Annotated in this window: 208 protein-coding genes, 4 pseudogenes and 2 riboswitches (2 of these 214 only partly in view); of the genes and pseudogenes, 84 read left to right on the top strand and 128 right to left on the bottom strand. The window is 45.2% G+C overall.

The genetic code is table 11. The annotated features are described in order from the left end of the window. The 7 genes from V7R88_RS01295 to V7R88_RS01265 all read left to right on the top strand — a co-directional run. A protein-coding gene (locus V7R88_RS01295) for a hypothetical protein (protein ID WP_003641880.1) crosses the window boundary here: on the top strand, window positions 1–644 show its 3' portion. Its footprint begins 73 nt before the window's first position; the window shows 644 of its 717 coding nt (coding positions 74–717); its start codon lies beyond the left edge, outside the window; the stop codon is at window positions 642–644. After that, window positions 641–1,558, top strand: coding sequence for a sce7725 family protein (locus tag V7R88_RS01290; protein WP_011100959.1), 918 nt, complete (start codon window positions 641–643; stop codon window positions 1,556–1,558). The genes V7R88_RS01295 and V7R88_RS01290 overlap by 4 nt, the downstream gene beginning before the upstream one ends. 6 nt (window positions 1,559–1,564) lie before the next feature. Next, entirely contained in the window at window positions 1,565–1,942 is a 378-nt protein-coding gene (locus V7R88_RS01285; protein ID WP_063723697.1) for a glycine cleavage system protein H, read from the top strand. A gap of 404 nt (window positions 1,943–2,346) precedes the next feature. After that, entirely contained in the window at window positions 2,347–2,982 is a 636-nt protein-coding gene (locus V7R88_RS01280; protein WP_114648351.1) for a LysM peptidoglycan-binding domain-containing protein, read from the top strand. Window positions 2,983–4,038: 1,056 nt separating this feature from the next. Further along, entirely contained in the window at window positions 4,039–4,833 is a 795-nt protein-coding gene (locus tag V7R88_RS01275; RefSeq protein ID WP_114648352.1) for a LysM peptidoglycan-binding domain-containing protein, read from the top strand. A gap of 121 nt (window positions 4,834–4,954) precedes the next feature. Further along, entirely contained in the window at window positions 4,955–5,674 is a 720-nt protein-coding gene (locus V7R88_RS01270; RefSeq protein WP_011100956.1) for a CPBP family intramembrane glutamic endopeptidase, read from the top strand. Window positions 5,675–5,769: 95 nt separating this feature from the next. Continuing rightward, entirely contained in the window at window positions 5,770–6,531 is a 762-nt protein-coding gene (locus tag V7R88_RS01265) for a CPBP family intramembrane glutamic endopeptidase (RefSeq protein ID WP_072532977.1), read from the top strand. 128 nt (window positions 6,532–6,659) lie between these two features. On the opposite strand, the gene V7R88_RS01260 is transcribed toward V7R88_RS01265, so the two are convergent. The 5 genes and pseudogenes from V7R88_RS01260 to V7R88_RS01240 all read right to left on the bottom strand — a co-directional run bounded on the left by V7R88_RS01260 (window position 6,660) and on the right by V7R88_RS01240 (window position 15,164). Beyond that, window positions 6,660–7,319: an ABC transporter ATP-binding protein gene (locus V7R88_RS01260; RefSeq protein WP_003641873.1), complete on the bottom strand. Its 660-nt coding sequence runs from the start codon at window positions 7,317–7,319 to the stop codon at window positions 6,660–6,662. 169 nt (window positions 7,320–7,488) lie between these two features. Continuing rightward, a pseudogene (locus V7R88_RS01255) lies at window positions 7,489–7,857 on the bottom strand (ABC transporter permease); the annotation flags it as partial. A gap of 324 nt (window positions 7,858–8,181) precedes the next feature. Then, window positions 8,182–10,239 carry a lectin-like domain-containing protein gene (locus tag V7R88_RS01250; RefSeq protein WP_338816316.1) on the bottom strand — a complete coding sequence of 686 codons (2,058 nt, stop codon included), beginning with the start codon at window positions 10,237–10,239 and terminating at the stop codon, window positions 8,182–8,184. 240 nt (window positions 10,240–10,479) lie between these two features. Further along, window positions 10,480–11,043: a DNA-3-methyladenine glycosylase I gene (locus V7R88_RS01245; RefSeq protein ID WP_128467921.1), complete on the bottom strand. Its 564-nt coding sequence runs from the start codon at window positions 11,041–11,043 to the stop codon at window positions 10,480–10,482. A 167-nt stretch (window positions 11,044–11,210) separates the two neighbouring features. After that, window positions 11,211–15,164 carry an MMPL family transporter gene (locus V7R88_RS01240; RefSeq protein ID WP_214334725.1) on the bottom strand — a complete coding sequence of 1,318 codons (3,954 nt, stop codon included), beginning with the start codon at window positions 15,162–15,164 and terminating at the stop codon, window positions 11,211–11,213. A gap of 180 nt (window positions 15,165–15,344) precedes the next feature. On the opposite strand from V7R88_RS01240, the gene V7R88_RS01235 reads away from it, so the two are divergent. Beyond that, window positions 15,345–15,917 (top strand): TetR/AcrR family transcriptional regulator, encoded by a 573-nt coding sequence (locus tag V7R88_RS01235; protein WP_003643718.1) that lies wholly within the window; start codon window positions 15,345–15,347, stop codon window positions 15,915–15,917. Between the two features lie 256 nt (window positions 15,918–16,173). Here V7R88_RS01235 and V7R88_RS01230 read toward each other — a convergent pair whose 3' ends face one another. Further along, a complete protein-coding gene (locus tag V7R88_RS01230; protein ID WP_003641867.1) occupies window positions 16,174–16,866 on the bottom strand; it encodes a GTP pyrophosphokinase in 693 nt (230 codons plus the stop codon). 44 nt (window positions 16,867–16,910) lie between these two features. After that, window positions 16,911–17,216 carry a hypothetical protein gene (locus V7R88_RS01225; protein WP_003641866.1) on the bottom strand — a complete coding sequence of 102 codons (306 nt, stop codon included), beginning with the start codon at window positions 17,214–17,216 and terminating at the stop codon, window positions 16,911–16,913. Between the two features lie 256 nt (window positions 17,217–17,472). Between V7R88_RS01225 and V7R88_RS01220 the strand changes: the two genes are divergently transcribed. Further along, a complete protein-coding gene (locus V7R88_RS01220) occupies window positions 17,473–18,438 on the top strand; it encodes an IS30 family transposase (protein WP_033609918.1) in 966 nt (321 codons plus the stop codon). A 13-nt stretch (window positions 18,439–18,451) separates the two neighbouring features. Further along, window positions 18,452–18,943, top strand: a pseudogene (locus V7R88_RS01215) (IS30 family transposase); the annotation flags it as partial. Here V7R88_RS01215 and V7R88_RS01210 read toward each other — a convergent pair. Continuing rightward, window positions 18,940–20,337: an FAD-binding oxidoreductase gene (locus V7R88_RS01210; RefSeq protein ID WP_338816313.1), complete on the bottom strand. Its 1,398-nt coding sequence runs from the start codon at window positions 20,335–20,337 to the stop codon at window positions 18,940–18,942. The pseudogene V7R88_RS01215 and the gene V7R88_RS01210 overlap by 4 nt on opposite strands. Window positions 20,338–20,609: 272 nt before the next feature. Between V7R88_RS01210 and V7R88_RS01205 the strand changes: the two genes are divergently transcribed. Continuing rightward, window positions 20,610–21,641 carry an LCP family protein gene (locus tag V7R88_RS01205; RefSeq protein WP_338816311.1) on the top strand — a complete coding sequence of 344 codons (1,032 nt, stop codon included), beginning with the start codon at window positions 20,610–20,612 and terminating at the stop codon, window positions 21,639–21,641. 154 nt (window positions 21,642–21,795) lie between these two features. Here the strand turns inward: V7R88_RS01205 and V7R88_RS01200 are convergent, their stop codons facing one another. Further along, complete coding sequence (locus V7R88_RS01200; protein WP_003641863.1) at window positions 21,796–22,050, bottom strand: hypothetical protein; 255 nt, start codon at window positions 22,048–22,050, stop codon at window positions 21,796–21,798. A gap of 228 nt (window positions 22,051–22,278) precedes the next feature. Here V7R88_RS01200 and V7R88_RS01195 point away from each other — a divergent pair, with 228 nt between their 5' ends. Then, window positions 22,279–22,590 (top strand): hypothetical protein, encoded by a 312-nt coding sequence (locus V7R88_RS01195; protein WP_069137200.1) that lies wholly within the window; start codon window positions 22,279–22,281, stop codon window positions 22,588–22,590. A gap of 152 nt (window positions 22,591–22,742) precedes the next feature. Here the strand turns inward: V7R88_RS01195 and celB are convergent, their stop codons facing one another. The 3 genes from celB to V7R88_RS01180 form a co-directional block, all read right to left on the bottom strand. Beyond that, window positions 22,743–24,068, bottom strand: coding sequence for a PTS cellobiose transporter subunit IIC (celB, locus tag V7R88_RS01190; protein ID WP_214334728.1), 1,326 nt, complete (start codon window positions 24,066–24,068; stop codon window positions 22,743–22,745). A 301-nt stretch (window positions 24,069–24,369) separates the two neighbouring features. Further along, on the bottom strand, window positions 24,370–25,101 hold the full coding sequence (locus V7R88_RS01185) for a MurR/RpiR family transcriptional regulator (protein ID WP_003641860.1): 732 nt from the start codon (window positions 25,099–25,101) through the stop codon (window positions 24,370–24,372). Between the two features lie 80 nt (window positions 25,102–25,181). After that, complete coding sequence (locus V7R88_RS01180; protein WP_003641859.1) at window positions 25,182–25,469, bottom strand: hypothetical protein; 288 nt, start codon at window positions 25,467–25,469, stop codon at window positions 25,182–25,184. 165 nt (window positions 25,470–25,634) lie between these two features. Between V7R88_RS01180 and V7R88_RS01175 the strand changes: the two genes are divergently transcribed. From V7R88_RS01175 to V7R88_RS01155, 5 genes are all read left to right on the top strand, one after another. Then, window positions 25,635–26,339: a response regulator transcription factor gene (locus V7R88_RS01175; RefSeq protein WP_013355145.1), complete on the top strand. Its 705-nt coding sequence runs from the start codon at window positions 25,635–25,637 to the stop codon at window positions 26,337–26,339. Beyond that, window positions 26,326–27,708 (top strand): sensor histidine kinase, encoded by a 1,383-nt coding sequence (locus tag V7R88_RS01170; RefSeq protein WP_063732009.1) that lies wholly within the window; start codon window positions 26,326–26,328, stop codon window positions 27,706–27,708. Before V7R88_RS01175 ends, V7R88_RS01170 begins: the two co-directional genes overlap by 14 nt. A 252-nt stretch (window positions 27,709–27,960) precedes the next feature. Continuing rightward, window positions 27,961–28,212: a hypothetical protein gene (locus V7R88_RS01165; protein WP_003641854.1), complete on the top strand. Its 252-nt coding sequence runs from the start codon at window positions 27,961–27,963 to the stop codon at window positions 28,210–28,212. A 40-nt stretch (window positions 28,213–28,252) separates the two neighbouring features. Further along, window positions 28,253–28,558 (top strand): hypothetical protein, encoded by a 306-nt coding sequence (locus V7R88_RS01160; protein ID WP_011100949.1) that lies wholly within the window; start codon window positions 28,253–28,255, stop codon window positions 28,556–28,558. Window positions 28,559–28,613: 55 nt separating this feature from the next. After that, window positions 28,614–29,261: a hypothetical protein gene (locus V7R88_RS01155; RefSeq protein WP_214334729.1), complete on the top strand. Its 648-nt coding sequence runs from the start codon at window positions 28,614–28,616 to the stop codon at window positions 29,259–29,261. A 131-nt stretch (window positions 29,262–29,392) separates the two neighbouring features. Here the strand turns inward: V7R88_RS01155 and V7R88_RS01150 are convergent, their stop codons facing one another. Together V7R88_RS01150 and V7R88_RS01145 are read right to left on the bottom strand one after the other, a co-directional pair. Further along, a complete protein-coding gene (locus V7R88_RS01150; protein WP_033608073.1) occupies window positions 29,393–30,754 on the bottom strand; it encodes an Nramp family divalent metal transporter in 1,362 nt (453 codons plus the stop codon). A 203-nt stretch (window positions 30,755–30,957) separates the two neighbouring features. Further along, complete coding sequence (locus tag V7R88_RS01145) at window positions 30,958–31,647, bottom strand: TetR/AcrR family transcriptional regulator (RefSeq protein WP_214334730.1); 690 nt, start codon at window positions 31,645–31,647, stop codon at window positions 30,958–30,960. Between the two features lie 184 nt (window positions 31,648–31,831). On the opposite strand from V7R88_RS01145, the gene V7R88_RS01140 reads away from it, so the two are divergent. Next, window positions 31,832–32,272 (top strand): Rrf2 family transcriptional regulator, encoded by a 441-nt coding sequence (locus tag V7R88_RS01140; protein ID WP_003641849.1) that lies wholly within the window; start codon window positions 31,832–31,834, stop codon window positions 32,270–32,272. Between the two features lie 294 nt (window positions 32,273–32,566). Here V7R88_RS01140 and lpdD read toward each other — a convergent pair whose 3' ends face one another. From lpdD to tagD, 6 genes are all read right to left on the bottom strand, one after another. Then, window positions 32,567–32,977 carry a gallate decarboxylase subunit LpdD gene (lpdD, locus tag V7R88_RS01135; protein ID WP_015825081.1) on the bottom strand — a complete coding sequence of 137 codons (411 nt, stop codon included), beginning with the start codon at window positions 32,975–32,977 and terminating at the stop codon, window positions 32,567–32,569. 2 nt (window positions 32,978–32,979) lie between these two features. After that, window positions 32,980–33,543: a UbiX family flavin prenyltransferase gene (locus V7R88_RS01130; RefSeq protein WP_060599262.1), complete on the bottom strand. Its 564-nt coding sequence runs from the start codon at window positions 33,541–33,543 to the stop codon at window positions 32,980–32,982. Between the two features lie 395 nt (window positions 33,544–33,938). Continuing rightward, on the bottom strand, window positions 33,939–35,687 hold the full coding sequence (locus V7R88_RS01125) for a hypothetical protein (RefSeq protein ID WP_214374377.1): 1,749 nt from the start codon (window positions 35,685–35,687) through the stop codon (window positions 33,939–33,941). A 305-nt stretch (window positions 35,688–35,992) separates the two neighbouring features. Beyond that, window positions 35,993–38,812 (bottom strand): glycosyltransferase, encoded by a 2,820-nt coding sequence (locus V7R88_RS01120; protein WP_027821538.1) that lies wholly within the window; start codon window positions 38,810–38,812, stop codon window positions 35,993–35,995. 52 nt (window positions 38,813–38,864) lie between these two features. After that, window positions 38,865–40,073 (bottom strand): CDP-glycerol glycerophosphotransferase family protein, encoded by a 1,209-nt coding sequence (locus tag V7R88_RS01115; RefSeq protein ID WP_045351458.1) that lies wholly within the window; start codon window positions 40,071–40,073, stop codon window positions 38,865–38,867. Between the two features lie 24 nt (window positions 40,074–40,097). Then, entirely contained in the window at window positions 40,098–40,502 is a 405-nt protein-coding gene (gene tagD / locus V7R88_RS01110) for a glycerol-3-phosphate cytidylyltransferase (protein WP_003646390.1), read from the bottom strand. Window positions 40,503–40,873: 371 nt separating this feature from the next. Here tagD and V7R88_RS01105 point away from each other — a divergent pair, with 371 nt between their 5' ends. Beyond that, the gene (locus V7R88_RS01105; protein WP_003641846.1) at window positions 40,874–41,656 is read left to right on the top strand and encodes a hypothetical protein; all 783 of its coding nucleotides are present in this window, start codon (window positions 40,874–40,876) and stop codon (window positions 41,654–41,656) included. Between the two features lie 41 nt (window positions 41,657–41,697). Here the strand turns inward: V7R88_RS01105 and V7R88_RS01100 are convergent, their stop codons facing one another. The 7 genes from V7R88_RS01100 to pnuC all read right to left on the bottom strand — a co-directional run bounded on the left by V7R88_RS01100 (window position 41,698) and on the right by pnuC (window position 50,149). Continuing rightward, on the bottom strand, window positions 41,698–43,668 hold the full coding sequence (locus tag V7R88_RS01100) for a glucose PTS transporter subunit IIA (RefSeq protein ID WP_214334733.1): 1,971 nt from the start codon (window positions 43,666–43,668) through the stop codon (window positions 41,698–41,700). A 218-nt stretch (window positions 43,669–43,886) separates the two neighbouring features. Continuing rightward, window positions 43,887–45,884, bottom strand: coding sequence for a glucose PTS transporter subunit IIA (locus tag V7R88_RS01095; RefSeq protein ID WP_214334735.1), 1,998 nt, complete (start codon window positions 45,882–45,884; stop codon window positions 43,887–43,889). 16 nt (window positions 45,885–45,900) lie between these two features. After that, the gene (treC, locus tag V7R88_RS01090) at window positions 45,901–47,544 is read right to left on the bottom strand and encodes an alpha,alpha-phosphotrehalase (protein ID WP_114648364.1); all 1,644 of its coding nucleotides are present in this window, start codon (window positions 47,542–47,544) and stop codon (window positions 45,901–45,903) included. 24 nt (window positions 47,545–47,568) lie between these two features. Next, window positions 47,569–48,288 (bottom strand): trehalose operon repressor, encoded by a 720-nt coding sequence (treR, locus tag V7R88_RS01085; RefSeq protein WP_210696800.1) that lies wholly within the window; start codon window positions 48,286–48,288, stop codon window positions 47,569–47,571. A 315-nt stretch (window positions 48,289–48,603) separates the two neighbouring features. Further along, window positions 48,604–48,891, bottom strand: a complete 288-nt coding sequence (locus V7R88_RS01080) for a hypothetical protein (RefSeq protein ID WP_045351457.1) — start codon at window positions 48,889–48,891, stop codon at window positions 48,604–48,606. Then, window positions 48,884–49,162: a DUF2089 family protein gene (locus tag V7R88_RS01075; RefSeq protein WP_003641840.1), complete on the bottom strand. Its 279-nt coding sequence runs from the start codon at window positions 49,160–49,162 to the stop codon at window positions 48,884–48,886. Before V7R88_RS01075 ends, V7R88_RS01080 begins: the two co-directional genes overlap by 8 nt. A gap of 198 nt (window positions 49,163–49,360) precedes the next feature. Further along, the gene (pnuC, locus tag V7R88_RS01070) at window positions 49,361–50,149 is read right to left on the bottom strand and encodes a nicotinamide riboside transporter PnuC (RefSeq protein ID WP_214334737.1); all 789 of its coding nucleotides are present in this window, start codon (window positions 50,147–50,149) and stop codon (window positions 49,361–49,363) included. Window positions 50,150–50,510: 361 nt separating this feature from the next. Here pnuC and map point away from each other — a divergent pair, with 361 nt between their 5' ends. From map to epsC, 4 genes are all read left to right on the top strand, one after another. Continuing rightward, a complete protein-coding gene (gene map / locus V7R88_RS01065; protein WP_003641837.1) occupies window positions 50,511–51,302 on the top strand; it encodes a type I methionyl aminopeptidase in 792 nt (263 codons plus the stop codon). 599 nt (window positions 51,303–51,901) lie between these two features. Then, window positions 51,902–52,813, top strand: coding sequence for a cysteine synthase family protein (locus tag V7R88_RS01060; RefSeq protein WP_338816305.1), 912 nt, complete (start codon window positions 51,902–51,904; stop codon window positions 52,811–52,813). Window positions 52,814–52,824: 11 nt separating this feature from the next. After that, window positions 52,825–53,970: a trans-sulfuration enzyme family protein gene (locus V7R88_RS01055; protein WP_114648294.1), complete on the top strand. Its 1,146-nt coding sequence runs from the start codon at window positions 52,825–52,827 to the stop codon at window positions 53,968–53,970. A gap of 4 nt (window positions 53,971–53,974) precedes the next feature. Next, window positions 53,975–54,517, top strand: coding sequence for a serine O-acetyltransferase EpsC (gene epsC / locus V7R88_RS01050; RefSeq protein WP_054397237.1), 543 nt, complete (start codon window positions 53,975–53,977; stop codon window positions 54,515–54,517). Window positions 54,518–54,656: 139 nt separating this feature from the next. On the opposite strand, the gene V7R88_RS01045 is transcribed toward epsC, so the two are convergent. After that, window positions 54,657–55,205, bottom strand: coding sequence for an NADPH-dependent FMN reductase (locus tag V7R88_RS01045; protein ID WP_003643701.1), 549 nt, complete (start codon window positions 55,203–55,205; stop codon window positions 54,657–54,659). Between the two features lie 299 nt (window positions 55,206–55,504). After that, a complete protein-coding gene (locus V7R88_RS01040) occupies window positions 55,505–56,851 on the bottom strand; it encodes a DUF2252 domain-containing protein (RefSeq protein WP_003641832.1) in 1,347 nt (448 codons plus the stop codon). Window positions 56,852–57,085: 234 nt separating this feature from the next. Between V7R88_RS01040 and ndk the strand changes: the two genes are divergently transcribed. Together ndk and V7R88_RS01030 are read left to right on the top strand one after the other, a co-directional pair. After that, window positions 57,086–57,550, top strand: coding sequence for a nucleoside-diphosphate kinase (gene ndk / locus V7R88_RS01035; RefSeq protein ID WP_046037976.1), 465 nt, complete (start codon window positions 57,086–57,088; stop codon window positions 57,548–57,550). 241 nt (window positions 57,551–57,791) lie between these two features. Continuing rightward, window positions 57,792–58,193 carry a hypothetical protein gene (locus tag V7R88_RS01030; protein ID WP_114648293.1) on the top strand — a complete coding sequence of 134 codons (402 nt, stop codon included), beginning with the start codon at window positions 57,792–57,794 and terminating at the stop codon, window positions 58,191–58,193. Window positions 58,194–58,257: 64 nt separating this feature from the next. Here the strand turns inward: V7R88_RS01030 and V7R88_RS01025 are convergent, their stop codons facing one another. Beyond that, window positions 58,258–58,812, bottom strand: a complete 555-nt coding sequence (locus V7R88_RS01025) for a hypothetical protein (protein WP_047672544.1) — start codon at window positions 58,810–58,812, stop codon at window positions 58,258–58,260. 290 nt (window positions 58,813–59,102) lie between these two features. On the opposite strand from V7R88_RS01025, the gene V7R88_RS01020 reads away from it, so the two are divergent. Further along, a complete protein-coding gene (locus V7R88_RS01020) occupies window positions 59,103–59,429 on the top strand; it encodes a hypothetical protein (RefSeq protein ID WP_114648292.1) in 327 nt (108 codons plus the stop codon). A gap of 95 nt (window positions 59,430–59,524) precedes the next feature. On the opposite strand, the gene trxA is transcribed toward V7R88_RS01020, so the two are convergent. After that, window positions 59,525–59,857: a thioredoxin gene (trxA, locus tag V7R88_RS01015; RefSeq protein WP_054397228.1), complete on the bottom strand. Its 333-nt coding sequence runs from the start codon at window positions 59,855–59,857 to the stop codon at window positions 59,525–59,527. Window positions 59,858–60,037: 180 nt separating this feature from the next. Here trxA and V7R88_RS01010 point away from each other — a divergent pair, with 180 nt between their 5' ends. Then, entirely contained in the window at window positions 60,038–60,589 is a 552-nt protein-coding gene (locus V7R88_RS01010) for a MerR family transcriptional regulator (RefSeq protein WP_076657738.1), read from the top strand. 262 nt (window positions 60,590–60,851) lie between these two features. On the opposite strand, the gene V7R88_RS01005 is transcribed toward V7R88_RS01010, so the two are convergent. From V7R88_RS01005 to V7R88_RS00990, 4 genes are read right to left on the bottom strand one after another with little or no spacing between them, the layout of a single operon-like run. Continuing rightward, the gene (locus tag V7R88_RS01005) at window positions 60,852–62,009 is read right to left on the bottom strand and encodes a mannitol-1-phosphate 5-dehydrogenase (RefSeq protein WP_338816302.1); all 1,158 of its coding nucleotides are present in this window, start codon (window positions 62,007–62,009) and stop codon (window positions 60,852–60,854) included. Window position 62,010: 1 nt separating this feature from the next. Continuing rightward, window positions 62,011–62,460, bottom strand: coding sequence for a PTS sugar transporter subunit IIA (locus tag V7R88_RS01000; RefSeq protein WP_003641824.1), 450 nt, complete (start codon window positions 62,458–62,460; stop codon window positions 62,011–62,013). A gap of 14 nt (window positions 62,461–62,474) precedes the next feature. Beyond that, window positions 62,475–64,550: a BglG family transcription antiterminator gene (locus V7R88_RS00995; protein WP_015825069.1), complete on the bottom strand. Its 2,076-nt coding sequence runs from the start codon at window positions 64,548–64,550 to the stop codon at window positions 62,475–62,477. A 36-nt stretch (window positions 64,551–64,586) separates the two neighbouring features. Next, the gene (locus V7R88_RS00990; RefSeq protein ID WP_063721098.1) at window positions 64,587–66,425 is read right to left on the bottom strand and encodes a PTS mannitol-specific transporter subunit IIBC; all 1,839 of its coding nucleotides are present in this window, start codon (window positions 66,423–66,425) and stop codon (window positions 64,587–64,589) included. Window positions 66,426–66,786: 361 nt separating this feature from the next. Between V7R88_RS00990 and V7R88_RS00985 the strand changes: the two genes are divergently transcribed. Next, window positions 66,787–68,202 (top strand): C69 family dipeptidase, encoded by a 1,416-nt coding sequence (locus tag V7R88_RS00985; protein WP_338816300.1) that lies wholly within the window; start codon window positions 66,787–66,789, stop codon window positions 68,200–68,202. Window positions 68,203–68,344: 142 nt separating this feature from the next. On the opposite strand, the gene V7R88_RS00980 is transcribed toward V7R88_RS00985, so the two are convergent. Beyond that, window positions 68,345–69,058: a glucosamine-6-phosphate deaminase gene (locus V7R88_RS00980; protein ID WP_003641817.1), complete on the bottom strand. Its 714-nt coding sequence runs from the start codon at window positions 69,056–69,058 to the stop codon at window positions 68,345–68,347. Window positions 69,059–69,437: 379 nt separating this feature from the next. On the opposite strand from V7R88_RS00980, the gene V7R88_RS00975 reads away from it, so the two are divergent. The 3 genes from V7R88_RS00975 (at window position 69,438) to greA (ending at window position 70,623) form a co-directional block, all read left to right on the top strand. Further along, window positions 69,438–69,641 (top strand): helix-turn-helix transcriptional regulator, encoded by a 204-nt coding sequence (locus tag V7R88_RS00975; RefSeq protein WP_076655793.1) that lies wholly within the window; start codon window positions 69,438–69,440, stop codon window positions 69,639–69,641. A 12-nt stretch (window positions 69,642–69,653) separates the two neighbouring features. Further along, a complete protein-coding gene (locus V7R88_RS00970) occupies window positions 69,654–70,067 on the top strand; it encodes a hypothetical protein (protein WP_003641815.1) in 414 nt (137 codons plus the stop codon). Between the two features lie 85 nt (window positions 70,068–70,152). Then, window positions 70,153–70,623, top strand: a complete 471-nt coding sequence (greA, locus tag V7R88_RS00965; RefSeq protein WP_003643694.1) for a transcription elongation factor GreA — start codon at window positions 70,153–70,155, stop codon at window positions 70,621–70,623. A 502-nt stretch (window positions 70,624–71,125) separates the two neighbouring features. Here the strand turns inward: greA and V7R88_RS00960 are convergent. Continuing rightward, the gene (locus tag V7R88_RS00960; RefSeq protein ID WP_054397218.1) at window positions 71,126–71,956 is read right to left on the bottom strand and encodes an aldo/keto reductase; all 831 of its coding nucleotides are present in this window, start codon (window positions 71,954–71,956) and stop codon (window positions 71,126–71,128) included. 50 nt (window positions 71,957–72,006) lie between these two features. Next, window positions 72,007–72,492: a glutathione peroxidase gene (locus V7R88_RS00955; RefSeq protein WP_003646371.1), complete on the bottom strand. Its 486-nt coding sequence runs from the start codon at window positions 72,490–72,492 to the stop codon at window positions 72,007–72,009. Between the two features lie 144 nt (window positions 72,493–72,636). Continuing rightward, window positions 72,637–72,730, top strand: a riboswitch (TPP riboswitch). Between the two features lie 102 nt (window positions 72,731–72,832). Here V7R88_RS00955 and V7R88_RS00950 point away from each other — a divergent pair. Genes V7R88_RS00950 through V7R88_RS00940 form a run of 3 tightly spaced genes read left to right on the top strand, consistent with a single transcriptional unit; the run spans window position 72,833 to window position 75,494 of the window. Next, complete coding sequence (locus tag V7R88_RS00950) at window positions 72,833–73,402, top strand: ECF transporter S component (protein WP_015639877.1); 570 nt, start codon at window positions 72,833–72,835, stop codon at window positions 73,400–73,402. A gap of 29 nt (window positions 73,403–73,431) precedes the next feature. Beyond that, window positions 73,432–74,838: an ABC transporter ATP-binding protein gene (locus V7R88_RS00945; RefSeq protein WP_114648287.1), complete on the top strand. Its 1,407-nt coding sequence runs from the start codon at window positions 73,432–73,434 to the stop codon at window positions 74,836–74,838. Further along, window positions 74,835–75,494, top strand: a complete 660-nt coding sequence (locus V7R88_RS00940) for an energy-coupling factor transporter transmembrane component T family protein (protein ID WP_054397214.1) — start codon at window positions 74,835–74,837, stop codon at window positions 75,492–75,494. Before V7R88_RS00945 ends, V7R88_RS00940 begins: the two co-directional genes overlap by 4 nt. 121 nt (window positions 75,495–75,615) lie before the next feature. Here V7R88_RS00940 and V7R88_RS00935 read toward each other — a convergent pair whose 3' ends face one another. Next, complete coding sequence (locus tag V7R88_RS00935) at window positions 75,616–77,136, bottom strand: ABC-F family ATP-binding cassette domain-containing protein (protein ID WP_054397212.1); 1,521 nt, start codon at window positions 77,134–77,136, stop codon at window positions 75,616–75,618. A 301-nt stretch (window positions 77,137–77,437) separates the two neighbouring features. On the opposite strand from V7R88_RS00935, the gene V7R88_RS00930 reads away from it, so the two are divergent. Together V7R88_RS00930 and V7R88_RS00925 are read left to right on the top strand one after the other, a co-directional pair. Next, on the top strand, window positions 77,438–77,821 hold the full coding sequence (locus V7R88_RS00930; protein WP_054397210.1) for a CrcB family protein: 384 nt from the start codon (window positions 77,438–77,440) through the stop codon (window positions 77,819–77,821). Beyond that, a complete protein-coding gene (locus V7R88_RS00925; protein ID WP_054397209.1) occupies window positions 77,821–78,171 on the top strand; it encodes a fluoride efflux transporter FluC in 351 nt (116 codons plus the stop codon). The genes V7R88_RS00930 and V7R88_RS00925 overlap by 1 nt, the downstream gene beginning before the upstream one ends. A 138-nt stretch (window positions 78,172–78,309) precedes the next feature. On the opposite strand, the gene V7R88_RS00920 is transcribed toward V7R88_RS00925, so the two are convergent. Together V7R88_RS00920 and V7R88_RS00915 are read right to left on the bottom strand one after the other, a co-directional pair. After that, window positions 78,310–78,501, bottom strand: coding sequence for a hypothetical protein (locus V7R88_RS00920; RefSeq protein ID WP_003641804.1), 192 nt, complete (start codon window positions 78,499–78,501; stop codon window positions 78,310–78,312). Window positions 78,502–78,619: 118 nt separating this feature from the next. After that, window positions 78,620–79,807, bottom strand: coding sequence for an acetate/propionate family kinase (locus V7R88_RS00915; RefSeq protein ID WP_114648286.1), 1,188 nt, complete (start codon window positions 79,805–79,807; stop codon window positions 78,620–78,622). A gap of 176 nt (window positions 79,808–79,983) precedes the next feature. Between V7R88_RS00915 and V7R88_RS00910 the strand changes: the two genes are divergently transcribed. Continuing rightward, window positions 79,984–80,856 (top strand): NFACT RNA binding domain-containing protein, encoded by an 873-nt coding sequence (locus V7R88_RS00910; protein ID WP_114648285.1) that lies wholly within the window; start codon window positions 79,984–79,986, stop codon window positions 80,854–80,856. Further along, entirely contained in the window at window positions 80,843–81,193 is a 351-nt protein-coding gene (locus V7R88_RS00905; protein ID WP_054397201.1) for an iron chaperone, read from the top strand. Before V7R88_RS00910 ends, V7R88_RS00905 begins: the two co-directional genes overlap by 14 nt. Before the next feature lie 2 nt (window positions 81,194–81,195). Here V7R88_RS00905 and V7R88_RS00900 read toward each other — a convergent pair whose 3' ends face one another. The 3 genes from V7R88_RS00900 to V7R88_RS00890 form a co-directional block, all read right to left on the bottom strand. After that, on the bottom strand, window positions 81,196–81,417 hold the full coding sequence (locus V7R88_RS00900) for a hypothetical protein (protein ID WP_003641799.1): 222 nt from the start codon (window positions 81,415–81,417) through the stop codon (window positions 81,196–81,198). 498 nt (window positions 81,418–81,915) lie between these two features. Further along, on the bottom strand, window positions 81,916–82,905 hold the full coding sequence (locus V7R88_RS00895; RefSeq protein WP_214334825.1) for an aldo/keto reductase: 990 nt from the start codon (window positions 82,903–82,905) through the stop codon (window positions 81,916–81,918). Between the two features lie 260 nt (window positions 82,906–83,165). After that, the gene (locus tag V7R88_RS00890; RefSeq protein ID WP_063724155.1) at window positions 83,166–83,789 is read right to left on the bottom strand and encodes a histidine phosphatase family protein; all 624 of its coding nucleotides are present in this window, start codon (window positions 83,787–83,789) and stop codon (window positions 83,166–83,168) included. Between the two features lie 383 nt (window positions 83,790–84,172). On the opposite strand from V7R88_RS00890, the gene serC reads away from it, so the two are divergent. The 7 genes from serC to V7R88_RS00855 all read left to right on the top strand — a co-directional run bounded on the left by serC (window position 84,173) and on the right by V7R88_RS00855 (window position 91,815). Then, window positions 84,173–85,246 carry a 3-phosphoserine/phosphohydroxythreonine transaminase gene (gene serC, locus V7R88_RS00885; protein ID WP_054397197.1) on the top strand — a complete coding sequence of 358 codons (1,074 nt, stop codon included), beginning with the start codon at window positions 84,173–84,175 and terminating at the stop codon, window positions 85,244–85,246. A 15-nt stretch (window positions 85,247–85,261) separates the two neighbouring features. Next, the gene (locus V7R88_RS00880) at window positions 85,262–86,440 is read left to right on the top strand and encodes a phosphoglycerate dehydrogenase (protein WP_063731989.1); all 1,179 of its coding nucleotides are present in this window, start codon (window positions 85,262–85,264) and stop codon (window positions 86,438–86,440) included. Further along, window positions 86,437–86,880, top strand: coding sequence for a GNAT family N-acetyltransferase (locus tag V7R88_RS00875; RefSeq protein ID WP_054397193.1), 444 nt, complete (start codon window positions 86,437–86,439; stop codon window positions 86,878–86,880). Before V7R88_RS00880 ends, V7R88_RS00875 begins: the two co-directional genes overlap by 4 nt. Window positions 86,881–87,032: 152 nt before the next feature. Next, the gene (locus V7R88_RS00870; RefSeq protein ID WP_114648284.1) at window positions 87,033–88,694 is read left to right on the top strand and encodes a peptide ABC transporter substrate-binding protein; all 1,662 of its coding nucleotides are present in this window, start codon (window positions 87,033–87,035) and stop codon (window positions 88,692–88,694) included. Between the two features lie 205 nt (window positions 88,695–88,899). Next, window positions 88,900–90,561, top strand: coding sequence for a peptide ABC transporter substrate-binding protein (locus V7R88_RS00865; RefSeq protein ID WP_057716960.1), 1,662 nt, complete (start codon window positions 88,900–88,902; stop codon window positions 90,559–90,561). A gap of 187 nt (window positions 90,562–90,748) precedes the next feature. After that, a complete protein-coding gene (locus V7R88_RS00860; RefSeq protein ID WP_054397138.1) occupies window positions 90,749–91,591 on the top strand; it encodes a helix-turn-helix domain-containing protein in 843 nt (280 codons plus the stop codon). 92 nt (window positions 91,592–91,683) lie between these two features. Then, window positions 91,684–91,815 carry a hypothetical protein gene (locus V7R88_RS00855; protein WP_003641790.1) on the top strand — a complete coding sequence of 44 codons (132 nt, stop codon included), beginning with the start codon at window positions 91,684–91,686 and terminating at the stop codon, window positions 91,813–91,815. A 66-nt stretch (window positions 91,816–91,881) separates the two neighbouring features. Here the strand turns inward: V7R88_RS00855 and V7R88_RS00850 are convergent, their stop codons facing one another. Then, window positions 91,882–94,923 (bottom strand): SpaA isopeptide-forming pilin-related protein, encoded by a 3,042-nt coding sequence (locus V7R88_RS00850; protein WP_338816298.1) that lies wholly within the window; start codon window positions 94,921–94,923, stop codon window positions 91,882–91,884. A 996-nt stretch (window positions 94,924–95,919) separates the two neighbouring features. Here V7R88_RS00850 and V7R88_RS00845 point away from each other — a divergent pair. Then, complete coding sequence (locus V7R88_RS00845; RefSeq protein ID WP_054399416.1) at window positions 95,920–96,834, top strand: LysR family transcriptional regulator; 915 nt, start codon at window positions 95,920–95,922, stop codon at window positions 96,832–96,834. A 199-nt stretch (window positions 96,835–97,033) separates the two neighbouring features. Here V7R88_RS00845 and V7R88_RS00840 read toward each other — a convergent pair whose 3' ends face one another. Further along, window positions 97,034–98,707, bottom strand: a complete 1,674-nt coding sequence (locus tag V7R88_RS00840) for a glycoside hydrolase family 13 protein (protein ID WP_114648282.1) — start codon at window positions 98,705–98,707, stop codon at window positions 97,034–97,036. Between the two features lie 544 nt (window positions 98,708–99,251). Here V7R88_RS00840 and nhaC point away from each other — a divergent pair. Then, window positions 99,252–100,661 carry a Na+/H+ antiporter NhaC gene (gene nhaC / locus V7R88_RS00835; protein WP_063724164.1) on the top strand — a complete coding sequence of 470 codons (1,410 nt, stop codon included), beginning with the start codon at window positions 99,252–99,254 and terminating at the stop codon, window positions 100,659–100,661. A gap of 314 nt (window positions 100,662–100,975) precedes the next feature. Beyond that, complete coding sequence (locus V7R88_RS00830; protein ID WP_114648281.1) at window positions 100,976–101,890, top strand: NADP-dependent oxidoreductase; 915 nt, start codon at window positions 100,976–100,978, stop codon at window positions 101,888–101,890. Window positions 101,891–102,063: 173 nt separating this feature from the next. Here V7R88_RS00830 and V7R88_RS00825 read toward each other — a convergent pair whose 3' ends face one another. Genes V7R88_RS00825 through V7R88_RS00815 form a run of 3 tightly spaced genes read right to left on the bottom strand, consistent with a single transcriptional unit; the run spans window position 102,064 to window position 106,227 of the window. Further along, entirely contained in the window at window positions 102,064–103,740 is a 1,677-nt protein-coding gene (locus V7R88_RS00825) for a glycoside hydrolase family 13 protein (RefSeq protein WP_114648280.1), read from the bottom strand. A gap of 20 nt (window positions 103,741–103,760) precedes the next feature. Beyond that, window positions 103,761–104,741, bottom strand: coding sequence for a LacI family DNA-binding transcriptional regulator (locus V7R88_RS00820; protein WP_054399422.1), 981 nt, complete (start codon window positions 104,739–104,741; stop codon window positions 103,761–103,763). After that, the gene (locus tag V7R88_RS00815; protein ID WP_063724167.1) at window positions 104,722–106,227 is read right to left on the bottom strand and encodes a sucrose-6-phosphate hydrolase; all 1,506 of its coding nucleotides are present in this window, start codon (window positions 106,225–106,227) and stop codon (window positions 104,722–104,724) included. Before V7R88_RS00815 ends, V7R88_RS00820 begins: the two co-directional genes overlap by 20 nt. Before the next feature lie 255 nt (window positions 106,228–106,482). Here V7R88_RS00815 and V7R88_RS00810 point away from each other — a divergent pair, with 255 nt between their 5' ends. The 3 genes from V7R88_RS00810 (at window position 106,483) to V7R88_RS00800 (ending at window position 111,563) form a co-directional block, all read left to right on the top strand. Next, on the top strand, window positions 106,483–108,438 hold the full coding sequence (locus V7R88_RS00810; RefSeq protein ID WP_044428803.1) for a sucrose-specific PTS transporter subunit IIBC: 1,956 nt from the start codon (window positions 106,483–106,485) through the stop codon (window positions 108,436–108,438). A gap of 19 nt (window positions 108,439–108,457) precedes the next feature. After that, entirely contained in the window at window positions 108,458–110,617 is a 2,160-nt protein-coding gene (locus V7R88_RS00805; protein ID WP_214334748.1) for an alpha-galactosidase, read from the top strand. Window positions 110,618–110,696: 79 nt separating this feature from the next. Further along, window positions 110,697–111,563: a fructokinase gene (locus V7R88_RS00800; protein WP_054399426.1), complete on the top strand. Its 867-nt coding sequence runs from the start codon at window positions 110,697–110,699 to the stop codon at window positions 111,561–111,563. 76 nt (window positions 111,564–111,639) lie between these two features. On the opposite strand, the gene V7R88_RS00795 is transcribed toward V7R88_RS00800, so the two are convergent. After that, on the bottom strand, window positions 111,640–111,912 hold the full coding sequence (locus V7R88_RS00795; protein ID WP_003641779.1) for a SemiSWEET family transporter: 273 nt from the start codon (window positions 111,910–111,912) through the stop codon (window positions 111,640–111,642). A 591-nt stretch (window positions 111,913–112,503) separates the two neighbouring features. Between V7R88_RS00795 and V7R88_RS00790 the strand changes: the two genes are divergently transcribed. Then, complete coding sequence (locus V7R88_RS00790; RefSeq protein WP_214334750.1) at window positions 112,504–115,350, top strand: endo-beta-N-acetylglucosaminidase; 2,847 nt, start codon at window positions 112,504–112,506, stop codon at window positions 115,348–115,350. A gap of 213 nt (window positions 115,351–115,563) precedes the next feature. Here V7R88_RS00790 and V7R88_RS00785 read toward each other — a convergent pair whose 3' ends face one another. The 14 genes from V7R88_RS00785 to dhaK all read right to left on the bottom strand — a co-directional run bounded on the left by V7R88_RS00785 (window position 115,564) and on the right by dhaK (window position 131,620). Further along, window positions 115,564–117,834, bottom strand: coding sequence for a glycoside hydrolase family 65 protein (locus V7R88_RS00785; RefSeq protein ID WP_054399430.1), 2,271 nt, complete (start codon window positions 117,832–117,834; stop codon window positions 115,564–115,566). A gap of 26 nt (window positions 117,835–117,860) precedes the next feature. After that, window positions 117,861–118,967 carry an ABC transporter ATP-binding protein gene (locus V7R88_RS00780; protein ID WP_057717086.1) on the bottom strand — a complete coding sequence of 369 codons (1,107 nt, stop codon included), beginning with the start codon at window positions 118,965–118,967 and terminating at the stop codon, window positions 117,861–117,863. A 101-nt stretch (window positions 118,968–119,068) separates the two neighbouring features. Further along, a complete protein-coding gene (locus V7R88_RS00775) occupies window positions 119,069–120,391 on the bottom strand; it encodes an alpha-amylase family glycosyl hydrolase (RefSeq protein WP_057717088.1) in 1,323 nt (440 codons plus the stop codon). Between the two features lie 33 nt (window positions 120,392–120,424). Beyond that, complete coding sequence (locus V7R88_RS00770; RefSeq protein WP_063724362.1) at window positions 120,425–121,255, bottom strand: DUF1189 domain-containing protein; 831 nt, start codon at window positions 121,253–121,255, stop codon at window positions 120,425–120,427. 27 nt (window positions 121,256–121,282) lie between these two features. Next, a complete protein-coding gene (locus tag V7R88_RS00765; protein WP_003641772.1) occupies window positions 121,283–122,167 on the bottom strand; it encodes a sugar ABC transporter permease in 885 nt (294 codons plus the stop codon). Window positions 122,168–122,171: 4 nt separating this feature from the next. Beyond that, window positions 122,172–123,461, bottom strand: a complete 1,290-nt coding sequence (locus V7R88_RS00760) for a carbohydrate ABC transporter permease (protein ID WP_057717091.1) — start codon at window positions 123,459–123,461, stop codon at window positions 122,172–122,174. 109 nt (window positions 123,462–123,570) lie between these two features. After that, on the bottom strand, window positions 123,571–124,824 hold the full coding sequence (locus V7R88_RS00755; protein ID WP_214334751.1) for an extracellular solute-binding protein: 1,254 nt from the start codon (window positions 124,822–124,824) through the stop codon (window positions 123,571–123,573). A 255-nt stretch (window positions 124,825–125,079) separates the two neighbouring features. Continuing rightward, window positions 125,080–126,753 (bottom strand): alpha-glucosidase, encoded by a 1,674-nt coding sequence (locus V7R88_RS00750; protein WP_057717093.1) that lies wholly within the window; start codon window positions 126,751–126,753, stop codon window positions 125,080–125,082. 15 nt (window positions 126,754–126,768) lie between these two features. After that, the gene (locus tag V7R88_RS00745; protein ID WP_210696782.1) at window positions 126,769–127,731 is read right to left on the bottom strand and encodes a LacI family DNA-binding transcriptional regulator; all 963 of its coding nucleotides are present in this window, start codon (window positions 127,729–127,731) and stop codon (window positions 126,769–126,771) included. A 38-nt stretch (window positions 127,732–127,769) separates the two neighbouring features. Beyond that, the gene (locus V7R88_RS00740) at window positions 127,770–128,789 is read right to left on the bottom strand and encodes a LacI family DNA-binding transcriptional regulator (protein ID WP_063731968.1); all 1,020 of its coding nucleotides are present in this window, start codon (window positions 128,787–128,789) and stop codon (window positions 127,770–127,772) included. Window positions 128,790–128,939: 150 nt separating this feature from the next. Next, window positions 128,940–129,647: an MIP/aquaporin family protein gene (locus V7R88_RS00735; RefSeq protein ID WP_214334752.1), complete on the bottom strand. Its 708-nt coding sequence runs from the start codon at window positions 129,645–129,647 to the stop codon at window positions 128,940–128,942. Between the two features lie 14 nt (window positions 129,648–129,661). Next, on the bottom strand, window positions 129,662–130,030 hold the full coding sequence (gene dhaM / locus V7R88_RS00730) for a dihydroxyacetone kinase phosphoryl donor subunit DhaM (protein WP_057717097.1): 369 nt from the start codon (window positions 130,028–130,030) through the stop codon (window positions 129,662–129,664). Then, window positions 130,027–130,608, bottom strand: coding sequence for a dihydroxyacetone kinase subunit DhaL (gene dhaL, locus V7R88_RS00725; RefSeq protein WP_214334753.1), 582 nt, complete (start codon window positions 130,606–130,608; stop codon window positions 130,027–130,029). Before dhaL ends, dhaM begins: the two co-directional genes overlap by 4 nt. Window positions 130,609–130,621: 13 nt before the next feature. Continuing rightward, complete coding sequence (gene dhaK / locus V7R88_RS00720) at window positions 130,622–131,620, bottom strand: dihydroxyacetone kinase subunit DhaK (protein ID WP_214334754.1); 999 nt, start codon at window positions 131,618–131,620, stop codon at window positions 130,622–130,624. A gap of 160 nt (window positions 131,621–131,780) precedes the next feature. Between dhaK and dhaQ the strand changes: the two genes are divergently transcribed. Then, entirely contained in the window at window positions 131,781–132,770 is a 990-nt protein-coding gene (gene dhaQ / locus V7R88_RS00715; protein WP_057717100.1) for a DhaKLM operon coactivator DhaQ, read from the top strand. On the opposite strand, the gene dhaS is transcribed toward dhaQ, so the two are convergent. Then, window positions 132,767–133,285 (bottom strand): dihydroxyacetone kinase transcriptional activator DhaS, encoded by a 519-nt coding sequence (gene dhaS / locus V7R88_RS00710; protein ID WP_057717101.1) that lies wholly within the window; start codon window positions 133,283–133,285, stop codon window positions 132,767–132,769. The genes dhaQ and dhaS overlap by 4 nt on opposite strands. 229 nt (window positions 133,286–133,514) lie before the next feature. On the opposite strand from dhaS, the gene V7R88_RS00705 reads away from it, so the two are divergent. Next, on the top strand, window positions 133,515–134,027 hold the full coding sequence (locus V7R88_RS00705; protein WP_054399447.1) for a folate family ECF transporter S component: 513 nt from the start codon (window positions 133,515–133,517) through the stop codon (window positions 134,025–134,027). 163 nt (window positions 134,028–134,190) lie between these two features. On the opposite strand, the gene V7R88_RS00700 is transcribed toward V7R88_RS00705, so the two are convergent. The 10 genes and pseudogenes from V7R88_RS00700 to V7R88_RS00655 form a co-directional block, all read right to left on the bottom strand. Then, complete coding sequence (locus V7R88_RS00700) at window positions 134,191–135,732, bottom strand: FAD-binding protein (RefSeq protein ID WP_214334756.1); 1,542 nt, start codon at window positions 135,730–135,732, stop codon at window positions 134,191–134,193. A 169-nt stretch (window positions 135,733–135,901) separates the two neighbouring features. Further along, entirely contained in the window at window positions 135,902–136,561 is a 660-nt protein-coding gene (locus V7R88_RS00695; RefSeq protein ID WP_214334758.1) for a TetR/AcrR family transcriptional regulator, read from the bottom strand. 18 nt (window positions 136,562–136,579) lie between these two features. Beyond that, on the bottom strand, window positions 136,580–138,196 hold the full coding sequence (locus V7R88_RS00690; RefSeq protein ID WP_338816290.1) for an ABC transporter permease: 1,617 nt from the start codon (window positions 138,194–138,196) through the stop codon (window positions 136,580–136,582). A gap of 5 nt (window positions 138,197–138,201) precedes the next feature. Further along, a complete protein-coding gene (locus V7R88_RS00685; RefSeq protein ID WP_054399453.1) occupies window positions 138,202–139,119 on the bottom strand; it encodes an ABC transporter ATP-binding protein in 918 nt (305 codons plus the stop codon). Window positions 139,120–139,381: 262 nt separating this feature from the next. Then, window positions 139,382–140,176 carry an SDR family NAD(P)-dependent oxidoreductase gene (locus tag V7R88_RS00680; protein ID WP_114648267.1) on the bottom strand — a complete coding sequence of 265 codons (795 nt, stop codon included), beginning with the start codon at window positions 140,174–140,176 and terminating at the stop codon, window positions 139,382–139,384. 167 nt (window positions 140,177–140,343) lie between these two features. After that, the gene (locus V7R88_RS00675; RefSeq protein WP_003641754.1) at window positions 140,344–140,835 is read right to left on the bottom strand and encodes a hypothetical protein; all 492 of its coding nucleotides are present in this window, start codon (window positions 140,833–140,835) and stop codon (window positions 140,344–140,346) included. Window positions 140,836–141,166: 331 nt separating this feature from the next. After that, window positions 141,167–141,978: pseudogene (locus V7R88_RS00670) on the bottom strand (hypothetical protein). Window positions 141,979–142,002: 24 nt separating this feature from the next. Continuing rightward, a complete protein-coding gene (locus V7R88_RS00665; protein WP_152706923.1) occupies window positions 142,003–142,788 on the bottom strand; it encodes a hypothetical protein in 786 nt (261 codons plus the stop codon). A 28-nt stretch (window positions 142,789–142,816) separates the two neighbouring features. Beyond that, window positions 142,817–143,146 carry a helix-turn-helix transcriptional regulator gene (locus V7R88_RS00660; RefSeq protein ID WP_003641750.1) on the bottom strand — a complete coding sequence of 110 codons (330 nt, stop codon included), beginning with the start codon at window positions 143,144–143,146 and terminating at the stop codon, window positions 142,817–142,819. Window positions 143,147–143,290: 144 nt separating this feature from the next. Continuing rightward, window positions 143,291–144,043, bottom strand: coding sequence for a GntR family transcriptional regulator (locus tag V7R88_RS00655; protein WP_003641749.1), 753 nt, complete (start codon window positions 144,041–144,043; stop codon window positions 143,291–143,293). A 274-nt stretch (window positions 144,044–144,317) separates the two neighbouring features. Between V7R88_RS00655 and V7R88_RS00650 the strand changes: the two genes are divergently transcribed. The 5 genes from V7R88_RS00650 to V7R88_RS00630 all read left to right on the top strand — a co-directional run bounded on the left by V7R88_RS00650 (window position 144,318) and on the right by V7R88_RS00630 (window position 149,081). After that, window positions 144,318–144,536 carry a hypothetical protein gene (locus tag V7R88_RS00650; RefSeq protein ID WP_015639841.1) on the top strand — a complete coding sequence of 73 codons (219 nt, stop codon included), beginning with the start codon at window positions 144,318–144,320 and terminating at the stop codon, window positions 144,534–144,536. A 78-nt stretch (window positions 144,537–144,614) separates the two neighbouring features. Continuing rightward, entirely contained in the window at window positions 144,615–145,175 is a 561-nt protein-coding gene (locus V7R88_RS00645; protein WP_003641748.1) for an ECF-type riboflavin transporter substrate-binding protein, read from the top strand. Between the two features lie 4 nt (window positions 145,176–145,179). Continuing rightward, window positions 145,180–146,880: an ABC transporter ATP-binding protein gene (locus tag V7R88_RS00640; protein ID WP_214334762.1), complete on the top strand. Its 1,701-nt coding sequence runs from the start codon at window positions 145,180–145,182 to the stop codon at window positions 146,878–146,880. A gap of 1 nt (window position 146,881) precedes the next feature. Further along, on the top strand, window positions 146,882–147,721 hold the full coding sequence (locus V7R88_RS00635) for an energy-coupling factor transporter transmembrane component T family protein (RefSeq protein WP_015825031.1): 840 nt from the start codon (window positions 146,882–146,884) through the stop codon (window positions 147,719–147,721). Between the two features lie 250 nt (window positions 147,722–147,971). Next, window positions 147,972–149,081: an NADH-dependent flavin oxidoreductase gene (locus V7R88_RS00630; RefSeq protein WP_214334764.1), complete on the top strand. Its 1,110-nt coding sequence runs from the start codon at window positions 147,972–147,974 to the stop codon at window positions 149,079–149,081. Window positions 149,082–149,149: 68 nt separating this feature from the next. Here V7R88_RS00630 and V7R88_RS00625 read toward each other — a convergent pair whose 3' ends face one another. Beyond that, a complete protein-coding gene (locus V7R88_RS00625; RefSeq protein WP_214334766.1) occupies window positions 149,150–150,667 on the bottom strand; it encodes a hypothetical protein in 1,518 nt (505 codons plus the stop codon). Between the two features lie 266 nt (window positions 150,668–150,933). Between V7R88_RS00625 and V7R88_RS00620 the strand changes: the two genes are divergently transcribed. Further along, window positions 150,934–151,746: a hypothetical protein gene (locus V7R88_RS00620; protein WP_054399463.1), complete on the top strand. Its 813-nt coding sequence runs from the start codon at window positions 150,934–150,936 to the stop codon at window positions 151,744–151,746. A gap of 171 nt (window positions 151,747–151,917) precedes the next feature. Here V7R88_RS00620 and V7R88_RS00615 read toward each other — a convergent pair whose 3' ends face one another. From V7R88_RS00615 to V7R88_RS00585, 7 genes are all read right to left on the bottom strand, one after another. Further along, entirely contained in the window at window positions 151,918–153,612 is a 1,695-nt protein-coding gene (locus V7R88_RS00615; protein WP_003641742.1) for an oleate hydratase, read from the bottom strand. Window positions 153,613–153,930: 318 nt separating this feature from the next. Beyond that, window positions 153,931–154,386, bottom strand: a complete 456-nt coding sequence (locus V7R88_RS00610; RefSeq protein ID WP_054399465.1) for a nucleoside 2-deoxyribosyltransferase — start codon at window positions 154,384–154,386, stop codon at window positions 153,931–153,933. Window positions 154,387–154,506: 120 nt separating this feature from the next. Beyond that, window positions 154,507–155,379, bottom strand: a complete 873-nt coding sequence (locus tag V7R88_RS00605) for an aldo/keto reductase (RefSeq protein ID WP_054399467.1) — start codon at window positions 155,377–155,379, stop codon at window positions 154,507–154,509. Between the two features lie 76 nt (window positions 155,380–155,455). Then, window positions 155,456–156,304, bottom strand: a complete 849-nt coding sequence (locus V7R88_RS00600; RefSeq protein WP_003646328.1) for an aldo/keto reductase — start codon at window positions 156,302–156,304, stop codon at window positions 155,456–155,458. A 242-nt stretch (window positions 156,305–156,546) separates the two neighbouring features. Next, complete coding sequence (locus V7R88_RS00595) at window positions 156,547–157,740, bottom strand: CynX/NimT family MFS transporter (protein ID WP_003641738.1); 1,194 nt, start codon at window positions 157,738–157,740, stop codon at window positions 156,547–156,549. Between the two features lie 63 nt (window positions 157,741–157,803). After that, a complete protein-coding gene (locus tag V7R88_RS00590) occupies window positions 157,804–158,103 on the bottom strand; it encodes an ArsR/SmtB family transcription factor (protein WP_033610932.1) in 300 nt (99 codons plus the stop codon). A 90-nt stretch (window positions 158,104–158,193) separates the two neighbouring features. Further along, window positions 158,194–159,426, bottom strand: a complete 1,233-nt coding sequence (locus tag V7R88_RS00585; RefSeq protein ID WP_054399469.1) for an MFS transporter — start codon at window positions 159,424–159,426, stop codon at window positions 158,194–158,196. Window positions 159,427–159,717: 291 nt separating this feature from the next. Between V7R88_RS00585 and V7R88_RS00580 the strand changes: the two are divergent. Further along, window positions 159,718–159,900, top strand: a pseudogene (locus tag V7R88_RS00580) (DUF3021 family protein); the annotation flags it as partial. A gap of 79 nt (window positions 159,901–159,979) precedes the next feature. On the opposite strand, the gene V7R88_RS00575 reads toward V7R88_RS00580, so the two are convergent. Further along, complete coding sequence (locus V7R88_RS00575) at window positions 159,980–160,402, bottom strand: Hsp20/alpha crystallin family protein (RefSeq protein WP_003641733.1); 423 nt, start codon at window positions 160,400–160,402, stop codon at window positions 159,980–159,982. Between the two features lie 145 nt (window positions 160,403–160,547). Further along, entirely contained in the window at window positions 160,548–161,021 is a 474-nt protein-coding gene (locus tag V7R88_RS00570) for a MarR family winged helix-turn-helix transcriptional regulator (protein ID WP_054399471.1), read from the bottom strand. Window positions 161,022–161,134: 113 nt separating this feature from the next. On the opposite strand from V7R88_RS00570, the gene V7R88_RS00565 reads away from it, so the two are divergent. The 3 genes from V7R88_RS00565 (at window position 161,135) to V7R88_RS00555 (ending at window position 165,133) form a co-directional block, all read left to right on the top strand. Then, on the top strand, window positions 161,135–161,737 hold the full coding sequence (locus V7R88_RS00565; protein WP_054399473.1) for an NADPH-dependent FMN reductase: 603 nt from the start codon (window positions 161,135–161,137) through the stop codon (window positions 161,735–161,737). A 65-nt stretch (window positions 161,738–161,802) separates the two neighbouring features. Continuing rightward, a complete protein-coding gene (locus V7R88_RS00560) occupies window positions 161,803–161,997 on the top strand; it encodes a PspC domain-containing protein (protein ID WP_054399476.1) in 195 nt (64 codons plus the stop codon). Between the two features lie 397 nt (window positions 161,998–162,394). Then, a complete protein-coding gene (locus V7R88_RS00555; RefSeq protein WP_063723543.1) occupies window positions 162,395–165,133 on the top strand; it encodes a cation-transporting P-type ATPase in 2,739 nt (912 codons plus the stop codon). 195 nt (window positions 165,134–165,328) lie between these two features. Here the strand turns inward: V7R88_RS00555 and V7R88_RS00550 are convergent, their stop codons facing one another. From V7R88_RS00550 to V7R88_RS00540, 3 genes are all read right to left on the bottom strand, one after another. After that, on the bottom strand, window positions 165,329–166,111 hold the full coding sequence (locus V7R88_RS00550; protein ID WP_011100893.1) for an alpha/beta fold hydrolase: 783 nt from the start codon (window positions 166,109–166,111) through the stop codon (window positions 165,329–165,331). A gap of 24 nt (window positions 166,112–166,135) precedes the next feature. Continuing rightward, window positions 166,136–166,843: a hypothetical protein gene (locus tag V7R88_RS00545; protein ID WP_003646316.1), complete on the bottom strand. Its 708-nt coding sequence runs from the start codon at window positions 166,841–166,843 to the stop codon at window positions 166,136–166,138. A 123-nt stretch (window positions 166,844–166,966) separates the two neighbouring features. Then, a complete protein-coding gene (locus tag V7R88_RS00540) occupies window positions 166,967–168,331 on the bottom strand; it encodes an amino acid permease (RefSeq protein WP_057717071.1) in 1,365 nt (454 codons plus the stop codon). A gap of 232 nt (window positions 168,332–168,563) precedes the next feature. Between V7R88_RS00540 and V7R88_RS00535 the strand changes: the two genes are divergently transcribed. Then, a complete protein-coding gene (locus V7R88_RS00535; RefSeq protein ID WP_214334767.1) occupies window positions 168,564–169,034 on the top strand; it encodes an NUDIX hydrolase in 471 nt (156 codons plus the stop codon). Window positions 169,035–169,149: 115 nt separating this feature from the next. Here V7R88_RS00535 and V7R88_RS00530 read toward each other — a convergent pair whose 3' ends face one another. The 6 genes from V7R88_RS00530 to thiM all read right to left on the bottom strand — a co-directional run bounded on the left by V7R88_RS00530 (window position 169,150) and on the right by thiM (window position 175,291). Continuing rightward, a complete protein-coding gene (locus tag V7R88_RS00530; protein WP_338816286.1) occupies window positions 169,150–170,742 on the bottom strand; it encodes an HIRAN domain-containing protein in 1,593 nt (530 codons plus the stop codon). A 243-nt stretch (window positions 170,743–170,985) separates the two neighbouring features. Then, window positions 170,986–171,726, bottom strand: coding sequence for a gamma-glutamyl-gamma-aminobutyrate hydrolase family protein (locus V7R88_RS00525; RefSeq protein WP_214334768.1), 741 nt, complete (start codon window positions 171,724–171,726; stop codon window positions 170,986–170,988). Between the two features lie 81 nt (window positions 171,727–171,807). Beyond that, the gene (cytX, locus tag V7R88_RS00520) at window positions 171,808–173,007 is read right to left on the bottom strand and encodes a putative hydroxymethylpyrimidine transporter CytX (protein WP_214334769.1); all 1,200 of its coding nucleotides are present in this window, start codon (window positions 173,005–173,007) and stop codon (window positions 171,808–171,810) included. Beyond that, on the bottom strand, window positions 173,007–173,660 hold the full coding sequence (thiE, locus tag V7R88_RS00515) for a thiamine phosphate synthase (RefSeq protein WP_054399492.1): 654 nt from the start codon (window positions 173,658–173,660) through the stop codon (window positions 173,007–173,009). Before thiE ends, cytX begins: the two co-directional genes overlap by 1 nt. Further along, the gene (thiD, locus tag V7R88_RS00510) at window positions 173,650–174,474 is read right to left on the bottom strand and encodes a bifunctional hydroxymethylpyrimidine kinase/phosphomethylpyrimidine kinase (RefSeq protein ID WP_214334771.1); all 825 of its coding nucleotides are present in this window, start codon (window positions 174,472–174,474) and stop codon (window positions 173,650–173,652) included. Before thiD ends, thiE begins: the two co-directional genes overlap by 11 nt. Before the next feature lie 25 nt (window positions 174,475–174,499). Continuing rightward, window positions 174,500–175,291: a hydroxyethylthiazole kinase gene (gene thiM / locus V7R88_RS00505; RefSeq protein WP_057717067.1), complete on the bottom strand. Its 792-nt coding sequence runs from the start codon at window positions 175,289–175,291 to the stop codon at window positions 174,500–174,502. Between the two features lie 78 nt (window positions 175,292–175,369). Further along, window positions 175,370–175,475, bottom strand: a riboswitch (TPP riboswitch). A gap of 171 nt (window positions 175,476–175,646) precedes the next feature. On the opposite strand from thiM, the gene V7R88_RS00500 reads away from it, so the two are divergent. Continuing rightward, window positions 175,647–176,624, top strand: a complete 978-nt coding sequence (locus V7R88_RS00500) for a zinc-binding dehydrogenase (RefSeq protein ID WP_011100885.1) — start codon at window positions 175,647–175,649, stop codon at window positions 176,622–176,624. 199 nt (window positions 176,625–176,823) lie between these two features. Here V7R88_RS00500 and larE read toward each other — a convergent pair whose 3' ends face one another. From larE to larA, 6 genes are read right to left on the bottom strand one after another with little or no spacing between them, the layout of a single operon-like run. After that, a complete protein-coding gene (gene larE, locus V7R88_RS00495) occupies window positions 176,824–177,654 on the bottom strand; it encodes an ATP-dependent sacrificial sulfur transferase LarE (protein WP_003641716.1) in 831 nt (276 codons plus the stop codon). 24 nt (window positions 177,655–177,678) lie between these two features. Then, window positions 177,679–178,395, bottom strand: a complete 717-nt coding sequence (gene larD, locus V7R88_RS00490; protein ID WP_003643656.1) for a D/L-lactic acid transporter LarD — start codon at window positions 178,393–178,395, stop codon at window positions 177,679–177,681. A 4-nt stretch (window positions 178,396–178,399) separates the two neighbouring features. Then, window positions 178,400–178,831 carry a nickel insertion protein gene (gene larC / locus V7R88_RS00485; protein WP_003641714.1) on the bottom strand — a complete coding sequence of 144 codons (432 nt, stop codon included), beginning with the start codon at window positions 178,829–178,831 and terminating at the stop codon, window positions 178,400–178,402. 38 nt (window positions 178,832–178,869) lie between these two features. Further along, complete coding sequence (locus V7R88_RS00480) at window positions 178,870–179,661, bottom strand: LarC family nickel insertion protein (protein WP_003641713.1); 792 nt, start codon at window positions 179,659–179,661, stop codon at window positions 178,870–178,872. Between the two features lie 30 nt (window positions 179,662–179,691). Beyond that, window positions 179,692–180,432: a nickel pincer cofactor biosynthesis protein LarB gene (gene larB, locus V7R88_RS00475; RefSeq protein ID WP_012778339.1), complete on the bottom strand. Its 741-nt coding sequence runs from the start codon at window positions 180,430–180,432 to the stop codon at window positions 179,692–179,694. A 1-nt stretch (window position 180,433) separates the two neighbouring features. Further along, complete coding sequence (gene larA / locus V7R88_RS00470; protein ID WP_003641711.1) at window positions 180,434–181,708, bottom strand: nickel-dependent lactate racemase; 1,275 nt, start codon at window positions 181,706–181,708, stop codon at window positions 180,434–180,436. Window positions 181,709–181,960: 252 nt separating this feature from the next. On the opposite strand from larA, the gene V7R88_RS00465 reads away from it, so the two are divergent. Genes V7R88_RS00465 through V7R88_RS00445 form a run of 5 tightly spaced genes read left to right on the top strand, consistent with a single transcriptional unit; the run spans window position 181,961 to window position 185,410 of the window. Further along, window positions 181,961–182,626 (top strand): Crp/Fnr family transcriptional regulator, encoded by a 666-nt coding sequence (locus V7R88_RS00465; protein ID WP_003641710.1) that lies wholly within the window; start codon window positions 181,961–181,963, stop codon window positions 182,624–182,626. Window positions 182,627–182,640: 14 nt separating this feature from the next. Next, complete coding sequence (gene cbiM / locus V7R88_RS00460; protein WP_003641709.1) at window positions 182,641–183,627, top strand: cobalt transporter CbiM; 987 nt, start codon at window positions 182,641–182,643, stop codon at window positions 183,625–183,627. Further along, a complete protein-coding gene (locus tag V7R88_RS00455; protein ID WP_003641708.1) occupies window positions 183,602–184,423 on the top strand; it encodes an energy-coupling factor transporter transmembrane component T in 822 nt (273 codons plus the stop codon). The genes cbiM and V7R88_RS00455 overlap by 26 nt, the downstream gene beginning before the upstream one ends. Window position 184,424: 1 nt before the next feature. Further along, the gene (locus V7R88_RS00450; RefSeq protein WP_003643653.1) at window positions 184,425–185,156 is read left to right on the top strand and encodes an energy-coupling factor ABC transporter ATP-binding protein; all 732 of its coding nucleotides are present in this window, start codon (window positions 184,425–184,427) and stop codon (window positions 185,154–185,156) included. Between the two features lie 20 nt (window positions 185,157–185,176). Next, a complete protein-coding gene (locus V7R88_RS00445; RefSeq protein WP_003641706.1) occupies window positions 185,177–185,410 on the top strand; it encodes a hypothetical protein in 234 nt (77 codons plus the stop codon). 67 nt (window positions 185,411–185,477) lie between these two features. Here the strand turns inward: V7R88_RS00445 and V7R88_RS00440 are convergent, their stop codons facing one another. The 3 genes from V7R88_RS00440 to V7R88_RS00430 all read right to left on the bottom strand — a co-directional run bounded on the left by V7R88_RS00440 (window position 185,478) and on the right by V7R88_RS00430 (window position 187,648). Further along, entirely contained in the window at window positions 185,478–186,257 is a 780-nt protein-coding gene (locus V7R88_RS00440) for an aminoglycoside adenylyltransferase domain-containing protein (RefSeq protein WP_214334773.1), read from the bottom strand. A 27-nt stretch (window positions 186,258–186,284) separates the two neighbouring features. After that, on the bottom strand, window positions 186,285–186,794 hold the full coding sequence (locus tag V7R88_RS00435) for a hypothetical protein (RefSeq protein WP_214334775.1): 510 nt from the start codon (window positions 186,792–186,794) through the stop codon (window positions 186,285–186,287). A gap of 104 nt (window positions 186,795–186,898) precedes the next feature. After that, window positions 186,899–187,648: a hypothetical protein gene (locus V7R88_RS00430; RefSeq protein WP_214334777.1), complete on the bottom strand. Its 750-nt coding sequence runs from the start codon at window positions 187,646–187,648 to the stop codon at window positions 186,899–186,901. A gap of 668 nt (window positions 187,649–188,316) precedes the next feature. Here V7R88_RS00430 and V7R88_RS00425 point away from each other — a divergent pair. Further along, window positions 188,317–189,960, top strand: coding sequence for a peptide ABC transporter substrate-binding protein (locus V7R88_RS00425; protein WP_214334779.1), 1,644 nt, complete (start codon window positions 188,317–188,319; stop codon window positions 189,958–189,960). A gap of 101 nt (window positions 189,961–190,061) precedes the next feature. Here V7R88_RS00425 and V7R88_RS00420 read toward each other — a convergent pair whose 3' ends face one another. The 5 genes from V7R88_RS00420 to V7R88_RS00400 form a co-directional block, all read right to left on the bottom strand. After that, a complete protein-coding gene (locus tag V7R88_RS00420; RefSeq protein WP_003641701.1) occupies window positions 190,062–190,496 on the bottom strand; it encodes a pyridoxamine 5'-phosphate oxidase in 435 nt (144 codons plus the stop codon). Between the two features lie 86 nt (window positions 190,497–190,582). Continuing rightward, the gene (locus V7R88_RS00415; RefSeq protein WP_214334781.1) at window positions 190,583–191,383 is read right to left on the bottom strand and encodes a DUF2399 domain-containing protein; all 801 of its coding nucleotides are present in this window, start codon (window positions 191,381–191,383) and stop codon (window positions 190,583–190,585) included. An 86-nt stretch (window positions 191,384–191,469) separates the two neighbouring features. Continuing rightward, window positions 191,470–194,508, bottom strand: coding sequence for an SbcC/MukB-like Walker B domain-containing protein (locus tag V7R88_RS00410; protein WP_214334783.1), 3,039 nt, complete (start codon window positions 194,506–194,508; stop codon window positions 191,470–191,472). After that, entirely contained in the window at window positions 194,495–195,514 is a 1,020-nt protein-coding gene (locus V7R88_RS00405; RefSeq protein WP_054399519.1) for a hypothetical protein, read from the bottom strand. The genes V7R88_RS00410 and V7R88_RS00405 overlap by 14 nt, the downstream gene beginning before the upstream one ends. Then, entirely contained in the window at window positions 195,507–197,021 is a 1,515-nt protein-coding gene (locus V7R88_RS00400) for a hypothetical protein (protein WP_057717363.1), read from the bottom strand. Before V7R88_RS00400 ends, V7R88_RS00405 begins: the two co-directional genes overlap by 8 nt. Before the next feature lie 186 nt (window positions 197,022–197,207). On the opposite strand from V7R88_RS00400, the gene yaaA reads away from it, so the two are divergent. Beyond that, a complete protein-coding gene (gene yaaA, locus V7R88_RS00395; protein WP_063724112.1) occupies window positions 197,208–197,954 on the top strand; it encodes a peroxide stress protein YaaA in 747 nt (248 codons plus the stop codon). A gap of 181 nt (window positions 197,955–198,135) precedes the next feature. Here the strand turns inward: yaaA and pepI are convergent, their stop codons facing one another. Then, complete coding sequence (pepI, locus tag V7R88_RS00390) at window positions 198,136–198,999, bottom strand: proline iminopeptidase (RefSeq protein ID WP_277352422.1); 864 nt, start codon at window positions 198,997–198,999, stop codon at window positions 198,136–198,138. A gap of 1,007 nt (window positions 199,000–200,006) precedes the next feature. Here pepI and V7R88_RS00385 point away from each other — a divergent pair. Both V7R88_RS00385 and V7R88_RS00380 read left to right on the top strand, forming a co-directional pair. Then, window positions 200,007–200,162: a hypothetical protein gene (locus V7R88_RS00385; RefSeq protein WP_003641697.1), complete on the top strand. Its 156-nt coding sequence runs from the start codon at window positions 200,007–200,009 to the stop codon at window positions 200,160–200,162. A 202-nt stretch (window positions 200,163–200,364) separates the two neighbouring features. Further along, on the top strand, window positions 200,365–201,699 hold the full coding sequence (locus V7R88_RS00380; RefSeq protein ID WP_214334785.1) for an MATE family efflux transporter: 1,335 nt from the start codon (window positions 200,365–200,367) through the stop codon (window positions 201,697–201,699). 170 nt (window positions 201,700–201,869) lie between these two features. On the opposite strand, the gene V7R88_RS00375 is transcribed toward V7R88_RS00380, so the two are convergent. Beyond that, complete coding sequence (locus tag V7R88_RS00375; RefSeq protein WP_003641695.1) at window positions 201,870–202,193, bottom strand: ArsR/SmtB family transcription factor; 324 nt, start codon at window positions 202,191–202,193, stop codon at window positions 201,870–201,872. A gap of 166 nt (window positions 202,194–202,359) precedes the next feature. Between V7R88_RS00375 and V7R88_RS00370 the strand changes: the two genes are divergently transcribed. Together V7R88_RS00370 and V7R88_RS00365 are read left to right on the top strand one after the other, a co-directional pair. After that, window positions 202,360–203,364 (top strand): NADP-dependent oxidoreductase, encoded by a 1,005-nt coding sequence (locus V7R88_RS00370; protein ID WP_214334786.1) that lies wholly within the window; start codon window positions 202,360–202,362, stop codon window positions 203,362–203,364. Window positions 203,365–203,409: 45 nt separating this feature from the next. After that, window positions 203,410–204,084 carry a type 1 glutamine amidotransferase domain-containing protein gene (locus V7R88_RS00365; protein ID WP_135517657.1) on the top strand — a complete coding sequence of 225 codons (675 nt, stop codon included), beginning with the start codon at window positions 203,410–203,412 and terminating at the stop codon, window positions 204,082–204,084. A gap of 31 nt (window positions 204,085–204,115) precedes the next feature. Here V7R88_RS00365 and V7R88_RS00360 read toward each other — a convergent pair whose 3' ends face one another. The 5 genes from V7R88_RS00360 to V7R88_RS00340 all read right to left on the bottom strand — a co-directional run bounded on the left by V7R88_RS00360 (window position 204,116) and on the right by V7R88_RS00340 (window position 208,415). Further along, window positions 204,116–204,604: a GNAT family N-acetyltransferase gene (locus tag V7R88_RS00360; protein WP_208190676.1), complete on the bottom strand. Its 489-nt coding sequence runs from the start codon at window positions 204,602–204,604 to the stop codon at window positions 204,116–204,118. Between the two features lie 198 nt (window positions 204,605–204,802). Next, window positions 204,803–205,687: an EamA family transporter gene (locus tag V7R88_RS00355; protein ID WP_214334787.1), complete on the bottom strand. Its 885-nt coding sequence runs from the start codon at window positions 205,685–205,687 to the stop codon at window positions 204,803–204,805. Window positions 205,688–205,692: 5 nt separating this feature from the next. Beyond that, entirely contained in the window at window positions 205,693–206,139 is a 447-nt protein-coding gene (locus V7R88_RS00350) for a DUF3658 domain-containing protein (protein ID WP_225871419.1), read from the bottom strand. Between the two features lie 30 nt (window positions 206,140–206,169). Then, window positions 206,170–206,379, bottom strand: coding sequence for a hypothetical protein (locus tag V7R88_RS00345; RefSeq protein WP_225871418.1), 210 nt, complete (start codon window positions 206,377–206,379; stop codon window positions 206,170–206,172). 17 nt (window positions 206,380–206,396) lie between these two features. Then, window positions 206,397–208,415: an elongation factor G gene (locus V7R88_RS00340; RefSeq protein ID WP_214334788.1), complete on the bottom strand. Its 2,019-nt coding sequence runs from the start codon at window positions 208,413–208,415 to the stop codon at window positions 206,397–206,399. Window positions 208,416–208,715: 300 nt separating this feature from the next. Here V7R88_RS00340 and V7R88_RS00335 point away from each other — a divergent pair, with 300 nt between their 5' ends. After that, a complete protein-coding gene (locus V7R88_RS00335) occupies window positions 208,716–209,315 on the top strand; it encodes a WYL domain-containing protein (RefSeq protein WP_231957310.1) in 600 nt (199 codons plus the stop codon). Here V7R88_RS00335 and V7R88_RS00330 read toward each other — a convergent pair. Together V7R88_RS00330 and V7R88_RS00325 are read right to left on the bottom strand one after the other, a co-directional pair. Continuing rightward, window positions 209,248–210,984, bottom strand: coding sequence for an IS1182 family transposase (locus V7R88_RS00330; RefSeq protein ID WP_250547622.1), 1,737 nt, complete (start codon window positions 210,982–210,984; stop codon window positions 209,248–209,250). The genes V7R88_RS00335 and V7R88_RS00330 overlap by 68 nt on opposite strands. Window positions 210,985–211,170: 186 nt before the next feature. Then, window positions 211,171–211,839 (bottom strand): type 1 glutamine amidotransferase, encoded by a 669-nt coding sequence (locus tag V7R88_RS00325; RefSeq protein WP_214334324.1) that lies wholly within the window; start codon window positions 211,837–211,839, stop codon window positions 211,171–211,173. Window positions 211,840–211,982: 143 nt separating this feature from the next. On the opposite strand from V7R88_RS00325, the gene V7R88_RS00320 reads away from it, so the two are divergent. Further along, window positions 211,983–212,432, top strand: coding sequence for an ASCH domain-containing protein (locus tag V7R88_RS00320; protein WP_057717353.1), 450 nt, complete (start codon window positions 211,983–211,985; stop codon window positions 212,430–212,432). Between the two features lie 82 nt (window positions 212,433–212,514). Then, window positions 212,515–213,951 (top strand): 4-hydroxyphenylacetate 3-hydroxylase N-terminal domain-containing protein, encoded by a 1,437-nt coding sequence (locus tag V7R88_RS00315; RefSeq protein ID WP_214334326.1) that lies wholly within the window; start codon window positions 212,515–212,517, stop codon window positions 213,949–213,951. Between the two features lie 71 nt (window positions 213,952–214,022). On the opposite strand, the gene V7R88_RS00310 is transcribed toward V7R88_RS00315, so the two are convergent. Then, window positions 214,023–214,769, bottom strand: coding sequence for a tyrosine-protein phosphatase (locus tag V7R88_RS00310; RefSeq protein WP_214334327.1), 747 nt, complete (start codon window positions 214,767–214,769; stop codon window positions 214,023–214,025). 149 nt (window positions 214,770–214,918) lie between these two features. Continuing rightward, window positions 214,919–216,262 (bottom strand): threonine/serine ThrE exporter family protein, encoded by a 1,344-nt coding sequence (locus V7R88_RS00305; protein WP_214334328.1) that lies wholly within the window; start codon window positions 216,260–216,262, stop codon window positions 214,919–214,921. Between the two features lie 273 nt (window positions 216,263–216,535). Here V7R88_RS00305 and V7R88_RS00300 point away from each other — a divergent pair, with 273 nt between their 5' ends. Continuing rightward, window positions 216,536–217,552, top strand: coding sequence for a choloylglycine hydrolase family protein (locus V7R88_RS00300; RefSeq protein ID WP_063724118.1), 1,017 nt, complete (start codon window positions 216,536–216,538; stop codon window positions 217,550–217,552). An 85-nt stretch (window positions 217,553–217,637) separates the two neighbouring features. On the opposite strand, the gene pgmB is transcribed toward V7R88_RS00300, so the two are convergent. The 6 genes from pgmB to arsC form a co-directional block, all read right to left on the bottom strand. After that, window positions 217,638–218,309 (bottom strand): beta-phosphoglucomutase, encoded by a 672-nt coding sequence (pgmB, locus tag V7R88_RS00295; protein ID WP_057717349.1) that lies wholly within the window; start codon window positions 218,307–218,309, stop codon window positions 217,638–217,640. A gap of 329 nt (window positions 218,310–218,638) precedes the next feature. Continuing rightward, a complete protein-coding gene (locus V7R88_RS00290) occupies window positions 218,639–220,174 on the bottom strand; it encodes a PucR family transcriptional regulator (protein ID WP_214334329.1) in 1,536 nt (511 codons plus the stop codon). 169 nt (window positions 220,175–220,343) lie between these two features. Continuing rightward, on the bottom strand, window positions 220,344–220,997 hold the full coding sequence (locus tag V7R88_RS00285) for a nitroreductase family protein (RefSeq protein ID WP_128531182.1): 654 nt from the start codon (window positions 220,995–220,997) through the stop codon (window positions 220,344–220,346). Between the two features lie 27 nt (window positions 220,998–221,024). Next, complete coding sequence (locus V7R88_RS00280) at window positions 221,025–221,870, bottom strand: acetoacetate decarboxylase family protein (RefSeq protein WP_012778317.1); 846 nt, start codon at window positions 221,868–221,870, stop codon at window positions 221,025–221,027. 31 nt (window positions 221,871–221,901) lie between these two features. Next, the gene (locus tag V7R88_RS00275; protein WP_003641673.1) at window positions 221,902–222,762 is read right to left on the bottom strand and encodes an SDR family NAD(P)-dependent oxidoreductase; all 861 of its coding nucleotides are present in this window, start codon (window positions 222,760–222,762) and stop codon (window positions 221,902–221,904) included. A gap of 319 nt (window positions 222,763–223,081) precedes the next feature. Continuing rightward, the gene (arsC, locus tag V7R88_RS00270) at window positions 223,082–223,507 is read right to left on the bottom strand and encodes an arsenate reductase (thioredoxin) (protein ID WP_013355086.1); all 426 of its coding nucleotides are present in this window, start codon (window positions 223,505–223,507) and stop codon (window positions 223,082–223,084) included. 336 nt (window positions 223,508–223,843) lie between these two features. On the opposite strand from arsC, the gene V7R88_RS00265 reads away from it, so the two are divergent. Further along, window positions 223,844–224,269, top strand: coding sequence for a flavodoxin domain-containing protein (locus tag V7R88_RS00265; protein WP_012778314.1), 426 nt, complete (start codon window positions 223,844–223,846; stop codon window positions 224,267–224,269). Between the two features lie 69 nt (window positions 224,270–224,338). Here the strand turns inward: V7R88_RS00265 and V7R88_RS00260 are convergent, their stop codons facing one another. Together V7R88_RS00260 and V7R88_RS00255 are read right to left on the bottom strand one after the other, a co-directional pair. After that, complete coding sequence (locus tag V7R88_RS00260) at window positions 224,339–225,226, bottom strand: LysR family transcriptional regulator (protein ID WP_063724122.1); 888 nt, start codon at window positions 225,224–225,226, stop codon at window positions 224,339–224,341. A 109-nt stretch (window positions 225,227–225,335) separates the two neighbouring features. After that, window positions 225,336–226,751 (bottom strand): DASS family sodium-coupled anion symporter, encoded by a 1,416-nt coding sequence (locus tag V7R88_RS00255; RefSeq protein WP_214334330.1) that lies wholly within the window; start codon window positions 226,749–226,751, stop codon window positions 225,336–225,338. A gap of 465 nt (window positions 226,752–227,216) precedes the next feature. Between V7R88_RS00255 and V7R88_RS00250 the strand changes: the two genes are divergently transcribed. Both V7R88_RS00250 and V7R88_RS00245 read left to right on the top strand, forming a co-directional pair. Further along, window positions 227,217–229,586, top strand: coding sequence for an FAD-binding protein (locus V7R88_RS00250; RefSeq protein WP_214334798.1), 2,370 nt, complete (start codon window positions 227,217–227,219; stop codon window positions 229,584–229,586). Window positions 229,587–229,932: 346 nt separating this feature from the next. Beyond that, a complete protein-coding gene (locus V7R88_RS00245; protein ID WP_003646168.1) occupies window positions 229,933–230,580 on the top strand; it encodes a FusB/FusC family EF-G-binding protein in 648 nt (215 codons plus the stop codon). A gap of 67 nt (window positions 230,581–230,647) precedes the next feature. Here V7R88_RS00245 and V7R88_RS00240 read toward each other — a convergent pair whose 3' ends face one another. Next, window positions 230,648–230,686: the 3' end of a 6-carboxytetrahydropterin synthase gene (locus V7R88_RS00240; RefSeq protein ID WP_003641666.1), read on the bottom strand. It continues 330 nt past the right edge of the window; only the last 39 of its 369 coding nucleotides appear in the window; its start codon lies off the right edge, out of view — the gene reads right to left on this strand; it ends in the stop codon at window positions 230,648–230,650.

The following is a 230,686-nucleotide window of genomic DNA, read 5'->3' as shown; positions in this document are numbered from 1 at the left end:
TTGAAGAAGTTGCGATGCCCGCTGATAAAGGGATCGTTGATACATTAAGCTATCAACAACTCCCCGATGGCCAGATTGAATGGCGTTGCTACGAATTGAAAGTCACCAAAGCAGATTTTCATTCAAAGGCCAAACTGTCATTTATCGGTCATTACAATTACTTTGTCTTGCCGCAACAGCTTTACCTAGAAGTTCAATCGGAAATTCCAGACCATATTGGTGTATTGATCTACCGTGCTTTTGATCAGCGGGCCCTAGAGCTCGCACCCCAACCGTTGCGAACGCCTGGTTTCCTAACTGTCGCTAAGAAAGCCCAACGCCAAGACTTACAAGTCGAGCAAACGCCCCTTATCAGTCACTTTATCACATCGCTCTTTCGTGAGGTCGATAAAGCCAAGCGTGTGAAGAAAGGACTACAGCTCTACTCTGATGACCAACTCTTCAAAGAATTACGCAAACGAGCCCGCACCGGCTACGACGTTTATGATCCTGAACAAAACTTGTACGATCGCTTCATCGATGACACCCAGAATGACGCGGTGACTGCGCTACAAACAGAATTAGATGCTCGCAATGCTGAATATCAGGCACTCAAACTAAAATATCAGGCGCTAACGGCACCAGATCTGCGTGACCAGTTATGAGCACTTACTACCCCTATCTACGTGGACGGATGTATGATTTGTTAGCCTTAAAAACATTGTGCGAGCAACACCAACTTGGCCCACACATCATCCCAGTAATTGAACCAGTCCGTGACTCCAAAGAATTACAACAGACAGTCACGACTTTTATTGAAGCCCAACAACCATTTAGCATTATTGCGAATCCCCAAGTGAGCGTCTATGGTCTTAATACCGTTAAGCTCCATCCACTTCCGGATCTGCGTCCCTACCCATTTTACCGGCCGGGCGCAATTCTTGCGGCTGATTTTAGTCGCGACTTTCTGACAACCAGTCCTGGTCAAACAAGCTTGCTCATCGCGCCTAACTATCCGTTGCTTAAGGCCTATCAGCATACGACCACTTTACAGCATGCTGGTCATGTCCTAATCCCTGATGAAGCGCGTTTGCACCAACTATTACCACAACACGCGGTCTTATTGACTGATCCCGTGGCAACCCCAGCGCACGTTGCGGACTATCAAGAAATAACTGACGCCTATTTTGCCCCCGCTAACTGGCACCAAACACCGGTTGGCTTTGATGGTTTTGGCGATTACTCACTCATGGGCCGACCCTACTTTGACCACGGTATGCCATCACGCGCAATTGCATTACATCTTATTTATGTTACGGTTAACGGTGACCTGCGCATCCATCATTTTGTTTCGGACAGCAATGCCAATATGCGTGGTCAAAAGCAAAAGTTTTTTGAAGCATTAACAAAGCTCACCGACTGGGCACCCGCACACCTGACGGGACTCAATCGCACCCCCGCGCTTGCCACCCTATTGGCCTACGCTGAGGGTGATAAATTCCCAGGGTTAGGAATAATTAAGAAATTAGCAATCATGCACCACTTTCAATTGATGCACCGACTACTAGCACTGAATTGAGGAGAAATGATGGCAAAACAAGAATCTGCTTGGAAACAAATGATCCATTTCTATCGTCATGATTACGAAGAGCAACATGCTCCGATGTTATACGGCGACGTTTGGCTGAAGACCAAATCACATGACCGGCTTCTACTAGGGTTAAGTGACCAAGGACAGCACAATCTGGGTGTCGTTCATCAACTTGCTTTACCAACTAAGGGCCAGCACCTCGTGGCAGGTGATCCGCTCGTCACGATTACGGACGAGCACGGGGCGCATCCGGTGCCAACACCCTTTAGTGGTACCGTTCAGAAGCTTAACGAAGACCTACAAGCGGCACCCCAATCGCTCATTAACAATAAGCAAACCGACAATTGGCTGGTCCAATTAAAGGCCGACTAACTTCGAGTTACCAAAAGTAAGTTAGCTTATGTTTGAATAAGCGCTTACATTTCCACCAAAACGACTCGTAAATTGACTTAACCAAGCTTAGCCACGACATCAACGGTTGCCGATCCCAGCAATATCAAGCTCCGAACTTATATAGTCGTGTTTGATTATGTTAACCAACAGACACCGTCTTCATTTGTAAACAGCCTTGATTGACACGCTCAGAAACAATTGCACCGCGCGTTATATTACAAAAGATTACAAAATACGCCGTTTATTACAAGAATTAGGGTAATTCGTAAAACTCCTGCTATTTTCCTGTCACAATCGCCAGTTATACTAGGTACCATTGAGTGCTTGGAAGATTCGCGGGGCCAAGCCAAATTCGGACTAAAAAATAGGAGTGTACATTACAAATGAAGATTAAGAATGCTTTATTATCAACTGCTGCCGCTACTGCTAGTCTCTTTGCCATTGGTGCTACCGCTCAAGCTGCTACGGTAACTGTTAAGGCCGGTGACACGGTTTCTGCCATTGCTGCTGACCACAACACGACGATTGATGCGATCCAACAAGCTAACCACTTAAAAGACGTTAACTTGATCTTAGTTGGTCAACAACTTGAAGTAAATGGTGATAGCACTACCACGACTTCAACACAGACGACGCAACAAACGACTACGACACAATCATCAACTCAGACTAGTCAAACGCAAGCTCAATCGAACCAAGCTAGCCAGACCCAATCAAGTCAAACACAAACTAGCAAACCTGCTGCTCAGACGACGACTCAAACGTCTAGTTCAACATCAAACTACAGCAACAATGGTTCTGATAGTGCTGCTAAGGCTTGGATTGCTGGTAAAGAATCTGGTGGTTCATATTCTGCTCGTAACGGTCAATACATCGGTAAGTACCAATTAAGTGCTTCATACTTAAACGGTGACTACTCCGCTGCCAACCAAGAACGTGTTGCTAACAGTTATGTTGCTTCACGTTATGGCTCATGGAGCAACGCCAAGAGTCACTGGCTTGCTAATGGCTGGTACTAAGAAGCCACTCTAAATTAATAAACAAATGCAAAGATTGTGGATCATTTCTGATTCGCAATCTTTTTTTCTACTATTAAATCCGTGCTGAAGCACGTGTGTCCCCCACCAATACCCATTATAAAGTTACTCAGTTGCTAAGTGACTTTATAATAGGCCTTAGCACTTAGCATGCTGACAACCCGTTATTTAGATATGCGATATGCTTATTCTGGCAACCGCTTTAATACGGACACAATCCAGACCTGCTAGTTGTCTCCCCCAATCGACGACCCACTCTCCCAACCAAAATACCACATGTTTTTATTTAACAATTCACTAACCTTAACGGAGAAAATCCAACTAATTTCCTGACTAAGTACAGTCCCGAACCCCCGACAGTTTGACGACTAGTCCACAACGACAACCACATACCATTCAGCTATGGCGTAATACTAACCCAGTAACGTTTTAGTAGCGATCGTCATGGGCTACTTTTGGCATAAAGCTACTATAGTAATACTTAATTAATCGACGCCTTCGTTAACCGACCACAATTGACGACACGATGCGCAACTTCTATCAATTATCTGCTTTACCGAAAAATAATTAGTCAGTACCACGTCGCCAAGCAATAAAATGACTAGTTAAGTGTCACTGTAATCAGACCTCCCGACAAATTAACCCGTCAAAATTCACTAGTTAAGTGCTTAAAATTATCGATAATCCTCGTTGACTTTTCATAAATCGACCCAAAGTGATCACTTTTATCGGATAAAGCGGCTAATTTCCATCATTAGTTTTCCCGTTTAATCATTGTCGCTATTGATTTTCTAGCTAGTTAATCGGGATTGGTAGCGCTATTTTACATGAAATCCGGCTCAAATATTACAATTCATTACAAAAACGGCCTTATATTACAAGCACCCCCCAAAAACGTAATGTTCTGATTATTGCACTGCAACACTCACTAGTTATACTAGTCACTGTTGATTGGTTGAGACATCAACTGCTCGACCAATAGAAAATATATGTAAATAATCGAACACACGCAAATTATAGGAGAGTGTATTAATTATTATGAAGATCAAAAACCTTGTATTATCATCAACTGCTGCATTAGCTTTATTCGCTATCTCAACAACGGTTGCCAACGCTGATACTTATACTGTTAAGGCCGGCGATACTGTTTCAGCAATTGCCCAAGCTCACAACACTTCAGTTTCAGCCATTGAAAAGGCAAACAAGTTAGCTAATGTTAACTTAATCTTCATTGGTGATAAGCTTGAAGTCAATGGTACTACTACAACAACCACGACTTCTGCTGCTACAAGTGCTGCACCACAATCAGCAACTAGCCAAGCTACTTCTTCAGCTGCTTCAACTGCAACGAGTGCCAGTGCTACTAGTGCTTCTTCACAATCAGTTGCTAGCCAAGCTACTAGTTCTGCTGCTACTTCTTCAGCTGCTAGCCAAGCTACTTCAAGTGTTGCAACGAGTGCTGCTTCTTCAGCAAGCTCAACGCAATCAGCTGCTAGCCAAGCTTCAAGTTCTGCTGCAACCACTAGTCAAGCTTCATCAAGCGCTACTAGCTCAGCTGCATCATCAACAACCTCAACGACTTCAAGCTACACTGGTAGTAACTTAAAGAGCTACGTATTAAGCCAAATGCAATCACGGACTGGCGTTTCAGCTTCAACTTGGAACACGATCATCACGCGTGAATCAAACTGGAACACTACGGTCAAGAACAGTACTTCTGGTGCCTATGGTTTATTCCAAAACATGCACATCAGCAGTGGCTCTGTTGAAGACCAAGTTAACGCTGCCGTTAGCTTATACAACGCACAAGGCATGGCTGCTTGGGCTTTATAAAATAACTGATTACTAACGAACAGCGTAATGACATTAATTGTCGTTACGCTGTTTTTTTATGCTCAGATTCATTTAAAAGGCGTATGCTTAGTAGCGAGAATACGAGGAAGGATCTGAAGAGATGCGCCACGAAACCAAATTAGTCATCACACTATGGGGTGGCATGTTAGGCAGTATGTTGTTGATTGGCCTGATTTTTCAGCTACCACGCTTAACCCAACTCCCATCCTCATTAACAACTGGGGTCGAAGAGCTGTTCTTTTTAGCAATTGCACTCATATTAAATCGTGACTGGCTACGGCAAACCTTAAAATTTGGGGTATCGGCAACTTGGCGTCGGCAAATCCGGCCCATCATTCCAACCTTAATCGTAGCCGCACTAATTGGATTATATACGTTAGCAACCGCCCAACAACTGACAAACACCCTGACCCTGTTATTCGTTGCCATATTGATCAGCCTGTTCGAAGAGACCTTTTTTCGCGGAATGTTGTTTCAGGCCAGCCAGTCAACATTGGGTGTAGGTAGAGCTGCAGTCTTCACTAGTATCCTCTTCAGTTTGACCCATCTAATCAATCTTGGTCACCAAACACTTAGTTTAACCCTATTGCAATTGGGCTTTACGTTCGTACTGGGGCTACTATTATGTTTAATCACGGCACAGACAACATCGCTACTATGGCCATTGTTGATTCACACCGTCAATGACTTCTTTAGCATGATGGCACCTCCAATCAATTTGCCCGGTATAACGACGACTAGTTTTCAAATCATCGAAATCGCGGTCATTATCCTATTAATACTGCCGATTCTACGCCAAAATCACCAGTGGCTGTCATAATGACCACCAGCAACTAATCGATTCGTAATTAATATAACCAACACCTTCAATGTGACCTATACTAAAGTTAGCATTAACTTCTGGAGGGGATTTCGATGTCATCAACCAAACGCGGCTGGGGAGCCGCTATTAGTATTTTCATTTTAGTACCAATTCTTTTTAAATTAATTGCCTGGCTACCAGTACCAACTTTATACAGTGGGCTGGTCCAAGACTTGCTTGTATTACTTATTTTCCTGCTATTAAATCATTTTTGGTTTAAAATATCGATTCAGTGGTGGCAATCGCAATCACTCGTACGACAATGCTTGCAGCTCATCCCGGGAATTATTATTTTATTACTACCAATGACGAGCAACTTCATCAAGCTATGTCATCTTGCTTGGACCCCAACGTTAATTCTCTATATTGGCTACGCCCTAGTTATCGGGATCACTGAGGAATATATCTATCGGGGCATGCTCCTGCCACTACTACGACAATGCTTCCCTCACCGACTCATGCTAGCCATTTGTATCGACAGTTTACTATTTGGTCTTACCCACCTACTCATTAACAGCAGCCAGCTGACCCTCAGCTACGTCATCCCACAAGTCTTTTATGCTGCAGCGGGTGGCCTGATTTTTTGCGGCCTTTATCTACGAACCAATAACTTAGTCTGGCCGATTTTCTTGCACGCCTTATCGGACGTATCCGTCGTCGTTAGTTTGGCCACGCATACCCACACCGCGGCCAAGTTGAGTATTCCGGTTGCTTACGCGATTGGCATCTCGGTGCTCTATCTCGTCTTGTTTATCATCATCGCCTTTATCGTTCGCTGGCAAGTTCGCCCTCAAAACCGATTGTTGTCTCGTTAGCAATTCACAGTCATTAAAAAATGAGTCCCCAGAATCAAATCATTCTGAGAACTCATTTTTAGTGACTTATCTTGATAAGAGTACGATTGTACGCGTCAACTCACGTCTGATTCAATCGTAAGAGCACCCTAGGTTTCCGCCACAAATTTGTGCTTTTCTAATCGGTAGGAGTGGTCACAAACGTCCGCCACATCCGGTTCATGCGTGACAATAATGACGCACTTCTTTTGTTCATGCGCAATTTTTTGAAATTGGTCAATCACATATTTCGTATTTTCTTCATCCAAATTACCGGTTGGTTCATCCGCAACCACTAGTTTAGCATCGCACACCATGGTCCGTGCAATCGCCACCCGTTGCTGCTGACCACCAGATAAGCGTTGAACATTCTTCTTCATCTGATCATCTGTAATACCTAACCGTCGTAACATCTTCATCGCATAATCCTTGTCACCACGGTGTTCCGAGTTCGTAATTGCCATGGCAGTCATCAGATTATTCAATGGTGACATATACGTCAACAAATTATATGATTGAAAAACGATTGCTACTTTGGACTTCCGATAGTTCGTCAGACCAATCTTATTGATTGGTTCACCATTGAGTTCAATTTGCCCAGCCCGCGGTTTATCTAGACCCGCCAGCAGTGAGAGGAAGGTCGTCTTACCGGAACCACTTTGACCAACAATGGCATACGAAGTCCCCGACTTAAATTCAAGGTTTACATTCTCAAATAGACTATTTTCTTGGCGGTCATACCAGTAACCAAGATCATTTACTTTTAACATTGCCGCCCCTCCTCGTATATTTAATATAAACAAACAATTTTAGACCATTTTATAGTTTGGACGTTACGTGCTATCCTCTAGTTGTTCATTGGATCTGGGTCCAACTGGTATAGGTTTCTCCCTCCCGTAGCTAGTTATTCTAGACTACATGTTAAGTCTGCCGCCCAGGTGAAATCGTATCAAAGCCCTTCGCATTAGCGGAAGTTGAGACGGTCGCATTGTAACTTGAAACGTTGCTAAGCTTGGCGATTTTCTTCGCATCACTCAGTTTAACGGGTGATGTCGTTAACTTAGGCCGACTACTTTTACTCGTCGACGTGGCGCTGCGCATCTTCTTAAAAGCCGCCTCCCGGTTAGCAGATAAAGTGACGGTCGCCCCGACACTTTTCTTGGCATTACTAGTTGCCGTATCGGCAGCATTCCTAATCAATAACCCGGCCAATACAAACAGCATGATTGCTGACGTGACAAGCACTAATAGAATTGAACGGCCTTTTTTTGCCGTTAGATTGAGCCATGCGCGTTTAAAAAAATTCACGCTTAAACCCTCCTTCAGATAAAATATTGGTATGACAATTGCTTTGCACTGCTTTTAACCTACACGGGAAATCTGACTAATTTGTGAACTTGCTGAGTTTATTTATGGGCCTGAAGCTGAATATTTTTTAATTTGCTAGCCAAGCCCCTGAAAAGCTGGTTGTGCTTGCTACTACTAGCATTGCACCGTATCTGGGGGGTGTTTTTACATGCGTTAATCAACACTTTCGCTGAACGCCAAATAGTCGCGACAAGAATTAGTAATTAATTCTTATCGCGACTATTGAACTTATTGATTGAACTCGTTACTCACACAATCGTAAACTTACTCTTCCGGCACGGTACTTAAGTGCCACGTGATCGTACCCTGATAACTTCCAGGAACAGCGGCGGGCGTTGTTTTGAGCACCAAACCTTGTTGCGATGACCAGTGGGCGGTCACGTCATAGTCGATCCCTGGGGCCGTCTTTTGGCGCGCGATTTCCACGGCATCCTTTCCCAACATTGTCAGCTTGGCACCATCCTGATAATACAAGTTTCCCGCTAGTGTGCGGCCCTGATTAGTCACGAGAGGGGTCGCGGTCGCCTCTAAGCGCCAAGCGGCTTTCGAGCCCGTATCATCATTGACAACTACTTCAAGTCCCTCGGGCCGACTGACTTGAGCCGTTCCCGTCAGCTTGATTGGTGCAAACACACTTTCAGTACTGACTTTTTTCAGCTGTAACTCCCCACCAATGACCGTGACCGTTACTGTCACTGGTTCTGAGTAGGCGTTATCTTTGCTATGAGCCCGTAACGTAATCTGATTTTCACCGATTTGTAGTTCTTCGGCATCCACTTCAAATTCGACATAACCAACCGGATCGTCCATGCTCAACTGATAGTCTTCTCCCGCTTCACCATTGACCCGGTACTCGATACGCATGCCATCATTGTCAAAGTCTAACCCATCATTTAGCTTAATTTGGCCCTTAATGATGACGGGCTCGCCTTTCTTCACTTGTGTCAACGGTTCAATCGTCAGGTTAACGGTCTTATTGGTCGTAATGGTGAAGTGCGGTGTGGCCGTTGCGGTCTTCATCTCGTGACCCTCAAAGTAACTCATGTCATCATCAACAAAAGTATCCCGATCGACCTTGGCAGCCTCACCAATCAGCGTAATATAAGCGTGTGGATTTTTCATTGATAGTGTCCGCTGCAAATCGTGTTGTAAGCGGGCCGCCGACGATTCGTTATCGTCCGCTGGTAAATTGATCTCTTCCTCGGTACCATCCGCATAGCGGATCTTCGCGTGACTAAAGTGAACTTGTTCGGGTAATGGTAGGCTGGCCTTAACCTGTTGCCATTCATTGTCACCATTGAGATAGCTCAGAACGTACTCATATTCCAACTCATCCCCACCATGAACCCAGTCTCCTTCATGGACAGTTCGCTCTTGAGTCAGATTGGTTACGTTTAAATCTGACTCGATTTCAATCGGTTGTGGCAACCGGTCAAAGACGACTAGTGTTCTGGCATTAGCGGTTGTCGCCGTACTAGTTAATCCCCAAGTAACATTTCGGATATCCTTTCCAAAAACTGTCGTATCAATTGTGGTCATTCGTGTTGGTCCCTGATCCAGGGTATAGCTCATAATTTGTTTACTGGCGACCCACTTCAATACAAGATGGTGCCAGTTACCGTCCGCGAGTGGTAATTTATCAGCGATACTCCCATGGTTCTGTTCAAAACGATAAGAGGACGTTAAACCACCCCGTTGCGTATAAGTATCCGGACTTGCATGGTAACTCGTGGCCATATGCATTTTTTTAGGCTTTTCATCGAAAGAATTCCCCCGGGGATATAATCCCCAAAAACCACCGTCATTCACTTTGGTATCCAGTTCCAACGCCCAACTTTTTTGAATCGCCGTCTTAGCAATCGTGGCCGGCGCCGTTCGCCGTGTATAGGTATCCGTCCCATAAACACCCAAGTTCTCACCAATAATGCTTTTCTTTCCATACCGACTAATCGCACTCATTTTGCGGGGATCATTCTGTAAAACAACGGCCAATCCTTCACCCACGGCTTTGTCCCCAAAGTTCACCCACATTGAGACTTGGTTATCGACCCGCATGTTAAAGCGATTAACAGGGGTCGACCACATTGCCCCAACTTGATTATCGTCATTTGTTAATTCGATAACATGCTGCGAATGGCCATTCTTTGAAACAGTCTGCATTGTGGCCGAATTACGGTCAAACTTTCCCGGTTCAAATAAGCCTTCCAGATTCAGTCCAGCGGGTGCCGTATCAAGTACGTCAGCCTTACTAACTAACGGTATCACTGCCCCTAAACAGACAAACAGTCCTAACAAGAGTCCCCAAAACCTTACTTCTTTCACCTAACGTCGCTCCCATCACTTGCCTTCCGCAGCTATTCTTACGCCGTATCTTAGCAAATTAAGCGACATCATGTCAATTATTTTTATAGTTATAATAAGTATTTATTTATACATAAAATTTAAGCAATCGCACTTATACCAAAACATATTGATTTTAATAAAAACCAGCGCCTGACAGTTGTCATCGCGCTGGTTTTAAATTGACGGCTCACTTACTCACCGCGCCAGGAATTAAGCGCGTTAGGCCGGTAAATTTTCTGGAGCAAATGGGCAGTCGACCACGTGATCATTAATGAGACCAGTCGCTTGAAGATAAGAATAAATGGTTGTCGGCCCGACAAACTTAAAGCCGCGGCGTTTCATCTCTTTAGACACTTGTTGCGCCAAGTCGTTTGTTGCCGGAACCTCATCGATTGACGTCCACGCCTGGCGTATAGGCTGGTTATCAACAAACGCCCATAACCAAGTGGCGAAGTCTTCCCCGGCCGGCCAATCTCGGATCACACGAGCATTGTTGATCGTTGCCATTAATTTCTGGCGATGCCGAATAATTCGGGCGTCGGTTAGTAGTCGCTCAACATCGGCGGTCGTCATAGCGGCCACCTGGTCAACATCGTAATCCGCAAAGTCTTCATTAAAAGCCGCCCGCTTATTCAGGACGGTCTGCCAGCTCAATCCTGCTTGATAAGTCTCCAAGCACAATAGTTCAAAAAGTCGCTGCTGATTATGTTGCGGCCGCCCCCACTCGTTGTCATGATACGCTTGCATTGCTGGTGATGAATCCGCCCATGCACATCGTTGCATTAAAAACATCTCCTTACTGCCGCTTTCCACCCCGGCTATCTCATACGCCCAGATTAAAACGAACACTGGTTTTAAAATTTAACTGTCGCTCTAAAAAAAGCGCCGTCCAACTTGAATCGTTAGACGGCGCCAGTTGGTTACACTTATTATCGCATAACCGACTTATTTTATTGACGATTTCGTTTCGTCTGCTTTTCAGCAGTGGTTTCGTCTTCCATACGATCGGTCAACGGATAAGTTAACCGAATCAAACTTGGAATAATCGTTGGGATGGCGAATACCAGGATAATCAACCCGATAATCACAACCATCGCCACTTGGATCAACGTCAAGACACCGGATGGCATCAAGGCGGCGAACGTCCCACTCAAGATCAAGGCAGCGGATAAGACCACGGCCCCAATGACGGCGGAAGCTCTGACAATTCGAGTACTTGGTGTTGCAGCCGAATTATCAAATTCACGATACTTCATCATCAAGAAGATACTGTAGTCGACCCCAAGGGCAATCAACATGATGAACCCGAAGAACGGTGTGTTCCAAGTTAACATGCTTTGACCCAAGAACCAGTTGCTCAAGATCCGTGTAATACTCAAGGACATAATGTAAGCCAATAACAAAGTCCCTAAGATGTAGAACGGTTGTAAGACAGAACGCGTGATAACCATCAAGGCAATCAAGATTCCGACTAACATAATTGCAGCGGTCCGAACGAAGTCACTAGAAGCAATTGCTTGGGTATCGTTCGTTTCAGACGTTTGACCACCAATCGCAATGGTGGCACCATCTAACGCAGTTCCCTTCAAGCTGTTCGTTGCTTGCTTTTGAATTGCCGTTACTTTATCCATCGCTGACTTCGAACTTGGATTTTCATTCAAGACGATTGTTAACTTCGTTGCGTGGTTGTTACCAGACATGTAAGCCTTCAAAGCAGACTTGTAAGTCTTACCCTTCAAAGTGCTCTTTGGCACGTAATACGTCTTCGCAGCCGCGGAATCCTTTAAGCCAGTCAAGTAGCTGTTAGCTGAGCCAACACCTTTGTTGATCGTCTTAGTCCCGTCGCTGGCAGTCTTCAAACCATCTTGGAGCGTCTGCATCTGACCTACTAAGCTTTGGATACTGGTGTACATTTGTTCATTACCAGAGGCCACTTGCGAGGCACCACTGTTAAGCTTACTTACACCACTTACCAAGGTTGGTACTTGCGAGTTCAAACTTGCAGTCCCACTGGCTAATTGTGAAGCACCACTATTTAACGTTGAAGAGTTGGCAGCTAATTGGTTAGTCCCAGAATCAAGCGCACTGATGGCACTCGTTAGCGTTGGAATTTGCCCTTGTAAGCTTGTCAAACCAGTTGACACTTGTGATGCACCGCTATTGACTTTAGTTGCACCAGTCGCAGCTGTTGAGACGCCATTGGTATACGTATTTAGTTGTGATGCTAGGGAACTTGCCCCACTTTGAAGTTGGTTCAAGCCAGTAGTAATTTGTTGAGATCCATCTACCAATCCATTGGTACCGTTTAAACCAGATTGAATCTGTTGCATCCCACTAATCGCAGATTGCAGCTTTGAAATAACTTCCAAAGAACCATTATTGGCCTCCGTTGATTTTTTAGCTAATTGTTGCAAGTTAGATAGTTGCTTCAATTCACTACTCAATGTCGAGAGTGTACTCAACTCCTTGGTTAAGGTGTCACCTGTCTTACTCATTGCTACTAAATCATCTTGCAGCTGCTGTGCACTTGTCTGAGTTGAGGTAATACTTGATGACATTGAGGAACTTGCGCTATTAACCTTTTGAGTAATTTGTTTTCCGACGGCAGTTAACGCAGCAGTTAATGCAGCAGTCTGTTGAGTAGTTAATGCAGTTCCACCGTTCTTATTAACAGCATTTACCACCGTCTGAATATCATCGTTACTTAAACTAACATCTTCAGAACTTGAGGCCACTTTTTCCAAAGCAGTTAGCGCCTCTTTTAAATTAGCTGCATCGGTTTGAACAGCCTTACTGTTGTCCGCCAGAGTCGAAGCAGTTGTTGTCATTCCACTAATATCTGGTAGCGAAGTCGAGCTAGTAGACAGCAACGGTTTCATTGCCTCATTTAATTGCTCTAAACCTTTTTGTAAGTCATTTAATTTTTGTGTATTAGCAGTACTTGTCGCATCTGAGACACTAGAGTTAACACTGGTCTGCATTTTTTGAAGACCGGCTGTTAACGCAGATGCACCAGTTTGCAGTTGTGAAACTCCAGAAGTTAAAGTTCCAGTTCCACTAGAGATCTTTGTTTTATACCCATTCAGGGTATCTAACCCAGAACTCAAAGTATTCGTCCCACTAAACAGACTATTGGCACCTGTAGACAACTGATTAACGCCACTAGCCAACGTTCCAGTCTTACTGTTCAACTGGTTCAAACCTTTATTGACCGTGTAGACACCATTAGTATAAGTAACTAATCCACTCGCTAACGAGCTCGAACCACTTGCCAACTGACTAGCTCCACTTGAAAGGGTTCCAGTCTTACCATTTAAAGTATTGAGCCCTGATGAAACTTCATCCGCCCCATCCGCCAACTTCTTGGCCGACTTCGCACTATCCGACATATTGGCACTCTTCAATTTACTATTGGCGCTATCTAACCCACTACCAATCTTAGTTAGCCCTTTGCTAGCAGACTTCATCCCACTAGTGACGGTGCCTAATTGGTTGCCAACGTATAATTGATCGATTTGTGAGCCACCGGGTTGGGTGACAGACGCCACGGTTTTAACACCCTTAACTTTTTGTAATTGTTTCGTTAAGCTGTCGATAACCTTTAAGTCTTTTTCATTATTTAAAGCATGATCCGTCTTGATATATAACGTTGACGGTTCAGCCGTCCCCTTGGAGAAGTGATCCTGAACAACTTGGAAGCCTTTCTTCGCAGGAATCGTGTCATTTAATTCGGCTAACGTATCGTAGTTTAATTCATTGTTGTACGTTAGGATAAACGGTAATGAGACACCTAAAACAACGACTAAGGCAATGATTGGGTAACGAACTGATGACGCTGCAATGCCGTGCCACATCTTGCTCGTACTACCGCCAGCAAACTTCTTCGTTGGCCAGAATAACCGTGGTCCTAATAATGCCATGAAGAATGGATTCAACGTTAACAAGACGAGCAATAGGATGGCGACCGCAATGGCAACCCCAACCGCTGACTTGTAAATCGAGAAGTTCGCTAACCCGAGGGCACTAAACCCAATCAATAGTGACGATCCACTGTATAGGATCGTTCGTCCGGCAATCTTTAACGCGCGCCCAGTCGCGGCGACCGGACTATCGCCATGACTGAGTTCTTCTTTGAATTGATCGAACAGTAGAATATTGTAGTCGGTCCCAATCCCGAACAAGACCACGACCATAAAGACTTGGGTAAAGTTCGACAATGGAAAGTTAAATTTATTAACGAGGTTCATCACAACGCTCAGCGAGATAATGAACGACACCCCAACTGACAACAGTGACACTAACGGCGTAATCGGCGAGCGGAAGACTAACGTTAACACGATGAAAATGAAAATAACGGTAATAATTTCAGTCTTCTGAATCCCCGCTTCCGTTTCCTGAGTGAAGTCATCATTTAAGATGTCACTCCCCGTCACGTACGTCTTAACCCCAGCCGTTTTGGCACCGGCCGTAATATTCTTGGTCATGTTCGCGACGGTCTGGTTCTTACCAACCATTAATTGTAGTAATTGGGTGGATTTGTCTTTTGAAATCAATTGCTTTTTGGCAGCAGCATTATCACTGGCAGCCGTCATTGATTTCACGTGATATTTTGATTTTTGCACTTTGAAGCGTTGAATCGTCCCATCGATTGCTTGCTTCTGGTCACTCGTTAACGGTGAATCACCATTATTGAAGACCACCACCACTTGGCGCGTATTATTTTGATTACGCCCCCAATGATTCTGAATGACTTGTGCGACTTGACTTTTAGCACTACTTGGCAACTTGGTCTGGCCCTTATCACGTACCAGACTGCTGATATTTGGCAGGAAGATGATGGCCGCTACCATCACAACTAGCCAAACAATCGCTTGGATTGTAAAACGTCTACGGCTCCCTTTCACGTTATATCCCTTCCCTAATTCAGATTCTTAAAACGACATCGTGACATTTAATCAACAATGTGTTTAAATAATAACAACATGTTAAATGAAAACCGGTGTAATTTCAACCAACAATTTTCATAAAATCGTCATTAAATAAACAAACAATAGTATATTGTTCAAATAATGAGGTGAACTTCAGTGGTAGGTACTAAAAACAACCGTCGTTCGCAAATGACCGAACGCCTAATTCAAGATAGTCTAATCAACTTACTTCAACATCAGTCGCTAGATGAGATTACGGTCACTGCTGTCTGCAAGGCCGCAGATATCAACCGGGGCACCTTTTACGCCCATTATGAAGACGTCAAAGATTGCATGCAGAAGATGGAACAAGATGCCACGGAAGAACTGCTAGCTGTTATTGATAAACATCTTAATCCCGACTCTTTACAAGCCATTCTGACGGGAATTTTTGAGGTGGTTAAAAAACGCCACGCCGTTACTTCCTTCATCTTAACAACCGACCAGGATTTTCTGATGAGCTTTATCGCAACAACTAAGCGTGAGATCTTAGCACATAACCAAGCTGAGATCACTGGTATTGGCAATCGCGAAAAAGAGTACATGTTTGAGTATTATCTCAATGGTATCGTTGGTGTTGTCCGTTATTGGTTAAAAACAGGACTACATGAATCACCGGAAGAACTGGCCAGTTTTATCAACGACTGGTGGTACCGGGGAAAACCAGTCAAAAATTTGGCTGAACACTGAATTTAACCCCACTATTCGATTGTTAGTTTAATTAATCTAGCTATTCCCATTAAATTAATTATTATCAATATGCCTTGGAAATTATCTTGCATATTAAAAGTAACATGAACCCTTTAATTGCAAAAGCAATCTAACTTCTTAATTACTTTCTTCTATAATAAGATACCAGTCATGTGCATGGATGGACTTGATTCGCGTCAAGAAAACCCCAAAATGCCCGATTATTAGCAATTACCTGCTGATAATCGGGCATTTTTTAGACTTCTTTTGGGGGCGTCTTAGGTTCATACATCCGTTGCTTGATATCGTCCATTTCCTGATCCAGCTCCGTAATTAACTGCGCCTTCTTAGTCAATGACGCTCGCAATGCGTCCTGATGCGGAACGTTCTTCTTATAATTTAATTCATGCTCCAACGACGCCCAAAAGTTCATGGCAATCGTCCGTACTTGTAGTTCGACCTCAATGATGCTCGGCCCATCAACAGTGTAGACCGGCACCCCGAGGATTAAATGCAAACTCTGATAGCCATTAGCTTTAGGATGATGAATATAATCCTTCACTCGTAATACTTTAATGTCAGCCTGAGTCGCCAATAAATTCTCGACTGTCTTGACATCGCTTAGGAAACGAACAATCAACCGGATACCCGCAATATCATGCAAATTATTAAACACCGCATTTAATGTTAACGGTAAATGCTTACGTTGCATCTTACCAACAATGCTCTCAGGCGACTTGATCCGGGACTGCTTGCTATCAATTAACGCGTAGCCGTAACGAAGCTCATACTCTCGACTAATATAATCTAACTTATCTAAAACGAGCTTCATCGCAACTTCATAACGTAACGAATAAGCTTTCAACTGATCAACAGCTTGCAAAAGTTCCGGGGGTGCTGGCAAAAGCTGATCATTATCTGCACTTGCTTGGGAATTTGTTGTGCTCAATCAATATCGCTCCAATATAAGACTCTATTCTCTCTCAATCTACCTTAACGGATCGTAATGGTCCACTCACGCGCAATTTGGTCATACGCAATTTGGTGCGCATCTTCACCAACTTGGTAAGCTAAGTGTCCGTCAACATCTGCAAAATCACTAGGAATCAGGCCGCGGCCCTCTAACACGTTCAGGTGACCAACGACCATGCGATCGGCCAAGAAATTCTCAAATCGCTGCCAGAAACTTTGAAAACTGGCGAAGTCATGCACATCAAAAATCTCGTTGCGGAGTACTTCGGCATCAAATTCAATTCGGATTCGCGCACTCTTAGGTATCACTTGGGGCCTCCTTCGCATCGGTTAATCCACATTGCACATTCTTAGTGACTCATTAACCAACAACTTATTTTTGGGACTATCTCAATAATAAGACACGATGACCAAGTTACGCAATATCTGACCAACAACTGCTATCAAAACTTAAGCGCTTTGTAATCGTTGGGTTAATTGATTTTACGTTTCGGGTCCCGGTTTGTAAAATTAAGTTAGAAATTTAAAAAGCCATTTGTGATAGACTTTTGAGTGTCAAAATCAAAAGAAAGGCTGATCACAAATGACCTATACTCATCTTACCATAGACGAACTTGCCACAATTTATTCTTTTTGGAAACTCGGTAAAAAGGCTTATCTAGTGGCCCCAGCGCTCCATCGGAGTGCTGAAACTGTGTATCGTATTTATCGGTTTCTTGACGCTGGCGGTACGATTATTGATTACCAATGCCACTATCGAAAGCATAAACAACATTGTGGGCGTAAACCAATTCAACTACGCCCTGATGAACTGGCCTATATTCAAGCCAAAACTCAAGCTGGTTGGCAACCAGATACCATTATTAATCGCCAAGAACGGGCTTTCAGCTGTGGGGTTCGAACCCTTTACCGCCTTTTCAAACGCGGTGTTTTGGGGTTGTCGACCAAAGATTTACCGATGCACGGCAAACGGCACCCTAATGGTTACATTGAACGCCGTGGGAAAGCGGGTCAATTGGGCAGGGATTTAAAGAATCGTTATCAGGACTATCCTAATTTTAATCAAGAATTCGGCCATTTAGAAGGTGACACGGTTCAAGGTAAAAACCATCAGGGTGCGGTAACCACGCTGGTTGAACGACAAACTAAGGTCGCAATTGTGCTGAATTCGCATACCAAGTCGGCACACGATGTCAATCGTAGTTTAGCAGGATGGCTTTCGAAGCTGCCACGACACCTATTTAAGTCAATTACGTTTGACAATGGTAAGGAGTTCGCCGGTTGGCGAACCATTGCTAACCAATTTGATTTAAATATTTACTTTGCCGCTGTCGGAGCACCCAATCAACGTGGTTTAAATGAGAACACCAATGGTCTGCTGCGTAAAGATGGTTTACGTCACAATCTTATTATGGACCAGCTATCAGATAGATTTGTTCAAGCAGTTGCCAGTCGACGAAACCACATCCCACGAAAAAGTTTGGGTTACCAGACACCTCTGGAAGCATTCATCAGTCAGATTACAGATGAACAGTTAAAAAATTTCTAACTTAATTTGACAATTCGGGCAAGAATTCGGCCATTTAGAAGGTGACACGGTTCAAGGTAAAAACCATCAGGGTGCGGTAACCACGCTGGTTGAACGACAAACTAAGGTCGCAATTGTGCTGAATTCGCATACCAAGTCGGCACACGATGTCAATCGTAGTTTAGCAGGATGGCTTTCGAAGCTGCCACGACACCTATTTAAGTCAATTACGTTTGACAATGGTAAGGAGTTCGCCGGTTGGCGAACCATTGCTAACCAATTTGATTTAAATATTTACTTTGCCGCTGTCGGAGCACCCAATCAACGTGGTTTAAATGAGAACACCAATGGTCTGCTGCGTAAAGATGGTTTACGTCACAATCTTATTATGGACCAGCTATCAGATAGATTTGTTCAAGCAGTTGCCAGTCGACGAAACCACATCCCACGAAAAAGTTTGGGTTACCAGACACCTCTGGAAGCATTCATCAGTCAGATTACAGATGAACAGTTAAAAAATTTCTAACTTAATTTGACAATTCGGGGGTTCAAAATATTCATCGGGTCAAAGAGTGCTTTGATCTGATGTTGCAACATATCAACATCTTCGCCTAATTCGGCATTGTTCCATTGATTTTTCAACATTCCGACTGCGTGTTCACCCGAAATCGTCCCACCAAGTGCCAGCGTCTTCTTAAACATTTCTTGTAGCGCAATAATGATTTTTTCAGGCACTTCGGTTACCGACGTTGGCCACACTAAGGTCGGGTGCACATTGCCATCACCAGCATGTCCAGCCGTGTAAATGTCAACGTCCAACCGCTTGGATAGGTCTTGAATATAGTCCATCAATGGGGCTAGTTGCGATAATGGTACGGCCATATCTTCCATAATATGGTTCTGACCTGCAAAAACTGCCGGTAACATGTCGCGTCGTAATTGTTCGAGGGCTGCCTGTTCTTTAGGCTCAGTCGTAATCGTGACATCGTTCGCGTGTTGTTCAGCTAGTAACTGCTTCACGACCGCCATGCTATCCTGACCACCATTATCAAGCTTAAAGATCAACATCGCCGCACTATTCTTAGCATAGTGCGTCTTTTCGTAACGATCGAGCGCCGCAACCGTATTGCCATCCAATGCCTCTAGCATCGTTGGATAAACACCGGAGATTCGAATCGCCGTGACTGCTTTAGCCAAGGCTGTCATATTATCGAAAAAGGCGACGCCCATCACGGGGGTCCCTAGCGGAATCGGCAACAGTTTAACGATTACTTCGGTAATGATTCCTAACGTGCCTTCCGAACCAATCATCAATTGCGTTAAATCATAACCAAAGGCCTGCTTTAGCGTCCGACCGCCTAACTTAACTTCGCGACCATCGGCTAAAACGACCTTAACGCCTAAGACATTGTCCTTAGTAGCCCCATACTTGACCGTACTCATCCCGCCGGCGTTTGTCGCCACATTACCGCCAATCCCAGAGATGGGCTTAGAACCAGGGTCCGGCGCGTAGAACATACCCTGCTTGCGTGCTTCTTTATCCAGATCACCGTTAACGACGCCGGGTTCAACCACGGCGATGGAATCAGCCTTGCTAATTTCGATGATTCGGTTCATCTTGGCGGTTGAAAGAATCAGACTGTCCGTTAACCCGTCCGCACCGATAACAGTGCTCGTTGTTTGGTCTTGGGGAATCACTGCGATGTGGTATTTACGGGCCGTTTTCAACGTTCCTTGAATGTCCTTGGTCGTATGTGCTTCAACATAGGCTAAGGCAAGGCCACTATCGTCATCGGTCAACCGCGGACTGAAAGAGTATTTTTTCAGCGTCTCCTCGTCAGTGAAGACCTGCCCGTCAGTGACTTGCGTTGCTAAATAATCTAAAACTTCTTGGTTAGAAAATGCGCGAAAGACTGTCAAATTACCAAACCTCACTTCATATATTTAAGTTCACTGTCAGTATAAGCCAAGAATCCGTTTTCTGCCGTAATACTGTCCGTAAGTGACCGCTCCTAATTTGCTCAGTTTCCAATCTAATTCTTTTAGGTGGTATCTATTTTTTAAATTAAGTACACTCAAAATAAGTATTTTCCGGGATCGTACTGACCGGGTATGCTAGAAACAGTGATTTCAAGACAAAGACGTTATCCGGGGAACCATCTTAACGCCTTTAATTAAGGGAGGATTTGAACATGCGGCATTCAGCATCTTCAAAATTACGGCCAGTGTTAATTGCGGTCGGCATCATTATCGTTATCGTATTCGTGGCGATTGGCTTAATTATTCGCCAGGCACAGGCGCGCTACCAGTCGACGATCTATACGGGAAACAGCAGTACTAAAATCGATACGACTAAGCCACTCAGCATCTTACTACTAGGTGTTGACACCGGGGCAGACGGTCGTATTGATAAGGGAAATTCTGACACCATTATGGTCGTTACGATCAATCCGCAGACCAAGAAAACGCTCATTACCAGCATTCCACGCGATTCATTAGCAGAAATGGTCGGTGATCAGGACACAAATGTTCAAAAACTCAATGCCGCTTACAATATTGGTGGCTCCAAGATGGCCAAGGCTAGTGTTAGCAAGCTATTCAACGTGCCTATCGATTACTATGCAACTATCAATATGGGCGGTCTCAAACAAATCGTGGATGCCGTTGGAGGCGTGACAATCACTAGTCCACTCAACGTTTCATTCGACCACATCACAGTAACCAAGGGCAAACACCATCTCAATGGTAAACAGGCGCTATCTTATACACGGATGCGTTATCAGGACCCCCGGGGCGACTACGGCCGTCAATTACGGCAACAACAAGTCATGCGGGCGGTTCTCGCCAAACTCGCCGAGACTAAGACCTATAGTCGCTACAATCAATTACTCACTTCACTGAAGGGTAATTTACAAACTGACCTTAGCTTTAACGACCTCATTGGGTTAGCGACGCATGATCGTGCCAATATGAAACACATCCAGTCGACTCAAGTCATTGGCTCACCCGCTTGGATTAATACGAGTTCCTATCAGATTTTAAGTACGAAGACCTTGCAACAAACGTCGGACCGCCTTCGGACCCAACTGGAGCTCAGTACTGAGACCCTTACCAACATGGAAACCAAGCTAAATGCCAAGAATACCGTGTATGACGGCAAAACCAATCTCAATTATGACACCCAAGGTTTAGATAAAATCACTTACAGTGATAATACCAAGTGATCTTTTAATGATAATCAGGCGTGCCACTGAAGCATTATAGCCTTCAGTGGCGCGCCTGATTTAGTCCTAGCCTAGTTAAAATTGATTGCTGCCATTAGTATTATTGGTTGTTGATTGCCTAAAGTATCACAGTTACTGCTTGTCTGTCACCGTCTTAGTGCACCCAGCCAGCAAGTTGCGTCACCAGTCCCCCGGTATCGTCGTTAAACTCATATTTGATATTCCCCCGGTCAGCAACGGCCTGGTGCTTGTTCACCTGTAAATCACTCACCCGAACCGTTAACTCTAACGGCTTAAAGTTTTGAACTGAGCGAATCCAGACATAGTCTGCCAGTCGTTGTACTTGCACGAAGAAATACCGTTCCGTCGTCGTTGTTAAATCAATCTGTTTTAAAATTCCCGTTTCCATTCGTGCCGCACCCCCTCGTTATTTTCACCACTTAATATACGTGCTGAAACGCGTTCCAGGTCAAGGGGGAACACTCAAATATTTTTAATTGAAAGTTTGAATATTACATTTTAATAACAGTAAGCGAAAAAACTAGTCAAATTAGTCAAACGGTTGTACTATGATTGATGATAAGGTTATTTAAGTCAACGATAACTCGTTAAAACCATCCAAAGGAGCAATCTCATCATGAGCCAGCCCAACACCCTGCATCCGCAAGCGTATTGCTACTACATTGAACTGACTGGTTCCGAACGGCCTGATTTACTCACCGCGCTAACTACTAGTGAGCAAGCATTGGGCGATTGGGAACCGGTTCAAGCAGCTAAGCTACCAACTTGGCGCTTATGGACTGACGCTAATGCCGACACGATTCGCTACACCGTTGCACACGTCATTGCCCGTAGCGCTTTACCGCAAAACGCTTATTGGCTATTGCAGTACAAGGGTACTGACCATGGTCATCCCCGGATGTTACACCCACAATTTCATACCCGTTAAAAAAAGGCGAACCCGGCGACAATTCTAAGTCACTTGGTTCGCTTTAATTCGCACTTGCTTCTCAAAAGTCGACATTAAAATACCACCATCAACCGACTTTCAACAAATCGCTAATGGTGGTATTTATACGATTACTACATTAATGATTTAACTTAAGCTTCGACCGTTTCGCCAGCAGCTTCTTTAGCAGCAAAGGTCTTTTCTTCCTTAACCTTATCACGATCCAAGGCCTTGAAGAAGAAGTAGTAGATGGCACCATCGATCACAATATTAACAATTTGTAATACCGCACCTGAGATGTGCATCGTTGCTAAGTAACCAGAGATAATTGGCGGCGTGGTCCAAGGAACCATGACCCCAACCGTCTTCGCAACTAAGCCCGTCGACATTGCAATGTAAGTCGTCGTAACGTTAACTAGCGGTGCCAAGATAAATGGTACGGCAATCCGATAGTTCATAACGATTGGTAGCCCGAAGACAATTGGTTCATTGATATTGAACAATGCAGGTCCGATAACCAGCTTACCTAATGTCTTGAACTCAGCACTCTTTGAGACAAAGGCAATCATAAATGCCAATCCCAAGGTCGCACCGGAACCGCCCATGTGGACAAAGTTGTCGAAGAATTGTTGCGTCACAACGTTTGGTAAAGCCTTACCAGCCTTAAGCGCTTCCGCGTTTTGAGACATCGCAGCTAACCAGATTGGTTGCATGACCCCAGAAACCACGTTGGCACCGTGAATCCCGAAAATCCAAAGAATACATACAACGAATTCAGCAACCAAGGCCCCTGGTAACGTGTTACTCAACAAGCCTAATGGTTTAGCTAAGACGAATGAAATCACGTTAGGAATACTCTGCATTGGTGATGCTTCAACAGCCAACCGCAGTAACCACATCAAGAATAAGATGACGAAACCGGGTACTAAGGCTGCAAACGAGTTGCTAACTGCCGGTGGCACGCTATCAGGCATCTTAATCGTCCAATTGCGATGCACCATGAAAACGTAAAAATCAGTAATAAACAACCCAATCAGTAGCGCCGTGAATAACCCCGCCGAATCAAGTTGGGTTAATGGTACCCACAGTGCTCCTGCCTTATCGGTGTTTAATGGAATCGTTAAGAACCAAGCGCCTAACGAAACAATTGAGGCAGAGATTGGATCGACTTTATAACTCTTTGCCAAGTTATAAGAAATCCCAATAACCGCAATCAAGCCCATGATATGGAACGAGGCGTTAGTTGGATATTGGACGATTGTTGCCCAATTCGAACCAAAGGTATTGGCCATAAAGGTCTGATAACCCTTGATAGGGAATTGCGCAATGATCATGAAGACCGACCCGATAATAATCATTGGCACTGCCAATGTCATCCCATCACGTAAGGCAATTAAGTGACGAGAACCAGCAATCTTGCCAAAGAAAGGGACAAGTCGGTCATTAACAAAGCTCGACTTGTTATTGTTTTCGCTCATGTCGTGACCCCCTAAAATAATTTGTTGTGCATATTCATTTAACGAACATTCTCAAACAATCAGAATAATTTAAGTAAGCTAACGGTCAATCAATAGTTAACCGTTTACATAAAATTGAGTTAGTCCGTTACAAAGTAGTCCTGTCATCTGACATTTGTACCCATGAATGCGCTTCCTACAAAATTCATTATACCTGTCATTCTCAAAATGTATACCCTTTCACTCTAAAATGGGTGTTGTTCCATCCATCGGAATTTGTTCTATTTTTAGAACATGTTCCAAAGATTGGTTTGAATTACCTTTACGTTAATGGCTGAATAATCATAGCTAATTGTTCCAGATAATAAACGACGGGCAACTGGGACAAGGTGCTACCACCACTGATTGCTTGAACTTCCGGGGTATCGTAAGTTAACACCACGTCCGCAATCCCAGCTAACGTCGAATGACTGCTAGCGGTAATAGCGACCACCTTCGCGCCACTCTGCCGATAATAAACGCTTTGTTCAATAATATCTTCAGACTCTCCAGATACTGAAAGTGCGAAAAAGACGGTATCCGATAAATCCTGTTGCTGAACCGGATGGGGCTGACTCGTATCACTAATCATCAAGCTATATAAACCAAAGTTAGCGAATAAATGGCTGCCATACGCGGCCAGGCCAGCACTCGTCCCTGACCCAATCAGTACGACCATTCGAGCTTGATGAACCAGTTCTGCGACCCGATGAAGTTTAGCCGTGATATCAGGTAAGTTCATGCGGTCAAAAAACGTCCGCATCGGTACAACTGTCTGAGCTAACGGTTGTGTGGCATCTTGCCGTAACTGTTCTTTTAATGTGAACTTAAATTCTGCGTAGCCATCATAGCCCATGTGCTTTAGAAAACGCAAAATAGTCGTTGCTGAGACGTGACTATGGTCGGCCAATTGTCGAATCGTCATAGTACTTACTTCAGCGGGATGACCCACAATATACTTATAAATTTCAATTTCCAAGCGGTTTAACTGTTGGACCTGATCGTACGAAAACATTGACTCACCCCGTCACTATTGATTAATTGGTCTATCATTAAATTAATATGACCATTAGAATTTATAGGAACAAATTCCGCTTATTGATCGCCCCACCGACCATCGATCTGCGGTTTGATCTCAAGATCCTGCATTTCCAAATCACAAGTTGCTACTGCGTCAGTTAATTTAGCCGTAAATTCGGCCGTTTTATATGGCGAATCAACGGACCACGTCTTAAAGTTGGGCGTTCGATTAATACGTCCTAACGCCGCAATCGCTGGTACTTCCTTCGGATCAACGGCGGGAGCCGACTTCTTTACATTGATGTTGTAACCATAATGACCACTGTGATACAGTGCCTGCATGGCGTCACGAAAAAGTCCCATGTCACTCACTTACCTTCCATTTTCATAGTCCAATTTTAGCATAAGTCCGGTGACGCTTTCATTTAGTTCACACAGATCCATAAAAATAAGTCAAAATATCGGAAAAGCGTCATAATTATTCGCTATAATTAGACATAAACCAGGGTTATTGAGAGGAGCATAACATTGAAAAACACGATTTTAATTGTTGAGGATGAAGGCAGTCTATCTGGCTACTTGACTAAAGAACTACAATTTGAGGATTTCAACGTTTTGGTAGCGGCTAACGGTTTGGCAGCTATGGAAACCTACCAAGCGCATCAAAACGAGTTGCTCCTCATCCTGCTAGACTGGATGTTGCCAAAACTTGACGGTATGGAAGTTCTTCGCCGCATTCGCAAACACGATCAAGTACCAGTCATTATTATGACCGCTAGAGATTATGTCGGTGATAAAGTCGCCGGGTTAGATAATGGTGCCGACGACTATATCACCAAACCATTTGAAATCGAAGAATTATTGGCCCGAATCCGGGTTATCCAACGACGCATTGAAAATCAAGTTGAACCCAATCAAGTCTACCAACTGGATGATATCCAGCTAGATACCAAAGCCCACCGCGTTACTAACGGGCAGGAAGAAGTTACCTTAACTCACCGTGAATATGATTTGCTGCAATTCTTCCTCGCTCATCCCGACGAAGTCTTTACCCGTGATGACTTGCTTGACCAGGTCTGGGGCGCCGACTTTCTCGGTCAGCAAAATGTCGTTGACGTTTATGTCGGTTATTTACGTAATAAAATCACGACAACCGGCGCCTCCCCACTCATTCAAACAGTGCGCGGCGTCGGGTATAAACTAAGGGAGCCGATGTCTGATGCCCAAAAATAACACCACTCCGACCTATGAACAGCTGATCAATAAGGCCATCCGCCGACTAATGCTGACAATTACGTTGTTGGTTAGCTTGATCACCCTTCTGATGGTCGGCACTCAGCAAACGATCAATACGACTAGGGAAGCCCGTGACTTGATGAGCAGTCTTAACCAGGCGAATATCAAAGACGTCCCCAGTTTTATTCAATGGAACAATACGACGACACGCAATACGAAACAACCGGCATTTATCCGGGTAACCACCAAGAAAGCAACCTTGACGACCGCCACTAAAACGAAGCGGACGATCATCACTACCCCATCGTCCAAATCGTTTTTCACCAAGCAACAGACTAAGCTAGTAGGGCCGTTAGTCTACGTTCGCGGATTTGGTTTCTTCTTATCTTATAGTGAAAAAGATGGGCATAACACTTACCAACTATGGGTCAGCTTAAGGCGATTGTTCAACAGTCTGCTTATTTTGATTCTGCTCATGCTGGCTGTCACTTGTGCCGCCCTGGCATTGGGGACTTGGTGGGCCCATCGTTTAGCACTGCGACTGAGTGACCCAACCATTAAACTGTTACACGCAACCAAGTACACATCGAACAATCCAGATAGCGACCAGCCCACCTTAGACGTGCCTGCTAGCCCCCGCGAGATCAACGACCTCGGTCGGGCCTTTAATGAACTATTGGTCACGCAAAATCAACGATTGCAGCATGAGCGTCAATTTATTTCTGATGCTTCACACGAACTGCGAACCCCGATTGCTGCGATTCGCGGTAATCTCAGTCTAATCAAGCGGCGGGGTGACGCCCACCCCGAAGTGATTCCAGAATCATTACAGTTTATTGATGAAGAATCACTAAGAATGCAACATCTGATTGAGAACCTACTTCACCTTTCACGAGCTGATCGCGCTAAGCTAGTCTTAACTGACCAAGACCTATCACTATTAATGTTGTCACTGGCTGAACATTACCAGCCATCAATTGATCAACCATTGACGCTCGCAATTGATCCGAACATCCACGTTCAAGGTAATGCGGAAATGTTACAACAAATCGTTGTGGCCTTACTCGATAATGCCCATAAATACTCGCCACATGATCAACCGATTACCTTGAGTTTGCACCAGACTGATCAAGCAGTCGAACTAGCTGTAGCCGACCATGGTGAGGGAATTCCAGACGACCAAAAACAGGCTGTCTTTCAGCGTTTTTACCGCGTTGACCAATCTCGGTCACAAGCAATCGAAGGCAGTGGCTTAGGCTTAGCAATCGTTCAACAGTTAGTTACATTGAATCAGGCCACCATTAAAATTACCGACAACCAGCCATCCGGGAGTGTCTTTACGGTCAGCTGGCCAATTTCAAAATAGTACTACCAAGCTAGTTTTAGGTCGCCTCATGCACCTAAAACTGGCTTTTTTAAGGCAATTCAACACTTGTCATCACCCTATTTATCAGTATCTAAGTCTGAATCTAAGAATTTCTTAGATAAAGTTTATGGAAAGTCGATAGTTCCCACGGCGATATGCCGGTAAACTATAGTCATTCAATTAAACAAACCAACTTTAAAAATTAACTCATAAAAACAGAATGACTCACAACAACTAAGGAGCTATGTAGATATGTTATTAGATACTGATCCAAAAATTAAAAATATCACCGCCGTTCAATTGGTTAAGGTGACCTACCCACTGGTGATTGCGAAAACTGAAGAGGGCGAATTCGTTAAAGTCAAACTTAGTGATGAACAACTACAAGATCCATTATTCTGGGACACGTTAAAAAACATCCGCCGTTCGCAATTATGGGTCCCACTTGGTCGTCACTTCCATCAACTACTCTCTAACGACTGGTTAATGCCAGCTGCCCAATAATCATTCACTAATAATAACAACTAAAAGGAGTTCGATTATTATGAAAAACACATTCAAAAAACTAACCCTTACTTTAATGGCTGCCGGAACCCTCTTTGCAACTTCCGTTTCCGCCTCTGCTGACACGACGACAACAAATCCTGAAGTGACCTCCACCACACTCGTCAACAAGGTTACTCGTGATACTAAACTCGCAACGGGTACTACGACCCACCAGTCGAAACATGATTTAACACCGCAGCCGACTAAGCTAGCCGTTAAATCCACCCAAAATCAAGTGTTAGCAACCATTGATGCTAGTAGCCAAAGTATCACTAAGATGAAGTATCTCACTAACGCAAAGTAGTCCTGCCACCCTCAATTCCCGCCCCGTCACTTAAACCCTTAAAGGAGGCCCCGCGATGAGTCAGCTGACTAAGGCCATTACCCGCCAATTACAACGTCAATATGCCGAACCAGTTCTGAAAGATTTAAATGGCAACTGGTATACCGGGGCCGATGTTTTAGAAGACCTCGCACTGTGTGAAACTAGTCTGCAACAACAGAACGTGCATGCCGGACAAGCCATTCTACTGAGCCCCGCACAAGTCGTAACGATTCCGGGATTGTTGCTCGCCAGCTGGCAATTGGGACTGACGGTCACCCTGACACCGCCTAGCCGCCAATTACCCGAGCTGGCGCCTCAAATCTACGCCGCCATGGTTTATTCCCCTAGTCAAACGAACCAGTTAGCAACCAAATTAGATCCCCATGAAATCAGCGTTTTAACGCTAATTCTCAATACGGCGCCTAATTTTGCTTACCTGGTTCACGACCACGCCCAACCGTTGACACGCCGCAGCCAACCGGACCTGATTCTACCAGCCAGTCAACTCCAGTTCACCCAGCCTCAACTACTTAAGATGGCTGAGCACGGTCAAACTAACGCACACGTTCACGATTTATATAACCTTGAGACCGGATTGCTCCCCTGCCTCACGGATCTCATCACTGCGACCCCGTTTACCATCATACCAACTAAGCAAGACTGGCCATCCAAAGTCGGTTAAGCGCCAATTACTGGTACGTATTAGCACTTGGCGCTTTGAATTGGTATCTTGCATTGCAGCTGTTCCCAAAACACAAAATGAGCTTTCCAGGAATTCTTTGCAATCCCTGGAAAGCTCATTTTAATGTTTGATTATTTAACCAGACCGATAGTCTGTAAAATAAGGTAAATGTTTAAGATGATTAGAATCACCGTCACGATCCAAGCCGTCCACTTAACCCAGACACGGTTGGTGAAGTTCCCCATCAGCGCCCGATTACTCGTGAACATGACTAGCGGAATCATGGCAAATGGTAACGCGATACTCAGGAAGACTTGCGACATCGTCAGCAGATCTTCAATTTTCGCTTCATTGCCATGATAATAAATCGCAAAAGCCAACACTGGTGTAACCGAGATTAACCGAGTTAGTAACCGTTGTGCCCAGAGTGGCATCTTCAAACGGATAAACCCTTCCATGATAATCTGACCAGATAACGTCCCCGTAATCGTAGAACTTTGACCAGAAGACAACAGCGCAATGGCAAAGAGCATACTGAGTAACGGACTCGCAATCGAGCCAACGACCTTACTATCGCCAAGTGCATTGTACAAGTCAACGAACCGGCCAAGATCCCCCTTAGTTCCAAAGAACAGTGCGGCGCCAAGAATTAATAGCAAACTATTAACAACGAACGCGACTGACAATTGAATATTGGAGTCGATTGTCGTGAACTTAACAGCCTTGGCAACTTCTTTTTCGTCACTCCGGTCAACTTGACGTGTTTGTGAGATTGATGATCCCAAGTACAAGTTATGCGGCATAACGGTTGCCCCAACAATTCCGAGTGCTAAGAATAGCATAGAACGGTTGCTGACAATCCGACTAGTTGGGACATACCCTTTTAACATTTCTGGAATATTAGGTTGTGAAATAATAACTTCATACAGGAAGACGAAGAGAATCACGGCAACCAGCGTTGCCACAATTGCTTCGATTTTCCGGAAACCAAGTTTCATTAATAATAACAGAATCAAGACATCGGCAGTGGTAATCAAAATACCGACAATTAATGGAAATCCGAATAATAACTTCAAAGCAATCCCAGAACCAATGATTTCAGCAACATCGGTCGCCATAATCGCTAGTTCAGTAATAATCCAGAGAAAAATCCCCATTCCTTTTGACGTTCGTTCCCGCGTCAATTGTGCTAAATCTTTACCCGTCACAATTCCCAGACGAGCGGCCATGGCTTGTAGCAACATGGCAATTAAACTTGATAACAGGATCACAGAAAGTAATGCATATTTGTACTGTGATCCACCTGCGATTGATGTAATCCAGTTCCCAGGATCCATGTACCCAACTGCAACTAGTGCACCCGGTCCAGTGTAGGCAATTAAAGTTCGCCAGAAGCTGGCATCCTTAGGGACCCGGACACTCCCATTGACTTCGTCCAAGCTCTTACTATCGGCACCCGTTGAATGAATCGCCTTTTCTTCGGCAGCTTTCATCTTAGCGTGATCCTTCGTTTTTGCTGATTTCATTATGAAACCCTCTCTTCTATTGGTTTAGAATTCAGGTTGTGGACTACTACGTGATCCTCAACAGTGCGTCCCCTTAATTGAGCACTCACTTTAATTCCAATTGGTAGTATAGCACCATTAACCTATTAGTCAACTATTATTAATTATTACTTTGGCATCCCTAAAGCTTGTTACGACGCGGTATTATCATCTTGTAAGGGGATTCTCCGTGGGCTCAAACCATTAACTAAAAAATCACTGAGATAGTGAATCAATTGCTCATCACTCAAATCATCCAGTTGTGGGTAGAGAACCTGTTCGACTAAATATCCCCCAATGGTTGAAAACACCAATTGTAAAATCATGCGATTCGGCCAATCAACTAATTCTCGAGCGGCTTTCAAGCGATCCATCGCTTCATTCGCCTGCGCCAAAATGCTAGGTGAGACCATCCCTAAGACGGCCGCTCGATCCTGAGCATTATTGAAAAATTGGGACAAAATGACGGCTAAGGAGGCTCGGTTACGTGTGACAAATGCGACCCGATCGCGCACAAGGGCGACAACAAATGCTTGCAAAGTCTGGTTAGGACTATCTAAAACTGCTTGGTCCAAAGTGTTCAACATCGTTGGCAAAATATTCTGCACAATCGGCTGCATAATGACGTCCAGAATACCGTTCTTATTAACAAAATTATGAAATAAAGTTCCTTCAGCGACACCGGCCTGCTCTGCAATCTCCCGAGTGCCAACTTCTTCATAACCTTTTTCTGCAAATAAGTCGAGCGCGGCGGCTAAAATTTGCCGTTGGGTCCGGGTAATACGACCATCCTTCCCCAATGAAGCCGCATAATAGGCCTGGATGGTTTCAATTTCACTCATGATGATAAGCTCCTTTTTTGCAGTAACTGCTCAATTTTGGCATTTACATCATAACTGATTCGGTCCCCCAAAACAACCATCTTTATAAAAGTTACATCATTAGCTTTACTAAACTCGTTAATTGCTTTTATAAGTGGATTTATTTATAATCATAGTAACCAATTAAGTTACAGGAAGTGATTATATGCGTGTTTCAACCCGCTTTAGCGACTCGATCCATTTACTGGCCTACATTAAAATTTACGCAGATACTAAATTAACAAGTGACGCCATTGCCCGCAGCATTGAAACTAGTCCAGTCGTTGTTCGCCGATTGATGAGCAAGCTTCGACAAGCCGGACTAATTACGACAACGCCCGGTACTGCTCAACCGGCACTCGCCAAACCTTTAAGTCAAATTTCACTGCTCAGCGTCTTCTACGCAATTGAGGGCGATAAGCCGCTACTCGCCGTCGATCCTAAGACCAATCCGGATTGTATTGTTGGTGGCAATATTCAAACCGTTCTGAAACAATACTATCAAGACGCGCAAACGGCGGCCGAAGCACGGTTAGCTAAGACTAGCTTACAAGACGTGGTCGATAACATTTTAGTGGAACAAGCAAAGAAAGATGCCCACAAATAAGCTGCCAGATTAGCTGACGGTGTGCGATTGTGGAAGCCAGCGCGCATGTCGATACTAAAGTTATAATTCACCCTGCAAGCCACTCCGTTTAAATACAAACATGCTAGTATGTTTATGCCTAACTTAGACAAAAAATTGCACTTCAGAATCAACATCTGAAGCGCAATTTTTTTGTTGAATTATTTCATCTAGTACAACTTTAATAACAATAAACGGCCAGCTCGGTGCATATTATCCAGCAATAGGGCGAAAAGACAATATTGCGCTGTTTTCGACACCCCATGCGTCACGAATCTACCGCGGTTGCTCATCTTGTCCATAATATTCTGGCTTTTCAGCCTGGACGGGATGGGCCTGTAACCAGCTAATAATCTGGCGGCTGAGGTCATCCGTCATTGGTGCCGCAGCTGCTATTTGTGCTTTAGTAATTTGGTTGACATGAATTCCCGCAGTAATTGTACAGCTTCCAGCTAGATAACGCTGAATCCGCTTGGCCATTCGTTCCGAAATAAAGTTATCTTTATGGAAGCGACCATCATGGCTGGGAAACTTAACCGTTTCGGGAACCGTGCTGGCAGTTAGTGTGGTCACGTCACCAATATGGGGATTGGTCCCACCGGTAACGACGATCAACAAGTCATATCCAATCACTTGGAGTGTTGCTTGCATTTGATACCCGGCCTGCTCAGTCGTAAAAGTTGCCATACTTAATCCCCCTCCCAACGGCGATCAGTTTCATTATGAATATGAAACGCATCTAAAATTTTCATGGTTTGATGATTGACCAGATCCTGAATGGATTGCGGATGATTATAAAAAGCGGGAATCGGTGGAATAATTTGGGCACCGAGTTTTGCCAACTTCGTTAGATTTTCTAAATGAATCATGCTTAACGGTGTTTCACGTGGAACAATCACAAGTTTACGTTGTTCTTTAATCGTGACATCAGCAGCCCGCGATATTAAATTATCACCGAAGCCGTACGCAATCCCCGCTACCGTCTTCATACTAGCTGGGACAATGACCATTCCGTCATTTAAAAACGAACCGCTGGCAATCGCTGCGCCTTGGTCATTAGCCCGATAAGTAGCATCCGCGAGCGCCGTCAACTGCGCGAGCGAGTAATCAGTCTCTAACTCTAAGTTTTTTTTAGCCCACGCACTCATTACCAGGTGAACTTCAACATCTGGCCGCTGATGTAACTTTTCTAATAAGTCGACCGCGTAAATCGTACCGGACGCTCCCGTGATTCCCACAACAATTCGTTTCATGACAACATCGCCCCGTTTCTACAGATTAATAACATGTGATCCAATTAAGTCTTCATCCTTATATTAACCTGCACTATCGGTTGAAACAAATCGAGTTTTGACTGGCTAATATTCTTAAATAGAATATTAGCCACTAATAAAGAGGGCTGATTACGAGTCAGACGTAATACAGCTTGCCTACTTAACTTGACGATGAATTGGCTATTCATTCCGCGACGAACCAATTGTTTCATCATATTAACTACAAAGAATATATCCATCAGTTTAAATGTTAAAAGCCAACTAATGGGTGAACTAAAATCAAACAAATACATTATTAATACATAAATACACTCCAATTATTTACTAGTTAAGTCAATTTTTTGAAAGAAAATCAAGTTTTCCTTGGAATCGTTTTAATTGTATTTTGGTTTAAAACAGTTAGTTGCTAGATAAACCAGACTACCAATGAACGTAATGCCCGTTAGCAATAACAATCCAATGTGTTTGGACTGACGAGCTATAGAGACATCAATATAAGAGTCCCCGGCCGGTAAAGCTGTTTTTAATTGTCCCTCAGAATATTTAAAGTTCTTCTTTTTACCATTGACCTTAACCGAATAATTTACATTTTTATAGCCAATAACAGGTAACTTAACTGATTTCATATTCTTCTGATGATATTTAAAAGTTACTAGTTGATCATTTGCAAATGTGTTTTTGAACTTTTGAGAATTATTAGCATCAAATTGCACAGTTTTTTTGGTTGCACGTGATGCTGTGGCAAAATTAAGCGCAGCACTCACTTTCTTCAAAGACTGAACAGACTCAGCCTTTTTAATATGGTAATCAGGCACTTGTGTATCGACTAATCGCTTTTGGTAGTTAGCATTAGTTAAATATTGATTTCGACGTTGTTGTGCAAGTGAATTGGACTTCGATTGTTTCAGTGCCCAGAAATAATTTTGTTTAGTTTGATTATGAGCAGATATTACGCCACTCATGCCAACTGTGATTAAAGCAAAACTGATAAAAAGAGTCGTTGAGTATGAGTGCCAGTTAATTTGGACTAAGAACAAGATAGAACCAATCATGAGTAATAACACGACAATGGTTAGAAAACGCATTGTAAATTGAAATAAACTTACTGGGGTGTTAGCTAAAAAATCACCATCAATCCAGTTCTGTGATAACACCCAAATACTTGCGGCACCAATGATCCAATAGCGCCATGAACCTGTTTGATTTGAAATTAGCTGTGAAATTAAGTAGAGAAAAATAAAGGTCACTATAATACCTAAATGAGCCCCTCTAGCTAACTCTCCAATGTTATTAGTTAACATGCGATTCAAACTCGTTAAAGGGTCCAGACTAATAAGCAGTCGAGCAGGTGCTACCATCTTATTGTGTAATAGCCAGTCAACAATATTATATAGGGAATAACTTGACATAATTATACTGATAAAAGCGCCGATTAGTAACTGAAGCAACTCATGCCAAGATAGATTTCGACAAAGTAACCTAATAATTTCAAGAAAACTAATTAAGACTGTAAATAGCACTAATGAAAGGATGTGGGAATTGGCAACTAGACCCATACCTATTGCAAGGACTATTGTGCCTTGTTTTTTTCGATTCCAAATCTGAAACAATCCCAACATAATCAAAGGTAGAAATGTATAGCCGAGCGCTTCCCCAAGTGCCACACGAGTATACATTAGCTGAAGATGATAAGCACTAAATTGATAGATAGAGACACTTAACAAAATGATTAACCGATTACGAGTCAATGATTTTGCTAGCCAGTATGAATTAAGGATTGTAAAAAAATTCATCAACCAGAAACCAACAGCTAGTGCAAGCATGGGGTTATCAATAATGAGCCGAGGTATTATATAGATTAACAAAGTTATCCAGGGATACATCGCATTCATCGCAACCCCTTGATTGTTAAAGCCGATGAAGTTGATGAGGCTCGGAGCCCGTCCGGCATTAAATGCTTGATATAATGATTCCAGGCGGGCCAGATGAACACCACCGTCATTACTGAGTTCAAAGAAATGTCCACTAAAGGCTGGATAAGTCGAAATGAGAGCCAATAGAGAAATAATTATTAATGTTAAGGTTGCTTCGAAGTAACGACTATTTTTCATTTTGAGAAACATGCGTAGCCCTTCCTTAGCTAATATGATTAATATATCCAAACTAGTGTAACTAAGTCGAAAGTTACATTAATAGTTTCTTTGTAAAGAATACACCCGGTTAAATTCAATAGAATCAGCGGGCTGAAATACTTTTATTGGGAACAAGTTAAACTAAGACGCAATATTGATACTATATCTTGCTGAATGTTACTTGTAATTATTTTCAAAAAAGAGGCTCACGACTGCCTCAAAATGAGAAGGTTCGAGTCTCTTTCTATGCGCTATAACGTAAATCACACTCATAAAATTAATAAACAAGTAGAATCTCAAAGAATTGCCCTAGTTTCAAATTCATTTAAAGCATTACGGTTATAATCACGCCAATCAAAGCGTTCAAAACAAACCTGTTGTTCCATATCTAGCACAACCATTATTGCTACATCACTTTGTACATCATAATGAGCAAGTTGACTGTTCTGAGCGGCACGCTTTCCATCAATAAACACCGCGTAATTCGGATAGCTTTCAACGTGTTTAATTTCAACGAATGCACGCCCATTGTTATCATTTCCTAAAATAATATCTGGATTTTTCCAGTCATCTGAGCTAGTAATCCATTGACCGTCAACTTGAGTTTCAGCATGAAAGATTTTCAATGGTTCTTTTACAGTTTTTACATACTTGATACTGTCCTTGGTCTCAATTGAGAGAGCTAAAGTATTCGCCAAACTATTTGGATTTGCTACGGCATTTTTACCGCTCAGCAAGCCAAAACGTCCACCCTTGATTACATCTTGAATACCAGCAACATCTGTTCCAACAACCGGCTTGTGTGCAAGCAAAGCTTCAATAATAGCAAGCCCTTGCCCCTCTGTAACTGATGGCAGTACAACATAATCAGTAAATGACACAAATTTCATTGGATTCTGCAAAAATCCCATCATGAACACTGATTCATCTAATCCTAAACCGGAAATAAGTTGCTCTACTTCCAGTCGTATTGGACCATCCCCGACAATATATAATCGCGTCTTCGGATAATTATCATGTACTAACTTAAATGCTTGGATTAATCCTAAATGATTCTTTTCAGGAGACAGTCTTGCCACCGTCACAAAATTAAAATAATTCTGATCTACAGGATGGAATAATTGAGTTGTAATAATTCCGCTTGGTGTCTCTGTTTTAGTAAGCTCTATCAGTGAATCACCATTATCCACTTGTTGCTTTACCTCAGATAATTCTTTTTCAATTTCGGCGCCATTAACTAGATTCTCAACCCATGTAAACTTAGCAGAATCAGCATACTGACTCAGATCTTCTCGATTTTGTTTATCAGCTGATTGGGAAACTGAAATGATTTTGTCAAAATATTGATAATAAGTAAACGTAACACGCAGATTCTTACGATGCTTGTATCGCCCATTAACAATTTTATTATATTCATCCCACATAGTATTGTGTAGAAAGACAACCTTCTTTGGAACTGGTGATAAAGCAAATAATCCAGTAATAGCTTTGTTGTAGCCACCAAAGTCAATAGCTTCGTATGGCATAAAATTACCAAAGATACGCCTAAAATTCAGCTGATACGTTGCCTTCATCTTATTTTGGTTAACTAACTTTGAATTAAATCCGAAGTGGTAGCTAGTGTTCTGATTATAAGTATCAAAGAATGTTCTAGTTGCCCATGAAAAACTAAAAATAAAGTGTACGCTGCCGGGTAAACGACTCATATTATATTCTTTTTCAGGGCGCATCCGCGGATAATCAACAAACACTAATTCATATTTATTAGTGTCAAAATTTCTAGACAAATTAATAATAGAATTTGTAATCCCGTTATTATAGAAACCTCCGGCATAAATCAATAACTTCTTTTTATTATTGTTGAAATTAAGTTGCTCAACCGATGACGACTCTTCAAACAATACTTGCACTGCACGTTCAGTCGCTTGTCCGTCATCATAACTCAAGAATTCGGTTTGATAATCATTGTACTGTTGTTCGTAAGTCTTGGCCCACGAATCAAAGTATTTTTGATTACAGTCATTAAGCAATTGATCAAACTTATCCGTGACCAGTCCCGGAAGTGTATCAAGCGGCTTGTAAAAGCCTCGGTTCTGTGCGTAGCTGTCCTTATCAGGAACATAAAACATAACGGGCCGTTTAATCGGCAAAAAGTCGAAAAAGATACTGGAATAATCCGTAATCAATACATCCACACCACGTAACAATGTGTTGGTATCAATGGCATTTGAAATCAATTGATCACCATATCCCATTTTAACTAATTTATCATAAATAAAATAATGTACTTTTAAAAATACTTTGTAGCCAGATGGAACACGTTCCTGCAATCGTTGGACTTCATTTAACAACTGTAAAATATCAGCTTCAGTAGTATATTCCACATCTTTTTTCCAAGTTGGCGCATACAAGATTATCTTTTCAGCTGGAAGCCCCAAGCGCTCTTTCAACGCTTGCGTATCCTCTGAAACTAGTGTCCCTAGTAAGTTATCAACTCGTGGATTACCAGTAATATAGACTTCATTTGGAAAAATACCGTTTAAATCATGGCTCGTAATTAAATGCTCAGCCGTAAACTTGTTAGGCATAGCTAAGACATCAGCCGCCAATAAATTACGCTGAATATTCTTATGGTCTGCCCTACCTGAACCTTTAATATCTAATCCCAGTGTTTTTAAAGGTGTCCCGTGCCAAGTATTCAGATACCGTTGCCCATCCCTTTTAATAAAATAGGGCATGAAGGAAGTATCGTTAATTAAATACTTTGAGGTAGCTAAGGCTTTCATATACTGACGTGATTCGTACTTAACTAAATATACCCGATGTCTCTTGGTATCCGCCATAATATCCGCAGGAATTGTATCTTTGTCTTTGTATGCCCAATAGTACGTATAATCCGGATATTCTTGTACCATCTTTTGATACATCGCATACACATTTCCAGTCAAATTGACAGCATGATACGATTCCAAGAAAACAGCCTTTTCTTGAACTTTGCTATGTTTCACATAGTATAAATAAACATTAATTTGACGAATTGCCGGCTTAGTTACAAACTCCCGAATTGGCCGTGCAACAAACTTACACGCGAGTTTGATGGTATTCATCTTTCCCATAATATATATCATTACTCCTTGTACTTGACTACAGTACTCTAGCCCTAATGGATTAGCCTGTATAATTATTTGCGTTCTGATCTATGCTAGTAATCAACTTCACAACTCGTTGACTAGCCGTTCCTTGCTCCCATTCCGTGAACTGTGTCCGAAATGCCATCATCTTGGCTTTTTCGTTTGGATAACCATCATTAATCAAGAACTGATCTAACTTGGCCAGAAAATCCTGCTCATTGGTGACAATTGGACCAGGAACCTTGTTGTAATCAAAGTAGAATCCGCGAACATCACCCTGATAATGCGCTAAGTCATAAGGATAAAATAGCATAGGTCGATTCAAGATAGCGTAATCAAACATGACCGAAGAATAATCCGTAATCAATAAATCACTAATTAAGTACAAATCATTAATATCTTCATCCACACATAATTTAACATTGTCCTCAAAGCCTTGGATATTGATCGACTCAGCTACTAGGTAATGTGGCCGAATAATAAGCACATCTTCCTTATTAAGCCTTTTAACAATAGCGGCCAAACTAAAAGGCAAGTTCATTTTATACATACCTTTGCGGATAAAAAAGTCATCTCGCCAAGTCGGCGCATATAAAATTACTTTGCCCATTTTATTGCCAACAATTCTTTTTTTAATCGCTGCAATCGCATCATAATCCTGGCGCTGATGCACTAACCGATCGTTGCGGGGATACCCATAATCCAAGAACTGGTTGTTAAAATCAAACGCTCGTCGAAAAACGTCTTTTGAAAACTGATTGGGTGCAATTAAATAATCCCACCGTTTACTCTCCGTCGTGAAATTCTGACGATACTGACTTGTATCGGTACCAGGCATTGAAACTTTTGGAATATCAATCCCCAGACGTTTGAGCGGCGTACCATGCCAAGTCTGAATATAGGTCGTTTTCGCATTCTTCTTCAACCAATACGGCATCCGCGCGTTCAGGACCCAGAATTCTGCAACCGGTGCCACTAATAACCATTTGGCTGAAAAGCGTGGAATAATATTCAACTTAGGATACTTTTCCTGGGCTTCCGCAACCAACTGACGCTTAACACCCCAGACTAGTTTCCAATCTGGATGCGCGGTCTGAAGTGCTTCGTAAACGTATAACGGATTATCCATTGGAACTTTACCATTAAACGCCTCAAACAAAACAACGTGTTTTCTCACTGGGCACACAGTCGCAATTACATTGAACAGTCGGCGATAAACCTGACTGATAATATCTTTTAATGCCATTTTATTGAATTCCCCGTCACACGTTTATTTTTGATTGAAATTCAAGTCTTGCTTAATCTTAGTCGTTGAGATTTCAGGAGTCCGTGGTAAATAGATGACTTCAGCGTCAGTTTGTTCACCCACAAAATCAAATTTACCAGTCCAGTCATCACCCATTACAAAGCGATCAATTTGGTATAATTTCACGTCACTCACTTTTTGATCCCACGACTTTTCAGGAATCACTAAGTCAACATAGCGAATTGCTTCTAGTAATGCCTTGCGCTTTTCGTATGAGAAATAGGCCTTTTTTTGCTTGCTGTCCCAGTTGAACTCATCGGTTGATAGGGCCACAATTAGGTAATCCCCTAGTGATTTGGCACGCTTGAGTAACTCAATATGCCCATAATGTAATAAATCAAAAGTTCCGTACGTAATAACTCGCTTCATAGTAAAACTCCTCCTAAAATTCCTTCGTTAATTTTTTTAAATTAATGTACACACCCTGAATGTAAACAAGGCTATTATATCATGAAAAGATTGACTACACCCATCATTATACAATTCTTAATGAGACGCACTTTATATATTTTATATTTTAAAACAAGTGAAATACATATATCACGCAATAACTTGCCCAGATTGCGGTAATTGTCATTGCAATTTGTTATCTATCCACCCGTGCCCTTTACGTCGCAATCCGTATAAATCATCGAGAAACTAATCCACAATGATTTCTCGCTAAAACCAAACATTCAGTGCGCCACACCACGCTTTTTGGCCTATAATTAAGGTAGTGTATTAATGAGGGAGGGATGTCTATGGCAAAACGACGAATCACACACGACCCACACCAGTTTGTTAATACTGCTACTGACCGGCGACGCTTACAATTGGCTGTCCAATTGGCCTTGCCAACCTGTGCGCACGTCTTAGCACGCAATTTTGCGCGTTCTAGTGCCAGCTCTTACTGGCTACTAATGCTAAAGACGCCGGGGACGGCTGCCCCGCGCTTCTTGACCTTGCGGATTGCGGATCATTTGCTATGGCTGACGAACCATGATCAATTAACCATTAGTTGGGAGGCTGGTAATTTTGACGCCGTTCAACGGACCTTGCGTCAAGAATTAACACCAGCCACTCTGCAACAATACAGTTATCAACTCACGACAACTGATATTATGACACTGCGCTTGATTCTGCATTTGGAACAACATCAGCTCATTTGGTTGGTCCAATTAGCACCTGAAATCGCTAAGGCTTACAAGAATCAGCATTTTGACCTTCGTGACGACTTTGGTCAGGCCAAATTGTTACTAGGCAACATGAATAACAGTAGTCTCCAACTGGTGCCAGTTAAGCAACCAGCTTTCCAAAATCATCTTGGACAATACTTCGGCCGCAATCTCTTATTCTCACAGTTCACCAGCCACCATCTATTGCGACTATTGCCCACCAATCAATGGATTCGACCCTTGCTAAAGGTGTTGCCACCCACACCAAATCTGGAACAGCAACTAGCAGTCCTGTATGGCACCGACTTTGTCCGCATTTATGTTGAAGCGATTCGACAACAAGCACGCTTGCAAGCGATTAGTTCATAAAAATAAGACCCCCGCTACGTTCAGCAGGAGCCTTATTTTAGTTACTGATTATTAGTCACTTTTAAGTTTTCCTTAGGACCTAACAACTTATCCGAAAAACCAAATACATAAACTAACATCGTTGCAATCACTAGTGTCCCGTAATGGGAGATTAAATAACCATAAAAGTTTGACCCAATGCCGACACCCGGGGTGATAAACGCGGGGAAACCGATCAACGACCCTGACAAAGCATAGTTATTAACGCGTAACAGGCCGGTCAGTAAGCCACCTATACCACTCGCAATGCTAGCAACGACAAAGACCCGTTTGTATTTCAAATTGACCCCGTATAGCGCCGGCTCGGTAACACCACAAAAGGCTGAAATTGCAGCTGCCAGTGAAATCTCCTTTAGGTGCTTATCCTTAGACTTTAAGAAGACGGCCAACACCGCACCACCCTGAGCGACCATGGTAATCGAGAGGATTGCATTCAAATAACTGTGCCCATTCGTCGCAATATCATTGATCACAATGGGAATAATGCCCCAGTGGAGCCCGAAAATGACCATCGTCTGGTATAAACCGCCAATAACCAATCCTGATAAGGCCGGGCTAAAATTATAGACGGCGACCAAACCGTTGGCCAAGCCCTTACTAATAATCGTAATTAAGGGACCGACCACCACTAATACCACTACCGCCAAAATCAGGGCTTCGATAATCGGAATAAAGACGCTCCGTAAATACAGCGGAACAATTCGTTTTAACCCCCGCTCAACGTACACGCCTAGCCATGCAGCCACAATCATCGGGAACACGGATGCCGAATACGACATTAAATGCGTCGGAACACCTAAGAACGTGATTTGGGCCGTGGCTCCCTTACTAGCTGCCGTTATCAGACTTGGATAGATAAGAACAGCACCGACAATCGCCAGCACGATTGGATCTGAACCTAACTTTTTGGCAGCAGTAAAGCCCAGGATAACTGGTAAAAAGTAAAACGTTGCATCAGCTACCGCGTTCAGTACCATGTACGTCCCACTCGTGACTGCCAAGACTTTGAAGCCCGTTAACGCGGCCAAGATTCCTTTTAAAATCCCTGAACCTGCTAAAATACCGATCACTGGAATCATTGCCGCGGTCATAACACCAATGACACCACTAATGCCATTACGCACGTGGCTGAGCCAATTAACGTCACTTGATGCCTCCTGAACCGGTGGTACTGGCACGCCGTCCGCAAATTCAGGCCCTAGTTGCGCGATCACTGCATCAAAAACATCGTTGACTGCCGGACCAATCACAACTTGATACTGACCACCGGCCTTTGCAACATCAATGACGCCGTCCAAGTTCGCAATAACCGCATCGTGCGCTAGTGCTTCATCCTTCAAATAAAATCGTAGCCGTGTTATACAATGAATCACGCTATTAATATTTTGTTGCCCGCCCACATTGGACACAATTGCCGTGGCTAATGCCGAGTAACGCGTCGTTGACTGCGGCGCCGACGACACTACCGGTGCCGCGGTTGTTGGCGCTGTTATCAAGTGAGCCGTTGCGACGACTGCACCGGCCGCGACAGCTTGTGACAGTGGGGCTAGCGTCAAGTCAGTGAGTACCTGCTGAGCGTTCGTCACGACAACGATCACCGTAATTGGTTTGTGAGCCTGCTCGATAGTAGCTAAATCCATGTCGACTAGTAATGTACCAGCCGTCACCTCATCACCGACCTTTACGTGAACTTCAAACGGTGCCCCATTGAGTACCACCGTATCGACACCCAGATGTATCAACACTTCGAGGCCAGTCGTAGTCACCATGCCAATTGCATGTTTGGTTGTTGCGACGACCGTGACTCGGCCACTAACTGGTGCCAAGATTTGACCAGCTGTCGGTTGAATACCAAATCCCGGTCCCACCTTTCCCGCCGCAAAAACAGGATCTGGAACCGTTGCCAATGACAATACTTGACCAGTAACTGGTGCTAAAATGGCTACTTCATCGATTTTCCCCATAATCGTCATCCCCCATGTAAAACTTTGACCTAACCCTCAAAAATCCTTAAGACGATCGTTTCACGTCCAATCATGATCCACTAAAATTCTATCATCACAATGAGACCAATCTCCATCGCTTATCATCGCTTCGTTAGGGCGACTAAATATCAAAAACAAGCATTTTTCCGAATCGGAAAAATACTTGTTTATCCTAACGTTGATTAATTATTTGACGCCGCCATTAACTAGGCAGTTGCACCTAAGTGCCGTTTTTTAGGCGCTACTTTAACGGCATTGACATCTTCATCCTTAAAACCAAACATCCAAGTTAAGGCGAAGGACACGACAATCGTGGCTGCAGATGCAATCACGAAACCATAAAAACTAAAGTCCAAGCCCTTCGGATTAACGAAGGACGTGAAGCCAATCAGTGAACCCGTAAAGCCCCACATATTGACATTCATCAAGCCGGTCAAGAAGCCACCAACTGCCGCCCCAATGCTGGCAGTCACAAAGGCCCGACCATACTTCAAGTTGATCCCGTACATGGCTGGTTCGGTAACACCACAGAAGGCTGAGATCGTTGCTGGCCAAGCAAGTTCTTGAATGTTAGCCAGCTTTGACTTTAAGGCGATTGCGAATACTGCGCCCCCCTGGGCAACCATCGTCGCTGAAACAATCGCGTTCAAGTAACTGTGACCCGTCGTTGCAATATCGTTGGCCACAATCGGAATAACCGCCCAGTGCAACCCGAAGATCACCAATACTTGATAGAAGCCACCAATGATTAAGCCAGAAATCGCAGGGCTCAAATTGTAGACCCACACAATAATATTTGCCAATCCAGTTGAAAGCACGGTAATAATTGGACCAAGGAATAATAGAATCGCACCGGAAACAATCACAACTTCAAATAATGGCACAAAAATCATTCGTAATACCGTTGGAATCACCCGTTTTAACCATGGTTCCAACTTACTTGCTAACCAGGCCCCCGCAATCATCGGGAAAATTGAATACGTATACGAGGCAACGTGTACCGGCAAGCCAAAGAAGTTCGCGTTGATACCCATTCCTAAAAGCGTACCCGTCGCTTTACCACTCGCCATCGTTACAATAGCTGGATAAGTCAGCACCCCACCGATAATTCCCATGATTACCGGATCTGCCCCTAACTTTTTACCAGCCGTGAAACCGACGAAGATTGGCAGGAAGTAAAATACCGAGTCGCCCATCGCATTAATAATCACGTACGTTGGTGCGGTCGGGCTAACTATATTAAACGTGGTAAGTAACGCAAGAATTCCTTTTAAAATACCAGAGGCTGCTAATAATCCAATGACGGGAATCATTGAACCCGTGATAACACCAATTAAATTACTGATACCCCATTTAACTTTGCCCCACGGCGTCGTTGGCCGCTGAGCTGCTGCGGCAGTCTCAGCAACAGCTTTAGCCGTCTCCGAATCGTTTGAAAATTCTGGCCCGATTTGTTTGATAACTGCATCATAGACATCCGTGACAGCAGGACCAATCACGACCTGATATTGGCCGCCCGCTTTTGCTACGTCGATGACTCCTTTTAAGTCCCGCACGACGTCATCATTGGCTTTACTTTCATCTTTCAAATAAAAACGTAAGCGGGTAATGCAGTGAATCAAACTACTAATATTCCCGGCACCACCAACATTAGCCACGATGTCCGCGGCTAACTGATCATATTTGCCCGCTTTTGGTAATCGATTCTGCCGCTTAGCATTATATGTGTTGGCGTTCAGACGGCCCGTAGCTGTCACGTCACCGGCAGCTTTTGCCCCCGTAACGACGTCCAACGATTCTAATTTATCACTAGTGTTAGTCACTGCTAAAATCACTGTGGTCTGACGATTAGCGGCTTGAATAGCAGCTAAATCCATGGTGGCAATCACGTCACCCGCCTGAACATCATCGCCCGCGGCCACTTTGACCGTGAACGGGGCACCCTTTAAGTCGACCGTGTCGATTCCGAGATGCACTAATACTTCCAAATGATCATCAGGCGTTGTGAACCCAATCGCGTGTTTCGTCTCAGCCACCATCGTGACCTGACCACTGACTGGGGCAACAACTTCCCCACTTGAAGGTTGAACGCCAAAGCCCAGTCCCATCATACCGGCTGAAAAGACCGGGTCTTTAACCTTATTTAACGCAATAACGTCCCCATTGACCGGCGACAAAATTGTTACTGTTTGTGCCTTTGCCATACCCATTCCTCCATTCTTAACCTAACAACAGTGCAACCGCTTGATAGGGTTGCATCGTCAATTGTGCTGTGACATTAACATCTTGATAATTGGAAAGTAACACCTGTGCACCGACCATTTCTTCCGGAAGTGTCACCGTTGTTGACTGACCATAAAAATTATTAAGCACTAATAACTTTTGTTGGTGATATGTTCGCCAATAGCCGAAGACTTGCGGATCATCTAAGCGCCACGATTGATAACCACCATCCGCGACGATCGGCATCGTTTTTCTTAGCTTAATGAGCCGTTGATAATAGTCAAAAATCTCGCCACTAGCCAATTCATGGGCCACGTTAATCGTCGCCTGATTAGTCGGTGTCAACCACGGTTTACCAGTAGTGAAACCAGCCTTGGCACTATCATCCCATTGCATCGGCGTCCGCGAGTTATCGCGCGCCTTGGTCTTAACGATTGTAAACGCATCGTGATGACTGTACCCACTACGAATTAAAGCCCGATAAGCATTTAATGCCTCAATGTCCACGTAATCAGCCATATTGTCATAGTCCGGATCAGTCATGCCGAGTTCCTCACCCATATAGATAAACGGGGTCCCACGCAAGAGGTGAATGACCGTCGCCAGCATTTCAGCGGACTTGACACGATAACGACCGGCGTCACCAAAGCGATTCAGCGCTCGTGGCTGATCATGATTATTCCAAAACAACGCCTGCCAGCCACCACCAGCTGCCATTCCACTGGCCCAACTATCTAATAATTGCTTCAATCGTGGGAAGTCGAAGGCCATTCGGGACCACTTCCGTCCATCAACATAATCCGTCTTCAAATGATGGAAATTAAAGACCATTGAGAGTTCGTGATTAGCCGGATTAGTATAACCAACACTGTTCGCAACGGTTGTTGAAGACATCTCTCCCACTGTGACGCTATCTACATTCTGGCCGAAACTTGCCGCGTTCAATTCCTTTAAATAATCATGAACAACGGGGGTGTCAGTATACAACGTCTTGCTAGGGACTCCCTTAGGTGCGTCCACCAACTTCTCAGCCTTACCGGTAACATTGATGACATCGAAACGAAAGCCCTGCACGCCCTTTTGCCGCCAGAAGTTGACAACGGCGGCACACGCTTGTCGTACGGCCGGATTATGCCAATCCAAATCGGCCTGCGTCGGATCATATAAATGTAAATAGTACAAACCAGTATCACCAAACGGCGCCCAGGCCGGACCACCAAATTTAGATTCCCAATTGGTCGGTAGACTACCATCAGCCTTGGGAGGACGGAGATAGTAAAACTTCTGATACTTCTCATCACCCGCCAAAGCCTTTTGAAACCATTCGTGTTCAGTTGAAGTATGATTAAGAACCATATCCAACATGACCCCGATACCATTTGCCTTCAGCTTTGCAACGAGTTCTTCAAAATCAGCCATCGTGCCAAACATGGGGTCAATATGGTAGTAATCTGCAATATCGTAACCGTTATCATTTTGTGGTGAGACAAAAAACGGGTTAAACCAAATCATGTCAATATTCAACTTTTTGAGGTAGTCGATCTTTTCAATAACACCCCGTAAATCACCGACGCCATCGCCATTGCTGTCGTAAAACGACTTCGGATAAATCTGATAAATCACTTGTTCTGATAATTTCATGCGCTATCCCTCTCATGCCACATCTTATTTCTTAGTTCGCCGAGCAAAATCGCGGAAACTAAAGCGGTCCGCCCGGTGTCGTGATTCCGTATACTGGAACGCTCGCGCATCCGTGAGGCTCGTCACGCTTCGAACAACTGCCACATAGGCGCCCTTACTAATAGCGAGGTGTTCGCGATCCTCATCAGTTGCCGGCGCCATCGTAATTTCCTTCGTCGCGTAACCGATCGTCAACCCAAGCTGATTTTCAAAATACGCGTACAGTGAGTCTTCCGCCGCTTGCTTGGGAACTTTCGGAACGACCGATTTCAAAATATAATCCTTATCAATAATAGCTGGTTCGCCATCGATCACTCGGACTCGTTTGATGGCCGTCACTGGCGCTTCCGTCAATTCGGTACCAAGTGACGTAAAGTCAGCAACCGGTAACGTTGCATCCGGTTGATAGTCATAAACAATATTTTGCGTCTTAATGTGTAATTTTTCGGCTAACTCTTTATAACTCACAATGCCAGAAACTGGAAATTCATACTGTCGATGCTCAATCACAATGGACCCTTTACCACGAATTTTTTGAATATAGCCATCCTCAGCCAATGTCGCTAATGCTTTGCGCCCAGTCTCACGTGAAATCCCATATAGCTCACAAAGTTGATGTTCACTCGGCAAATAACTCCCGATCGGGTAAACCTCCGCATCAATTTTCTGGAGCAAATCTTGATAAACTAAGGCCGCTTTATTCACGGCAACCACCCCTTTGTTATCGTTTTCATTTATGAATATAGACTTGTTTAGACAAGTTGTCAATATTTAAGTAATAACCCAATTAAATTTGTAGATTATACCAGCCAGATCAAGTCTAGACATGTCTAGAGTTTACAAAATTCGAGCTTATATTTCAGTATTCAATAACTACTTCATAATAAGTGCCAGCATCTATACAGTATTGGTTTAACTAGCAGGATAGTCCGCACCATAATAAAAAATCGACATTCGCAGAGCGCTAACAGCAATCTCCAACCAATGTCGATTCTATATCTGATGATTTCATTAATATTACTATTTTCGCAATAAATCTTTCGCTTTCATTGTTGCTACTTCTTTTTTCATTTTTCTCCTTCGGTTCACGAGTGCATCTATCCAGATACCATTCAGCACGGCTTCGCCAACTAACAATACGGTTACTATTGATAATAAAGAGACCTCTTTTGTAAAAACAATGTAAATAATAAAGCCTAAAAAGCCAGCTCCCGGAATTGCCCCAAACCACCTTGGTAAGTATCGATCTAACATATAGAGCACTGCAACGACCAACATACCAAGCAGAATTCCTTTAAAATCACTCATGTTGTTCCTCCCTAAAGTCAGTAATAATCTGTTTTGCTACCTCTAACGATAATTTCTCATCGATTACCAATTTCATAACCTTCGTTTCAAACGTATTTGCACCGTTGTCCTCAATAAAGTTAATTTTTTGAATAATCGTGTTTAACCGCATTCGCACGGTTGGATAACTCACTTGATAAATCTTAGCGAGTTGTTTTAGAGAACCTGAGGCAATAACCAATTGTTTAACAAATTCCTGATCCTCACGTTCTAAATTCACAAACCAGTCCATAGCATCCCTCTTTTTTAATATTGTTTATTAAACTTTAACATTATTTATTATAATGTCAATAAAAAAGCTTATATTTGATAACTGATACAATCCGGAGCTATTCAAATAAAGACGAGTACTCTAATCCAAAAGAATTACAGTACTCGCCTTATTTAGAATATTAACGCTACTAGTCTCAGTAAATTTATTAGCTGACCTTTAGTGATTCAATCCAAATGCCTGATTATCACTAGCATCCGCGCTAGCTGCGTCACTGGCTGCTTGTTCTTCAGCCATCAACCGAGCGCGTTCATGTTTGTTATACCAAGGTGAAACAGTGAAAGCCAAGACATCATTCATCAGATAAACGGAACTATTGATGAACATCGCTAGCGTCGCCGAACCTTGACGGAATGAGATAAACCAGAGTACCATTTGTGCTAAACCAGAGGCAATCCACCAGAAATACTGGTTGTTGTAACGGAGGAAGCAAATCACGCCGGCCGTTAAACAAATTGCAAAACTAATGGCATCGATCCATGGCCGGGGATCATCAGTTAAGGCACCGATAAGATAGCCGGAGATGGCATAAACAACTAAAGTTGCGACAATTGCGACGACCCACGTCTTACCCGTAAACTTCCGAATCTTCGAAACCATGTTGACGTTCCAATTTGCACTTAATAGTACTGGAATATCAAGCGTTACGACGTAGGCTAATTGTTCCCCAATGCTTAAATAGTTCTTAGCTGAAAAACCAACGACGATGAAGCAAGCGGCGGAGATGACGCCTAATAAGCCATTGACCGACTTAGCCGCATTAATAGCTAACACACAAAGAACACCCAAAGTGGTCCCAATAAATGTTAAAATAGACAATGCTGTAATTGACGCACTTACTAACGTCATTACTTGACATCCTAGGCTAAAATAGAATAGATAGTAGTTTTGTTGTGGCCAACCTTTTAGTTGGTGTGATAAGAATTTAAAATAATTACTCAAAATCATGCTCCTCTTTCCGTTTTCATATGCGGTTGTAGGTGTCTAGTTGGCCAACCAGTCACGTCACACCACTACATGTAGTGTTTTCTTTTGAAACAACACAATATATTGTATCATTATCTTGGCCGATGAAAAGGGTAAAATTCCAAGTTTATATTGAATTGTTTACAATTAATCCAACTGCGCCCCGGCAATTTGGTATTTTTGGCGTGCTGATTTTTTTATATTTTTTTGGCTTCGGCCTACTGATAGCGTTGTCAATATCAGGTCAAAACAATGCGTTTTGTCGCAATACAATGCTTGCAGTATACTGGAGAGGAACAAACTTTTAGCATCACAATATAATTAATTTTTTTGGAGGAAACTCATGATTACGCTTAAATCAGATCGCGAAATCAAAGGGATGCAAGCTGCCGGTGACATAATGGTTGGCCTGTTTCACGCCCTTGAAGATTACATCAAGCCCGGAATTACGACTTGGGATGTTGACCACTTCGCCTACGAATACATCGTTGCACACGACGCTACCCCTGGCGAACTCAACTTTGAAGGTTATAAGTACTCAACTTGTGTCAGCGTCAATGACATGATTTGTCACGGCTGTCCTAGTAAAGATATCTTGGTCAAAGATGGAGACTTATTAAAAGTTGATACCGTTATTAACTACCATGGCTACCTTAGTGACTCTTGTCACGCCTTTGTTGCTGGTACACCATCACCCGAAGTTAAAAAACTCATGGAAGTGACCCATAAAGCACTATACCTCGGTATTGACCAAGCCGTTGTCGGCAACCGAATTGGTGATATCGGCTGGGCTATTCAGAATTACGCTGAAAACGAAATGGGTTACGGCGTTGTACGCGAATACATTGGTCATGGTATTGGACCGACGATGCACGAAAAGCCTGACGTTCCACATTATGGCGAGGCTGGTCACGGCACCCGTCTAAAAGCTGGTATGACCATTACCATCGAACCAATGGTCAACATTGGCGACTGGCGTTCTGGCGAAACTGCCGATGACGGTTGGACTGTTCGCACTTTAGATGGCAGTCTTAGCTGCCAATACGAGCACACCCTTGTCGTTACCGATGACGGTCCTAAGATTTTATCATCATTCGATAATGATTTTGATGCTAAATACTTATGGAATAAGTAATATCATTTAAATTATAATCACGAACAATCCCACCCTAGTTTAGTCACTTGCTAATCAGGGTGGGATTGTTTTAGTTATTATTAACAGCACGTTCACTGATATTGCCAGAATAAAACTAGTTATATGCGTCTTGATTCTAATACATGAAAAACTGATATTGGATAAATTTTAACACCTTTATCCTCGGTCACAATCAACTAATTCAACCACCTAATATATTTATTTTAATGACAACCGTTTGGCAAAACTAACGCTGATTCAATAACGTTCTCAGCCAATCTTCATCTTTTACCGCTTATTGCAAATCGTCATTCACCACTTGACGCGCTCAAAATCATCTTGTATAGTTAGTCCCAATTAATCCAGAGGAGGATCAGATATGACTCAATTAACAAGTAGTGCTTTGAATAACTGTTGTTGCCGAACTGCGCGCTTATCGCGATGTTCGGCCTGTTAAGCATTGACTTTTTGAGGAGTGTCATCCTAAAAATCAATGTCCAGCATGGCTGGATATTGTACTGGGCGCGAGGAATTCATTCGAATTCTCGCGCCTTTTTTGTCGCTTTTGGCACCCCACCGCAGCGATTGGAGGAATTTATATGCTCATTCAGCACGTTCAAGAACTTATCGGCCACACCCCCCTGATGGCGTTACCCATCGAGGTTCCAAATCACAGTCACATCTATGCCAAGCTTGAAATGTTCAACCCCGGCGGCAGTATTAAGGACCAGCTGGGAGCCTATCTGATTGAAGACGGCTTGCAACGGGGCCGGGTTAACGCCAAGACAACGATTATTGAACCAACTGCTGGTAACACCGGAATTGGTTTAGCCTTAGCAACTCAAGCGCACCACCTACGTACCATCTTAGTCGTCCTAGAAAAGTTCAGTATGGAAAAACAAGTTTTAATGCAAGCATTGGGTGCTGAAATTGTTCATACACCTAGCGAGGAAGGAATCAAAGGTGCCATTCGCAAAGCTGAGGCACTAGCCGCAACGATTTCCAACAGTTACGTCCCCATGCAATTCAAGAATCCGGCTAATCCCGCGGCTTATTACCACACACTGGCACCAGAAATTCTGGCGGACATGCCTGCACCTATAACCGCCTTCGTCGCCGGAGCCGGTAGCGGCGGGACATTTGCTGGAGTAGCGGCTTATCTTCAAGCTCAAGATTCAGCAACCAAAGCCGTAGTCGTTGAGCCAGAAGGTTCCATTTTAAATGGTGGACCAGCTCACGCACATCGTACCGAGGGAATCGGCGTCGAATTCATCCCACCATTTTTCGATCAGGTTCGCATCGATCAGACACTGACCATCGCGGACAATGATGCCTTTGCCCAAGTTCGACACCTAGCCCGTGACCACGGTTTACTGATTGGCAGTTCTAGCGGCGCTGCGCTAGCCGCTAGTTTGCAACTCGCCACCAACCTGCCTGCCAATAGTCATATCGTGACCATCTTTCCAGACAGTAGTAAGCGTTATCTAAGTCAAAAAATCTATACAAAATGAGGACTTTAACAATGAAATTTGAAACCCAATTAATTCACGGTGGTATCAGTGAGGACGCCACTACCGGTGCGACTTCGGTACCCATCTACATGGCCTCGACCTTCCGCCAAACAAAAATCGGTCAAAATCAATACGAATATTCACGGACGGGAAATCCAACCCGGGCCGCCGTCGAAGCATTAATTGCCACCCTCGAACATGGCAGCGCTGGCTTCGCATTTGCTTCTGGCTCCGCTGCCATTAATACCGTCTTCTCACTATTCTCGGCTGGTGACCACATTATTGTGGGAAATGATGTCTATGGTGGCACCTTCCGCTTGATCGACGCCGTTTTAAAACACTTTGGCATGACTTTTACAGCCGTAGATACGCGTGACTTGGCCGCCGTTGAAGCCGCAATTACCCCCACAACTAAGGCGATTTATTTGGAAACACCGACGAACCCGTTATTACACATTACGGATATTGCTGCCATTGCGAAGCTCGCGCAAGCACACGATTTACTGAGTATCATCGACAACACCTTCGCCTCCCCATACGTCCAAAAGCCCCTGGATTTAGGCGTTGACATTGTTTTACACAGTGCTTCCAAGTATCTCGGTGGTCACAGTGATGTTATCGGTGGCTTGGTTGTCACCAAGACGCCCGCACTTGGCGAAAAAATCGGCTACTTGCAAAATGCCATCGGTAGTATTTTGGCTCCGCAAGAAAGCTGGCTATTACAACGTGGTATGAAGACTCTGGCATTGCGCATGCAAGCCCACCTGAACAATGCCGCTAAAATCTTTACGTATTTAAAGTCTCACCCAGCGGTTGCTAAGATTTACTATCCAGGCGATCCTGATAATCCCGACTTTTCGATTGCCAAGCAACAGATGAATGGCTTCGGCGCAATGATCTCGTTTGAATTACAACCAGGAATGAACCCCCAGACCTTCGTTGAACATTTACAAGTCATTACGCTCGCCGAAAGTCTCGGAGCATTGGAAAGTTTAATTGAAATTCCAGCCTTGATGACTCACGGTGCCATTCCACACACAATTCGGCTACAGAATGGTATCAAAGACGAACTGATTCGCTTATCGGTCGGCGTTGAGGACAGTGACGATTTGTTAGCAGACCTTGAGCGCGGGTTCGCTAGCATTCAGGCAGATTAAGCCAGTGTTTCAGACGGCTCGTGCCATTCTCAATCGTGACCCCGCCGCGATCAATTTGCGGACAGTTATGTTGACCTATCCTGGTATTCACGCGCTCGCCTGGTACCGGGTTGCCCATTATTTCGAAACACACCGTTTCCCCTTATTGGCCGCCTTGCTGAGCCAACATGCGGCTCGGCGTACCGGCATCCTGATTCACCCGGCCGCGCAAATCGGTCACCGGGTCTTCTTTGACCATGGTATTGGTACTGTCATTGGTGCAACGGCGGTCATTGAAGACGACGTTACAATTTTACACGGCGTCACTTTAGGCGCACGTAAAACCGAACAAGCCGGGCGCCGGCATCCCTTTGTTTGTCGCGGTGCTTTCATTGGTGCCAACGCCCAACTCTTGGGTCCTATTACGATTGGCGCCAACAGTAAAATTGGTGCTGGTGCGATTGTTTTAGACAGCGTTCCCGCCCACGTTACTGCGGTCGGTAACCCGGCCCATCTAGTTGCCACGCAATTACATGCTTATCATGAAGCAGCAAGCAATCAAGCTTGATTCTTATCAAAACTGCGGCTTAGAATAACCGTTCGCTCGTATCAGTTATTGTGTCGACAATAAAACGTACTTATAAAATCAAAATTGATTTTATAAGTACGTTTTTACGTTACTTTGAAAATTTATTTATTATCCACAATTATTTGACAAACTTCGCTGCAAATTCGCTGAATTGCTTACCAGCACCAGCTAAGAACGATTGGGTGCCTTCATTTGTGATATGACCATTTTCATCAGCCAACTTATCAGTATTACCGATGTACAATTCTGGTTGTTGCATCGTTGGCATGTCTAAGAAGACCAATGATTGTCGTAAAACATGGTGTGCTAAGACGCCAGAGATACCAGAGATCGATTGGGAAGCAACCAAAGCAGGCTTGCCGCCCCAAACACTTTGACCCCATGGACGTGAAGCAACGTCCAAAGCATTCTTCAAGGCTGCTGGGATACTACGGTTATGTTCAGGTGTGACAAAGATGAACGCATCTTGAGCCGCAACGGCCTGACGAAATTCTGTATATTCTACGGGTGAATCCGCATCGTAGTCTTGGTTATATAGTGGCAACTTAGCGATATTTAAGTACGTTACTTCAGCGTCGTCTGGTAACCCAGCAACGATGGCTTCAGCGACCCCTTTAGAATAAGAATTTTTACGAATAGAACCTACAATTACACCATATTTTGTCATATCAAACAATCCTTTCAAAACTAATTTCTTCATTTCACTTACTAATAGTAAGTATATCAAGTTGTTGAAAAAGTGCAACCATTTTAGCCTATCAATTTTAAAAATCACTTGCTTGATTGCCACAAAACGTTGTCAAATCAATGATTATGTCCCAAGAAAATATTTTAGTCTATGTCTAATTACCGACAGAAAAGGTCATCGGAGTATCAATGACTCCGATGACCTTCCTTTATTTTCAATACACGTCTAATCGTCACGCGTTGCAGCGCGATATGTGATCAGCCCTTCGTTTAAAACCATCAAACATCTAAGAAATCTTGATAATCATTATCAACTTGTTCAACATACGCCGTGGCCCATTTAGCCATGGCTTCATCAAACTTTGCCGAATTACCAACGTATCCCCGAATCATGGCCGCCGTTGGACTTTGCGCGTGAGCCTTGGCCAAAATCATTGCGCACGTATTCGCATAGGCTTGGAATTGACCCCAGTCTAGGGTTGGAATATCGATAGATTCCTTCATATCCCGAAATTGACGGACATAAAAACTCTTATTTTCCATTTGGAAATAGCCTAGGAACGCATCCGAAGTCGCTTGTAAAATGCGTTGCGAACTGACGATCCGTTGTCCTTCCGTCAGTTCCATGGCGGCCGTTAACGCTGGCCGCGACTGGCTCCCGACTTTCCGCGTTGGTAAAGCTTCCTTGATTTGTAACACCATATGGCTACCATCCGTACTCGTCAGAAGAACCAAGTAACATAGTGACCCAAAACTCCCGACGCCCACACTATGCCGAATAATATCAGTAACTTCATATTGCGACAACAGCAAAGCGACATCGGTCCGGACGTTCAATAAATACTCGCTAATTCCGGCCTTTAGCCCTTGATAAGTTTGCCGATCAATATGGACAGAACGGGGCGCGTTCTCCTTAAATTGCCGTTCACCGCGACTATTAGTGACCGTAAACTTACGCACAACTTGTTCTGAATTACGTTTTTGAGCCTTTTTAACCAAGGATGCAATTAGATCGGCCGTATCTTCGGGAGCACCACCGAAGTTCAAGACAGCCTGAACTTCGTTATCGCGATAAAAACGGTCTAACGTCGTCTGATCAAACATCCGTTTGAGCGCTTCCCGATAACTCGCACTCGCCGCCTGTATCAATTTTTCGACCTTTTTGGGTTTAAAGTTAGAATCACGAGCAGCTAGCAACACACTCACTAATAACCGACGTAAATCCCATTCCCACGGATGGACGCCAGCTTCGTCAAAGTCATTTAAGTCAAAGACCAGTCGCCGTTCTGGTGACGCATAGAATCCAAAGTTACCAATATGGGCATCGCCACAAACTACGGCGGGGATTTCAGTGGACGACTGGTAATCCAAATCATAATCCATTAACTCCACTGAGCCCCGGAAGAATGCAAAAGCCGAAGCAGACATTCGTTCACGCCGCAATGGCAATAGTTCTGGTACCAGCATCTCCCGCACATGTTTCAGATAATCACTGGCGTTTCGTTTCACTGGTGTAAATGTCCCTAATTTTTCAAATGGGGTGACTTGGCGCCGCGCCTTTCCTAGCGCAATTAATTCAGCAACCGTATGATGTTGTCGAATATGAGTTAAATCAAGTGGTGGCATGAGTATCAAATCCTTTTATGATTTACTAATTTTATTATAGCGATATCTTCCGACGATAGAAAATAATTCAGCTAGTTGAACCCGCTTCTCGCGTCCCAATTATTGACCAGCTGACGCCAATTCACAAGCAATTTTCATGATAAAACGGCGATTCTAGTTGACGTACCCCTCAAAGTCACCTACAATTTAAGTTATAAATGATACCGCTTTCAAAAAGCGAGGAGGTCACGTATTATGGCAAATTCTGAAAAAACATTGGTCCTAGTTAAACCCGATGGTGTCAGTGAAGGACACATTGGTGAGGTTATCACCCGGTTAGAACGCAAGGGTTATCAAATTGCCGCCTTAAAGGTTATTAAAGCAACCGCGGAACAACTTCAACAACATTACAGTGAGAAGGTTGGCAAGCCTTACTTTAAGGAAATCGAGACCTACATGATGGAAGGTCCACTCGTCGCCATTATCGTAAGTGGTACTGGCGTCGTCAAAGCGGTGCATCGTTTAGCTGGTAGCACCCGGCCTGCCGAAGCACAACCTGGCACGATTCGGGGGGATTTCTCCCATGAATATCCAGACGGTATTTTACGAAACATTATCCATACCTCAGATAGCCGTGAAAATGCGCATCACGAAATTGCAATTTGGTTCCCCGAATTAGCCGTCAAAGCACGAAAAACAGACAGTAAAGTAAAAGCCTAGTTTCATTTTTAACATCACGATTACGCAATTCGCAATTACTGATCAATGGTTTGAACGCCATTGCGTCCAGTAATTGCGAATTTGTATACACTGGATGTTTGCCGCCACAACGTTAGTAAAGCTTCCAAAGCTAACCCGTAAACTGGCCCAACTAACTGCCAACCCGCGCCGAAATTTTCGCACTAATCGTTCGCACTAGTTATGATTAAACCAATCAACTAAATGGTTTGGGGGAATCATTATGAACATAGTCGTTGGACCATACGTACGGCGGCCACGGGCTATCAGATCGAACCCGCGCAACACCAGTAAATTTTCGATGTTTAATTCGCTACGACGGATTGACGAATGCCTAGTCTTGATCAAACGCACTGGCACACCAGGATTAATTGATTCAACTGCAACGTTAGGCTTGAACCTAACCCACTTAATGGGACTGAATGTCATCGTAACCAGTCGTGGGCGTTCCTTCACCATCATTGTTCAAGACCGGCAGCGGTCATTCACGCTGACTGGCTGTCTCATTGAAGACACACTCTACAACGCCATTCACCCAGCACAACCAGACTACCTGATTTCACTAAATCGCCAGCTCATTACCAATAGTGATGACTTAATTGAGCAACTCTATGACCACTATTAACTGGCCAGCATCACGCACCAAAGGCTAACCCACCGTGTGGGTTAGCCTTTTAAATTGAACCATATTAAATGATCAGTTGAACGACTTTAAGCAGTGTCGCGGATGGTTTAGCCGGAATCTTCATCTTTTGAGCGGCTGGCATTGCTGTGTGAACATTTTGGGCGACCGGACCCACTTGCGAGCGTTGCCCCGAACGACTATGCGCAACCAATACGGTATTATCCGCATTCCGCGCGTATATCACACTATTAGTAGCATCTTGTAAATCATCACTATAAATCTGGGTCATTTGGTGATGATAGACCGCGCTGTGCGGATCGTCTGGCTGAATTCGCTGTCCGGCCGCAATTTTGCGGATATGTAACGGGGTTGCCTCGTTGATGACCCGAGTCCCCTTCAGGTGTAGCCAAACTTGTGCGGCTTCCACCTTAGCTGCCGGAAAATCACTAAGTTGTGGCTGACGGATTGCCTTAAACGTTGCTGCGGTACTACGCTGCAGCCGACGTTGATGATAGGTCCGGCGCTGGCTTGTATGCCGTTCAAGCTGCACTTGTTCCCACACCAAACAAGCACCAAAGAGGACGATACCGACCCGTAATGCCCAAATCAATTTTTTCAATGATTAGCCCCCCACTTTACCATAATTACGCTACTTAATTTAACATGGTCTTAGCTAATTATATTGGCAAAGCCGGTAATAATTTAATTATTAATAGGGCAGTCGCACCAACTCGCCATTTCTAGTTGCGCTTCCCCTTAAACTATTAACGATTTCTAACTTGACAGCTAAACTGATTTATTGTCAAAATCACTATTTAAATATTTTATTTTATGATGGCAATACAAACATTTTGATTATCGCGATATACTTAGACGAGCATTAGCTTTTTCAATAAGGAGGCACTACTGATGAACTCATTCAAGAACCCACTTATGACAACACCCTATCTGCTAGCCATAATCGCCACACTGACGATGCTAGTTAGTCCACTGACAACGGTTGTTATATCAGTACTGATATGGTTGTCGGGAATTACGCTGGTGTGGTTACACCGCCAGCAACGATGGCTCCGCTTCTTCTACGCACCCGTGTTTTTGTACACTTTTTTACTAGAACAATGGTATTTCTCCCCATCAACCCAGCCACTGACAGAAACGATTCTCATTAACCTCGCAATTCTTGGCATTGCCATTTTCAGCACATGGGCAGCTTATCAATTACGTCATGACGCGTAAACTCTTCACCGAAAAAAATAAGTCACCCCAGAAGCGGTAACCGTTTCTGGGGTGACTTATGCATTGCTTCAATAGCTACCGTTAAATAACGCTCGTTAGGCAGGCTTCACTTCGGCTAATTTTTGATCCAGATATTTCTTCAACGCTGCTTGGGGATGAAAACCAACCACCTTTTCAGCGGGCTGGCCATTCTTGAATATCACTAACGCCGGAATACTCATAATCTCAAATTGTTGCGCAATTTCCTGATGTTGATCAACGTCGAGCGAAGCGAATTTCACTTGCCCATCGTACAGTTCATCTAACGCTTCAAGCACTGGTTCCTGCATCTTGCAAGGGCCACACCAATCCGCCCAAAAATCAACCACAGTTAACGCGGTATCATCAGCCACCGTCGCAAAAGTCGTCTTATCGACTGGTTCGATCATATCTAATCCTCATTTCCAATTGATTTCCGTTCTATCATAGCATGTTTTCCCACAAAATTATGACTTCCGGGTCTGAATCACGTACATAGGTCACAAAATCTTGGTATATCGGTGTTCTACCAATCAAAAATTCGATATAATAGCGTTATAGAAACGATATAACCTAAAGGAGGAATTTTTGTGTCCACACAAACAATCAGTCCCGAACAGGACTCTGAATTAGTCGCTTCCGTCGCCGCTGAACAACTCGGTATTAAAGCCGTGACGTTGCGCAAATATAGCACCATGGTTGAAAAACAACTTAACGATGAAAATCGCTTCCGCCCGGCCGATAACAGTCATCGCTTATATACAGCCGCTGATTTAAAAACTTTTCAGGCGGCCATCGAACTCGCCGAACAAGGCACAACGTTAGCCACTGCGCTGGGACGCGCGTTTGGTGCTAAGGTCCCGACACCCAAACAACCGGCGGCAACGACGACGCAATCTGAGAAACCAGCGCCTGCAACTACCACAAAGTCGCCCTTCACCACGACAACCACCGTCGATGCCAGCAAAATGGCACCAGCGGCCAAACCAGATGGCCCGACTAATGCTGAGCTCTATAAGCAGCAAGAAATGATCATCCGGCGTTTAGATTCACTCAGTGACCGCTTAAACCAAGTCCTTGACCAACTCGATCAACAAGCCAGTCAAGCGGCCAAACCTTGGTGGCATTTCTGGGAAAAGTAGCCGTATGCTGGTCAACATACTTGCTCATTAGACTTACTTCGGTAGGGCAACAGTTAGCATTACCTACCATCCAAATTAACGTGTGCTGCCAGTCTTAAAAATAAGCTACCTACACGTTCATCGTTCCAGTTAACTCGCCCAGCGATGGCTGCTATCAAGTGACTCTTTGTCAGGCAAGACGCAAAAGGCGCCCAGAATTAAATTTCTGGGCGCCTTTTGCAGCTAATTACCATGGCGGTTAGTAATTAGTTTTTTTATCGAACTACTTCGTTGCAGCTAAGTGCTTTTCGTAAGCAGCTTTGATTTCATTAACTAAATCTTCATCTTTCAAGTCAGTTGTTTCGCGAATGACTTGTTCGATTGGTTCATCCTTCAATAATTGTTGTAACTTAACACTTTCACTATCATTAGGATAGTTGAAGAAGAACATTTCACCAACTGTATCAACTAAGGCGCTGTAATCGCGACCACGTTCCTTCAATTCCCGAATTGGGCGAATGAAACGTTCGTTGAAACCTAATTTCCGAATTGGTGTCCGGCCGACCCGTTCAATATCATCAGAGATATATGGGTTTTCAAACCGACTCAAAATTTTCTTTTGATAAGCATGGTGCACTTCAGGATCAAAGCCCCACTTTTGAATCAACAAGTCGCCGGTTTCACCTAAAACGTGCTTAGCTTGGTCAACGACACTGTCATCCTTGACTGCTTCGCCAATCGTCTTGTAGCCCTTCATGTTACCAGTATAGGCTACGGTGGCATGACCAGTATTAACGGAGAAGAGTTTCCGTTCAATGTATGGTTCCAAGTCGTCAGCATAATCAACACCCTTTAATTGAATCTTAGGGTTCTTCATCTGAGACTTGTCGATAACCCATTCCTTGAATGGTTCAACTGAAACGAACAATGGATCATCATGCTTTTGAAGCGGTACGATCCGGTCAACAGCGGCATTGGGGAAGCCTGCATTCTGGTCAGCCCAAGCTTGTTCGTCTTCATTTAATGATTCATAAACGTATTTCTTTAATGACTGACTCCCGCCAATCATGTTTTCACAAGCAATGATATCAATTGGTGTCGTATTGTTGTTAGCTTGCCGTAACTTTAACCCGTCAGCAATTAATGGCGCGATGAACTTCAAGATCTTAGGCCCAATCGCAGTCGTAACCATATCGGCTTGGGCAATTTCTTCAGCAACCGCCTTAGGATCCTTACCGTTGTTAATACCTTTAACATCGTGAACTTCAATGTGTTTTTGACCTTCTGCAGCCAATTCAATGGTATACCCATTCCGTTTGTTTAATTCGTCAATCAAAGTATCGTTAACATCAACGAAAGTAATCTTAAACCCGTTGTCAGCCAAGGTTTCGCCAATGAAGCCCCGACCAATATTCCCTGCGCCAAAATGTACGTCTAACATGCTAATCAACTTCCTTTAATAGATTTATGATTTCATCTTCAGATTGAGCGTCCGCTAACTTGGCAACGTTGGCAACGTCGCTGCAGTATATGGCAATCTGAGACAAGAGGTTCAAGTGTTCACCGTTCAACCCAGCGATCCCGAAGATAACCGTTACAGTCTTATCATCATCGTTATCATCTGGATTACCCCAGCTCACACCCATTGGTACTTGGACCACGGAAATCCCGGTCTTTTTAATATACTTCATGCCATCTTCAGTACCATGGGGGATGGCAATGAAATTACCCATATATACGGAGACATCCTGATTACGAGCCTGCATTGCATCAATGTATTCTGGTTCGACACAACCGCCATCGACCAATAGTTGACCGGCTAAGCGGATGCCTTCTTCTTGCGTAGCCACTTGCTGGTTCAACGCAATCATTTTCTTATCTAAAGCTTCCATTGTTTTCACCTACGCTATTTCGTTAGTTCGTTCAAAAATGCTTTACTAATTAATTGATAAAGTTGCTGGCGATCGCCAGTCATAAACGTCTGCGTATTGGCCTGACTTTCAATGACTAGCGCGCTTAACTTACCCATCAACCGATTTTCAAAATCGCTGATATTGGCGGGCCCGAGCATTAGGACGATTCGCTGCAACCGAATCGATTGGTTATCCATACTCTTAAATGGTAATGGCTGGTCAAGTTCGAAAATCGCACAATATGGTGCGGTGACTTCCTGACTTAACGTATGCACCAACGCCAAGTTCGTATTGGGAATACCGACCGGTGCCAGTCCTAAGCGGTGTAACAACCGGCCCGCAACTTCTAGCGGATCATGAATCAAGTTCGAATCAATATGCCGCGTGATCTTAACTAGCGTCTCGGCCACCGTCTCATCATCGTTGCGAATCGGCGTGATCGTGAAACGGTCTAAGATCTGTTTCGCAATCGTCATCTGTTGGTAAACGGTGTCAAAATCCAAGTTGATTTTCGTCGGCTCATCAACCGGTGAATCGATCACTTTGGTGCTTGGAAAATACTGATGAATATATTCACGTAAGGCAGTGACTTCGTTTTCTAGTAACAGTGGGCTGACAACGCGGTAATTCAACTTAAATCCCGGTAACGTTGTCGTGGATAAAATCATGTCAAAGTCTTGTAAATTAACTTGGCCTAAATTACCAATCCGTGCAACCTCGATAGCTGTGATTTCAGGTACTAACCGCATCAGCCGCGTTTTCAAGATTCGCGCCGTCGTCATCCCATTCGGGCACAGGACCAAAACCTTGAGTGCTTGGTGACTCAACTGTTGCTCATACGTACTAGCAAAGTGGATCAACAAGTACGTCAACTCATCAGTTGTAAAATCCTGATCTTTAAAAATCGTTGCGAAGCCGCGCACCACCGCCGAATACAGCTTAGGATACTGTTCACGGACCTCTTGTAACTCAGCGGTTGGCGGCACGGGACCATTAACACCGTTACGTTGTAGGGCAATTTGCATATGTGCCGTCAAGTTATTCAACAAGCGGTCATCCGTCCCAAACGACCAGTTAAAGTTAGTCGCAACCGCGTCAATAAACTTTTTGACCCGATACGTTAGTTGCAAATCATAATTCGATAGCGACGCGTCTTGATCGATTCGAAACGTCAAGCCCTTAATTTGCTGGGCGAGAAAATCAATTTCAGCTCCCGTCACCACCGTCTTAATCTCAGCGGGTAGTTGGGTCATAATTGCCAGAGCAATCCGTTGGTATTTCAAGAAATCATCCCGATTGATCCCGCGCAAATATGTGACCCGACGTTCATGCTGTAACCGCATTACTCCCGTCGTCAACGTGATGATCAACTGTTGTAGCTGACCATCCGGCACCGAAGAAAAGTACTTTTTCTTCAAACTTCGCACTGCTTGATAACAGATAATCAACGTTTGGGCGTCCAGTAAGTTCAAAAAATACGATTGCTCATCACTTGCTGATATTGCTAAGCCTTGGTTCAACTTCCCGATTGTTTTAAAAAACTCGTAGTCGTTGATTTCATTATTCAAAATGGTGGCAAACAGATTGCGAATACTACCCTCAGTCCCCGCCACCTGAATCCCCCGGGACTTCAACCGTTCAATTGATAAGTCGTAGTCGGCGAATGGCGTTGCTAATGCCGTCAAATCGTTTGAAATCGTTGCAACGCTCACATCAAAGTCAAGCGCAAGTTCTTTTAATTTTACGGAATGGCCCGTCATCAGTAACCGACAAGCTAGGGCGTTTTGCCGCGTTTGTGAGTCAAACGCCGGTGCAATCTTCCGCTCTGCTGTCAATTGGCTTTGAAACTTGGCCAGGGCCGTCTGTGATCCACTTAGTTGAAAGTGATGCTTCTCATTAACAATTTTCAAATCAGCATTGGCTAATACCAATTCCAAATTACTGAACTCGCGATAAATTGTTCGGCGACTACTATTGAGACCGGTTTCAATCTGACTCATTGAAAGGCCGGCGGGATTCGCTAGTAGCAGCTGTAGCAACTCATCTTGACGTTGTGTAAACTTAACCATGATGCCACCTCATACGATAATGGTAATAATATCATTTTATTTCAATTCTGATACCATCTTATCATATTTAGGTGAACTCAATAGATCGTCAGTAATTAATACTTGGACCTGCGTGTAACGGGTCTTTAAGTTTTTAGCTGCTTCTGCACTTGAAACAACTAATAAACTATTATTATCAGCCAATTCGTCAATTCCTAAGTTCTTAACACTCACATGCTTGTTGGCTTTCTTGACCCGATCCTTCATCAAGGACGTTGCCATTGTGGCTGTTCCTAAATGACCATCGTGGTGAACAAAGACAATTTCATCAACAACACTCAAATCTAAGTTAGCTGGTAGGTCGTCGGGTGCAGTCGTCGTTGCTTGTGGTGCCGCGGATGCAGGTGCAGCATCGCTAACTTGATCACGAGCCTTTAAGTTAACCACAACTTGGTCATACTTTGGACTACTCAAGAAGTTGTCAACGGCTAACCGTAAGGCGTGTGGTGCCTTTTGAGCCGCCCGATCAGCTAATTCGTTTTGCGTAATCACTAATAAACCAGGTTCGTCTTTCAAATTGCTAATCGCCGTGTTGGTGACGGACATGCTAATGCCAGCCTTCTTGACTTTATCCCGTAATAAGGAAGCCCCCATTGCGGATGATCCCATTCCGGCATCACAGGCAAAAATAATATGGTCAACATCTTTGTATGAAGCAATCACATCAGCTGGTTCAGCGTCAGTCGCACTAGCAGCTTCAGCATTGCCACTCTTCATGTCGCTCATTTTACCTTGAGCAGCGGCTAAGTCATCATCACTGGTCGACTTGTCACGTTTCAAGACAATTGCGGCAACGATAAATGATGCTAAGGTTGCTAACGTTACCCCGATAATTAAACCAATGTAGTTAGAAATACTCTTTGGTGACATTAATAGTAATGAAATAATGGAACCAGGTGAAGGTGTTGAACGTAAACCAACGTTTAGTAAACTGAATGTGGCTGTCCCAGTAACCCCACCAGCGATAACAGCTAGGAACAATGCTGGCTTCATTAATACGTATGGGAAATAAATTTCATGAATCCCACCAAGAAAATGAATAATAATCGCACTGGGTGCAGAAGCCTTAGCAGTCCCTTTACCAAACAAGGCAAAGGCTAATAAGACCCCAAGACCTGGACCTGGATCTGGTTCGAGCAAGAACAGAATTGACTTACCCGCACTAGATGCAGCCTGAATCCCAAGCGGTGTTAAGATACCTTGGTTAATCGCATTGTTTAAGAATAAAATCTTGGCTGGTTCAATGAAGACGTTGGCTAATGGCAATAGCTTCATCTTAATGATCCAGTCAACACCGGCAGCCATAGCAGCACTTGCACCAGCAACCAATGGGCCGATTGCAAAGTAACCCAGGATTGCTAGTAACATCCCGATAATCCCAGCGGAGAAGTTGTTAACCAACATTTCAAACCCGCTCTTAATCTTATCGGAAATGGCGTCATCCCACTTCTTAATGCACCAACCGCCTAAAGGCCCCATAATCATGGCACCGATAAACATTGGGATTGAAGAACCGACGATGACCCCCATAGTGGCAATCGCACCAACGACCCCACCACGATGACCGGCAAACAAAGTCCCACCAGTAAACGCTATCAATAATGGCAATAAATAGTGAACCATTGGTTGAATCATCTTAGCTAATCCAGCATTAGGCCACCAACCACCAGCCATAAAGATGGCGGTAATTAAGCCCCAAGCAATAAAGGCGCCGATGTTCGGCATAACCATATTACTCAGTGCACTCCCAAATTTTTGAACGCGTGCCTTAACGCCCAGTTTCTTTTTCGCAACAGGAGCGCTTTGGGTTGCATTCGTATTTACATTTTCACTCATTAGGTAAAGCTCCTTCCTTTTTCTTAACAACTTAATCATATCTATCATGGTAAGCGGTTTCAAGAACTTCTAGTTAGACCCGTGGCACAGGAAACTGTGCCACAATTAAACTCATTGATTCACAAAATTAAAAATTGGCACAGTAACAATAAGCGCTTTTATATCGGCAATACCAGCAAACTAATTAAACTTATCTCGTTAGATATGATTGCGTTTTCACAATCGAATTTAGCATTTTATGTAGAAAGCGCCAGGCAATTCACTCATCATTTTCTTATTTAAATGATTATGAATACGATTTAACATTGAAATCCCCCCGCAAGCTCCTATACTTATAATTAACTAAGGAGTGACCTATGTAATGAAAAAAGACACTGATTGTACCGAAATATTAGTTGGGAAAGCTGCTAGCATGGATGGTTCGACCATCGTTGCCCGCAACGAAGATGGCTACGGCCCAATTAATCCGATTAAGTTTATTGTGCACGAAGCCCACGACCAAACTAACGCCAGCTACACTTCCGTAACTACCGGCGTCACCGTTCCGCTGCCCGACCATGCCTACCGCTACACCGCAACCCCCCAAGCCGATCAAAGCGATGGGCAGTACGAGGAAGCTGGGATCAACGAATTAAATGTCGGGATGAGTGCAACCGAAACCACTGCCACCAATGCCCGCGTACTCGGTTACGATCCGCTCGTCCATGATGGCGTGGATGAAGAAGCCATGGTCACCCTCGTTTTACCTTACATTAAAAGTGCTAAGGAAGGTGTCCAACGCTTAGGTGCCCTAATTGAAAAATACGGAACTGGTGAAAGCAACAGCATCGCCTTTAACGATCACGACGATATCTGGTTGTTCGAAACCGCTGGTGGTCACCATTGGGGAGCAGTTCGGATGCCCGAAGACACCTACGCAATTGTTCCCAACCAAACCGTGGTGCAAGAGATGGATCTCAACGATACCGACAATTTCCTAGGTGCCAGTGATTTGGTGGACTTCGTTGAAAAGTATCACCTCAACCCAACACCCGGTCACTTTAATTTCCGCGAAATCTTCGGTACCCAAAGTGAAGCGGATGCTTATTACAACACTCCGCGGACATGGTATGGTCAAAAACTATTTAATCCCGAAATCGAACAGAATCCCACTGATCAAAACATGCCGCTATTCCGACAACCAAGCAAAAAATTGGCTATTGAAGACGTCCAGTTCTTCTTATCTTCACACTATAACGGGACGCCTTACGATCCATTTGGCACTTTCGCTTCTGGTAACGCCCGTGAACAAACACGTTACCGGTCTATCGCGATGGATCGCAATCAGTGCTCATCTATTCTGCAAATCCGGAATGACGTGCCTGCTAAGCAAGCCGCCATTCAATGGATCGCACTAGGTTTCTTCGCTTACGCCCCATACGTGCCCTTCTTTACCAACATCAATGACACGCCGATTGATTATCGCAATACAACTAGCACGGTCAGCGTTGATAACGTCTACTGGTTATCAAAAACGCTCTCCGTCTTGATTGAACCACACTGGCATGAATTTGCTGAAACGGTCAATGCCTATCGCGACGGGTGCCAATCATATGCCCATGGCCGGGTTGCCGCAACCGACGCGGCCATCACTGGTAACGCGACCGACTTTTTGACGAATGCCAACGCCGAAACTGCCGCTGAAGTTTCCAAACGGACCCATGCGTTGTTTGATACTTTGGTTAAGCAAGGGCTGTTGTTATCGAAAACAACTTGGGAAAAAGGACAAAATCTATGAATAAGCCAAAAATGATTCAACTGCTAACTATCCTAGTAGTCGAATCATTTTTTACTTTACATGAGTACTTATTAAAAAGCCGTGCTTCACAACGCAATCGTTATGAAGCACGGCTTTCAGTTCATTTTTAACTTAATTAAAATTAATACTTCTTGCTTAACTTGCTAGCAGCCGCTTCGTCAATGATAACGGTAACGTCTGGATGGTTTTGCAAGATACTTGCTGGTAATTCAGGGGTATCTGGGCCTTCAATCATACCCTTGACCGCATCAGCCTTGTTTTCGCCGAATGCTTCGAGCAATAAGTGCTTGCTCTTCATGATGGAAGCTAAGCCCATTGAGAAGGCTTGCTTAGGAACATCATTTTCGCTGGCGAAGAACCGCGCGTTAGCTTCAATCGTTGATTCAGTTAAATCAACCACGTGCGTCGTAATATCGCGAGGAGTACCTGGTTCGTTAAAACCAATGTGACCATTACGGCCAATCCCTAAGATTTGTAAGTCAATTGGGTGTTCGTCAATCACTTTGTCGTAACGCTTAACTTCAGCTTCTGGATCTGAAGCTAAACCGTTTGGCAAGAATGATTCCTTAAATGGCTTGTCATTGAATAAATGAGTTTGCATGAAGTATTTATAACTTTGGTCGTTGTCTGGTGCAATCCCAACGTATTCATCCAAGTTAACGGATGTGCAGTCACTGAAATCTAAGTCACTATTAACGATTTCTTTGTAAGTTGTAACGGGTGTCGAACCAGTTGCCAACCCAAATACTTTCGCACCATTGTCTAAAGCATTCTTAAATACTTTGAAACCTTCTTTTCCGCCGGCAGCTTGATCCTTTACTACGATAACTTTCATAATTAACTGACTCCCTCTTTGTTTGGTATAGTCCAATTGTATATTGGTCTAGACTAAAATTCAAGAGGTTTGTCTGAAATATTTCACTTTTATTTTTTGCAATCGTTATCATTGTTAAACTGTCAAGCCAAACTCCTTTAATAAATTAATTGTATTTTTCGATAATTTTGCCTATACTTAACATGTTCGTAACTCCGTGGAACGTGAGAAATTCCACGACTAGCCAAGGCTGCAAAGTCATTGGCTATTTTTTTGCGCTCATACCTCTACGCCAACCATTTATTTGTTCACATTTCAATCAAACTATCCAACATTTACATTGCAATTGGTAACTGCTAAAATTAGCTTTGTATGGAAGATATATATTACATAAAGGGAGATGTTAACCGCGAATCATGTCAAGCAATACCGGTTAATGGCTGGATTCTCACAAAAAGAACTCGCCAGCAAGACTGGCATCACCCGTCAAACCCTGAGTTTGATTGAAAAGGACACCTATAACCCATCACTGAAACTCTGCCTCAACCTCTGTCACGCACTCAACCAAACACTCGATACTGTCTTTTGGGTCGAACCCAGTTAGGAGATCCCTGCCATGAAAAAGATTCGTGACGAACGTTTAATTTTACAAAATTTCAAGAACATCCGTACCACGTTGTTAATTGAAAATAGTGCTATCTTACTGATTTTATTTTGGCAAGGCTGGCAAAAAAACAATCTTCAGAAAGCCTTTACGTACGACAATCCGTTGTATATTGTCCTGATGATTGCCGTTTTTACCATGATCATTTTGTCTGTTAATGTCAGCACCCCAATAGAAGACAAACCCAAACGGTCATGGCGCTACCTTGGCCTGTGGGCACTCATTGAACTAATCGGTTTCACCGCCCTATTCTACTTCCTGATTGCGATAAATCAGCCGTTCATTAGTCTGATCGCTGGTATCGCCCTGACCACCGTCACTAGCGGTATCATGCTGTATAGCAACCACCTGCGCGATCGTGATTAACATCAGATATCACCTAGACGGTACCATTCTAATCACATTTGCGGTACACTATTCCCAGAAATTCAACGGACACGAGGTTTTTGCTATGGAACCAACTTTTAACAAAATGACTTCGACTGGTTACCATGCCATCGAACAGGAAATTGAAGACTTAAAGCAACAACGGCCCGAGCGAATCAGAATTCTGGCTGCGGCTGCGGCATTAGGTGACCGTTCTGAGAATGCCGAATATAGTAGTGCCAAACGGGACTTAGGTCGCTTAGAAAGCCGCCTGCGTTATCTCAACAAGCAGTTGCAATACGCCCAAATCGTTCAACCAGCTGACAACAATCAACTCGATATCGGTAAATTCGTGACCATCGAATTTCTGGATGATCATGACCAAATCACCTATCAATTAGTTGGAAAACAGGAAGCCAATCTCGAACAACAAAAAATCTCATTCACATCTCCCATCGGTCAAGCACTCGCTAATCATACTGTTGACGATGTGGTCACTGTGAACGCACCGAACGGGGCTTATCAAGTTAAGGTAATCGCGGTTAAGCGCGCGTAATAAAATAGTTAGGCCAATCGATTGGAAGCTTATCTTTATTTTTTTGAATCAAAAATACACTTTCTGAAGCGTATACGTGTTAAAATAACGGCAGTAAAAAAGCCGGTACGTTAATACCGACTTGAATCAAGGCCCGCTCTAAGAGCAGTTGGCTTTAAATTTAGATAATCAAAGAACAGTCACCCAATACCAGCCAAAGTTTTGGGGTGGCTATTTTTGTTTCTGGAGTTCCATACCTGATACATCGCTAGTGCAATGCTCAAAATGATTTGCAAGAAAGCAAACCAAACAGGTAGAGTGACCACGGCTGAAAACCTTTCTTAGTGTGGGAAACGTATTTGTCATACTACCACGACCTTTCAAGATGAAAACAGCCAACCGCTACTGCACCATGTATTGCGATTACGCTGATATCACAAACCAATCATCAACAAGTAGTTGTCCATAAAAAGATAGCGACGAGTTATCATCACAACGTCGCTATCTTTTTATATCATTCATATTAAAATTCCTGGTACACTGCTGGATCTTGATTATTCAAGCGACCATCCACTTGGCTCAAACCATTAATTGTTGCCATATCAGCTGCACTGATTTCAAAATCAAACACGTCCATATTACCGGCTTGACGGCTCGGCGTTGACGACTTTGGAATCGGCAAAGTCCCTAACTGTAGTTCCCACCGTAAAATCAACTGCCCAACGTTTTTATGGTAGTGCGCTGCAATCTCTTTGAGCGTCTCATTTTGAAGCATCTCACTGGCCCGGCCAAGGGGACTCCAATCTTGCGTCAAAATACCATGTGCTTGATCATAATCCCGTTGTGCCTGCTGGTTAAAGTACGGATGTAATTCGACCTGATTAATGACGGGTAAAACACCCGTTTCTTTGTTTAATCGTTCTAAATGTTCTGGTAAGAAATTCGAGACCCCAATCGAACGAATCAAGCCTAACTTCTGGGCATCAATCAGCGCCTGCCAAGCTTCAACATAATGATCCTCCTTAGGATTAGGCCAATGAATCAAATATAAATCATAATAATCCAGGCCAGCTCGATATAATGATTCTTGAATCGTATTGATAGCTTCCGCGTAGGTGTGGTGACGACCAGGAAGTTTTGATGAAATCAAGAGTTCCGAACGCGGTACTGATGAACGCCGAACCGCTTCACCAACAGCCCCTTCATTTTCATAGTTAAAGGCCGTATCTAATAATCGGTAGCCGCGATCAATCGCTGAGTCGATCACTTGCACACCATGAGCACCATTCAGTTTATATGTTCCAAAGCCAATTTTAGGTACCGTTAAACCATCACGTAACGTATAAGTTTCCAACTTAAGCCACTTCTTTCTTTTAAATTAAACAATCATTTTTAAATTTATCGTTAATCTTCTGAACGATCAGCCAAGGCATCACGAATCGCTGCTTCAAATGTTGCCGGCCGGGTCGTTGGGGCATAGCGTTCGAGCACACGGCCATCACGACCAATCAGGAATTTTGTGAAATTCCACTTGATTCGGCCATGTCCCGCCGCCTGTTTGAGGTAAGTAAATAACGGATCAGCGTCATCACCATTAACCATCACCCGTTTGGTCATGGGGAACGTTACCCCGTAGTGCCGTTGACAATAGTCATGGGTCTCATCGTCATCCGCCTTTTCTTGATGAAATTGATTGGATGGCAATCCCAAGACCACTAGGCCCTCCTGCTGATACTTCTGATAAAGTTCTTCTAATCCTTTAAACTGTGGTGCCAGGCCACAGTTGCTAGCCGTATTCACGATTAGCAAGACCTGACCGCGATATTGTGACAAGTCAAGCGGCGCACCACTCATCTCAGTTTCTGTAAAATCATACACTGATTCTGCCATCGAGATCCCTCCTAAGAATATTAACCAAATACATTGCTTTATCCATAGTAAACCACAAAATTGTGACTTTTCATCATACTTTGCTTTAGTTTCCGGAAAATTGATTGCACTGAATGTCATTATCCGTTACACTAAACGTATCATTCATAGCAACTGGGGTGCCATCACGGCTGAGATAATACCCATTGAACCTGAATCTGGACAATGCCAGCGCAGGGAGCAATGCTTTTATTTGGGGAACCATCAATTCAGACTTAGCCGCCTGCCACCGATAATCGTGGTAGGCGTTTTTTGTCGCTTGGATGCGTGAATGACAAACTACTTTTGGGAGGATTTAACAATGAAATGGGTTAAATCATGGTACTTGAACGATATTATTTTACTGGCACTAATTGGTATTTTCTTTGGTGCCATCTTTATGGGGACTAATTTTGTTTATAACATTTTAAGTGCGGCCCTGACACCATTTGGTCTAAGCGGTCTGGCTAATGAACTACTACTTGGCTTATGGTGCATGCCCGGCATGTTAGCTGGCTACCTCATTCGACTAAAGGGTTCGGCAACGCTAGGTGAGCTCCTCGCAGCAACCGTCGAAATGTTTTTCGGTGGTCAATGGGGAATCACCACATTGATTTCTGGTGTCGTGCAAGGATTTGGGGCCGAACTAGGTTATATCGTCACTGGCTACAAACACTATGACTGGTTAGGCTTAACGGCTGCGGCCGCAACAACTACTGTGGTCACCTTTGGCTGGGACCTTGCCCGTAATGGTTACTATAAATTACAGCTGTGGCTCTTGGTTTTATACGTGGTCGTTCGCTTTATTTCGATGTTTGTTTTCGGGGGTCTGTTAACTAAAACCATCACGGACCTACTTGATCGCAGTCATGTTTTAAAATCAACGCATTAATACACTTTATAAAATGGAGGCTTTCTCGAATGGCTAGTATCGCGCTGAATAATTTAACTTACACCTATCCACAGGCGTCGACACCCATTCTGGATCGCGTTAACCTAACACTACCACGGCAAAGCTTCATCCTATTGACAGGGCCATCGGGAACAGGTAAGTCGACGCTCCTAAAGCTGATTGCAGGCTTACTACCCCTGACTCCAGATTACGGCACCATTACCTTTGATGGTCAGTCATTAACTGCTAGCACCGCTAATCAGCGTGCTCAGCACGTTGCCATGATGTTTCAGAATCCTAATCAGCAGTTTGCCATGGATACCGTTGAAAATGAACTAATTTTCGCACTTGAGAACTTACAAGTGCCCCGTGACCAAATACCGGCCCGCTTACTTAGTGCGCTTGACTTTGTTGGTATCCGAAATTTACAGTCACGACTATTAAATCATTTATCCGGTGGCGAGAAACAGAAAGTGGCCCTTGCAATCATTGTCGCTATGGATAGCGATGTCATCCTACTAGATGAGCCCTTTGCCAGTGTCGATCCGACCGCACGAGCCGTCTTGTTAGACCGACTCGTGGAACTACGCAATCAACATGGGAAGACAATCATCTTGGCGGATCATGACCTATCAGGTTACGAACAGCTCGTCGATCAAGTCGTCCAAATCAAGGACCAGCACTTACAGCTCATTGATCGCACCACCTGGTCTGAGTTATTTGCAGCCTTTACTGAGCAGCCACAACGGTCATGGTCAGCACCGCAACGCGTTGAACGCCCTTGTTTTCAACTTGATCACGTCACTTTACAGGCAGGTGATCGTCAACTATTAGTACCGACAACGCGTCAATTGTTAGCACAACACAATACGCTGATCACGGGTCCTAACGGTAGCGGTAAATCCACATTATTTGAAGCCCTCGTCCGTCTGCACCCCTATACTGGCGAAATTCGTTACGAAGGGACACCTATCGACAAGCTAAAACGCAAACGCTACGCTCGCCACGTCGCCTTGCTTTTTCAGGACGCTGAGACCCAGTTTTTAAACATCACGGTCGCTGAAGAACTGGCTCAAAGCAAACGCTATGCGTATGGCGACTACTTTACCGCGGACCGTATTCAAACGGCCTTAATGCAACTCAACTTATCCGGGCGTGATGAACAAGTCATCTATACTTTGAGTGAGGGACAGAAAAAGAAACTACAAATTCTGCTCATGTTAATCATGCAGTCACCAGTGCTACTCATGGATGAACCCTTAAAAGGGCTGGATTTGCATTCGATCAATGCCCTGGTCGCGTTATTACAGACCACCCAAGCGGCAACTAAGCAGACACTGATTATTATTAGTCACCAGTTAACCGGCCTGATGCCATTGATTGACTATCAGCTACACTTTGAAAATCACCATTTAGATTGGGTGGTGCGATCATGAATCCTAGCATGAAATTATTATTACTACTCATCATTGCGCTCGAAATTTCATTCACGACAATTGTAAGTTTGAACGTAGCTCTGATTATTCTGGCACTGATTTACCTGCTCGGTCACCGAACGCGGCTTCGAACATTAGGGTGGTTGCTACTCATTCCGTTGATACCAGCAATTGGACTTTGGAGTACCCAGTACATTAACGGTAGCGGTGACAAGACTTTGATGGCCTGGGTCCTGTTCACACGAATCTATGCGTTTGTTTTTACGGGCGCTACTTTTACGCTCACGACTGACGTCTTACAATTAACCGATTCGCTTGAGCAAAACTGGCATTTACCCGCCAAATTTGCATATGGCGTCCTCGCCGCGTATAACTTGGTACCACGGATTCAGCACGAAGTTCAAGTGATTCGGGCTGCTGGCCTGATGCGTGGGCAGGTCCTGTCCTTCTGGTCACCACAGCTCTACTTTAAAGCAATTTTGGTCTCTATCAATTGGTCGCAGAACCTTGCCCAGGCCATGCGCTCCCATGGTTTTGTCGAAGATGCACCCCGCACCCACTATCGTCAAATTCCACTGACTAAGTTGGATTGGACCATTGTGATTAGCGGCGTCTTGCTTTTACAAGTCGGCGCTTTCGTCATTCCGTGGCGCTAGCTAGCAGCATGCAACTAAATAAACACTAAATTAAAACAGGTTTTCTCAATGATGAGAAAACCTGTTTTTGGGTAATATTCCCCACTCAGATCGGACAAACTAACAACAAGTTGACCTTAATTCATGCTTTCAGCCGATCAATTTGTTGCTGTAATGCCTGAATATCAGCTGTAGAAGACGTCGGGTCCGCCATTAATTGATCATACTTGAACTGAAGTACTGCTAAGTCAGTTTCCACTGGTTGCGGCGCTTTAACAACTTTGTCAGGATCAACTAATTGGTGCGTCTCGAATTGCAACACCCGAGTAGCAACGGCCCGACGAAACGGTTCATCATGTGAAACAAAAATTATCGTTCCAGGATAATTTTGTAAGTAATCGGCCAACGCATCCAGCGCGTCCACATCCAAATAATTGGTTGGTTCATCTAACATTAACACGTTATATTGACCGACTAAAATACGAACTAGCTGTAATTTAACCAGTTCACCACCACTTAACGCCGATACCAGTTGCGGATAAAAGCGTGCTGGCAGGCCCAGCGCGCCCATGACGTTGCGGATCGTTTGATCCGGTAGCTGACTGACTTGCCGCACTGTTTGCCACACCGACTGTTTACCATCGAGCACTGTCATATCTTGGTTGAATACTCCGACTCGTGCCGCCGGTGCCAATCGTAATCCTGACACCCGGCCACCTAAAATTGCACGCAGTAATGTGGTCTTACCGCTACCGTTGGGCCCCACGATAGCGACCCGATCATGTGGCCTGATTTGAAAGTCAGCGTGTGCTAACAACGTTTTTCCATATTCAGCCAATGTGACATTAAGACCAGTTACCACGGTCTTACCTGTAAACGTCGGAAAATCTGTCGCGACTAACTTAAAGCCTGAAGTCGTAAAGGGCTTAGCAACTTGCGGTTCCCGTTGTCCTCGGGCGACCATGCGTTTAGCCGTTCGTTCCATCTTGGCCGCGGTAGCTTCCCTAGTCGCTTTCGTCTTGGCACGCTCTACTTGCGACATTCGCCGATTACCTTTTCGAATCCGCTGGGCTTTTTCGTTACGTTGACGCTGCGCTGCTAGTAACTCACGCTGATGAGTGTTTTGGCGCTGATACGCAGCTTCCTGAGTTGCGAGTTGCTGCGCTTTTACCGTCTGATAATATGCGTAATTGCCGGCATATGCGGTAAATTTTTGGTGTTCAACCGCCCAAGTCTGTGTCGTCACAGCATTTAATAATTGCCGATCATGTGAAATCAACAGCAGCAACCCGCGAAAACGTTGTAACTGATTAATAAGCCATTGCTGATGTGATTCATCCAAATTAGATGACGGCTCATCTAGAATCAAAATTGTTGGGTGGGCGCTCAAAGCCTGCCGAATTCTGGTTAGCATAGCTTGACCACCACTTTGGTCAAAAGTCGGTGCGATTTGGGCAACATAGCTGACTGGCTCGTCCACCATAATTTGCCCCGTATAATCACGATCAGTACCCGTTAGTAAATGGGCCAGTGTTGATTTACCAGCACCGTTTCGCCCCACCACGCCGATTTTATCCCCGGCATTGGCGACTAGCCGGTCAATTGAAAATAGTGGCCGTCCCGCCATATCTTTTTGAATATTTTTTAAATTAATCATTGTCATTAATAAGCATCCCCTTAGTTGCAGGGACTAATTTATGGCACAAAAAAGCGTCCTCAAAATGAGAACGCTGGCAATTGATTCCACCAGCACCCTAATTAATCCCAAAACGGACAGTCCACCCCTATTGCTAGGCATGGTTCCTGTTCAGTTACTAGAATTAATTAGTTGCGCATTGGCTGAATACCTCGTGTTTTATAAGTTATCTTGTAGATTAGCATGTTTAATTTTGATTTGCAAGGGTTGTTGTTTTTTCAAAACTTTTTCAGTAAACTGAAATTACTTTCAGAAAGCAGGTGTCCATTTGAAAAAGATGATTGCCATTACCGGCTTCGCAATGCTAGGTGGTGGTCTCCGGGAGGGGCTTAGTTTGCTCGTCACTTGGCCACAACATTTCTGGATAACGTGTCTGATTAATATTGTGGGCGCATTTGTGCTTAGCCTGATTACTAACTTGTTACCGGCGCGGTTACCCGTCTCTGAAGATATTGTCACTGGTATGAGTGTCGGGCTCGTTGGTAGCTTTACTACTTTTTCCACCTTCACTTTTGAAACGCTACAATCATTCCAAAGTGGCCATAGCGTTTTAGCTTTAAGTTATGTCGCTGCTAGCTTAGGGTTGGGCTTGCTGGCGGGTCTAGCTGGAAACTTCCTTAGCACCTATTGGCTACCAAAGGAGGAATTTTAATGTTAGTCCTAGTCGGATTGGCCGGTGTTGGCGCAGCTTTAGGGGCCTTAAGTCGTTACGGCATCATGCGCTTAGCACGACCTCTCAATCGATGGCCGTTACCAATTGCCACGTTATTTATCAATCTAAGCGGCGCTTTATTGCTCGGTTGGATTTTAACCAGCTCATTACCGCCCAACTGGCAGATTTTTCTAGGAACTGGGATTATGGGTGGCTATACGACTTTTTCAACAATGATCAACGAACTCGTGTTGCTCGGCCGTAACCACCATCAACGGGTCGCCTGGGAATACTTTGGCTTGAGTCTCGTCGGTGGCCTAGTCATGGTTTATCTCGGAACTTTAATCTAACTCAAAAACCAGGAAGTCTCACAAAACTAACTGAGATTTCCTGGTTTCGTTCAATGACTATTTAGTTCCAACAAGCCGCCTTTACGGCTAGCGTGCCGATAACACTAGTTTTAACAACGCTCATCTTTATCTTTCAAATTACGTGGTGGCATTTCCGAATAATGCAACGCCGGCAATCGCCACGACGATCAGGCCTAACCATAATGCGATTTTAAATAAAAACAACCCAATCACAATCATGAACACCCAACCGATAATTTTAAAACCAATTTTAAAGATAACTTTGAGCAACCATAAACCAATTACTAAAGCAATCAATAAACCGATCATCTATGCGCTCTGCGAAGAGAGCTTCCCTCCTTACAAGTCCCATCATGGGTACCTTGCCAGTTAGTATAGCACGCGCTATACAGCGGCAGACTGATTGCAGTCGTAAATTAAGAGAAGCTTAATTTTGCAACGCCGCAACTTGTCGCACCATCGCTAATTCTTCGTTAGTTGGGATCAACATCACTTTAATCTTGGAATCTGCGCCACTGATGAGTCCTTCTTGACCCGCTTCATTTAATTTCGGATCCAGGGTCACACCAAAGATGCTCAGTTCATCAATAATTTGCTGGCGCAAGGTCGCATTATGCTCGCCAATGCCGCCCGCAAAAATCAGCGCATCCGCCCGTTTTAATTCTGTCAAATAGCTACCGGCATACTTAACAATCCGATTGACAAAAATTTCAACAGCTAGTTGGGCTTGGGGATTCGTGGCTTCTTGCGCACGGATTTCACGCATATCTGGTGAAATTCCTGAGATTCCTAACAATCCAGACTGATTGTTAAGCATCATCATGATTTCATTCGGATCATCGATCTTTAAAGCTTTCATAAGAAATGGCAATACGGCCGGATCAACGTCACCCGCGCGCGTTCCCATTGTGACACCCGTTAATGGCGTAAAACCCATCGATGTGTCGAAAGCCCGGCCATTTTTGACGGCAGCTAATGACGCGCCACTACCTAAATGTAACGTCACCAAGTTGAGGTCATCTTTCGGCTTAGCCAGCAGTTCTGCAGCCCGCCCGGTTAAGTAACCATGCGAGATACCATGTTCACCGTAACGGCGAATATGGTATTTTTGGGTCAATTCATAAGGCAAACTGTAAATTGCATTCATTTCTGGTAAATCGGTAAAGAACTGACTATCAAATACCGCGTACTGTTTAACAGCTGGTAAAGCCTGCGCCATCGTCTCAATACCACGTGCCTCCATCGGATTATGCAATGGTGCAAAGTCACTAAGCCCCTTAATGGCTTCGAGTACCGCTGGCGTCACTTCAACTGCTTGCTTGAACGTTTCGCCACCCGCAACGACTCGGTGAGCAACTGCCGTAATTTCCGTTAATGAGTCAATAATTGCTAATCGCTGTAATTCAGCTAATAACATCTGCGCCGCATGGTTTTGATCTAAATTATCGACTGTCGTTTCAAACTTTTGATGGTCACCATACTTGATGGTGAAAATTGAACCGGGCATACTAATCCGTTCAACGAGACCACTAGCAACCACCGTTTCAGCAGGCATGGCAAATAATTGCCATTTCAATGATGAACTACCTGCGTTAATAATTAATGTTTTTTGCATTTCTCAATCAACTCCCATGTAATAGAATACCGAACTTTTCTGAAAATTGCTCAACTTTTTTCAATCGCGTCATTTGACATCTTAATTCATGCGCTAGTCCCAATCTTCCACTGTTAACTAACCAGAACATGTTATTATTAAGGTGTTAACTTTTACAGATTAGAGGAACCCAATTCATGACGACCACAACCGATGTCGACCTAGTCCAAACTGGATTAGCGCACTTAATTCACCACACGCGTAAACAAATCGAATCATTAACTAAAGCATTAGACCACCTACCTGATGTCAGTGAGTTGCAACTCAAGGGCACGTTATTGAAGACGTATGCTAGCCAGATCGAAGGGCACCATCATTTCGTCGAATTGCCCGACTATCAAGGCCACCCACTTAGTATTAAACTCGATATTAAAAAATCAATTATTGAAAATGCCGAGGATTATTTTCATCGTTATCACAAAAGCAAACGCGGTCAAGCGACCGTTCAACAAAATTTGGCGACGGCCAAGACCGAACTACACCAGCAATTAGCGACTCAAGCAGCCTTTGACCCTGAGAATCCCGAAGCGGTGGCCACTCTTAAACAATCACTGATTGCTGCGGGCGCGATTCATACCCACGTTTTACACTCATCTAAGGCCCCAACACCCGCCCATCCCCGCCGCTTTTACACGCACGACCACGTGCTGGTTGAAGTTGGTAAAAATAGTCGTCAAAACGACCACCTAACATTGACGGCCCGTAAAGATTACTACTGGATGCACGCGGGTGGTGAAATTCCCGGTTCACACGTGGTTATTCACAGTAATCATCCGAGTGAACAAACCTTGCAGGAAGCGGCCGTACTAACGGCCTATTACAGTAAGGGTCGTCAGATGAACCGCGTACCTGTTGATGTGCTCACCGTTGGTCAGATGCGTAAACCCAAGGGTGCTAAGGCCGGGCTCGTTACCTTTAGTGGTACTGCACGCACGATCACCGTTGTCCCTGATGCCACTTTAGCCGCTGAATTACGTGACCAGGAGGATATTCACCATGACGCCGATTGAGGCCTATATTGCTAACACACCACAAGCCTATCAATCGCAATTAATAGCCTTACAGCAAACCATTGCAACGGTCTTACCAGAGGCGCAAGAACAGTTAAAGTACCAGATGCCGACCTTCTATTGGCACGAAAACGTCATCCATTTTGCTTTATTCAAACATCACTTTGGCTTGTACCCAACGCCAAGTGCAATTGAGGCTTTTCATGATCAATTAGTCACCTATAAAACAAGCAAAGGGGCCATCCAGTTTCCGCTGGATCAGCCCCTACCACTTGAATTGATTACTGCTATTACCGAATTCCGTCGTCACGAAATCATAGTGAAATACGACCTTTAGGATTACCGCTGCCACCAAGACTGTTTAAGAAAATCAATGGCGGTTACATCACTCAACGCAATCGGCTTAACGACTCCCGCTTGCTGATTCAAAAAAAGCTGCTGGTCGTCCACAGCCGCAATTAAGCCACTCGGTTGATGACCATCGCTTAAAGTTAACCGAACCACGCAGTTTAACTCATAAGCTTGCAATAACGACGCTTCAATTGGTTTCAGCTGTTCCATTAGATCACCTCATCGAAATAGTAGCTCCATCATAGCACATCTTCAGAACGTACGTTCGATAAAAACTATTACATTTTGATGACGTTGATAAACCGGTCACTTGTACCAATCAGTAATTTCACAGGATAACTAATTACACCATTAACTACCGAGGTTACCGAACATTCGCCCAGATTATTTTAAAATTACCCGGATTCGGTCAGTTGAAGTTAGCGCACGGTTATGATTCAGTTCAAAACATGACCGTCATTAAGTTCAAAAGCCGCCAGCTTAGAATAAGTCTCGTATTTGAGACTGGGCGGGTTTGGGCTCAAATCGATCTCGGTTTACGTTTCCGCAATGGTCCCCCAGCCCCGGAGGACGGAAATAGGGCGAGCATTGCTGCCGAACAGGCGTCTACCTAACGAGCCTAAGCGCGAGCTATTTTTGACCTTAATAAACAGGACGTGCTAAAAAGGCCACTCCCCGGCATATTGGGGGAGTGGCCTTTAATGCGATTTACTTTAGAATCGCGGTAATGGCTTTTACTTCGTCATCACTAAAGGTTAAATTGTGCGTTGCTTCAAGATTAGCGTGCAAGTGGTCGACATTGGTCGTGCCAATGATGACGCTCGTGACGACCTGCGACCGTAGTAGCCAAGCCAAAGCCATTTGGGCCAAGGTTTGTCCCCGTTGCTCAGCGATTCTGTTCAGGGCATTCAATTGATTAACCACGGTTGCGGTCCCCTGATCAAATAAATATTTATTCGTTCGATGAATCGGAAAATCGGCTGGAATTCCTTGTAAGTAACGCTGCGTCAATAATCCTTCAGCTAATGGACCATATGCCACTAAGCCCGCATTATGCTGGCCGAGATAGTCAATCAAGCCGGTTGTTTGAGCCTGTTGATTCAACATGTTATATGAGTACTGATTGACTGTAAACGGCGTGTGCATCTCATTGAAATACTTCACCATCGTTGCCGTTTGGTCGCGGTCATAATTTGAAATTCCAACATACAGCGCCTTCCCCTGACGAACCAACTGGTCAAGGGCCGCGGCAGTCTCATACAAATCGATGTTAGGGTCTGGACGATGTGAGTAGAAAATATCAACGTAATCCAAATGCATCTGTTTAAGACTACGGTCCAATGAACTGATCAACGTCTTGCGTGAGCCGAAAGCCCCATACGGCCCTGGCCAGGCCGGATATCCGGCTTTGGTCGTGATGACGAGCTCATCACGATACGGCTTTAAGTCTCGTTGCATAATTTGTCCGAACGTCCGCTCTGCCGATCCCTTCGATGGTCCATAATTATTGGCTAAATCAAAGCTAAAAACGCCATGATCAAAGGCATCCAGAACCACTTTTCGTGAATTAACAAACGGCGCTTCATCCCCAAAATTCCGCCATAGCCCCAACGAGATAACGGGTAATTGTAGCCCCGTCTTACCCACGCGTCGAATCGGTAGTTCGTCATAGCGCGTTGATGCTGCTGAATATGTCATCATTACTCACCTCATCTAATTTTTGAATACTATTTATATTATACCGCGCCTGTAATATTGGTACTGTTCAAACGCTTAAGCGGATACAAAAAGGCGATCCTCGCCAAATGCCAGGACCACCTCACTTAGGAGTTTATATGTGATGTCTGCTGTTGTTGCCTGATTAGACCTTGATTTGAAATAAGGTTCAACAGTGCGTGGTTATTTCAAACCATCATCTATTGTAGCCCGGAATCGCCCGTTCGTTAAGTCATTGCGCGTCAGAATTGGGGCAAGCGGTTATAATATGCTAAATATTGGCGGTCATGGACAGCATCCACCACTACTTTGGTGACGCTCGTATTAGCCGGTTCCGGTAGGCTCATCGGATCGGTCGGCTTTAGGATCGCTAAGGCCATCGCTTTGACGGTAAAGCCATGGGTCACGACAACAATCTGCTCGTCTGGATGGGCTTGTGCCGTGGCCTTCAAGAATGCGGCTACCCGTTGTTGCACGTGTTCAAAAGTCTCACCATCCGTCGCAACCTCCACGTAGCTTGGCAAAACGTCCTGCAAAAGTGGATCAAAGTACTGCGGATAGGCCGCTAGCAGCTGGTCATTATCCTGTCCATCCCACTGGCCGTATGAAATTTCCAATAATCGTTCGTCCTGGCTGACAGGCAGCTGTCGGCCTTGATTCAAAATCGCCGCCGTCGCCTTGGTCCGGTCCAGCGGGCTACAAATCAACCGGTCCGCGAAGCTAATATCAAATGCATCGTGCAACGTTTGCGCTTGCTGCTTGCCAACCGAGTTCAAATGCGTGACGGCTGTATTAATCGTGCCCTGTTTTAAATTTTGTGCGTTAGCCGTTGTTTGTCCATGTCGTACCACGTAAAAGGTTGTCATCGTGCGCCTCCAAGATTAAATTATTATTAGTTACACTAATTTTGTCACAGTTCTTTCTCATTATCCAGCTTGACAAATAGACCCGTGCTTGCTAAATTAATACCAACGCAATTAACCGACTGGTGCCAACACCGGTTTAACGAAGGAGTGTCCAACTGATGGTTCTAACTAATCCTATCAATCATCATATCAGTTCCTCCTGGTCTACACACCCATCTGTGTCGGCCTAATTTTGCGTACGCAAATCAGCCTGAGCACGGATGCTAAGACATTCGCTACCAGGTGGAATTGCTTAATCTCGTTATTATCCGTCCTGGTAGTCGCAACCGACTGCCAGGACTTTTTTATTACCCTGATTAAACTACTGAAAGCGAGGATTTTTCATGCCAATTTATAATTTTTCTGCTGGGCCAGCCGTTCTACCACAACCAGTCATCACTCAAATTCAAGCGGAGCTACCCTCATTTCAAGGCTCCGGCATGAGCATTTTGGAGATCTCACACCGCTCCGATTTATTTGCGCAAGTCCTTCAAGATGCCGAACAAGATCTTCGCGATTTAATGGCTATCCCTGACAACTATCACGTACTCTTCTTTCAAGGCGGGGGCACGCTACAGTTCACAGCCGCACCACTAAATCTGGCGCCCCATCATCGTATCGGGTTGCTTGACAGCGGTCACTGGGCACAACGCGCCGCCGATGAAGCCAAACGGGTCGGTACTAAAGTCACGATTCTGGGGAGTAGCGCTGCTAACCATTTTAACCAACTGCCAACGGTCGTCCAGCCCATCGATCAATCCCTCGATTATATTCATCTTACGACTAATAATACCATTGAAGGGACCATGATGACGCGCTTACCGGCTACGGGTCAAGTACCACTGGTAGCCGACATGTCATCAAACTTTTTGGGTGAACCTTACCAAGTCAGCGATTTTGGACTCATCTTTGCTGGTGCTCAGAAGAATCTGGGTCCCGCTGGTTTGACAATCGTCATTGTCCGTGATGATTTAATTGGTCAAGTCGCCAACCTGCCAAGTATGCTGGATTACCAGCTATTTGCGGATAAAAATTCGATGTTCAACACGCCACCCGTTTTTGCCATTTACGCCGCGGGTCTCGTACTCAAATGGTTAAAGGCCCAGGGCGGACTCAACGTAATGACTGCTCGCAATCACGCTAAAGCCGCCTTACTCTATGACTTCTTAGACCAGTCCCAACTCTTTACTAATCCGGTCAAGACCAGCGACCGTTCGACCATGAACGTTCCATTCGTCACGGGCCAGGCCGACCTCGATGCTGCAGTCATTCAAGGTGCCCGTGAGCACGGATTATTAAACCTAAAGGGACACCGCTTAGTTGGCGGTATGCGTGCTAGTCTCTATAACGCCATGCCGTTAGCCGGTGTTCAGGCACTAGTTGACTATCTGGCCGCTTTTGAAGCACATCATCGTTAATCAAGGAGGATATTTATGTATCAAGTTAAAACCTATAACGCCATCGCCCCAGCCGGCCTTAACACGTTTACTGCCGATTACACGCTCAATCAATCTGAGCATCCTGATGCTTACTTAATTCGCTCGGTCAACCTACATACCGAGACACTACCATCTTCATTGAAAGTCATTGTGCGCGCCGGTGCCGGTGTTAACAATATTCCTATCGATCAAGCAACCGCTAACGGGACTGCTGTTTTCAACACCCCGGGAAGTAACGCTAATGCCGTTAAGGAACTCATCATCGGCCTGCTCATTATGGCATCCCGTAATCTAATCGCTGCGACGACCTATTCAGCCCAACATACCGAAGCTGACATTTCTCAACGTACCGAACACGACAAGACGCAATTTAACGGTGTCGAATTAACGGGTAAGACCTTGGCTGTTATTGGGCTCGGCCATGTTGGCGCGCTCGTAGCCAATGCGGCGTTGAATCTAGGCATGAACGTGATTGGTTACGACCCCTATCTATCCGCGGATGCCGCTTGGAACATTGCCAAACAAGTCCAGCGTGCGGCCACGCTACCAGATGCGGTCAAACAAGCTGATTTTGTCACCGTCCACGTGCCTAAAAATGCCGACACACTTCATCTGATTAATAAAGATGCGTTGGCCGCCATGCCAACGGGCGTTCAATTATTTAATTATTCGCGGCTGGGCATCGTCGACAATACTGCCATCATGAATGCGTTAGCCACGGGACAAGTTGCCCACTACTACACCGATTTTGGCGAACCCCAGCTTGCCGACCAGCCCGCGGTTACCGTGACACCTCATATCGGCGGCTCAACTATCGAGGCTGAGATCAACGGTGCCACGCAGGCTGCGCGTACCATCATGACTTACTTGGAAACCGGTAACGTTCATGCGGCCGTCAATCTGCCAGACTTAAGTGTGCCGTTCAACGCGACTTACCGCTTTACAATCATTCACGAAAACGTGCCTAACATGGTCAGCCAAATCACGGCTAAACTAGCGGCAGCCAACCTCAACATCACCACTATGGCCAACGCTGCTAAACACCAAACCGCTTACACCATCATTGACATCGACGACCTACAGCAGCCACAACAAGCTGACCTAATAGCTGAACTTTCTAAAATTCCAGCAGTGAGTCGCGTTCGCCTACTAAAACAGGGTAACGTCGAATGAAGCTTGAACACTTACAACACCCGACAACTCACCAACTCGATCAGCTAATGGCAATCTGGTTAAGTGGTAATTTAACGGCCCATGACTTTGTCAGTGCCGACTACTGGCGTCAACAAGCCCCCTTAGTACGTGAAGCATTACAATCAGCCGAACTCATCGTCGGACTGACCGACGGACCTGAAGCTTATATTCTGGGCTTTATAGGCTTACAAAACGATTACATTGCCGGAATTTTCATTTGCAATGATGCTCAACATCAAGGTCTGGGGACGGCGCTATTGGCGACTGCCCAAGCTGACCATCATCAATTACAATTAAACGTCTATGTTGCTAATCGCCCAGCCATCGTCTTTTATCACCACCACGGGTTCCGCGTCATTGATCAGGCTAGTGACCAAGCAACCCAGCAACCAGAATATACGATGCAATGGCAACGTTAGTTTTCTTAATTAAGCCAGTACGATTCTTAACGAGTCGTACTGGCTTTATTTGCTTAATAATATTAATGATTAAAAAAATAATATTGTATTTAATCTAATTTTAATGTATTCTCATCTACATATCATAATCATTTGAAGCAGGGGGTACATATATGCAATGGAAATTATTTGCCACAGTTGCCACGTTAACGGCAACGACTGGCGTTTTACTCGTCGGCTGTGGTCAGTCCTCATCCAGTTCAAGCAATGCCGGCAACACAACGGCCAACATGGCCAAGACTCAAGTCCTCAATTGGTCGGAAAACGGCCAGGATTTGACCACCCTTGACCCGTCCTTAGCCACTGATGTTATCAGTGGGACGATGATCAGTAATTCGCAAGAAGGTTTGTATCGATTAAGTAAAAACAGTAAAGTCACGCCCGGTATTGCGACTAAAACGACCGTGTCCAAAGATAAAAAGACTTATACTTTTACCCTGCGCAAGAATGCCAAATGGAGTAATGGCGATCAAGTAACAGCGCAGGATTTCGTATATGGCTGGCGGCGTACGGTTAATCCGAAGACGGCTTCTCAGTATGCCTACTTATATTCCGGCATCAAAAATGCGGATAAAATCGTCAGCGGCAAGGCCAAGACTAGTACCTTGGGCATCAAGGCCGATGGTAAGTATAAGCTGACCGTCAAGCTCGAAAAGCCCATGCAGTATTTCAAATTATTGATGGGTTTCGTGGTCTTCTTCCCGCAAAACCAGCACGCGGTTGAAAAATACGGCAAGGACTACGGGACCAGTTCCAGCAAGATGGTTTACAACGGACCGTTCAAGATGACTGGTTGGAAAGGGACTAACTCGACTTGGACCCTTAAGCGCAATCCTAATTACTGGGATAAAAAGCACGTTTACCTAACTAAGATCAAGGACCAAGTTGTGAAGTCGACGACGACAGCCTTTAACCTCTTCCAGAGTAATAAGCTCGACATGGCAACGTTATCTGGACAACAGGTTAAGAACGAAAAGAATAATAGCAAGTTGGTCATCCGGAAGTCTTCACGTCTAAATTACTTGGAATTTAATCAAAAGAAAGTTAAGTTCCTCGCTAATAAGAAGATTCGCCAAGCCATGTCACTGACTTTGAATCGTAAGCAGTTGGTCAACGATGTTCTCGGGGATGGTTCCGTCACTCCAAAGGGCTTTGTTACGACCGGACTTGCTACTGATCCAACGACCGGTAAAGACTTTGCCACCGCAAATACGGTCAAATCAGCTGTTACTCAGGACAACGCCAAAGCTAAAAAGCTCTGGAAACAAGGGCTAAAAGAAACCGGCAAGAAGTCAGTTACCTTAACGTTAACTCATGACGACACGGATCAGATGAAGGCCCTTGCTGAATATGTTCAGGGACAACTGGAAAAGGAATTGCCAGGACTTAAAGTTCAAAGCCTCACCGTTCCTTACAAGACGAGAATTTCTCGAGAAATTGCAGGTAACTTCCAGCTGGTCATCTCCGCATGGCAAGCCGACTTTGCCGATCCGGTCTCGGACCTCGGTATCATGACCTCAACTAACGATTACAACTTTGGTAAGTGGACCAACAAGACCTTCGACAGTGCCATCAGCACCGCAAATAGTACGACTAGTACAACGAAGCGTTGGCAAGCCCTTGCAACCGCTGAAAAAACGATTGCGACTGATCAAGGGGTCGCACCGCTCTCACAAAATGTCATCGCACAGATGGTCAACCCCAAGCTGAAAGGCCTAGTCTACAACACGGCGGGCATTAACTATAACTTCAAGAGTGCCTATATGGCCAAATAAGGTGACCTAACTGGCATAACTTCATGCTAAACTAACCTTAAATCTCACAATAATAGGTATCGTAGCCACAGACTACGGTACCTTTTTTGTGTTCATTGACACATTTTGTTTCTGTTAATTTCCTTAATTATTAGAATCGAAACATTGATTTTAATTCCCCTTTAATGTATCCTCGTGACCATTCAAGTTGGGGGGAAGTTTTACTATGAAATGGAAAGTAATGTTGACAACTGCTACTGCGGTCGCATCGACCGGCCTTTTATTAGCTGCCTGTAGTCAAGGCCAGTCCAAATCAGATAATGCGGGAAACTTACGCGCGGGGATGGCGCAAAAACAAGTCTTGAACTGGTCAGAAAATGGCTCCGAACTAACGACCTTGGATACTTCGCTAGTCACCGATTCGATCAGTGCCAATATGATCAATAACACGATGGAAGGCCTCTACCGTATTGGCAATAATAATAAAATCACACCGGGTATTGCGACCCATACCGTTATTTCCAAAGATAAAAAGACTTATACGTTCACATTGCGCAAAGATGCCCAGTGGAGCAACGGTGATCCCGTGACCGCTCAGGATTTCGTGTATAGTTGGCGGCGAACCATCGATCCCAAGACCGCTTCGCAATATGCCTATCTTTATTCTGGCATCAAGAATGCTGACCAAATCACCAATGGTAAAGCTAAAGCCACTAGCTTAGGAATCAAGGCTGATGGTAAATACAAGTTAACCGTGACGCTTGACAAACCCATGGCCTATTTTAAACTCCTAATGGGCTTTGCCATCTTCTTCCCGCAGAACCAACACGCCGTACAGAAATACGGCAAGGACTACGGGACAACGGCCGCCAAAATGGTCTACGATGGGCCGTTTACCATGAAGGGCTGGAAAGGCACGAATACGACATGGGCACTGAACCGTAATCCTAAATATTGGGATAAAAAACACGTTTACTTAGAAAAGATCAATGACCAAGTCGTTAAGTCAACCACGACCGGATTCAACTTGTTCCAGAGCAACAAGCTCGACATGGCCACCCTGAGCGGTGAACAAGTCAAAAACGAAAAGAACAATCCCAAGTTAGTACTCCGTAAGACATCCCGCCTGAACTATCTCGAGTTTAATCAGAAAAAGGTGCCCGCGCTAGCTAATGCCAAGCTCCGGCAAGCGATGTCCTTAACTATCGACCGGCACCAGCTTGTCACGGACGTCTTAGCGGATGGCTCAGCAGTTCCAAAGGGCTTTGTCACCACCGGGCTCGCAACCGATCCAACGACCGGTGAAGATTTTGCGACTGAAAACGCAGTTAGTGCGGCCACAACTCAAGACAACGCCAAGGCCAAGAAACTGTGGGCGGAAGGATTAAAAGAAACCGGCAAAAAGTCATTAACCTTAACGCTCACGCACGATAATATTGATCAGACCAAGGAGACGGCCGAGTATGTTCAGGGACAGCTAGAAAAGGAACTACCCGGTTTAAAGATTACCGATATTACCTTGCCATTCAAAAACCGGCTGGCACGTGAAACTTCTGGTGATTTCCAACTCGCTATTTCTGGCTGGCAAGCTGACTTCGCCGACCCCATCTCTGATTTAGGCATTCTCACTTCTACGAATGATTACAACTTTGGTAAGTGGAAGAACGCTGATTATGATGCTGCTGTCAAGCAGGCCGAGCAAGCGACCGATTCAACAGCACGTTGGACCGCTCTAGGCAAAGCGGAAAAGACCATTGGAACGGATGAAGGCGTTGCACCATTAACACAAACAACGCTGGCACAGATGGTCAACCCTAAGTTAAAGGGCCTGATCTACAACACTTCCGGTACCAACTATAACTTCAAAGACGCCTATATGGCGAAATAAACTGTCCGATAAATCACAGACGCTCACTAGCAACGACTAGCGAGCGTTTTTTATATAGTCAAGATATATTTTTAGAATATGCATGATTATGTTTAAATATTGACAAAATTATATAAAAAGTTTTTAATTAGGGTAAATGAAAGCTGTTTCAATTATGACTTAAATATGTAAAGGAAGCGTTGATGGTATGAACATTGAGCTTTTCATCGCCCGCCGCAAAGCCCTAGGACTTTCACAAAAGGCCCTAGCAGAAGGCATTTGTACTCAGGCGACACTAAGTAAGTTTGAGAATAATGGCAAAGCACCTGCCATACGGATCGTTGCCCAACTTTGTCAGCGGCTCAACCTACAGTTGGAAGATGTCTTTCCAACTGAACGCGTCGCTGATGCCGCCGTTTTGAAGATTTTGGAACAAGTCGAGTTCGACCTCATTACAACTGAATATCAAGATGCCGAAGTACAACTTGAAAAGGCTGCGGATATGCCGCGACATGACCGCGAAACCAAATTACAATATTGTTACCTAAAGGGCTACGTTGCTGCCCTTAACCACCACCCAATCAGTGATGTCATCTTTAATTTCGACCAAATCATCACCGATTTGGACGAGGCCCACATCACAATCTATACCCAGCTGGCCTACTGCGGTATCGGGATCGCTTATCAGCAGAACCAGGATAACGATAAAGCTCAGTACTATTTTGAAAAAGTCCGCCATGCCCTACCGAACCTACCGCTAGAAACGACCGCCAGTGTTTGGCGCGTGATTAACTTAGCTTATTACACGGGGGCTTTTTACGCCAACATTAATGATACACCGCGGAGTTTGCAGTTATTAAACTACGGGATCGAGATTTGTGCGCGATTCCACGTCACTTATTACGCAGCGCGCATCAAATTCTTACAGGCTCAATTATCCGATGAACCGGATCAAATTCATGAGTATTTAAATGATGCGGCCGCCCTTGCCAGAATGAACAATAACCGGCAATTACTTAAGAATATTTCAAGTTATTCAAATTCTCACTAATTTACGGTTAAATAATTGATTTTTGTTAATAAGTCGCCTAAACTGCAAGTATCAAAAGACGAGTTTTTACAACTATTGAGGAGGTCTTGCCCATGTTATTAGCAGGTTTATTAGCCGCAGCCGGACTAGCTGCTGTTGCCGGCGTCGTCGCTGGTGCCCGTGTTCCCGCTGCTCAACCAGTCAGAATTAAGCATGACCAACGCACATCTCAAAATCGTCGGTAATGTGGCGACACTTATCTATGATATAAATAAAGGCTACTGGAAGCGAAATTCCAGTAGCCTTTTTGGTTAATTAAACCGCCGTTGACGACTAACAACTGTTAGCCCTAGCAAGAACCAGCCCAAAATCATTAGCCAATTCATTGATTGTTCACTAGTCTGTGGCAATTGTTGCGTCGATTTGCGATTAGTTGCTTTTGTAACTTTAACAACTGGTTTAGAAGTTGCTACTAATTTTGTTGGCTGTCCTAACAGTTTCGTTGGCTGAGCCGTGGTTACTAAATTAGTTTGCTTGGCTAACTTAGTTGTCTCAGTCTTCGTTGTGACAACCTGATCTGAATCAGTGTTCTCGTCAGTGTGTCCTGGTAGCGCCGGTTCACCTGGCTTACCTGGTTCATTTGATTCGCCTGGCTCGCTTGGTTCACTCGGTTCACTGGGCTTACCTGGTTCATTTGATTCGCCTGGCTCACTCGGTTCACTGGGCTCGCTTGGTTCACTCGGCTCACTTGGTTCACTGGGCTCGCTTGGTTCACTTGGTTCGCTCGGCTCACTTGGTTCGCTCGGTTCGCTTGGTTCACTCGGTTCGCTCGGCTCGCTTGGTTCACTCGGCTCGCTTGGTTCACTTGGTTCGCTCGGTTCGCTTGGTTCACTGGGCTCGCTCGGTTCACTCGGTTCACTCGGTTCACTCGGTTCACTCGGTTCAGCCTCGTCGGCAAAAACTAATTGCCCTTGATAAGCGCTTTGCTCATCCAACACGACAACTTGCGCCTGCGTATTGATCAAGTAACCATCCGGTGCTTGAATTTCGCTAACCGTATAAGTGCCTTGTGCCAGACCTGTCAGCTGCGCTTGACCAGTGGCATCCGTTGTCAACTGAGCAACCAGCGTTCCAGCAGCATTTTTCACGGCAAAGACCGCACCGGCCAACCGATTGGCACCACTCGAATCCGTCTTGACCACCGTTAATTTTCCGGTTTGATACGTATTCGTTAGTGTCACCGTCTCACCACTAGTTGTTTGACTACTGATATAGCCAGCAATGGCCGTTTCAGTCACCGTATACGTATACGCATCGCCATAAACATCCGTCACATCCAAATCACTGAAAGTACCTGTATAGCCATTTGCTGACGTTAATTGCAAGGTCTGATAAGCTTGACCATTGCGTTGTAACGTCACTTCAACGGTCGGCGTTTGCACACCAGCCGGCACGTCAGCCCAAACTTTATTAACAGTCAGTGTCGTCTTAGCAATTCGTTGGTCAACCACACTACCTGTGACCACGTTAGCCGTTGCTTGGGCTGCGGATACCGTGAAGACGTGCTTGGCCGTGTCAATCTGGTAGCCACTCGGAGCTGCCGTCTCAACTAACGTGTACGTCCCAGCCGACAAGTTACCAATGCGTAGCTGTCCAGCTGAATCGGTCACCAAATCAGTCCGAAGTATCGTACCCGTGCTATCCTCCAACTGATAAGTGGCACCAGCAACTGCTTGGCCGTCACCATCAGTTTTGTTAATGACCAAACTGTAACTCTGAATGTCATCGCTAGCGGTTCCGGAACCACCAAATCTTACGGCTGCGTTCGACTGTTCACTCTTTGGTTCACCTGTCGAACTGCCCGCATTTGGATCAGTCGCATCTCCAGTGACAGGTGCATACGTTACGCCCGCATTATTGGTATACGTGTGTCCTGCTGTCAGGCCAACTTCATAAAATATATTGACCGCTGTATCTAATTGGTCAATATTAATTGTCATCTGCTGGCCCACAACCGTCACAGTTACTTGTGGTGTTGATACCCCATCAGCGTAGGTAAACTGCTGTGTCGCAAAATCATAAGTTCCCAGTGCCGCGTCTTTAACAAAGGCGCCGTCAGTATAATGACCAGTTTCCAACGTCATAGTACCTTCGTGTGTTTGATAAAGGCCGAGCTGATCAACAATCGCTACTTGCTGCCACTTTTCACTGTTAATGTTTGCGACAACTTGCCAGATCATTTTGGTGGGATTACCATCGGCATCTAAACTACTACTGTCTGCCCAGCCGACCTTATTAATCCCAGTCGTACTACTGCCAGTGGTTGCACTAGTCCCGGTAACATAGAACGTTAAGTCCCCTTGACGATTATAACTATCGCTAGTTGCATAATAATCATTAAAAGTTAGTGTCCCAGTTTGGCTACCAGTCTCGGCCGTAAAAGTCCCGACGACCGTTCCATCTGACTTTTGGACATCAATATGCCGCGTACCATTGGTAAAGACAACGTTCTCAGGCAAGGTCACCGTGGCCGTACTACCAGCAGCTACGGTAACGTCATCGGCTATCGACCAATGATACTTCGCGATATAGTTCGCATACAGACTCAATACATCCGTTGCGTTATACGTGACACCATCATCGTCAGTCACCGTTGCGTCAGCGGCATCGAGTCCCTGAACTGCAACCGTTGCCCGTTGTGCTAAACTGCGAAGACTGGCTCGACTCATCCTGGACAGCGTCGCAACAGGCGCAGTTGCCTGATCCGACTTCGTTGTCGATGTCGTTGCGTCTTTTTGGCTGGTGACGACACCACTGTACATATTAGTCGTTTGTTGCTGGTTCTGGGTCGTTGCTTGCTCGTTATTCGCCTTCACACTAACCGCTTGTTGATCCGCTTTGGCATTAGCTGCCGCCCGGGATGTCGCTGTCGTATCAGTACTGTCCGATGTTGCTTGAGCGGTGGTCATACTTGAAGTCGTTTGACTAGTAGCCGGTGTGTTGGATGATTGAGTTGATGACTCGGACACGGTGACTGCTTTGCTGGTCGCCGTTTTAGTCGCAGCACTAGTTGCTGATACTTTCGTGCTACTGCTACTGCTACTGCTACTGCTACTGCTACTGCTACTGCTACTGCTACTGCTACTGCTACTGCTACTGCTACTGCTACTGCTACTGCTCGTAGTTTGTCGCAACACCACTTGATTAGCAAGCGTACTTGAACCAGAAGTTTGTGTTGTTTCAGTGGCGGTGGTAGTGGCTGTATCCGCCGCATTCGCCGTTTGGTTTGTCACAACCAACGTCAACATGGCGGCCGTCCCCATTATCCAAGTCTTGAAATCGATTAATCGCATTATATCCCCTCCTTTCTCTATATAAGTTAAAACTTTTAAACCGATTACACACCTTAATTATAAACCACATTCTGCAAATTTGAATATCCTTTTTAGTGAAATTCAGCGCCCACAGGTAGCAATTGCGGACTAGCAATATTTGTTTCAAAAAGCCTTTTTGCATCTGTATAATTTTTATTTATGTACACTTAATTAATTTACTGTAATATCAACATTCTGGAGACATTAATCGATATTAGTATTATAATATTTTATACAAAAGTTGCATTTCGTTGACTTTGGCAAGCTTCTGGTAGCCGTTAGCTAATTAAAATAATTTATGCTGATTAATATAAATCTATCTAATCGCAAACAGCAAAAATGACGCCATTCGTTTCGTTTATAATTTAAACCCATTAACTTATTTAGTTGCCTATCAACTAATTATGCTGGAAAACGGGGCATAATAGCACTGCCACCAGCACATAGACCAATTATTGACTTATCAGCTGATATATAACAGCACCTTAACCGATAAGTATTTTTTATACCTCTATTACTAATCGTTTGCTATTAACTTGTAAGCTTCTTAATCTGCATAACATTCGCTTATCGCTTTAACACTTTAACCTTTATCTCCAATGGGCTACCAACAATGCAATACGACTTTTTTAACTTATTTTCCAGTGACTAATCAGGCCGACGCGACATGGTAATTAAAACAATGTGACAACCCTTTAACTGATAAAATTATATAATGACTCAAAAGCCATTTTACCGGTAACGCCGCATCTGTACCAATCAGCACTAATATTCTTATTAATAATCATTATAGTTTAAGCACGTTAACTATTGTCCAAACTAATTTTTGCGAATTATCCTGACACTATTCGTTACAACAATGGTATGATTAACATGACGTATAATAACCAGCTTTAATCAATCAGTCGGAGCCTGCTTACCTGCGACTATTAATTGCGCAACCAACATTAATATTTTATGGAGGCTACATTTTTCATGAACATTAAAGACTTGTATTACTTCCAACGCTTAATCAGCACTCAAAGTTATACGCAAACGGCTGCTGATTTTCACGTTAGCCAACCCACAATCTCCCAAGCAATTAAACGACTAGAACGTCATTTTCAAGTGACGCTGTTCTTTCGCCAAGCAAAGACCAAGGCTCTAGTGTTAACGCCTAGTGGTCAGCAACTATTGCTCGCAGCCAACGACATTATCAACAACTGGCAGCATGTTAACGAATCGATCAGTCACTTACGTCAACATACACTGCGGTTTGGTATCGAACCATCCGTCAGTGAGCATTATTTACCAGCATTAACAAAGCCAATCATCGAACAAGACTTGCTTAGCAGTGTCCATACGGTTGAAATGGGGGCCAACCAACTTGTCAAACAAGTGTTAGCCGGCCAACTCGATTTAGCCATCAGTGGCAACTTGGACCAAACATTGGATGAACGGTTAGCAGTAACGCCATTACGGCCATTTAAATTCCGTATTCTCGCTAATCCTGAACACCCCTTAGCAAAGTCTGAACACCCGACCTTTGCCGAGGCGCTAAAGTCACCTTTCGTGCTGCTTAATGCAACTTACTTAAATAAACTAGTTTTCCGGCAACTTGCTGAACAGCTTTCGATTGAACCCCAAGTTCTGTTCGAATCTGATAGCAGCACCTTGATCAAGGGATTAGTTAAAGAAAACCTGGCCCTAGGCTTCATTTCCGACATCACGACCCCTAACGATGGTGAAGACGATGGTCTCGTTGAAATCCCGTTCGACGACGTTCAGGTTCCTAGCGTGCACATCAACTTGATTCGCCGGGCCCATCAATTTCCAATTGGCCTGGTCAAGCAGGTTATCGACATTATTGAAAAAACGTTCGCAGCTGACAATGCTGAACAAAAATCTTAACCACGAACTTGATCACAATCACACATACGCCCCAATAAAAACACCCAACTTATCTCGCATGATAGGTTGGGCGCTCTTATTGGGGCGCATTTTTGACTAAATCATCATAGTTAAATTCACACGATTAATTCGCGCTCGTTATCACACAACCGCTATTAAAAATCGTATTTACCACTCCGGTTACGAAGCTAATGACGACCTAGAACTGGTAAACTTTCGCTTCGTACGCTCGCAATACGTCTTGATGATCTTCATCGTAATTACTGATCAACAGGCGCGCATCGGCAGGTAATTCTGCAAAGTGCCGCGTCTGGGTCGACGCCGTAAAGTTGCAAATCACTAGCAGATGTTGTGTTCCCGCGTGCCGCACGTAGGCATAAACGGCCGCATCATCCGGTGACAATAGCCGATAATCACCCGTCGTCATGACTGGCAATTGGTGTCGAAGCTTAATCAGCCGCTGATAGTAGCTCAGAATCGATCCCGGTGTGCGTTGTGCGAGTTGGGCATTGATCCGCAGATAATTGGCATTAACCGCTAGCCACGGTGTCGCCGTTGAGAACCCCGCGTTCTGGCTGTCATCCCATTGCATCGGGGTACGCGCATTATCCCGCGACATATGAGCGAGATAACCTAACATCCGTTCAGGTTGAACGACCTGTTCGTCATCAACAAAATGATGGTACGCGTTCCGTGATTCCAAATCTTGATAGTCAGCTAGCTTAGTAAAGTGGGCATTCGTCATGCCGAGCTCCTCACCTTCATAGATGTAAGGCGTTCCTTGAAGAAAATGCAGCAGCGTCGCCAGCATTTTGGCCGAGCGTTCCCGGTAGACTGGCCGTTCATCCCCGAATCGTGACACAATTCGCGGTTGGTCATGATTATTCCAATAGAGACTATTCCAGGCCGTTCCTTGTAAGCCCGTTTGCCACTTAGACAAGCTCTGCTTTAGGTCAACCAGTCGGACGGGTTGGTCATTCCACTTACCTAGCGCCGGATCCGGATTGCCGTCCAGACCCATGTGTTCAAATTCAAACACCATGTTTAATTCCTGACCTTGGCTGCTTGCCAGTTGCTTAGCATCAGCAACCGTAGCCCCAGGCGTCTCGCCGACCGTTATCAATTGATGACCTGCAAACACTTGCTGATTCATTTCTTGTAGGTATTCATGGAGATGCGGGCCATTGGCAATAATTCCACCGATGGCCGCGTATGGTTCGCCAGCTTCTGACTGCCCATCTGCAAAGCTCTCAGGCTTGGAAATCAAGTTAATGACATCCAAGCGGAAACCGTCCACACCCTTATTGACCCAGAAATTCATCATGTCATAGACCGCTTGCCGTAGTTGCGGATTATCCCAGTTCAAATCTGGCTGTTCGACCGCAAACGAATGCAAATAATACTGATCACGGCTAGCCACGTATTGCCAAGCGGAGCCACCGAAAAAGCCACCCCAGTTGTTAGGCTCATGCCCATCAACGGGGTCACGCCAAATATAATAGTCCGCGTACGGATTGTCCTTACTTTGCGCGCTCGCCGTAAACCACTTATTTTGATCAGATGAATGGTTGACGACAATGTCCATCATGATTTTTAGCCCTTTCGCGTGGGCCGTTGTTAATAATTGATCAAAATCAGCCATCGTCCCAAATTCTGGATTAATATCGTAATAGTCACTAATATCATAGCCATTATCGACGCCGGGTGACCGGTAGATTGGGTTGAGCCAGATGACATCCGCCCCGAGTTGCTTAATGTAATCTAACCGTTGTGTAATGCCTGGTAAGTCCCCGATTCCGTCACCATTTGAATCCTGAAACGACCGTGGATAAACCTGATAAACGACCGCTGATTGCCACCATTGATTAGCCATATATGATATCCCCCTAAAAAAATTTGCTTTAAAAAACTTATTACGGTCAGCCGTAAAAGGCACCGCTTACAACACTAACTATTCTACCATTGTCGCTCATTAGCGCGTACCCACAAATCGTCATTTATTTGTTGGCCTAACATGATTCTAGCCATATCTTAGTTGACGAATCAAAAACGCCATGCTATTATCGCTTATATTCAAATAACGAACGATAATCTTACTTTCAAGTAGCGAATTAACTGTGCGTCAGGAAGTCGGTGGGTGCTGCGAACCGATCAGGTTAATCTCGATGAAATACGGTAGGAGAGGTCCGGGTACGCCCGGCGGATAACAACTAGAGCCGTTAACTGCTAGTGAGTGGAGTCATACTGTGGCTCAAACTGGGTGGTACCACGGTCTAATCAATCGTCCCTGTTGCATTATTATGCAACGGGGACGATTTTTTATATCCACCCACTATTATCGGCGCATAACCGCCGTTGCGGCAGTCCGTACTGGGCTACTCAATGCCAGTTTAGCGACCCAAAAGGAGTTAATTATTATGCCTAATTCAAAAAAATGGCGGCCAGTTCAGTTACCGGAAGCCTTGCTCGTTTTACTCATTATGCTTGCAATTATGGGACTTGGTGTTATTAAGTTCGGCTTGTCACCACAGACCCCCGTTATTCTCGTTATTGCCCTCATCATTTTATGGGCCCGTATTCGGGGTGCCCACTGGGATGACATTCACGGTGGCATTATCGATGGTATCAAAACTGGGATTATTCCGATTTTTATTTTTCTACTCATCGGGGCACTCATCAGCGTTTGGATCGCAGCCGGCATCATTCCTTCAATGATGGTCTTTGGGTTTCATCTGATCTCTGCGCAGTGGTTCGTCCCATCCGTTTTTCTCGTTTGTGCAATTATCGGAACTTCCATTGGGAGTGCCTTCACGATTATCTCAACGATTGGGATTGCCCTCTTCGGAATCGGGACGACAATGGGCATCAACCCGGCTTTGATTGCCGGGGCCATCATCTCAGGTGCCATTTTTGGAGATAAGACTTCACCGTTGTCCGATTCGACCAACCTGGCGGCGGCCATCGCCGAAGCAGATTTATTCGACCATATTCGCAACCTGATGTGGTCCACGATTCCCGCCTTCGTCGTATCGCTAGCACTCTACGCCGTTTTAGGTGCCGGAGCCGCAACACAAAGCCATTTGGGCAAGATTCAAACGACGTTGACCGTTCTCAACAGCAACTTTACCATCAGCTGGTGGGCCGCTTTGCCACTCGTCGTCATGTTTGCCTGTGCCCTACTCAAAGTCCCAGCCATTGCGACCTTGTTGATGAATATTGGTCTGGCCATCGTCATGATTTTTATCGAGCAGCCTCATATTGCCTTAACTAAGATTGCCACCATGATTGAGACTGGCTTTGTCGCCAAAACTGGTAACGCTGGCGTGGACGCCTTACTCTCGCGCGGCGGTATCAGTGCCATGATGAGCACGGTCTCCTTGATTCTATTAACCCTGTCGTTAGGTGGCCTACTCATGAAATTCAACCTCATTCAGACAGCGATGGTGCCCTTAACTAAGCGTTTGAAAGGTGCCGGAGCAACTGTTACGGCTGCGATTTTAGCGGGGATCGGCGTCAACATCTTTGTCGGCGAACAGTACCTTTCCGTTATCTTGCCTGGTAAAGCGTTCAAGACGACCTTTAATCAGCGCGGCTTGGCTAACTTAGCTCTCAGTCGAGTCCTTGAAGACGGTGGGACCGTCATCAATTACCTGATTCCGTGGGGTGTTGCCGGGGCCTTTGCCGCTAACACGCTAGGCGTATCAACCCTAGCTTACCTGCCATTCTGTTTCTTCAGCTTACTATCACCGGTATTCTCAATTATCAGTGGTTTCACAGGCTGGGGCCTGAAGCATCGGCCAGCCAACGAAGCAGCTGATTTAGACTAGGCCGCGTGATTTAACCCGGGCCACCTGATTTATACTTAGGCGCTCGATTGACGACTGAGTCCCGCGACTTAAAGTAAAAAGTGAAGTCACTGGATTTTAAATACCGCCTTTAATTTAATCGGTGACCGAACCAATCCCGGAATATAATTGTTCCCGCTTGTGATTCGCCCGCACTACTCGCTACAATTAGACAAGAGCATGTTTTTGGATCAGTCTAACCATTCGTAAATTGATACCGCATGATTTATTGGTTAATAAGTCACATTAGGATGCCGCATCAACTCACGAACTTAGACACGAGGAGGGGGATTACAATGCTTGCATACGGGTATCAAAAATTTGGGGGACCTACCGTATTTGAAGAACTACCACAATCACAGCTGATTCCAGCAGATAATCAATTATTAATCAAGACTTTGGCCGTCAACCTAACCGAGGAGGACCGCTTAGAACGGCTGGGCACCATTCAAAGCGTTGCCTTACCGCATATTCCCGGACATGATGTCATTGGGCAGATCAGTCAAGTTGGCGCTGCTGTCACTGACTTTGACGTCGGGACAGTGGTAGCCGCCCACACGAACCATACTTACGCGGACCAGGTTTGTTTAGACAGCGATCTAGCAGTGACCATTCCAACCGGCCTTGACCCGGTCACCGCCGTCAGCTTAGTCACGCCGGGGATTATTGCCTACAAAACGGTGCGCTACTTTGCAGACATCCAGGCCGACCAAACGGTGATCGTTAAAGGCGCTGGCAGCCCAGTCGGCTTGTTAATTATTCAGTTGGCCAAACGATTAGGCGCCCGCGTCATTGCGATTGCCAGTGGCCGTTATGCAAACCTGATTGCGACACTGGGAGTCGACCAATTTGTCGACTATCAGCATCAAGACCCCGTCCACGTGTTAGCTGACCGCGGTGACGTCGTGATCAATGTCGCTATCGATGGTGTTGGCGGTAAAGATGACTTAGCAATGGCCAAATTTGATGCGACCATCGCGTCATTCGCCCGCCACTTGCCAGCCACTAGTAAATCAATTCGTTTCCAAGCAATCCAACCGACCGAAGTGATTTCTGATCAGGCCGCCTTACAATTACTATTCAAGTTGCTAGATACTGGCCAATTGACCACGACGATCGATGAACGACTCCCGTTTAACCTCACGGGCTTCATCCAAGGTCACCAACGACTAGATGAACCCCACGTGGGTCAAGTGGTCGTCGCGCGCTAAAAAAACTGCTTTCAAAAGTCATCCTTTTGAAAGCAGTTTTTTAGTTGGCCGGCCGCTTGCTGGAGCTATCGCGAATTTCAAGCAACCCAATTCACGCTAATGTTAGCAGGTTAGCACTGATCGTAACGCTTGGGCATTTCAAACGCCACCTCAATTCGCCAAGTTTCGGACACCTATGCGAGTTGGTAGACCCAAGCCTCGTAAGGCCGTAATTTATTTAGCTGCTGGTCGCCATAATTACTAATCAAGCATTTGGCCGTGGGCGTCAGATATTGATCCAGTGGTCGCGCCAGTGTCTCAGCTGTGAAATTACAACAAACTAGCCAGGTCTGACCCTCCCATTGCCGTTCATATAAGAACACCTGCGGATCATCGGCCCACAAGAGCTCAAACGACCCTAACGTCACTAAGGGGTATTGATGTCGTAATTGAATCAAGTGCTGGTAATAGTACCACACTGAATCCGAATCGGCCAAAGCGGCGGCTGCATTGATTTGACGATAGTTGGGATTGACCGTGAGCCATGGCGTCGCATCACTAAAGCCCGCGTTAGTCTCCGTATCCCACTGCATCGGTGTTCGCGAGTTGTCCCGAGAACGCGCCGCTAATCGGGCCAGCATATCTGCCGGTGATAGCAGCTGGCGCTCAGTCACTAAATCACGATAGGCATTGAGCGATTCAATATCTCGGTAACTGGCTAGTTCAGTAAAATGAGCGTCAGTCATCCCCAGTTCCTCACCTTGATAAATGTACGGGGTCCCCTGTAAGAGGTGTAAACACGTTGCCAGCATTTTAGCCGAACGTACCCGATATGCTGGTCGGTCATCACCAAAGCGTGAGACCGCTCGTGGCGTATCATGATTGTTCCAAAACAGGCTGTTCCAAGCCCGCCCTTCAAGTCCGACTTGCCAGTCACTAATGACTTTCTTTAGCGCCACTAACGGGGGCTTCCGCGTACTCCACTTACCAAGTCCGTGCTGACTATTATCAAGTCGCAGATGTTGAAATTCAAAGACCGTATCTAATTCGTGTTGGTCAGCACCCGCATACTTCAGCGCATCCGCCGGTGTCACCCCGTGGGTCTCACCGACCGTCATGATGTCAAACTTTGACAACACTTCTCGGTTCATTTCTTGCAAGAATTCATGAACGCGCGGTCCGTTCGTTACCCGGGCATCACCAAATTGACTGTGTGGTTTCAGCGGCCCATCCGGTAACCCGGGCAACTTCGAAATCTGGTTGATGACGTCCATTCGAAAACCGTCAACGCCCTTATTCAGCCACCAGGTCATCATCGTATAAACTGCCTTGCGTAAGGTCGGATTCTCCCAGTTTAAATCCGGCTGTTTTGTTGAAAACGTGTGTAAATAATACTGCTGGGTCTGCGCATCATATTGCCATGCTGAACCACCAAAAGCCGCATCCCAATTATTGGGCGCCTTTTTACCGTTACCTGAGCGCCAAAAGTAGAAATCACGATATTGATTGGTACGGTCCTGGCGACTGTGTTTGAACCACGGATGCTCATCAGAAGTATGGTTAACAACCAAGTCCATGATGATCTTTAAACCCCGGTCATGGGCGGCTTGCAATAGTTCATCAAAATCAGCCATAGTGCCAAAGTCGGCCGCAATTTGTTGATAATCACTAATATCATAACCATTATCATCGTTGGGTGAACGATAAATGGGATTGAGCCAAATGACGTCGATTCCTAATTGCTTTAAGTAGTCTAGGTGGGCCGTGATCCCCTTTAAGTCACCAATACCATCATGATTGGTATCTTGAAAGCTCCGTGGATAGACCTGATAGACAACGGCTTGTTGCCACCACTTGATTGTTGCTGCCATAATTATGATTAACTCCTTAGTTACGCGGTAATGCCCTTGCTGAGCTTAACTGGTAACGTATATTTTGATTCCAGTGTACAATTCGCATCCTCAATCCGCTGTAATAGTAGTGAAACCAGCAACGTGCTAATATCCGCTAACGGTTGTTCTACCGTTGTTAATTCAGAATGATAATCACGCATGAGTGCGGTACCATCATAACCAACAACGCGTAATTGATCAGGAACCGCTAACGACAGTTGCCGCGCGACGTTGAGCACTAGTAAAGCGGTCAAATCATCACTACAAAAAATACCATCATACTGATGCTGTGCCATAATCGTCTTAATTTCCATCATCTTCAGTGCGGGGGTCAATTCAAACGGTAATTCATGGACATGCGGGGTGAGCTGTTGGGATGTTAAGTAGGCTTCATAGCCTTCGCGACGCCCATTCGTTGGCGAACCAGCGTGTGACTTACCAGTAAAAATAGCCACGTTAGTCGCCCCCGCCTGATGCAATGTCTGGGTTGCTAGCCAGCCCCCCTGGTAATTATCCGAACTAACGATGGGGATATTGTCAGATAAGTACCGGTCAAACGAAATAATCGGCAAGCCGTATTGTTGATATTCTTCAATACCTAAGTTGTGGGCACCCGCAATAATCCCATCGACCTGGTTAGCCATCAACATTTGTAAGTAGTCGCGTTCTTTTTGCGGATTATCCGCACTATTACATAAAATCACCTTGTAATTTTTAGCAAACAGGATTTTTTCAATCCGGGACACCAGTTCACCGAAGAACGGATTACTAATGTCTGAAAAAATGACGCCAATTAAACGCGTATTCTTTCCTTGCAGTGAGCGTGCCATGTTATTCGGCTGATAATGCAGTTCGCGCATCGCCGCGAAAACTTTTTCTTTAGTCTGACTACTCAGGTAGCCATGGTTATTAATGACCCGAGAAACGGTCGTCGCTGAGACCCCCGCTAGCTTCGCAACATCATTTAATTTTGGTTTCATTGTTATCGACTCCAGTATGCTCTGATTGGCGCCATTCCCAGACTTTACCGGTAACTGCCGTAGGGTCGCCCTGAACGTTAAGGCGACTCGGGGTAGCGTTTAAGAAGAAACGACCGGTCATCACGGAATAGCCATTATCAATATAGCATTCAAAGACTGACACATCTATGATTAGCCGGATTTTTATCGTCTTATGGGCCGTTAACTCAACTTGACGAGTCTGACCATAATCTTCGGCAAACGGATTCCCCGTATGCTGCCGATCAATCAGGACGTGGCCCTGGTTGGCATCAACCGTCACTTGCAACTGACCGCTCTCCTGCTGATCAGCGATGTTAACCGTGACCACTTTATCAGCAGGAACCGTCAATAGAAGTTCAAAACTGCCGTTCAAGTCCGTCACCGCCGCCCGTTGTTGCTCAAAGACTAGGTCGTGTCCCGTCGTTCGCAAGTCAGCCACCGCCGCCACTGGATTTTGATAGAGGTGCCCATCTTTAAGCGTTAGTTCCTTAACTAAGCTCAAACAATGGGCCCAATTTTCACGATCAGTTGGATAGGCAATTTCAGGTAAACCAATCCAGCTAACGGCTAACGCGCGGCCATCCGGCGCATTGATTGCCTGCGTGGCGTACACATCAAAGCCATCATCTAATTGCGTCAGGGCGTGGGGTTCAGTGAATTGTGCCTGAGCCAGATCCAATTGATCGGCAACTAGGTACATGTTCGGATAAATATTCTGATACGGGGTCGTTGTTTGTGATAACCCTTGGGGACAGAACAATAAGACGGGCTGTTGATCGATCCAGACCAGATTTGGACACTCAATCATATAACCCCGCGCATTTGCGGGAACGTTCAACTCGCCTTGACACGTCCAGGTGGTCAGATCCTTTGAGAAATAAACCAAGATAGCACCGATCTCAGTAGTCGTCTGCGCACCGATTAGCGCGTAGTAGCCGTGGTCAGTCCGGATCAAGTCCGGATCACGAAACGAACTCGTGTACCCAGCCGGAGCATGCGCAATTAGTGGCCGGGACAGCTTTTTAATGTGATTATCCGTGTCCATCCAGGCACCTAATTGATACGATTCACGTTGCCAGTCGGCAGTACGGACATTACCCGTATACATAATAAATAACTGATCATCAATTGGTAGTGCTGTACCCGTGTACGCGCCGTGTGAGTCGTACGGCGTATCTGGTCGAATCGCTAAGCCCTCATCATGCCAATCCACCAAGTTCTTAGAGGTCACGTGTTGCCATGACTTCAGTCCGTGTACCGGACCGAACGGAAAGACTTGGTAGAACAGGTGCCACTGACCATCAAAGTATGAAAAGCCATTGGGGTCATTTAACAAACCTGATGTAGGCTGAATATGATGTTGCATCCGCCACTTAGACTGGCGTGCCTGGGCAACGAGCTGTGGTAGCTTAGTTGCTGGCCACTGTTCATAAGGGGTATAACGGGTTTTACGATTCCATATCATGACGATGAGCTCCTTTTTAACGTTCGACTTAATTGTCACCATTATAAAACCGCTTACACCGATATGTCAATCGTTTGACATTTTTATATTATATTTTCATGTTAGCGTTTCAAATTCGACTTTTTAACAAGATTATCAAGCAATCCAATTTTGTATCAAACGCTTGACATATTTTCCAAACTTGTTATTATTGGGTCTGTAAAGCGCTTGCATTATTAAATTAAAAATAATTTTAGACTCAGGGAGTGAATTATTATGAATCATCAAGAAGTTGCCGACCGCGTACTTAATGCAATTGGTAAAAACAACATTCAAGCCGCCGCCCACTGTGCGACACGCCTCCGTTTGGTCATCAAGGATGAATCCAAGATTGATCAACAAGCCTTAGATGACGACGCGGACGTTAAGGGGACCTTCGAAACTAACGGCCAATACCAAATCATTATTGGCCCTGGCGATGTCGATAAAGTCTATGACGCCTTAATCGCCAAAACAGGTCTTAAAGAAGCGACCCCCGATGACATCAAGGCAGTTGCCGCTGCGGGTCAAAAGAAAAATCCATTAATGGACTTCCTCAAAGTCTTATCTGATATTTTTATTCCAATCGTCCCTGCACTAGTTGCTGGGGGTCTATTAATGGCACTAAACAACGTTTTGACTGCCGAGCATCTTTTTATGGCGAAGTCAGTTGTTGAAGTTTACCCTGGCCTCAAAGGTATCGCCGAAATGATTAACGCGATGGCTAGTGCGCCGTTTACTTTCTTGCCAATCCTCTTAGGATTTTCAGCAACGAAGCGCTTCGGCGGCAACCCCTATCTGGGTGCTACGATGGGCATGATCATGGTCTTACCATCACTAGTTAACGGCTATAGCGTTGCAACGACCATGGCTGCCGGCAAGATGGTTTACTGGAACGTCTTTGGTTTACACGTTGCACAAGCAGGCTATCAAGGCCAAGTGCTCCCTGTTTTGGCCGTTGCTTATATTTTGGCTACTTTGGAGAAGTTCTTCCACAAACATATCAAGGGTGCATTTGACTTTACGTTCACGCCAATGTTTGCAATTGTCATCACTGGCTTTCTAACTTTCACAATCGTCGGTCCTGTCTTACGAACGGTGAGCGACGCATTAACTAACGGTTTAGTAGGCTTATATAACACGACTGGTTGGATTGGCATGGGTATCTTTGGCCTTCTCTACTCGGCCATTGTCATTACTGGGCTCCACCAAACCTTCCCGGCTATTGAAACCCAGTTATTGGCTAACGTCGCCAAAACGGGAGGTTCTTTTATCTTCCCAGTCGCCTCGATGGCCAACATTGGGCAAGGTGCCGCCACTTTAGCTATTTTCTTTGCCACTAAGAGCCAAAAGCAAAAAGCCCTGACTTCTTCAGCCGGGGTCTCAGCGTTACTCGGAATTACGGAACCTGCTATTTTCGGGGTCAACCTCAAGATGAAATTTCCATTTGTCTTTGCAGCGATTGCCTCAGGAATTGCTTCAGCTTTCTTAGGACTATTCCACGTTCTGTCCGTGGCGATGGGTCCCGCATCAGTCATCGGGTTCATTTCGATTGCTTCAAAGTCGATTCCAGCATTCATGCTCAGTGCTGTCATCTCGTTCGTCGTCGCATTTATTCCAACTTTTATCTATGCCAAACGAACACTCGGTGACGATCGTGATCAAGTAAAATCACCAGCACCAACGAGTACCGTCATCAATGTTAATGATGAGATTATCAGTGCACCAGTAACGGGGACTAGCGAAAGTCTCAAACAAGTTAACGACCAAGTTTTTTCAGCCGAAATCATGGGTAAAGGCGCCGCAATCGTGCCAAGCGCTGATCAGGTCGTCGCACCAGCTGACGGTGTCATCACTGTCACTTATGATAGCCATCATGCTTATGGCATCAAAACAACTGCTGGTGCCGAAATTCTGATTCACTTAGGATTAGATACGGTCAATTTAAATGGTGAACACTTCACTACTAACGTTCAGAAGGGCGATACCGTTCATCAAGGTGATCTACTCGGAACGTTTGACGTCGCTGCCTTAAAAGCCGCTAACTATGATCCAACCGTCATGCTAGTCGTCACAAATACGGCCAATTACGCTAATGTTGAACGACTCAAAGTCACGAATGTCCAAGCTGGTGAACAGCTCGTTGCGTTGACTGAACCGGCAGCTAGCTCAGTTGCTGCTACAACTGTCTAAACTTTATTAGGAGGACGTCATGCCTGTTGAATATGACCCCAAAACCGGCTTAATCAATCTTCATAATGACCAAATTAGCTATGTTATTCAAATTTTAGCTCATCGTTACCCAGTGCATCGATATTTTGGACGTTACTTTTCAAAACAACCGTACTTTGAGCCGATGCCATCCGGTAGCCATGCTTTTGCTAATGACCCAACAGAACGCTTTCCATATTCCGTGACTTCACTGCCACTCGAATATTCCACTATTGGCAGTGGTGACTATCGCCAGCCAGCTTACGTTATTAAGGATGCTAACAATCAATTACTGCCAATTTTAGAATATACTGGTTTTTCTGTGAATGATCAGCCAATCAACTCGCGCCAATTGCCACCCACCGTTAGCAAACACACGCCTGTAACAACCCTAGTCATTCATTTGGCCGATTCAGTGACCAAGTTACAGATGGATCTTAACTACACTATTTTTGAAAATCAGCCGCTTATCTTGCGAAGCACAACTCTGCGCCATCACGGCACTACTAATTTGCAAGTAACAGACCTATCCAGCGCTCAACTAGATCTACCAACTGACCAATATACTGCGCTGACATTAAGCGGTACCCATGCACATGAAGCTAATCCATCGTTTAACCGTTTACACCCAGGGTTACAAACGGTTCGCAGTCTGCGCGGCACTAGTGGACCACAACACCAACCGTTCATGGCTCTAGCAGAACCTAACACGACAGAATTAGCTGGGACTGTTATTGGTTGTGCACTAGCATGGAGTGGTAACTTCGACAGTACTGTCGAAGTTGACCAATATCAACATAGCCGCCTAACAATCGGTCTTGAACCCGATACATTCGAATGGCAGCTCAAACCAAATAGCAGTTTTCAGACTCCTGAAGCCGTGCTAACTTGGACAAATACTGGTTTTAACGGCATGTCACAAGTATTTCACGACTTTAGCTATCAGCTGATGCCCTCCCAGACTAACATTCCAAGTGTGCTTAACACTTGGGAAACACTGACATTTGCCGTTTCGGAGTCTAAAGTTCAACACTTAATCGAACACGCCCACCAGTTAGGCTTACAAATGCTTGTCTTAGACGACGGCTGGTTTGTCAACCGTAACGGTGAAAATGGACAATTAGGTGACTGGTATGTTGACCCCATTAAGTTTCCTAATGGTCTGAAACCCCTTGCCCAACAAGCCCATCATCATCGAATGAAATTCGGTCTCTGGGTGGAACCAGAAATGATCACCACTAACAGCCAGCTCTACCAACAACATCCTGACTGGGTATTACAATATGTTGATCGGACACCCATCACAGCTCGCCACCAGCTAGTCTTAGATCTTTCGCAGGCTGCTGTCCGTGACCACTTAGTCACTACTCTGACGAACTTGGTTCAAAATAACCAACTCGATTATTTTAAATGGGATATGAATCGCCATCTTACACAGGTTGGCAGCACACACTTACCGGCTGCACAACAGGGGGAACTGTATTATCGCTACGTCTGTGGACTTTATGATATTCTCACACGCTTAAAGCGTGCCTGCCCCAAGCTGATTATCGAAAATTGTTCAGCTGGTGGTGGCCGGTTTGATTTTGGTATGCTACCATACACCAATCAGACGTGGATAAGCGATTTGACTGATCCAGTCGACCGAGCAACCATCGAGAACGGATTTAGTTATCTATTTCCACCACGGATATTCAGCAACCATATAACCGCATCACCCAATGCGCAAAATGGCCGAATAACACCATTTGAAACTCGATTACAATTAGCCTGCATCGGGCAACTAGGATTGGAACTTAATCCTAAACAACTTGCTCCTAGTGAACAGCAACTTCTTCGAGGAGCCTTGATTAAATATCAGCAACTGAAGTCTACTTTTATCAAGGCCCACTTTTATCGTCTACCGACAACAAGACACGTTGTTGCGTGGTTGTTAGTAACGGCAGATAAAAAGCAGGCAATTTGCTGTTACTTAAATGGGCTTAATTCTGCTGTCAAAACTCAGCACCCATTACCATTACACTATCTCGATGCTGAATTAACTTATAGCGATTCATCAGGTAATCGCTATACGGGGCATCAGTTAAACACGATGGGAATTCCACTTAAACCCACCAACGCTGATTTCACTAGTCAGCTAATTTATTTACGTCAAAGTTAATGTAATCGTTAACAAAATTTCTAATTAAGAGTATACTATTAATAAATAAGACTACATTTTTAACTACAGGAGGCACACTATGCTTTTAGGTGCAATTGAAGCTGGTGGTACAAAATTTGTTTGTGCCACGGGCGCTGAAAACGGGCAAGTTAGCGACCGAATTTCGATCCCCACGACAACCCCCGCTGAAACCATGACTGCGGTAGACGACTATTTTACGACTCATCCCGTTGACGCGATTGGTATCGGTTCATTTGGCCCCATCGGCGTTAATCCCGATGATCCGAAATATGGTTACATTACCACGACTCCCAAACCCGGCTGGGGTGACTTCGATTTTTTAGGCCATCTTAAAAGTCGCTTCAACATCCCACTCTACTGGACCACTGATGTTAACGAAGCCGCTTATGGCGAATCAATGATTGGAATCGCTAAGGACGTCCCTAACAGCATCTACATGACGATTGGTACCGGTGTTGGCGCTGGCGTCATTAGTCAGAACCACATTTTTAATGGTCGCACTCATACTGAGCTTGGTCACATGCGACTCAACCGGTTACCCGGGGATGATTTCAAATCCAGCTGCCCCTACCATGACATCTGTTTAGAAGGTTTAGCTGCTGGGCCAGCAGTTGGAAAACGAACGGGGAAAGCTGGGAAAGATATTCCCGTCGACGATCCGGTCTGGCCAATCATCGCTGACTACATCGCACAGGCATGTGTCAACCTCACCGTCGCCTTCGCACCGGACAAGATCATTCTTAATGGTGGTGTTATGAATCAACGGCAACTCTTCCCCATGATTCGTGAAAAGTTTGCCGCCTATCTAAATGGCTACGAAGAAGTCCCACCGCTGGATGACTACATCGTCCCTGCTGGATTGGGCAACAATTCTGGTATTGCCGGTGGCCTATTGTTAGCTCAGGCTGCTTTAAAGAACGCTTAATACCTTGCAAAAAAGTCCGTCGATACGCATTAAACGTATCGGCGGACTTTTAGTTTACAGTCAGTTTGTCATTCGGTTAATGAATATATACGGTTAAAACAGTGATGAAGCCAAAAATCACTCCGGGGACATTTGAAATAATCACGGGCCAATCCTTATAGGTCTTGAACCAGCCATAACCAGTCCATAATATCCCGTTAATCATTGCCACGAGCGGTTGTAGCGGCGACACTGGATCACCTGAGAAATTCGAAATGATTTGTGGAATATACGACACGTACATCGCAATACACGTAAATGTCGCTAACTTACTAATCAGTTTCAGATATTTAACTCGCTTAGGATCCACAGCGTCCTTACCACTAGGATATTCACCATTATCAACTTTATACTTAATAAATAATCACCTTCCTAGCTAGTTATTATACTACATGCCATTCATCACGCAAAAATTCGTATTCGCTAAATTGTATCGGTCCGCAAAAATCCCCGCCTATTCGCACATTACGCGCAAGTTGAAACCCAGTATTCCCCCTTACATTGAAATTGATTGACCCTATCAATTAGTTTAATTTGTGGAAAAATTCCTTTATTTTATCTATACTCATCTGTCACTGAAACCGATATCATACATACCAGCAATATATAAATTTTTGTATTTCACGTGTTGTGCTAGTTAATTTGTTATGAATCATGATTAAAGTAGGCAAAATAATTAACGTCAAAAGCAGTCAGCTTGGGCCCGCTGGAAAGCGTTCGGCTTAGCGTAAACCGGCTTAGCTCGTTCGCCCTCCACCTACCTTTAGGCATTTCTGCCAATTGCCAGAACGCGGTGGTCAAAGGTTTAAGTCGAAGCCCACGTCTTAATTACGATTCATGCAATCATCGCTCACATAACGCGGATATGTCGATTTTGCTTAATTCACAGGAGGATATCGCTATGAGACATGGACAATATCGCTACATTGTTGGCACACTAGCTTTGATGACGACTGCTGTAGGTTTGGTAGCTTGTTCGAAGCAGTCAGCTAATCAGCAGATCAGTTACCGTCAAACGGCTGAGGCCACCCTTGATAAGGGGATGGAGAATCAGCCCGAAGCGCCGTACTGGTTTCCAAAACAACTGCTGAAATGGCAGTTGAGCAAGGATAAAGTAGCCAAATACAACACCGCCTCGGTTCCACTAGCCAAACGGATCGATAAATGGCAACTGCCGACGGTTAACAAGACTCAGGACCCCAAGATGAAGGTCGTCGCGTTATCCATTATGAATAGTTCAACTAGTGGCAACGCACCTCGCGGGATTAATACGTTCGATGCGAATGTCTTCTCCAACTGGCAGTATATTGACCAACTCGTCTACTGGGGCGGTTCGGCAGGCGAAGGTTTGATTGTGCCACCGACCGCAGACGTCATCGATGCTGCTCATAAAAACGGCGTGCCCGTTCTTGGAACCGTTTTCTTTCCGCAAGTAGTTAGTGGTGGTAAGTTAAAATGGCTCAATGACTTCTTAAAACAAGACGCTGACGGGCATTTTCCGATGGCCGATAAACTAGTCGCGGTTGCTAAGGCTTACGGGTTTGACGGCTGGTTCATCAACCAAGAGACCGATCCCGAAGTTAAAAGTTTTGATTCAGCTTCAACCGGAAAGACCACAACCAGCTCAACTAGTAATGGGCTGAGTAAAAAGCACGCCCAACTAATGCAACAGTTAATCAAAGAATACAAACAAAAAGCGGGCTCCAAGCTAGACCTGATGTGGTATGACTCGATGACAAAGGATGGCAAAATGGATTGGCAAAACGCGTTGACCAAAGAAAACCAGTCCTATCTAGTCGATGCCAATATGAAACCAGTTGCTGACTCGATGTTTCTTAACTTCTGGTGGACGAAGAAGCGCCTAGCCAGTCAAGAATTACTCAAAAAGTCACACGAACGCGCCGAAAAGCTTGGGATTAGTCCTTACAACCTCTTTGCGGGAATCGATGTTCAAGCTGACGGGACCGCTACCCCCGTTCGTTGGGGTCTATTCGCTAATAAGCAGCATGTGCCGTACACGTCGCTAGGGTTGTACGCGCCGGACTGGACCCACGCTTCTTCTGATACGGTTGACGAATTTCAGGCCAAGGAGGGCGCACTGTGGGTCAATGATCAAAATGATCCGTCCCGTAGCGTTCCGTCGACTACTTCAACACGTTGGCCGGGCGTCTCAACATACGCGGTTGAACAAAGTGCCATTACGAAACAGCCCTTTGTCACTAATTTCAGCTTAGGTAACGGCTATAACTACTTCATTAAAGGGAAAAACGTTTCGCTACGTGATTGGAACAATCGTTCGCTACAAGCGGTCAACCCGACCTATCGCTGGTTGATTGCTAACGGCAGTGGTAATGCGTTAAAGGCCAGCTTTGACTACACTGACGCCTACGAGGGTGGCAATGATATCAAGTTAGCCGGTAAGATGCGTAAGGATACCGCTAGCACAATCAAGCTCTATACCACGGACCTAGACGTCACTGCCAATACCCGGGTTAGTTTGACCGCTAAAGCATCGGGTAAATCATCAGCTAAACTAGTAGTAACCTTAAAGGACGGCCGCACTAAGACCATCACGGGTGACCGGACACTCGGCAAGCACTGGACGACCGTTAGCTATGACGTTAGTAAGTTAACGAAAAAAACGATCAAGGGCCTTAGTCTCAAAATCAGCGCTGCTGAGACCGATGCTAGCTACAGCGCTCAATTAGGGCGCCTCGCAATTACCGGTAAGCAGCAAGTCGCACCAGAAAAGGTCAACCGGGTCAAAATTGATAATCAGACGTTCGACGAAGAAGGCAAGTATGCTGGTGTTAACCTGAGTTGGCAAGCCACCGCTAAAAACAAGCTGGATCATTACGAAGTTTATCAGGTCAACAATGACGGTTCCCGCTCATTTCTGGGGGCCACTAACACGACCAATTTCTATCTCAACGCGTTGGAACGCAATGGACAACACAACGAAACCAAGCTGATGGTCGTTCCAGTTGATATCTGGAACCAACGTGGCGATGCATCCGCTGATGTCACCCTGAAATGGCCGGACAATCGCAAACCTAAAGCAGCGTTTACGGTTAACCGGACCTTGGCAGCTCCCGGTAGCACGATTAAGTTTACAAACGACTCATCCAAGAATGCAACCAGCTATAAATGGGAATTTGACGGTGCCACGAAGACGACCAGTACCGCCAAGAACCCCACGGTCACTTACCGTAAAGCCGGTACTTATAACGTCACATTAACCGCTAAAAACAAGGATGGCCAACGGCACGTTACAATGAAAAAGCTCATTACGATTACACCGAAAGCCAAAGGTACTTTAACCTTGCTATCCAAGAACGCCAAGACCAGCGCCTCCGGATACACGAACAGTAGTGAAGCACCTAAAATGGCGGTGGACGGGAAACTCGATACTAAATGGTGTGCAACCGGCAAGGCACCGCATACCTTGACGCTGGATTTAGGCCGTCAAACGACTGTGAGTGCAGTCAAATTAGCACACGCTAAAGCTGGTGGCGAAGGGGCTGATATGAATACCCGCGCTTGGACCATTCAAGTCAGCACTGATGGCAAACGCTACACGGACGTTGCTCGGACCTACAATAACACACAGGCCACTAGTCTCAATACTTTCGCGGCCACCTCGGCGCGCTACGTCCGGTTGGTTGTTGATAAACCAACCCAAGTTGCTGACACCGCCGTTCGGATTTACGAAATGGACGTGCTAGGATTGACGCAAACACTCAAATAACCCTCCCGATGCTATTTAATAGAACAACCGAGCCCCTCACTTGGAAATCGCTATTCCTAGTGAGGGGCTCTTTTTATGTCCATATACTAAAAAGGCCCGCATCAGCTGATACGGACCCATTTAGAAGTTAGGTTGGAATGAATCTAAGCTCATTCTTAGGGTGGAAACTTGATTGCGGTCAGTTACGGCCAGGCCACAATCAAGCGTTCATATTTACTTAGTTGTTACGGTGCTAGCGACCTCGATAGCTTGCCCATTGAGTTCGATAGTCAGTGGTTCCCCACTGACCAGTTCAACGGTCGTGCCTTGTTGATCGACATCCACTTTGATCAAGCGACCACGGAAGTTAACGTGGAATTGGTAATGGGTCCACGCCTTAGGTACAAACGGTGCAAAGGCTAAGGTATCATCCTTAACTCGCATACCAGCAAAGCCTTGAACGATTGCGAGCCATGAACCGGTCATCGACGTAATATGCAAGCCGTCGACCGTATCATTATTATAATTATCAAGATCAAGACGGGCTGTCCGTTCATACATTTCCACGGCCTTATCCTCATAGTGCAAGTCCGCCGCTAGAATCGCGTGGACCGCTGGTGAAAGACTGGATTCGTGGACGGTCAGCGGTTCATAGAAGTCAAAGTTACGTTTCTTCTGTTCCGCCGTGAATTTGTCCATGAAGTAATAGATTCCTTGCAAGACATCCGCCTGCTTGATATATGGTGACCGCAGAATATGATCCCATGACCAGTGTTGATTGATTGGTCGTTGATCAGCAGGAATGCTTGAAACTGGCTTGACATCCTTATCAAGGAAGCCGTCCTGTTGAACGAAGATTCCCAATTCTTCATCATGTGGGAAGTACATCCGGTCAACAATATCTTGCCACTTTGCAAGCTCAGCATCCGTGATTTGAAGTGCTGCACGCTTGGCGGCATCGACTTTCTTCAAACTCGCTAACGTGTATTCTAACGTCCAGCGCGCCATAAAGTTCGTATACCAATTGTTATTCACGTTGTTTTCATACTCATTAGGACCAGTGACACCGTGAATCATATACTGTTGCTTCCGTTCTGAGAAGTGCACCCGATCAGCCCAAAAACGTGAAATCCCCGTTAAAACGTCGATCCCTTTAGTCTTCAAGTAGGTCTCATCACCGGTATAACGCGTGTAATTGAAGATGGCATACGCAATGGACCCGTTCCGATGAATCTCTTCGAACGTAATCTCCCATTCGTTATGGCACTCAATTCCGTTGAAGGTCACCATCGGGTACAGTGCACCGGCCAAGCCCTGCATTTTCGCATTATGGAAGGCCCCAGCAAGCTGATTATACCGGTATTCCAGTAAATTCTCCGTTACTTCTGGTTTCGCCAATGAGAGGTAGAACGGTACACCGAACGCTTCGGTATCCCAATACGTCGCACCACCATACTTTTCACCAGTAAAGCCTTTTGGCCCCAGGTTCAGGCGCTTATCTTCGCCATAGTAGGTCGAGAATAACTGGAATAAGTTGAAGCGAATGCCTTGTTGTGCCGCGTCGTCACCGTCAATTAACACGTCAGATAATTGCCAGCGTTTAGCCCAACCATCAACATGGGCCTGCCGTAAATCTTCATATGATTGTGCGCGAACCGTTTCGCTTAATTCAGCTAAGCCAGTCCGCATCGCCGCCATGTCCGCGTAATCCCGTGATGTCACCACGAGGACCCGTTTTTCAAAGTTCTTGGTTTCATCCGGTGCTAACGTGCCTCGGAAGATATTCGTGACCGCCTTTTCGGTTTCTGGTACGTTAATCCCCCGAAAAGCCGTTTCATGAAGCATCTGCATACCGAGCGTAAAGCGCGGTGTTCCGAAGTTATTCGGCTTCGTTTCCGCAAACATACTGCCACCAGTGATGGCATGACTCTTATCTAGCACTTGCCAGAACTGCTCGTCATAGTTCGCATCTTCATTGAAGACGTCCGCATCAATCTGCGAAATAAACCCTATTTGAACCGGTTCCGCACTCAAGTTGTGAACACTATAGTGCACATCAAATAACTCTTTTTGTGCCACACTGACGAACCGATCAATCATGAATTGGACGCGCTTTTCACCCTTGGTAATAATGAATGACCGCCGCAAGATCCCCGCATGCATATCAAGATCTAACGTAAAGTCACTGACCGTGTCCTTCGCCAAATCAACCTGATCGCCATCGATCGTAATATTAACTTTGATGAAATTAACCGAATTGATCACCTTACCGAAATAATCGGGATAACCATTCTTCCACCAGCCGACTCGGGTCTTATCGGGATACCAGACCCCGCCGATATAAATCCCTTTGAGGGTATCGTTAGAATAATGTTCTTCAAACATTCCCCGCATACCCATGTAGCCGTTACCAATACTGGTCATGCTTTCCTGTAGTCGCTTATCCGTCGGTACGAGTTCATGACTAATGACGTGCCACGGATCTACTTCAAAAATACGTTTCATTGTTGTTGCTCCTCCGTCGTTCGAAATTACCGAATAACATCCTTAGTTTCAGAATCAAAGAAGTGGGCTTTTGACATTTCAAATGCAACTTCCACATTCTCACCTGGGTTATGATAATCACGGGCATCCACTTGAGCGGTAAACTTAGACTTGCCAGCTGTGCAATAAAGCATGCTTTCGGCACCCAAGAATTCAGAAACCATAACCTTCGTCTTGACGATTGAATTAGGCATCGCTTCAAGTGCGATTTGTTCAGCGTGAATATCTTCTGGCCGGATACCCACGATCATTTTCTTCTGGTCATAGCCCTGGGCCTTTAAGACTTTTAATTGGCCTTCTGGTACAGCCACGTCAAGTCCTTCGCCATCAGTCACACGGCCATCATGCAAGGTGGCATTGAAGAAGTTCATTGATGGTGACCCCATGAAGCCAGCCACAAATTGATTGACCGGTTCGTTATACAATTCATGTGGCGTCCCAACTTGCATGATCTTGCCGTCATTCATAATGACGATTCGGTCAGCCATCGTCATCGCTTCAATTTGATCATGGGTGACATAGATCATGTTGGTCTTCAAGCGTTGATGCATTTGGGCAATCGTGGTCCGCATGTCGACCCGCAACTTAGCATCCAAGTTAGATAACGGTTCGTCCAATAAGAACGTCCCCGCGTCCCGAACGATGGCCCGCCCTAAGGCAACCCGTTGCCGTTGACCACCAGATAAATTGGCTGGTTTCCGTTGTAGATAATCGGTTAAGCCCAGTTGCTCAGCAGCGTTATCCACTCGCTTTTTGATTTCAGTATTACTGTAAGTTTTCCGAATCTTCAATCCAAAGGCCATGTTGTCAAAGACTGACATGTTTGGGTATAGTGCATAAGTTTGGAAAACCATTGCGATATCACGATTTTTTGGTTCCACGTCATTCATGACCTGACCATTCATCTTGAAGTCACCCTTAGTGATGTCTTCCAAGCCAGCAATCATCCGTAATGTCGTTGACTTACCACAACCAGATGGGCCAATGAAGAAGATGAACTCACCATCTTTAATATCAAGATTCATATCGGTAACTGAATATTTATCGTTACCCTCATATTTTTTGTAAATGTGATCGAGATTCATTTCAACCATCGAAATCCACTCCCTTGTTTTCTCACTTCTAAACTACTATTACACGTGCAATCGTCCGCAAACGGTTGCTTTTTGATCGCTTATTCAAAGCTGTTAATCAGCTAGTTGGACTGGTCAGCAACTTTAGTCACCGCCGTATTGGTGGCATATTTAATTAATACTGGTTGACCATCAACTGTCAGCTTGCCATCCACAACTTCGGTAGGACCATCCGTTAACAGATTTTGATAGCTACCTGCTGCTAGCTTAGTCGCAACTGTTGTGACCTGACCTTTTAGCGGAATCCAGGCTGTTAACGCTTCGCCAGCCGCACGGTAAGTGATCTTAACGATTCCATCTTCTACGACTGCCAATTGGTAGTCCGCAGCGCGCAGTAATGGTAGTTGCTTAATAGTCACTAGCTTCTGAATCAGTGGCGTCACATCCCCATGACGATCAGCAACCATGGTGTCCCGATCGAACAATGACGGTTGGTGTTCGGCCAAAAATTCTTGCCCGTTATAGATTAACGGAACACCACGTTGCATGAAGATCCAGGTCAAATTATTAACGGCTTCAGCTTTGCTGTGCATCAAGCTCATCATGCGTGCGTTATCATGATTTTCCAAGAAGCGCATCTTGACATAATTACCAGGGAAAGTGGCATCTTGGCGTTGTAACAAGTCAACATACCGTTCGACCGTACTGCGCCCTTGCCAATAATCCTTGAAATCACCGAAAACGTCGTAATCGTATGTCATATCAAAGGCTTGATAAAGCTCACTGTCAGACAAACCGGTGTAGCCTTGTGACCGCAGTTCCTCAATAAAGCCACTGCCGGCCGACTCCGCTAACCATAGCGTTCCAGGATACTTCGCGTTAACCTGTTTCCGCGCTTCAAGCCAGAAATCAAGTGGCACTAATGGCGCAACATCACAACGGTAACCGTCAACAAATTGACTCCAATACAAGAGTGTGTCGATTTGATACTGCCACAACTCATGGTGACCATAGTCTAAATCTTTAACGTCACTCCAGTCACCGACCTTATTCATCAGCTGACCATCCGAGTCGTGATAAAACCAATCTGGATGTTCGGTTGCTAAGACTGAGTCAGGCGAAGTGTGATTATAGACAATGTCTAACATCACTTTCATCCCTAATTCATGCGCCTTATCTGTGAGTGCTTTAAAGTCAGCTAAAGTCCCGTATTCCGGATTAATCCCACGGTAGTCTTTGATCGCATATGGCGAACCAAGTGTCCCTTTACGATTAACCTCACCAATCGGATTGATTGGCAGTAGCCACAAAATATCGGTTCCTAAATCCTTAATTCGTTGTAAGTCAGCAGTTACGCCAGCAAAATTACCAGCTTCTGAATAGTTTCTAACAAAGACTGAGTAAATCATCTCGTTACGTAATTGCGTTTGCGTATCGCGTGCCATTAATCTTCCTCATTTCTATGCTTACTAATTGACCTAGAGCAACATGGTTTGGTCAACTTCCGGATCTTTGAATTTTGTTTTCAGATATACCCATAACACAACGAAGGCCAAACTGAGGGACTGCACGGTCAATTCGATGGTTACATCAAAGTGAATTAAGCCAATCACCATCGCTAGCAGACTCCCGATTCCCATCATCATCAACGTTAAGTTAACGCCTTCGCGGAAATTACGAATATGCGTAATCTTATTATGTCGCGACAAGAACAAGAAGAACGCCGCCCCATTCACGAGGATCAGGTTGACCCCCACGATAATTAATCCAAGTGCCATGAGCATAAATAGACCAATCATCACTTTATTACTTTGATACCAAGAATTAACCAGAAACGCATGGGCGTTTGTCTTTAAATTATGGCCTGGCACATACTTGGCTTTAAATTCACTACCGACTGATTTCACTTGAAACGTACTAGCATGTAAATTAATGACATTCTTGCGTCCTGCCATGTCATCGTTCGTGAGATCAAAGCCGGCAACATTATCTTTAGTTCTGATAATAACTTGATGTTTAACATCCTTGAACCGCTGATCACCGTAGTTTGCAGACTTCATTGCCGTTTGCATCTGATCACTGGCCATCATTTTATCAATGTGTGGTAAAAATGGTGACAGATTAAAATTCGTTTGGTGATTATAGTAAAACGGAATCGGCATGACCATTACTGCGGTCAAAAAGATAAATAAAACAATAATCTGTAACCAATTAAACTGGTCTCGGTTGGCAAACATTCTTCGAGGTGAGAAGAGGCTACCAAAAAACCGGACCGGAAAGGCGGTTGTTTTGTTTTTCGTACTCTGCATCTAATTTCACCCCTACTAATATTTAAATTAACCCTTGCTGCCACCAGCGAGCAATCCTGAAACGAAGAACCGTTGTAAGTAGAAGAACAAGGCCGCAATTGGTAACGCGACTAAGATGGCCCCCGCTGAGAAGAGCACAACTTGTTGATTTTGCGCGTTATTAATGAATGTCTGGAGCCCAACGGCAACCGTGTAATGTGATTCAGACGTCAATAAGAACTTCGCCATCAAGTAATCTTGAACTGGTGACATGAAAGCCCATAATGCTTGAACCGCAATCATCGGTTTAACTAGTGGTAAGACAATTGACCAGAAAATCTTGAAATTACCAGCACCATCCAACTTAGCTGATTCATCCAAATCGTACGGAACATTGTCAAAGTACCCTTTCATCAACCAAGTATTCTGTGGAATCCCACCACCAATGTAAATTGCAGTCAAGAACCAGTAGTGGTCCAAGGCGTTCAACATGTTAGCTAAGACATAGTAAGCAGTCAAAGCGGCCATGGTTGGCACCATCTGAATCACGATGAAAAACGTTAAACTGAATTTCTTACCCGCAAAGCGGTAACGACTATAAACGTAGCCGGCTAACGTCACAACGATGACTTGAATGACCATACATGAAACTGAAATAATCATGGTATTCAGATACCAGCTACCATACAAGGTTTGCGTAAATAAGTTCTTAAAGTTAACCAACGTCCACTTACCACCAAAATCAAGGACGAAGGCTTGCACGTTAGCATCCTTAAACGCCGTGATGAATGTGATCAAAACGGGATAGATAATAATAATTCCGAGAATGACCATATACAGATACGTAAAGAATTCTTTCCAGAAACGGTGCCGACGCGCGCTATTTTGCTTTGAATTGGCATTCTTAGGTGCCACTGCTTGTGCATTATCCATAACACTAGTCCCCCATTTCAAACGCGTGGGTCTTCTTGAAGACAATCAATGAGATCCCGATAACTAAGACGGAAATAATCAACGTAACGGCCGCAGCCAATGAGTACTGTGGTGACGTCCCCGTCGTTAACTTGTAGATCCACGAGATTAGGATATCCGTCCCACCAGCGTTAGCACCGACATCACCAGGGCCACCTTGGTTAAACAGATAAATCATCGAGAAGTTATTGAAGTTAAACGTATACTGCGTCACAAAGATTGGCGCTGCAATGGCAAAAATCGTTGGTAACGTAATCTTGTTGAACTTTTGCATCACCGTCGCACCATCAAGCGTTGCGGCTTCGTAGAGATCTTCTGGAATCGCTTGTAGAATCCCAGTAATCATAACGTAGATGTATGGGAATCCTAACCAGCCTTGAATCATAATAATAGCAACTTTAGTCCAGAACGTATCCGTCATCCAGTGAATCGGCGCAATGTGGGCAAATGGAACTAAGGTGTTCCATAAGCCAATGACTTGCACGTTGATCGCACCAGCCGAATCGTTGAAAATATTTGAAAAACTCATGATAGAAACAAACGCTGGGATCGCCCAAGGAAGTAAGAAAATCACTCCGAAGAAGCGTTTACCCTTGATAAAGTTTTGGTTAGCAATAACCGCGGTGGCAATCCCGATAATAATTTGTAACGTGGTTGCACATACGGTCCAAATAACGGTCCAACCAAAGACGGCGTTGAAGGTGGCCCGGTAACTACTCAAGAAGAACATTGAGGTGAAGTTCTTGAATCCGATCCAATCCAACAGCATAGCCGGTGGAATATGCGCAAAGTCATAGTTCGTAAAGGCCATTAGCAGTGTAACCAGCACTGGGAACACAATCGTGAAAATCATTAAGAAGTAGGCTGGTGTGGTTAATAAATAAGCAAAACCACCATCCACTAAGCTTGCACCTAATTCTTTAAACGTATGGGAAACCTTTTTACCATTATTAATTAATTGCGCAACGTGCTTCGCATCGTAAAGGTTCGCAATATAAAATACAACGAACACAATCGTCAACAAAATTTGTAACGTCCCATAGATCATCATGAACAACGAATTGTCTTCCATTGAGACCGAACCCAATGTGACTAAGTTAGCAAATGCGCTGAAACCGCCGAAGACGAACTCAGCAACAAATGCCAACAGAATAATGATGAAACCAACACCTTTTATGGTCTGGCCGTTATACAGCTGACCGAGCCCGGGAATAATTGACAGGCGTTGCGCTTTTTTAACATCTTTTACTTGCATGTCGCCCGCACCCCTTTCCTAAATAAATTCTAAATGTCGTGCATTTTTCCTTTTAAAAAGGCTGAGACAAAACGAATTTTGTTTCAGCCCCCTTAAATTACAATTTTAATTACTTATCATACTTTTGTGAGATATTAGTTAAGATCGTCTTTTGTGCTTTATTAGCAGCTTGCTTTGGTGTCATCTTGCCACTAGCAGCGTTGGTAACCATTGTTTGTGCTGGTGTCCAAACTTCTGACATTTGTGGTAAGTTGATCAAAGGAACATCCTTGTCGTATTGCTTTGAAACGGCCGTGGCCATGTCATCACCAGTACTTGCAGCTTCCTTACGAGCAGCCGTGTTTGCTGGAATTTCACTAGCAGACTTGTACAGCTTGTTTTGGTTAGTCTTGTTAGAGATGAAGTCTAACCAAGCTTGTGCAGCAGTCTTGTGCTTAGAGTAGTTTGAGATTGCCCAAGCTTTACCACCGGCAAACGCTTGATAATCTTTACCGTTATTCAACTTAGGTAAGACGGCAACACCATAATCGATGTTAGACTTCTTGTAAGTTGCAGCCATCCAAGGGCCATCAATAACAGCAGCGGTCTTGTTAGACGTAAATTGTGAGGTCACAAAGTTTTCGTTAGAAGTGACATTTTGCATCCCACTTGGCCAGTACTTCGTGAACCACTTCGTCATGTAAGTTAAACCTTCAACGGCGCCAGAATTGTTCAAGCCCATCTTCTTAGCGTTCGTGTTGCCATCAGCAAAGACGTAACCACCGTAACCTTTGATGACACCAAAGGCATTGTAGAAGTTCGTCCACTGAGTCAAGAAGGCAACTGACTTAGTCTTATCGTTAGCGTAAGCATACTTCTTGTCGGAAGCTAACTTTTCAAGTTCCTTGAAATTCTTAGGTGCAGTCTTAATTAACTTCTTGTTGTAGTACAGAACGTCAGATTCAATCGTTACAGGCGCTGCATAAACCTTGTTCTTATAAGTAACAGATTTCTTCCCCGTTGCGTTGTAACGACCACTGGCCAACTTAACTGTTGACAATTGGCCTTGTGACGCCATTTGGCCAACCCGGTCGTATGGTGCCATCAAAACATCAGGACCCTTACCGGAAGGACCATCCAACTTCAAAGCATCGTCTTCATCAAGCATAGCCTTGTATGAGACCTTGACCTTAACGTTGTACTTCTTTTCAAACTTTGGAATCACCGACTTCATATATGACTTATATGAAGGATCCGCTGAAACCTTTAACGTTTTGTCCATCTTTGAACTGCTAGATGAAGATTTACTATTACCACAACCTACGAGCGTGAGTGCTAAACCAGTGGCTAGGACACCCATCCCCAACTTTTTCCAAGTACTCATAGTGCTTCCTCCTTGCGAAGTATCTTAATTCATTTACCATAATCTATTATGCATCTGTGCAAACGCTTTCGCAAGCGTTTTCGTAATGTTAACGTTAACAGAATCAGACCAAAAATAAATCCTAACGCTTAAAAACGTTAGGATTTATTGGTCCATCAACCTTTATACCAATTTATATAAAGATTGATAAGTTAATTAAAATACATCACATGATTTATATATACCAATTTCAGGATAATCATGCACTCACATTGCCTATGCCGATTTAACGACTAAGCTACTCCAAGCTGGTAACGTCACTTGGCGTCCCTTATATGCTGCACCACCCTGTACAAGCAACACTTTACCACCAACAAACGGCAATGAATACGTTTGCGTTTGTGCACTTAAATTGCAAACTATCGCCGCTTGTTCTTGCCCATCATCAATGAGATAGGTAAAGAGCTGTTCCGCACTTCCGAGCATAATGAACTGACCATCAACAAAGGGAGCTCGCTGCTTTAATTGCAGTAACTGCTGATAATAGTGATAAATACTATCTGGGTCAGCGATTTCTGCTTGCGCATTCATGTCATCAGTATCACCATGTTTCCATGGTAAGTGGTCAGAGAAACCATGATAAACCGTATCGTCCCATTGCATGGGGCCACGCCCAGCCATTTTATGAGTTTGATTCAGCATCCGCATAATCTCTGACTTAGACTTACCAGCGGCTTGAGCGCTTGCCACAAAGGTGGGTACCGTCTGATCTTCAAAGTCCGCAATATCATGATAACGGATATTCGTTAATCCTAATTCTTCGCCATAATAAATAATGGGAATACCACGTTGCAAGTACAGGGCCGTCGCTAACGCCTTGGCACTTGCCTGCGGATAATCAGGATCACCGTAACGCGTGGCGACCCGGGCCATGTCATGATTATTCCAGTAAAGTGTTGGCAAGCTAGTGTCTGCTAAAGCCGCCTGAATGCCGACCGTATTTTGCTTATAGGCCGTCACATCCATCGGCCGGGGTTGAAATGTATCAGAGAAGCTCGGATCATCCTGAGTATTGTCGTCCGCAAAAGTTCTGAACGTAATCACTTGATCACACTCATCCGTACCTGGTGTCGTATAGTCGACCATCAAGTGTGGGTCGGCGGATGACGCTTCACCGACGACGTACGTATCCGGGTGCTTGGCTTTGATTGCGGCGACAAAATCGTGTAAGTACTGATGCACTTTCGGTAGGTGGGCATAAAACATGTCACTAATGATAGGTGTCGAATCACCAGTCGGATTTGGATAAGTTTGGCGAAAGTCCGCTTTAGCCAGATGAATAAACGCATCTAACCGGAGACCATCGATACCCTTTTCAACCCAAAACTCAGCAACATCACGCATCGCCTGTTGCACTGCTGGGTTCTTCCAATTAAGGTCCGGCATCCGTTTATCGAACAAATGGAAGTAATACTGTGGGCCACCTGTTGGATCCTTCGCCCAAACACTGCCACCGAAAAACGAGCCCCAGTTATTTGGTCGCCCACCATCGGCTGCGGGATCTTGCCATAAATAGTAGTCCCGATACTTACTCTGTGGGTCAGCGAGCGCTTGCTTGAACCACGGGTGCTGATCTGAAGTATGATTCAAAACAAAGTCAAAGATAAGATGCATCCCGTGCTCGTGAACCGTTTTAATAAGCGTCTCAACGTCCGCCATTGTCCCCAAACTTGGGTCCACTTGATAGTAATCCGAAACGTCGTAGCCATTATCAACTTGGGGTGATTGATAAATTGGGTTTAACCATATCGTCGTTATTCCAAGCTGCTTCAAATAGGGAATCTTCGCGGTAATTCCAGGAATATCTCCAATCCCATCGTGATTACTATCGTTAAAGCTCTTCGGATATATTTGATAAATCGTTTGTTGATCATACCAATGCTTACTCATCTTCCAGACTCCTCTTTAACGGGTCGATTCAGCCACCGACAACCGTGAATTAATGATGATTTTTTCTTGGTCATGCAACCCACGGGAACGATCAGTATGATTGATATTAGCCAACAATAGCCGTGCAGCAGCTCGTCCCATTGCTTCAAGCGGTTGCTTCATCGTTGTCAACCGTTTAGCTGCAATCTGATTTAATAACACGCCATCAAAACCGATAACGCCATATTCCGTGGGTATCTGGCCCCCTTGGTTAACAATGCCCGTCTCGACCCCAATCGCCAACCGATCACTGGCACAAATGAACGCCGTATTCCGGGGAAAGCCAGACCAATGGGCCTTCACATATGCAGTTGCAACGTGTGAGTGATTGGTCAATCGGATAATTTGAGCACTAATATGATGTGTCGTGACGTACTCCCGAAATCCCCGTTCACGATCCAACTCAAACGGCTCAGCAACAGCGATACCAATAAAAACGAGATGCGTATAGCCCTGTTCTGCAGCATAATGCGTACTTTCCCAGACCGCCTGATAATTATTAGTATCTACGTAGTCATATCCCTGACGATTGCTACCAAAAAAAACGACCGGTTGATTAAGACGCTCGACCCATGCGTAATCCGCTTGTCGAATGCCGGTCAAAATATAACCATCACACTTGCCAACCTCATAGCTATTGCGCGTCGCAATTTGCAAGGCATATTGATGTTGATTCAATTCATTCGCAATCCCCGCAAGCAACATCATGTAATAGGGTTCCGTCGTGTCCATGTCTTCAAAGATCGTTAATTTTACGACCCGGGTTCTTCGCCCTACTAGCGCTCGCGCTGCCGCATTCGGTTGGTAGTTCAGTTGCGTCATCACATTTAAAATCATCTCACGAAGCTCAGGACGTACCTGTTCGGGATGATTAATGACCCGTGAAACTGTCATTTTCGACACATTAGCCTTTTTTGCGACATCGTTTAGCGTTATCATACTCAAAATACCCCCCTATAATTCGGTAATAGCACTTACTACTGTAAGGATTTGATTTGGTGGACTGAGTGGCGTTTCACGATTTGATGCGGCACAATCACTGCCGTTGATAGTTCATCAGCAGGATGGTCAGCCATCGCAATCTTGGCTGCTTCTTCTCCTAAGCGCTGCGGGAAGACCGCAATCGATGTCAACATCGGGTGCGCTAAATCAGAAAAAATCGAATTATTAAAGCCAATCAGTGAGAATTGTTTAACTTTCCATTCCGGGTCATTATGGAGAACCTGTTGCAATTTCAACGCCAACATATCATCTACGGCCACAAACCCGGTAACATCTGGGTACTGTTCAAAAAACTTATGTAGTGTTTTAACACCCGCCGCATGAGTCTCAAACCGTTCTTCCAACATAATATTTGGTAACTGATTTTGCATCATTACACGTTGATAACCAAGTATCCGATCACTTTGAACCATCCGTGATAAATCAGAATACAAGAAACCAATGCGCCGGTGCCCATGATCAATGAGATACTGCGCTGCATCCGTTCCGGCTTGGATATTATCATTATCAACATACGATGTTTTATTGACGTCTTGGTAAGGCTTCCCAATCACAACGTATTGCACATCAAATTGCTTCAAGCGTTCAACAACTGGGTCATCTTTTTCAGAATACAGTAAAATAAAAGTTTTAATATGACCTTGTGCAATCATGACATCAATATTATGCACCAGTTCGTCACTTGAAATACCCGTTGCTAACGTTGTCATTGCGCCATTCTTACTACAAACTTCATTGATACCCCGAATCATCTCTAGGAAAAAGGGATTAGAAAAGATTTCGTGATGGTCCACTGGTAGTACCACCCCGATTGTATTACTGGCCTTAGTTGCTAGATTCTGTGCATTAAAATCCGGCGCGTAATTTAATTCCCGCGCCGCTTTAACGACCTTGTCACGTGTTGGCTTACTGATAATCTTACTACCATGCATTGCACGTGACGCTGTTGAAGGCGAAACACCCGCGCGCTGGGCAACATCCTTGATAGTTGCCATCATGATCCCCCCGATCTATTTGAATCCATCTCATTAAATATAAAACGTTTTCATCGTTATTGCAAGCGATTGCATAAACTTGCATTATTTATTTAATTATACTTTATAACAAAAAACTGCGCCCAAGAAAATCGGCACAGTTGTGAGTATTTAACTAATAATTGTTTCCAGACCAGCTGCTAAAATACCACCAAGCAACGGGCCAAACATCGGAACCCAGGCATAACCCCAATTAGCCGACCCTTTATTAGGGACCGGGAGAATCGTGTAGGCTAATCGTGGTGCCCAATCACGAGCTGGATTAATCGCAAAGCCCGTGGTCCCACCCAACGTCTGACCCACGACAACAATGAGCAGCCCCACCATCAATGGCTTTAATCCCTGGGTAAAGTTACCGAGATTCAATAGTACGAAGATAAAGAAGAAGGTCGCAATCGTTTCGCTCAGAAAATTAAATACCGGGTTACTGATGGCTGGCCCAGTTGCAAAAATGCCAACTTGATTGCCATCTGCCGCCGTTTTTGCAGCTTGAAAGTGTGGGTAGTACTGAATAATAACGATTTCCGCGCCGACAAAGGCCCCTAAGAACTGGCCCAATAAGTACGGCCAAACGTTAGCCATCGGTAAATACCCGAATAACGCAAAACCGACCGTCACCGCTGGATTCAGATGACCATCCGAGCCAAATTGCCCAGCAACATAGACCCCAAAAGTAACGGCTAGGCCCCACGCCAAACAAATAAAGGTCCAATTCTGATGACGGGCATAATTACCCTTTAAATTCATGGCGGCACCACTACCAACCCCAAATACAATTAACACCATGGTACCTAAAAATTCACCTAAAAAACCGTGCATGTTCCGTCACCATCCTACTTGATTTTTAATGGCGCTAATTGCCCTTCAACGTCAGCAAGTGGCACGGCTGCCTGTAATAGCGATGCGGCCGTGTAGGCACTTTCAATGAGGGCCGTATCATATAGATGAACCGTTTTATCACTCATTTCAATGGCCATTTCCAGATTCATTTTGGCACTACCAAGATCATAAAAGGCCAAGAGTTCATCCGCACGATTAGCATCAAACGCTTGTGTGATTTTCGCCAGGCTAGTTCCGACTTGATCGTCATCCGTACCGCCAGCAATCGTAATCGAAACGTCCTGGGCAACTTGCCCTAACAAACGCTGAATACCCGCAGCAATTTCCGGGACGTGTGAAACAACTACAATTCCTAAACTCATAAGATTCCCTCCGTATCCAGTAATGTTGTAAATAAATAACCACTTGAGACAGCACCTGGATCAAGGTGTCCCACTGAACGTTCACCTAGATAGGAGGATCGCCCTTTTTTAGCTACCATTGGCTTGGTACTAGCAACCGCATCATCAACAACGGCCTGCGCTAGTTTGCCTGCTTGAACCGCCTGAACGACCGGTGCCCACACATCAATCAGCGTCTTATCCCCGACGGTTGCGCCACCGCGCTTTTCAATTCCAGCTAACGCTGCTGCCAACAAGCCACCTAAATCGCTATCAGTCTTACTTTGTTTTGCCATTTCTAAGAAGGCTGTTCCATACAATGGTCCGGAAGCACCGCCGACCTTGCTAATCAACGCCATTGCTGTCGCTTGAAATAGTTTGGTTAGATCGGTAGGTTGTGTAGCTAGCGCCGCTTTGACTGCTGCTAGGCCCCGGGCCATATTACCACCGTGGTCACCATCACCAATTGGCGTATCTAATTCACTCAGGTAACTTTGGTGTTGTTCAATCTGCTCAGCAAACTTATTCAGCCATACGGTTGTATTCTCAACTGTTAACATTCTCAATTCCTCCTTATGACCACGCGATTGTTTTGACCGGATACTGTAAGTAATCTAGCCACTGAGAGTCAGCAACATCGAATATCGTCAGTGAAATACCGGCCATATCAATCGAAGTCATATAATTACCAACCTTCATAAAGGCCGGTTGAATGTGCCGGGTTGCCAGTTCATCCAACAAGTCATGGCAAAAGACATACTGATCCATCAATGGCGTTGCTCCCATGCCATTAACCAAGAACGCATACTGATGATCTGACTGTAGGTGTAATTCATCATCTAATTTACCTAGCAATTCCTGAACAAGTTGTTTGGATGGCTTGATTTTTTCGCGCCGATAACCTGGTTCGCTATGGATTCCGACGCCAAACTCGATTTCATCATCTGCCAATTCAAAGCCAGGTTTGCCGACTTCCGGCACCGTCGCTGCGGATAATGCGACCGCAATCGTTTTAATCCGTGGCAAAACTTGCTTTGCTAGCTCTTCTAGAGTATCCAAGTCAGCACCTTGATCAGCCGCCGCTCCTAGAATCTTATGCATAAAGATGGTACCAGCGACGCCTCGGCGCCCCTGTGTATACAAGCTATCCTTAACGGCAATGTCATCATCAACGACAATCGATTTAACTTGAATATCATCTAATTCAGCCATATCTTTCGCCATATCGAAATTCATGACATCACCAGAATAATTCTTCACGACTAAGAAAACGCCCTTACCTTGATCGACAGCCTTAATAGCCGCATAAATTTGGTCTGGCGTCGGTGAGGTAAAAACCTGTCCTGCCACGGCAGCACTGAGCATGCCAGGGCCAACAAAGCCGGCGTGGGCGGGCTCATGACCACTCCCGCCACCACTGACGATTCCAACTTTCCCCTGCATTGAGTCTTGATCACTACGAACCATCGCTTCGGTATCCGGTAATTTAGTTAGGTACTGGGGATAGGTGCGCACTAACCCATCAACCATTTCAGCGACGACATTCTTAGGATCATTAATAATTTTTTTCATCTTGTTGCCCTTCCTTTCTCGAATTAACAAGTCCATTGTAGATGAATCCGCTTTCAAAAATAATGGACAGTTTCGCTGTTTTGTCCGCCAGCTTCCTGCAAGCATGGTCATTCGGATGCGTTATAATAAAACCAAATCAATAATATAAGAAGGTGTCCCCATGCAAATCATTAATGAACCTCAAAATGCCCTGAGCCAAGCAACTCAGGGTATTCAATGGGCCTATCCAAATTTAACATGGGTCCCAAATACATTGGGATGCTATGACAGCAACTTTCAAGATGATCAGATTCCGTTGATTGCTGGTGGGGGCAGCGGTCACGATCCAGCGCATTGGGGATACGTTGGGGCTGGTATGTTGACTGCCGCAGTGATGGGGACAGTTTTTCAGCCCCCGACCCCTCAAGAAATTATTAAAGTCACCAAACAAGTGACGCACCAGCGCCGCGCATTCTTTATCGTCAAAAACTTTCCGGCAGACGTTCGCGCGTTTACGGCTGCTCAACAGCAACTCCGAGCAGAACATTGGCAAACCGGGCTATGTATTGTGGCAGACGATATTTCCGTAGATAACGAGTCACTAAAACAGCGCCGGCGGGGAGTCGCCGGTACGATTTTAGTGCACAAAATTCTTGGCGCCGCCGCAGCTCAAGGTGCCTCTATCACTGAATTGGCCCACATTGCTGCCGCCTTAGTGCCAAACATTCATACGATTGGGGTTGCTGCTAGCGGTGCCCGTATTCCAGGACAGTCGACGGCATCATTTACCTTAAATCCTGGTGAAATCTATTACGGTATCGGTATTCACGGCGAGCCCGGTTATCGACGCGAGTCTTTCCAATCGTCAGAACGACTCGCACAGGAATTAATTAGTAAATTACGTCTCAACTTCAAGTGGCATGCTGGCGACCATTACGCCGTTTTCGTTAACTCACTTGGTGGGACGACGCCCATGGAACTCATGGTATTCAACAATGATGTTCACGAGTTACTCAGCCTAGCCTCATTAACGATCGACTTCAACAAAGTGGGGACGTTTTTAACCGCCAACGGGATGCACGGGTTGTCGTTGACCCTACTTAACTTAGCGGACGCCACCTGGTTAACTGCTTTAAACCGACCAGTCAAGACCGCCGCCTGGCCAAACTAGTTCAAAATTTTAAGTGTCATTTCAATGGCTGCGATGGCGTCCTGAGAAAGTACCTCGTAATCTTCAGGATGGCTAGCAACAATATTATGCGTTAGCGATTGCGCAATTCCCAGGCACAACAGCCAAATTAAGGCCGCTGTTTCCGTTGTTTTAGCATGCGTTAGTTCAGTCAATAACGCGGCTAAGTGATTCCCGACAAGCGCCGTCACGTCAATTTCATGCTGCGTATTAATACACTCGGCATAAAACTGGCGATTCGCATCCAACTCGTAACAAACTAGTTTAATAATGTCGATCCAAGGTAAATAATTCAGATTATGTTCAACTGTCTCAGTCAACGTATCATCAATAAACCAGGTTAATAATTCATATTTATCTTGAAAATAATCATAGAACGTTTGCCGCCTAAAATCGGCGGTGTCCATAATCGCTGTCACGGAAGTCCGACTAAACCCTTTCACTAAGACGACGTCATGAAAGGCTTGTGCAATTTTCTTTTTCGTAATGTACGCCATCCAAACGCCTCCATACTGCCTTTTATCAACATTGTAGCGATAACTATGGTCCATGTCCAACGGGAGCCATATTCAGGATTAATAGATCATTGCGAGAAACGCTATGTTAGGTCGTAGCGTTTCTCGCAATGATATTTTTATACCTCTTATAACCAACAAATTCGGGCCTAGTAATTCTCACCAAATTCCCCTAAAATACACTCAATACACTTAGGGGGCTTCAGTTATTATGACATCATCACTTACGGTTCGACGCATCCCGTTACTTGGCGCTTTAATTGCGATGCAGCTGGTCTTAGGGAGTTTACTGTCAATTCAACTACTGCTAACCAAGATTTCCTTCGCATTTATTATTATTGGTCTAACAGCTCGTTTGTTTTCACCACTAGTCACAGCCGGCAGTAGTGCCATCTCCTACCTACTCGGAATGTTGCTCTTTCCAAAGTTCACCTTTTTCCCTGGGTTCATCCTAACCGCCTTTTTGACCGGGTTAGTCTTTGGGTACGCCTTTCAACATCAAACCTCACTGACCCGTATTCTCATCGCCAACTTCATCGTTGTCTTCATTCTCAATTTGTTTTTAAACAGTCTCTGGCTCCATCTCATGTACTTAACACCGTGGTCAGTTTTGCTAACAACGCGCTTGATTCAAGAAGTCGTGACCTACGTCTGCTACTCAGTTATCTTGATCGCCCTATTTAAAATTCCGATTCTGAACCAGCTAACCGCGCGTTTTAAGTGACAGCAGTCATTAATTATTTAATTAATTAAGTGATGACCACTGGTACTTAATGCGCTTGCACACAAAAAAGGTCCAAGGGCCACAGTATCTCGCTGTGAGCCTTGGACCTTCTAATAATCTATCAATTATCATACGTACAAATGACAGTGAGCTGAAATTCAAGCTAATTCAGCGCCGCCACCATGCCAGCCAAGAATTCACTGGCCCCACCCACAAAGATTTGTTGTGAATGGTTGAAGATTGGCGCTTGTTCGTCCGTATTCACAGAAAGAACGTGTTGCGCGCCAGCCATGCCAGCCAAGTAATCGTCATCACCAGCGATACCGATGTTGATCAAGACTTCTGGCGCAACCGTCACCGCTGAGGCACCAATTTGTTGCTCAATGCTGAATTGTTCCATCGTCGTTAGCGGCTGGGTAACGGCCAGCGCCGCGCCAATCCACTTGGCTAGTTGTTGGGCTTGAAGCAATACTGCGGGTTCCATCGCCCCCCGGCCTAATGCCACGACACGCTTGGCCGTGGCGATGCTACCGACATTGACCGGCACATCCTTAGTCAGCTTCAAACGTTTTACAACCCGATGTAAATCAGCCACGACTAGGTGCTCCGGAGCCGTTTGGGGACCCGCTGTCGGAACGTCGACCACTTCATCGTTCAGACTCGTCGCGGCAAAGGTCAGGGCTAACTGCGCATCCGTACCAATAATCAACGGCAATGTCGCCACGTCATTTTGCAAGGCGACTAACGGTGAGTGTTGCGTATAGGCCAAATCACCGATCAGTGGCATCAAAATTTTAAACGGTGCCAAGGCGTTTTGGCTGGCAAACACCGCTGCTAATTGCGCGGCATCTGTAAATGAACGCTCATCATCAGCCTGTTGCGCCGCATTATAGACACTAGTCTGTAAAGCGGCCGTAATCGCCATTGCTGGCGCCAAGGCTGTTAACGGCGGCTGTTCTGTCAGCGCTAACTGTCGTGTTTGGTCCGTAGCATGCTGCCATATTCCCGCTGTGATTGCCCCGGCAAATAATTGTCCCAGGCTTTGCGCCCGTTGCATTACTCGTTGTCCTTGTCCCAATTGACCGATTTGATCAGCGGCTGTTACTGGGACATCGGTGAGTTGAATATCTGCGATAGTCAATCCGTGTAACCCTAGCGGAGCTATCGGTTGGCCAACTGTTACACCCGGCTTATCGGCAGCGATAATAAAGGCTCCGGCAGCATCCGGTGGTGTCTGTGCGAGGACTAAATACTCAGTGGCCTGTGTAACATTCAAAACTGCTTTAACGGTACCAGACAGTTGCCAACCAGCCGTCACCGGCGTTGCTTTAACGGTACTGCTAGCTGTGACTTGCTCTGGTAGTGCCGCGAGGCCAAAGACTGCGGGTTGCCCGCCATACCGCTGGCGCTGTTGCGGGGTTCCAAACGTCAATATTGCATCCTCAACTTGCCAACTACTAGCAAAACTCATGGCAAGCCCGGCTGAGCTTTGAGCCAGTGCTAGTGCACTTAGGATACGTTGGCTCAGACGGTCATCCGGTAGTGGATCGTCTAAAGTCAATTGCTGGGCAAGGGTTGTTAACGTAGGTCGCTCGATTGTCCCAGTCGACTCAATCTGCATTACGAGTCCCATCAGCTGTTCCCGTGTCAGTGCCATTAGTCGCTGCCACAATCCCGTTTGTCGTGCCGTTAAATGTAATTCCATCCTAATCCCTCACTTCGTCCGTCATCTATTAAGTCTAACTTACCACACTTTTAGCCGACCAACGAAAAAAGCGAACAAACATTATCACGCTTGAACGTTGCCCAACCCATTGGTCGAAAAACAGTCGCCCGGATTGAACACCAGTCGACTGCTAAAATAGCTATGATTACTATTGATTATCTAAATTTGACGCGACAAACCCGTGTTCTAAGATTCCCATGTAAGTTTTCGCCCGACTGACCACCCATTCAACATCGGCCATCGATTCGACTTGATGATCTGCGCGCATATAGGCTTGAAATTCCGTGAAAATTTGATTGTAAACACCCATGATCAGGTCAATCGTCGCTTCACGATCAACCTCCGCACGCAGAGACATTTTATCCAGCACCCGACTAATCATTTCCCGGGAAATAGTCATCGACTTAGTATACAGGATCTTCATTTGTGCCTGTATCTTTGCAGGCAGACGCTCCAACGCGCCATACGCGTCGATCAAGACCTTCATTTCATCCGGGTGGTCTTGTCCAAACGCCGCCTTGTAACGCGCGCTCCGCACCATCAATGTGACCAGGTCGTCTGGAACATCGAAAACTTGTTGATTAACGGTGGCAATAATTGTGTCAGTGGCGAGCTGAACAGTGGCCAAGTACAGGCCCTGTTTACTGCCGTAATAATGAAATACCAGGCCCTTAGACACCTCAGCCGCGGACGCAATCACATCCGTCTTTGCATCTCGATAGCCACTGACGGCAAAAGCGTGCATGGCCGCGTGCATAATACGCTCGACCTTCGCAGGGTCTTTCGGAACTGATTGTTTTGCTGCCATGACGCGCACTCCTTTCGTTTACTGAGCTAGGTCTCGCCGCTGATAGCTTAGTGCTGCTACTACTAATATTAGCACAGTTAATAACAGGCACCAGCTACTTGTCGTCCCATCTAAGGGCTTGATTGGTACCTTGTTAACAAAGCCAAGCGGCGTTAAACGGCGGGCCCATTTTGGCAAATCAATCAAATTACCCGGATATAATGAAAAGAAGGCGTAAAATACCCAGGCCCACGCAGCGTACCGCCATTTAGGACGCCAGCCCGCGAGCGCACTCGTCACCGCGACCATCACTAACATCGCCGGTGCATAGGCCGCAAACACGTGCCAATAGGTCACCCAGCTAATGGGGTTGTCCATACTCTTCAGGCCCATCAAATACATGCCGCTTAGACCGGCCAGTAAAACGAGCAGTCCCGTTACGATCGCCCAACCGGTATAGCTTGCCCACACGTGCCACCGTGATGTGGCCGTCGCATAAACTTGATGTAGATAGCCTTTTTGTTCATCATTGACCAGCTTGAGCATTAGCTGAACTGCTGGAATCAGGGCAACGATTACCATGACAATGGCCAGAACCGCAATGAAGTTTTTGACGATCAAACGGTTCGCTGCTGCTAAAGCTGACGCGCCCAGCAACTGTTTGATCATTGGGTTGCTCTTTGCCAAATCGCCAATCGTATTAAAGACGGACGCATACGCGGCACCTAAGATAAAGTTCCCTAGTAGCCATGCAATAATCAGACCATGTGCCTGCCGCCATAATAGGGTCACGGGACCCCGCAATAAACCGCTAGCCTGTCGCCGACCGCGCCGTGGTTCGACTAAGCCCGCGCCCAAGTCCCGATAAGCATTAAGAGCTGCAGCCAAACTTAAACAACCAAGACCCAGTAATACGTACAGACCGATTGGTAACCAATCATTGGTTTGATACGCATCTAATTTTTCAATCCAACCAAAGGGGATCCACCAAGTCAGGTCTGGACGGTTAACATCCGTGCCCATTCGTGCAACGTACATGACGCCCAGTAGCAAATAGCTCAGCATCGTCGTACCACTCGCACTAGTCATTACCTGTGCAAGTAACAGCGTCAACATTCCAAAAGCCCAGCCTAAGCCTCCTAAGCCCAGACCAATTAACCAATTACCTGGCGTCGTCGCTCCCGGAAGCTTGGCGACGGTCAGCCCGAGGGCAAAAAGAAAACCAATCAAACCATTTAGCGCCGTTAACTCAGCTGCCCCGGCGAATAGTGGTGCTAACCGACCGACCGCGTGGGCACGCACTAGCTCTAGCAGGCCATCATCTTCATCCCCGCGCGTCGTAACCACGGCCACCATGATATTCATCACAATCATGACGATGGCCATAAAAACCACCATTTCAGTTGCAAACACCTTGGCCGTCGTATATGGCGATTTGGCCGAAAACGCACCAAATAGGGAAATCATCGCGGGTGTTTTAAGCGTTTTAACAATTTCATTCAAGGCAGTTTGGGTGCCATAAATACCATCAAACTTCGCGGCGATAGCCGTGAAGAGTCCCGTCAACACGACGACCCAAATGAGCAACTTTTTCCAATCTCGTCGTAAGTTAAACCGTATCAGTAATCCGGTACGAGCAAATAGTTGTGTTGCCATCAGCATCACTTCCCCTTCACCGGTTGTTGCTCGGTCGTGTAATAGCGCATGAACAAATCCTCTAACGTTGGTGGAGTCGTTGTTAAGCTGATCAGTTTCCGACTCGCCAAGTACTGCACTACCGGCGTCAACTGGTCAGCATCGACGGCCAGACTGACGTGGTTATCTCCGTGGCGCGCTGTGACCCCGTGAACACCAGCTAGGGTGGTCAAGTCAGTCAAAGGCAGTCGGGTTTGCACATCGACCGTGGTTCGGGTCAAGTGTCGCATCTCAGCTAACGTCCCCGTTTCAACAATCTGCCCCTCACGGATAATACCGATGCGATCACACATTTTTTCCACTTCTGACAGAATATGACTAGATAATAGGACACTCTTCCCTTGCCGTTTTAAAGCCAACACTTCATTTTGAAACGTCTGCTCATTCAACGGATCTAGCCCGGACGTTGGCTCGTCAAAAATATAGAGCTCAGCATCCGTTGAGAGTGCCGCAATCAAGGCCACCTTTTGCCGATTACCTTTAGAATAAGCGCGCGCTTTTTTACGCGGATCCAGTTCGAACTGTTTGATCAACGCGTCCGTCTTAGCCGTATGCTGACCACCGTTTAGTTTGAGAAACAAGTCAATAATTTCCCCACCACTTAGATTAGGCCATAAATAAACATCGCCTGGCACATAAGCAATTCGCTTATGAATCGCTACACTATCCTGCCAGACATCGCGACCAAAAATCGTCGCCTGCCCACCACTAGCTTTTAAAATTCCAAGTAGTACCCGAATGGTGGTTGATTTACCAGCACCATTCGGACCGATAAAGCCAAAAACTTCCCCCGCGTTGATTTCAAAATTAATATCCTTGAGCGCCTGAAACTTTCCGAAATGCTTTTGCAAGTGACTAATCCTTAATAACGGTTCTTTATCCATATGACTCACTCCCATCCTTCAAATTCGAGCATCTTATTGTTGATGCTGCAATCATAGGCGCCGTTGACTAATAAGTCAATGACTAGCCAGTCAATCGGTTAAAAACATCATTTCAAGCATCTAATCTGCTTGAAACCGGCTTTTGAAGCTAGGCAGGTCAACAAAAAAACTGTTTTGGCGATAAACTTTACTCGCTAAAACAGTTTTTTGACATCTGAATTTCTATGGCAGAACCAGCAAGATATATCGCCTTCATTAGCCACTAGAAGATAGTTGGGACTAACCCACCATCCGCCCGCAATGCTTCACCAGAAAAACTGCTAGCAAACGGGCTAGCGACAAACACGGCTAATCGACCAATTTCTTCCGGCCGAATCAACCGCTGAATCTGTGATAGTGGTCGATGATTAATCATAAAGTCATGCTCCCACTGATCCTTTGGTAAATCTGAACCAGCATACATATCATCCAATATTTTCTGAACACCTTCTGTTAATGTTGAGCCGGGCATAACCGTGTTGACCGTTACGTGGCTACCAACTGTTAACTTCGACAGACTCTTCGCTAAAGAAAGGTTCATCGATTTAGTCATCGAATATTGAGGCATTTCCCCCGAAGGCATAACTGCTTCTTCACTCGCAATAAAGATAATGCGTCCGAAATCTTGTGCTAACATTGCAGGTAAATAATGTTTCGCCAACCGATTGCCAGACAACACGTTCACTTTAAAGAACCGTTCCCAGGTTGCATCGTCAATTTCATCGTAAGCCATTGGCCCAAAGATTCCCATATTGTTGACCAGTACATCAACCGTTGGAATTTGTTGAAACATTTTGTCAGCTTGCTGCGGATCACTAATATCATACGGTGCCGCCACTGGATGAGTTGTTGGATATGCCGCTGCGAGCTCATCCACGACCGCGGCCACCGTATCTGCGCGGCGACCATTAATGACCACATCCGCGCCTTCCTCGGCAAAAGCTACCGCAATTGCCCGTCCGATTCCCTTAGTCGAACCAGTGACCAAGACCCGTTTTCCTGCCAATCCCATTTCCATGCTCAAAGTTCCTCCGTTCTAATTTAAATTGCCTGTTAAGTTTAGCTAGTTCGATCCATAAACACAAATAATCGGTCCTTACGAGTATTAATCTAACTCGATTATTTCCCGGGTAATAATCGCAAAAAAGCACGCCAGTCTCCTGGCGTGCTAATTATGTACGCGTCTTAATCCGCGCTTGATTTCGCATATTCTTCTAACACTGGCATAACGTAGCGTTGTTCTGCTTGCTTACGTGCCATGATGGCATCATCCATATCAGCAAACTGCTGATTCAAAACTAAGCGGCCCCGATACATTAACCGTGCGACCCACTTCTGTGAGCATCGGTCAAAGGAAACCCCAATGACCCCGCTCCGATTCCGGCTATTCGGTTTCAATCGATCGACCGAAGTTCCTTGATAAAGCGGTAAGTTATCACTACGTCCCATATTTTTACGGGTTTGCGGATTTTCAAAAATATTCTTTCGACTAACATCTGCCCGTAAACAGCCACAGCTCTTCGTAATCCCTTTCCGTAACCGATAACTATCGACAACTACTTGTCGTCCACATGAACACTGACACAACCACCGTGCATTACCATTCGGCGCACTTTCAGCCCGTTCGATAACGGTCAAACGGCTGAAAGTCTCACCAGTTAAATCCTTAAGTCGCATCAAAATCACCTCACTAAGCTTTCTGTGTAATCAGCTCAATTGTCTTCAACACAATCGAGCTTGTACTATTTAAGTTAACCCGATTATATGAAATATTTGTGACGAATAAAAAAACTTTTATAGTAAAATTCGCGCAATATCCATTAATTTACAGCTGATTCACTAACACTCAACCTATTCCAGCTTTGTCTTTTATTTAGAATACTACTATTATGATTATATGTCACTTTTTATCATTTATATTATCATCAGACCGGTAAACACAAAAAAAACGTTAGTCTCAGAATAGTCTAACGTTTTATATGTTAATTGTACAAACAATTATTGCCAATCACACAAACCAGCCCAGTGGCGCGAGCCCTAACCAGCTCAGAACGTTGACGTTAGTGTCAGTCGCAACGAACGGTCGTAAAGTCTGTTTGATCTCCGTCGCACTGGCTAGCGTTTGCAGATCATACCAATACTGGCCCTTTTACTATGACCAACTAAGGTCCACCGACCTAACGACTTTAATGCCGGTTCCTCGGTGTCAAGATCCGCAGTCAATGCGCTCACAAAAACGTGCATCGTCGGCATCCAGGCCCCGTCGTCCTGTTCAGTGTCACGCCGTAACTGGCTGATTTGATTCTGCAAACGATGTGCCGTCCGATACAGTCCTAATACCGCGAGAAGTCCTACTAACAGCATTAGCATCCAAACGCCTATTAAACCCTTATCACCCTGATGAAGGATCAGTATCAAAAATAATCCCCATACCACAACCCCTGCATAAAGACTGAGGTTGATCGTATTCATCGCCTGATCACGTAACTGCAAAGCTACTTGCAAACGAATCTTAGGATCAGTTGGCGCCATTGTCGTTTGCTGTAATGCTGGTTGATCGCTGCCGGTATACACAATCTGAACATCTGGTTGCTGTACTTGCACTTGGGCGAGAACTTGAAACGCGCTGTTCCCGTTGCTCATGTCAGCCGCGATTGCTTGTGGCACATACTCACTAAAGACCCGATAAATCGTCGGCACTTTTTTAAACTGATACCAATTTCCATGAATGGTCATCAATAAATAATGTCGCTGCGCTTGCGCATTCAGCCACGCCAACTCCTGTTCAGAACCTTTGATCAAAAACCGATGCCGCCACATACCTACCACTTCCATTTTAAAAGTTTAAACAAACCCAATTGGTGCCAATCCCAGCCAGCTTACAATCGATACAGAAACGCTATCTCCCACAACTGGCTGTAGCGATTGCTTGATTTCCGCAGCGCTGGCCAGTGTTTTCAAGTCGTACCAGTACATCCCGTGATGATCTTGACCGACGTAAGCCCACACCCCTAGACCAGCCACTTTTTCTGTGTCCAACTCAGTGGGCATGTTTTTTAAGAAAACGTGCATCGTTGGCCGCCAAGCATCATCATATTGTTGCGTAATGACTCGCAGCGCATTCGCCTGCTTATGCAGCCGACTTGCTTGCCATGCGGGATAGAAGGTAAATAGCAACCATGCAAACATTCCCCAACTGGCCACGTTATCATTCACATTCAGGCTAATCACGATCACGGCTAGTATCAGACCAACTACTAACCTAATATTCATGACATTTAACAAGTGTCCCCGTTGCGCCAGTGCAATTTTCAACTGCAACGGCGCGTCCTGACGATCCACTCGCGCCCCCTGCAAATCAGTCTGAGCCGTGCCCGTATAAATCACCTGTACGGCTGGTTTCGTCAATTGTAGCCGTGCTAACAATTTGAACGGTGTGTGCTGGTCGTCGATTTCAGTTGCAACATTACCGCTCACATATTCACTAAAGACTTGATACCGAGTTGCTGTTTTTTGAAATTGATACCAGTTCCCCCTGATACGCCGCAGTAATTGCCCGCGTTGTGCCTGCTGATTGAGCCACCGCAATTCCTGCTCTGAGCCTTTGACCGCCATTTGATAACGCCACATATACTCACTTCCCCGTTAAATTAGCCCGTTACAATCCCGCCTGCTCACAAATCTGATTCAATAATTGCAGTCGTTTTCGTTCAGCCGCCAAAACCGATTCACCACTCCCCGTGATTTCATAGGTGTGCACGTCATTTTCGTCGACTCGTTCCGTCATTAAATAATCCTTCGTCATGGCATGCAAATTCGTAAATAAGGTTCCTAATCCTAGCTGTAGTTGATTATTGGTCATTTCAGCGATCTTTGCCGGAATCGCTTCACTGGTAATCGGCTGGCGAACACTGACTAACACTAAGAACGCTGCTTCCGTCATTGGTTCATACTTATCAATTAATCGTTGATAAAAGTTAGCTGGCATATTTCCATCCCCCTTAATCAGATTATTGAAGCGCTTTCTTTTTCAATCAATTTAATTATGGGCCACCGTTTTCTTGAATGCAACTCTCCAGAATAATTTCCACAAAAAATCGGTAGCCACTGATTAACGCGGTTACCGATTGCTTTAATGAATTTGAACATCCGCTACGACCGTACTTGTCTCGTATGGGAAATGTGATTCGGAGACTTCAAAGGGTTGACCATCATCCATGTAACTAATCTGATTAATGACCAACACGGGATCATTCAGAGTCGCGCCCATTGCGGCAACGTCATCAGCCGTCACTCGGGCTGCCGAGATAATACGATGTGAACCCGCGATTTTCTTGCCACTATGTTGCTCTAAGTAACCGTAGACCGAGCCTTCGAGGACTTGCTTCGTCAACGTCACGATACTCGTTGGCATAATCGTATGCTCATACGCCCACACCTTACCATCAACGTAGCGGGTCCGCCGAATAACGTACACCGGATCCATCTCATCGATTAACAACTGTTCCGCTTCCCGCTTAGTAGGCAAGCGAGCTTGTAATTCCAACACCTTACTCGTCACCTTTTTACCGGCATTCGTTTGCGTTGTTCCCAGGGGCTTGTCTACCAGCGTTTCTTGGCGCCGTTCAGTCAAGCCAAAGTCCTTGCGAACAAAGGTCCCCGCGCCACGCTTGGAGTAAACCATCCCTTCAATAATCAGTAATTGAATGGCCTTGTGAATCGTAATTCGTGTCGTATCAAAAGTTTCAGCTAATTTATTCTGGTCGGGCATCAATTCACCCGGCGTATATTTACCGGATTTTATGTCTTGTCGCAGACTATCCGCAATCGTTTCATACTTATAAGCCAAACTACTCACATCCCCTTCATCATTTGGTCTTGTCAACTAGTTTACCCCTTTTAGTAGCTAATTGAAATCATTTGTATATACTTTTATTGGCTTTGTTTAATTAACGACCAATCCAACTAATCATCAGCATCCGTCACTGACCGTATAGCCGAATGAATCAGTGCATTTGACCACCATTTAATTAGCTGTTCCCGATTTTCCCGTTCAATCTCGATGTAACCGGCTACATCCGTTCGGTTTTACTTGCACCCCCACAGACTTTGGCGTATGCTTTAATAGTTAAATTCAGATTAGAAAAAGCTGTGACAAGATGAGTAAGCTAATTCTCGTGCTTAGAGAGTCGTATTTTTGGTGCAAAACGATGACGTGGTTAGTTGAAGATGGTCTTGAAGAAGCTACTGGGGCCATCTCAGTCGGAGCGATCCGTTACGATCATGATAAGTCCCTGTGGGAAAATCTCGGTGGTAACACGCAAACGCGTCCTAGAAAGCATTCGCTTTTAGGCGCGTTTTTTTATGACCATAACTGATCTGAAATTAACGCCTGTTCGCTTTTATTAATGGTTATTAGAACTTATTCATTCTCAATACTTAAGGAGTGTTACACTATGCAAAACAAGCAATCCAATTCAATTCGTACCGTCGTGGCTACCGGGATCGGCGCCGCCGTTATTTTTGTTCTCATGAAATTTGTCGCCATTCCAACGGGTGTGCCGAATACCCAGGTTAACGTCGCGATGGGGTTTTTAGCCTTACTAGGTGCCATCTTTGGTCCCGTTGCAGCTGGTTTAGCCGTGTTCATCGGTCACGCCTTAAACGACTTCGTAACTTATGGTTCGCCTTGGTGGACCTGGGTCATCGTTGATGGTCTGATTGGGGTTGCCTTCGGACTAGCTAAAAATCGGCTCAAGATTGAAAATGGCGTACTAGGAACGGCAAAATTAGTCTGGTTTAACATTTACCAAATCATCGTCAACTTTATTGGTTGGGTGCTTTTAGCACCAACTGGTGATATTATTATTTATCATGAACCGGCCAACAAAGTTTACCTTCAAGGTGTCATTACTTGGATCGCCGATTCCATCTCAGTTGCCATCATTGGGACCATCCTACTAGTCTTGTACGCCCGGACGCGGACCCAACGTGGGAGCTTAACAAAGGAACGTTAATAACATGAGCGCACCCATCATTAGCTTTAAAAATTTCTCTTTTCAATATAATAGCCAAACGGAACCAACTTTACGTGATATTAATCTGGATATTTATCCCGGTGAAAAAGTGTTGATTGCTGGACCTTCTGGCTCCGGTAAATCTACATTAGGCCGGTGTTTGAACGGCTTGATTCCGCAATCCTATCCAGGAACAGTGACGGGCCAGGCAATGATTGCTGGTCAAACCATCACTGAGAGCTCCATTTTTGCATTATCCCAAGACGTCGGCACGGTACTGCAAGATCCTGATAGCCAGTTCGTCGGTCTGACCGTCGTCGAAGATATGGCTTTCTCATTGGAAAATGATCAGCAGACCCAACCGGCCATGCGACAAGCAACTGAACAGTGGGCCCAAACTTTAGACCTCCAGGACTTATTGACGCACCGCCCGCAGGAATTATCTGGTGGGCAAAAGCAACGGGTCGCCATGGCTGGTGTTCTGATCGACAATAGTAAAATCCTATTATTTGATGAACCGCTAGCGAGTCTTGACCCGGCATCGGGTAAGGCCTCGATGGCACTCATTGATCAACTGACTCATACGCAGGACCTGACCGTCATCATTATCGAGCACCGCATCGAGGACGTGTTACAACAACCAATCGACCGGCTGATTGTCATGCAAGACGGCGCGATCGTCGCTAACGACCGGCCGGAAACGATTTTGCGGCAATCACTCATGACTCAACTCGGGCTGCGCGAACCATTATACCTTTCAGCGCTCAAACTAGCCGGTGTTGATCTAGCAACTTGCCAACACTTGGATAACCTCCAAGCCTTACAAGTACCCGACCTCACCGCGACGTTGCAAAACTGGACCGCCGGCGTACAACTACAGGCGCCCGTCGTTCATGACCAACCGTTACTCGCAATTGAGCACCTGACATTCGGGTATGATCCCGCCAAACCAATCATCAACGATGTCACCGTCACGCTTCATCAGGGTGAAATGATTAGTCTGGTGGGTCAAAACGGGACTGGTAAGTCAACATTAAGCAATCTGATTACTGGATTTTTGATGCCACAGTCCGGCAAAATGCGATTTAACAGTCGTTCCCTAGCTGACCAATCAGTCAAAGAACGTGCCGACCAAATTGGTTATATCCTTCAGGACCCCAATCAAATGATCTCTAAAACGATGATTTTTGATGAAGTTGCTGCCGGTTTAATCCTCCGAGGTGTCGCTGACGATGAAGTAAAGCGCCGTGTCCAGGCCGTTCTGAAGGTCTGTGGTCTCTATGAGTTTCGCCACTGGCCTATTTCTGCGCTCAGTTTCGGTCAAAAGAAACGGGTCACGATTGCGGCCATCCTCGTATTAGAACCAGCCATGCTAATTCTTGATGAACCTACTGCGGGCCAAGACTTGCAGCACTATACTGAAATGATGACCTTCTTAACTAAGATCAATCAGGAACAACACATGACGATTATGTTGATCACGCATGATATGCACCTAATGCTAGAATACACGGATCGCACGATTGTGTTGGGCCACGGCAACATCTTGATGGATGCTCGCCCAGCCGATGTGTTGACCAACGCAGCCATTATTCAGCAAGCTTCCTTAGCTAAGACAAGTTTATACACCCTAGCGGAAGCGCACCATTTAAACCCGACAGAATTCGTCGCAAAATTTGTTCAGGCTGAACGGGAGGCGCGCTAAGATGCAACATGAATTATTGATCGGGTACAACGACCGCCATACTTTTCTAAACCGGCTTAGCGGTAGCACTAAACTGCTTTGCTTTGTTGGCTTATCAGTTATCGGGATGATGACTTACGACACGCGTTACTTAATCGGGGTGATGATTTTTTCGCTGATTCTATTCCGCTTTTCAAAAATTCATTACCGCGATATCGCGTTCGTGCTTAACGTTATTATTGGTTTTTCCGTTTTAAACTTAGTGATGGTGTACGTCTTTGCGCCTCATTATGGCGTCTCGATTTATGGTACCGAACACTTACTACTGGGATCTGCTGATCACTATTTTAACTTGACAGCCGAACAACTATTTTATGAATTTAATTTGTTATTAAAGTACACGTTTGCCGTGCCACTCGCCCTGATTTTTCTCATGACGACTAATCCCAGCGAATTTGCTGCGAGTCTCAATAAGATTGGTATTTCCTATCGTATCAGCTATTCCGTAGCGATTGCACTACGTTACATTCCAGACGTTCAAGCTGATTACCGTACTATCAGTCTGGCGCAACAGGCTCGGGGGTTTGAAATGTCGAAAAAAGCGCATTTTATGACCCGTATTCGTGGCGGCATCCAAATTCTGCTTCCATTGATTTTTTCAAGCTTAGATCGAATTGAAACCATTAGTCAGGCGATGGAATTGCGGCGCTTCGGTAAGGGAAAACGGCGCACATGGTACATGGCCCAACGTTTTAAACGTAACGACTATCTGGCGTTAACGTTAGTTGCTTTGCTGATCATCCTCGGCATCGCCCTCTTTAAGGTCAACGGTGGCCGTTTCTGGAATCCGTTTAAGGCATAACGTTGCATCATAATTTTCCAAAAAACTTCGTCGACCATGCTTATCGATGAAGTTTTTTGTTTGCATCTACCTATCAAGCCTCACCTGATTTAACAACAGCAACAATCCCCTTATTCCACACGCACCATCCTGTTATGCCAAGATTAACTAAAACCAGCGACTTTAAAATTGAAAAAACAAATTTCAACCGCTAAACTGAAACTAGATCTTACAAAAAGTAAGCAAAACTAGCTTGAAAGGATGTTTTATTGTGACTAGTTTTAACGAACCACTCAAATTCAAATCTGGCGTTACACTACGCAACCGCCTAATGATGTCGCCCATGACGACGACTCAAAGCTTTTACAATGGTAGTATCACCCATGACGAAATCGACTACTACACACAACGAGCTACTGGCTTAGGTGCCGTGATTACGGGTGCTGCCAACGTCGAAGATCTCGGTAAGGGGTGGCATGGCGAGCTTAGTATCGCGCATGACACGATGCTGCCCGGTCTAAGTGCACTTGCTCATGGCATTCAAAGTCAAGGTACCAAAGCTATCGTTCAAATCTTCCACGCCGGTCGAATGACGCATCGAGCCGTCTTAAATGGCGAACAGATTGTCTCTGCCAGTGCCGTTGCAGCCCTTCGTGACGATGCGGAGACCCCACGCGCAATGTCGATTGACGAGATCCACGCAACGATTGCGGCATTCGGTGAAGCAACTCGGCGCGCGATTCAAGTCGGCTTTGATGGGATTGAATTACACGGTGCCAATACCTATTTGATCCAACAGTTCTTCTCACCACATAGTAATCGCCGCACCGATGAATACGGTGGTCGCACGCCACAAGAACGGTTCCGCTTTATTGATGAATTATTAAAGGCCGTCTTTGCAGCTGTTGACCAATATGCGGACCGGCCCTTCATCGTTGGCTATCGTTTCTCACCAGAAGAATTCGAAGAACCAGGTATTCGTTTTGAAGATACCCTTTGGTTACTCTCACAACTACGGGAAAGTCGATTAGATTACGTTCATGTCTCACTCAACAACTATGACCGTGTTTCACGAGACCCGCAGTATCAAGATAAATCCATCATGACCTATGTGCACGAAGCGTTACAAGGTAAATTGCCGCTAGTTGGTGTTGGTGGCGTCCGGACCCGCGACGATGTCAAGACTGTGTTACAAACTGCCGAACTAGTCGCAGTGGGCCAACAACTACTTTATGATCCAACTTGGGCCGTCAAACTCGCTAAAAACGCTGACGACACCATGGTTACGGCACCATTTGAAGAAGCCGTTGAGGTCACACCACTTAGCCGTCCGCTGTATGAATTTGCAGCCTCGCGCTATCACAGCGTCATTAATAGTTAACCTGTCAGCCGAATTAAAAACGTCCACTGAAAAAATCAGTGGACGTTTTTATGTTTCACGTGAAACATTTAGACTTTCAATAACCAATTCAGTTGTTGTAACGCACGCTGATGGTCGCCTTGATATTGACGCGCAATATAGTAATAGGCTAACGTTTCATGGGCCGTTGCTTGCCGGTCGACGGGCAATTGATACTGTTGGTCAAAGACCTGTTCAAATGCTTCTAATGTCGGCGCAACTGGCTGTTCACGCAAACAAAACTGTCGTAATTCCGATCTAGTCATCCGGTCACGGGCAATCGGTTGGCGGTCTTCATGCGCAGCTAAACGTTGCTGTAGTGCTGCTTGCATACCGGCATCCGCATTGTCCGCAAGCCACTGTTGAGTTTGTGGCATCGTCGTTTGCATGGCTAATTGTTCAAACCAAGCCAGCGACAATGATTGGCCCCACCGGGTCGTCAATAAGTGCTCCCAATCCGCACGTTGGGTCGCCTGCTGATGATACTGCCAGCCCCAACAACTATTGAAGACATCGTCATAAAAACGCGTCGTTTGTTGTTCATCTAGCTGTTGAGTCACCTGATTAAGTGCGGCAACGAACTGATGATCAAGCATGGCTAGGCGCCGAACTTGAATCTTCCCAGTCTGTCGATATTCAGTCACCATTTGCCCGAATTGATAAGAGTTCACCAAAGGGCGTTCGGTCGCTGGTGGCGTGATTTTTTCAAACTGTTGCTTCGCCATCGGTCGTTCCGGATGCATCACAATAATGGCCGCCAGCTGCTGTAAATAACGTTGATAGGCGTGACTCTGGCGCAAGGTTTGCTCGGCCTTCACAGCACTTTGCTGCGCTTGTGCCTGGCGTTGTTGTTGATTGGTCACAATTGCTTGACGGGCCGCCCGCTCAGCCGCTTCGATCACCGCTTGTTCATCATGGACTAACCGCTGATAGGTTTGTTCAGCGGGCTTTAGTTCCTGTAATGGTAGTTGCTTGGTACGACGTTTTAGGTACGTCGTGACGGTTTGCGTCGTTGTTTGTCGCAACTTGCGTGCTTGGGGGGCTTGCTCAGCCGGTAATTGTGGTAGCCATGGCTGAGCAAACATGATCGTTGGCACTGTTGGTACAGCGGTAGTCAGCGTCTGATACTGGGCCACCGCATAAAAGTTATCTTCTGTTGTAATCACCATCAAGTAACGTGTTTCGGCGTTCATGAACTTTTTGACGCATTCAGAACCGACAATCAACTCACGATGATTATGCTTGTTTTGAACATGGTACTCATAACGAACCGGCTTATGACACAATTCGCAATGATGCCATGCTTGTCGGCTTTCATTCGGATTAACAACGTACGGCAAGCTCGCCAAAAGTTGCCACTCATGACTACAGTCGGTCAACCACTGTGCATGATCTTGTAAAATCAAGTTACGAACAGTCGGTTTCAAGAAATCACTGTCAGCCTTTACCGTTACGTGTGCGCGTAATAACGCACTAATTTGTTGGAGCGTGGTCCGCCGTCGAGCTCGTTCACTTAACAGAAAGAAACGATTTTCAGCGGGGGTTATTAAAGTTGTTGCTGCCGGCAATGCCGCCCACCCCTTTCAGTAAAAATACCGTTCTAGCATACCATAACTTTCCCATTCAGTGCGAACGTTAGTTCTAAAATCTCGGTCACTCTCATTAACCCAACGGTTACTCCCACCGCGGTTCGTTTGTTATCAAGCCTTTATTGATTGCATTCAAATTCACCCACTTTTTGATAATTTTATTGATATTACGATTGTTGCAAAGCAGTCAAGGTGCTAAACTATCTCCGAATCAAAAAAAGATTCACTTTAAGGGGGATTTTGAAATGAAAAAATTAACATCAGTCGTTGCAACACTTGCTTTGGCATTACCATTGGCTGCCAGCCCGTTTGCCATGACCACCACGGCTAATGCCGCCACGGTAACCCCAAAAGCCACTACCCATGCACTCACTAAAGCGACCCACTTCCCCGCCATCACAATGCACGCGAAGGCCGCCACGACTTTGAATACAATTCACTTTGCCGCCGATCGGGCAATCGCCTTTGTTAGCCCGGCCAAAGCAAAACTCAGCACTAAAAAGACTTACACGGTAACTAAGACGATTACTTTAGCAACCGGCAAACATACGTCGGCCACATATTACCTCATTAGTGAACACGGTAAGGCCCTCGGCTGGGCTAAAGCCACCACGATGATTAAGAAGAACGCCCCGACCGCTAAATTAAAAGCGACCAAGAAAACCCCGAAGACTAAGTTGACAATTGCTAAGAAGACCACCAAGCAGGCTGGACCTAAAGCCACCAGTACTAAGAAAGCAACGCCTAAAATCAAAGCCTCTAAAAAGGTAATCAAATTGGCAAAGCAGACGACCACCAAAGTAAAATCAACGAAGCTAACGATCAAACACCCTAAGGCAAGTATCAAACCAACTAAAAAGGTAACGACTCTCGCCACTAAAAAAACGTTAGCCCAACCAACGAAAACTAAGAAGATGGCACCACAATTAATCAAAAAGACCGCCAAGCAAAACGCTAAAAAGGCGCCCAAACTTGCAACCAAAAAGCATCTCACAGTCAAAGCCACTACTAAACACACACCGTCTAAATTAACACCTAAAGCAGCTGCTAAAATTTGATCAACCACTAAATTGCTTAGCAACCTGATCCTGTTAATGACGGCGTCTCAACGAGCCGTTACTACTGATCGTGATGCACACTAAAACGCTCCCTATGAAAGTCATCTTTCATGGGGAGCGTTTTTAAATCATGCCATCATCAGCATTAACCACTGACAGGCCAGCATTTAATTAATCAAACATCTTCTTAGTTGCCTTGAGCAAGGTCTTTGGATCCTTATCGTACCGTGGTGTCTTGACCAAGTTATCCATTGGGACCCCAGCAAAGTGATAAGCGGCAATCTCACCAGAGCGGACCGCACTCTGTTCCGTGAAGATCATCTGGTATGGTTGTTCCGCAAATTCACCCGTAAAGGCTAGGTTCGTTGAGTGCTTTGGTAAGACTTCTGGCCGATCAGACTTAGCCCGGTTATTAAAGAGTGCGGAAGCATATGGCATGTATACCGGAATATTGTTCACGATACTGTCCAAAATTTCCTTTTCCTTGTCTTTAATATTACCTGGACCCGGATCTACTTTGGAAAGTTGACCAATTAATTCTTGAGCCATTTCCTTACCCGTCATCTTGATATACGGCTTGTTAACAAACTCACCTTGACGCCGTGGATACAAGAAGTAGCCCCACAGAACTGTTTCGTTTGGTTGCTGTGTCGTAAAGTGTGGTTGGTGGTGCACCACGATCGACATATTAACATCCTTTTGGTTCAACGGCGTAATTGGCGTAGTTGATAAGAAGGAGTTCAACGCATTCCCGGGTTCCTGGGTGGTGATCCGAACGATTTCATTTAAGAATAAATGATTCTTAGTCGTCAACGTGAAGCTGACCCATTCGCTAGCATTCCGATCGTTGAAGAACTTATCTGGCGTCCCTAAGTTATAGAACCGCTCAGTAGCCTTCTTCCACAAACTAGCACTAACACCATAATCCATATTTTCAGGAGCAGGCGTGTTGTAATCACCCATCGTTGCAGAATCGGTAATTGAACCGTTAGTGAAGATCACCGCTGTGTCCTCATCAACTTCAACTTCTTCCGTTTCGCCAGTCTGCGCATCCTCAATGACTAAGCCAGTCACCGTAATTTCATCTTGCATTGGCGTGTCTTTAAATTGCCAATCCTTAACAATCTTATTATCAATGAAAGTCACACCTTGCCCTTGCAAGTACTTAATTAATGGCAAAATCATGCTTTCGAATTGATTGTAACGCGTCCGGTTGACACCAACTAAGTGTTCAATTTGTGTAAATTCATAAATCATTTGATGCATGTAACGCCGCAGTTCTTGAGCAGAGCTTTGCGTTCTAAAGGCAAAGGTTGTTTCCCACATATACCAGAAATTCGTTTGGAACATATGCGGATCATCCTTGAAGTACTCAGCAATCGAAACGTTGTCGAGCTTCGTTTCTTCACTATCTGGCATCATAATCAACTTAGTCAGCAAAGTCCGATCCTTATTATTGAATCCTAACTTACCAGCATTAATAATGCCTTTACCACCCTGCATCAAGCGGGCAATATCATACGTCCGATGTTTCGCATCAAAATCACGCGTATCTTCGGCCGCCGTCATCCCCGGTTCAGTTACCGATGGAATCCGGTCCAATAAATCCATTAAGTCAACGTACGTCCGGTAATTCAGCATCCGACCACCCCGGGCAACGTACCCAGTCGTGTTAGCCATCGGATGATTCTTATTCCAATACTCATTGGTAAAATCAGTCGTGGCACCACCATCATTCGCACCGTGCATATCAACACCATAGAATGTGATGTCCTTACCATCCCAATGACCATCTTGAATCAAGTAGACCGCCGCAGCCATATTTGATAGCCCGGCACCAATCATAATTGCTTTACTTTTAACCATAAATAACGCCCCCAAAATAGGTAATTAGGTTCTGATAACGCTTACAAGTACATTATACAACTTGGATAGTGCTTGTCTAGTTTGAACTGAACTTTTTTGTTTTCTTGCCGCTTTCTTAATATTTGCGCAGTCAACCAATTTCTGCCCATAGCGTAACACCATTTGATGACTTTTCTCCAATTAAACACATTGCCTTTAACAAATATTACATTTTTTCAAGCGGCTCATTCCCACCACAAGTTCTGCCATTTATGTATGCAAAAAGCGAGCCTTGACAAATGCAGACGGCTCACTTTTTATTTTGACTAACCGTTCAAATTAACGAATAGTTCCTGTATATTGAAAATCATCGGCAGTGGGATCTTGTAGAAAAGCCTTCAAATCAATCATGTTCTCAATAACCGCTTTGCCGGACTTAGCCAGCATCACATTAAACGTGCCATCAGCTAACGTTTCACCATAGTAAGCAACGGGGATATCTAAACCATATGCTGTTCCAGTTTCCCAGATAGTTCCCGTGTCAAAGCCATCAACCACGGCGACAACTAACTTGGCCCGTTTTAAATGGTCCACATTGTCCGTAAATACCGCGTTTCGATCAGCTTCGGTCGCATCCGGCGTCAAATCGATGCCGTCTAGCCGTGGACTGTAATAAGTCAATTCTAACTCGTCCATTAATTTTTCGATCTTAGCTAGCCGTTCTGGTTGGCCCTCAGTAAACCAAGGTCCTGCTAAATAAATTGTTGGCTCATCACTCATCAAACGCGTACTCATTTGCTCAATCCTCTTTCTCATTCAATGTTTATTCATTTTAACCGTCAACCCCATGAATTTCAAGCGTCGTTTAGCTCGTTTTAGGCAAACAAAAAGGTCGGGAATTCCCGACCTAAATACTCATTTAACACTTAATTGACTTAATCCATTAAAATCGGCCGTTGTTAAATCAACGTTGGCGGCTGCCACATTGTCCCGTAAATGCTCAATAGAACTTGTTCCTGGAATCGGTATGATATTATCAGACCGCTTCAATAGCCAAGCCAAGGCAATTTGCGCTGGGCTCACCTGATACTTTTGGGCCATCGTACTGAGGACACTCCCAGCCTGAGCCAGTTCACCCGTTGCTAATGGGAACCATGGCAGAAAAGCCATCTTTTGTGAGGCCGCGTAGTCAACAACGTCATCATCACCGTGATTGGCGACATTATAGAGATTTTCAACGGCATCAATCTTAGCGACTTGCTGTGCTTCCTTGATTTGATCAACAGTCACTTGACTCAGACCGATATGCTTGATTTTACCTTCATCCTGAAGCTTTTTGAGTTCACCGACTTGATCTGCAATCGAGTAATGAGGGTCAATTCGATGTAAGAATACTAGGTCTTCATGGTCAATCCCCAGTGTCATCATCGAAACTTCTACTTGCTGACGCAGATACCGTGGCTCACCAAGTGGCGTCCACACATTCGGTCCTTGCCGCGTTTGACCGACCTTATCAGAAATGAAGATCTGATCACGATTAGTGGCATCCTTCAAGCCCGCCGCTAAGTACCGGTCAGCAAACCATGGACCGTATGAATCAGCCGTATCAAAGAAATTAACGCCATATTCCAGTGCTTTCTTAACTACCTTGACCCCATTTTCAGGGTCAGCGTATGGTCCCCATGTCCCAGGACCCGTTAACTGCATGACGCCATAACCCATCCGGTTAACTTTGAATTGATCATCAAACGCGTAAGTACCCGCGTTAGCTGCATTAATCATTGTCATCAAATCGCTCCTTATCGTTCATTAATTATGTTCAGTTTACTCCTATCGACCCAAGTGCGGTCAAACATTTTGTTCGTTAACCTTGGGTTGGGTTGTGCATGTATGAACCAGCCGCATCTGGCAAGTCGTTTAAGGCTTGCATATCGGCCACACTAATTGCGAAGTCCAATTGCGTATTCGCCTCAATATGGGCTGGATTAACAGCCTTGGGCAATGGCAAGACCCCATTTTGCAAAACGAAGCGTAACGCTAACTGCGCCACACTGACGCCGTATTTATCGGCATAGGCCTGTACTTGCGGATTATCGAGGACCCCGCCCGTCGCTAATGGCGAGTATGCTTCTACAAGCATGGCATGTTCCTCAGAAAACTTGGTGATCTTAGGTTCCGTGAAGCCCAAGTAATATTGAATTTGATTGACCATTGGTGGTATCGTCGCCTGGTTAAGAATATTCTTCAAATCCCGAACAGCAAAGTTAGAGACACCAATCGCTTTCGCCCGGCCACTTTGATAAATAGCTTCCATTGCCTGCCAAACATCGAGGTTAGCTTCATCGTAAACTCGACCGACTTGCCCCCATGGCCAAGGTGCGTGTACCAAATAGAGATCCACGTAGTCTAAGCCCAAATTTTTCAGTGAGCGATCGAAATCATTTAGTGCACCTTGATATGACTTCGTTTCGGCCGGTAATTTAGTCGTCACAAAGATTTGCTCACGCGGAATGCCAGAATCACGAATCGCCTGGCCAACGCTTGCTTCATTTTGATAGGCCAGTGCAGTATCAATATGCCGGTATCCCGCTGCTAAGGCCGCACGAACGGCTTGATACGTTGCCTCACCACCAGGTATCTGCCAAGTTCCGAATGCGACTTTGGGAATGTTGACACCATTTGCTAGTTGATACATCGTTGTTAACACTGTCATCTTATTTTTGCTCCTTTACTGGTTTTGACTGTCGTTGCTGAGTAGGATCACCTACAAGGCTTGCCCCGATGATCGCCACGCCGACGACCGTTAGAATTTGAATAACCGCCATATTACTGTGGCCTCCTTAATTGAATAGAGATTAGTGTAGTCCCTTAGAGTAACTCTAAGGCAAAGATAAAGTTTCAAAAAAGAACGAAATTGACTTGGGCCAATCTCGTTCTGCATTATTGTGATATTAATTACTCATAAATCGTTGCATGCTGGAAAATGATGCTGCCGGATAATGCTAGTAACGCGGAAAGAATGATAGCTAACCAGAGTACTGGTCCCCAGCCTAATTGACCGCCTAACCAGCCGAATAGTACGGGCCCCACTGCAGCTAACAAATAGCCCGCGGATTGGGCCATACCAGATAAGTCAGCCGTTTCAAACCCATTGGTCGTTTTTTGCGTAAAGAAGACGACTGCCAAACTGAAGGCTGCTCCAGAGCCTAATCCTAGTAAGACGCAGGACAGTGCTGCCACCCAAAAATTCGTTCCGGAAAGTAAGATACCACCAATTCCCGCAATAAAACCGACACCTACCACCATAATCATTGCCCAAACGCCGCGCCGATGACCAGAAGTCGCTGGCACTAAATATGACATCGGTAGGCCGCTCAATTGCATGACCGTAACTAAATTGCCAGCCACAATCAAGGAGAAGCCGTGGGCAACAAATACCGTTGGTAACCAAGTCAGTAATGAATAGTAGACTAGTGCTTGCAAGCCGAAAAAGGCCGTAACGACCCACGCTAACGGCCGCCGCCAAACACTCCCGTGAGTTGCCGTTGACTGCCCATCACTCGCGGTCATCGCAACTGTTGGTGCGCGATGATTGTATTTCAAGTTTGGCAACCAGACGACCAAATTAATTAGTCCAATCACCGATAGCACCGCCATCGTTAGTGGTAACGACCAGTGTGCCGCCAACACTCCCGAAAGTCCTGTTCCCAGTGAACCGACTAATAGCATTGAGAGCGTGTATTGACTAGTTGCAACTGGAATCTTCGTCGGAAAATTATCTTTAATAATCGCTGGAATCAAGACGTTGCCACCGTCCGCGCCAATCCCGACAAGTAACGTCCCAATGAAAAGGGCCGCAATCGTTGGGATGACCCGCAGATAACTCCCAACGGCTAGAAAGATCAACATGACATAAATTGTCAGTTCGTTGCCAAATCGCCGCCCCCAATGTGCAATCAATGGGGACATAATGGCAAACGTCAATAATGGAATCGTGGTCAGTAATCCCGCCATCGAGCTCGGCAAACCCAGTGTCCGTTTCAAAGAACTGATTAATCCCGGCATCATTGTAATTGGTAAACGCATATTCGTTGCCGCTAACATCATTCCAAGTGTTAAATAGCGGCTATGTTGATGTGTTGTGGTCATAAGTAGTTGACATCTTCTTTCCAAGACTTTAGTTCGATAATTGTCGAACTAAAAAGCAAAAAACTAAAGCGTTGCTAAGAACCCCGGTAAAAACCGGTCAAAGGTCGCTAATTGTAAGGATAGATACTTCGTCTGTGCTTCACGTCGCGTATTGGTGAGACCCACTAACCGCAAGGCCTTAAAGTGATAAGAGACGGTTGACTTGCTGATATTTAATTGCGCCCCCACTTCGCTGCAAGTCATTTCCCGTTGTGCTTGATAGAGCACCCGGATAATCCGTAATCGGTTAGCATCGGCCAGTGCTTTGAAAATCGCCACTCGTTGCTGATCAGCCTGATCTTGTTTGCTTATTTCGATATTCATGAAACTAACAATACACCGAATTAACATCATGTTCAAGGACAAGTAACAAAAAAGGCAGCTAGCCAATTTAATAGACTAACTACCAAACACCTAGGAAACTGTCCGTTTGCCGTTCTTCCAAATATCAGGAACTAACCACAAAATTAAACCTAGGTTAATTAACAAAAGTAACGCCGTCATAATGAATACCGCGTTGTAATTGAACCAACCAGCCACCAAACCACCGAGCAAGGCGCCGAACATATTGCCAATAGCTTGAAAAGATTGATTATAGCTAAAAATCGTTGAGGTAAGATGTACTGGCGTATTCTTAGTCAAAACCGTTTGAATCTCTGGATATAGTGCGCCATCGGAAATCCCAATGGCAAACCGCAAAATACCGAGGGCCACGACGCTCGTAACAATGCCTTGTGGGAAATACATAATCACCGCAAAAATATAGCCAAATAACAATACCTTACCAGAACCGTGCTGATCACCATAACGTCCAAGGCGCGGTGCTGAAAAGATGTTTGAAATACCCGGTAAAGCTGCGATAATTCCGGCCACAACCGTAATCGGGCCACGGTAATGCATTAATTCACGCACGTATAAACTAATGATTGGTGCAATCGAGGCGTTTCCAAATTGGACGATGGCCGTCGAACATAACATCACAATAATCAAGCGCGGATTTTGAAACGCTGCTAAAGGATTGCGACTGTCACCTGGTTCACGATGATGTGCGACTGGTTTGAAGTGTTCCTGTACAAAGAACAGACTCAACAAAAACGCCACCATTAATAATCCGGCCGTAATAAAAAACGTGTTTCGAATCGAAAACAATTGGGCTAGCAAGCCCCCAATTACTGGGCCAAACAATTGACCACTAACGGCACCAGTGATCAAAGTGCTCAACGCCCGTCCACTATATTTACGCGGCGTTTGGGACGCAACTAAGGCTTGGGCATTAGAAATAAAGCCCGCAAACACACCTTGTAACGCGCGCAAGGCAACTAGTTGCCAGACATTCGTTACAAAGCCCATTAACCCCATCGCAACTGCCATCCCTAGAGACGCGCGCAATAGCATGATCTTACGACCTTTTTTATCAGCAATGATGCCCCACAGTGGTGCCGAAATTGCTGAAATCGCGTAATCAGCTGCAAAAGCTAATCCGCTATAAAATGTAATCTGGGCCTTCGTGAAATCACCCAACTGACTAACAAATAATGAAAGAAATGGCATAATTTCGCTAAATGCCATTCCCGCAACGAACGTACAAAACCATAAAACAATCAAATTACGATGCCATGGTCCGCGTTCACGTTCTGCGTCATCCACGCTCGTCATCTCCATATCTAACTGACACTAATTTTCAGTAAGTATTATACCGTTAATTAGCTTATCATATTTAGCGACCACCAGTGACAATTATTTCCCGGGAAATTTTTTGTCATATTTCCTGACCAGTTAGCCCGTTTAGTTGACCAAGTAGCAATAAGCACTAGTGTCAAGCCGCATTTTTCACTACAATAAGATTATCAAAATCGCTTGCTCATTAAGCTGCCACTTCAATCGGTGTCACGTTTTTACACTGCCAATAAACGACTTTATTGTGAAACAACCACTGGTGCTTACCTAGGGATGACCCCACTTGCGATTCTCTGTGGCTGGTTTCCATTAAACGTTCGCTGGTTTGGCTTCTTTACCTTGATATACACCGGAGCCTATATCGGTCTATGGTTAATCGAAATGGCACACGCCCACATCAAAGTCATCCAGCTAAACCAACAGCTTACCAACCACCGGTCATAATTCATACCGATTGTTGATGTCAAAAGCGGCCCACCGATTTGATTATCGGTGGGCCGCTCACTTGTTACTGATGATTTAATTATTGAATTTCGATTTGACCGTCATTCGCGCTCGGCTGGGTCTTAGGTAACGTAATCGTTAAGACACCGTCAGCTTGGGATGCCGTAATTTTATCCGCCGCAACGTTTGGTAACATATACTGCCGTTGCAAGGTGCCAGTATGACGCTCATTCATCACAATGTTTTGGTCTTGATCTTCATGATCCACAAAGCTATCTTTTTGAACCTTGATAGACAACACATTGTCACGATAATCCAACTTCACATCCTGCTTATCAATACCAGGGACATCAACCTTCACTTGATACTGATCATCAGTTTCGTTAATGTCGGTCTTCAATACTTGATCCATGTTTTCTAATGGTGCCCAGAAGGAGCGTGCCATCCGTTCAAACGGATCCAACATGCCGAAATCGTTCCGATTCATTAAAGTATTAGCCATACTAACAATCCCCTTTCAAAATTTCACTTGGCTATTAATACTGGTCAGTAATTCAAATCTTCGTTTGACCTTTCCTGACCTTCGATATATATACTAACACCATTTTGTGGGAATGCAACAATTTAGCACTCGGTAACATCAAGTGCTAAAGCTTAATTTCACGAATCCGGCGCATGAGGCTAACAAAGCGTGTCAGTTCCGCGTCAGAGTAGTCATCGGCAATCGCTTGTGCCTTGGCTGCAATCGCCGCATCCAACTGAGTATGCAGCTCGGCACCCGCTTCACCCAGCGCCGTCAATCGTACGAGAACTTCTTTATTATTGGTCAAATCACGATACTTAGTCGCCAATTCTAACCGGGCTAATTTGGTCAAGCCACGAGAAATCGTTGCTTGTGAGAGACCCGTTGGTACCGGCAGTGTCTTAGCTCGACTTGGCCCGTGCTGTCCCAGATACGCCATAATTTTAATATCCGTCGTCGATAGTTGTTTTAATGCCGCTTGTAATTGCGGATCAGTCGTTTGTTGCATGGCCCAGCGTTTTTCTTGATCATCAACGCTATCCTGCGTCAAAAATTGATTTAGTTCCGTCATCAACTGACTAACTAATGGTGTTGTCATTTAAATAGCTCCTTTTTAATTCAAGTGAATAAATACTTGCATACCAATATTATTAAGTCTATACTATCATTTTGTATTCATTAGAATCAATAAAAATATCTGGAGGTCCCACTATGTTTAAAATTGCAATCATCTTAGGGAGTACCCGGTCACAGGCTAACGGCCGCGCTTTATTTAATCATTTAAAATTAATCATTGACCAATTACCGACTCATTCTCCGATTCACTACCAATTTTTAGATTTGGCCAACTATCAACTTCCCTTTTTCGATGAACCCGAGCCACCGATGGCGAACCCGCACCGCGAGCTACCTGCTAACCAGCAGCAATGGCTCACCGATATGGCTAGTGCGGACGGTTACATTATCCTGACACCCGAGTACAATCACGCGATGCCAGCTGGATTGAAAAACGCCTTCGATTTTTTGGCATTCGAAGGCGCCCGTAAACCGGCTAAGATTATCTCATATTCTGACAATATGCGCGGCGGTCAATTTGGAGCGGCCGCACTAGTTCCAGTTCTCCAACGATTAGGAATGGTCGTCCTCCCTAAACCAACGCCCATTGGTAACGTACCACAAACCCTTCAAAGTAACGGTCACTTTATCGCTAACGCGCCCCTGAGCAAACGCTACGATCATGCACTTCACCAAGCTTTGAGCGAAATCACCTACTATACCACGGTTCTTACCACTACACCATTTCCAACCGATTAAATTAGTAGCGTTATTGAATCAAACCTGCTACATTATAGTTAGCATTATTAAGGGGGAATTAACTTATGAAGATCGATATTCATCGTTCCGCAACGGACCGGGTGATTGCCGGTGTCATTGGTGGAATTGCCGAACATTTTAACTGGAATACTGACGTTACCCGGCTATTATTTGTTGTTTTAGCAATTACACCCATGTTCCCTGGTATCATCGCTTACCTGATTCTCTGGTTATTAATGAAGGACCCCATCAAGGATTAGCCACTATTAACGAACAGTTATCGACTGCTCGTTTTTTATTCGCTAATATGCGGCCAAACTTTCCGCAGCTAGTTCAATGGCAGCAAGAACACCGCCCGCACCCCAATGTCGCGGATCATAGTGCTCTAGTTTAATTTACCCAACAATTCGAGGAAAACCAGTCATTTTCAGCGACAAGCTAGCCAAAATCTGATATATTATTGCAACTAACGCAATAATTTGTCATGAATTTGTCAAATATTTTAATGGCATTCACCTAGATTGTTCGTATATAATATTATTTATAATAACGCTAATTAAGAAAGGATGTGCGAAATTGGCCTACTTAACACGCAATAAACGTCGTGATTTTACAGAACCTCACCGGTAATAACTTTATTTTTAAGGAGCGAATTGAATGATAAAAGATGACAATCAGTCGTTAACTTCTACTGAAGAGCAAAACGACACCCAGAACCCTCCCGATGCGGATAACTTATGGCAGCTTGATGAATCAGCCTTAGCCGCAAAGTACGCCACCGATCCTGAGAATGGATTGAGCACTGCTGAAGCTGCCGAGCGTTTACAACATAACGGTCGCAACGAACTGGAGACCAAGCGTACGTCTCGGTTCGTCCAATTCATCAAGCAGTTTAATAACAGTATTATCTACATTTTAGCCGCAGCAGCGGTCTTAACGTTCTTCATGCACCACTATTCCGATTCTATCGTTATTGGACTGGTTATTATTGCCAATGCCATCATTGGTTATGTCCAAGAACGCCAAGCTGGCAACGCGCTAGAACGGATTCGTGAAATGCTGATTTCAAAGAATTTCGTCATCCGTGATGGAAAAAAACTGGAAATTGACGCCCGCGAATTAGTCGTTGGTGACTTAGTCAACTTAGAAGCCGGTGATGCGGTTCCTGCCGATATGCGCTTGATTTCAGCGGACAACTTTAACGTCCAAGAATCCGTGCTGACAGGGGAGACTAATCCCGTGGAGAAACAAGAAGAACCGATGACAGAGACCACGCCGGCTTTGGCTGACCGTAAGAATATGGTTTACGCGTCAACCGCGGTGACTAGCGGTTCGGCCGTCGGAATCGTAACGGCTACCGCCGAAGATACCGAAATCGGTCATATCCAGCAGTCTGTTAGTGACGTCAAACAAACCACTACCCCACTGATGCGTAATCTGAACTCACTGGGGGTCGGCTTATCCATCGCCATCGTGGTGGCGGCCGTCCTATTATTCCTATTAGGAATGGTCATGGATACCTATAGTTTGCCAACTTTACTAATTGCGGTTATTACGATGGTCGTTGGTTCTATGCCAGAAGGACTGCCCGCTAGTACCTCGGTGGTCTTAGCCATGGGAACCCGGCAGATGACGAAGAAAAATGTCATTGTCAAGTCACTACCCGCCGTGGAAACTTTAGGTGCCGTAGATATCGTTAACACCGATAAGACTGGGACGTTGACGAAAAATGAAATGACGGTCACTAAGGTCGTGACGCCTGAGCATACGTTTGATGTGACGGGGGTCGGTTATGATGATAATGGTGGCGTTAACTTCGATGGCCATCTCAAGCTCAATGGCAACAAAGTCGACTGGCACCAAGATAACGCGATGGAATGGCTCGTTAAGATTGCCGGCCAAACGACCGACGCCGAGCTACACTTCGAAAACAATCGCTGGGAACTGACCGGTGAACCAACCGATGGTGCCTTGACGACGCTGTATCGTAAAATGACTGGTCATGATCCTGAGGTTGAAGAAGTTGACTCGCTACCATTCGATTCCGCCTTCCGTTTTTCTGCTCGCCTGGCCGACTTAGATGGTCAACGCTTACTAATGGTCAAGGGCTCACCCGCGACTGTCCTGCGTTTAACTGACCAAGCTAACCAAACGGCATACTGGGATGACGCCATGGACGACTTAACCGCCGATGGTTTGCGCGTGGTGGCGCTGGCTTACCAAGAAGTCGATGATGACGTGACTACCATTGATGCACAAGCCATTGGTGGGCTGCATTTAGCTGGCTTAGTCGGAATCATTGACCCGCCTCGTGAAGAAGCGGCTACCGCGATCGCCGAATTACGGCAAGCGGGCGTGCAAGTTAAAATGATTACGGGGGACCACCCTGATACGGCGATGGCAATTGCCAACAAGTTGAACTTGGCCGCCAATGTCAAAGCAATTACTGGTCCTGAAATCGACGCGATGGATGATCAGCAGTTACAAGCACACATCGACGATTATAACGTCTTCGCACGGGCAACACCGAATAACAAATTACGGATTGTTCGTGCCCAACAGGCCAATAATCACGTCGTTTCGATGACTGGTGATGGGGTCAATGACGCCCCGGCCCTCAAGCAAGCCGATATTGGGGTTGCTATGGGAATCAAGGGGACCGAAGTTGCTAAGGAATCCGCCGATATGGTCCTGGCCGATGATGACTTTGCTGATATCGTCGCCGCCGTTCGTGAAGGGCGCCACGTCTTCGATAACATTCGTAAGACGATTCGCTTTTTACTCCCAACTAGTTTCGCGGAAGGCCTCGTTGTCATCATTAGTATTTTAATGGGCCACGAACTTCCGCTGTACCCGACGCAATTACTATGGATCAACATGGTGTCTGCGCTGACCATCCAGTTTGCGTTCATCTTTGAGCCACCCGAAGCTGGCATCATGGCGCGGGGTCCCCGGAATGTTAAGTCTGGGTTGTTGTCAAAATTAGATTACTTTGAAATCGGCTACGTCTCCTTCCTAATTTCTGGATTGGGGATCTTCGCCTACGACTACTTGACCGCGCTTGGGTTACCAAACGTCGTCGGTAGTACCATGTCACTGAACATCATCATCTTTGGTAAGATTTTCTACCTCTTCAACTTGCGGAATGACCACCCCGTTATTTCCAAGTACTTCTTCCAAAATAAGATGGCGTTCTACATCATTGGTATTCTGATTCTCTTACAACTGGGAATCATTTACCTACCATTCATGCAATCCGTCTTCCATACGACTAGCATCAACTTCTGGTATGGTTGGGGCATCCCGATTATCTGTGGGATCGTCGTCTTGATTGTGACCGAGGTCGGGAAGTTTATTCGGTTCCGATGGATGGGAAAAGATGGCGTGATTGATTAGTAATTAGTCAATAAATCGAAAAGGCTCACCAACCTGTTTTAGTTGGTGAGCCTTTTTTAGTATTGTGAAACTGTTTTTGATGTGGCCGTTATTCAAGACAACATAATACATTATTTTATTCTAAACCTGCTTGATATGACTACTATTCAAGACTGTAATATCACCTTTAATACAGGTGTTAAAAGTGCTTTTCGTTTAGCACGTCGCCAAAAATTCCAACAACGCCTTATTAAATGCTGCCGACTGTTCCGCCATCACGATATGACCAGCTTCCGGAATGACCACACTCTGTCCTCGTAGTGCCATTTGAGCAGTCACTGCCGCAAAGTCGGGATTGAAGAACGGTGACTTGGCGCCCGCAATGATCAAGAACGGTACGGTCAATTGGCGGATCACATCCCGCCAATCCTGAACCGCGTGGTTAACCAACAATGGAAACATTAATTTCGCATCGAACGGTGCCTGCGCTTCTACTGCCTTGACGCGCGCATACGTCGCATCATCGATGTGCTTAAACGTCGAGTGTCCCAGCGGCATTCTAAAATAGTCCGGAATATCCTGCCATTGAACCTGTTTGAACCCATATTGCCAGTGCGGTGTATTGATCATCCGCGGCGTTTGATCCACGTCGATCAGGGCCTTAATTCCTGTATCACCATACAATGACACGTACGCAAACCAAGTCGCGGCCCCCATCGAATTACCGAGTAAAATTGGTTGTTCGAGTTGTAATTTTTCAATCAATTCATGCGCATCCACCGCGCGACGACTCATACGTAAGCCTTTCGCCGTGTGCTCGGATAAACCTTGGCACCGCCCATCTAAATTAATGACCCGGTAGCCCGCCTGAATCAGTACCGGGATTTGAGCGCGCCAAATATCCTTAGCGCCACCAAATCCCGTCAAAATAACGATTGGCTGCCCCTGGCCTTCATCCGTATAATCTAACTGAACGTGATCTGACGTGATAAAACGCATTTCACCATCCTCCTTTTTGACTATTCATTCAACATGGTCGTTAAAATCTTGTGGCGTTAGCTTCTTTAATTTTTCTAGCCATTGGCGCGTTTTGTCATCCAGCCCAGCTTCGGAAAGTGTATTCTGGGCAATCACTGTCGAATCAAGCAACTGAGCAACCTTTTCCCAATCAATCCCCGTCGCTGTTTGAATACTGGTTTGTAGCTGTCGTACTTGCTCAGTCGTTATTTGGCCCAATTGTCGTGAATCACCAGTTAATGCTAATAGGGCATTGATTGCTAATTGCTCTGATAGGCAGGCCTGCCACGTCGCTGGGGACAGTGCCTCAGTTAACGTAATCCGCTCACTTAACGGCACAGCCGGCACTTCCTTGTTCAGAAAAGCCGTCCAGCGTGCCATTTCCTGGTCAACTAAGGCATACCCCTGCCACGGTAACTGCCGATTAAAGGTCTGTAACGTTTGCTTCGTCAATGCCACTACTGACCACGTTGTCTGACCATTGTCGCTCAATTCTGCTTGCCCTGCGGCTAACCACTGTGCCATAAAACGTTGCATCATCTGTCGCATCGCCGGCCGCTGTTTTGCCGCTTGCGTCAGGTGGTAACGCACTTGCAAAAATTCGCTAACCATTTCTGGCATAATCGCCCGCTTCTCCTGGGCCTGACGTCGTTGCTTTAATTGTCGTAACCGTTTCTGTTTACTGACTTTTGCATAATGTCCTTGCTTGACCATCGTGCCACCACTTTTCCTGATAATTATATTGATATTGATATTGATATTGATATTGATACCTAATTTTAACGCAATAAAAGCCCAAAATAAAAGCACTTACCATTTACTGGCAAGTACTCTTGATTACAACGTTTCTTCCTTGTTACCGGCGTATTTACGGAAATAAATCAATGTCATGATGACTAGAAATACAACACCGACTAAAATTGAGTAGCGCGTTTCCGGATTAATAAACATGAAGACCAGTGTTAACGCGAGGAAGGCCAACGTTAAATAATTTGAATAGGGTGATAATGGCATTTTAAAAGGATGGTTCGCCATCTTGGCTGCGTTTTGCTTACGGAACGCAATTTGACTCACTAGAATAACAAACCACGGTACCATGCCGGGCAAGACACTCGAACTGTAAACCATCACGAAAATCTCGCCAGCGTCCTTGAAAAACATTGGTAACACAACATTCAAGACGACTCCAATTAGAATTCCGGTCGCAATCGCAATAACGGAATAAAATGGTACGCCATGACGATTTAATAAAGTCATCTTCCTTGGTAACTGGTGACTTTCCGCCAACGTGTAAGTCATTCGGCTCGCACTATAAATTCCAGAATTTGTTCCCGATAAGGAGGCCGTAATAACCACGAAGTTGATAATCGAAGCCGCAGCGGTTATCCCAATTTTGGCAAATGTCTGTACAAACGGTGAACCGATCTGGCTTAACTTATCCCAGGGGTAAATGCTGACAATTACGAAGATGGCACCCACGTAAAAGATTAAAATCCGGGCAACCGTTGAACGAATCGCTTTAACGATCGTGCTTTGTGGATTTTCAGCTTCACCAGCTGTGACTCCAATCAATTCAATCCCTTGATACGACGCCAACACAATTGCTAGTGCGAAGACAAAGCCCTTCACCCCACCAGTGAAGAAACCACCATGGGTCCACAGGTTACTGATTCCAATTGGATGACCGCCGTTACCAATACCAAAAATAATCAGACCTAAACCGGCAATAATCATCAGAATAATCGTCACCACTTTAATAAGTGAGAACCAGGTTTCCAGCGTCCCAAACATTTTAACCGAGATAAGGTTGGCCGCACATAAGAATACAATGGCAATTAGGCCCGGAATCCAATCTGGCAAGTTCGGCCACCAATACCGGCAGTAGCCGCCTAATGCAATCATTTCACTCATCCCAACAACGACGAACTGAAAAATGTTGCTCCAAGCCGTCAAGTATCCAAAAACGGGATGAATATATTCAGAAGCAAACTTGGCAAACGAACCGGTATTCGGATCGACATACAGCATCTCACCTAGTGCCCGCATAATCAGGTATAGAAAGGCCCCTGATACGATGTACGCAATTAGCACTGACGGCCCGGTCCACTTGATCGTTGAGCTGGATCCCATAAATAGGCCCACTCCGATCGTGCCGCCCAGTGCAATCATTTGCATCTGGCCCGTACTTAATTTTCTCTGCATAAATTACTCTCTTTTCATAAAATCAAAGAACTCACACTATCACGGCTGACAGTATATAGCTTTTATCTTAGCTAAAAAAGTGCACCGACGCAAACGGATTTAGTGACACATAGTCAGTATGCACTTGCTCTAACGCGGTTCGAGCATGCTTCGTATAAATTTATCAACAAACAGCTTTCAGTCAGAATTATCGGTATAATAAGGGTAATTAAACTAGAAACGAGGTTTCGTCATGGCAAATTACATTAAAGAAATTCGGGCTTTGGTTGGTCACAAACCAATCATTTTGAATACGGCCGCTGGTATTTTAGTCAACGATCAGCAACAAGTCTTGCTGAACCTTCGTACCGATACGCATAACTGGAGTTTACCCGGTGGCTATCTAGAATACGGTGAGACGTATGCCACGGCCTGCGTGCGGGAATATAAGGAAGATAGTGGCATTGATGTCGAAGTTGTTGATCGCATCGGCATCTTTGATAAAGGCGAGACGGCCTATCCTAATGGCGATGTAGCTCAAACAATCAGTGCACTCTTTCTTGTAGAACCCATTGGCGGCCACGTTCTGACCCAAGCCACTGATGAAACACTCAAACTCGACTACTTTGACTTCGACAACTTGCCGCCATTGTTAAATCAACAAAATGCAGATATGATTCACGCCGCCCAGGAATATTTACAGACCCATTCGGCAACCAAATAACCTAACCAAAAATCCCACTGAGTTTAAAGCCTCAGCGGGATTTTTTATCGAATTCAATCTGGCTTGTATCACGAATACTTATAAGTCGTAAGCAAATTAATTTTTGACTGTTCGTTCAAAAATCGTCATTCCACCCATGTAAAAATATGCGTAACCAATCCGGACTTTCCGTCTCCGGTGTTGTCTGGGGATGCTCCGGATCGGCAATAATCGCGATACGAGCAATTGCCGTCAGCGGCACCTGTTGGATTTCAAACGTTTCGTAATTGTAAAGCGCTAAGCAACCCACTAATTGCACATCATCCTCATCCTTAGTCGTGGTGCTAAATAATTGAATCGGATAAATAACCTGGTCAACCATCCCTACAGTCGGCTGGTAGTAGTGCATGGTCGTCAACTCATGATACGTGACTGCATGAATCAACGCCTGTAACAAGGTCTCGTTGACGCCTTCCGTACTACCCGCAACTAGCTGAACATGACGCTGATAATTCGCCAGCGCATGATACGTCTGATCACCTAACGTCTGCCGCAATTTTTCTACCGTTATCGCTGTCACACTTGGTTCTAAGCGTTGACCACCCTGATAATTTGGTAATGCGGAGACTAACAAGGCTGCCAACTCTTGCTGCGTAAACGTCGCGTTGGTGCGACTAGGTGTTACTGGATGGTAAGGAACTAGCGGTTGTGAGGAGAAGTGCAATGCTAATTTCAGTGCTGGTTGCACGCGTGGATCACCAAACGGCGCCCAGCTGACCATGAAGCCGGCCTGCATATGTGCACTAACCTGGCCAACTCGGTAAATAACCGCGGGTTGCGCAGCATCATCGACCAAGTTATCATTCAGCCCCGTCTTGGTTTGAGCACTGATACCAACTACATAAAAGCTACTAGCGTTCGTTAAGACCGCTGCTGAAATGTGTTCATTTTGCCACCGCTGAACCACGTCGGCCTTCGCCGTCACTTGACAAGTAATGAGGCTGTCCGGCGGCACTTGTGACCAATCAGGCGTTAATAGATAACGTTTGGTGACGTGTAATTCATCAGCGGGCGTCAACCATGGCGATAACGGAACCTGCTGATACTTAATCGGGTGACCATTGCACATCATGACAATTGTTCCTAACGGTGTCTGTAACGAATGCGTTGGCACCGCCCCTAAATTTGTCCTCGGCTTAGCCAATCGTTGGCGGATTTGCAACGCCTCAATCGGACTTGGGACTGCAGTAGTCCGCCATAGCATCAATTCAAGATGCTGTTTTTGTTGATCTAATACCGTCACGATGCCGTACAATCGTTGTCCCTGATCCATCAGTGCCGCGTACGGCTGATTCTGATACCGGGCAATGTAGCCTAACTTAGCATGTTGCAACGTCCACACTGAGATGGCATTATCATCGTATTGATTGCCACTTTCTCGCTGGAGCAACACCGCCATACCCACTCTGAGCGTCGTTAACGTTGCCACAATATCATCGACATACCGTTCGCCAACGACCGTGACTGTATCCAATGCGACGGCTGCATCGCCTGTTGAATTTTGTTCAGTTACTCGAACAACTGTGGTCACTGGAATTATTTCAATGTCAGCTGTTTCTGGTTCGTGGGCGCGAACTAACAGTTCTTGCCCCTGATTAATCACAGTGATAACCCGATAGGTCTGCTTCTTCAACGTCATTACGCTCATGCCAGCTTCAATTCGTTCCATAACGGTCACCCCCTTAACAATAACTTTATTCCATTATACGAAAGCGTTGCCAGTATTAACAGCTTTACGAATTGTTTTACACGTCAGCTTACAATATCTTGGATTAGTTATCTAGTTGCCAACACCATTTCAGATGTTTCACGTGAAACATTCATTAGTTTTGCGGCTGCACATTAAAAACGTGGTTATCCTACAATTCAGAATAACCACGCCCTATTTTATCAATTTGCTAGTCAATGCTATCTACGCCACACAAGCCAGCACAAACGCTGCAAATAACCGCGCCTGCATGGAGTTTACCTGTTGCATCATTTCCGGATGCCACTGGACACCCAACTGTAGACCACCAGCTGTCGCCTCAATTGCTTCAACAACCTGATCCGCACTTTGGGCCACCACCTGAAAGCCCGTTGCCACCTGTTTCACGGCCTGATGATGAAATGAATTGACCGCGATTGCGTCACTAGTGGTGCCTAAATATTCAGCTAAGGTCGTACCAGGTACGACCTTCACGTGATGCATGCCGTAAGCAGCCAATTGTCCTTGCATGTGCTTTAAGGTACCCTGACCAGCTGGTAGTTCACTCATATCCTGATAAAGATTGCCACCATAGCACACGTTTAAGATTTGTAAGCCCCGACAGATACCGAGAACCGGTTTACCAACGGCGTGGGTGGCACGAATCAGTGCAATTTCATACTGATCCCGTTCCGGATCTACCCCACCCAATTTAGGCTGGGGTTCCTCCCCATACGTCAATGGGGCCACATCTGCACCACCACAAAGTAGTAGACCATCGATCATTCCAACGTACCGTTCAATCGTCGTTGCGTCGGTCGTTACCGGTAATACCAATGGCACACCGCCATTATCCGTTACTGATTTCAAATAATCACGATTCACATAATCACGGACCCGCCCCGGGAACATCTGGCTGTTCACTGTCACAACGCCTGGTGCGATTCCAATTATCGGTTTAACCATTCTGTCGCCCTCTCTCAAAAAAATCCCACGGTAACATGCATATTACCAATGGGATTATCATTTACTTTTTACATCTAATTGTCAATGACTAAGCTCGCGATATCCGAGCTCGGTTGGCTTGACGACAATTCCCGTCAACCAGACGGCGATGCTCAGCCCAACCAATACTAATAGCGTCGTGCCACCAATGAAATCAATGGCCTGTAACTGATAATAGGCGACAATCCCCACAACCCACCAGCAAAAGTTCAACCAGTATGGTAACGTAGCGTGCCGCACAAAGTACGTGACGAAAATAATAGCATATAGCGGTGTGAAGACCGAACCAATCAAATACAGGAAGTTCTGATAATACGTCATGGCAACCGTCAGCGCAATCAATAGCCCAACTACCGTCACACCAATGGCTAATCGATTAACATGGCGGCTACCGGTCAGATTAGCCAAACTCGTGGCGGCCGAATAAGTATCTAAAAATGTCGTCGTCACCGTTGAAAAAACGATAATCAGCAATGCAACCAATCCTAAACCGGACCGCGTCAGCAATGCCGTGATATCAGTTTGCCCTGTCCGTAACACAACTAATAGCCCCGTCACAAACATCACTAAGCTGCCTAACATATAGCCACCCGCGCTGACTAGTGCGACTGGTAAAGGACGATCAACACGCTGGGTATAATCACCAATTAGTGGCAACCATGAGAGTGCCATCGTAACGTTCAATTCCACTGCTTGCCCAAACGTCATACTAGTCGTTGATATCGACTGACTAGTTGTCGGTGCCATAAATACCATGACGAGCATTAACACCGTCCCGAGCACCAACAAGCCCACAACGGCATTGTTGATTTTGAACAGTAACTGACTACCCATGAGCAACCAGGCAATAATCAAAATCGCCACGATGGTTGCCATTAGTAGCGGGCTTCGAAAGCCAAATAGCTTTCCACTAATACTGTTCATGGCTAACTGAGCATTGACGATCATCACCGCCGTCCAGCCAACGAGTTGCAAGGCGTTGAGTCCTGACGCTAGTAACACTCCGCCGCGACCAAAAGCCAGTTGGGCTGACGCTAACGCGGACTGGTGTAATTTAGCCCCCAAATAGCCGGCCGGAACCAAGAACAGGCCACAGCCGATCAAGTGCCCCAATACAATCGCAGCCAATCCGCGTGTCAGCCCCAGTGGTGCCATCAGCGTACCTGTTAAGATTTCGGCAATTGAGATAGCCGCACCGAGCCACAGTAAAAATTGGCTCCGAAAAATCCCGTCATGTTTCATCAGTGCACCTCCGTAGCCGTTAGCATCGCCTTGACCGTGGCAGCCATATCGGGACTACGCGTTAACATTGAGATCACCGCAGCACCAGCCGCACCAGTAGCCGCAATAGCTGGCAATTGCGCGACTGTAATTCCGCCAATGGCGACAACGGGACAGGATGCAGTCATGACTAATTGTCGCAACCCCGTCAGACCGACTACTGGATCCGCATCGGCCTTAGATGTCGTTGGAAAGATGGGACCACTACCAAGATAGGCAATGCCTTCCAATTGGTTAGCAATCTGCACTTCAGCTAAGGTTGAACAAGACAAACCGACAAACATTTGATTAGCGACCCGTTGAATAACTTGTGTCACCCGGTCGTCCTTTTGACCAACGTGGACCCCATCTGCTTGCAGTGCGAGTGCCAGCTCGACATCATCATCGACGATAAAGGGAACGTGCGCTTGCGCACAGCGTTCCCGCAGCTGCTGCCCCAATGCAAAACGCTCAGCCGTAGTCAACTGGCTATTGCCTTTATCTCGGTATTGAAATGCCGTGATGCCTGCATCCAAGGCCGTTTGGACGACCATATTTAGATCCTGTCCCGGCACGTCTTGTGTCCCGCACACAAAATAAGCACGTAATTGTGTGGGTTCAAATTTAAGCGTCATGAACGATCACCTGCTCACTTGGGGTTGCCCAATGATTCAACGGGCCATGACCATGCCCGACCTGGATACCATCCTGAATCGTCCCAGCAACGTACGCCTTAGCCGTTTTAATGGCCGCATCCATTGACCGTCCTTTGGCTAATTCGGCGGTAATACATGCCGATAGAGTATCTCCCGTGCCGTGGGTCCGCACCGTATCAATCCGTGGAGCCGAAAGCCAAAAGGCGGTCCCGTCAGCCAACAATACGAAGTCATTAGCTAAATCAGGATTATCACCATGACCACCTTTAATAATGACATTGTCAGCGCCTAACCCCTGTAGCGCATGTCCAGCTGTAACCATCGCTTGATTACTAGTGATTGCCTGACCGGTTAATCGTTCCGCTTCCGGCAAATTCGGCGTCACAACAGTCGCTAACGGGAGCAGTTCGTCGCGAACCGTTTTAATCGCATCCGCGGCTAATAACGCCGCCCCGCCTTTCGCAATCATGACTGGATCAACTGTCAGCGGCCCAAAATCAACTCGTTTCAAGTTCTCAACGACGGCATGGACATGTTCAGCATCCGCAAGCATCCCCGTTTTACAAGCGCGAATGTCTAAGTCAGCTGCTAACGAAACAAATTGTTCGTCAATGAGCTTCGTTGGCATTGCCATAAAATCTTGGACCCCCAATGTATTTTGAGCTGTCACGGCAACGACTACCGCGGTACCAAAAACGTGACGTGCCTGCATCGTTTTTAAATCGGCCATGACACCGGCACCGCCACCACTGTCCGTACCAGCAATCGTTGCCACTTGTGGAAATTCATTCATTAAATCTCGCGACCCTTCATTATATTTAATCAACTTTAGCAATTGTTTGAATTTCTGACACTGTCACTAAGCTCAACCGGTCAATCAAATCAATGGCAAATGTGGCGGGACGATCGGCCGTCAGCTGACTGGCGACAAGTTCCCCCGCTCCCGCTAAGACTAAGCAAGCCACTTGCGCCGCCTGGTAAACATCGGTTGAACTAACGGCTGTAAAAGCCGCGACGATACTAGAAAGTAAATCGCCCGAGCCCACGTGACGTTGGAAGAGCGGGGTACCATTAGCGACTTTAACTACGCGCTGACCATCCGTAATAACATCAGTAGGCCCCGACAATATGACACAGCATTGGAATTGCTGTGCACAAGCTTGAGCAATTTCAACCAGGTCGCCCTGACCGCTTCCCGCATCAATGCCCTTCGCTTGCCAATCCATGCCTGCCAATGCCGCAATTTCACCAGCATTGCCCCGAATAACATCGACTTGAAAATCAGATAGTAAGCCTAGCGCGACTTCTTTACGATAAGGGACCGCCCCGACGGCCACCGGATCAAGAACGACTGGCTTATGATACTGATTAGCAAGCTTACCAACCACCCGCATTTGATCAATCTGGGTGGTGGTCAGGGTTCCTAAATTAATGCAAACTGCCCCGGCAATTTGGACCATCGTCTCCGCTTCTTGGACTTCAGCTGACATAATTGGCGAGGCCCCTAACGCGTTTAGCCCATTGGCAACGTCTTGAACCGTAACAAAATTGGCAATGTTAAAAACAATCGGATTGTGATCCCGTAAAGTATTCAATAATTGTAATTCCATAGCAATTCTCCTCCTCATTGACCGTCACGCCAATTAAAAACGGCCACCAATCAACATGCATTGATCCAGTGGCCGCTAACATTAGCTGTGACACTTTCCTACGCAAGTTTGAGCTTACAGGTTCAAAGGGATCGGTACTTACAGCACCATCTCAGCCCATTTTTGGACACCCCTAGTGTTTAAAAATATTCAATTACTAACCTTAGTCTAACGATTGTAACCGCTAACGTCAATCTTTCCGTTAGCCGAATCACCCTCATTGCTACTTAATTAATTAGGCATTAAAGTTTAAATTCACCGCCGCGACCGGTTATAATAAAAAGCAAATATGCCTTTAAGAAAAGAGTGATTGAAGATGCAAGCACTTGTTGTGCCAGATCCATCCGCTCAAACTATGGAACAGCTTCAATGGCAAGAACGGCCCATGCCCAACCTCGGGCCAACTGAGGTGTTGATCAAGACCCAAGCAGTCGGGCTCAATCCGGTAGATTTTAAATTAGTTGCGGCGGGTAACGCCGCCTGGCAATATCCACACACACTAGGACTAGACACAGCTGGAATCGTGGAGGCGGTTGGCGCTGAGGTCACTAATTTTCGGCCTGGCGAACGAGTTTGTGGGCACGCTAATCTCGCCAATAATGGGACGTTTGCCGAATACGTGAGTTTACCAGCAGCCGTGCTAGCTAAGATTCCAACGACTGTGAGCTTTGAAGCAGCCGCCGCTAGTCTCTGCGCTGGATTGACGGCTTATCAGGCCCTCCTGCGCAAAGCCAATTTAAATGCCGCGCAAACTGTGCTGATCCATGCAGGTGCGGGCGGTGTAGGCAGTATGGCTATTCAACTCGCTAAGGCTGCTGGCAAGACCGTCTTCACGACCGTTTCAAAGGCCAAGCAAGCCTTCGTGGCACCGCTGCATCCCGATGCTCAAATCGATTACCATCATGAAGATGTGACCACACGCATTCAAGACCTAACGCAGCAGCACGGTGTTGATCTGATCATTAATACCATTGGTCATGCTGATGCGGACTTACCGCGCTTAGCTTACAATGGCCAGCTTGTCTGTGTATTAGCAACTCCGGACCACTTTCCAAGTAATCAAGTGGTAACTATCAGTAAATTGGACCTCGGTGGTGCCCACCGTAGCGGTAACCCAGCGCAAGTTGCTGATCTTGGGCAAATGACCGCCGCCTTATTAGCTTTGGTCCAAGCTGGCAAGGTCGACCCACTAATTACTCAGGTCTTGCACCGTGACCAACTTGTAACTGGTTTACAACAACTCCAAGCTGGTCAAGTCGTTGGTAAACTCGTCGTGACTTTTGACGCCTGTTGATCTAAAAATGAAGATACGAAAAACGCAGCTCAAGGGCGGCCTTGAACTGCGCTTTTTGGGGTGTCAGGCGATAATCGCAACATGTGCGTATCGGCTGGGGTTACGATTATCATCGGGTGGGCGAATGAACCATGATCACCGCCGTTCAGCCGCCCATCTCCGATTAATCCCGACACCACTATCATTAATTTGATTAGGCCTAGGCGAAAGTGGCCAATTGTGCCTTGGTCAACGTATCATTCATCCGACCACTACGGAAGCCACCTAAATCAAGGGTAACGTAGCGGAATCCAAGTGATTGTAATTGACGGTTAACGCGGTCGTTAAAGACTAAGAAATCACCAATTCGTGCTTCTGGTAATTCGATCCGCGCAATATCATTGTGGAAACGAACCCGGACCGTTGGAAAACCTAAACTACGCAAATATTTTTCGGCGGCCATCACTTGAGCAATATTGTCATGTGTCAACGTCGTCCCGTATGGGAACCGTGAAGATACAGAGCATGACGCCACTTTGTTCCAGTTCGTCAAACCAAGTTCTTGTGCCAAGGCCCGAACGTCAGTCTTAAAGAAATCAGCTTCTTGTAACAAGCTCCGAGCTCCCGCTTCACTACGGGCCTTCAAACCAGGACGATAATCATTTTCATCATTCTTGATCATACCGTCTAAGACAGCTGCACTACCATTATTAGCCGCAATGTCATTCAACCGGCTGTAGAACATCTTCTTCGCATAGTACCAGCTATCAGGTGTGTTGTTCTTGATGTGGTCATCACTCAAGTAGTCTAGCGTAGTTCCTTGAACGTTAGCACCTAGTTCTTCAGCTAAACTCATCGCTTTATCGAATTCTTCATCCGTAAATAATTCAGAGTTCGCAACCACAGCGGTCACATTGTCACGGCCTAAAACATCGAGGGCCATCTTCAAAACTAAGGTACTGTCGATCCCACCAGAAAAGGCCACGGTGACCCGTTGTAAATCCTTTAATGCTGCTACTAACGTTGCTTTTTTTGTTGCCAATGTTGCCATAATAAAACCCTTCTTCTATTTAATTTAATTAATTCCAAAAAAGCCATGCATAAACCAAGCGGCAATTGCTGCCCCGACAAAGGGCGCAATTCCTGGCACAATGATACCGTATTGCCAATCACTATCGGCTTTATTGGCAATTGGTAAGATGGCGTGTGCAATCCGGGGCCCCATATCTCGAGCTAAGTTCATTGCGAACCCGGTTGGACCACCAAGTCCCATCCCAATGGCCCATACAAGTAGGCCAACGCCAATTGGCACGATTCCCGGCGTTTTAATCTCAGAAATCGCTAAAATACCCGAAATAAAAATAAATGTATCAAATAATTCCACAAAGAAATTCCGTGGTAAGTTACGAACGGCTGGTGCCGTACAGAATAAGTTCCGAATTGTAATGGGTGAAATCTCATCTGTTGAGGCTTTAAAATGATCAGCATACATGATCCAAACGATCACTGAGCCCACGACCCCACCAAGCACTTCCGCAACGGAATACGGAATAAATAAGGACCATGCGATGTTTCCTAATAGACACTGCGCCAAAACCATTGCCGGGTTAATGCAAACATTGCCAAAAATGAATAAGGCAACGCTAATCCCAAAACCCCAAGTTGTAATGGCAAAAATATGACCGGAACCCCGATACTTGGTTCCCTTTAATACGGAACTACAATGAACACCCACCCCAAAAATAATCATTAGGGCTGTGCCCATAAATTCAGCAATCAACTGATGTACCAAAAAATTACGCCTCCTCATCTAATTGATCTACCGCCACTAAGGCTGCCTGGTAGACCGTTCTAAACGGAATATGAAATTGCTGCGCCAGCTGGGCACAATCCGCATATTCCGGCATCTTCTTCTCAATATCTTGATATGTCGCCACTTTAACTTGAACGTCACCGTACGGCGTTGCGACCGTCAGGAAGTGCCGTTGCATAATAGTACGTTGCCACGTCTGGTAACGTACACCAATCGTCGTCGTTTCTTGTAAAATCAACTTAGTCAGTAAGTCCTTATCGTTAACGTTTCCCAAAACCGTTAACTTTGTCGCCGGCCGATCTTTCTTCATCTGAATGGGCGTGAAAAACACATCGTATGCGCCCGCCGTTAATAACTGGTTCATCACGTACCCCAGTCCTTCACCCGTCTGATCATCCAGATTAGCTTCAATCATTAAGACAGCATCAGCCGTCCGGTTAACGATTTGCTGACTTAGTTTTTTTTTTCGAATAATACGGCTCGCAGTGCATTGAAACCACCCGTGTCCCGTTTACCAAACCCATAACCAACTCTAGTTGGCACGGCATTTTCCGGTAACGGTCCGAATTCACGTACGAGCGTCTTGACCAAGCCCATCCCAGTGGGGGTAATCAATTCAGTATGCACATCCAACCGTTGTTGAATCGGAATGGCACTACCAACTCGCATCTGCATCACGGCTGGTACGGGAACTGGCATCTGACCATGGGCAACGTTAATAAAACCACTACCATCACTTAACGGTGAAGCCATGATGGTATCAATCTGCATCAATTCCAACCCAATACAGCAGCCCACAATATCAACAATCGAATCCAACGCGCCCACTTCATGGAAATGAACTTCAGCTAGTGGCATGTGATGAACCGCTGCTTCCGCTTGCGCAATTTCCATAAAGATCGCTTTCGCGTGGTGTTTCACGGTATCTGATAAGTCACTGCCGTCAATTAACGCCTCAATATCAGCTAAATGACGCGCTTCATGATCATGATGATGCCCAGCTTCATGCTGATGATGGTGATGTTCCACAAAACCATGGTCCTTACCACCCGCAACCTGAACATCAAAGCTCGTGCCATAGATGCTACTCTGGGCTTCCCGTTGCTGCGTTAATTCATAACCGTGCACGTGTAACTTAGCCAATTCGGTTTTTAACTGCTCAAAATCAAGTCCTAAATCGAGTAACGCGCCCAGAAACATATCACCGCTAATCCCCGAAAAAGCATCTAAATAAAGTGTTTGCATTTATCTTCTCCTTGTTCAGTTAACTGAATCTTACATTTGATTGATCATACTAGCTGAGTAAGCGGCACCAAAGCCGTTATCAATGTTGACAACGGTAATCCCCGACGCACAGCTATTGAGCATGGTCAATAGCGCGGTCATACCTTGAAAACTAGTACCATAACCAACGCTGGTCGGCACTGCAATCACGGGCTTATCAACTAGTCCACCAACGACACTGGCCAGCGCACCTTCCATGCCCGCAATCACAATGACCACCCGGGCACCACGAATCACATCCAACTTGGCAAACAGTCGGTGGATTCCCGCAACACCCACGTCATAGACTCGTTCAACACGATTGCCAAAAGTTTCCGCGGTTACTGCTGCTTCTTCAGCAACCGGTTGATCGGAGGTCCCCGCCGTCACCACGGCAATGTACCCTGGTGTTTTCGGTGCGGGTTGTTCCCCGACCGTCATACACTGCGCAGTGGCATGATAGACAGCCGTTGGTAACGCTGGTTGGAGTGCCGCGAATTTTTCTGCGGATAACCGGGTCGTTAAAATCGGTAACGTCTGTTGGGACAAGGCTTGCACGATACCCACAATTTGGGTTGCCGTCTTACCAGCACCGTAGATGACCTCAGGAAAGCCATTGCGGCGTTGACGATCTAAATCGACATTGGCAAAACCTAATGCCGCTGTTTTGCCTGCTTCTAACTGTTGGGCAGCCACCGTCGGACTTAATTGCCCTGCCGCCACTTGTTGCAATATTTCTGCTGTGGTTGCCATACTACTTCACAATAACGCCTAAACCATCAGGAATAACCGTCACTTTAGCGGCTTGACCCTCGCGTGCGTAGGCCTTTTCCATGGCTTCATCTAACGTCTTGGCTAGTTCCATATGCATATTCGTAATCAAATCAGGATCAACGAGGTCTGACACAAAAATCACGTGATGATGAACTAAGATTCGAGCAAAGATTTGGGCCGTCCATTGGTCAGGAATAGTTTTAAGCCGTGGCGTGTTGATTGCTTGGTCCAGGAATTCCTTAGGATCATCAACGTCAGCTAAGTTGTGATAAAACCCTTCACCACCGTGACCATCACGAGCACCGGCAACCATAATAATCGTGCCGCCTTCTTTGTTTGTTGCTTCAGCAGCGGTCATTCCTTTAACGGCCTGATAAATATTTTGATCAAGCGGATAACCACCATTCGTCGAAATCGCAATGTCACAATCAATGGCTGGTACACTAGAAAGTTCTTTGACAAAGTCACAGCCCACTTTATGGGCGGCTTCCATGTCACCGGCAAATGACCCAATGATTTTTTTATCTTCGTCTAAAACAACATTGATAATAAAGGCAAGTTTAGCGGTCCGAGCAGCGTACACCATATCCTTATGAATCGGATTATGCATTAAATTACCGGTCCGGGCCTTCGGTGAGTTAATAAATTCGCCGGAATGGTTCGCCATAATCGTCTTGTATGAAGCAATCCCAGGTAAAACGGACTTCCGACCACCTGAAAAACCAGCAAAGAAATGTGATTCGATAAAGCCTTCAGAGATTAGCAAATCTGCTTCAGCAGCGACTTTATTAATAATGCAATCGCCGCCAGATGGTAATTGGCCAATCTTGACCATACTACTGTCATCGGTTGAGACATGCATCACGATTTCTTCGTTATTGACGATGTCTTCACCATACTTATTCACCAATTCTTCGTGGGTTGATGGCCGATGGAAACCAGTAGCTACGAGGATCCGAATCCGTGCATCGGGCGCCACTGACCGTAACCGCCGCAATAGGATCGGGGTGATAATATGTGAAGGAACTGGGCGCGTGTGATCGGAACTAATAATCACAATATTGTGCTTCCCACGAGCAAGTTCCTCCAGCTTATCGGAGCCGATTGGATTATCCAGCGACTTCTCGACCGTTTCCTGTTCTGATAATTTGTTATGATATGTTGCAGCTTGCGACACTAACTTACCGGCGTAATTTTCATCATCAATCTGAGCCGTAATTGTGCGCTTGTCATATGGTAAATCAATTGCAACCATGACTTTTAGCCATCCTCTTTCTCTAAAAACTAATTTTTACATGCACGTTTTGTTATACTAGAAGACGGATAACTTGTCCGTTACATTTTAAGTTTTCAAAAATAGTTAACAAATGTATACTTTAAATGCGATTGTCACAATCATGAAAACCGCTATGCTTAAGTAGCGTTATCGTCGTGATTACTGTTGAGAATCGCTATTTTTACTGACCTCAACCTTAAAAATTATTCACGAAAGAACTGAAAAACTAAGATGGTATTAACTGATATTGAATATTTACTAAGTTATTTGGAAGCCCATCACGTGCCGACAATCAAAAAAAAGCGGCATACTTACCTGACCTATCATGGTTTAGCCGAACACTATACGTACGTCTTAAAGGACGGCATCATCAAAAACAGCATTATTTTACAAGACGGTCGCGAATATAATTTATCTTATATTGCCAAGCCCGACGTGATCTCCCTGCTGCGTGATGAAGTTTCTCGTTCTACGGACCAACCGTTTAACGTCCGTATTGAGTCCGAATACGCCACTTTTTACCAGGTCAACCGGGTCGCTTTTTGGAAGTACGTCAACAGTACGCCTGAACTGCAAAACTACGTTAAAAATTATTACCGTAAAAAGTTGTCCGAAAACATTCTTCGACTGCAACGGATGGTCATGAACGGTAAAAAAGGAGCCATTTGTGCCTTTATCTATAGTCTTGTTGATTTGTTCGGACGAAAAGTTAACGAAGGGATTCTGATTGACTTTGTGGTCACCAATGACGACATTGCCGGTTTCTGTGGTATTAGCTCCCGGAGCAGTGTCAACCGGATGCTCAAGGAATTACGAACAGACGGCGTCATTACGGTCAAAAATCACAAATTTATTATTCAAGATGTTAGTTACCTCTTAGATCAAATTGCAAATTAGTGAGGTGCTCATCCGTGCATATTCCGGATAATTATTTAAGTCCCGCAACTTGCGGAACGTTGGTCACCGCGATGGCTCCCGTCTGGACCGTCGCCGTTTTAAAAGTTAAAGTTCAAATCAAAAAACATCATGAAACCCTGCCAATGCTCGGCATCGCCGCTTCATTGGCTTTTTTAATTATGATGTTCAACTTGCCGATTCCAGGTGGGACCACGGCTCACGCTGTCGGGGGAACCCTGTTAGCTGTCTTGATTGGCCCATGGGCGGCGTGTCTTGCGCTGACCGTGACGTTACTACTACAAGCCTTATTATTCGGTGATGGCGGTATCCTAGCCTTTGGTGCTAACGCGTTGAATATGGCGGTCATTATGCCGTTTGTCGGCTACGCCTGCTATCGCCTAGGTCAAAAATGGCACCATGAAAAGTTGGGGCTCGCAATTGGTGCTTACTTAGGCATTAATATGGCGGCGCTAGTTGCTGGTATCGAGCTCGGGTTACAACCCATACTGGCTCATACGGCAAGTGGTGCGCCGCTCTACTGCCCATACGGCCTCAACATTACGATACCCGCAATGTTGACGGCTCACTTATTAGTCGCCGGCTGGGTCGAAGTCGTCTTCACACTGCTTGTCTTTCAATTTGTAAAACGAGTCGCACCGACTAACCTCTATCAGACACCCACTCGGCGCAATCAGCGGCCGTGGATCGCACTGCTACTCGGATTAGCGGTGTTATCACCATTAGGCTTGTTGGCTAGCAATACGGCTTGGGGCGAATGGAGCCCCCAAGAATTACAGCAACGGCTAGCGCAACAACATATCAGTACTCACGCGCCTCAAGGAATGGTCCACGGGTTCCATTTTCAGGCCCTGTTCAGTGATTACGCCATCGCGGGCTTACCGGTCAGTGTGGGTTATATTTTATCGGCCATTACCGCTGTTTTGATTTTCTTACTTTTGATTCGAGGTCTTCAACATGAAACCGACACGTCCCAACACTGATATTCCAGCTTGGCTGCAAACTACGACCACCACGCCAACACCTGCTATTAAAGCGAAATTTTGGCAACGTAATCAGCGTCACCTACGCCAATTACTCAGTCGACTAGCACAGCCAGCGCCAGTCACGGCAACGTCTCATTGGCGCGTTGCACCGCAATTCAAATTAATTCAGCTCCTGTTGCTCGTCATTTTAATTGCTTTAAGTAATAATCTCATTCTGTTATGGGGCCTAGCACTATTAGTTGGGTGCCAATTATTATGGTTACCTCCACGCCAACTGCGCCGTTTTATGGGAAGCTGGCTAATCAGTGTTGGGATGGCCATGCTGTTCGTATTACCGAGCTACTGGTTAGCCGGTCCCACCACGCTATTATTCTTTGGCCTTAAAACCAGTCTAATGCTGGCAAACGCTCAATATTACCGTCTAACCACGCCGTTTCAAGATTTATTGGCTGGCTTGAAGGCACTCCATTGCCCTGATCTATTAATTATGACTTTGGCCATTGCCATCACGTACTTACGAATGCTCGGCCAACATCTATTGCTGACGATGGAAGCACTAGAATTGCGGACGGTCGCCCCAACGGCTCATCCATACCGTTTAATCGGCGCATTATTTGGTAATTTATATCTTAAAAGTTACACTTATGCGCTAGAACTATACGCTGCCATGGAAGCACGCGGGTTCAATGGTCATTACGCGCGCTCAACCGGGCGTCGTACCCATTGGCGCGATTATCTTGCCCTGAGCCCAGCGATTATTGTCTGGATATTATTTATTTTTTGGAGGCATTAACGTGGTATTGATTAAATTGGTGAATATTTGCTATGATTATCCTGATACGTGTGGCTTGAAGGACCTCAGCTTAACGGTCAACTCAGGCGACTTTGTCTGTCTAATGGGGCCCAATGGATCTGGTAAATCGACCCTTTTACGACTATTGAGTGGATTAGCTAGTCCAACTAGTGGCACTTATCAGTTTCACGATCAGCCGATTACGACCACTTATCTCGCTGATGCCCAAAATCGACAACAACTTCATCAGCGGATCGGCATGGTCTTTCAAAATACTGATGTTCAACTATTCAACACGTCGGTCACTGAGGAAGTCGCTTTCGGTCCCCGACAACTCGGTTTATCAGCAGCCATGGTTGCGCAACGCGTCGCCGACTGCTTACAATTAACGGACTGTGCTAACTTAGCAGACCGGGTCCCTTACCAACTTTCAGGTGGTGAAAAGAAGCGCGTGGCACTAGCCAGCGTTCTCGCCTTGAACCCTGAAATTTTATTGTTAGATGAACCGCTGAACGGCTTAACAATTGCCGCTCAGCAGCAAATGCTAACCCTACTGCAACGGCTACAAGCTGCCGGCAAAACTATCATTATGGCAAGCCATAACTACCAGCAAGTCCAAGCCGTTGGTGAACGTTTCATTATTTTTAACAGTACCCACCAAGTCGACGCTGACCTAACGCGCGCTGATCTTGATCAGCAACCCGCTTGGCAAGCGCAATTGATGACTTTATAATTAAGAGGAGTTGAGAAGAGATGCTTAATCCAAATACTGAGATCCATCGTGGTTGGAACCGGCGCGTTGTGACCGGTAAGACTTTAGCTGAATGTGATGAACGTTTAGTAAAGTATTTAAACGACCAAGATTATGGTTCTGGTGAATTCGTTGTTTTACACGAAAATGACGGTAGCAACGAAAACACTGGCTATGATTTACCTGATGGCGATAACTGCTACATTAGTTTCTTGATTTATAACAGCCGACTTTAAGTTGGTGGTGACAAAAATGCTTACTGGTGGATGATCGCCAGTAAGCATTTTTTGTTAAACTCACAAACTATTCTGATTTTAAGCCCAACTCGGCTAACATGATTCGTGCAAACGCCACTAAGTTTGGACGTGACCATCGTATAACCTGTTCGTCCTGTTGACCAGCATAGGCTGCTAACGCTTGCCTGATCAATGGCTGCCACTGTGCTGGCAGCTGTTGTAACCCCCATTCACCCCCGGCCTGCTTAGAAATAATTAACTGATCTTGCTGGTAAGCGCGAACTCGACAAAGGTTTAATACCGTATACATTGGTAACTGAACGATCGCCGTTTCAGCATTCGCGATATCAGACTTGATACTGTCCCAATAGGCCGTCGCAGGAACGGGGCCAAAGACCGTTGTAATAGCTGGCCCAAGTAAGACTTGTCCCGCTGCTTGGAGAATCGTTAAGTGGGCAGCAAGATCAGGATCCGTGCCGTGCATCGCTTTTAGGTAGGCTAGCGGTGCCCGTTGATAATCCTCATAATGGTATTTTGAAAAATGAAAATCGAATGGGCAAGGATGCACAAAATGCTGGGTTGCACTCAGTAACAGCACGTGAAACTCCAATCCCTTGTGTGGCGCTAATGGCCACAATTGCGTTATGGTAGCTGTCATTAACTGCCGTTTTTCAGCTAATGTTAACGAACGCCGAACAACGATCAGATAGTCTAAATCGCTCACCTGTTCGTTATATGAGCCTAAAACATAGGATCCATACAGGTAAATACCAACAAGGTTTGTTTTTAAAATTGCGGTGGTCGTTTGTTGAATGGCTTGTAATAACCGTGGTGTTGATGTCATCATCAAACCACTCCCCTCTAAGTCTTGAGCTTAGCGATAGCCACGAAGATACTTAACGCGCTTGATCCAAGCACGATCAACGTAAGGAAAAACCGCCTGATGATCCAGCCAATCATCACTAGCTGCATATTCATGCTTAATCAACCATGCTTCATCGAAAAGCTTTTCCCAATCACGTTCGATAGAAATAGTGTCGTTCTCCATAAATCGCGCGCCTATAATCGGTATCGTCCAGGCCTCAAAGTTCATTAACAATACCAAGTCATCAGGGATATCGAGCCACAAATGCACAATGGCTACCCGGCGGTCGGTATGTGGAACAATTGGGCAACCAATCGTTGATTGTGGCCACGCCCAAATCAACGCATGTTGGGCATTTAATCTTACCCGGCGGTGCTGATACTGCTGACGTAACCATTCATAGGCCCGAATCTCTGTGTCCCAGCCAATATCAAAAGGTGTTTCGCGCGATCGCGGTGTCGTTAAAATATTGCCAGTTTGTTTGATAAATGAGCGATGCTGATAAGTTTCTAATAACATATTTTCTCCCGTGAAGATGTGTTACGGTTCGTGCGTATCATATCATACAACGCACTAAAGAAAATAACGGACTGCCAAGTGCCAGATGTTTCACGTGAAACATTCTACTTCAAATAAACACGAGTCAGTGCTTCGCACAACTTTTCATTACACTCTTGAGCGTTATGAATGGTCTGCAAAACTTGTTGTTCATCACCTTGTGGCTGTGTTAACGCCACCCACACGTCAACGTTCGCTTGATGAACATCATCACTCAAATGTGTCGGCAAAGCCGTTGAACTTTGCGGTGTGGGTAGATTAATTTGTTGTAACGTTAAACCAAGTTGATCAATTGCCTTAATTAGCGCCGCCACTGGTGCTTGCATTGGTTCTGCCAACGTCTCACTTAACTGTCGAAAGCCACCGCTATCTCCTAGTGCCCAGTTGCCACTAAAGCCAACCGCGTCAATAGGGTCATCCGTCCGACGATAAGTCACATATCGAACTGGCATCGGTCCCTGAGCCAAGAGTCCGGGCATCGTTTCCAAGTTCGCATTGATCTCAGCTAAAGGTAATTCTCGGAAATCATGGCCGACTAGTTCGTAACGACCACCAACCAATTGATAATCAACTAGTCCCATCGCCTTAATCAGGCCAGCTTGCACTTTGAAACCATCGTAACCAACTTTTAACGCATCGAACACATCAATCGCTTGCGCGTCGGTTCGAAAACCAAAGTTGGGCCCCGCCCCTTCTGGATAAACGAGATTACATTGATACTGAAACGACATGCCGATTACACCTAAGTCTTGATTGGCCCGCTTCGCTTCATCACTAAATTCACCGAAATAACCGGCTACAACTCTAAAGCTCATGTTTAGCCCTCCTTAATCTTGTCACCGCAATATTGAATCCGTTTACATTATTGATGTCATTATAATTTTTATTCGCGCATAATGAAAGTAATTAATGCTTGCAGCCGTTATTAAACGCCACGCAATCAATGCCACGCGACACTATATTAATCCTCGGTTTATTTACGAACATCGTTTTCTGTTTGACTAAATTTATAGTTGAACAATGTTTTTCCAGCTCTTGACAACTGATTTTCAAAAGCGGTATACTCACTTCAACAAAATATCGTCCTTATAAACCAATGAGGTGGAGATCAAGATTATCGTGCCCGCACAGAGAGTCATCGTTGCTGAGAGTATGGCCGAACGCAGGTAATTAAATGGACCACCGAGGGCTTTGCCGAAATTAACGCCAGTTAAGAGTACGGAAAGACGTGCGACATACGTCAGTTGTCAGGGAAATGTTAGTTTCCTATGGAGTAGGAGTGTACGCGTGATTTAATCGCTAAATTGGCGAACACTCAATTAAGGTGGCACCGCGGTTATCAAACCGTCCTTAACACAGCATTGGCTGGATAAGGACGGTTTTTTTGACGATAAAAACGGGGTAAAATAAATGGTCACGAAACGATGGCAAAACTCATGGATCAAACTAACCAAATACAATTATATTTTTGGAGGATTTAATTATGAGTTTATCCGGAACACACAAATTAATTTTAACAATCGGCAGCGTGGCTATTATTGGCGGCATCGGGTTTACCGTCAACGCCCACTCGCACCCAGCTACGACTAAACAATCACAAGTTATCAATCTATCAGCCGGCTCAGAAATTATGAGCTTAGATCCCGCTAAAATGACGGACAGCGTTTCTAATAGCCAAGTCACCCAAGTTGACGAGGGACTCTATCGGTTGAACAGTCAGAGCCAACCCGTCAACGCTTTGGCTACTAAGACAACTGTCACCAATGGTGGTCATACCTATACCATTCAATTACGCCACGATGCGCGCTGGAGTAACGGTAACAAGGTGACCGCTCACGATTTTGTCTATTCATGGAGACGAACTCTTGATCCAAAAAGTAAATCCGAATTCACCTATGTCTTCACGAACATTAAAAATGCCGACGCCATTGCAGCCGGCAAGAAAAAGCCATCAACCCTTGGTGTCAAAGCTAATGGTGACTATCAATTAACAATCACGTTAAGCAAACCCGTCGCCTACTTTAAAAAGATTTTAGCTGTTTCGACCTTTTATCCGGTCAATCAAAATGCTGTTAACAAATACGGGAAGAAGTACGGGACTTCAGCCGCGACGACCGTCTACAACGGGCCATTTACGCTTACTGGCTGGACCGGGACTAATAATACTTGGACCTTAAAGAAAAATCCAGCTTATTACGATCACAAACTGGTGAAACTGCACCCAATCAATTATCAGGTTATTAAGTCCAATACGACTGCCTATAATTTGTATCAATCTAATAAGTTAGATAGTGTAACACTTAATGGCGAGCAGAGTGTCCAGAATAAAAATAATCAAGAACTCAAAACACTTGCGGGTGGTCAAATCAGCTTTATTCAATACAATCACCATGACCATGTAGCAGCCAACCGTGAACTCCGCACCGCTTTATCCTTAGCAATCAACCGGTCGCAACTGACCAACAAAGTTCTAGAAAATGGTTCGCTTCCCGCCAAAAGCTTTGGTGTGCGCAATATGGCTAAGAATCCTAAAACTGGTACCGATTTTGTCAATGATGCGACCGTTGATGGTACTGTTAATTATAATCTCAACCAGGCTCGAGCCGCCTATCATAAAGCACAACGACAATTGGGCAAAAAATCGCTAACGTTAACGATTACTTGTGGTGATGATGACAACTCACATCAGGTCGCTGAATTCATCCAGGGACAATTGACCAGTCACCTCCCCGGACTAAAGGTAACAATCAAGGCAATGCCATTTACCGCAATGCTAGGTAAAGTTTCCAAGGGAGCCTTCCAGCTTAATTTAACTAGCTGGAGTATGGATTTTGCCGACCCTTCACAATCATTAACAATTTTGACTGGCGACAGCAACTCCAACATGGGCCACTATCAAAGCAAGGCTTACGACCAGGCCATGCAAGCTGCCGAGGGTCCCGATGCTTTAAACGCGACCAAGCGCTATCAAGACTTAGTCCAAGCCGCTAAAACGGCGCTAACTGATCAGGCTGTGACCCCACTCTACGAAGGCCGTTCCCATCTGCTCGTTAAGTCGCACTTAAAGGGCGTCATCTATAATAATTTCAGCGGTGCCGCCAATTATCGGACCGCATATGTGAAGTAACGCCTCATAGTTGCTCCTAAAATTACCCGACCAAAAAGCGTTTCAAGACCATAGCTTAACCTAAGCCGGCCTTGAAACGCTTTTAGTATAGGAATCCAGTGTTAATTAAAAGTCAGTGTTTGCTTCTCGCCACCAACACCCGCGTCAACAAAAAGATCAGTTAGTTTTAATTCAAAAACAACGAGTGTCGATCCAATAGCATCCCAGACTTGTTGATAATTCGGAACTGTTTCTAAATATTGGGGTAGCAAGTCGGTCATCGTCTTAGTTGACCGTTGTAACTTAACGTGTTGGGCTCGTAGATATGGATTGCCCGCTGTTCCATCATTAGGAATCGTAATGAATGCAATATCCGGATTCTGGTCATAAACCTTCAAAGCGGGACTCGTCTTAACTGATGAGAAGTATAGCGTATCTGGTTGTGCTTCGTACCAGACAAAGTTAACAATTTTAACATCTGCTTCATTATTGACGGCCGTGCTGAGGGCAATCTTATTAGTTGATTGAACCACTTGTTTTAATAGTGAAATATCCATGCTCATAGACTCCTTCGATAATCAGATTTATAAATCTATTATACCGTAATTTGCGCCAAACAAGAACATAGGTTTGCCACCCGTAACTATACCAGCCAATCTGCAATCAGTTGTTCATATGGCTCAATCAACTGCTCTTGCTCTACAAACCGACCAAAAACATGGATCGAATTTACTTCCTCCTGAAATAGTTGCGGTTCCAACTTTACCGAACGTGTTCGCTCAGAACTGACTTTTCCATAGAGACTCAACCATTGAACGACCCGCTGTGGCGTTTGTAGTACCATAAATTGATCAACTGGTGTTTTTTTTAGCACCGAGAATAACTGCGCTGCAATCCGGATACCAGTACTATCAAGATCACCCAGATAAGTTAACACAACGCCAGCTTGTTCAATTTTTTGAATCATCTGGACGGAAGACTCGTTAAAGTCATTGCCACTTTGATTAATAAGCGGCCACTCAGGATGCCGATGGGCAAGCCAAATAAAGATACCATTATTTTCAACAATTACCGCTTGCTTGGCCGTAATTAGTGCTGTTTCAAGTTGTGTGATTTGCCACGGATTAAGCGTGAGCGGCTGTGGTAGATTGCTTTCGATAACATTGGTACTCGTAAACGCCATTCCAATTAATTTAGCAGTCAGCTCATTAATCGGCCCAGTTATGACGTGCGTCGTCACCCACTGGTAATAATCGTACATTGCTGGGTTTTCCCGCCGATCATTGAACGTATGGGCTGTAAACCCGAGCTCGACAGCTTGTTGCCCACGCGGCGGTACAACCTGACCAGCCTGCATCTGATCAAATAGCGGTGTCAACTTTGCTGCGGCAACTGGTGGCGTTTTACCCGTTACTGTTTGGTACGCTTCAAGATAACGATCCATCATAAGCCTCTTTTTGCCAGATCAATGCTGGTCGTACCCGGTTCGCATGGAACCTACCATCACCCTGCTGGGCTGGCGCCAACACTTCATAGCACTTCATAGGCAATATTGTCAACGCCATCTGCCAAAATTTTATTCTGCGCCCCGCTTGGCATGGTCGCAATAAAGTTAAAGCCAAAATTGGCAATCGTCCGTGCAAACGACTTCGCGGTCTCAGGATCAAGCTTATCAGCAAATTCATCAAACATCACTAAGTACGGCGTATCTTTCAAATTAGACTGTTGTAATACCATCTTAGGTACTAGCAACAATGGTAGAACCATTGCCTGAGCCTTTTCAGCACCAGAGCCACCGGATTGAACAAACTTATCATCCACAACTTCATAGGCATCATCGCGACTCTGCCGCCGTTTGATCAAGACTTCGAATGCCGACCATTGACGCGTATCTAGTAACTTTTGCGCCTCCACATTAAATGCCTCTTCATCATCCGCTAACGTTGTGTTGTTAGCCAATAAATTCAATCGCCGTTGGACCTCCGCTACTAAGTTTGGTCGAGCTTCCTTAAATGCATTACGGGCTTCCGCAATAACCACGTCGGCTACTTCAGTGGGTGTAAGCCGAATCTTTAATTTAATACTCTGCGCACGTTGCGTGCCTTGCGAAAGCATCACGTTGTACTGCTCGATTAATTTATATTGCTTATCGATGCGATCAACCGCTGCCGCAATGTAAGTACTCTGGGCAACGTCATTGCCTTGCTGAAGCTGGGCTAGCTTTTTCGTGACGTGTTCTTGATCCGTCATAATCAGTGCAATGGCATGGTTGATGTCAAACGCTACCACAATCATCTCGTGATCGCGTGTTGACCGTTGCTGCCGCATCTGACTCGCCTCTGCACCATGGCCACGTTCCTCAAAAACGGTATCGATTGCATTATGGTCAACACCGTCGTCGCCGTTCCGGTGAATTCCCTTACTAATTTTATCGACTAAATCAGTATACGCATTATCCTTCACGATACTACGATTCTGATGGACAAAAGCCAGGACATCTTCAACATCATCCAGTGCTTCGTCAGCTGGAACATATGGCTGTAAAACTTTCAAATTCTGCGTAATCCGCACCGTCAAATCATCCAAACGTTCCTGATAATCTTCAACTTCGACTTTGGCCGAATCTAATTTTCCTTGATTCTTACTCTTACGCGTCTCAAGTTCACGAGTCGTCCGTTCATAACTTTGTTGGTGGGTAACCGCCTGGGCGACTTTTTGATCCAGCTGTGGATCAATCACTAATTCATCTAATTGCTGCTGAGACGTGGTAATATCCCGTTTAATCGCAGCCGGGTCAAATGCTGGTTCCATTAGCGCCTGCAACCGGTCAATCTGTGCTTTTACCGCCGTTTGTTGCTGATGTACTTGTTGTTCATCCTGATCATAGGCCGCCAATTGAGTAACAATTTGTTGGAGTTGCTTTTGCAATGCTTCAAGATCACCTAACAGACTTTCGTTTGCCAATATGACTTTCAAGTCGGGATGCGTTGTCAACAACTGGTCTCGCTGGGCAATTATTTGTTTGATCCGCTGGTCCATTTCGCTAGCACCATCATCGTGAATCTGATGGTTATCTTGGTGCAAATTATCACGTAACCGGCCGCTTAATGGTCCTTGGGCGTGCTGGTCGATAGCTTGATCCATCCGTCCCTTCATCTTGCCAACGATTTGGACATCTTGGCTTCCCTGATTAATCTGATCCACTAAACTTTGATACTGTTTTTGATAACCCTTTTGGTGGCGAACGTAACGCTGCAGTTGCGCGGTCAAATCAACTAACTCAAGCGCCGTCATCACTTCACGTAACTCGGGCAGCGTCGCAGAGTATTGATCCAGCTTAGCCCGCAGCGGACTGAGTTCACTCGTCTTCAACCCATTACGCTGGTGGTCGATTTCTTCAATCTTGGCCACACAATCGGCTAACTGCTGTTTGGCATCATCCAGCTGTTGTAACTGTGCCTGATACGTGGCCAGCCGTTGATTCAAACTGGCAATCGTTTGCTGTAATTGTGCGCGCTGAGTCTTGATTAGCTTTTGTACGGCTTGCTGTTCACGCAATGCATCTACTTGTAAGCTAGCTGTCTTCAAACTGGCTTGAATCGTGACCAATTGCTGGTCACAAGCTTCAATTTCACGATGCGCTTCATCTAACGTTGTCTGAGCTTTCGTCAATCGCTGTTGCGTATCCGCATAATTAGTGAGCGCTTGGCTATCTAAAAAATTCAAATTTCCCCAGAAAATATCCTTACGAATTTTGATTAGTCGCTTATATACACGGCCTAAACGTTCTAATAAGCCGTTCGTATAATTGACCTCACGTTGACTATCAGCAATACGCCTGATTGTTTGCGGATCGATACCTTCTTGAGCATTTTTTAGGGCTTCAATAATAGGCGTGAACTTGGCATTACCTGCCGTCAGAATCGGCGATGCTAATAACCGATACGCTGAAGCCAACTTACTAAGTGCCTGACCGCCATCAAACCCATAAATGACAGTCGCGACTTGATCACGATATGCGGCCGCAGTATCAAAGATTTGCAGCTGATCACCCAATGCGGCGTTAGCCTGCTTGAACGCTGATTTATCCAGACACTTACCGTCATGATCAGTTGTGATGACATCCAGTGCCGCTTGCGGATCACTATTAACAATTAGGAACCACCAAGTAGGTTTACTGGGATTGCCCGTCGTCCTGGTCGCTCCAATTCCCGTAATCGCTTGGCGCCGAGCGGACTTAAAATGAATATAGCTATAACCCGTCCGCACCTTCATGGCGTCTGGTCCCCATCCTAAGAGCATGCTGTCAAAGTTCCGAGCATCCTGGGCGCTATTACGGGCCGCTTTATCTAGTCGATCCGTTCCCTTAGCGGCATTAAAAGACGGTGTCGCGATCGAACCATCAATTAACATTGGAAAGAAACAGTTGGCTAACGTGGTTTTACCAACGGCATTTTCACCAATCAATGTTAGGTTTCCGCGTTGTGACGCTTGTAAATCAAGTTTGAGATACTTATTAAAGTTGCGCAAATGAAAGCTAACTGGTACTAATTGTTCATTCAGTGGCATGAACCGCGTCCTCCTCATTTTCAGTTGCAACGTCAAACCGCTTGATTAATGCGGTTGGATGATAAAACCCATCCTTTTCTTCAACTAAACTATTAGCGAGTAATGTCTTCTTGACCTCGGTCGGATTAACCGTACTTTTGCCAATAACCGTTGGTGCCACGGTCCGGATAAGTTGATTGAGTTCATTATCTGGTAACCCAATTCCAAGTTGCTGTGCAACCGCAATCCCCACCACAAAGGCTCGAGCTGTCACCGGTTGCCGCGTCTTATCAAGCAACAACCCGTAATCTTCGCCAACTTCCAGATCAAATCGTTGTAACTGCTGCCATTGTGCAGCAATCGTGTCACGATGGTCTACTAACGACTGGAATAAGTCAGGTTGCTGTGTCCGACTTACATACTGTTGAACCAATAATGCACGATTAACCATTTGAACAGGCGTCAAGTCTGGTGCGAGTCGCTGCTGTGTTAAATAATCGACGATTGCCTGTGCAACATAGTTAAAGTCGGGACTAATATCCCAAAACTCTGTCACTTCCTGCGTGATTTCGTTATTTTGTACTTCCGGCGTATCCGGTATAAAAAGTTTAAACCGATCAACAAACAAATGTGTGATTTGCCGTAGTACTTCACGCTCGTCCAACGCAACGACTTCACTATGCACAAGTCGAACAATGGTTTGTGTAGAAACAATTCGTGAGGCGCCTGGTTGCATTTCCGGTAAGTTGATAACAGTTTTTAACGTTGCCAATAATAGATGAACGGTTTCCGATTCAAGCTTCGGTCGTCCGAACAAGAACACTAAATTTTCTTGGTAATTCTCGGGTAGCACACCAACTAGATCACGTAAGTACGTATTTACTCGCTGTTGCACCTGGGGGCGTTTAAGTGCGTGAATAGCCTCCTTGGTCCGGTTGGTCATGTTCTTTTGAAGCGTGCTAGTAAACACACTTTGATCAATTAACTGATTAATAATCAGACGTTCATTTTGGTGTAATTCAGGCATTAGCTTGCACCTCTTCAAACCAGATTTCAAAACCTTGTGGTAACCAGACCCGATAATCTTCACCCGTTAAATGTAACGAGATTGGCGTATGACCTGCAACTAACTTCACGCGCACAATTTTCCGACCAAATGGTGCGAAACTATCGTAATGATCATAGCCAGTAGCGCTATATAAGCGTACGACTTCATCACGAGCTAGTTGTGAATGAAAATCAAGCGCGTGATCAATTACTCCATGCGTCGCATCCCGCATGACTAATTGTTTGAATTCTGCCAAAGCGGCTTCCATGACCGCGTCAGTATCATCATTGACTTCTTCGACCGCGATGTCTGGATTGTCCGCTTCAGTTAAAACAACCCGTTGAAGGCGATTAGCCGCGTACTTTACTGGTCCCATCGTTGTTGCTTCTAAAAAGTCAGCCTGGTCATCTAACTCGCGATCCTGTGCTAGATGTCGTGGAATTGGCCGGTCGAGTACAAGCTTTTGATAGTGTGGTAGTAAGGCATCGATTTGCTTGGTCAATTGCTGAATGTCTACTGTTTGGCTTTGAATCGCATCGTATTCCTGGCTTAACCGGTCATTGGCGCCCATTATCGTTTGAAATAATAAGTATAAGCTATCCAAACTACTATCAATCGCACTCGTACTAGCATCAAAACTCAGCGCAAGCTGACTCAACCGCTGCTGAACGTAGTTACGTGTGCGCTGATAACGGATTGCTAGTTCATTACTATCCCCAATGGCATTGGCCGTATTCAAATCATCACTACCTTGTTGACTGTGAGCAACTTGGCTACTAAACCGCTCTGAATCGGTCAATTCACGTACTAACGGCCCTTGATTAAGCAACTGACTAAATGCCGGAATCGCTTTATCATTCAACATCGCTTTTAACCGTTGAGCTGCAAGGCTACCATGCTCAAACGCCAAATTATTCGCCAATTCGTCCAAATCTTCGTCTAACTTATGCATCCCTTTCATGACATCTTCATAGGCTGTGACCATCTTCTGAAAATCATTGTAGAGTCTAGTCGTGACCAAATCTTCTTGGGGTGCGTTCAACGTATGCACTAAATCGCAAAACTCATTGATTCGTGTAATATTAGCGGTGACCGTACTTTCGGCATCGACTACTTTTTGCATCATAGATAAGTATTCAATTCCACTGCTAGTTATCTTATAAACATGCGACTGTTGCATATGGAAACCGCCGTTACGCATCTGCATCCGAATCTTACGGGGAGCGACGTCTACCAACCGTGCATCTTCACTGATAACTCGTAAAACCTCTTTCAGTACCACATCGCTCAAGGGACGTTCATCGGTCTCTAAATAATTTCGATTATACTTATCGAGCAAAAAATTTAGGGTTAATGGCGTCCCGTTGCTGCCATCATGGTAAAGAATCGTTAAGACATTCCAACCAGCTAACGGGTGGTTTTTATTGCGACCTAAAACACTTGCCTTCAATAACTGTTTCAATGGTTTTGAGATTTTAACGGCCAAACGGTTCGCCTCACTTTCTGTATGGCGCTATTAGCCTAAGTATAAGTGAAAGCCTCAGATGCGTCTATACCTGAGGCTAGCGAGTTATGGGGCGAAAATGACAAAACAGGTCGTAAACGATACTATATATGTAACAGACGGAATCAACCTCATTCCATCTCTGTATTACTCGAAAGTAGTGACCTTATGAAAATCATCATTGCACCTGCGGAAAAAATGATTATCGACCAAGATGCCTTTCCAGCTCTAACTGAACCAATCTATCTTGATCAGACGCAACAATTACTGGCTCAACTGCAACACCTCACCTATCCTGAGGCCAGGACCTTATGGCATTGCAGTGACAAACTAGCCCAACCTAATTATGATTGGCTTCAAAAAATTGACCTGAACCGCAATCTGACTCCCGCTATTCTCAGTTACAGCGGTATTCAGTACCGTTACATGGCCCCGGACGTCTTTACCCAGCCAGCCCTTGACTATATTCAGGCAAACTTACGAATCTTGTCAGGCTTTTACGGCATTCTCCGACCGTTTGATGGTATCGTTCCTTATCGGTTAGAAATGCAAGCACGGTTGGCTGTTGGTCAAGCCAAGAACCTCTATGCGTTTTGGGGCGATCGCCTCTATCAGGCACTGACGCCGCGGCCAGAACCAATTATCAATCTTGCTTCTCAAGAATATGCTAAGACCATTGCACCTTATCTAGCTCCGCATCAATCAATGATTGATATTGTCTTTGCAAGCCTTATCGACGGCAAACTCAAAACTAAAGCCACATTAGCTAAGATGGCACGTGGGGCCATGGTCCGTTTTTTGGCTGAACATCAAATCGATGATGTGACGGCCATTCGCAAATTTGACCATCCCGATTATCAATTTGACGAGAAGCGCTCGACGGCCAATCGATTCGTCTTTATCTATCAACATTAAACATCATCACAGCAATCACCAAAGCGCCCGCAGAAGGCTAACTTCTACAGGCGCTTTGGTCTACTTTAAACCTTTTAATAACCATTATCGTGACAGCCAAACAAAATCAGAGCACGCTGATAAACTTCTCAATCTAGCTATTCAGCAAATTATTTCCCGGGAAATGATCACGCTCATTTCTCTAATCATGGGCTGCCAACCAGTGACTCAATCGCGTCATATAGGCCGTGGTTTCATCGATAAACGCCATGTGACGGCTACGGGGAAATAACGTCCAAGTCGCATGAGGTAACTGGTCGACCATGGTCTTAGCGACTAATGGCGTACACAAATCATCCGTTCCACTGGTGACTAAAGTTGGCATCTGCAAATACTGTAATCGGTCGGTATACTCATAATCCGCTAACGTACCAGTCGGATTATATTCATTGGGACCCCACGCGACATTATAAGCCGTGGTCCCCACCCGTTTTGATTGCCGTAGGAATTCAGGATCATCAGCAGTAATCGGGCCTGACGCATGTTGCGTCATAAAATGTTGATTAGCAGTCAGGTAGGCAGCACCTGTGAAATCCTGTAACCGTTCTGCTGTCGCAATAGCCGACTGATCCGCTGGGGACATTAACCGAATCATCCGATGCTGTTCCTGAGCCCACAGTCGGGCTGAAGACAAAGTACTGGCTAAAATCAAACTTTTAATCCCCTGTGGCCGATAGTCACAACCATAAATAATAGCTAGCATACCACCCCAGGACTGCCCTAGTAAGTGAATTTCGGGTAAGTCTAAATACGTACGTAACGCCCGCAACTCTGCCACCCACGTTGCGGCTTGCCATAATTGATCATCATCACGCATCGATGAACGCCCACAGCCTAATTGATCATACATGACGATTGGTCGTCCCGTTTGAACGGCCAGGTCATCAAATCCTTCAAAGTAATTATGCGTTGATCCTGGACCACCATGTAACAAAACTAACGGTGTCTTATTTGATTGCCGATCCCCTACGATTCGATAATACGTCTGATAACCATTAAATGGCATGTATCCTTCTTGCACGTCCAAAATATCACTCACTTTCGTTACTAATTTTTTACTTGTTACGCGTTATGCTAGCTACTATTTCGCATTAACCTTGATTAAAACGTGCCAAACAGATGGATTCCTGTTCGTCAACAATGATCGTCCTATTCCGACCTCCGGGGCTGGGTGACAATTGCTGGAACGTAAGCCGACGTCGATTTGAGCTAACGCACAACCCGCGTCATCTCAAATACGAGTCTTATTCTAAGCCGGAAGAAAATCACTTCCAGCTAAGAATAATTTGGCTACTGAGCATTGTCACCCAGCCCCTCCAGTCGGGAACCCGCTCGAATGGCTGATGAACAGCCACTGAACTTGGTACAATTGGTCGCGGACTATTTTGATAATGGAACTTTAAACGAGACGTTAGGGTTACATTAACCACTTTGTTGAGACGTTCGATTATTACTATGGCGATTCCAAAATAGTGAGCTATCACAATGTCATTTTCTACCTGACAGTTGCTCGACAAAATTACTGTTTATGAAGAACAATGACAAATTCATCAAAAGTTGGGTGCCTCACTGTCTGCCATTCGAATACCATCTCGACTGGAAGGCGTTTCTGACAATGCCCAGTGGTGAAATTTCACTTAGCAAGCGTCTTTTGCTTGGTTAGTGAAAGGCCAGTATTTAAGACGTGGGCTTCGGCTTAAATCTGTGCCCACCACGTTCCGGCAATTGGCAGAAATGCCTGGAGGTCGGTGTAGGACGCGCACCCTAGGAAAGTTTATGCTAACTCGAACTGTTCCCAGCGAACCTAAGCTGGCTGCTTTTGAATTTAAAAAATGGCACATTTTAATCAAGATTGATGACAAATTAACTCGCACAATGCGTACTTATTCTATCCCAATACTAATGTCCACCTGAAAAAGTGAAAAACTTAATTCCATTCTAATACAACTCAAATGACAATAGTAATGTAAGCGCTACAATAGAAGTGCAGAAATAATCAGAAACGGGTGAATAATGATGGTATTAAGTATTATTACAGTATTAGGAATGGGATTAATTGCAGCCACTGGTGTGCACTTTATCAATGGCGCACAAGCGATGCACGCAGGAACGGTCGGCCATCATGTTGGTCAGATGCCGGCTAACCTTCACCAAATCGACTTACGTTAATCTCTTAAAAATTCACGTTAATTTTTAGCATTGCCGCTGAAACACTGGGCAATGCTTTTTTTGTCGTTCCTTTAGCTGACCGTCCTTATCAGTTTGGTGCATTGAGCAGCTTGACAGTCAAGCGTATCATTAACTTATATTATCTTTCTGTTCGTCTAGTCACGCTTCGACCGACCGTTCAGAGAAGGAGTGACTTATTTTTATGGATGATTTATTTGAGAAGGCCCCGATTCCCAAAGCGTATTTCCATTTAGCCTTTCCTGTGGTTCTTGGCATGGTTGCCAGCATGATTTATAACTTAGCAGATACATTTTTTGTTGCTCAAACTGGTAATGCTGATTTAGTTGCTGGTATTGCCCTCGGCAGTCCGCTATTTTCGTTTATGTTAGCAGTTGGCGATATTTTTGGCCTCGGTGGGAGTGCCGTTATTTCAAGAGTCCTTGGTCGTCATGATTATCACCAAAGTGCACGTATCAGTAGCTTTTGTTTTTACATTGCGATCGCACTTAGCTTAGTACTGACAGCCTTATTATTACTATTCGAACACCCAATTTTAGGCTTGCTAGGTGCTACTGCAGCTACCCGTCCCTACATTGCGGACTTCTATCGTATATTGGTATTAGGATCAACCTTTATCATTGTTTCACTGGTTCCCGGTAACATTATCCGAACGGAGGGTCTGGCACAACTTTCCATGATTGCGACCATCAGTGGGACGGTTCTGACCATTATTCTCGATCCCTTATTCTTATTTGGCTTTCACTGGGGTGCTTCGGGCGTTGCTTTTGCCAACGTTTTGGGGTACGCGGTCAACACCAGTCTGTTAGTCTTTTTTATGCGCCGAGCCAAAACGCTCTCCTTAGCACCAAAGTTAGCCCATATCTCGCGACCAACCTTTAAAGCCGTCGTCGCGGTTGGGATTCCAGCCTCACTGACTAACCTAACCCAGAGTTTTGGCATGATGATCTTAAACAGCTACTTAGCCGCATACGGCGCCCAAGCCGTGGCGGCCATGGGAATTGTTCAAAAAGTTTACATGGTCGTTATGATGGTCATGGTCGGCTTTGCTTTTGGGGCCCAGCCTTTAGTTGGTTACACGTACGGTGCTAAAAATTGGCAAAGACTACGGGCAACGTTGCGCTTCGATTTAAAAGTCGAAGGTGGCTACGCAACCATTTGTGCGATTATTCTAATGATTTTTGCGCCTCAACTTATTAAACTATTTATGAATCAACCAGTCATTGTCACTATGGGTACACAAATGTTGCGAGCAATGTTGATTACGACACCATTAGTGGGCTTCATCCTCGTGTTCACGACCGTCTTTCAATCAGTCGGTGCGGGTTTGAGTGCCCTAGCCATGGCGCTTTCGCGGCAAGCAATCTTACTAGGTATCGCCATCGTTATTCTGGCACAGTTCTTTGGACTAACTGGTATTATTTGGGCTCAAGCGGTCGCTGATGTCTTAACGTGCTTACTTGGCTGGTTACTTTATCGGCACACCTTCAAAGATATTCAAGTACCATCCTCAAATTAATAATAACGATATCATGTCGTTAGCTCACTGATAATCATTAAATGGCGCCATCCATTTCAGGTACTGGTGATTCAGTGCGCTGAACTGCATAAGTGAACTAAAAGCTGGTACTTTTGGAATGAGAGGCGTCATTCCAAAAGTACCAGCTTTTTTCACTCTGATTCATTTTTTTATTCGTCTACAGACTGAGTATGGGCTAAATCGGCTTCTAATGACGCAGTGAGTGCCTTCAATAGTTTTAGAGTCGCCGTCATGTTAGCGCGGTAATAACGTTCAGTACCTGTTTTGCTAACAGCTAAAATGCCGGCATCCAGCATCAACTTCAAATGGTGCGATACGGCCGGCCGTGATAAGGCGATTTGCGCTGTAATTTGGTTAACCGTCATCTGATCAGTCCGGCACAGCATCACCAAAATTCGTTGCCGATTTTCGTCTTGAAGAATTGTAAAAATCGGAACACCCTTCTTAAATATTGCCATCGTTCGTTCTGCCAAAAAATCACACCTTTCCAATTACGGTTCGTATTCTTAAACCATTTAACGCTTGCTAAAATTGAAAGTCAAGAATTAATCGTTGACTTTTTGTAAGTAAGCGACTAGAATCAACAGCATGGTTTGTTCAAGATGTTAAACATTTAAACCAATATGTTAGGAGTCCACTATGAAAGCTGCCATTATTACTAAATACAAGCAAATAACCCCCATGGTGACAGAAGTCCCTGTTCCGACAATAGCTCCCACCGATGTTCTCGTCAAAATCATTGCCGCCAGTGTCAACCCAATCGATTTGAAAACCAAAGATGGCGATCTGAGATTGTTACTACAATACACCATGCCACTAATTATGGGCAGTGACTTTGCCGGTGTAATTACTGCCGTTGGCGACCAAGTACCGGGCTTTAAAGTTGGTGATGCTGTTTACGGTCGCGCACCCAAAGATCGAATTGGAACCTTTGCCGAATTTATCGCCATCGATCATCAAGCCATTGCACTGAAACCAGCCAATCTTAATTTTGAAGAAGCCGCTGCAATTCCATTAGTAGGTTTAACCAGTTACCAAGCGCTACACGATATAATGAACATCCAGCCGGGACAAAAGGTTTTCATTCCCGGCGGTTCAGGTGGCATTGGGATTATTGCCATTCAACTGGCTAAATATTTCGGCGCTTACGTCGCAACCACTACCAGTGCGAAACATTTTGACCTCGTTCAATCACTAGGTGCTGATAAAATCATTGACTATCATCAGCAAGACTTTACTGATGTATTATCCCATTACGATGCCGTATTAGATACTCGTGGCGGGCAATCCCTCGAGGCCGCTTTTCAGATTATCAAACCAGGCGGTCAGATTGTCAGCATTGCCGGACTGCCAAACGCGCGTTTTGGTAAGGATTACGGACTGCCAATATGGAAACAATGGTTATTGGGTCTAGCAACGCGGAAACTGAGTCGACTGGAACAACAAGCCCAGGCTACCTATTCGTTTCTGTTCATGCAACCTAGTGGCCAGCAACTTGTGCGCCTGCGACAACTAATTGAACAGGGCGTTATTAAACCGGTTGTTGATCGGATTATTCCCCTCACCGACATCAACGCCGCGTTAGAATATTCGCATTCCGGTCACGCTACCGGTAAAATCATTATCAGTATTCAACCTAATTAGCTAACTAATATACTTCAAATCAGTCTTTTTAAGGAGTCATGATCAATGAAAAAAGTTCTAATTGTCGAAACCAATATCACCCGTTACCAAGGAACTAATGAGCCGACTGGTCTTTGGTTAGGTGAAGCCGCTGAGTTCGTCGATGAAATGCAGCAAGCTCAAATTGCCGTTGACTATGTTAGTCCTAATGGTGGCTTCGTGCCCCTTGACCCGCGTAGTATGAAATATACCGATGCCGCCACAATGGCCGTGTATGAAGATTCTGACTTCATTAATCGGGCCCTTAAGAACACGCTCAAGCCTAGTCAGGTCGATCCCGATGATTACACTGCTATTTACTATACCGGGGGCCACGGTGTGATGTGGGACTTTCCAGACAACCCTGAGTTACAAGCCATCGCACTGGCCATTTATCAACATGGTGGATATGTGACTTCCGTTTGTCATGGAATTGCTGGCCTCCTAAACATCAAAGACCAAACGGGCCAATACTTGATTGCTGGCAAAACCATTACGGGCTTTACCGCAACTGAAGAGCTGATTGCCGGCAAAAAACGAGTCGTCCCGTTCCTTAACCGTGAACGAGCTACTGCTCACGGTGCCATCTTTAGTCAGCATCGATTTTATCGCGAATATGCAATTACTGACGGCCAATTGATTACTGGTCAAAACCCGTTCTCAGCACGCGCGGTCGCACGCCAATTGATTGCTAAACTATAAAAAAAACAAGCACAAGGCTCGTTTTTTTGCGTTAATCTTCAAAAATCCGCTCATGCAAAACACCAAACGGCGCATGATCGACATAAATCTGACCAGTGTCGTGAAATCCATTACGTTGATAAAAACGATGGGCCACAGCATTATTTGCCAGAACAAGTAGACAATTCTGTGGATAGTCCGCCTTCAAGCGACGATGGGCCTGGATTATTAACTGCTGACCAATGCCATGATGATAGTTCGGGTGAACATATAGTGAATACAGTTCGCCCCACCCCTCATAATTTGCATGTCTGGCCGGACCAAATGTGCAAACACCCACAACTTCACCAACAGCCGTCATTGCCAACAACATATTTTGCCACCGCCGTTCTGGCCGCCAAGTTGTTGGCGTCAATTGCTGTAAATAACTTGCAGGCATCAAATCACGATATGCTGATTGCCAGGTCTCATAATATAACTGTCGAATTTTTCCAAAATCACTGTCTGCTTCAGCGCGGACGATCCGATAGGTTAGCGCCATCAGCCTGACCACCTTTCAATTCAAGTTGTCCCTAAGTGGGACGCATTTAATCATTTATATAAATAAGGTATCCACCAACTATTCATAAAGAGCATCAATTAGATGAATGTTTCACGTGAAACAAAAAACACAGTACACTCAAAAATTAAAAATGAATCCAGTACAACATGTTCATTTTGAGTTTGGTATTGACCTGAACTATGACCGAATTCGTCGCATATTTAACACATTTGGCAGAATTACGGCCGTAATAATAATGACCACGCCAACCATTTGCACCCAATCAATAGTTTCATCAAGCAATACAAATGCAACAACAATCGAGGCTGGTAACTCTAAAGAAGAAAGGATTGGGCCAATGCCAAGCTCTAAGTATGGCATAAACAATGAATACATAACCAGTGGGAAAACCATTGAGAATAGTGCAATCAGTACTCCCCAGCCGACTGTTGCTGGCGTGGTAGGTGCCGTAATTAATTGCGGTGCCCACACGATGGCAATGAGTATGAAAGCGCCCAAACACAACAACCACGTTTTCGATAGCGGGTCTAAGTTATTGCCTAAGCTAGCCGTAAACTGCATCGTGCAAGCATACGAGCATGCCGCTAAAAAACTTAACATCAAGCCCCACGGCGAGAGCGCCTGCGTAATTGGAAACAGACCAGCAGCTAACATCGTGCCTATCAATACCAAAACAATACTAACCGCCTGCAGTCGGGAGGGACACCGATGATGAATCACTGCTCCTAGTAATGTCGACAGCCAGACCGCCTGCATCAACATTACCGCGGCCACAGCAACTGGGATAAGCTTTAACGCCTGTATGTAAAAGGTGTTGGTAAATCCCGAAGCCGTTCCAGCCGCAATTACCAGTCCGATTTGCTTCCAATTCGTTTGCTGATTACGCAAACGCGCACGGCGTAAAATTTGAATCACGCCTAAAATCACAACCGCACTCAGAAAGGACCAGAATAGCAATGGCCCATTGACAACCCCCTGCCGACGCGCAATTTTAAATAGTGACGCCGGAATTCCAAAACTAATGGCCCCTAAGCCAACGAACAGGGGCGCAATTTTCTTCACATTAATCATCCTCTCGTTGACAAGATATGTTGGAGCCGGGCACGATACCACCAGTCTGGCAAGCCCAGTGAGTAGCGCATCAGCATCTCACCAATAATTTGCACAATTGGGCGTCCCGGTTGTATTTGGCGTTCTAACAAGCTGTCATAAAAGTCCGCTGGGGCACTGACTAAGTGCCCGTTAAGATTGACCCGTAACGGCGCATTTTCTACCACGAGCGCTTGCCATTCATAACTATGAGCACGCTGTTCGTCCTCAGAAACGTCTTGTGCCAACTGTAAGTAATGCGCAATATCCGCTGGCAATACTTCCGATAAATCCGACAAAGTCTGTAAAGCTAGACCTGGCCGAGTTATCACTTGACTTAGCGGTACCATCACTTGTCTCAATTGCGCGTCTGTGTCTGCTAACTGCTGACACAACCAGTCGTATCCTAACCAATCATCGGGCATGGTAGACCACCATACTCGTAGCACGCCCCCCTACTCAACTTGAGACTTTAATGTTACCAACGCTTGCTTGACAACCGTGGCATCGGTACTGTGTGACATGATAGCAAGCTGTGCTGGATCATCAGTTGTCAATCGAGTTAAATCACCGATTTGTAGCGACAATGGCAAACTCAATACTGGCTGGTGCAACTCATGTTGCAAGGTTACCGCGAACGTCGAATTAAACGTCACATCCATCATCTGAATTTCCTCAATTTCTATTTTGATGGCGCCTTAAAATGTGCCAATTCCGTATTCGAATAAACGTACGGGACGTGCGCCATCTCTGGCACTTGATTCCAAGCCACCGGATAACCCGCACCATGTGCGCAAAAGACCGAGTCCGGTGTATTTTCTAAATCTGCTGTGGGGACATATTTGGCCTTATCGACAACAGCCATCTCGTTATGACACGGCCGATAGCCATCCACGATACATTCCAATTGCCCCTGCCCATGCGTGTAAGCTCGAACCGTCTGTGAATAGTCCTGCATCGCTGCTACTGGCGCCGTTCCTGTAATTGTCGTCAGGTCAGTCCCATCCGTGGCTATACTTGTATTAGCGACCGGTGCGTCAAACTGACCATTCATCCGCTGAATATCAGTCATCGCCCGACCAACTTGTTCCTGACCAACTTCTAGACGGAACCGATACCACGGCTCCAATAACTGACAATCACCACGTTGTTTTAACATCATCAAGCCTTGACGCAACGCGCGCCACGTCGCTTCACGAAAGTCACCACCAACCGAATGAACATTGCTAGCCCGACCACTAACCAGTGTTACCTTAACATCCGTTAGTGGTGCGCCAATCAGGACACCCACTTGTGTTTTGGCTTGGAGGTTTGACACGACTTGGTGTTGCCAATTTCGGCCAAGCACTTCCAATGAACAATCGGTCGTAAATTGAAGCCCGCTTCCCCGCGGTGCGGGCGTCAGCAACAAATGTACTTCCGCGTAGTGTCGTAACGGTTCAAAATGCCCAACGCCTTCAACAGCTTGGGTAATCGTCTCTTGATACAAGATACTCCCCGTTCCAAACTTTACAGTCAGTTGAAAACGATCCTGCAAGATTTGTTGCAAAACTTCCAGTTGAATCGTTCCCATGACCTGTACTCGCAATTCCTGGAGTGGTTCTGACCAAGTCACGTGTAATTGCGGATCCTCATCTTCAAGTTGACGCAAGGCTGCTAAGCAGGTGTGTAACTCCTCACGCTGAGGATCAAGTGCGTAAGTCAGTACGGGCTGCATGACGGGTTGTAGACTAGTTGCTGCCTGTCCCAATCCTTGCCCCGGCCGCGTTCCCGTTAGACCGGTAATTGCACCAACGGATCCTGCCGTCAGCGCGGACGTGGTCGCATACTTAGTCCCGTTGTAAACCCGTAACTGATTGACTTTTTGGTCATCATACACGATATCTTTAGGTCGTAAGGTGCCACCGGTCATCCGAATCCAAGTAAGCCGTTCACCTTGATCATCGTGCGTAATCTTGAACACCCGCGCGCCAAATTCAGGACGCGTTAATTGTGGCGTCGTCCAATAATCAAGACCAGCCATTAGCGCATCAACCCCGTCCAGCTTAAGTGCCGCGCCAAAATAACACGGAAAAACTTCCCGCCGTTGAATCATCTGCCGAATCGTGGCATCACTTAACGTCCCTGTTTCTAAGTAATCCGTTAACACTTCGTCATTTTGCATCGCAATATCTTCAACTGCCGCAGTCGGTATGACTGGCCGATCTTCCAACGTGTCCCCGGATCCCGGCGTGTTAAACGCCACACAACCAGGCGATAATGTCTGTTGAATTTGTTGTATCAATTGGTCGCTATCCGTCCCCGGCGCATCCATCTTATTTACAAATAGAATGGTAGGAACGTCATAACGGGCTAATAATCGCCATAACGTCCGCGTGTACCCCTGCACACCATCAGTCGCTGAAACAACTAAAATTGCGACGTCCAAAACCGACAGTACTTGTTCAGTCTGGGTCGCAAAATCAACGTGGCCCGGGGTATCCAAGAGTGTTAAATTAATGTCTTTATATTGTAAATTAGCTTGGTGTGAAAAAATCGTAATACCACGCTGTTTTTCAAGCGCATCCGTATCTAAAAAAGCATCGCCATTATCGACGCGCCCTAATTGCCGTAGCGCGCCAGACCGGTATAGTAATGCTTCTGACAGCGTCGTTTTACCGGCATCGACGTGGGCAATAATTCCCGCTACAATCCGTTTCATATTGGGCTCCCTTCATGATTAGTGAATCACTGCTTCCAGTATACCGGTTCTCAGCACTGAACGGCTAGTAAAGGTCTGCCACTAACGTTAAATATGCATGAATTTCGGCGTGTTTTAGTCCAATGTTAATCACCAAAATCAGGCTGATTACTTTCCATAGTTGCAATCACTTTAAAGTAGTGGTGACCCATTTCCCGTGCAGTATCGCAAAAAAGGTATCCGTAGCCTACAACTACCGATACCTTAAAATCATTTTCAGACTTAATCATAAAAACGCTCAAAACAATTTACAAAAAACTCATGGCAACACTATCTTTAAGCAACCAGCGCCAGGTCGCCAAATTGCAACGTGTGGTTAACTACTACTCAATTCCTAACTTGGATGCACCAACCCATTTAAGTGATTTATTAACGGCTATCCTTGATGAAAATGTTGTCCAGTTAACGATGACTACTGTGACAGCTGGGTTTCAGATTTTTGATTTATTATATCGGCATGGTATTTGGTTTTTCAGTGGCGTCAATCTCGATAACAATGCTTGGGGCATCTATCGCCGAGATACGATCAAAGCATTTCAAACCAGTGAGCAACCAGCACGGTATACTTGGAAACAGCTCGCGCAACGGCAACGGTCCTACGATCACCATCATCACAATATACATTATAAATGCGCACTAACACCTCTAGGCCGTGAACATGTACAAAAGAATAATTATCCTAATATGCACTTAACACATCAGAACGACCAAGATTATCTCATTGGTGGTTATAATCAAGATGAATTAGCCTATATGGTCGACTATTTACTGGGACTTGGCCGCAACGTTAGAATTATTTATCCGGAAGCGTTAAAAACTGCCTATCTGCAAGAACTGCAGCAAATTCAAGGCTTCTATTAACGTTTGGTTTTCTGAACAAAAATGAGGCTGTGACATAACTAGCCTCTGTATAAGTAAATGGGACGAGAAACCGAATTTTGGTTTCTCGTCCCATTTGTTTACGCCTTTGATTTTTAAAGCTGGTCCCTACCGTGACCAGTTTCATAATGTTTAACGCCAGTATTACGATTCCGGCTTCCTTGGTGACCTTGTCGAAACCTCGCACCGAGAATCGATTGAAATGTAAAGAAGCCTTCATCTTGCCAAAAACTGGCTCAACATCGATCTTACGTTGAGCGTAGATCTGACCAGTTTCTGGAGCTGAAAGTAATTCTCGTTGTTTCGATTTGAAATATTCCCAATTTTCGTTCACGGAAATCCTTTTAAGATATCCTTTTGGTGTTAGTGCCGCGGAAATTAGTTGATGATTTTCATCATACTTTTCGGCAATGTATTCTTTAAAGTCACGGGTAAAACCATACTTATCAGTCCGTTGACGATAAGCATTAAAATTAAACCGGACGTTTTGTGGATTGATAAAATAATCATCTTTTTCATGATAGTCCCAGTTCATAACCTTACGGTCATCACTTTGCCATTTTCGACTATTCTCTTTAAGCATTGTGCCGTATGGAATTAAAACGGTATGCTGACCGAATTCATCTTCCAAGTACCGATAATTACTTTCGGAACCGTATCCGGCATCGGCAACGATGGTGTGACCTAACACATTGTTGGCCTTTAAATGTTCAATAAACGGTTGTAAGGTTCGTGTGTCGGTTGGATTTTGGAAAAGCCGATATCCCGTAATGAACTGATTACTCGTGGCGATTTGAACGTTGTAGGCAGGTTTTAATTGACCGTTTTGCATCGGATCTTCCTTGACCCGCATAAAGGTGGCATCGTGATCCGTCTTAGAGTAGCTGTTACGTTGATCATAAATAGCTTGCTGTGCTTGGTGTTCACGCATTTTATCACGTCGTTTATCCAACTTACGTTTTTGTGATTTAACAGTCCGGCGTTGCTGTTTGGCTGGGTTCGGGGAAACCTGCTTAGTTGCTTCCACGGTTTCATTAAGGACCACTAAGTGATCCTCAACCTTGCTAATCATGATATCCAATAGTTCGGGAGTCAGCTCTGATCCTGCCGGAATTTCACCGACAATTTTAGCTTCATGAAGCTCGCCTAACAGGTCAACGAGTTTTTCGCGATTCATCTTGTCAAATCGTATCGTATTCTTCTTCCAAACAAAGCTATACTTGTTGGCGTCGGCTAGGATCTTAGTTCCATCAATAAATGAAACATCATCAATCATGCCATTTTGACGAAGATATTGAGTTAGTTGTGATAAGCTATCGGTTGTCAAAGTGGCCAGTTCATCAGAAATTCTAAAGCGACAAATCGTCCGGTAGGACGGAATTTGGTCGGCAATTAACCACCCAGCTGGCTTGTTTTCACGGGCAAACCGTTCAATTTTACGACTGCTGAAAATGCCATAGCTGTATGCTAAAAGGACCAGTTTTAACATGGCACCGAGGTTATATTCCCGCGGACGGCCAAACTGGTAATCATATTTTAGTTTTAAACTCTCAACAAGCTGGTTGATGTAACGAGCAGGATGATGCTCTTCTGGTTGGTAATCCAAGGCGATACTCAAAGTGGTTTGATTCATGTTATAATAATCTTGCATATTAGGAATGTCCTTTCGAGGATAATTTCGTAGAGTATCGGGTGCGACCGATGCTCTTTTTTTATTTTCTATTATATCAAAAGTAGGTCTGGAAAAATCCGAAGATTTTTCCAGACCTGCGTTGTTTCTAGAGACTTATGTCACAGCCCCATTTTTACTAACCTGCTTATTCTCTTCTTAACTGTTTTATTCAGCCGTAATATAATTCAAAATTGCATTCAGAACTTGTTGATTCTCTCGTGGTACCGGCGTTTGTAAAATTTCTGCTGCGGTTTGGTTTAGGACCGACCCCGCAATATACTGATAGTCATTGACGACCATTTCACTAACATTGTCCGCAGCCGGCTCAAAGTGAAATTGTAACCCCACTACCCGATGCTTCCATACGAAGCCCTGATTGGTCACACGATCACTAGAGAACAACAGCGTTGCTTCGGCTGGAACGGTGAACATCTCCTCGTGCCAATGCAAGACCGACAGTTTTGCTGGAATCCCCGGAATCACAGGACTCTGTCGGTAAATCGGTGCCCAACCTACTTCCTTAGCTGGCGCCTTAGTGACAGGGTATCCTAAGGTCTTCGCAATTTGTTGCGCGCCGTAACACGCACCAAACATTGGGATATCGCGGTCCAATAATTGTTGAATCAAGTCTCGTTCCTGCTTGATCCATGGCAGCGCATCGTTGGGACTCATCGGTCCGCCGAGGATAACAAGCATCTCCGTCTCATCCGCCGTTGGGAGAACACCGAATTGATACGGGTGATAGACATACATGGTATGACCATGGGCATGCGCCCAATCGGCAATCATTCCAGGGCCCTCATTGGGGGTATGTTGCAACACATTAATTCGCATGATTAGTCCTTTCCACAACGGCAATGTTTGGTCTGGGTATCGCCTGCAATTACCCAAGATAGAGTCATTATACCACGCTAATTACTTGAGCCATGGGCAATTATGTTAAACTTAAAGCCAATCCTAATTAAGAGGTGATAATAATGGACATCCAATCTTTTTTCGAACAAGCTAAAACGACGCTCAAATTGACACAAAGTACCCCATTACAAAGTGCTTATCAGTTTGGCAGCGAGCCTGATAAACTCGCACAGCTCGTACTAACTGGCACAAAAACGGCTACCACCAGCGCTTATGACCTATACGAAACTGATGAACCACTGCCAAAAGTGGGCGCTTATGACGTCATCTTAGATGCTCATAATCAGCCTGTCTGTGTGACCCGGACCGATCAAGTCATGATTACGCCTTACTTGGACATCGATGCAACCCACGCTTACTTAGAAGGTGAAGGCGATCGTACTTATGCCTATTGGCGCCGTGTTCATGATGCCTTCTTCAAGCAGGAGTACCAAAGCGAGCATCAGCGCTTTGATCCCCATACTGCACAAATGGTTCTGGAACGCTTCCACGTCGTTTATCCCGTTCAGTAAAAATAGGGTTCCAATCAGCACTGGTGAATTCGTTTCCATTAGTGGTATATTGGAATAGAACTTTCATTAGGGGGAACGACACATGCATACTATCGAACAACTCAATGACGGGCGCGCGGTCTATCTAAATGGTCACCGCGTCAATGTCGCCGATGTGCCCATTTTTCGTAAAACTTTAGCACTCAATAATCAGTACTATGACCTGCAACACACCCATCCCGAAGTACATACTTATCAGGAAAATGGTCACCGCTACGATATTGCTTTCAAAGTGCCACGCACCGTCGCTGATTTACAACAAAAACACCGTGCTTATCAAGAAATTGCGCAAAGTAACAGCGGCATGTTAGGCCGCACACCGGATTTTCTTAATACTGGGATGGCCGTCTTAGCAGAACGCGCTGCCTTCCTCGGGCAAAATCAATATACTGATTTTGCAGCTAATGCCCGCAATTACGCTAAGGCGGTCAAAGCTAACGATATCTTCATTAGCCATGCGCTTCAAAACCCACAACTCAACCGTCAAAAAGCCATCAATGCCATTCCGTCTGGATACGCGGGTGTTCATACCATTGAACGTAATCAAGATGGAATCTTTGTTTCTGGTGCCAAAATGGTCAATACGATGGCCCCAATTGCTGATGACCTCCTGATCTTTAATCCGCCGGAACTGTTGTTAGAAAACGGCGATAGTAGTTATGCTGTCGCCTTTGCTACGCCACTCAATAATCCGGGCGTCAAGATCATTTGTCGCAAATTATTAAATCATCCCGCCGCTTCCATTACGGATTACCCACTCAGCAACGCCCTTGATGAGATTGACGCCTACATTGTCTTTGATCACGCCTTTATTCCGTGGTCAAAAGTATTTGTTGAAAATAATGTTGAAATGAGTAATCGTTTCTTCATCGATTCAGGCATGTTTAGCCACACTTCCCATCAAGATGAGGTTCGAGGTATTACTAAGCTTGAGTTAGCAACCAGTTTAGCGCTTCGGATTGCTCATATCTTAGGATTAGATGGTTTCTTAGGTGTCCAAGAAAAACTCGGTCGGTTAACCGCTAATCTGGAACTCATCAAGGGTACCATCACCCGTTCAGAAGACAACGGTCATCTGGACGAATTCGGTATCTATACGCCCAGTCTCCAAGCTTTGCAAGCGGTTCGCTCGACCCTTCCCGAATACTATGACGAGGCCTTGCGCGTGACTCAACACTTAGCGGCCGGTTCCATGGTTGGCGTGCCAAGTTTTGCGGAATTTGACGGCGATAATGCGACAATCCTCAACCAGGCACTCACGACGGACCGAGCCACCGCTAAAGCCCGCAAGCGCTTGTTGAACTTAGCCTTCGATTTAACAAGTTCTGGCTTTGGTCAGCGCCAATTGATGTACGAATACTATCATGGTGGTGATCCAATGCGTATTCGTGCCCAACATTATCAACGTGCCGATTTACAGGCTGGCAATCAGATGATTGACCGACTATTGTCAGCGGACAACGCAAACACCCATGAATAAGTAATCACACCAATACCCAGGTTAGTCCTTAAGTGAGTATTGGTGTGATTTTTGCGTCTTTAGATTATTGACTATTTAGTCAAATATAATTCGCGTAACTGTTGACATTCCGCTGAGGTCAGCCCTAGACCCGTCTGCAAGTAATTTAAAAATGTGTCGTACCGGGCCTTGATGACTTCAAAGTAATGGCTCAGGTAATCAGTGTCTACTAATAATGCCTGGTTCACGGCCCGTTGTTGCTCCTCAGATAATTGCGACGCCATCGTCGCCAAGATTTGTTGATTAGCAGCTGCACGTGCTTGATTTGTGAGCAGATAGTCAGCCATGATTTGCTCGTCACTAATGCCCAAAATTTTTAGAAATAAGGCGGCCCCGACGCCGGTGCGATCCTTACCAGCAAAACAATGGAACAGTAGTGGCTGATCTGGAACCAGTAGTAGCTGTATAAATTGACGATAACTTTGACGGGCAGTAGGATCTAACGCTAGCTGTTCATATAACTGAACCATGCGGTCATGGACCGCCCCCGTACTACTAATCATCGATTGTAAACTTGCATCGTTCGTCATGACTTGTGCTAGCACATCCAGCACGTGATACTGGACGTGTGGCCATGTCGCATCTGGAAATTGATGACGCTCATCAGCACTACGCATGTCCACGATTCGCGTAATGCCAAGCGTGGTTGCTAGATACTGCGTCTGTGCCGGTGTTAATTGATCCAATTGTCCTGACCGGTAAATTAAACCATCTTTGATTACCTGCTGATTTTTATTGCGATAACCACCTAGTGACCGTAAATTAGTAATCCCTTCCATGACCAAGCCCCCTGCTAGATTGATAACTTAATTGTAAACTGTCACCGTTAAATTTTCAGTCAAAGGCCATTTAAAAAAGTCATTTAGTCACCAGACCCAACTGATCTAGTGACTAAATGACTTGTTAACCGCTAACTTTATCGACTCAATTAATCAAAGTGTCGCCATTCGTGATCCAACAACGCACGCGCTACAAATAGCCCGAGCGGTAAAAACATGATGATTAACACGGCCTTCGTCAGCCATAGTGAACCGACACCAATTTGATTATTGCCAATACTATAAATTGCACGATAAATATATAATCCCGGAACCATAATTACGATTGAAGGTACCGTCAATGAAATCCGGGGATAGCCGTTATAACGATTAACTACCGATGCGATCAAGCCGGCAACGAGCGCCCCACAAAAGGCGGCTGCGGCTGGTGGCATTGCCGTCAAGTCGACTAGTTCGAGGCGCAATGTATTCGCAACGGCACCAATAAATCCCGCGGTAATGGCCATTTTTTGCGAGCTATTAAACATTATTGAGAACCCGTAAACGCCGCAAAAACTAGCTGGTAATCGTAATAAAAGTACCGCTAACGGTGAAAGTCCTAGTGGTAAGAAATCAGCTGGTTTGAAGTTCACCAGTGTCGCGACCAGCCAGCCGATGAGGGTTGCAATCAGGGTAACCATAATCGCATAAGCTAAGCGCTCCAGTCCTGAGCGCATATCCAACTTAGAGATATCCAACATACTCGTAATGAACGGAAAACCCGGAATCACGAATAACATGGCACCAATATACCCCGCCTCATGCTGGGCAAGAATTTGGAAATTATATTCAAAAATCTTAAAACTAACCATATAAGCCAAACACGCTACCGCAACGCTGACCGCAATCCCGGCAACCGTCGTCATCGACCGTTTACCCATCAGCGCCCGAACATAGTTACCAAGACCCGCGCCCAAAAAGGAACAAATCATCTCGGGAATACCCCCACCAAGTAAGAAGATAAATCCACTACAGGCTAAGCCAGCTGCCAACCCAAGAACCAGTGGCGAATACTGTTTAGGACGCGTCTGAACTTCATCAATTGCTGCATGCACTTGTGCCACCGTTAACCGTGCATATTTCGCATCAAAGTCTTTGACAAACTGTTCAAGAATATTTAGTTTATCCGTATTTACACCAGTATTTGGTATCGATAATACTTGCGTATAACTACGTTCATGATGAAAGCACGTGTACTGAATCGAAATCAACCCGATATCTGCCGAGCACGTTAAATTCAGGCTGCGAGCAATCTTATTCATCGCATCACGAACCCGCCACGCTCCCGTCCCACACGACAACATTAAAATGCCAACTCGACCAACAATTGATGTTCGCTCTTGTAAGCTAGCATGCTTAGCGGGAACATCTTCATTACGGATAAAGTCCTTCCATGGAATCGTCATATGATGTCGTTGTGACAGCGGCATCACCGACTTACGCTCTTTATTCATTTCTTCCTCCATCTTAGATCGTCCATTATGTTAGTAGCTTTCCCCCTTATTTTAGGCTACTAACATCATTTATGATAGCGATTTTGTCATTTTAAAAGCATAATGTTTCACGTGAAACATTAGCCTCATGATGAGTTTCCCCAGCTTGTTAATTGAACTACCCCCTCAAAAGTAAACTTGATTACCATTCGTTAATTTAAGCGTCACAATTTTCGCCGCTATCCGCAATCATATGATAAGTTACCGTTATCATCTAATAAAGGAGCGATTTGTATGTGCACTAGTCTAACTTATACAAATAGTCATGGAGGCCACTTCTTAGCTCGTACAATGGATTTTAATGTTGACTTTGAGACCCGTATTATGTTCATGCCTCGACATTACCGCGTGACGGGTGACCTTGGTGATTTCACCACGACTTATGGCTTTATTGGCGCGGGTCGCCAACTGAACCATGAAATTTTCACGGACGGCGTTAACGAATGTGGTGTCAGCATCGCAGCACTCTACTTTCCGAATCATGCAATTTACCAGCCACACAGTAACCAAGACAAAATCGATCTCGCACCCCACGATTTCGTCGCCTGGGTACTCGGAAAAATCACCAGTGTTTCTGACCTACGTGAGCGCGTCAAAGACGTTCAATTGATTAGTAGCACGGCAGAATTAATTAACGAAATTCCACCACTTCACTTTATCATTAGTGACCAAACCGGTGAAACCGCCGTCTTGGAACCAACTAGTGGCGAGCTTCGCCTGATTAATAACCCAGTCGGCGTCCTGACCAATTCACCGAACCTCAAATGGCAGCTACAAAACTTAAGTAAGTATGGCACCCTGACTAACACCGAGCGGCCACTAAATAAATTCATTAACTACCAACCTGGTTCACAGGGACCTGGTACGGGTGCCTTAGGTCTACCTGGTGACTATACTTCGATGTCTCGCTTCGCACGGACCGTCTTCTTGAAACACTATGCGCAAGTGCCAGCGACAACAACAGATACAGTCAACTTACTTCAACACATCTTGAATGCTGTGACTATTCCCAAGGGCGCCAAAGTAGCCGCCAACGGCCAAGCAACCTATACTGAGTACCGTAGCTACATGGACTTGAATCATCAAACGTACGCACTAGAACTGTACGAAAATCCGGGAGTGATTCAGCAAGTTAACTTAACTGATCATTTATTAGAACAACAGACCGTTCCGTTAGAATACGTCCTTAGTCGCACCCCACACGTCCAATTACTAACTCCCGATGTTGCCACCTTGCCAGCGGCCCATTAAGACTTTCAGAAAAGCAGTAACTCAAAAAAGCTTGCATCACAAATCTAGTTGATTTTGTGATGCAAGCTTTTCGTATTATTTAAACTTAGTCTAACGCGGCTTTTAGATTAGCTAAGGTTAATTCGCTCGTTGAAGTGAAGTTAACATCCGCACCCGTCAAAATGGCAGGATCACCAATCCCGATCGACGTTTCACCAGCACCATTAATTGACTGAATACCGACCTTAGCATCTTCAACGCCCGCACATTCTTCAGGCTTCAAGCCAAGCACTTCCGCGCCACGTGCGAAGATCTCTGGATCTGGCTTACCATGTTTCAAGGTTGCGGGATCCACCCGGGCTTCAAAGTAATGCGCCAAGCCTAACTGTTCCAGAACCAATGGTGAATTCTTAGAAGCTGAGGCCAAGGATAAACGATACCCATGCTTAGCGAGATCAGCCAAGAAGTCTTCGATACCAGGTAAAATTGCAGTTTTATCCATTCCCTTCAACAGGTTCAGATAATTAGTATTTTTCTTGGCTGCGTAAGCCACTTTTTCAGCTTCCGTATAGTCGTTTTCCTTACCACCCGTTTTTAAGATCAAGTTCAACGAGTCCATTCGACTAACACCCTTTAAATTATCGGCAAGTTCTTCACTCCAGGCAACGCCCAACTCGTCAGCTAATTGATGCCAAGCTTGTGAATGATAAACGGACGTATCCGCAATCACACCATCTAAATCAAATACAAACCCTTTAATATCTGCAAATTTACTCATTAATGGTTCCTCCTCGTTAATTACCAGCACAATTGATTGCTGGGTACCGGACAACTGCGCAATCATCAATAGATGCGCCAAGAGTGACGGCTACCCGTCTTGTTTTGAAGCACACCGTTATTGTTCACTTAACATTATAAAACGCTTTCAGCTTCAATGCAACCGGTTGCATAACAATTTTAATGACGACTGTTGCCAATCACACGACTGCCGCCGATCAAATCGCAATGGCGGCCCCATTACTGCCGTCCATCCTGAATTCACGGATTTACTAATAATGACTGATCCAACCATTTTTCCACAAACGGTTGCACGCTTTTACGCCCCGCTTAATCTTGGGTCGGAATTGGAATATCCAGTCGATACTGGTACTGATGCTGGGTTAAAAATTGCCGTAATTTAAAACTAGCAGCCAATTTAAAGCACGTTTCCGCATCCCGTAAATCGCATCCGGTCAGTGTTGTGATATGGTGCAGTCGATTACGCAGTGTATTTGGATGAACGTATAATTGCTTAGCCGTGCGGGTCAAATTACAAGTCGCCCGTAAGTAGACATCTAATGTTGGTACCAGTTCTGTATGGTTTTGCTGATCATAGGCTAACAACAAACGTAGGGCTGGATTAATAAAGAACGGTAAGATCTCAAGGTGATTAACTCGTGCCAACGCAAGGTTATAGAATTGGTCTTCACAAAAAATCACCCGACCACGGCCAGTCTTCAGTTGCGCCGTTCGTTCACAAACTGTATACGCGGCAAAGGTATCTTCCGGATTAACGTAGTGCTGAGACACGATCAAGCGGCAATCCGCTTGCTTCGTAATTTGCTGCAACGTTAGTTTAAATTGATTCTGATTATATGCGACCAGACTAATTGGGATCAGTGCCACACATTGTTGCTGATACGTCGAAACCAACACTTGTTTGAATCGTGGCATCATCAAGTACTGTAGTCGCTGCTGTAAAATCATCGGTGCTTGATCAGCTAGTGGTTCGCAGCGGATTAACACCATGGCTGTCGGTAATTGCACGTGTTGTTCAGCAAACTGATCAGCAAACGTTCCCCCTTGATGTTCCGTCAATAATAAGTTTAATAACCGGTCCCGTTGCGATTCAGCTGTTGGCATAATCTGATTTTTAACTAACGAGCCGGCGATAACCTGACCAATCGAATTGATCAGTAGTGCTTGTCGATCATTCAATGGTTTATTGAGTGCTGGCATTACCAAATAACCGATCGGCTCGGTGCCATTTGCTAACGGCGTAATTAGCATGGGCCCCGCCGACAACTGATCTTCCGCCACGTAGACTTGCGTTAAAAAACCCGGCGTATCCGGTGCAAATCCGTGGTCTAACAGCCAGCGTCCGACGCGATTCGTCTCAACTGCAGCGTGAATACTAGTCCCATTGAGTTGCGTCGTATGCGACCGTGTCAGAATCTCCCCGTTCAGATCAATAATCGCCAGTGGATTCTCTAATAAGCGTACTGCTTGGGCCAACGTGGTATCAAAATCCGCCGTAATTGCTTGAATAGCGAGCTGATTGATGGCCGGTTGAATTTGAATGTCATGGTGTAAACACTGACCAAGTGTCATTAATAATTTCAATAACTGGTTTTGCGCCGCAATGATCGTGGTCAGACCGGTTCCCAGATTGACTAGTCCGACCGACTGACGATGGCCGTGCCAACTATAGGCAAGCCGAACTAGCTGACTGGACTCGGGGGACAAATATAACCGGTGGCTTGCTAACGCTTCTGCCGGATCAACAAATTGGACGTGAGTAACTTCGGGATTATGTGTAAATGTTGGATCGACAGTCACCACAAACGTTGTGGCTAACTGCCGCAATAACGGTTTTAATTGCATACTCAAGTAACCTCCTTATTCACGCTTGTCGCCTTCATCATAAATAATGTAAGCGCTTTTGTAAAGGAACCTACTGACAACCCCCCTATCCCACTCGAAAGGCCCTCAGCTTTCTTAGGCCCGTATTCGGACAAAAAAGAGCGGGAATCCCGCTCTTTTCATAAACCTATTAGGCTAAGAAATCAGTCTGTGTTTTGGCATCGTACCGAGTCGTATGAAGCGGTTCTTGCGCTGCTTTCCCGATTGCGATTCCCATTACTGGCACGTATCGTTTAGGATCAAGACCCAGCGTCGGAATCATCTTTTCAAAGTCAATTCCGGAGAACGCATTGGCATCATACCCATGAGCCCGTGCCACTAGCAGCAACTGCATCCCGACAACGGAACAATCAATCGTCGCATCGAATTTCAAGAAATCTGGTGTGGCATTTTCATATAATGGTAAGAAGGTTCCCAGAATCTGATCCAAGCGTTCCTTCGTAATATTCCCATCCTCATAAACTTTGTTCCAGACATTGCGATAAACATAATGCGACTGGGTATCACCGGCAATAAAGACGATGGCCGATGCACTGTCGACCTGTGGGTAATTGAATTTCATCACGGCTTGTTTGAACTTAGCCTTTGCCTCGGGGGTATCCACGACGACAAAGTGCCATGACTGTAAATTACATGCCGATGGCGCGGTGGCTGCTTCCGCAATCATCTTTTGTAACTCATCACGTCCAATTTTAACGTTCGGGTCAAACTGCCGAACTGAATGGCGGTTAAACATCACGTCTGCTAAATCATTGTTCACCAAATTTTTTACTGCTTCTGACATCAGCTATTCCTCGCTTTCGTAATCCGCCTAAATAATGTAAGTCGCTGCCTTGGGATTGAAGAAACTCCGGTCATACCGACCCGTTAAGAGCTTTGGCATTGTTGTCGCAGCATCAACTTCGTCCAACTTCAGTGTGTTGAACATAACTGACGTGTCGAAGTGGAACCAAGCGGCACCGAGTGGCTTCAAGACCTTCAATTCGCCAAATGGATCATCATCGGTTGACTCCAACTGAATGCTTAGGTTCCCAGGTTCAACTTGATCAGCTAAGGACCGTAATTGAGTCGCAACTAATTGGACATTACTAAAATGGTTCGTCCCATCTTCATGTTGATCAATGTCATATTTGTAGAAGAAACTATTCATTTCGGCTTCCTTACCTAACGCGAGCTGCCCCGCAAATTGTTTCATAATTGACGGATCATTCAGTTCACCGGCCGTCCACGAAACGTTCAGTAATGTCTTGCCATGGCGTTCGACCGTGGCTGTCGCACTGTTGTCATTCCGGCGCAATTCAATGGCATCTGCTAATTTCTTAGGAATCCCAGCACCTTCCCGACCTGCAATCACACCACTCTCCGCCCCAGGACCGTGGAGTAAGAGGTTAATCGGGTAAGCGCCCATCATTTTATCCTTGTAGCTAACTAACGCAAATAGGCTTTCTTCAAGGTATGGGGCACTAAAAGTCGGTTTTCCCATATGAACGACATAACCGCAAACCACCGGTGCCATTAATTTTAATGGTGCTGGAATTAAAGCCTTAAGCACCGCTTCGTCAGTGGCATAAGCAAACCCAATACCTTCCTGGTCATTCATGCTTGGTGCTGTCAAAAAGTTCTTAACATCCTGATCACTTGCAATAAAACTTGCCATGGTAAAACACTCCTTTGTTTGCGTGACTAGCTTACATGATACCGTCCATGATGTGCACGTCTGGTGCACCATCCGTCACGATCCGTTTAACTCGGTCTTCAATCAGTGGATTATATTCTGGATGGGTCAAAATGTAGAAACGGTTATCCTCTAAGGCTTTAAAGACGGTATCGGCAATCGTATCAATTGGTTTCCCGTTGGTAATGACATACTTCGCAAATTGTTGTCCCTTTAAGTACGCTTCACTTTGATAATACGGGTCCGTTGGGTCGCTGTATTGCGCTGGCCGGTGATTTTCAGTGTGATAGAGATCCGTCTGAACAAAGCCAGGGCACATCACGTGCATGTCGATATCAATATTAGCCCGTTGTAAGTCATAGGCGGTCGCTTCAGTCATCCCAACAGAAGCGAACTTGCTAGCATGATAAGAAGGCATTCCGGGCGTATCAACTAAGCCGGCAATCGAAGCCACGTTAAGAATATCCGCATGGGTCTTCTGTTGAATCATAATTGGGATAACGCGCTTCATCGCATAAACTTGACTCATTAAGTTGATATGCATGATCCATTCCCAATCACGAGTCGGCAATTCCCAAATTCGGCCAGGTAGCGCGATCCCGGCATTATTAATCAGTAGGTCGATCCGCCCAAACTTTTCCATGGCCTGCTCAACCGCATCGTCGACACTAGCTTCCTTTGTAACGTCAGCGGTAACCATCAACACCTCGGCACCCTTGTCGAGAATATGTTGGTACGTTTTCTTCAAAGCTGGTTCGTCGATATCAACAATCGTGAGCTTCATACCCCGATCCGCGGCGCCTTCAGCAATAACTTGACCAAATCCGTGGGCCGCACCCGTGATAAACATAACTTTATCTTTAAAATCTTTCATGATGTTTTGCGTCCTCCTCGATGAAATTGTGATTCTATTAACTTATCAGTAAACATTAACCTGATGACCGGTCATTTATCTTGACTACGCTTTCATATTAACCCACTAAATTTGTTTGAGTAATGGATAAAAGTACTAGTCTTACGACGATTAAACTGTAGCTTTTATACATGTGTGTTGGTTCACAATTATAACTAACTAAAGTGTGGTTCCAACTTTAATTAGCTAATAAAAACGCATGCCAGCCCTTCTTAGCTTACATGCGCATCATTATAATTGGATTTATTTTCTTAATACTGCAACCGTTCATTGTGCACGGCTACGTTGCCGAAACATTCAAGGTCCTTGCCAGATCAATCACTCGTGCTTTGATCTGATCTCGGACCTGTCGAAATACTAGCAATTGGTCACTAACACTGCCAGTCGTGCGAGCCGGATCAGGCAATGGCCAGTGTAGCCTGGTCACCGTTGCCGGAGTGACGGGGCAGCGATCCCGTGCATCACCACACAACGTCACCACGACTGCACACTGATTAAGATAGGTCAGGTCGATTAATTTAGAAACATGGTCACTGATATCAATACCCACCTCGCTCATTACTTGAACAGCTAGTGGGTTCAGGCCATGTGTCTCCACCCCAGCACTAGCAACTTGCCAGTTTGGTCCCAATAATTGCTGTGCAAAGCCTTCTGCCATCTGACTGCGACAGGCATTGCCCGTACATAAAAAATATATTTTTGGCATTTCGCCGTCCTCCTAAATTACTGATGATAACGACACTAATCGCGTATCATCACCAATATTATGCCCGCAAGAATCCCGCTTGCTCCGCTAATAACCATTAAGATACAACATCGTCATGCGCGTAACCGCGATAGGTCGCTGTGACTATTCCAGCAATCGAATAAGCTAGCCTTAACCCTCAAGCATGCGCTCACTATATTTTTGTAATCGATTTCAAAACGATTTATACTAGAATTGATATTACAATATTATTCTAAACTTATAACCAGTCCCCCCTGAGCAGTTACTCATCGCGAGAACGGTCTTATTTCAACTAATTTATCGGAGGTCTTTTCCATGACAGTAGCAATTCGTTATCAAACTCGCAATGGCAATACACAAGCATTTGCCGAACAAATCGCTAGCGTGGCAGGTGTTCCAGCACAATCCATCGATACACCTGTCGAACAAGCTGACACACTCTTTTTTGGCGGCGGTACTTATTTTATGAAACCCGACAAAACCGCATCTGCTTTTATGAAGAACCTTGATCCGACTAAGATCAAACAAATCGCCCTATTCACAACTTCTGGCGGACCAGAAATGGTTTCAGACAAAGCCCTGACAAAGATTGCCACCGAAAAGGGCATTCCCGTCATCGGCCACTTCCACCAAGTCATGGGTGGCAAAGGAATGAAAATCATCGGCAGTGCTGGCGGCAAGCTCAAAGATGAGCAGATTGAACTCGTTAAGGAATTCGCTCAAAAAATGTTAGCTCAATAATGATTTGACGGCGCTCGCGTTGACTGAAAAAGTCAATGCGAGCGCTATTTTTGGATTAGTGCTGAAGACCTAATTAGCCCGTCTAATTTGACGTAGGACGTCAATGCACCGCTGCTGATTAGCGTTAGGCAAAAAGGACTTCCGCACCGCCAGTTGCATGTAACAGTGTAATTGCTCTTGGACAGCTAGTGGAATCCCTACAACCTGATCACTTAGCACTACGGAATCCGCAATGACCACCCCAACACCAACGTTTTGAGCGACTAGACCTTCGACTAACGCGTTGGTAGCTGCCTCGTAGACGATTTTAGGCTGTATGTGGCCGCGCTGACAATATTGTTCTAACGCTAACCGTGGTAATGCGTGTTTAGGACGAGCGATGATAGGCACTCCTTGTAAGTCAGTTGCTCGAATCGTTTTTAAGTGACTTAATGGACTATTGACATTGGCCAAGACCTGCATCTGATGTTCCTCTAAGATGCTCACCCGTAAATCCGTGGCGCGTTCTGGGACCAAAGTTGAAAAAACCGCTGCGTCTAACTTGCCTTGCCGCAAGTCAACTAACAATTGTTCTGAATCAGCAACGGTCGTTGTGACCTGGTCTAATAAATCAACTGAGATAAATTTTTTTATCACCCGGGGAAGCCAAATACCACCCGCAACATTGGAAAATCCGAGCCGAACTTGCTGCTCATTAGCGTGATGAACTTCCAGTGCCATCTGCGCAACGTCTTTTAAGAGTTGCTTAGACTTAATATACAAGGTCCGCCCCGCTGCCGTCGTTACTAGTTGGGCCCGATGGTTGGCCTGCGTTAGTAATACTGCTTGGTATTCTTCTTCCAATCGTCGTAAAGCTGCAGAAATAGCCGGTTGTGTGACGTGAAACTTGGTCGCCGTGGCCGTGTAATTTCCCGTCTCAACTAATGAACAGAAGTACTTTAAATCGCGTTCATTCACGTCAACGCCCCCATTCAATCTATTTAATACCTAATTTTAACACGAAAGATGCGGCAAATCGTGGTCAGGATCAATCACGACTTACCGCATCTATATTGCTCAGTTAGTCTTACCAAAAGCCTAATAACTTGGTCCACAGCAAGCCCCCACCTAACCAGATGACGTTAAAAATAACCCCAATAATTGCACTCAATCGCCACCACTCCGCACTAGTCACATAGCCTGTACTTGACAATAATGCCGCGGGCCCGGCCGAGTACGGCGTCGTTGACAAGTTGATTGAACCAGCAAATGCCAATAGTAACACCGCTAAAACATGGGGAACACCGGCACCAATGGCGATGGATAAAAAGCCAGCATATAACGCCGAAATCTGTGTTGAAACACTCGGAAACATGTAATGTAAGTAAAAATAAGCTAAAAACAGGATAATGAGCACGCTAATCCAGTTCATACCATTCAGTAAATGACCTAACGTTTTGGAAAACCATGGGAAAAAGCCTAGTGTCATTAGCTTCTTAGACATCATCATGATGATCGATAACCAGACTAAAATATTCCAAGCAAAATGTTCATTGAGCAAATCGTTAGTCGTTAACACGCCCGTAATCAGCAAAATAACAACTGCAATAAAACTTACTTCGGTCGCATCGATGCCAATTTTAGTCCCGATCAACCATAAAACAATCGCTAAAATAAAGGTAATTGACATAATTTTTTCACTAGCTGTCATTTTTCCAAGTGCGGCCAAACGCGTCGTTGCCCAGCGGTGCGCGTCTGGCGTTTGTTTCACCTCAGGGGGATAGACTTTATATAGTACCCATGGAATAATTAGTAGCGATAAAATACCTGGGACACAAGCAGCCATAAACCATTGCATCCAAGTTACCGTGATTCCCTGCATCTTAGCTAAACCAATAGCCACCATGTTGCCAGCTAAACCGGTCAAAAACAAGCCTGATGTAATATTATTAACTTCATATTCATTAAAAACTAGAAATGAGCCTAATTTTCGCTGTGTGCCCTGTTTCGGATCAGATCCCATTTCACGAGAAAGATTATCAATAATGGGATACATAATCCCGTTGACCCGCGCATTATTGCTAGGAATACCAATCGCCAATACGGCATCAACAAAGGATAAGGCGTATGCTAAGCTCAGCGTGCGCTTGCCAAATAAACTGACAAACAGATAGGCGATCCGCTTGCCAAGTCCTGATTTAATAAAACCAGCAGCCATGAACATGCACATGGCAACCATCCACGCCGTCGAATTACCAAAACCAGTAGCGACTTCGTCCATCGTAAAAACACCCGTTAACGTCGCGACAACAATCCCAATCAGCGTGACGGCCATCATCGGTAATGGCTTGGTAATACAAGCAATAATCGTTGCCACAAAAATTGCAAATAAGTGCCACGCCATAATACTAATTGCTACTGGTCGTAGTGGCGTACCTAGCCATAACCCAATTCCAAAAATTAGCGGTAACAGAAAGCCCTTCCATTTTATTTCACTCAACATCTGCACTTCCTCCTAATCTTCATATAATTGTTAAGATTTTCACATATCTTGCCATTAACGGTTGTTTGACGTTTTTCAATATCACCATAACTTAATTTATAAGTCTGTCAATTTAAATTTAGTTGTAGTTGCTTGAGGTGTCGCAATAAAACCCGTTATATACAGCCTACAGGGACCTGTTTGCGATTAAAAATACCTGAAATTATCATAGCAACTAGTGCCTTTTATCGGACACTTTTATAAATAGAATTTATAAAAAGCTAAAATAAAGTTTGCCACTTGCTTAATTCTCACTAAAGTTTCGACAACCCGTCAAATTAATCACAGCTTGTTATCCTTGTCACAATAGCATTCTGTTGGCTTCGTTAAAATTAACGGTTGTTTTTTCTAGGTAACTATTTATATTGAAAGCGTAAACAATCCGTGTACTTATCCAACTAAAAAACTAATAAAGGAATGTTAATTATGAAATATATTGCCTTGATTGGTACGGCGGCACAACAGTCTTACAACCGTGAATTATTACAATTTATGAAGCATCATTTTAGTCAACGGGCTACCATTGACGTTAATGAAATTACAGGGATTCCCCTTTTTAATGAACCAACTCAAAATCATATCCCGGCGACCGTTCAAGCCTTAAATGATAAAATTAGCCAGGCCGATGGGGTGATCATCGGGGTACCCGAATACGATCATGCCATTCCGGCCGCACTCAAGAACGTTATTGAATGGCTTTCTTACCAGCTCCACCCCTTTGCTAATAAACCGGTCATGTTAGTTGGTACTTCCCTTGGCGTACAGGGGACGTGCCGTGCTCAAGGTGACTTACGCAATATTCTCAATGCGCCCGGAGTTGATGCTCAGGTACTCCCTGGCAATGAATACATGTTAAGCTACGCTGCTAAAGCCTTTGATCAGAATGGTCAAATGACCGATGCCCCTTCTATCAAGTTCTTGGAACGGTGCTTCGATAACTTTGAAAAATACGTTAAGGCACTCAACGGCACGCCCGCGCTCAATGTGAACTGGCACGGTAACTACGACGTTATCGTTTTAGGCTTTGGTGGTGCCGGTGCTTCAGCGGCTCGTTTTGCTGCTGATAATGGTGCCCACGTACTAGTAGTTGATGCGGCACCATTTGGCCGTGAAGGTGGCAACACCCGCTACTCCGCCCAACACGTCGTTACGGGTGAAAGCTTAGATAAACTAACCGCTTATTATCAAGCACTGGGCGCGCCATTCAGTGCCCCTACTAAGACACTCAACGCCTATTTAAGCGGTATGAGTAAAATTCCAGCATATTTTGAAAAATATCTGGGGATTAAAGCCGTTAGTTGGAAACATGATATTAAACCCGGTGATGCCGTTGCCATCAAGAAAACCATGGCGGAATACCCAGAACTAGCCGGAAGTGATACGATTGACTTTGCCCTCGTTCACAAACGTGATAAAGACGCTGCATTATGGAAACTACTCCGGCAAAAAGTCCTTGAACGAGCTGACAATATTGACGTTTGGTTGGACTCACGGGCACAACATTTGATCCAAGATCCTAATACTAAAGTGATCCAAGGGGTCCAAATCAAACGGGGCGAACGACTGCTTAATATCCATGCCAATAATGGCGTCGTTTTAGCTATGGGTGGTTTTGAAAACAATCCTGAGTTAAAGCAAACCTACTTGCACAGTGATAATCTGACACCACTTGGGACGCTCTATAACCGCGGTGATGGTATCAAAATGGCTCAAGAAGTTGATGCTAAAATGTGGCACATGACCAATTATGAATCTCACGGTATCTTACCTGGAATCACCTTCAAAGAAGACGCCAATGAACGGGGCCGTCAAATTGAACACTGGCCTTTATTAAAGAACGGTAGTATTTTCGTTATCGCTGATGATGGGACACGCTACTTCCAAGAAGACGCTAAGCACCGTCACGGACACGTCTACACACATGGCTCTTGGCTAATCCCAATGAATAATCAGCACCCCTACTTAATTTTTGATCAAACCCAGTACGATGCCTTCAAACAAGAAGAAAGTCAGGCTGGTCAGTTACCGTATCCGAAATTCATGACCAAACTCGTTTCCGCGCCAACGATTGCACAATTGGCCGCCAAATTGGGAGTTCCTGCTAATAATCTACAACAGACGGTAACTGACTTTAATCACTACACAGAAGTGGGACGTGATTTTGAATTTGGTCGTGATCCGCAAACGATGCGTCAACTGGACGATGGCCCTTACTATGCCATTGCTGCGACCAATGACGTCCTCAACACGCAAGGGGGGCCACAACGCAATGAAAATGCCCAAATTCTCAACGTCAATGACGAACCTATTCCACACTTGTTCGGCGCTGGTGAATTAGGCGGTATCGTTGCAAACTGCTATCAAGGTGGTGGTAATTTAGCCGAATGTTTGATCTTTGGTAAGTTAGCCGGTGAAAACGCTGCTCGTCCAAAGGTAGATAGTGAATCTGTCACCGCCAACGAAGCCAACGGAATTAATGACCTTGTTGATGGCGAAACAGCATCTAATGTTAAACTGGCCGCTGATCAATATCTCGGCAGTTCCAATGCCGGGCTAGGTGGCAAAGTTATTGTGCGTGTGACTTACAACGACCATAAAATTCAAGCAGTCGATGTTATTCAACACCATGAAAGTGAAGATGTTGGTTTAACCGCTATCGATCAAATTCCACAAGAAATTGTGGCAGCCAACTCCACTAGCGTTGACGCCGTTTCAGGTGCCTCTGCATCTAGCCGAGCTATTAAAGAAGCGGTCCAAAATGCGCTGAAACAAGTCAAAGATTCAGTCACGAATTAAGCACAATTCAAAGCGAATATGTATTTGAGAACATCACGTAACTCACGAGTTGCGTGATGTTTTAGTGTCCCGTGGCGAAAGTTTCACGTGAAACATTTTAGGACTTACGGTATTTGATTTCCAAATATAAGTTATGCAAGGTGCCTATCAAAACAGACACCATCTATTGCCAAAATCAGCAGTATCCGTTATACTGTTTATCGCTGTGGCTATAATCGGCCACAATAAGGAGATGATTAATGATGATGGCATCATTATCTGTACGCAAAAGTGCTGCTCGTTAGCGACACTTTTCGACAGAACCTTTCAGAGAAGTGTCTGGTTTGAATCTGAAAGGAATTATATTATGCAACCGACAATTACCACCTATCAATACAGTTATATTACTCAGCAAGTCAATCAGTTAATTAGCGCCGAGCTCGCCGTAAACGATCTTCAAATTAGAGCCGTCGTACGGGCACAAGCTATCGAGCGGATTACGCCACTGCTTCCTAGTGACAATCCAATCACCGCTAATTTCTTGTCCCATTTGCAAACGGACCGGCTAACCCGTGCCAAGGCCCCTCAACTACTTGAAACGCTAATTCCGCTAATTATTCCGTTTCCATCCTTGACGACAAAGCAACTAAGCAAGTTGTTTCGCAAGGTCAAAAAGTTGAAGCAGCCTGTATGGTCACAATTAGCATTACACGAATTGACTTACCTAGGTTGGAATGATGGTGGTAACCAGAAAAAGTATTTAGTAATCCCGGATCATGATCGTCTCATTGGTATCCAGGGAGATTTAGCACCACAAACAGTCAAGGGCGTCTGTGCCATTTGCCAAACAATTGGCAACGTCGCACTCTTTATGTCGACAACCAAGTCATCTGGTCTCGGACCTTACACGCGTAACGGCAATTACATTTGTCGTGACAGCAATCAGTGTAATCGGCAATTGACCAACCCGCAGGCTTTAGCTGACTTTTTAGCAGTTGTCCGTCCAAAACGATAATTAAATAAAAATCAGGGCCACCAAGAACAGCTGCAACTGCCGTTCTTGGTGGCCCCTTTCATTAATCTTATTCGGTGACACTAATACAATAAGCACGTGTTGGCGA

Source organism: Lactiplantibacillus argentoratensis (genome assembly GCF_037290055.1).
Classification (GTDB): Bacteria; Bacillota; Bacilli; order Lactobacillales; family Lactobacillaceae; genus Lactiplantibacillus; species Lactiplantibacillus plantarum.
This window is presented reverse-complemented; position numbering and strand designations above follow the sequence as displayed.

Coding starts and splice junctions, on each gene's coding strand:
- V7R88_RS01290 (WP_011100959.1), top strand. CDS start 641: ATGAGCACTTACTACCCCTATCTACGTGGACGGATGTATGATTTGTTA.
- V7R88_RS01285 (WP_063723697.1), top strand. CDS start 1,565: ATGATGGCAAAACAAGAATCTGCTTGGAAACAAATGATCCATTTCTAT.
- V7R88_RS01280 (WP_114648351.1), top strand. CDS start 2,347: ATGAAGATTAAGAATGCTTTATTATCAACTGCTGCCGCTACTGCTAGT.
- V7R88_RS01275 (WP_114648352.1), top strand. CDS start 4,039: ATGAAGATCAAAAACCTTGTATTATCATCAACTGCTGCATTAGCTTTA.
- V7R88_RS01270 (WP_011100956.1), top strand. CDS start 4,955: ATGCGCCACGAAACCAAATTAGTCATCACACTATGGGGTGGCATGTTA.
- V7R88_RS01265 (WP_072532977.1), top strand. CDS start 5,770: ATGTCATCAACCAAACGCGGCTGGGGAGCCGCTATTAGTATTTTCATT.
- V7R88_RS01260 (WP_003641873.1), bottom strand. CDS start 7,319: ATGTTAAAAGTAAATGATCTTGGTTACTGGTATGACCGCCAAGAAAAT.
- V7R88_RS01245 (WP_128467921.1), bottom strand. CDS start 11,043: ATGCAACGATGTGCATGGGCGGATTCATCACCAGCAATGCAAGCGTAT.
- V7R88_RS01225 (WP_003641866.1), bottom strand. CDS start 17,216: ATGCGAAGGAGGCCCCAAGTGATACCTAAGAGTGCGCGAATCCGAATT.
- V7R88_RS01220 (WP_033609918.1), top strand. CDS start 17,473: ATGACCTATACTCATCTTACCATAGACGAACTTGCCACAATTTATTCT.
- V7R88_RS01205 (WP_338816311.1), top strand. CDS start 20,610: ATGCGGCATTCAGCATCTTCAAAATTACGGCCAGTGTTAATTGCGGTC.
- V7R88_RS01200 (WP_003641863.1), bottom strand. CDS start 22,050: ATGGAAACGGGAATTTTAAAACAGATTGATTTAACAACGACGACGGAA.
- V7R88_RS01195 (WP_069137200.1), top strand. CDS start 22,279: ATGAGCCAGCCCAACACCCTGCATCCGCAAGCGTATTGCTACTACATT.
- celB (WP_214334728.1), bottom strand. CDS start 24,068: ATGAGCGAAAACAATAACAAGTCGAGCTTTGTTAATGACCGACTTGTC.
- V7R88_RS01185 (WP_003641860.1), bottom strand. CDS start 25,101: ATGTTTTCGTACGATCAGGTCCAACAGTTAAACCGCTTGGAAATTGAA.
- V7R88_RS01180 (WP_003641859.1), bottom strand. CDS start 25,469: ATGGGACTTTTTCGTGACGCCATGCAGGCACTGTATCACAGTGGTCAT.
- V7R88_RS01170 (WP_063732009.1), top strand. CDS start 26,326: ATGCCCAAAAATAACACCACTCCGACCTATGAACAGCTGATCAATAAG.
- V7R88_RS01165 (WP_003641854.1), top strand. CDS start 27,961: ATGTTATTAGATACTGATCCAAAAATTAAAAATATCACCGCCGTTCAA.
- V7R88_RS01160 (WP_011100949.1), top strand. CDS start 28,253: ATGAAAAACACATTCAAAAAACTAACCCTTACTTTAATGGCTGCCGGA.
- V7R88_RS01155 (WP_214334729.1), top strand. CDS start 28,614: ATGAGTCAGCTGACTAAGGCCATTACCCGCCAATTACAACGTCAATAT.
- V7R88_RS01150 (WP_033608073.1), bottom strand. CDS start 30,754: ATGAAAGCTGCCGAAGAAAAGGCGATTCATTCAACGGGTGCCGATAGT.
- V7R88_RS01145 (WP_214334730.1), bottom strand. CDS start 31,647: ATGAGTGAAATTGAAACCATCCAGGCCTATTATGCGGCTTCATTGGGG.
- V7R88_RS01140 (WP_003641849.1), top strand. CDS start 31,832: ATGCGTGTTTCAACCCGCTTTAGCGACTCGATCCATTTACTGGCCTAC.
- lpdD (WP_015825081.1), bottom strand. CDS start 32,977: ATGGCAACTTTTACGACTGAGCAGGCCGGGTATCAAATGCAAGCAACA.
- V7R88_RS01130 (WP_060599262.1), bottom strand. CDS start 33,543: ATGAAACGAATTGTTGTGGGAATCACGGGAGCGTCCGGTACGATTTAC.
- V7R88_RS01125 (WP_214374377.1), bottom strand. CDS start 35,687: ATGTTTCTCAAAATGAAAAATAGTCGTTACTTCGAAGCAACCTTAACA.
- V7R88_RS01120 (WP_027821538.1), bottom strand. CDS start 38,812: ATGGGAAAGATGAATACCATCAAACTCGCGTGTAAGTTTGTTGCACGG.
- V7R88_RS01115 (WP_045351458.1), bottom strand. CDS start 40,073: ATGGCATTAAAAGATATTATCAGTCAGGTTTATCGCCGACTGTTCAAT.
- tagD (WP_003646390.1), bottom strand. CDS start 40,502: ATGAAGCGAGTTATTACGTACGGAACTTTTGATTTATTACATTATGGG.
- V7R88_RS01105 (WP_003641846.1), top strand. CDS start 40,874: ATGGCAAAACGACGAATCACACACGACCCACACCAGTTTGTTAATACT.
- V7R88_RS01100 (WP_214334733.1), bottom strand. CDS start 43,668: ATGACGATTATGGGGAAAATCGATGAAGTAGCCATTTTAGCACCAGTT.
- V7R88_RS01095 (WP_214334735.1), bottom strand. CDS start 45,884: ATGGCAAAGGCACAAACAGTAACAATTTTGTCGCCGGTCAATGGGGAC.
- treC (WP_114648364.1), bottom strand. CDS start 47,544: ATGAAATTATCAGAACAAGTGATTTATCAGATTTATCCGAAGTCGTTT.
- V7R88_RS01080 (WP_045351457.1), bottom strand. CDS start 48,891: ATGAGTGATTTTAAAGGAATTCTGCTTGGTATGTTGGTCGTTGCAGTG.
- V7R88_RS01075 (WP_003641840.1), bottom strand. CDS start 49,162: ATGGACTGGTTTGTGAATTTAGAACGTGAGGATCAGGAATTTGTTAAA.
- pnuC (WP_214334737.1), bottom strand. CDS start 50,149: ATGATTTTGAGTAATTATTTTAAATTCTTATCACACCAACTAAAAGGT.
- map (WP_003641837.1), top strand. CDS start 50,511: ATGATTACGCTTAAATCAGATCGCGAAATCAAAGGGATGCAAGCTGCC.
- V7R88_RS01060 (WP_338816305.1), top strand. CDS start 51,902: ATGCTCATTCAGCACGTTCAAGAACTTATCGGCCACACCCCCCTGATG.
- V7R88_RS01055 (WP_114648294.1), top strand. CDS start 52,825: ATGAAATTTGAAACCCAATTAATTCACGGTGGTATCAGTGAGGACGCC.
- V7R88_RS01045 (WP_003643701.1), bottom strand. CDS start 55,205: ATGACAAAATATGGTGTAATTGTAGGTTCTATTCGTAAAAATTCTTAT.
- V7R88_RS01040 (WP_003641832.1), bottom strand. CDS start 56,851: ATGCCACCACTTGATTTAACTCATATTCGACAACATCATACGGTTGCT.
- ndk (WP_046037976.1), top strand. CDS start 57,086: ATGGCAAATTCTGAAAAAACATTGGTCCTAGTTAAACCCGATGGTGTC.
- V7R88_RS01030 (WP_114648293.1), top strand. CDS start 57,792: ATGAACATAGTCGTTGGACCATACGTACGGCGGCCACGGGCTATCAGA.
- V7R88_RS01020 (WP_114648292.1), top strand. CDS start 59,103: ATGAACTCATTCAAGAACCCACTTATGACAACACCCTATCTGCTAGCC.
- trxA (WP_054397228.1), bottom strand. CDS start 59,857: ATGATCGAACCAGTCGATAAGACGACTTTTGCGACGGTGGCTGATGAT.
- V7R88_RS01005 (WP_338816302.1), bottom strand. CDS start 62,009: ATGTTAGACGTACATTTTGGCGCAGGGAATATTGGTCGGGGCTTCATT.
- V7R88_RS01000 (WP_003641824.1), bottom strand. CDS start 62,460: ATGGAAGCTTTAGATAAGAAAATGATTGCGTTGAACCAGCAAGTGGCT.
- V7R88_RS00995 (WP_015825069.1), bottom strand. CDS start 64,550: ATGGTTAAGTTTACACAACGTCAAGATGAGTTGCTACAGCTGCTACTA.
- V7R88_RS00990 (WP_063721098.1), bottom strand. CDS start 66,425: ATGAGTGAAAATGTAAATACGAATGCAACCCAAAGCGCTCCTGTTGCG.
- V7R88_RS00985 (WP_338816300.1), top strand. CDS start 66,787: ATGAAAAAAGACACTGATTGTACCGAAATATTAGTTGGGAAAGCTGCT.
- V7R88_RS00980 (WP_003641817.1), bottom strand. CDS start 69,058: ATGAAAGTTATCGTAGTAAAGGATCAAGCTGCCGGCGGAAAAGAAGGT.
- V7R88_RS00975 (WP_076655793.1), top strand. CDS start 69,438: ATGTTAACCGCGAATCATGTCAAGCAATACCGGTTAATGGCTGGATTC.
- V7R88_RS00970 (WP_003641815.1), top strand. CDS start 69,654: ATGAAAAAGATTCGTGACGAACGTTTAATTTTACAAAATTTCAAGAAC.
- greA (WP_003643694.1), top strand. CDS start 70,153: ATGGAACCAACTTTTAACAAAATGACTTCGACTGGTTACCATGCCATC.
- V7R88_RS00955 (WP_003646371.1), bottom strand. CDS start 72,492: ATGGCAGAATCAGTGTATGATTTTACAGAAACTGAGATGAGTGGTGCG.
- V7R88_RS00950 (WP_015639877.1), top strand. CDS start 72,833: ATGAAATGGGTTAAATCATGGTACTTGAACGATATTATTTTACTGGCA.
- V7R88_RS00945 (WP_114648287.1), top strand. CDS start 73,432: ATGGCTAGTATCGCGCTGAATAATTTAACTTACACCTATCCACAGGCG.
- V7R88_RS00940 (WP_054397214.1), top strand. CDS start 74,835: ATGAATCCTAGCATGAAATTATTATTACTACTCATCATTGCGCTCGAA.
- V7R88_RS00935 (WP_054397212.1), bottom strand. CDS start 77,136: ATGACAATGATTAATTTAAAAAATATTCAAAAAGATATGGCGGGACGG.
- V7R88_RS00925 (WP_054397209.1), top strand. CDS start 77,821: ATGTTAGTCCTAGTCGGATTGGCCGGTGTTGGCGCAGCTTTAGGGGCC.
- V7R88_RS00920 (WP_003641804.1), bottom strand. CDS start 78,501: ATGATCGGTTTATTGATTGCTTTAGTAATTGGTTTATGGTTGCTCAAA.
- V7R88_RS00915 (WP_114648286.1), bottom strand. CDS start 79,807: ATGCAAAAAACATTAATTATTAACGCAGGTAGTTCATCATTGAAATGG.
- V7R88_RS00910 (WP_114648285.1), top strand. CDS start 79,984: ATGACGACCACAACCGATGTCGACCTAGTCCAAACTGGATTAGCGCAC.
- V7R88_RS00905 (WP_054397201.1), top strand. CDS start 80,843: ATGACGCCGATTGAGGCCTATATTGCTAACACACCACAAGCCTATCAA.
- V7R88_RS00900 (WP_003641799.1), bottom strand. CDS start 81,417: ATGGAACAGCTGAAACCAATTGAAGCGTCGTTATTGCAAGCTTATGAG.
- V7R88_RS00895 (WP_214334825.1), bottom strand. CDS start 82,905: ATGACATATTCAGCAGCATCAACGCGCTATGACGAACTACCGATTCGA.
- V7R88_RS00890 (WP_063724155.1), bottom strand. CDS start 83,789: ATGACAACCTTTTACGTGGTACGACATGGACAAACAACGGCTAACGCA.
- serC (WP_054397197.1), top strand. CDS start 84,173: ATGCCAATTTATAATTTTTCTGCTGGGCCAGCCGTTCTACCACAACCA.
- V7R88_RS00880 (WP_063731989.1), top strand. CDS start 85,262: ATGTATCAAGTTAAAACCTATAACGCCATCGCCCCAGCCGGCCTTAAC.
- V7R88_RS00875 (WP_054397193.1), top strand. CDS start 86,437: ATGAAGCTTGAACACTTACAACACCCGACAACTCACCAACTCGATCAG.
- V7R88_RS00870 (WP_114648284.1), top strand. CDS start 87,033: ATGCAATGGAAATTATTTGCCACAGTTGCCACGTTAACGGCAACGACT.
- V7R88_RS00865 (WP_057716960.1), top strand. CDS start 88,900: ATGAAATGGAAAGTAATGTTGACAACTGCTACTGCGGTCGCATCGACC.
- V7R88_RS00860 (WP_054397138.1), top strand. CDS start 90,749: ATGAACATTGAGCTTTTCATCGCCCGCCGCAAAGCCCTAGGACTTTCA.
- V7R88_RS00855 (WP_003641790.1), top strand. CDS start 91,684: ATGTTATTAGCAGGTTTATTAGCCGCAGCCGGACTAGCTGCTGTTGCC.
- V7R88_RS00850 (WP_338816298.1), bottom strand. CDS start 94,923: ATGCGATTAATCGATTTCAAGACTTGGATAATGGGGACGGCCGCCATG.
- V7R88_RS00845 (WP_054399416.1), top strand. CDS start 95,920: ATGAACATTAAAGACTTGTATTACTTCCAACGCTTAATCAGCACTCAA.
- V7R88_RS00840 (WP_114648282.1), bottom strand. CDS start 98,707: ATGGCTAATCAATGGTGGCAATCAGCGGTCGTTTATCAGGTTTATCCA.
- nhaC (WP_063724164.1), top strand. CDS start 99,252: ATGCCTAATTCAAAAAAATGGCGGCCAGTTCAGTTACCGGAAGCCTTG.
- V7R88_RS00830 (WP_114648281.1), top strand. CDS start 100,976: ATGCTTGCATACGGGTATCAAAAATTTGGGGGACCTACCGTATTTGAA.
- V7R88_RS00825 (WP_114648280.1), bottom strand. CDS start 103,740: ATGGCAGCAACAATCAAGTGGTGGCAACAAGCCGTTGTCTATCAGGTC.
- V7R88_RS00820 (WP_054399422.1), bottom strand. CDS start 104,741: ATGAAACCAAAATTAAATGATGTTGCGAAGCTAGCGGGGGTCTCAGCG.
- V7R88_RS00815 (WP_063724167.1), bottom strand. CDS start 106,227: ATGATATGGAATCGTAAAACCCGTTATACCCCTTATGAACAGTGGCCA.
- V7R88_RS00810 (WP_044428803.1), top strand. CDS start 106,483: ATGAATCATCAAGAAGTTGCCGACCGCGTACTTAATGCAATTGGTAAA.
- V7R88_RS00805 (WP_214334748.1), top strand. CDS start 108,458: ATGCCTGTTGAATATGACCCCAAAACCGGCTTAATCAATCTTCATAAT.
- V7R88_RS00800 (WP_054399426.1), top strand. CDS start 110,697: ATGCTTTTAGGTGCAATTGAAGCTGGTGGTACAAAATTTGTTTGTGCC.
- V7R88_RS00790 (WP_214334750.1), top strand. CDS start 112,504: ATGAGACATGGACAATATCGCTACATTGTTGGCACACTAGCTTTGATG.
- V7R88_RS00785 (WP_054399430.1), bottom strand. CDS start 117,834: ATGAAACGTATTTTTGAAGTAGATCCGTGGCACGTCATTAGTCATGAA.
- V7R88_RS00780 (WP_057717086.1), bottom strand. CDS start 118,967: ATGGTTGAAATGAATCTCGATCACATTTACAAAAAATATGAGGGTAAC.
- V7R88_RS00775 (WP_057717088.1), bottom strand. CDS start 120,391: ATGGCACGCGATACGCAAACGCAATTACGTAACGAGATGATTTACTCA.
- V7R88_RS00770 (WP_063724362.1), bottom strand. CDS start 121,255: ATGCAGAGTACGAAAAACAAAACAACCGCCTTTCCGGTCCGGTTTTTT.
- V7R88_RS00765 (WP_003641772.1), bottom strand. CDS start 122,167: ATGGATAATGCACAAGCAGTGGCACCTAAGAATGCCAATTCAAAGCAA.
- V7R88_RS00760 (WP_057717091.1), bottom strand. CDS start 123,461: ATGCAAGTAAAAGATGTTAAAAAAGCGCAACGCCTGTCAATTATTCCC.
- V7R88_RS00755 (WP_214334751.1), bottom strand. CDS start 124,824: ATGAGTACTTGGAAAAAGTTGGGGATGGGTGTCCTAGCCACTGGTTTA.
- V7R88_RS00750 (WP_057717093.1), bottom strand. CDS start 126,753: ATGAGTAAGCATTGGTATGATCAACAAACGATTTATCAAATATATCCG.
- V7R88_RS00745 (WP_210696782.1), bottom strand. CDS start 127,731: ATGATAACGCTAAACGATGTCGCAAAAAAGGCTAATGTGTCGAAAATG.
- V7R88_RS00740 (WP_063731968.1), bottom strand. CDS start 128,789: ATGGCAACTATCAAGGATGTTGCCCAGCGCGCGGGTGTTTCGCCTTCA.
- V7R88_RS00735 (WP_214334752.1), bottom strand. CDS start 129,647: ATGCACGGTTTTTTAGGTGAATTTTTAGGTACCATGGTGTTAATTGTA.
- dhaM (WP_057717097.1), bottom strand. CDS start 130,030: ATGAGTTTAGGAATTGTAGTTGTTTCACACGTCCCGGAAATTGCTGCG.
- dhaL (WP_214334753.1), bottom strand. CDS start 130,608: ATGTTAACAGTTGAGAATACAACCGTATGGCTGAATAAGTTTGCTGAG.
- dhaK (WP_214334754.1), bottom strand. CDS start 131,620: ATGAAAAAAATTATTAATGATCCTAAGAATGTCGTCGCTGAAATGGTT.
- dhaQ (WP_057717100.1), top strand. CDS start 131,781: ATGCAAATCATTAATGAACCTCAAAATGCCCTGAGCCAAGCAACTCAG.
- dhaS (WP_057717101.1), bottom strand. CDS start 133,285: ATGGCGTACATTACGAAAAAGAAAATTGCACAAGCCTTTCATGACGTC.
- V7R88_RS00705 (WP_054399447.1), top strand. CDS start 133,515: ATGACATCATCACTTACGGTTCGACGCATCCCGTTACTTGGCGCTTTA.
- V7R88_RS00700 (WP_214334756.1), bottom strand. CDS start 135,732: ATGGAATTACATTTAACGGCACGACAAACGGGATTGTGGCAGCGACTA.
- V7R88_RS00695 (WP_214334758.1), bottom strand. CDS start 136,561: ATGGCAGCAAAACAATCAGTTCCGAAAGACCCTGCGAAGGTCGAGCGT.
- V7R88_RS00690 (WP_338816290.1), bottom strand. CDS start 138,196: ATGGCAACACAACTATTTGCTCGTACCGGATTACTGATACGGTTTAAC.
- V7R88_RS00685 (WP_054399453.1), bottom strand. CDS start 139,119: ATGGATAAAGAACCGTTATTAAGGATTAGTCACTTGCAAAAGCATTTC.
- V7R88_RS00680 (WP_114648267.1), bottom strand. CDS start 140,176: ATGGAAATGGGATTGGCAGGAAAACGGGTCTTGGTCACTGGTTCGACT.
- V7R88_RS00675 (WP_003641754.1), bottom strand. CDS start 140,835: ATGCGACTTAAGGATTTAACTGGTGAGACTTTCAGCCGTTTGACCGTT.
- V7R88_RS00665 (WP_152706923.1), bottom strand. CDS start 142,788: ATGTGGCGTTATCAAATGGCGGTCAAAGGCTCAGAGCAGGAATTGCGG.
- V7R88_RS00660 (WP_003641750.1), bottom strand. CDS start 143,146: ATGCCAGCTAACTTTTATCAACGATTAATTGATAAGTATGAACCAATG.
- V7R88_RS00650 (WP_015639841.1), top strand. CDS start 144,318: ATGAGTAAGCTAATTCTCGTGCTTAGAGAGTCGTATTTTTGGTGCAAA.
- V7R88_RS00645 (WP_003641748.1), top strand. CDS start 144,615: ATGCAAAACAAGCAATCCAATTCAATTCGTACCGTCGTGGCTACCGGG.
- V7R88_RS00640 (WP_214334762.1), top strand. CDS start 145,180: ATGAGCGCACCCATCATTAGCTTTAAAAATTTCTCTTTTCAATATAAT.
- V7R88_RS00635 (WP_015825031.1), top strand. CDS start 146,882: ATGCAACATGAATTATTGATCGGGTACAACGACCGCCATACTTTTCTA.
- V7R88_RS00620 (WP_054399463.1), top strand. CDS start 150,934: ATGAAAAAATTAACATCAGTCGTTGCAACACTTGCTTTGGCATTACCA.
- V7R88_RS00615 (WP_003641742.1), bottom strand. CDS start 153,612: ATGGTTAAAAGTAAAGCAATTATGATTGGTGCCGGGCTATCAAATATG.
- V7R88_RS00610 (WP_054399465.1), bottom strand. CDS start 154,386: ATGAGTACGCGTTTGATGAGTGATGAGCCAACAATTTATTTAGCAGGA.
- V7R88_RS00605 (WP_054399467.1), bottom strand. CDS start 155,379: ATGACAATGATTAATGCAGCTAACGCGGGTACTTACGCGTTTGATGAT.
- V7R88_RS00600 (WP_003646328.1), bottom strand. CDS start 156,304: ATGACAGTGTTAACAACGATGTATCAACTAGCAAATGGTGTCAACATT.
- V7R88_RS00595 (WP_003641738.1), bottom strand. CDS start 157,740: ATGACCACAACACATCAACATAGCCGCTATTTAACACTTGGAATGATG.
- V7R88_RS00590 (WP_033610932.1), bottom strand. CDS start 158,103: ATGAATATCGAAATAAGCAAACAAGATCAGGCTGATCAGCAACGAGTG.
- V7R88_RS00575 (WP_003641733.1), bottom strand. CDS start 160,402: ATGGCTAATACTTTAATGAATCGGAACGATTTCGGCATGTTGGATCCG.
- V7R88_RS00570 (WP_054399471.1), bottom strand. CDS start 161,021: ATGACAACACCATTAGTTAGTCAGTTGATGACGGAACTAAATCAATTT.
- V7R88_RS00565 (WP_054399473.1), top strand. CDS start 161,135: ATGTTTAAAATTGCAATCATCTTAGGGAGTACCCGGTCACAGGCTAAC.
- V7R88_RS00560 (WP_054399476.1), top strand. CDS start 161,803: ATGAAGATCGATATTCATCGTTCCGCAACGGACCGGGTGATTGCCGGT.
- V7R88_RS00555 (WP_063723543.1), top strand. CDS start 162,395: ATGATAAAAGATGACAATCAGTCGTTAACTTCTACTGAAGAGCAAAAC.
- V7R88_RS00550 (WP_011100893.1), bottom strand. CDS start 166,111: ATGCGTTTTATCACGTCAGATCACGTTCAGTTAGATTATACGGATGAA.
- V7R88_RS00545 (WP_003646316.1), bottom strand. CDS start 166,843: ATGGTCAAGCAAGGACATTATGCAAAAGTCAGTAAACAGAAACGGTTA.
- V7R88_RS00540 (WP_057717071.1), bottom strand. CDS start 168,331: ATGCAGAGAAAATTAAGTACGGGCCAGATGCAAATGATTGCACTGGGC.
- V7R88_RS00535 (WP_214334767.1), top strand. CDS start 168,564: ATGGCAAATTACATTAAAGAAATTCGGGCTTTGGTTGGTCACAAACCA.
- V7R88_RS00530 (WP_338816286.1), bottom strand. CDS start 170,742: ATGGAACGAATTGAAGCTGGCATGAGCGTAATGACGTTGAAGAAGCAG.
- V7R88_RS00525 (WP_214334768.1), bottom strand. CDS start 171,726: ATGGTTAAACCGATAATTGGAATCGCACCAGGCGTTGTGACAGTGAAC.
- cytX (WP_214334769.1), bottom strand. CDS start 173,007: ATGAAACATGACGGGATTTTTCGGAGCCAATTTTTACTGTGGCTCGGT.
- thiE (WP_054399492.1), bottom strand. CDS start 173,660: ATGACGCTTAAATTTGAACCCACACAATTACGTGCTTATTTTGTGTGC.
- thiD (WP_214334771.1), bottom strand. CDS start 174,474: ATGAATGAATTTCCACAAGTGGCAACGATTGCTGGTACGGACAGTGGT.
- thiM (WP_057717067.1), bottom strand. CDS start 175,291: ATGGAATTACAATTATTGAATACTTTACGGGATCACAATCCGATTGTT.
- V7R88_RS00500 (WP_011100885.1), top strand. CDS start 175,647: ATGCAAGCACTTGTTGTGCCAGATCCATCCGCTCAAACTATGGAACAG.
- larE (WP_003641716.1), bottom strand. CDS start 177,654: ATGGCAACATTGGCAACAAAAAAAGCAACGTTAGTAGCAGCATTAAAG.
- larC (WP_003641714.1), bottom strand. CDS start 178,831: ATGATTGAAGCTAATCTGGATGATCAGACGGGTGAAGGACTGGGGTAC.
- V7R88_RS00480 (WP_003641713.1), bottom strand. CDS start 179,661: ATGCAAACACTTTATTTAGATGCTTTTTCGGGGATTAGCGGTGATATG.
- larB (WP_012778339.1), bottom strand. CDS start 180,432: ATGGCAACCACAGCAGAAATATTGCAACAAGTGGCGGCAGGGCAATTA.
- larA (WP_003641711.1), bottom strand. CDS start 181,708: ATGGTTGCAATTGATTTACCATATGACAAGCGCACAATTACGGCTCAG.
- V7R88_RS00465 (WP_003641710.1), top strand. CDS start 181,961: ATGGTATTAACTGATATTGAATATTTACTAAGTTATTTGGAAGCCCAT.
- V7R88_RS00455 (WP_003641708.1), top strand. CDS start 183,602: ATGAAACCGACACGTCCCAACACTGATATTCCAGCTTGGCTGCAAACT.
- V7R88_RS00445 (WP_003641706.1), top strand. CDS start 185,177: ATGCTTAATCCAAATACTGAGATCCATCGTGGTTGGAACCGGCGCGTT.
- V7R88_RS00440 (WP_214334773.1), bottom strand. CDS start 186,257: ATGATGACATCAACACCACGGTTATTACAAGCCATTCAACAAACGACC.
- V7R88_RS00435 (WP_214334775.1), bottom strand. CDS start 186,794: ATGTTATTAGAAACTTATCAGCATCGCTCATTTATCAAACAAACTGGC.
- V7R88_RS00430 (WP_214334777.1), bottom strand. CDS start 187,648: ATGAGCTTTAGAGTTGTAGCCGGTTATTTCGGTGAATTTAGTGATGAA.
- V7R88_RS00425 (WP_214334779.1), top strand. CDS start 188,317: ATGAGTTTATCCGGAACACACAAATTAATTTTAACAATCGGCAGCGTG.
- V7R88_RS00420 (WP_003641701.1), bottom strand. CDS start 190,496: ATGGATATTTCACTATTAAAACAAGTGGTTCAATCAACTAATAAGATT.
- V7R88_RS00415 (WP_214334781.1), bottom strand. CDS start 191,383: ATGGATCGTTATCTTGAAGCGTACCAAACAGTAACGGGTAAAACGCCA.
- V7R88_RS00410 (WP_214334783.1), bottom strand. CDS start 194,508: ATGCCACTGAATGAACAATTAGTACCAGTTAGCTTTCATTTGCGCAAC.
- V7R88_RS00405 (WP_054399519.1), bottom strand. CDS start 195,514: ATGCCTGAATTACACCAAAATGAACGTCTGATTATTAATCAGTTAATT.
- yaaA (WP_063724112.1), top strand. CDS start 197,208: ATGAAAATCATCATTGCACCTGCGGAAAAAATGATTATCGACCAAGAT.
- pepI (WP_277352422.1), bottom strand. CDS start 198,999: ATGCCATTTAATGGTTATCAGACGTATTATCGAATCGTAGGGGATCGG.
- V7R88_RS00385 (WP_003641697.1), top strand. CDS start 200,007: ATGATGGTATTAAGTATTATTACAGTATTAGGAATGGGATTAATTGCA.
- V7R88_RS00380 (WP_214334785.1), top strand. CDS start 200,365: ATGGATGATTTATTTGAGAAGGCCCCGATTCCCAAAGCGTATTTCCAT.
- V7R88_RS00370 (WP_214334786.1), top strand. CDS start 202,360: ATGAAAGCTGCCATTATTACTAAATACAAGCAAATAACCCCCATGGTG.
- V7R88_RS00365 (WP_135517657.1), top strand. CDS start 203,410: ATGAAAAAAGTTCTAATTGTCGAAACCAATATCACCCGTTACCAAGGA.
- V7R88_RS00360 (WP_208190676.1), bottom strand. CDS start 204,604: ATGGCGCTAACCTATCGGATCGTCCGCGCTGAAGCAGACAGTGATTTT.
- V7R88_RS00350 (WP_225871419.1), bottom strand. CDS start 206,139: ATGCCCGATGATTGGTTAGGATACGACTGGTTGTGTCAGCAGTTAGCA.
- V7R88_RS00345 (WP_225871418.1), bottom strand. CDS start 206,379: ATGATGGATGTGACGTTTAATTCGACGTTCGCGGTAACCTTGCAACAT.
- V7R88_RS00340 (WP_214334788.1), bottom strand. CDS start 208,415: ATGAAACGGATTGTAGCGGGAATTATTGCCCACGTCGATGCCGGTAAA.
- V7R88_RS00335 (WP_231957310.1), top strand. CDS start 208,716: ATGGCAACACTATCTTTAAGCAACCAGCGCCAGGTCGCCAAATTGCAA.
- V7R88_RS00330 (WP_250547622.1), bottom strand. CDS start 210,984: ATGCAAGATTATTATAACATGAATCAAACCACTTTGAGTATCGCCTTG.
- V7R88_RS00325 (WP_214334324.1), bottom strand. CDS start 211,839: ATGCGAATTAATGTGTTGCAACATACCCCCAATGAGGGCCCTGGAATG.
- V7R88_RS00320 (WP_057717353.1), top strand. CDS start 211,983: ATGGACATCCAATCTTTTTTCGAACAAGCTAAAACGACGCTCAAATTG.
- V7R88_RS00315 (WP_214334326.1), top strand. CDS start 212,515: ATGCATACTATCGAACAACTCAATGACGGGCGCGCGGTCTATCTAAAT.
- V7R88_RS00310 (WP_214334327.1), bottom strand. CDS start 214,769: ATGGAAGGGATTACTAATTTACGGTCACTAGGTGGTTATCGCAATAAA.
- V7R88_RS00305 (WP_214334328.1), bottom strand. CDS start 216,262: ATGAATAAAGAGCGTAAGTCGGTGATGCCGCTGTCACAACGACATCAT.
- V7R88_RS00300 (WP_063724118.1), top strand. CDS start 216,536: ATGTGCACTAGTCTAACTTATACAAATAGTCATGGAGGCCACTTCTTA.
- pgmB (WP_057717349.1), bottom strand. CDS start 218,309: ATGAGTAAATTTGCAGATATTAAAGGGTTTGTATTTGATTTAGATGGT.
- V7R88_RS00290 (WP_214334329.1), bottom strand. CDS start 220,174: ATGCAATTAAAACCGTTATTGCGGCAGTTAGCCACAACGTTTGTGGTG.
- V7R88_RS00285 (WP_128531182.1), bottom strand. CDS start 220,997: ATGTCAGAAGCAGTAAAAAATTTGGTGAACAATGATTTAGCAGACGTG.
- V7R88_RS00280 (WP_012778317.1), bottom strand. CDS start 221,870: ATGGCAAGTTTTATTGCAAGTGATCAGGATGTTAAGAACTTTTTGACA.
- V7R88_RS00275 (WP_003641673.1), bottom strand. CDS start 222,762: ATGAAAGATTTTAAAGATAAAGTTATGTTTATCACGGGTGCGGCCCAC.
- arsC (WP_013355086.1), bottom strand. CDS start 223,507: ATGCCAAAAATATATTTTTTATGTACGGGCAATGCCTGTCGCAGTCAG.
- V7R88_RS00265 (WP_012778314.1), top strand. CDS start 223,844: ATGACAGTAGCAATTCGTTATCAAACTCGCAATGGCAATACACAAGCA.
- V7R88_RS00255 (WP_214334330.1), bottom strand. CDS start 226,751: ATGTTGAGTGAAATAAAATGGAAGGGCTTTCTGTTACCGCTAATTTTT.
- V7R88_RS00250 (WP_214334798.1), top strand. CDS start 227,217: ATGAAATATATTGCCTTGATTGGTACGGCGGCACAACAGTCTTACAAC.
- V7R88_RS00245 (WP_003646168.1), top strand. CDS start 229,933: ATGCAACCGACAATTACCACCTATCAATACAGTTATATTACTCAGCAA.